The sequence below is a fragment of the Telluria sp. ZB4P34 genome (assembly GCF_059686055.1).
This window is the reverse complement of the sequence record NZ_JCASIF010000003.1, coordinates 286,176-466,359: the sequence shown is the minus strand read 5'-3', so window position 1 is coordinate 466,359 and position 180,184 is coordinate 286,176. Positions and strand designations below refer to the sequence as shown.

At 65.8% G+C, this 180,184-nt stretch carries 161 protein-coding genes and 2 tRNA genes; 51 read left to right on the top strand and 112 right to left on the bottom strand.

From position 1 onward, the window contains the following. Positions 1 to 152: 152 nt before the first annotated feature. The 4 genes from AC56KL_RS09010 to AC56KL_RS08995 form a co-directional block, all read right to left on the bottom strand. On the bottom strand, positions 153 to 1,271 hold the full coding sequence (locus AC56KL_RS09010) for a GGDEF domain-containing protein (RefSeq protein ID WP_497179798.1): 1,119 nt from the start codon (positions 1,269 to 1,271) through the stop codon (positions 153 to 155). A gap of 144 nt (positions 1,272 to 1,415) precedes the next feature. Next, entirely contained in the window at positions 1,416 to 2,261 is an 846-nt protein-coding gene (locus AC56KL_RS09005; protein WP_497179797.1) for an MOSC domain-containing protein, read from the bottom strand. A 57-nt stretch (positions 2,262 to 2,318) separates the two neighbouring features. After that, on the bottom strand, positions 2,319 to 3,218 hold the full coding sequence (bla, locus tag AC56KL_RS09000; RefSeq protein ID WP_497179796.1) for a subclass B3 metallo-beta-lactamase: 900 nt from the start codon (positions 3,216 to 3,218) through the stop codon (positions 2,319 to 2,321). Between the two features lie 168 nt (positions 3,219 to 3,386). Then, on the bottom strand, positions 3,387 to 4,337 hold the full coding sequence (locus tag AC56KL_RS08995; protein WP_497179795.1) for a LysR substrate-binding domain-containing protein: 951 nt from the start codon (positions 4,335 to 4,337) through the stop codon (positions 3,387 to 3,389). A gap of 213 nt (positions 4,338 to 4,550) precedes the next feature. Here AC56KL_RS08995 and AC56KL_RS08990 point away from each other — a divergent pair, with 213 nt between their 5' ends. Genes AC56KL_RS08990 through AC56KL_RS08975 form a run of 4 tightly spaced genes read left to right on the top strand, consistent with a single transcriptional unit; the run spans position 4,551 to position 7,200 of the window. Then, on the top strand, positions 4,551 to 5,141 hold the full coding sequence (locus AC56KL_RS08990) for a 2-hydroxychromene-2-carboxylate isomerase (protein ID WP_497179794.1): 591 nt from the start codon (positions 4,551 to 4,553) through the stop codon (positions 5,139 to 5,141). A 14-nt stretch (positions 5,142 to 5,155) separates the two neighbouring features. Further along, on the top strand, positions 5,156 to 6,022 hold the full coding sequence (locus tag AC56KL_RS08985) for an NAD(P)-dependent oxidoreductase (protein ID WP_497179793.1): 867 nt from the start codon (positions 5,156 to 5,158) through the stop codon (positions 6,020 to 6,022). A gap of 39 nt (positions 6,023 to 6,061) precedes the next feature. Further along, positions 6,062 to 6,805 (top strand): SDR family oxidoreductase, encoded by a 744-nt coding sequence (locus AC56KL_RS08980; RefSeq protein WP_497179792.1) that lies wholly within the window; start codon positions 6,062 to 6,064, stop codon positions 6,803 to 6,805. Positions 6,806 to 6,828: 23 nt separating this feature from the next. Next, positions 6,829 to 7,200: a cupin domain-containing protein gene (locus AC56KL_RS08975; RefSeq protein WP_497179791.1), complete on the top strand. Its 372-nt coding sequence runs from the start codon at positions 6,829 to 6,831 to the stop codon at positions 7,198 to 7,200. A gap of 176 nt (positions 7,201 to 7,376) precedes the next feature. Here the strand turns inward: AC56KL_RS08975 and AC56KL_RS08970 are convergent, their stop codons facing one another. The 8 genes from AC56KL_RS08970 to ychF all read right to left on the bottom strand — a co-directional run bounded on the left by AC56KL_RS08970 (position 7,377) and on the right by ychF (position 17,367). Then, complete coding sequence (locus tag AC56KL_RS08970) at positions 7,377 to 8,384, bottom strand: diguanylate cyclase (protein ID WP_497179790.1); 1,008 nt, start codon at positions 8,382 to 8,384, stop codon at positions 7,377 to 7,379. 58 nt (positions 8,385 to 8,442) lie between these two features. Next, positions 8,443 to 9,459: a chemotaxis-specific protein-glutamate methyltransferase CheB gene (gene cheB / locus AC56KL_RS08965; RefSeq protein ID WP_497179789.1), complete on the bottom strand. Its 1,017-nt coding sequence runs from the start codon at positions 9,457 to 9,459 to the stop codon at positions 8,443 to 8,445. Further along, a complete protein-coding gene (locus AC56KL_RS08960) occupies positions 9,456 to 11,771 on the bottom strand; it encodes a hybrid sensor histidine kinase/response regulator (protein ID WP_497179788.1) in 2,316 nt (771 codons plus the stop codon). The genes cheB and AC56KL_RS08960 overlap by 4 nt, the downstream gene beginning before the upstream one ends. Further along, the gene (locus tag AC56KL_RS08955; protein WP_497179787.1) at positions 11,768 to 12,442 is read right to left on the bottom strand and encodes a chemotaxis protein CheW; all 675 of its coding nucleotides are present in this window, start codon (positions 12,440 to 12,442) and stop codon (positions 11,768 to 11,770) included. Before AC56KL_RS08955 ends, AC56KL_RS08960 begins: the two co-directional genes overlap by 4 nt. Continuing rightward, the gene (locus tag AC56KL_RS08950; protein ID WP_497179786.1) at positions 12,439 to 13,653 is read right to left on the bottom strand and encodes a CheR family methyltransferase; all 1,215 of its coding nucleotides are present in this window, start codon (positions 13,651 to 13,653) and stop codon (positions 12,439 to 12,441) included. Before AC56KL_RS08950 ends, AC56KL_RS08955 begins: the two co-directional genes overlap by 4 nt. After that, positions 13,650 to 14,102, bottom strand: coding sequence for a chemotaxis protein CheW (locus AC56KL_RS08945; RefSeq protein ID WP_497179785.1), 453 nt, complete (start codon positions 14,100 to 14,102; stop codon positions 13,650 to 13,652). Before AC56KL_RS08945 ends, AC56KL_RS08950 begins: the two co-directional genes overlap by 4 nt. A gap of 7 nt (positions 14,103 to 14,109) precedes the next feature. Next, on the bottom strand, positions 14,110 to 15,924 hold the full coding sequence (locus AC56KL_RS08940; RefSeq protein ID WP_497179784.1) for a methyl-accepting chemotaxis protein: 1,815 nt from the start codon (positions 15,922 to 15,924) through the stop codon (positions 14,110 to 14,112). Between the two features lie 351 nt (positions 15,925 to 16,275). After that, entirely contained in the window at positions 16,276 to 17,367 is a 1,092-nt protein-coding gene (gene ychF / locus AC56KL_RS08935) for a redox-regulated ATPase YchF (RefSeq protein WP_497179783.1), read from the bottom strand. Positions 17,368 to 17,637: 270 nt separating this feature from the next. Here ychF and AC56KL_RS08930 point away from each other — a divergent pair, with 270 nt between their 5' ends. Next, positions 17,638 to 18,303 (top strand): PEP-CTERM sorting domain-containing protein, encoded by a 666-nt coding sequence (locus tag AC56KL_RS08930; protein ID WP_497179782.1) that lies wholly within the window; start codon positions 17,638 to 17,640, stop codon positions 18,301 to 18,303. Between the two features lie 47 nt (positions 18,304 to 18,350). Here AC56KL_RS08930 and AC56KL_RS08925 read toward each other — a convergent pair whose 3' ends face one another. Next, positions 18,351 to 19,445, bottom strand: a complete 1,095-nt coding sequence (locus tag AC56KL_RS08925) for a patatin-like phospholipase family protein (protein ID WP_497179781.1) — start codon at positions 19,443 to 19,445, stop codon at positions 18,351 to 18,353. A 97-nt stretch (positions 19,446 to 19,542) separates the two neighbouring features. On the opposite strand from AC56KL_RS08925, the gene AC56KL_RS08920 reads away from it, so the two are divergent. Then, complete coding sequence (locus tag AC56KL_RS08920) at positions 19,543 to 21,432, top strand: DUF3857 domain-containing transglutaminase family protein (RefSeq protein WP_497179780.1); 1,890 nt, start codon at positions 19,543 to 19,545, stop codon at positions 21,430 to 21,432. A 61-nt stretch (positions 21,433 to 21,493) separates the two neighbouring features. Here the strand turns inward: AC56KL_RS08920 and pth are convergent, their stop codons facing one another. The 7 genes from pth to AC56KL_RS08885 all read right to left on the bottom strand — a co-directional run bounded on the left by pth (position 21,494) and on the right by AC56KL_RS08885 (position 27,898). Beyond that, positions 21,494 to 22,078 (bottom strand): aminoacyl-tRNA hydrolase, encoded by a 585-nt coding sequence (gene pth, locus AC56KL_RS08915; RefSeq protein ID WP_497179779.1) that lies wholly within the window; start codon positions 22,076 to 22,078, stop codon positions 21,494 to 21,496. A gap of 274 nt (positions 22,079 to 22,352) precedes the next feature. Continuing rightward, positions 22,353 to 22,937, bottom strand: coding sequence for a 50S ribosomal protein L25/general stress protein Ctc (locus AC56KL_RS08910; protein ID WP_497179778.1), 585 nt, complete (start codon positions 22,935 to 22,937; stop codon positions 22,353 to 22,355). A gap of 238 nt (positions 22,938 to 23,175) precedes the next feature. Further along, entirely contained in the window at positions 23,176 to 24,126 is a 951-nt protein-coding gene (locus AC56KL_RS08905) for a ribose-phosphate pyrophosphokinase (RefSeq protein WP_497179777.1), read from the bottom strand. A gap of 150 nt (positions 24,127 to 24,276) precedes the next feature. Continuing rightward, a tRNA-Gln gene (locus AC56KL_RS08900) sits at positions 24,277 to 24,353 on the bottom strand. Between the two features lie 72 nt (positions 24,354 to 24,425). Further along, positions 24,426 to 25,331, bottom strand: a complete 906-nt coding sequence (ispE, locus tag AC56KL_RS08895) for a 4-(cytidine 5'-diphospho)-2-C-methyl-D-erythritol kinase (RefSeq protein WP_497179776.1) — start codon at positions 25,329 to 25,331, stop codon at positions 24,426 to 24,428. Between the two features lie 16 nt (positions 25,332 to 25,347). Further along, positions 25,348 to 25,947, bottom strand: coding sequence for an outer membrane lipoprotein LolB (locus tag AC56KL_RS08890; RefSeq protein ID WP_497179775.1), 600 nt, complete (start codon positions 25,945 to 25,947; stop codon positions 25,348 to 25,350). Positions 25,948 to 26,047: 100 nt separating this feature from the next. Next, a complete protein-coding gene (locus AC56KL_RS08885; RefSeq protein WP_497179774.1) occupies positions 26,048 to 27,898 on the bottom strand; it encodes a tetratricopeptide repeat protein in 1,851 nt (616 codons plus the stop codon). Between the two features lie 118 nt (positions 27,899 to 28,016). On the opposite strand from AC56KL_RS08885, the gene mutM reads away from it, so the two are divergent. From mutM to mutY, 3 genes are all read left to right on the top strand, one after another. Beyond that, complete coding sequence (gene mutM / locus AC56KL_RS08880; protein ID WP_497179773.1) at positions 28,017 to 28,862, top strand: bifunctional DNA-formamidopyrimidine glycosylase/DNA-(apurinic or apyrimidinic site) lyase; 846 nt, start codon at positions 28,017 to 28,019, stop codon at positions 28,860 to 28,862. 120 nt (positions 28,863 to 28,982) lie between these two features. Further along, positions 28,983 to 30,902 (top strand): dynamin family protein, encoded by a 1,920-nt coding sequence (locus AC56KL_RS08875; protein WP_497179772.1) that lies wholly within the window; start codon positions 28,983 to 28,985, stop codon positions 30,900 to 30,902. Further along, positions 30,899 to 32,017 (top strand): A/G-specific adenine glycosylase, encoded by a 1,119-nt coding sequence (gene mutY, locus AC56KL_RS08870; protein WP_497179771.1) that lies wholly within the window; start codon positions 30,899 to 30,901, stop codon positions 32,015 to 32,017. Before AC56KL_RS08875 ends, mutY begins: the two co-directional genes overlap by 4 nt. 199 nt (positions 32,018 to 32,216) lie before the next feature. Here mutY and AC56KL_RS08865 read toward each other — a convergent pair whose 3' ends face one another. From AC56KL_RS08865 to AC56KL_RS08830, 8 genes are all read right to left on the bottom strand, one after another. Beyond that, positions 32,217 to 33,350: a deoxyguanosinetriphosphate triphosphohydrolase gene (locus AC56KL_RS08865; protein ID WP_497179770.1), complete on the bottom strand. Its 1,134-nt coding sequence runs from the start codon at positions 33,348 to 33,350 to the stop codon at positions 32,217 to 32,219. A gap of 5 nt (positions 33,351 to 33,355) precedes the next feature. Then, positions 33,356 to 34,996, bottom strand: a complete 1,641-nt coding sequence (aroKB, locus tag AC56KL_RS08860; protein WP_497179809.1) for a bifunctional shikimate kinase/3-dehydroquinate synthase AroKB — start codon at positions 34,994 to 34,996, stop codon at positions 33,356 to 33,358. Between the two features lie 122 nt (positions 34,997 to 35,118). Then, positions 35,119 to 37,077, bottom strand: coding sequence for an Ig-like domain-containing protein (locus AC56KL_RS08855; RefSeq protein WP_497179769.1), 1,959 nt, complete (start codon positions 37,075 to 37,077; stop codon positions 35,119 to 35,121). 54 nt (positions 37,078 to 37,131) lie between these two features. After that, on the bottom strand, positions 37,132 to 39,297 hold the full coding sequence (locus AC56KL_RS08850) for a type IV pilus secretin PilQ (RefSeq protein WP_497179768.1): 2,166 nt from the start codon (positions 39,295 to 39,297) through the stop codon (positions 37,132 to 37,134). 47 nt (positions 39,298 to 39,344) lie between these two features. Beyond that, complete coding sequence (locus AC56KL_RS08845) at positions 39,345 to 39,905, bottom strand: pilus assembly protein PilP (RefSeq protein WP_497179767.1); 561 nt, start codon at positions 39,903 to 39,905, stop codon at positions 39,345 to 39,347. Next, the gene (locus AC56KL_RS08840) at positions 39,902 to 40,606 is read right to left on the bottom strand and encodes a type IV pilus inner membrane component PilO (RefSeq protein ID WP_497179766.1); all 705 of its coding nucleotides are present in this window, start codon (positions 40,604 to 40,606) and stop codon (positions 39,902 to 39,904) included. Before AC56KL_RS08840 ends, AC56KL_RS08845 begins: the two co-directional genes overlap by 4 nt. Next, positions 40,603 to 41,238, bottom strand: coding sequence for a PilN domain-containing protein (locus AC56KL_RS08835; RefSeq protein WP_497179765.1), 636 nt, complete (start codon positions 41,236 to 41,238; stop codon positions 40,603 to 40,605). The genes AC56KL_RS08840 and AC56KL_RS08835 overlap by 4 nt, the downstream gene beginning before the upstream one ends. Further along, entirely contained in the window at positions 41,235 to 42,302 is a 1,068-nt protein-coding gene (locus tag AC56KL_RS08830; RefSeq protein ID WP_497179764.1) for a pilus assembly protein PilM, read from the bottom strand. The genes AC56KL_RS08835 and AC56KL_RS08830 overlap by 4 nt, the downstream gene beginning before the upstream one ends. 388 nt (positions 42,303 to 42,690) lie before the next feature. On the opposite strand from AC56KL_RS08830, the gene AC56KL_RS08825 reads away from it, so the two are divergent. After that, complete coding sequence (locus AC56KL_RS08825) at positions 42,691 to 45,027, top strand: penicillin-binding protein 1A (RefSeq protein WP_497179763.1); 2,337 nt, start codon at positions 42,691 to 42,693, stop codon at positions 45,025 to 45,027. Positions 45,028 to 45,199: 172 nt separating this feature from the next. Here AC56KL_RS08825 and cyaY read toward each other — a convergent pair whose 3' ends face one another. Continuing rightward, positions 45,200 to 45,529, bottom strand: coding sequence for an iron donor protein CyaY (gene cyaY, locus AC56KL_RS08820; RefSeq protein WP_497179762.1), 330 nt, complete (start codon positions 45,527 to 45,529; stop codon positions 45,200 to 45,202). A gap of 41 nt (positions 45,530 to 45,570) precedes the next feature. Between cyaY and lptM the strand changes: the two genes are divergently transcribed. Both lptM and lysA read left to right on the top strand, forming a co-directional pair. Beyond that, positions 45,571 to 45,774 carry an LPS translocon maturation chaperone LptM gene (gene lptM, locus AC56KL_RS08815; RefSeq protein WP_497179761.1) on the top strand — a complete coding sequence of 68 codons (204 nt, stop codon included), beginning with the start codon at positions 45,571 to 45,573 and terminating at the stop codon, positions 45,772 to 45,774. Between the two features lie 19 nt (positions 45,775 to 45,793). Beyond that, positions 45,794 to 47,071: a diaminopimelate decarboxylase gene (gene lysA, locus AC56KL_RS08810; protein WP_497179760.1), complete on the top strand. Its 1,278-nt coding sequence runs from the start codon at positions 45,794 to 45,796 to the stop codon at positions 47,069 to 47,071. Between the two features lie 100 nt (positions 47,072 to 47,171). Here the strand turns inward: lysA and msrQ are convergent, their stop codons facing one another. From msrQ to AC56KL_RS08790, 4 genes are all read right to left on the bottom strand, one after another. After that, positions 47,172 to 47,798: a protein-methionine-sulfoxide reductase heme-binding subunit MsrQ gene (gene msrQ / locus AC56KL_RS08805; protein ID WP_497179759.1), complete on the bottom strand. Its 627-nt coding sequence runs from the start codon at positions 47,796 to 47,798 to the stop codon at positions 47,172 to 47,174. Beyond that, positions 47,798 to 48,775 carry a protein-methionine-sulfoxide reductase catalytic subunit MsrP gene (gene msrP / locus AC56KL_RS08800; protein ID WP_497179758.1) on the bottom strand — a complete coding sequence of 326 codons (978 nt, stop codon included), beginning with the start codon at positions 48,773 to 48,775 and terminating at the stop codon, positions 47,798 to 47,800. The genes msrQ and msrP overlap by 1 nt, the downstream gene beginning before the upstream one ends. 182 nt (positions 48,776 to 48,957) lie before the next feature. Then, the gene (locus AC56KL_RS08795) at positions 48,958 to 49,239 is read right to left on the bottom strand and encodes a hypothetical protein (RefSeq protein ID WP_497179757.1); all 282 of its coding nucleotides are present in this window, start codon (positions 49,237 to 49,239) and stop codon (positions 48,958 to 48,960) included. Between the two features lie 33 nt (positions 49,240 to 49,272). Then, complete coding sequence (locus tag AC56KL_RS08790) at positions 49,273 to 49,821, bottom strand: carboxymuconolactone decarboxylase family protein (protein ID WP_497179756.1); 549 nt, start codon at positions 49,819 to 49,821, stop codon at positions 49,273 to 49,275. 118 nt (positions 49,822 to 49,939) lie between these two features. Here AC56KL_RS08790 and AC56KL_RS08785 point away from each other — a divergent pair, with 118 nt between their 5' ends. Further along, complete coding sequence (locus AC56KL_RS08785) at positions 49,940 to 50,845, top strand: LysR family transcriptional regulator (protein WP_497179755.1); 906 nt, start codon at positions 49,940 to 49,942, stop codon at positions 50,843 to 50,845. Positions 50,846 to 50,860: 15 nt separating this feature from the next. On the opposite strand, the gene ccsB is transcribed toward AC56KL_RS08785, so the two are convergent. From ccsB to AC56KL_RS08770, 3 genes are all read right to left on the bottom strand, one after another. After that, positions 50,861 to 52,027, bottom strand: coding sequence for a c-type cytochrome biogenesis protein CcsB (gene ccsB / locus AC56KL_RS08780; protein ID WP_497179754.1), 1,167 nt, complete (start codon positions 52,025 to 52,027; stop codon positions 50,861 to 50,863). A 21-nt stretch (positions 52,028 to 52,048) separates the two neighbouring features. After that, positions 52,049 to 54,157, bottom strand: coding sequence for a cytochrome c biogenesis protein ResB (locus AC56KL_RS08775; RefSeq protein ID WP_497179753.1), 2,109 nt, complete (start codon positions 54,155 to 54,157; stop codon positions 52,049 to 52,051). Between the two features lie 178 nt (positions 54,158 to 54,335). Beyond that, positions 54,336 to 54,998 carry a c-type cytochrome gene (locus AC56KL_RS08770; protein WP_497179752.1) on the bottom strand — a complete coding sequence of 221 codons (663 nt, stop codon included), beginning with the start codon at positions 54,996 to 54,998 and terminating at the stop codon, positions 54,336 to 54,338. A gap of 171 nt (positions 54,999 to 55,169) precedes the next feature. Here AC56KL_RS08770 and yihA point away from each other — a divergent pair, with 171 nt between their 5' ends. From yihA to AC56KL_RS08755, 3 genes are all read left to right on the top strand, one after another. Further along, a complete protein-coding gene (yihA, locus tag AC56KL_RS08765) occupies positions 55,170 to 55,907 on the top strand; it encodes a ribosome biogenesis GTP-binding protein YihA/YsxC (RefSeq protein ID WP_497179751.1) in 738 nt (245 codons plus the stop codon). A gap of 27 nt (positions 55,908 to 55,934) precedes the next feature. Then, positions 55,935 to 56,948 (top strand): porphobilinogen synthase, encoded by a 1,014-nt coding sequence (gene hemB, locus AC56KL_RS08760; protein WP_497179750.1) that lies wholly within the window; start codon positions 55,935 to 55,937, stop codon positions 56,946 to 56,948. 218 nt (positions 56,949 to 57,166) lie between these two features. Continuing rightward, positions 57,167 to 57,763: a PEP-CTERM sorting domain-containing protein gene (locus AC56KL_RS08755; protein WP_497179749.1), complete on the top strand. Its 597-nt coding sequence runs from the start codon at positions 57,167 to 57,169 to the stop codon at positions 57,761 to 57,763. 416 nt (positions 57,764 to 58,179) lie between these two features. Here AC56KL_RS08755 and AC56KL_RS08750 read toward each other — a convergent pair whose 3' ends face one another. Next, positions 58,180 to 59,889, bottom strand: coding sequence for a tyrosinase family protein (locus AC56KL_RS08750; RefSeq protein ID WP_497179748.1), 1,710 nt, complete (start codon positions 59,887 to 59,889; stop codon positions 58,180 to 58,182). Positions 59,890 to 60,665: 776 nt separating this feature from the next. Here AC56KL_RS08750 and AC56KL_RS08745 point away from each other — a divergent pair. Beyond that, complete coding sequence (locus AC56KL_RS08745; protein WP_497179747.1) at positions 60,666 to 61,823, top strand: sensor histidine kinase; 1,158 nt, start codon at positions 60,666 to 60,668, stop codon at positions 61,821 to 61,823. Positions 61,824 to 61,980: 157 nt separating this feature from the next. Here the strand turns inward: AC56KL_RS08745 and AC56KL_RS08740 are convergent, their stop codons facing one another. The 5 genes from AC56KL_RS08740 to AC56KL_RS08720 all read right to left on the bottom strand — a co-directional run bounded on the left by AC56KL_RS08740 (position 61,981) and on the right by AC56KL_RS08720 (position 69,545). Beyond that, positions 61,981 to 62,925 (bottom strand): hypothetical protein, encoded by a 945-nt coding sequence (locus AC56KL_RS08740; RefSeq protein WP_497179746.1) that lies wholly within the window; start codon positions 62,923 to 62,925, stop codon positions 61,981 to 61,983. A 114-nt stretch (positions 62,926 to 63,039) separates the two neighbouring features. Continuing rightward, entirely contained in the window at positions 63,040 to 66,132 is a 3,093-nt protein-coding gene (locus AC56KL_RS08735; protein ID WP_497179745.1) for an efflux RND transporter permease subunit, read from the bottom strand. Next, the gene (locus AC56KL_RS08730; protein WP_497179744.1) at positions 66,129 to 67,337 is read right to left on the bottom strand and encodes an efflux RND transporter periplasmic adaptor subunit; all 1,209 of its coding nucleotides are present in this window, start codon (positions 67,335 to 67,337) and stop codon (positions 66,129 to 66,131) included. Before AC56KL_RS08730 ends, AC56KL_RS08735 begins: the two co-directional genes overlap by 4 nt. 124 nt (positions 67,338 to 67,461) lie before the next feature. Further along, on the bottom strand, positions 67,462 to 68,820 hold the full coding sequence (locus AC56KL_RS08725; protein WP_497179743.1) for an ATP-binding protein: 1,359 nt from the start codon (positions 68,818 to 68,820) through the stop codon (positions 67,462 to 67,464). Beyond that, positions 68,817 to 69,545 carry a response regulator gene (locus AC56KL_RS08720; protein WP_497179742.1) on the bottom strand — a complete coding sequence of 243 codons (729 nt, stop codon included), beginning with the start codon at positions 69,543 to 69,545 and terminating at the stop codon, positions 68,817 to 68,819. Before AC56KL_RS08720 ends, AC56KL_RS08725 begins: the two co-directional genes overlap by 4 nt. 203 nt (positions 69,546 to 69,748) lie before the next feature. Between AC56KL_RS08720 and AC56KL_RS08715 the strand changes: the two genes are divergently transcribed. Beyond that, entirely contained in the window at positions 69,749 to 70,312 is a 564-nt protein-coding gene (locus tag AC56KL_RS08715; RefSeq protein WP_497179741.1) for a Spy/CpxP family protein refolding chaperone, read from the top strand. A gap of 81 nt (positions 70,313 to 70,393) precedes the next feature. Here the strand turns inward: AC56KL_RS08715 and dsbD are convergent, their stop codons facing one another. The 31 genes from dsbD to AC56KL_RS08560 form a co-directional block, all read right to left on the bottom strand. Beyond that, on the bottom strand, positions 70,394 to 72,229 hold the full coding sequence (gene dsbD / locus AC56KL_RS08710) for a protein-disulfide reductase DsbD (protein WP_497179740.1): 1,836 nt from the start codon (positions 72,227 to 72,229) through the stop codon (positions 70,394 to 70,396). Positions 72,230 to 72,469: 240 nt separating this feature from the next. After that, positions 72,470 to 72,985: a GNAT family N-acetyltransferase gene (locus tag AC56KL_RS08705; RefSeq protein ID WP_497179739.1), complete on the bottom strand. Its 516-nt coding sequence runs from the start codon at positions 72,983 to 72,985 to the stop codon at positions 72,470 to 72,472. A gap of 99 nt (positions 72,986 to 73,084) precedes the next feature. Continuing rightward, positions 73,085 to 73,480: a 50S ribosomal protein L17 gene (rplQ, locus tag AC56KL_RS08700; protein ID WP_159698303.1), complete on the bottom strand. Its 396-nt coding sequence runs from the start codon at positions 73,478 to 73,480 to the stop codon at positions 73,085 to 73,087. A gap of 120 nt (positions 73,481 to 73,600) precedes the next feature. Next, positions 73,601 to 74,578, bottom strand: coding sequence for a DNA-directed RNA polymerase subunit alpha (locus AC56KL_RS08695; protein WP_005663401.1), 978 nt, complete (start codon positions 74,576 to 74,578; stop codon positions 73,601 to 73,603). A 232-nt stretch (positions 74,579 to 74,810) separates the two neighbouring features. Continuing rightward, positions 74,811 to 75,434: a 30S ribosomal protein S4 gene (gene rpsD, locus AC56KL_RS08690; protein WP_497174796.1), complete on the bottom strand. Its 624-nt coding sequence runs from the start codon at positions 75,432 to 75,434 to the stop codon at positions 74,811 to 74,813. Positions 75,435 to 75,701: 267 nt separating this feature from the next. After that, positions 75,702 to 76,106: a 30S ribosomal protein S11 gene (rpsK, locus tag AC56KL_RS08685; RefSeq protein WP_005663404.1), complete on the bottom strand. Its 405-nt coding sequence runs from the start codon at positions 76,104 to 76,106 to the stop codon at positions 75,702 to 75,704. Between the two features lie 14 nt (positions 76,107 to 76,120). Next, positions 76,121 to 76,486, bottom strand: coding sequence for a 30S ribosomal protein S13 (rpsM, locus tag AC56KL_RS08680; protein WP_056337616.1), 366 nt, complete (start codon positions 76,484 to 76,486; stop codon positions 76,121 to 76,123). 12 nt (positions 76,487 to 76,498) lie between these two features. Next, positions 76,499 to 76,612 carry a 50S ribosomal protein L36 gene (gene rpmJ / locus AC56KL_RS08675; protein ID WP_005663407.1) on the bottom strand — a complete coding sequence of 38 codons (114 nt, stop codon included), beginning with the start codon at positions 76,610 to 76,612 and terminating at the stop codon, positions 76,499 to 76,501. Between the two features lie 36 nt (positions 76,613 to 76,648). Then, positions 76,649 to 76,867: a translation initiation factor IF-1 gene (infA, locus tag AC56KL_RS08670; RefSeq protein ID WP_005663428.1), complete on the bottom strand. Its 219-nt coding sequence runs from the start codon at positions 76,865 to 76,867 to the stop codon at positions 76,649 to 76,651. An 18-nt stretch (positions 76,868 to 76,885) separates the two neighbouring features. Continuing rightward, positions 76,886 to 78,220, bottom strand: a complete 1,335-nt coding sequence (secY, locus tag AC56KL_RS08665) for a preprotein translocase subunit SecY (RefSeq protein ID WP_497179738.1) — start codon at positions 78,218 to 78,220, stop codon at positions 76,886 to 76,888. A 28-nt stretch (positions 78,221 to 78,248) separates the two neighbouring features. Then, a complete protein-coding gene (gene rplO, locus AC56KL_RS08660; protein WP_497179737.1) occupies positions 78,249 to 78,680 on the bottom strand; it encodes a 50S ribosomal protein L15 in 432 nt (143 codons plus the stop codon). A 28-nt stretch (positions 78,681 to 78,708) separates the two neighbouring features. Continuing rightward, complete coding sequence (gene rpmD / locus AC56KL_RS08655; RefSeq protein ID WP_020655693.1) at positions 78,709 to 78,888, bottom strand: 50S ribosomal protein L30; 180 nt, start codon at positions 78,886 to 78,888, stop codon at positions 78,709 to 78,711. A gap of 11 nt (positions 78,889 to 78,899) precedes the next feature. Next, on the bottom strand, positions 78,900 to 79,418 hold the full coding sequence (gene rpsE, locus AC56KL_RS08650; protein ID WP_183554232.1) for a 30S ribosomal protein S5: 519 nt from the start codon (positions 79,416 to 79,418) through the stop codon (positions 78,900 to 78,902). Between the two features lie 12 nt (positions 79,419 to 79,430). Next, on the bottom strand, positions 79,431 to 79,793 hold the full coding sequence (gene rplR / locus AC56KL_RS08645; RefSeq protein WP_005663438.1) for a 50S ribosomal protein L18: 363 nt from the start codon (positions 79,791 to 79,793) through the stop codon (positions 79,431 to 79,433). An 11-nt stretch (positions 79,794 to 79,804) separates the two neighbouring features. After that, the gene (rplF, locus tag AC56KL_RS08640; protein ID WP_497179736.1) at positions 79,805 to 80,338 is read right to left on the bottom strand and encodes a 50S ribosomal protein L6; all 534 of its coding nucleotides are present in this window, start codon (positions 80,336 to 80,338) and stop codon (positions 79,805 to 79,807) included. Between the two features lie 9 nt (positions 80,339 to 80,347). Continuing rightward, entirely contained in the window at positions 80,348 to 80,743 is a 396-nt protein-coding gene (rpsH, locus tag AC56KL_RS08635; RefSeq protein ID WP_497179735.1) for a 30S ribosomal protein S8, read from the bottom strand. A 14-nt stretch (positions 80,744 to 80,757) separates the two neighbouring features. Next, a complete protein-coding gene (gene rpsN, locus AC56KL_RS08630) occupies positions 80,758 to 81,063 on the bottom strand; it encodes a 30S ribosomal protein S14 (protein ID WP_436107908.1) in 306 nt (101 codons plus the stop codon). A 5-nt stretch (positions 81,064 to 81,068) separates the two neighbouring features. Next, positions 81,069 to 81,608 (bottom strand): 50S ribosomal protein L5, encoded by a 540-nt coding sequence (gene rplE / locus AC56KL_RS08625; RefSeq protein ID WP_224946781.1) that lies wholly within the window; start codon positions 81,606 to 81,608, stop codon positions 81,069 to 81,071. Positions 81,609 to 81,613: 5 nt separating this feature from the next. Beyond that, the gene (rplX, locus tag AC56KL_RS08620) at positions 81,614 to 81,928 is read right to left on the bottom strand and encodes a 50S ribosomal protein L24 (protein WP_027867252.1); all 315 of its coding nucleotides are present in this window, start codon (positions 81,926 to 81,928) and stop codon (positions 81,614 to 81,616) included. A 9-nt stretch (positions 81,929 to 81,937) separates the two neighbouring features. Then, a complete protein-coding gene (rplN, locus tag AC56KL_RS08615) occupies positions 81,938 to 82,306 on the bottom strand; it encodes a 50S ribosomal protein L14 (RefSeq protein ID WP_005663451.1) in 369 nt (122 codons plus the stop codon). Between the two features lie 225 nt (positions 82,307 to 82,531). Next, the gene (rpsQ, locus tag AC56KL_RS08610; RefSeq protein ID WP_036246286.1) at positions 82,532 to 82,804 is read right to left on the bottom strand and encodes a 30S ribosomal protein S17; all 273 of its coding nucleotides are present in this window, start codon (positions 82,802 to 82,804) and stop codon (positions 82,532 to 82,534) included. Then, complete coding sequence (rpmC, locus tag AC56KL_RS08605; protein WP_027867254.1) at positions 82,801 to 82,992, bottom strand: 50S ribosomal protein L29; 192 nt, start codon at positions 82,990 to 82,992, stop codon at positions 82,801 to 82,803. The genes rpsQ and rpmC overlap by 4 nt, the downstream gene beginning before the upstream one ends. Before the next feature lie 12 nt (positions 82,993 to 83,004). Next, complete coding sequence (gene rplP / locus AC56KL_RS08600) at positions 83,005 to 83,424, bottom strand: 50S ribosomal protein L16 (RefSeq protein WP_005663456.1); 420 nt, start codon at positions 83,422 to 83,424, stop codon at positions 83,005 to 83,007. A gap of 2 nt (positions 83,425 to 83,426) precedes the next feature. After that, positions 83,427 to 84,257 carry a 30S ribosomal protein S3 gene (rpsC, locus tag AC56KL_RS08595; protein WP_497179734.1) on the bottom strand — a complete coding sequence of 277 codons (831 nt, stop codon included), beginning with the start codon at positions 84,255 to 84,257 and terminating at the stop codon, positions 83,427 to 83,429. Between the two features lie 10 nt (positions 84,258 to 84,267). Next, positions 84,268 to 84,600 carry a 50S ribosomal protein L22 gene (gene rplV / locus AC56KL_RS08590; RefSeq protein ID WP_179966292.1) on the bottom strand — a complete coding sequence of 111 codons (333 nt, stop codon included), beginning with the start codon at positions 84,598 to 84,600 and terminating at the stop codon, positions 84,268 to 84,270. Beyond that, complete coding sequence (gene rpsS / locus AC56KL_RS08585; RefSeq protein WP_137172337.1) at positions 84,597 to 84,872, bottom strand: 30S ribosomal protein S19; 276 nt, start codon at positions 84,870 to 84,872, stop codon at positions 84,597 to 84,599. Before rpsS ends, rplV begins: the two co-directional genes overlap by 4 nt. A gap of 10 nt (positions 84,873 to 84,882) precedes the next feature. After that, positions 84,883 to 85,710 carry a 50S ribosomal protein L2 gene (gene rplB / locus AC56KL_RS08580; RefSeq protein WP_497179733.1) on the bottom strand — a complete coding sequence of 276 codons (828 nt, stop codon included), beginning with the start codon at positions 85,708 to 85,710 and terminating at the stop codon, positions 84,883 to 84,885. Next, positions 85,710 to 86,027, bottom strand: a complete 318-nt coding sequence (gene rplW, locus AC56KL_RS08575) for a 50S ribosomal protein L23 (RefSeq protein WP_296315993.1) — start codon at positions 86,025 to 86,027, stop codon at positions 85,710 to 85,712. The genes rplB and rplW overlap by 1 nt, the downstream gene beginning before the upstream one ends. Then, positions 86,024 to 86,644, bottom strand: coding sequence for a 50S ribosomal protein L4 (gene rplD, locus AC56KL_RS08570; protein WP_497179732.1), 621 nt, complete (start codon positions 86,642 to 86,644; stop codon positions 86,024 to 86,026). Before rplD ends, rplW begins: the two co-directional genes overlap by 4 nt. A gap of 2 nt (positions 86,645 to 86,646) precedes the next feature. Continuing rightward, positions 86,647 to 87,303: a 50S ribosomal protein L3 gene (rplC, locus tag AC56KL_RS08565; protein ID WP_497179731.1), complete on the bottom strand. Its 657-nt coding sequence runs from the start codon at positions 87,301 to 87,303 to the stop codon at positions 86,647 to 86,649. A 261-nt stretch (positions 87,304 to 87,564) separates the two neighbouring features. Next, a tRNA-Val gene (locus tag AC56KL_RS08560) sits at positions 87,565 to 87,641 on the bottom strand. Positions 87,642 to 87,863: 222 nt separating this feature from the next. On the opposite strand from AC56KL_RS08560, the gene AC56KL_RS08555 reads away from it, so the two are divergent. The 8 genes from AC56KL_RS08555 (at position 87,864) to AC56KL_RS08520 (ending at position 94,992) form a co-directional block, all read left to right on the top strand. Continuing rightward, positions 87,864 to 88,439, top strand: a complete 576-nt coding sequence (locus AC56KL_RS08555; RefSeq protein ID WP_497179730.1) for a TerD family protein — start codon at positions 87,864 to 87,866, stop codon at positions 88,437 to 88,439. Between the two features lie 64 nt (positions 88,440 to 88,503). Further along, positions 88,504 to 89,535: an ATP-grasp domain-containing protein gene (locus AC56KL_RS08550; RefSeq protein WP_497179729.1), complete on the top strand. Its 1,032-nt coding sequence runs from the start codon at positions 88,504 to 88,506 to the stop codon at positions 89,533 to 89,535. Beyond that, a complete protein-coding gene (locus tag AC56KL_RS08545; protein WP_497179728.1) occupies positions 89,532 to 90,716 on the top strand; it encodes a phosphoribosyltransferase domain-containing protein in 1,185 nt (394 codons plus the stop codon). The genes AC56KL_RS08550 and AC56KL_RS08545 overlap by 4 nt, the downstream gene beginning before the upstream one ends. Beyond that, entirely contained in the window at positions 90,694 to 91,455 is a 762-nt protein-coding gene (locus tag AC56KL_RS08540; protein ID WP_497179727.1) for a hypothetical protein, read from the top strand. The genes AC56KL_RS08545 and AC56KL_RS08540 overlap by 23 nt, the downstream gene beginning before the upstream one ends. Beyond that, on the top strand, positions 91,452 to 92,540 hold the full coding sequence (locus AC56KL_RS08535) for a cysteine protease StiP family protein (protein ID WP_497179726.1): 1,089 nt from the start codon (positions 91,452 to 91,454) through the stop codon (positions 92,538 to 92,540). Before AC56KL_RS08540 ends, AC56KL_RS08535 begins: the two co-directional genes overlap by 4 nt. Then, entirely contained in the window at positions 92,533 to 93,438 is a 906-nt protein-coding gene (locus tag AC56KL_RS08530; protein ID WP_497179725.1) for an HpcH/HpaI aldolase/citrate lyase family protein, read from the top strand. The genes AC56KL_RS08535 and AC56KL_RS08530 overlap by 8 nt, the downstream gene beginning before the upstream one ends. Next, the gene (locus AC56KL_RS08525; RefSeq protein WP_497179724.1) at positions 93,435 to 94,691 is read left to right on the top strand and encodes a TerD family protein; all 1,257 of its coding nucleotides are present in this window, start codon (positions 93,435 to 93,437) and stop codon (positions 94,689 to 94,691) included. The genes AC56KL_RS08530 and AC56KL_RS08525 overlap by 4 nt, the downstream gene beginning before the upstream one ends. 67 nt (positions 94,692 to 94,758) lie before the next feature. Next, the gene (locus tag AC56KL_RS08520) at positions 94,759 to 94,992 is read left to right on the top strand and encodes a hypothetical protein (RefSeq protein WP_497179723.1); all 234 of its coding nucleotides are present in this window, start codon (positions 94,759 to 94,761) and stop codon (positions 94,990 to 94,992) included. On the opposite strand, the gene AC56KL_RS08515 is transcribed toward AC56KL_RS08520, so the two are convergent. Then, positions 94,989 to 95,567, bottom strand: coding sequence for a hypothetical protein (locus AC56KL_RS08515; protein ID WP_497179722.1), 579 nt, complete (start codon positions 95,565 to 95,567; stop codon positions 94,989 to 94,991). The genes AC56KL_RS08520 and AC56KL_RS08515 overlap by 4 nt on opposite strands. Before the next feature lie 156 nt (positions 95,568 to 95,723). Between AC56KL_RS08515 and AC56KL_RS08510 the strand changes: the two genes are divergently transcribed. Continuing rightward, positions 95,724 to 95,921 (top strand): hypothetical protein, encoded by a 198-nt coding sequence (locus AC56KL_RS08510; protein WP_497179721.1) that lies wholly within the window; start codon positions 95,724 to 95,726, stop codon positions 95,919 to 95,921. Between the two features lie 122 nt (positions 95,922 to 96,043). Here the strand turns inward: AC56KL_RS08510 and rpsJ are convergent, their stop codons facing one another. From rpsJ to AC56KL_RS08475, 7 genes are all read right to left on the bottom strand, one after another. Further along, a complete protein-coding gene (rpsJ, locus tag AC56KL_RS08505; protein WP_497179720.1) occupies positions 96,044 to 96,361 on the bottom strand; it encodes a 30S ribosomal protein S10 in 318 nt (105 codons plus the stop codon). Between the two features lie 166 nt (positions 96,362 to 96,527). After that, a complete protein-coding gene (locus AC56KL_RS08500) occupies positions 96,528 to 97,949 on the bottom strand; it encodes a hypothetical protein (RefSeq protein ID WP_497179719.1) in 1,422 nt (473 codons plus the stop codon). Positions 97,950 to 98,120: 171 nt separating this feature from the next. Further along, complete coding sequence (gene tuf, locus AC56KL_RS08495) at positions 98,121 to 99,311, bottom strand: elongation factor Tu (protein WP_497179646.1); 1,191 nt, start codon at positions 99,309 to 99,311, stop codon at positions 98,121 to 98,123. Positions 99,312 to 99,392: 81 nt separating this feature from the next. Next, entirely contained in the window at positions 99,393 to 101,498 is a 2,106-nt protein-coding gene (gene fusA / locus AC56KL_RS08490) for an elongation factor G (RefSeq protein ID WP_497179718.1), read from the bottom strand. Between the two features lie 117 nt (positions 101,499 to 101,615). Next, positions 101,616 to 102,086: a 30S ribosomal protein S7 gene (gene rpsG, locus AC56KL_RS08485; protein WP_231058255.1), complete on the bottom strand. Its 471-nt coding sequence runs from the start codon at positions 102,084 to 102,086 to the stop codon at positions 101,616 to 101,618. 135 nt (positions 102,087 to 102,221) lie between these two features. Next, positions 102,222 to 102,608, bottom strand: a complete 387-nt coding sequence (rpsL, locus tag AC56KL_RS08480) for a 30S ribosomal protein S12 (protein WP_027867278.1) — start codon at positions 102,606 to 102,608, stop codon at positions 102,222 to 102,224. A gap of 352 nt (positions 102,609 to 102,960) precedes the next feature. After that, positions 102,961 to 104,583, bottom strand: a complete 1,623-nt coding sequence (locus AC56KL_RS08475; RefSeq protein WP_497179717.1) for a MutS-related protein — start codon at positions 104,581 to 104,583, stop codon at positions 102,961 to 102,963. A 155-nt stretch (positions 104,584 to 104,738) separates the two neighbouring features. Between AC56KL_RS08475 and AC56KL_RS08470 the strand changes: the two genes are divergently transcribed. From AC56KL_RS08470 to AC56KL_RS08430, 9 genes are all read left to right on the top strand, one after another. Next, entirely contained in the window at positions 104,739 to 106,514 is a 1,776-nt protein-coding gene (locus AC56KL_RS08470; RefSeq protein ID WP_497179716.1) for a YbhB/YbcL family Raf kinase inhibitor-like protein, read from the top strand. A gap of 261 nt (positions 106,515 to 106,775) precedes the next feature. Further along, positions 106,776 to 108,041, top strand: coding sequence for an efflux RND transporter periplasmic adaptor subunit (locus tag AC56KL_RS08465; protein ID WP_497179715.1), 1,266 nt, complete (start codon positions 106,776 to 106,778; stop codon positions 108,039 to 108,041). Between the two features lie 54 nt (positions 108,042 to 108,095). Then, positions 108,096 to 108,806 (top strand): ABC transporter ATP-binding protein, encoded by a 711-nt coding sequence (locus tag AC56KL_RS08460; RefSeq protein ID WP_497179714.1) that lies wholly within the window; start codon positions 108,096 to 108,098, stop codon positions 108,804 to 108,806. A 13-nt stretch (positions 108,807 to 108,819) separates the two neighbouring features. Next, complete coding sequence (locus AC56KL_RS08455; RefSeq protein ID WP_497179713.1) at positions 108,820 to 110,130, top strand: ABC transporter permease; 1,311 nt, start codon at positions 108,820 to 108,822, stop codon at positions 110,128 to 110,130. A 25-nt stretch (positions 110,131 to 110,155) separates the two neighbouring features. After that, positions 110,156 to 111,388, top strand: coding sequence for an ABC transporter permease (locus AC56KL_RS08450; RefSeq protein ID WP_497179712.1), 1,233 nt, complete (start codon positions 110,156 to 110,158; stop codon positions 111,386 to 111,388). A gap of 43 nt (positions 111,389 to 111,431) precedes the next feature. After that, positions 111,432 to 112,763, top strand: coding sequence for a sigma-54-dependent transcriptional regulator (locus tag AC56KL_RS08445; protein ID WP_497179711.1), 1,332 nt, complete (start codon positions 111,432 to 111,434; stop codon positions 112,761 to 112,763). Then, complete coding sequence (locus AC56KL_RS08440; protein ID WP_497179710.1) at positions 112,760 to 114,148, top strand: sensor histidine kinase; 1,389 nt, start codon at positions 112,760 to 112,762, stop codon at positions 114,146 to 114,148. The genes AC56KL_RS08445 and AC56KL_RS08440 overlap by 4 nt, the downstream gene beginning before the upstream one ends. 13 nt (positions 114,149 to 114,161) lie before the next feature. Beyond that, positions 114,162 to 114,770, top strand: a complete 609-nt coding sequence (locus AC56KL_RS08435; RefSeq protein ID WP_497179709.1) for a glutathione S-transferase family protein — start codon at positions 114,162 to 114,164, stop codon at positions 114,768 to 114,770. A gap of 133 nt (positions 114,771 to 114,903) precedes the next feature. Further along, the gene (locus tag AC56KL_RS08430; RefSeq protein ID WP_497179708.1) at positions 114,904 to 115,689 is read left to right on the top strand and encodes a spermine/spermidine synthase domain-containing protein; all 786 of its coding nucleotides are present in this window, start codon (positions 114,904 to 114,906) and stop codon (positions 115,687 to 115,689) included. Here the strand turns inward: AC56KL_RS08430 and AC56KL_RS08425 are convergent. After that, positions 115,686 to 116,630, bottom strand: coding sequence for an alpha/beta fold hydrolase (locus AC56KL_RS08425; protein ID WP_497179707.1), 945 nt, complete (start codon positions 116,628 to 116,630; stop codon positions 115,686 to 115,688). The two genes, AC56KL_RS08430 and AC56KL_RS08425, sit on opposite strands and share 4 nt — an antisense overlap. Before the next feature lie 75 nt (positions 116,631 to 116,705). Here AC56KL_RS08425 and AC56KL_RS08420 point away from each other — a divergent pair, with 75 nt between their 5' ends. The 5 genes from AC56KL_RS08420 to AC56KL_RS08400 all read left to right on the top strand — a co-directional run bounded on the left by AC56KL_RS08420 (position 116,706) and on the right by AC56KL_RS08400 (position 122,869). Continuing rightward, on the top strand, positions 116,706 to 117,473 hold the full coding sequence (locus AC56KL_RS08420; protein ID WP_497179706.1) for a helix-turn-helix transcriptional regulator: 768 nt from the start codon (positions 116,706 to 116,708) through the stop codon (positions 117,471 to 117,473). 102 nt (positions 117,474 to 117,575) lie between these two features. Then, positions 117,576 to 119,024, top strand: coding sequence for a Gfo/Idh/MocA family protein (locus AC56KL_RS08415; protein WP_497179705.1), 1,449 nt, complete (start codon positions 117,576 to 117,578; stop codon positions 119,022 to 119,024). Positions 119,025 to 119,261: 237 nt separating this feature from the next. Beyond that, positions 119,262 to 121,715, top strand: a complete 2,454-nt coding sequence (locus AC56KL_RS08410; RefSeq protein WP_497179704.1) for a TonB-dependent receptor plug domain-containing protein — start codon at positions 119,262 to 119,264, stop codon at positions 121,713 to 121,715. Positions 121,716 to 121,863: 148 nt separating this feature from the next. Continuing rightward, positions 121,864 to 122,451, top strand: coding sequence for a hypothetical protein (locus tag AC56KL_RS08405; protein WP_497179703.1), 588 nt, complete (start codon positions 121,864 to 121,866; stop codon positions 122,449 to 122,451). A gap of 25 nt (positions 122,452 to 122,476) precedes the next feature. After that, positions 122,477 to 122,869, top strand: a complete 393-nt coding sequence (locus AC56KL_RS08400) for a MerR family transcriptional regulator (protein ID WP_497179702.1) — start codon at positions 122,477 to 122,479, stop codon at positions 122,867 to 122,869. A 30-nt stretch (positions 122,870 to 122,899) separates the two neighbouring features. Here the strand turns inward: AC56KL_RS08400 and AC56KL_RS08395 are convergent, their stop codons facing one another. The 5 genes from AC56KL_RS08395 to AC56KL_RS08375 form a co-directional block, all read right to left on the bottom strand. Beyond that, a complete protein-coding gene (locus AC56KL_RS08395) occupies positions 122,900 to 123,232 on the bottom strand; it encodes an EF-hand domain-containing protein (protein WP_497179701.1) in 333 nt (110 codons plus the stop codon). Between the two features lie 5 nt (positions 123,233 to 123,237). Beyond that, positions 123,238 to 124,842 (bottom strand): S10 family peptidase, encoded by a 1,605-nt coding sequence (locus tag AC56KL_RS08390; RefSeq protein ID WP_497179700.1) that lies wholly within the window; start codon positions 124,840 to 124,842, stop codon positions 123,238 to 123,240. A 143-nt stretch (positions 124,843 to 124,985) separates the two neighbouring features. Next, positions 124,986 to 125,516, bottom strand: a complete 531-nt coding sequence (locus AC56KL_RS08385) for a hypothetical protein (RefSeq protein WP_497179699.1) — start codon at positions 125,514 to 125,516, stop codon at positions 124,986 to 124,988. Positions 125,517 to 125,658: 142 nt separating this feature from the next. Further along, complete coding sequence (locus AC56KL_RS08380) at positions 125,659 to 126,441, bottom strand: SDR family oxidoreductase (protein WP_497179698.1); 783 nt, start codon at positions 126,439 to 126,441, stop codon at positions 125,659 to 125,661. Next, entirely contained in the window at positions 126,438 to 126,767 is a 330-nt protein-coding gene (locus AC56KL_RS08375) for a nuclear transport factor 2-like protein (RefSeq protein ID WP_497179697.1), read from the bottom strand. Before AC56KL_RS08375 ends, AC56KL_RS08380 begins: the two co-directional genes overlap by 4 nt. A gap of 97 nt (positions 126,768 to 126,864) precedes the next feature. Between AC56KL_RS08375 and AC56KL_RS08370 the strand changes: the two genes are divergently transcribed. Next, positions 126,865 to 127,776, top strand: a complete 912-nt coding sequence (locus AC56KL_RS08370) for a LysR family transcriptional regulator (protein ID WP_497179696.1) — start codon at positions 126,865 to 126,867, stop codon at positions 127,774 to 127,776. Between the two features lie 15 nt (positions 127,777 to 127,791). Here AC56KL_RS08370 and AC56KL_RS08365 read toward each other — a convergent pair whose 3' ends face one another. The 12 genes from AC56KL_RS08365 to AC56KL_RS08310 all read right to left on the bottom strand — a co-directional run bounded on the left by AC56KL_RS08365 (position 127,792) and on the right by AC56KL_RS08310 (position 143,706). Continuing rightward, positions 127,792 to 129,111: a dipeptidase gene (locus tag AC56KL_RS08365; RefSeq protein WP_497179695.1), complete on the bottom strand. Its 1,320-nt coding sequence runs from the start codon at positions 129,109 to 129,111 to the stop codon at positions 127,792 to 127,794. Beyond that, on the bottom strand, positions 129,112 to 130,464 hold the full coding sequence (locus AC56KL_RS08360; protein WP_497179694.1) for an amidohydrolase: 1,353 nt from the start codon (positions 130,462 to 130,464) through the stop codon (positions 129,112 to 129,114). 115 nt (positions 130,465 to 130,579) lie between these two features. Beyond that, positions 130,580 to 132,109: a hypothetical protein gene (locus AC56KL_RS08355; RefSeq protein WP_497179693.1), complete on the bottom strand. Its 1,530-nt coding sequence runs from the start codon at positions 132,107 to 132,109 to the stop codon at positions 130,580 to 130,582. After that, positions 132,106 to 134,103, bottom strand: a complete 1,998-nt coding sequence (locus AC56KL_RS08350) for a hypothetical protein (RefSeq protein WP_497179692.1) — start codon at positions 134,101 to 134,103, stop codon at positions 132,106 to 132,108. The genes AC56KL_RS08355 and AC56KL_RS08350 overlap by 4 nt, the downstream gene beginning before the upstream one ends. Continuing rightward, on the bottom strand, positions 134,087 to 135,058 hold the full coding sequence (locus AC56KL_RS08345; RefSeq protein ID WP_497179691.1) for a BatA domain-containing protein: 972 nt from the start codon (positions 135,056 to 135,058) through the stop codon (positions 134,087 to 134,089). Before AC56KL_RS08345 ends, AC56KL_RS08350 begins: the two co-directional genes overlap by 17 nt. Further along, complete coding sequence (locus tag AC56KL_RS08340; RefSeq protein ID WP_497179690.1) at positions 135,055 to 135,945, bottom strand: DUF58 domain-containing protein; 891 nt, start codon at positions 135,943 to 135,945, stop codon at positions 135,055 to 135,057. The genes AC56KL_RS08345 and AC56KL_RS08340 overlap by 4 nt, the downstream gene beginning before the upstream one ends. A 2-nt stretch (positions 135,946 to 135,947) precedes the next feature. Next, a complete protein-coding gene (locus tag AC56KL_RS08335; RefSeq protein ID WP_497179689.1) occupies positions 135,948 to 136,952 on the bottom strand; it encodes an AAA family ATPase in 1,005 nt (334 codons plus the stop codon). Between the two features lie 3 nt (positions 136,953 to 136,955). Beyond that, a complete protein-coding gene (locus AC56KL_RS08330) occupies positions 136,956 to 137,576 on the bottom strand; it encodes a DUF4159 domain-containing protein (RefSeq protein WP_497179688.1) in 621 nt (206 codons plus the stop codon). 24 nt (positions 137,577 to 137,600) lie between these two features. Next, positions 137,601 to 138,938, bottom strand: coding sequence for a TldD/PmbA family protein (locus AC56KL_RS08325; RefSeq protein WP_497179687.1), 1,338 nt, complete (start codon positions 138,936 to 138,938; stop codon positions 137,601 to 137,603). Positions 138,939 to 138,951: 13 nt separating this feature from the next. Next, a complete protein-coding gene (locus AC56KL_RS08320) occupies positions 138,952 to 140,589 on the bottom strand; it encodes a TldD/PmbA family protein (RefSeq protein WP_497179686.1) in 1,638 nt (545 codons plus the stop codon). 132 nt (positions 140,590 to 140,721) lie between these two features. After that, complete coding sequence (locus AC56KL_RS08315) at positions 140,722 to 142,056, bottom strand: TldD/PmbA family protein (RefSeq protein ID WP_497179685.1); 1,335 nt, start codon at positions 142,054 to 142,056, stop codon at positions 140,722 to 140,724. A 15-nt stretch (positions 142,057 to 142,071) separates the two neighbouring features. Then, positions 142,072 to 143,706, bottom strand: a complete 1,635-nt coding sequence (locus AC56KL_RS08310; protein ID WP_497179684.1) for a TldD/PmbA family protein — start codon at positions 143,704 to 143,706, stop codon at positions 142,072 to 142,074. Between the two features lie 387 nt (positions 143,707 to 144,093). Between AC56KL_RS08310 and AC56KL_RS08305 the strand changes: the two genes are divergently transcribed. Next, a complete protein-coding gene (locus tag AC56KL_RS08305; protein ID WP_497179683.1) occupies positions 144,094 to 144,894 on the top strand; it encodes a class I SAM-dependent methyltransferase in 801 nt (266 codons plus the stop codon). A 139-nt stretch (positions 144,895 to 145,033) separates the two neighbouring features. Further along, positions 145,034 to 146,605 carry a S1C family serine protease gene (locus tag AC56KL_RS08300; protein ID WP_497179682.1) on the top strand — a complete coding sequence of 524 codons (1,572 nt, stop codon included), beginning with the start codon at positions 145,034 to 145,036 and terminating at the stop codon, positions 146,603 to 146,605. Positions 146,606 to 146,722: 117 nt separating this feature from the next. Here the strand turns inward: AC56KL_RS08300 and AC56KL_RS08295 are convergent, their stop codons facing one another. Both AC56KL_RS08295 and AC56KL_RS08290 read right to left on the bottom strand, forming a co-directional pair. Then, positions 146,723 to 148,336, bottom strand: a complete 1,614-nt coding sequence (locus AC56KL_RS08295; protein WP_497179681.1) for a serine hydrolase — start codon at positions 148,334 to 148,336, stop codon at positions 146,723 to 146,725. A gap of 29 nt (positions 148,337 to 148,365) precedes the next feature. Next, positions 148,366 to 150,219, bottom strand: coding sequence for a M1 family metallopeptidase (locus AC56KL_RS08290; RefSeq protein WP_497179680.1), 1,854 nt, complete (start codon positions 150,217 to 150,219; stop codon positions 148,366 to 148,368). Positions 150,220 to 150,392: 173 nt separating this feature from the next. Here AC56KL_RS08290 and AC56KL_RS08285 point away from each other — a divergent pair, with 173 nt between their 5' ends. Further along, positions 150,393 to 150,968: a TMEM165/GDT1 family protein gene (locus AC56KL_RS08285; protein WP_497179679.1), complete on the top strand. Its 576-nt coding sequence runs from the start codon at positions 150,393 to 150,395 to the stop codon at positions 150,966 to 150,968. A 122-nt stretch (positions 150,969 to 151,090) separates the two neighbouring features. Here AC56KL_RS08285 and AC56KL_RS08280 read toward each other — a convergent pair whose 3' ends face one another. Then, positions 151,091 to 152,731 carry a CehA/McbA family metallohydrolase gene (locus tag AC56KL_RS08280; RefSeq protein ID WP_497179678.1) on the bottom strand — a complete coding sequence of 547 codons (1,641 nt, stop codon included), beginning with the start codon at positions 152,729 to 152,731 and terminating at the stop codon, positions 151,091 to 151,093. Positions 152,732 to 153,040: 309 nt separating this feature from the next. Beyond that, a complete protein-coding gene (locus AC56KL_RS08275) occupies positions 153,041 to 153,691 on the bottom strand; it encodes a response regulator (RefSeq protein WP_497179677.1) in 651 nt (216 codons plus the stop codon). A 23-nt stretch (positions 153,692 to 153,714) separates the two neighbouring features. Between AC56KL_RS08275 and AC56KL_RS08270 the strand changes: the two genes are divergently transcribed. Further along, positions 153,715 to 153,999, top strand: a complete 285-nt coding sequence (locus tag AC56KL_RS08270) for a response regulator (protein WP_497179676.1) — start codon at positions 153,715 to 153,717, stop codon at positions 153,997 to 153,999. Here the strand turns inward: AC56KL_RS08270 and AC56KL_RS08265 are convergent, their stop codons facing one another. From AC56KL_RS08265 to AC56KL_RS08255, 3 genes are all read right to left on the bottom strand, one after another. Continuing rightward, entirely contained in the window at positions 154,000 to 154,857 is an 858-nt protein-coding gene (locus tag AC56KL_RS08265; RefSeq protein ID WP_497179675.1) for an outer envelope protein, read from the bottom strand. Between the two features lie 5 nt (positions 154,858 to 154,862). Continuing rightward, a complete protein-coding gene (locus AC56KL_RS08260) occupies positions 154,863 to 162,965 on the bottom strand; it encodes a GH36-type glycosyl hydrolase domain-containing protein (RefSeq protein WP_497179674.1) in 8,103 nt (2,700 codons plus the stop codon). A gap of 189 nt (positions 162,966 to 163,154) precedes the next feature. Then, positions 163,155 to 165,125 carry an aminotransferase class V-fold PLP-dependent enzyme gene (locus AC56KL_RS08255; RefSeq protein WP_497179673.1) on the bottom strand — a complete coding sequence of 657 codons (1,971 nt, stop codon included), beginning with the start codon at positions 165,123 to 165,125 and terminating at the stop codon, positions 163,155 to 163,157. 148 nt (positions 165,126 to 165,273) lie between these two features. Between AC56KL_RS08255 and AC56KL_RS08250 the strand changes: the two genes are divergently transcribed. The 3 genes from AC56KL_RS08250 to AC56KL_RS08240 all read left to right on the top strand — a co-directional run bounded on the left by AC56KL_RS08250 (position 165,274) and on the right by AC56KL_RS08240 (position 168,936). Next, the gene (locus AC56KL_RS08250) at positions 165,274 to 165,759 is read left to right on the top strand and encodes an Lrp/AsnC family transcriptional regulator (RefSeq protein ID WP_497179672.1); all 486 of its coding nucleotides are present in this window, start codon (positions 165,274 to 165,276) and stop codon (positions 165,757 to 165,759) included. Positions 165,760 to 165,963: 204 nt separating this feature from the next. Then, positions 165,964 to 167,100 (top strand): branched-chain amino acid ABC transporter substrate-binding protein, encoded by a 1,137-nt coding sequence (locus AC56KL_RS08245; protein WP_497179671.1) that lies wholly within the window; start codon positions 165,964 to 165,966, stop codon positions 167,098 to 167,100. 15 nt (positions 167,101 to 167,115) lie between these two features. Then, entirely contained in the window at positions 167,116 to 168,936 is a 1,821-nt protein-coding gene (locus AC56KL_RS08240) for a DUF885 domain-containing protein (protein ID WP_497179670.1), read from the top strand. A gap of 81 nt (positions 168,937 to 169,017) precedes the next feature. Here AC56KL_RS08240 and AC56KL_RS08235 read toward each other — a convergent pair whose 3' ends face one another. Beyond that, positions 169,018 to 170,064 (bottom strand): helix-turn-helix transcriptional regulator, encoded by a 1,047-nt coding sequence (locus tag AC56KL_RS08235; RefSeq protein WP_497179669.1) that lies wholly within the window; start codon positions 170,062 to 170,064, stop codon positions 169,018 to 169,020. Positions 170,065 to 170,174: 110 nt separating this feature from the next. Between AC56KL_RS08235 and AC56KL_RS08230 the strand changes: the two genes are divergently transcribed. Continuing rightward, entirely contained in the window at positions 170,175 to 170,822 is a 648-nt protein-coding gene (locus AC56KL_RS08230; protein WP_497179668.1) for a glutathione S-transferase family protein, read from the top strand. Positions 170,823 to 170,904: 82 nt separating this feature from the next. Here AC56KL_RS08230 and AC56KL_RS08225 read toward each other — a convergent pair whose 3' ends face one another. Then, positions 170,905 to 173,721: a PAS domain S-box protein gene (locus tag AC56KL_RS08225; RefSeq protein ID WP_497179667.1), complete on the bottom strand. Its 2,817-nt coding sequence runs from the start codon at positions 173,719 to 173,721 to the stop codon at positions 170,905 to 170,907. A 253-nt stretch (positions 173,722 to 173,974) separates the two neighbouring features. Here AC56KL_RS08225 and AC56KL_RS08220 point away from each other — a divergent pair, with 253 nt between their 5' ends. Then, positions 173,975 to 175,240 carry a GGDEF domain-containing protein gene (locus AC56KL_RS08220; RefSeq protein ID WP_497179666.1) on the top strand — a complete coding sequence of 422 codons (1,266 nt, stop codon included), beginning with the start codon at positions 173,975 to 173,977 and terminating at the stop codon, positions 175,238 to 175,240. Here AC56KL_RS08220 and AC56KL_RS08215 read toward each other — a convergent pair. From AC56KL_RS08215 to AC56KL_RS08200, 4 genes are read right to left on the bottom strand one after another with little or no spacing between them, the layout of a single operon-like run. Continuing rightward, positions 175,216 to 176,916, bottom strand: a complete 1,701-nt coding sequence (locus tag AC56KL_RS08215; protein WP_497179665.1) for a M14 family zinc carboxypeptidase — start codon at positions 176,914 to 176,916, stop codon at positions 175,216 to 175,218. The genes AC56KL_RS08220 and AC56KL_RS08215 overlap by 25 nt on opposite strands. 19 nt (positions 176,917 to 176,935) lie before the next feature. After that, positions 176,936 to 178,459 (bottom strand): sensor histidine kinase, encoded by a 1,524-nt coding sequence (locus tag AC56KL_RS08210; protein WP_497179664.1) that lies wholly within the window; start codon positions 178,457 to 178,459, stop codon positions 176,936 to 176,938. After that, positions 178,456 to 179,460: a hypothetical protein gene (locus AC56KL_RS08205; RefSeq protein ID WP_497179663.1), complete on the bottom strand. Its 1,005-nt coding sequence runs from the start codon at positions 179,458 to 179,460 to the stop codon at positions 178,456 to 178,458. The genes AC56KL_RS08210 and AC56KL_RS08205 overlap by 4 nt, the downstream gene beginning before the upstream one ends. Positions 179,461 to 179,467: 7 nt before the next feature. Continuing rightward, complete coding sequence (locus AC56KL_RS08200; RefSeq protein ID WP_224944173.1) at positions 179,468 to 180,118, bottom strand: response regulator; 651 nt, start codon at positions 180,116 to 180,118, stop codon at positions 179,468 to 179,470. Between the last annotated feature and the right edge of the window lie 66 nt (positions 180,119 to 180,184).

Here is a 180,184-nt window from a genome sequence, read left to right as displayed (position 1 = left end):
GTGCGGTAACCCATCGAGCCTTCAAGATACCGTTGCACGACAATCAGCTTGAAGGCAGGTGTGTACTTCCCCATAAAACCCCAGAAAGTTAGTGTCCAACTTTCTGGGGTCAGTTCACTGCCGACCACCCTACGACCCCCAACAGAAGGCATTTAGGCCATCGACACGACGCGATTACGGCCGTTCGCCTTGGCCCGATACAGCGCCGTATCCGCCTGCGCCACCAGATCCTGCGCCACCCCCTCGATCGCATGGTCGCGCTCGAAGTTGTCGAGCGTGGCCACGCCGATCGACACGGTCACCTCCACCTGCTCACCACCGGCCAGGTCGACCGGCGTCGCGGCGACGCTGGCGCGGATGCGCTGCGCCACCATGGTCGCGCTTTCCAGGTCCGCATCGATCAGGAGCACCACGAATTCCTCGCCGCCGAAGCGCCCCAGCGCATCCGAAATGCGCAGTTCGGCCTTGATGCGGTTGGCCACCTCGCGCAGCACGTCGTCGCCGCCGGCGTGTCCAACGCTGTCGTTGACCCGCTTGAAGTGATCGATGTCGATGTACATGCACGACATGCGGTAGCCCTGGCGGCGCGCCCGCGCGATCTCTTCCACCAGGCGGCGGTCGATGTAGCGGCGGTTGTAGACGCCGGTGAGCGAGTCGGTCAGCCCGATGTACTTGAGCATCTCGTTGCTGATGACGTTCTCGAGGCAGATCGCGACGATCGAGCCCATGTGCTCGATGAAGTCGGTGCCGAGGGCCGGCGTGAAGCGGTTCGGGTCCTTGCTGCCCAGGTTCAGGCTGCCGATCAGGCGGGTATTGCGCAGCAGCGGCACCATCGCCACGCTCTGCATGCCTGCGGGCGCATGGGGGAACATCCCGGCGTGGCGCACCGGTACATACGGACCCAGCACCGGCCGCGGCAGGCGCCCTTCCGGGGTCTTGAACCCGAGCTCCTCCACCTGCTCGCAGAACAGCAGATTGGGCAGCTGTTCGTAATCGACGCCCAACTTGTGCATCACCGTGTAGATGTCGGCGTCCGGGTCCACCAGCGACAGCGTCACGGTGTCAAGTTCCGAGATGAGCGGCAGCGTGCCGAAGATGGTCGACACCAGCTCCGTGAACGAGCCCGCGCCGACGATCTGCAGGTCGAAGGCCTGGTGGCGGGTCATGATGGAATGGTTGCGTTCCGCCTGCTCGAGCAGGTAGGCCATGCGGGAACGCAGGGCTTCATTCTCCAGCATCAGTTCTCGCGTCTGCGCATCCGGCTCGTGCATTGATAATTCCTTTCAGCAATATCCGTAACAGTACGCCATCTTTTCGGCATTGGAAACGAAAAATCGCCCGGCAAGGGCGATTTCGCGACACTGCGTGCGCATGCTGGATGCATATTCCCCCTCGCATGGGGGGCCGGTGCGGCCTCAGAATGCGATGGCGGCCTCCAGCGCCTGGCCGGCGCGCAGCGCCGTCCAGGCGCCTGCCGTGACGATGCAGTTCATGCCCATGCAGACGGCTCCTTCCATGCGCGGATTGGCGCGGTAGCCCTGCAGGATGTCGAGCGGGTCGGGGCCGGGGATGCCGGTAGCCTGGTCGATGGCCGGGATCGGGCAGCGGGCACAGGGCTTCACGGGACGCAGCGCAAGGCTACCCGCCGTGAATGCTTCCACGTAGTCCTCTTCGAAGGCTTCCAGGCCGTCGACGACCAGGTTCGGGCGAAAGCGGTTCATCGGCAGCGGCGCGCGGCCGGCGGCCTGCAACCTGGCGTTGAGGTCGTCGAGCGAGGCCCGGCCGATGACGAGGACCGGGTAGCCGTCGGCAAAACGGGTTTCGGCGGCAAGGCCATTGGTCCATTTGGTGCTGGTGGGCCGGTGCACCTCGGGACGGAAGCGCACCAGGCGGCAGGGCCCTCCAATCGCCTCGGCGAACCAGCTGGCTGCGGCATCGCCGCAATCGGCGGCCTCCACGCTGTGCTCCCAGATCTGGACGGTGACGCCGGTTGCAGCGGCATCGTGCGCGAGGGGCAGGCGCAGCGGCAGCATGCCCGGAGCCGTCACCTCGACGGCGCCGCCGTCGATGCGCGGCGTGACGAGCGCCATGCGCGGGTATTCGCGCTGTGTCAGGAATTGGCCGTCCTCCGCGACCAGCATCCACTCGCGGTCGTGCACGCCCTGCGCCACCAGGCCGGAGATGAGGAACTGCGCCTCCGGCACCGCAATGCCGGCGCAGGACTTGATCGGATAAATGTGGAGTTCGGTGACAGTGGCCATGATGTCGGCGCTTGCAAGGGAAGGCCGACAGTATGGCAGGGATCGGGGGCGCTGTCCTCAGCCGCCGGCGGCCTTGGCCTTCTCGAGGCGCTCGCGCTGCAGGCGCGCCTCGAAATTCCTGGACGCTCCCGCAGCCAGCTTGCGGCAGCCTTCCGGATCGATGAACGGGTTCGACTGGGCCGTCTTCGCAGCCGCCTTGGCGAATGCATCGGTCGCGGAAGGATGGGCGGCGATCACGATGTCGCACTTCAGGCCGGCGATGCGGTCGATCGTCTTGCGGAAGCTCGCCGAGCGGTCCGGATAACTGGCGCCGCCGGTGAAATGGAAGCCGTCGGTGGACACCGCGGTCAGGCTGTCGGCGTAGACCATGTCCAGGCATTTACCCTGCTCGCAGGACTGCCAGGTCCAGGTGGTGCCGCCGGGCGTGTGGCCGGGCGTGTAGTGCACGGTGAAACGCAGCGGGCCGACCGACAGGGACTGGCCGTCCGCGACCTCTTCCACCTGCGCGACCTTCGGGATATAAGCGCGTTCCTGCGGATGGTATTGCGGGTCGTCCGTACCGGGCGTGCCGTCGCGCAGCACCTGGGCGCCGTGCGGGCTGTGGGCGACCCTGGCGCCGCTCGCCTTTTGCAGCGCGGCGATGCCGCCCGCGTGGTCGAAGTGCGCGTGCGAGTTCAGGATCAGCTTCACATCCTTCATGTTAAAACCGAGGGACTCGATGTTCTTCTGGATCAGCGGCGCCGACTGCGGCAATGCGCCGTCGAGCAGCACGTGGCCCTGCGGGCTCGTCACCAGGATGGCGGACAGGCCGGCGGTGCCGACGTAGTAGGTGTTGCCGTGGATGTTGAAGGGCTTGGCGGGCTTGTTCCATTCGGCGCAGGAGCTGCAATTGATGGCGTCTTGCGCGAGGGCGCCATTCGCCGCCAGCAGGAGGACGGCGGAAAGGATTGTTTTCATGATTCGCTCGCTTGTCGGTAGAGGTGGAACTGGATCGATCTTCCTAGTTGAACATGGAAGCGGCGCCCAGGAAACCATTTTGGGATGAACACCCGCCAATGCGGGACAAAGCCGACGCGCCAATCGCGTCCCTGATCCGGAGGAATCTCGGCTGGCGGTCTACTGCGGCTATGTGCGCAAGCCTTCGCTGCTGAACTGGGCTGCCATGGCCTTCCTGCTCGCTGCCGCCTCGGACAGGATCCATTCCTGTACGGCGGCCAGCGCCGGACTGTGCGCGTCGCGGCGGGCCAGCATCCAGCAGCCATGGTCGCTGGCCACCGGCGCGATCGCGGTAGCGAGCCGCAACTGCCCTTCGGCGAGCAGCCTGCCGACCAGGGCCAACCGGCCGAGCGCCACGCCCTGCCCGGCCAGCGCCGCCTGCACGACCTGGTCGTACTGGTTGAACAGCAGGCGGCCGGCGGCCGGCGCTCCCTCCTTCTGACCGGCATGGCGCAGCCAGTGTTTCCACTGCATCCAGGGACGTGAACTGTCGTCGTAGTCGATCAGTACGTGGCGGCGCAACTGCTCCGTTTCTTCGATCGCCGTCACGCCCAGCGACGGATGCGCCACCGGCACGAATACCTCGTCGAACAGCCGCACCGCGCCTTCCGGCGCCAGCGCATCCGGACAAAAGCGCAGCGCCAGGTCCATGCCGTCGCGCTCGAGGTCGACGACGCGGTTGGTCGCGGCGACGCGCACGTCGATCTCGGGCGCGCTGCGCTGGAACGCGCCGAGCCGCGGCAGCAGCCACAAGGCGGTGATGCCGATGCTGGCCGTGATCGTGACGCAGGGACGTTCGGCGGGCGGCTTGAGCATCGCGGTGACGGATCCGAGCTGCTCGAGCATCGGATCGGCCGAGCGGAACAGATGCCGCCCCTCGGGCGTGAACTCGATGCTGCGGTAGGAGCGGACGAACAGCCGGCAGCCGAGCGCCGCTTCCAGCGCCTGTATCTGCCGGCTGACCGCGGACTGGACGATGCACAGGTCCTGCGCCGCCAGCGTGATGCTCATGCGGCGGCCGACTGCGACAAAGGTGCGCAACAGGTCGAGGGGCGGCAAGTCAATCAGTCGATTCGGCATTCGTCATCCCCAATATGCTGCCCAAGCCAGACGCTCGCATGCCCGTTCGGCATGCGATCGGGGCATTTTAAACGTTTGAATAACATCCCGATACGGTTTCTAATGACAGCATCACCGACGCAGGGCCAGGCACGGGCGACGCCCACCGGCACGCTGCCGCGCGAGCGCATCGAGGTCCGCTGCCTCCTAATGTGCGATTGATGAAAGGACGCCATGAGAAGCATTGAATTCTGGTTCGACTTCGGCAGCAACTACAGCTACCTGAGCATGATGCGGATCCGGGGCCTCGCTCGCGACGCAGGCGTGCAGGTCCAGCTGAAACCCTTCCTGCTCGGGCCGATCTTCCAAGCGCTGGGCTGGGACACCTCGCCGTTCGTCCTGCAGGAGATGAAAGGCCGGTACGTCTGGCGCGACATGGAGCGCCAATGCGACAAATACGGCCTGCGCTGGCAGCGCCCATCGGCCTTTCCGCGCAAGGGCTTGCTGGCCGCCCGCGTCGCGCTGGCCGGCGAGGCAGCGCCCTGGATGCCGGCATTCTGCGAACAGGTCATGCTCGCCAACTTCGCCGACGATTGCGAGATCGCCATTGACACGACCATTGCAGGCATCCTGGACGGACTGGACGCCGACAGCGGCGCCATCCTGCGGATTGCACGGACGGACGCCGTCAAGTCGGCGCTGCGCGAGCGCACCGCCATGGCCCAGGCGCGCGGCATCTTCGGAGCGCCTACCTTCTTCGTTGGCGATGAGATGTTCTGGGGGAACGACCGTCTCGAGGACGCACTGGCCCTGGCGGCCCGATGAGAGGACCGCCGGACATGACATTGGGATTCATCGGCCTGGGCAACATGGGCTTTGCCATGGCGCGCAATCTGGCGCGCTCGGGCGCGGAGCTCATCGTCTGGAATCGCACGCCGGGCAAGGTCGAGGCCCTGGGCCCGGATGTGCATGCCGCGGCGTGCGCCGCCGACGTGTTCGCGCGGGCGCCCATCGTCTTCCTGATGCTTGCCAACGCCGGAGCAATCGACGAAGTACTGGCGCGCTCGACGGCGGCGTTCGGCGACCGCGTGCGGGGTCGCACGATTGTCCACATGGGCACCACTTCACCGGGCTATTCGGCCCTGCTCGCGGCCGACATCGCCACGGCGGGAGGCCGCTATGTCGAAGCGCCCGTGTCGGGCTCGCGGGTGCCCGCGGAACAGGGCCAGCTGGTCGGCATGCTGGCCGGCGCCCCGGATGCGGTGGCGGAAGTCGCCCCGCTACTGGAGCCGATGTGTGGACAGATCTTCGTGTGCGGCGCGGTGCCGCAGGCGCTGCGCATGAAACTGGCGGTGAACCTGTATCTCATCACGATGGTGACGGGCCTGGCCGAGGCCGTCCAGTTCGCCGAGCGCAGCGGCGTCGACCTGTCGGTCTTTCGCGCCGTGATCGACGCCGGGCCGATGGCCAGCAAGGTTTCCTCGGTCAAGCTGAACAAGCTGGTCGAGCGTGACTATGCGGTGCAAGCCTCGGTGTCCGACGTCCTGGCGAACGCCAACCTGATCCACGATGCAGCCCATGCCGGCGGCGTGCCGTCGCCGCTGCTCGCGCACTGCCGCCGGCTGTTCGCCTGTGCCGAATCGAGCGGCCACGGCCAGGCCGACATGGCTGCCGTGATCCTGGCCTATGGCCACGAAACCGGATGAACAGGGACGGATTGTCCTACTAAGGGAGTAAATGAAAACATGAACCAGCGCGTTGTAGTGATCACCGGCGGGAGCAAGGGCATCGGCGCGGCGACGGCATTGCTGGCGGCGCAGCGTGGCTACGCCGTCGCCATCATTTATCGCGACGATGACGCGGCGGCCGCGGATGTCCTGCACACCATCGAGGCCGGCGGCGGCAAGGCCTGCCTGCTCAAGGGCGATGTCGCCGATGCGGACGACGCCGACCGCATGATGGCGCAGGCGCAGGCCGCACTCGGCCCCTTGTACTCCCTCGTCAATAGCGCAGGCATCACCGGACCGATCGGCCGCTTCATGCGGGCCGACCCGGCCATGATCGAAGGGGTGTTCCGCACCAATGTCTTCGGCACGATGAACTGCTGCCGCGCCGCGGTACGCTTGTTCCAGGCAGCGGGTGAAGGCGGCGTCATCGTGAACCTGTCGTCGACCGCAGCCAGCACCGGCAGCCCGAACGAATACGTCCACTACGCCGCGAGCAAGGCTGCAATCGATGCCTTCACGCTCGGCCTGGCCAGGGAGCTGGCGCTTGACGGCATCCGGGTGTGCGGCGTGGCGCCGGGCTCCACGCTGACCGGCATCCACGCATTGGCGGGCGAACCGCAACGGCCTGCGCGCGTGGCGCCGCTGATTCCCATGGGGCGGCTGGCGCAGCCCGAAGAAATTTCGGAGGCCGTGCTTTGGGCAATGTCGGACGCGGCTTCCTACTTTACCGGGGCGACACTGCGTTGCGGCGGCGGACTCTAGCCCTCTTCTTTCAAGGATAAAACATGCATGACAAAGTGAATATTCCGTCTGCGTTGGCGGGCCTGGCCGAGTTCTGGTCGCAGCAAACGGTTGCCGCGGCGAATGGGAATTTGTTTAAGGTGGCCAAGGGCATCGGCTCGGCGCGCTGGCACCAGCATGACGACCAGGATGAGCTTTTCATCGTCTACGGCGGCCAGCTGACCATCCAGCTGGAAGAGCGCAATGTCGAGCTTGGCGTAGGCGACCTCTTTGTCGTGCCCAGGGGCGTGCGGCATTGCCCGAAGGCGGATCGGGAAACCAGTTTCCTGATCGTGGGCATGAATATCACCTCGAATGCGGCGGGTGGGAAGCCGGATGTGCCTGTGCCGGTAGGACCCGGCTCCGGCGCCGGCTGACGAAACCGCGGTCTGCGAATGGCAGAAATGAACAAGCCCGCAGCGCGGGTTGTTCCTGGAATGGCCGAAACGGCGGCTGATCGGACCTTGAACTGGAAGATGACGGGAAACACAGCTTGGACACAGGTTCAACTTGCCGTGTGCGACTTCCAGGCTCACGGCATGCGGCGACCCCGTCAACCCTGACGTACGCAGTTGCGGCCGACTGCCTTGGCGTCGTACAGAGCCCTGTCGGCCCTCGCGATCAGGTCGAAGGCCGAATGCGCGGGCGCCGGCACGAGCGAGGCTACGCCGATCGACATCGTCACCACGCCCATATTCGTCTCGGGATGTTCCAGCGCCAGGTTTTCCAGGTGGACGCGGCAGGCTTCGGCCAGCTTCAATGCACCATCCAGGCTGGTTTCGGGCAAGACGACGGCAAATTCTTCGCCACCATAGCGTGCGGCAATATCGGCAGGGCGCTTGAGTTGCTCGGTCAGCACCGCAGCCACCTTTTTCAGGCACATGTCGCCAGCCTGATGGCCGAACTCGTCGTTGTACAGTTTGAAGTGATCGACGTCGCACAGCAGCATCGACAAGGGTTTTTTCGAGCGCTGTCCGCGCTGCCATTCGCGCAGCACAGCATCGTCGAACGCGCGACGGTTGCCGATGCCCGTCAAGCCGTCGAGCGCCGCCAGTTTCTGCAGTTGCAGGTTAGCGTCCGCCAATTTTTGCTGGCTCTCTCGCAAGAACCGGAATGCATCGTCACGTTCGAGGCGGCTGATGTACGCGGCGGAATGGTAACGGATGCGCGCCAGCAGTTCGACCGGATCGGGGAGCTTGACCAGGTAGTCGTTGGCGCCGACGGCGAAGCTATGGGCCTTGAGTTTCGGATCTTCCTTGGCCGACAACACAATTACCGGTACCGAACGCAGGCTGGCCTCGCTACGGTACTGGCGTATCAGGTCGAAGCCATCCGAACCGGGCATGATCAGATCTTGCAGGATCACTGTCGGATGCATCTCGGCCGCAGCAGCATATGCCTTGGCGCCGTCGGTTACAAAATGAAACTCGATGTCCGGCTGTCCGACGAGCATGCGACGAATCGCTTCAATGATGAGTGCTTGGTCATCAACCAGCAAAACCCTGACACGGTGAGGCGACGTATTTTGCATATTGATGCCGGTTGGCATCGCTTCCGACATGGGAACCTTTATAAGTTGTGAGCATGCGCGTATTTGTAGCTAGATAAATTGCGCGTAATTACGCACGAATTTTATCGCGAATTGCGGCGCCAATCTTGCTGAGTGGCAAAATATCCACAGCCGCGTCGATTTCGGCGGCGGCGCGCGGCATGCCATAGACGGCGCTGCTGCCCTGATCCTGCGCCAGCGTGGCATGTCCTGCCCGGCGCATGGCCAGCAGCCCGGCGGCGCCGTCGCGCCCCATACCGGTAAGCAGCACGCCAGTGGCAGTGCCGTTCCAATGGGCCGCGACGCACTCGAAGAACACATCGACCGATGGCCGATAAGGGTAATCGCGCGGCTCCGGCCGGTAATGAAACCGGTGACCGCCGCTGAGCGTCAGGTGATCGTTGGTCTGGGCGACCTGCACCATGCCGCCCTGCATGAGGTCGTTTTCTGCCACCACCCGCGCCGGCATGCTGAGCTGGTCGTTGAGCCAGCGCGCGAACTGGCTGGCAAAGCCGGCGTCGATGTGCTGCACCACGACAACCGCGGTGTCCGGCGGCGCCTGCCAGCCGGACAGGATCGCCGCAATGGCCACGGGGCCGCCAGTCGAGGCGCCAATCGCCACAAGGCGCCTGACATCGCTGGCATGGCCCGGCAGGCGCTCCGTCCCGGCGTGGACATGCGCCCGCGTGACGCGCTCGGGGCGGATCAGCTTGCCGATGGTCCTGATCTTCGCCAGCAGTTCCCGCGCGCCCAGCCCGCCGCCGGCGAGCACCGGTGTCGCGGTCACATCCAGCGCCCCAGCCCCCAGTGCGCGAAACACCTGGCCGACGCTGTCCTGGGGGTGGCTGGTGACCACCAGGATGGCGCAGGGCGCCTCGCGCATGATCCGGCGTGTCGCTTCGACGCCATCGAGCCCGGGCATGTTCAAGTCCATCAGCACCAGGTCGGGACGGTCCTCGCGGCACAGTCGCACTGCCTCGGGCCCGGTGCGCGCGATCCATGCTAGCTGGTAGCCGGTTCCTTCGGTCACGGCACGACGCAGCGCTTCCGCGGCCAGGACGACGTCGTTGGCGATGCCGATCCTCATGGCGCGGCCGGGCCGATGAGGTCGAACACCGCATCGAGCAGGGTCGTGTCGTGGAAGCTGCCTTTGGCCAGGTAGTAGTCGGCGCCGGCATTCATGCCGCGTGCGCGGTCCTCGGGGCGGTCTTTGTAAGAGATGATCATCACCGGCAGTTGTTGCAGGCGGGCGTCCTGGCGCACCAGGCTCACCAGCTCGATGCCATCCATGCGCGGCATATCGATGTCGGTCACCAGCAGGTCATAGTTGCCGCTGCGAACCATGTTCCAGCCATCCATGCCGTCGACCGCCGTATCGACACGGTAGCCGCGTGCGGCCAGCAGTTGGCGTTCCATCTCCCGCACCGTCAGTGAATCATCGACCACCAGGATGCGTTGCATGGCGCGCGCGTCGGCGTCTCCCTGGCGCGCCGGCTGCTGCAGCGCACCCGCTTGCAGCAGCTTGTCGATCGACAGCAGCAGATCAGCCACATCCAGCACGAGCACCGGCGAGCCGTCGTCCAGCAGTGCGCCGGAAGCAACATTGCGCAGCTTGCCGAAGAGCGGTTCGAGCGACTGCACGGTCAGGCTTTGCTCGCCCGAGATAGTATCGACCACGAGCGCGTAGCGCGCCGTGCCGGCGCCGATGACAAGTACCGCCAGCTCGGCGGCGGGCACAGGCTGCCCCAGTTCCAGCACCTGGGTAGCCGCCACCAGTCCATGGTGCACGCCATCGAGCTCGAAAAATTGCTTGTTTTCCAGCGTGTGCACTGCCGTCTGGGGCACCCGCAGCACCCGCTCCACCTTGGCGATCGGGATCGCATATGCCTCGCCTTGCACGCCGACCACCAGCGCACGCACGATCGATTGGGTGAGCGGCAGCGTGATAACAGTGCGAAAGCCCAGGCCGGGATCGGTCTCGACGCGCACGGTGCCGTTTTGCTCGCGTACCACCTGCTGCACGACATCGAGGCCGACACCGCGTCCCGAGATTTCGGTCACGGATTCCTTCATGCTAAAGCCGGGCAGGAACAGGAACTCCATCAGTTCCGCCGGCGACAGGGCCGCTGCCATGCCTGGACTGCCCATGGCGCGCTCAAGCACGGCGCCGCGCAGGCGTTCGAGGTCGATGCCGCGACCATCGTCGTGCACGTCGATCACCAGCATGCCGCCGCGATGGCGCGCCGACAGCCGGATCGTACCGAGCGCCGCCTTTCCGGCTGCAAGCCGCTCGTCCGGCGTTTCCATGCCGTGATCGAGCGCGTTGCGCAGCAGGTGATTGATCGGACTTTCGATGCGGGCCAGGATAGCACGGTCAACCGGTGTGTCGCTGCCCTCGATGACGAGCTGCACCCGCTTGCCGAGCTTGCGTGCCAGGTCGCGCACCATACGCGGGAACGCGTGCACTCCTTCACCGAAAGGACACATCCGCAGCCCCAGCACCTGGTCTACCAGACGGGTCGACAGCAGCATGGCGCGGCGCTCGTGGGTGTCGGCATCGGCCATGTGCTCCTGCAGCAGCAGCTTGAGCGGCTCGGCGCCCGCCAATACCAGTGCCGAGCGCTCGATCAGGCGTGCATCGCCGCTGCCGGCGATCGCCTCATGCAACTGCTGCAGCGCCTGCAACATTACGGCCTGCTGCCGCTTGAAGCGCTGGAGCGACGTGTTGAACGTTCCGAGCTTGTGGGCGTTGGTGCGCGTTTCGATGGCCAGGGCCAGCAGTTCGTCGGTGTCAACGCCAGCGCGCAGGGGGCCTGGCGGCGGCGACGGATCTGTCACGATGAGCGCGGAAGCCGTGGGCACCGGCCCGCCGCGCGCACCGGCGATTGCCCGACTCCCTGCCCTGTCGTCCGCTGCCTCAGCGCTGCCTGCGCCTGCGTCGCCGGTCCTGTCTTGCCCACGCGCCTCACGGTGCGGCTCAGCAGCCATGGCGCCCAGCGTACGTATGGCGAGCACCGCGACATCGATGTCTGCGCCGTGCGCGGCCATCCAGTCAGGCATGGCCGCCTCGGTCAGCATGGCGGCCTGCACGATCAGGTCGACCCCACCCAGCAACACATCGATGTGCGCCGGGGCCAGGTCCAGGTCCCCCGCCTGGGCGGCTGTAAAAGCATCCTCCATCGCATGCGCGAGCTGCACGATCACGCCCAGCCCGACGATGGCGCCTGCGCCCTTGATGGAGTGGGCGGCGCGCATCAGGCCGTCCAGCACGTCGGCGTCGCCAGTGCCGCTTTCGAGACGCAGCAAACCCTCGGTCAGGTGACGTACCTGAGCCTCGGCTTCCATCCGGAACAGGTCCAGCAAGGAGAACTGGCTGAGGTCCATCGAATCGGCGCTCATCGGAGCACTCCGGCGCAGTGACCCGCCAACAGTACCGGGTCGAGCACCCCGACCAGCAGGCCGTCGTGCGCCAGTACGCCATTGAGGTGGCGTTCCAGCCCCCGGTTGATGGTGGAGGCCGGCGCAGCCAGCTGCGCGCTGGCATAACGCACCAGGCCGTGCAGTTCAGCCACCGGAAACGCGCAATGCTGCCCGGCACAGTCGAGTACCAGCAAGCGCGCAAAGACGTGACGACCGGTTACGGTGTCGGTCCCGCTGTCGTCGATGCCGAGCAGGCGCGCCAGCGACAGCGCCGCCACAAGGCGCCCGTCCACGTTGACGACACCCAGCAAGACGCCGCCACTGCGGTGCGGCACTCGGTGCACCGGACCCACCGGGACGACGGAGACCACGACCGTTGCCGCCACCGCGAGCCATTCGGCGCCGATGCGAAACACCAGCGCAGCGCCGTCAAGCGCTTCATGGGTAACGCGCGTCCGCCGCAATTGTTCCGCCCAATGCGCTCGATAGGCATTGTCGACGGGGCGCTCGAGGATGCGCCCGGCCGCCCCTTTATAGACGGGACAATGCCGGCAATGCACATGCTCGGCCAGGCGCGCGCAACTGAGGTCGCCCCCGACCCCGATCTCGCCCCAGCAGTCGGCTGCCGCCGTCGAATCGGGCGCGCTCATCCGGTCCTGCCTTGCGCCTGGCGGCGCCCGTAAATGCGTGCGGCCCGCTCCTGATAGGCGTCGGCGGCATGCACGTCGCCGTGACGCCTGGCCAGCAGGGCCAGGTGGCAGAGCGCCTCATAATGGCCTGGATCGAGATAGACGCAGCGGCGCCAGTATTCGGCTGCCGCCGCAGCCTCCTGCCGGCATTCACTGACCAGGCCGAGGATAAAATAGGCGTCGGCCGAGGCCGGGTCTGCCGCCAGCCATGCATGACAGGCCTCCGCCGCCGCGCCATGATCTCCGCTGTCGGCCAGGCGCCGCGCCTGCGCCAGCAGGTCCACCGGTGCCGGACTGGCTGCACGGACTGGCGCCGCATCCTGCCCCGACAGCGCGGTGTGCAAGGCTAACTCAGGACGCACTGCCCGCGCACGCCGCAGCGGGGGCAGCGGGGGCCCTGCTTCCAGCGCCTGTTTCTCAAGGGCAAAGGCACCTGGGATGCGCAGCGCTGAAAAGCCATGGCGGCACCAGGCCGGCACTTCGGCATAGCCGGCGAACAGCAGCCCGTCATCGGCCAGCACCGTTCGCAAGACGTGCGCCGCGGCATGCGTGGCACGATCGTCGAAATAGATCAGCAGATTGCGGCAAAATACGACGTCGTAGGATCGCGCCAGGGCCGTGGTGTCGAGTTCGAACAGGTTTCCCTGTGTGAAATGCACCCTGGCGCGGATCGCGTCACTCAACTGATAGCCGCCGGCCTGCTCGTTGAAATAACGATCGCGGAATACCAGGTCGGCGCCGCGGAAGGCATTCTGCGTGTAATACCCGGCCATGGCGCGGCGAATCGACGCGTGCGACAAGTCGATGGCGTCGATCCGCACCGATTGCGGGGCCACCCCGGCCATATCGAGCGCCATGGCCGCCGAATACGGCTCTTCGCCGCCGGCGCACGGCAGCGACAGGAGGCGCACGATGCGGCCCGGCTGCTGCGCCAGGCGGCGCACCACGAAGCCGGCCGCTGCCCTAAAGGCTCCCGCGTCGCGGAACAGCCATGATTCGGGCACGACCACCAGTTCGATCAGCGCGGACAGTTCATCCGCGGTCAGCGCCCGCAGGTAGGCGCTGCGGTCGGCCATGCCGAGGCGCACCATCCGCTCGCGCACTGCGCGTTCGGCATCGGCCTCGCTGACATTCAGGCCGGTGGCCTCCTGCAGCAGGCGGCGCGCGCTCATGGGCCACCCACGGGAAACAGCAGCGCACGCACATCCGGCGCCAGCAGGTGTTCGATGTGGACCAGCTGCAGCATGGCGCCGTCCCCTGTCGCCACCTGCCCGAAGAAGGGGACGCCGCGGACGCCGGCATCGGAAAGCTTACCCTGCTCCACCTGTTGCACCCCCTGGACGCGTTCGGCGAGCAGGCCGAGCGCACGCACGTGGCCGTCGTCAGCCGCATAGTCGGCCACCACGATGCGGGTGTCGAAGCGCAGCGCCGACGGTCCCAGTCCCGCAAGCTGCGTCAGGTCGATCACGGGCACGGGGACGCCATGCAGGTCGAGCAGGCCGGCCACATAGGCAGGCGTCAGCGGCAGCGCCTTCAGCGCCGCGACCGGCACCACCTGGCTGACGCCCGCCAGGCGCAAGCCATAGCGCTCCGCGCCGATGTGAAAGGCCAGCACTTTCATGAAAGCGTCAGCTGTTGACGGAGAAAGTGGCGACCGACGACTGCAGGTCCCCCGCCGCATACTGCAGCTGGCGCACCGCATCGCTGGTGGCCTTCAGCGACTCGACCGTCTGCTGGGTGGCCTCACTCAGCTGCAGCATGGTTTCCGAGATCTGCGAGGCGCCGACCGCCTGCGACTGCATTCCTTCGAGCACCAGATCGAATTGCGGCGCCAGTTTCTGGACCTGGTCCATCACCGACGAGAGCTGCTCGGCCACCTGGCGCACCTCGCCGACGCTGCGCCGGATCTCTTCGGAGAACTTGTCCATACCCATCACGCTGGCCGACACCGCCGACTGCATCTCCTTGACCATTTGCTCGATATCCCAGGTCGAGACCGACGTCTGGTCCGCGAGGCGCCGGATCTCCGTCGCGACCACCGAGAAGCCGCGACCGGCATCGCCGGCCTTTTCGGCCTCGATCGCGGCATTGAGCGAAAGGATGTTGGTCTGGTCGGCAACCTTGGTGATCGTCACGAGCACATTGTTGATGTTGCTGGCCTTTTCCGAGAGTGCCGCGAGCTTGGCGTTGATCGAGTCGGTTGCCGTTACCATGTGCTGCATGGTGGCGTCCATGCGCTTGAGGTTGCCCTGGGCTTCGGCGGTGGCGCTGGTCGTGAAGTCGGCCACCGCGGTCGCCTGCTCCATGGTACGCAGCAGCTGGGTCGTGTTGGCCGAGATTTCCCTGGTGGTGGACAGGATCTCGACGCTGGTCTGCGCCTGTTCGATGCCGGTGGCTTCCTGCTGCCTGGACGAGGCCGCGATTTCGGTGGCCGAGGTGGTAACCTGGATTCCGGCCTTCTGCACGTTGTTGAGGTGACTGCGCAGGTTGTCGAACATCGTGGCCAAACCCTGGCCGAGCTGGCCGATGGCGTCCTGGCCGGTGATCGTCACGTGGCCGCTGAGATCGCCGGCGGCGGCCTTCGACACCACCGCCAGCAGCGAATCGACCTTGGCGCGCAGGTCGGTCGTTGCCGCCAGCTCCTTGGCCTGGCTGTCCTGGATGGCCTGCGCCATCCGGTTGAACTCGACCGCCACCTTGCCCAACTCGTCGTTCGCCACGATGCTGACGCGTGCCGACTGCTCGCCGGCGGCGATTTGGCCAAGCGTGCGGTTCAGGCTGTTGAGCGGTGCGAGCAAGGCGCGCATCAGCAGCCAGGCGATCAACATGGCCAACGCGACGGTGGCGCCGCCGCCCACCGTCAGCAGGAGCGACATATTTTCCTGGAGCGCGGCCGACTCTTGCGACCGGCGCGTCATCAGGCGGCTTTCCTCGGCCGCGATCTGATCGATCTGCTCGCGAATCGCCGCCACCGTGCGTGCGCCCAGCAGCACAGCGGCCTCAGTACCTTCGGTTTCGCCCAAGCTGTCGCCCGGGCTGCGGCTGCGCCGCAACTTGATCTGAGGCGTGATGGCCTGCGCCATCCAGCTATCGAGCATGGGAGCCAGCTGTCTCATGCGGTCGAGCTGGATCGGATTGTCGGCCACGAGCCGGGTGGCCGTTACCATGTGACGCTTCGCCTCGGCGAACTCTGCATTGATGGGCTCGATCAGCGCTTCGTTCCCGGTCAGGAGAAATCCGCGTGTCGCACTCTGGACCTGCAACACCGCAGTGGCGATATGGTTCGACTCGACCAGCACTTCCAGCGCATGACGGTCCCATTGGTTGGCGGTAGCCAGCTTTTGGGCGTTGTTATACGCCAGGGCCAGCAGGAACAGCATGATGGCGACGATCGTCCCCAAGCCCAGTGTCAGTTTGTTCTTGATACTCACATCGTTCAACATGAATGCTCCGGCCAATAGGTACATGACTGTAACATTTTCGCGATTGCGCGCTTGGAAGTTCTGAAAAGCAACAGCGAGGTGCGACTGAATTGCCCGTGGGCAGGTAAATGGAGCGGGTTTCTGGAGAAGCTCGACATTGAGGTTTGCCGGTGGCAACTTTAGCTTGGGGCAGTCCGATCCGCACCCTTGTCTCGACAACACGATGTGCTGCTTGCGTAATTTCTGCATGCAGCCGCTTGGAGCGTGCCCCCGGTGCTGGGGATCGACGCAAGAAACAATAAAACCGCGTATCCGCGGCTTTATTTTTCAAATTTCAAGGCCTTTCCTGATGTTTCAGGAGCACTTCGCCTATCAGACGTTGAACAGGAAGTTCAGCACATCCCCATCCTTGACGATGTACTCCTTGCCTTCCGCCCGCATCTTGCCCGCTTCCTTGGCGCCCGTCTCACCCTTGTAGCTGATGTAGTCGTCAAACGAAATGGTCTGCGCACGGATGAAGCCGCGCTCGAAGTCGGTGTGGATCACGCCCGCGGCCTGCGGTGCGGTGGCGCCGATCGGTACGGTCCAGGCGCGCACTTCCTTCACGCCGGCGGTGAAGTAGGTCTGCAGCCCCAGCAGCGTGAAGCCGGCGCGGATCAGGCGGTCCAGGCCCGGCTCGTCCATGCCCATGTCGGCCAGGAAGTCCTTCTTGTCGGCGTCGTCCATCTCGGCGATTTCCGACTCGATGGCGGCGCAGATCGCGACGATCGGCGCGTTCTGCTCGTTGGCGAAGGTGGTCAGCTGGTCCAGCAGCGGGTTGTTGGTGAAGCCGGTGTCCGACACGTTGGCCACGTACATGGCCGGCTTGGCGGTGATCAGGCTCAGTTGCCTGAGCAGGGCCATCTGCTCGGCGTCCAGGCCCATGGTACGAACCGGCAGGCCTTCGTTCAGGTGCGGCAGCACCTTTTCCAGCAGCGTGACCAGCTTGAGCGCATCCTTGTCGCCCGACCGCGCCTTCTTCTGCTCGCGGTGGATCGCCTTTTCGACGGTGGACAGGTCGGCCAGCGCCAGCTCGGTCTGGATCACGACGATGTCGTCCAGCGGGCTCACCTTGCCTGCCACGTGGATGACGTTGTCGTCCTCGAAGCAGCGCACCACGTTGACGATCGCATCGGTTTCACGGATGTGCGACAGGAACTGGTTGCCCAGGCCCTCGCCTTTCGAGGCGCCGGCCACCAGGCCCGCGATGTCGACGAATTCCACGATGGCCTTGACCACGCGCTCCGGCTTGACGATCTCGGCCAGCTGCTCGATGCGCGGATCCGGCACCTCGACCACGCCGACGTTCGGCTCGATGGTGCAGAACGGGTAGTTTTCAGCCGGGATGCCGGCCTTGGTCAGGGCGTTGAACAGGGTGGACTTGCCGACGTTCGGCAGGCCGACGATGCCGCATTTGAGGCTCATGGGAACTCTTTCTCTCGATAGACGCGGAGCGCAAGGAAAGCCCGGCTCCAAAACCCCACATTGTAACCGGGGACGCTTTCGGTTGCCGAAAAAAACGGCTATCACACCACAGCATCGTGCTCAACGGAAGCTTAAATTTCTGTCGAAAAACTTTACAACGTGGTGCGGAACGGCAATAGCTTCCGAAATATGTTCATCCGAATCAAGGGCTTGTATTTATGGAACAGTTGTTGCTTATAGGAAGTAACCTAGACCCTAGCATGCATCCTCATGAACAAGTTCATCCTCATCCTGACTGTCCTTGCCAGCCTCCTCGCGGGCAGCGCACACGGCGCCATCGTTCGTCCAAATACCGGCACTGCCGGCCTGGTCGGCGGCGACCTGACCGATCCGGAGAACAATGGGCACATCAACGCCGACATCAACTACAACGCGGTCTTCCGTTCATCGCACGAGCCGGGCTTCGGTGGTGGCGAGTATGCATTCAACGTGTTCGACAACCGGGTTGGTGGCAGCAGCGACAAATGGTGCTGCGATATCAACGTCTGGGTCGAAGCGGACTTCGGCCGCAACACCTACACGCTGGCCAGCTTCACGGCCTCGTCAGCCAATGACGGACCGTTCCGTGATTCGAACCGTTGGCAGATCCTTGGTTCGAACGACGGCAAGCACTACACGCCGATCTTCACCTACGCTGCGACGGACGCTGTGTGGACCGCACGCCTGCAGACCATCCAGTTCTTCGCTGGCATTGATTACGCACGTCCGGAGGCGTACAGCATCTTCCGCTACCAATCGACCTCGGTCGTCGCCTATTCGGCGCATCAACTGGCCGAACTCGAATTCTTCGGCAAGCAGGTGCCGGAACCCGCCAGCCTGATGCTGATGGGCCTCGGCGCACTGGGTTTCGCCGCGCGGCGCCGCAGGCGCGCCTGAACCTGGCGTACAAGAAGAACCGCTGCATGCAGCGGTTTTTTTTCGTCTCAGATCGGCTTGACCAGGGACAGGTCCGGCCTGGCGACAAATTCGGCCAGTTCATCACGCAGGCGCTGTCCCTCCCCCATCGCACGCTGCCAGTTGCGGATGCGCTCGTCATGGTCCAGGCCGTAGAAGCTGAAGTCGGCCCGGTCCGGCAGTTTGCCGCGCGGCAGGGTGCGCAGGAACTCGCTGGATGGGGCAATGATGAGGACGTTGTCGAGCCAGTGGCGCCGGGCGCGCGCCGCGCGGCGCCACGGGAAACCCTTGTCCAGCCAGCCCGGCACGATGTGCCGGGTGAAGTGGGGATACAGCACCAGCTCGCCCTTGGCCTCCCCCGCTGCCTTCGCATAGGGCAAGGCCAGGTGGTAGTCGATGATGCCGCCGTCCCAGTAGCTGCCCGGCGGCAGGCCTGCGATGCCGGTCACCGGCTTCATGATGAGCGGCAGCGTGCCCGATGCCAGCAGGCTGGCGGCGAGGTTCGCGCGCGTGAGCGCGGAAAAATGGGTGGTGAAGCCGTCGAAGCGCTCGCGCAGCCAGGGCGCATGGGCGCGCACGTCGCCGATCACCACGCGCTCCATCATCCGCCCCAGCCAGTCGCGCGAGCAGGCATTGTGCAGCGCCGCCGCGGCGAAGCCGCGCAGTTCGGCGCGCGTATGCCCCGGCGCGGCAAGGGCGCCCTTGCCGCGCACCGCCAGCAGGTGCAGGCGATGCTGCGGGTGGCTGACGATGTCGTCCTCGTGGCCGCGCACGAACTCGCCCAGCAGGCCCTGCACCACCTCGTCGACCTGCTGCTGGGTCGGCTTCTTGCTGGTATAGCGCTGGCCCGCGTACAGCTCGCCCAACCGGGCGAAGGCCTTGACGGGATCGCGCTGGCAGGCCGCCGCCATGCGCCAGGCGCCGATCGAGGAACCGATGAGCATGCGCTCGCGCGGCGCACGCGGCAGCCACTCGCCGAACATCCACTGGTCGAGCGCCTGGAAGACCAGCCCCTTGGGGCCGCCGGCCGCGGCCGGCACGATGGCGACGTCCCGCGCGCGCAGGCCCTGCGCGCCGATCTGGGCCAGGGCCAGCGGCCCGGCGTGGAATGTGAGTGCCTTCATGGGGCAAAATTATCGCAGGAAGGGCGTGCTTGCGCAGGCTCAAGAGTGGCATGCGCGTGCTGCGTAACATGGATCGGTCGCCCTCGCGGAGCCTGCCATGCCGATTCGACTTGCCCGGTTTGTGTTCGTGTCGCTGTTTCTGCTCCTGTGCTGCGCGCCGCTTGCGGCGCGCGACGACGGCACCGACCGCTCGGTGGTCATCGAGCGCCTGGTGCAGCATTTCACGGTCGACGAAGACGGTTCGCACACGATGCATGTCGAGATGGTGAAGACCATCGCCAGCAGCGCCGCGGTCGAACGCCATGCCGAACAAGCCATCAGCTTCAACGGCTCGCTCGACCGGGTGCTGTCCGTCGAAGCCTGGACCACCAAGCCCGATGGACGGCGCGTGCCGGTCGAGCCGCAAGGCATCCGCGACCAGCACGAAGCCGCCTCGCTGGACGCGCCGATGTTCCAGGATACGCGCCTGAAAGTCGTCATCTTCCCGGACGTCGCGCCCGGCGACACGCTCACCCTGCGCTACTCGGTGCGGCGCCACACGCCCCTGTTTCCCGGCCAGTTCGAAGATTTCACGGTGGCCCGTCCCTGGCGCCACAAGGATTTCCGCCTCACCTACGACCTGCCGCTCTCGATGGCGCTGCAGGCGGACGCCGTCGGCTTCGTCCCGCTGGCGGCGGACAGCCCACCAGGCCGGCGCCGCCATACCTGGCGCTACGTAGATGGCGGCAACGCGCGCATCGAGCACGGTTCGGTGAGCTACCTCGATTACGGCCGGCGCCTGGCGGTGTCGACCTTCCCTGACTACGCGGCCTTCGCGCGCGCCTATCACGCACGCGCCGCCGGGGCCGCGCTGCCCGATGCGGCGGTGGCAAAGCTGGCGGCCGAGATCACGCAGGGTCTCGCGGAGCCGCGCGCACGCGCCATCGCGCTGTCGGACTGGGTCCGGCGCAACATCCGCTATGTGGCGGTCTACCTCGGCCCCGGCGGCGTGGTGCCGCATTCCGCGACGTCGGTGCTGGCGAACCGCTACGGCGACTGCAAGGACCATGCGGTGTTGCTGCAAGCCCTGCTGGCCGCCAGCGGCATCCCGGCCAGCGCCGCGCTGGTCAACGGCGACGACGCCTATCGCCTGCCCGCGGTGCCGACGCTGGGTGTGCTGAACCACGTCATCGTCTACGTGCCGCAACTGCAGCTCTTCCTCGACCCGACCGCCGGCACGGTGGCGGGCGGCTACCTGCCGCCTGCCCTGCTCGGCAAGCCGGTCTTGCTGGCCGATAGCGGCGGGCTCGCGGTGACGCCTGCTTACCAGGCGGCGCGCAGCCGCACCGTCACGCGCTTCGACATCGCCCGCGACGGCAGCAGCCGCTTCCAGGTGCGGCGCACGAACGGCGGCGCCATCGCGGAACCCTACCGCCATGCCGTGCGCGCTACGCCGCAGGCCGAGCGCGACAGTTTTGTCAGGCGCATGCTGGCGGGGCTCGGGCGCTCGGGCGACGGACTGTTCGAGCCGGGCGAGACGGAGACGGCGGGCAAGGCAGCATCTGGTGAAAACGCGCCCGGCGACGACTACACCGTGGCCTTTTCCGGCGCCACCGATGGCTTCGTGCGCCTGCCTGGCCCGGCTGCGCTCACCACGACCTACAACTTCTGGGGCGGGCTGGGCGACGCGGTGTTCGAACTCGGGCGCGAGCCGGAACGGCGCCAGGAATTCGTCTGCCCCGCCATCGATGCCGAGGACGAGCTGCGCTACGGCCTGCCGCCACGCACGCGGGTGCTGGCGCTGCCGAAGCCGGTCACGGTCGACGACGGCAGCTTCTACTACCGCTCGCAGTATGCGCGGCAGGGCAATGCGGTGGTGGTGAAGCGGCGGCTGCAGTTCCGCCACACGGCGGCCACCTGCACGCCCGAGGACTACCGCCGGATGCGGCCGGCGCTCGAGCGCATGATGCACGACCTGCGCGGGCAGGTGGTGGTGCAGGGAGCGTAGGAGTAGGGGTCGCGGCGGACAGCCTCGATGACGCGCGCCGGCGGCGCGCACCACATCAGGTTCAGGCCGTGTGCAGCTGCATCATCGCCACGTCCATCTTGCCTTCGCAGGCGAGTGGAATGACGCGCAGGGCCTTGTCGATCGATTCCTCGATCAGGACCTGCTCTTCGCGGCGCGGACGGTGCAGCACGAAGTCGGCCACCGCCTGCTGCAGGTTGAGGCTGCGCGGGTGGCCGATGCCGAGGCGCAGGCGCCAGTATTCCTGGGTGCCGAGGCTTGATGTGATGTCCTTCAGGCCGTTATGGCCGCCCGAAGAGCCGCCCTTCTTCATCTTGGCCACGCCCGGCAGCATGTCGAGCTCGTCGTGCACGACGAGCACCTCGCTTGGCTCGATCTTGTAGAAGCGCGCCAGCGCACCCACCGACTGGCCCGAGCGGTTCATGTAGGTCAGCGGCTCCAGCAGCCACACTTCGTTGCCCCCGATGCGCGTCTTCGCCACCATGGCATTGAAGCGCGATTCGCGCTGCAGGCGGCAGCCCGGCAGCGAGTTGGCCAGGTTGTCGACCAGCCAAAAGCCGGCATTGTGGCGGGTTTGTTCGTACTCCGGGCCCGGGTTGCCGAGGCCGACGATCAGACGGATGGACATGCTTTGTCTACTTTGATTCTAGGAGAACAGGATTATCGCTGAAATAGGGAGAGCCATGCCGTCCGTAGGGGTGAACTGGTCCACAGTACAGCGCGATCTGCCTGTACGCTTACGCCGCCCGGGCGTTCAGCTCCGGCGAGCGCCGTGCCTGCGCATCCGATCGTTGAACGCGCGGTCGGCGAAGCCGACCACCTACGAAAAACAAAAAACCCGCCGGGCAAGCCACGGCGGGTTTCGTTTCCTGCAGCCGCTTGCGCGGCCGGCAAAGAAAATATTACTCAGCAGCTTCGGCCGAAACAGCGCCGCGCGGGATCGAGGTGGTCACCAGGGTCAGGTTCTGGCCGTGGGTCAGCGCGGTCACGCCTTCCGGCAGGGTCAGGTCGTTCACGTGGATCGACTGGCCGGCTTCCAGCTTGCTCAGGTCGACTTCGATGAACTCCGGCAGTTTGCCCGGCAGGCAAGCGACGTCCAGTTCGTTGGCCACGTGCGAGATGACAGCGGCGCTCAGCTTGACGGCCGGCGAGATCTCGGCGTTGACGAAGTGCAGGGTGACCTTGGTGTGGATCGGCTTCGATGCATCGACGCGCTGGAAGTCAGCGTGCAGGACCAGTTGCTTGTATGCGTGCATCTGGAAGTCGCGCAGCAGGACTTGCTGGGTCTTGCCTTCGATTTCGAGGTCCAGGATCGAACCGTGGAAAGCTTCTTTCTTGAGCGCGTGGTACAGGGCGTTGCCGTCCAGGGCGATCAGTTCCGGGGTAGCGGCGCCACCGTAGATGATGCCTGGGGTCTGGCCAGCCTTGCGCAGGCGGCGGCTCGCTCCGGTCCCCTGCTGAGTGCGGTTGAATGCGACTACTTTCATGTGAAACTCCAAAAATAAACGGGTCCGAATGTCGGCTATGTGCCGGCCCGGCAACCCAGTGGTGACTGCCCCGCGACCAGGGCAGTCGTGAATAAGCGCCATGTTGCGCGCTCAAGAATGCAAGAATTCTTTGGTGTTCGAAGGCCCTGCGGCGCTCGAAAACAGGGAAACCCAAGATGTTACAACGGCGCGCCTGCCGTGTCAGCCAGGCGCGCCGTAAAAAACGACAGCGTGTTGCTTAGTCGACGAACAGCGACATCACCGAGTCGCCCTTGACGATCCGCTTGAAGGTCTCGGCCAGCAGCGGTGCGCAGGTCAGCTGGCGGATCTTGGTGCAGGCGGCGCCGGCGGCGCTCAGCGGGATGGTGTCGGTGACGACCAGCTCGTCGAGCGGCGAATTCTGGATGCGGTCGATGGCCGGACCCGACAGGACCGGGTGCGTGCAGTAGGCGATGACTTTCTTGGCGCCGCGCTCCTTGAGCACTTCGGCGGCCTTGCACAGCGTGCCGGCGGTGTCGACCATGTCGTCCATGATCACGCAGTTGCGGCCTTCGACTTCACCGATGATGTTCATGACTTCCGACACGTTCGCCTTCGGGCGGCGCTTGTCGATGATCGCCAGGTCGCAGCCGAGGCGCTTGGCCAGCGCACGGGCGCGCACCACGCCGCCGACGTCCGGCGACACCACCAGCAGGTCGTCGTAGTTACGCTTCTGCAGGTCGCCCAGCAGGATCGGTGAGGCGTAGATGTTGTCGACCGGGATATCGAAGAAGCCCTGGATCTGGTCGGCGTGCAGGTCCATGATCAGGACGCGCTCGACGCCGGCTTCTTCCAGCATGTTGGCGACGACCTTGGCCGAGATCGCGACGCGCGCCGAGCGCGGGCGGCGGTCCTGGCGGGCGTAGCCGAAGTAAGGAATGGCGGCGGTGATGCGGCCGGCCGATGCGCGCTTGAGCGCGTCGACCATCAGCATCAGTTCCATCAGGTTGTCGTTGGTCGGTGCGCAGGTAGATTGCAGGACGAAGACATCCTTGCCGCGCACGTTCTCGTTGATCTCGACCATGACTTCGCCGTCCGAGAACTTCGAGACGACTGCTTTACCGAGTGGAATGCCGAGGTTCTTGGCGACCCCTTCTGCTAGTGCCGGATTAGCGTTGCCGGTAAAAACCATCAGGTTTTCGTAAGCCATGGAGGGAATCCCAAGAGAAAAACGTTGAATCTGGAAAAACAATCAGCCGGCTGAACCGGCTGATTACATGTCAAAGCGTTGTGGATGCATGAAACATCGCACCGCTGTTTGTCCCGCTGGAGGAATACGCCTCGACAGCCGGGAAAACTTTGGCAGGGGAACAAGGATTCGAACCTTGGTATGCCGGAATCAAAATCCGGTGCCTTAACCAGCTTGGCGATTCCCCTACACGACTGAACTGCTTGCCGTTACATTCCACGTATTTTAACGTCTAACGTCGCGACAGGCAAAATTTTATTCTACAACTCATTGATTTGCAAGAGCGATTTCATCGGGTGGCTCGCCAGCGAACGGCCTTTCCACGCATTCCATACGCTTGAGCCACTGAGCGGCACTTGCGCTAAAACCTGGTCCGCTTCAGCCTCGCCAGAGAAAGCACAGAACACACATGCCCCCGAGCCAGTCATCCTGGCATCGCCGTAGCTGCTCAACCATCTCACCGCCTCTGCTACCGGCGGGAACAGGCGTTCAGCCACGTCCTGCAAATCATTCTTTCCGAAGCCAATCTGTTTGCCTGAAACAGCAAGGCTGCTGGAAAAGTCCGCTATTGTAACGGGCTTCGTGTCCCTCGTCAAATCGGGCGCGGAAAAAATTGCCGGGGTTGGCACGGCGACGCCCGGCTCGATCACCACGTACCAGCAGTCGGGCCCTGGCACCGGCTGCAGCGCCTCCCCGACCCCCTCGGCAAACGCGGTTTCGCCGAACAGGAAGAACGGAATGTCGGCGCCCAGCGGCAGGCCGATGTCCATCAGTTCCTGTTGCGTCAGGCCGGCCTGCCACAGGTGGTTGGCGGCCATCAGCGCGGTGGCGGCGTCCGACGAGCCGCCGCCCAGCCCGCCGCCCATCGGCAGGATCTTCTCGATGGCCACGTCGATGCCCGGCGGCAGCCTGCCGTGGCGGCGCGCATATTCTGCCTGCAGCAGGCGCAGCGCACGCACGATCAGGTCCTGCTCCTCGGGCACGCCCGGCACGCTGGTCGACCGCACGATGCGCTCGTCGTCGCGCAGGTCGAAGTGCAGCGTGTCGGCGCGGTCGATCAGCTGGAACACGCTTTGCAGCAGGTGGAAGCCGTCGGCGCGGCGGCCGACGACGTGCAGGAACAGGTTGAGCTTGGCCGGAGCCGGGCAATGGTGGAGCGAACGCATGGATCCCGTCCCCTCCTCAGCCCTGCGCTGCCGGATCGATGGCGATGCGGATTTCCAGGTCCTGGATGTCGCCGACCGCGGCGCGCGTGGCGTGGATGACGCGCGGGGCCGGCTGCGCGGCATCCGGATCTTGCCAGCTGACGAAGCGCAGGCGCCAGCCGTCGCGCGTGACGACTTCGTTGCGCGCCGGCGATGCCGCGAAGCGCTGCCCTTGTGCATCCACCGCATAGCCCTGCATCCAGTCGCGCAGACCCGACACCGGCAGCGGCCAGCCCAGCGTACGCTGGCTCAGGCTGTCGATGTCGGCTTCCGTCACCGGCGGCCGGTTGGCCTGGGTCAGGGTGGCCGATTGCGGCGTCACCGCGATGGTCGCGAGCGTCTGGCCGATCGGGCTGGTGATCGTCACGTCCACCTGCCCGGGACGCTGGGCCCAGTCGAAGTTCACGGTCAGTGATTCGAGCTTGCTGTCTTTCTGGTAGTTGACCGACAGGCGGCCGCTCAGGTCGATGGTGTCGCGGTAGGCGCCCACGGTGGCGACATTGGTGCTGGTGGTGGCGCAGCCGGCCAGGGTGGCAAGGGTGGCAGCGAGGACGAGCAGGGTCAGGCGTCGGCGCATTGGTATCGTTGGCGGCATCGGCAATGGGTAGTGGCGGTCGGGTTGCGTCGATGCGCCGGCAGCATCGCTGGCGGCGCATCGGGATGAATCGTGGATTATTTCACAAGCTCTGGCGCAGGCGCGCGAGCGTGCTGCGCAGCGTGTCGTTCTGCGGGTCCTTGGCGCGTGCTTCGCGCCACAGTTCCTGCGCCGCGGCCTGCTGGCCCTTCTGGAACAGCACTTCGCCCAGGTGCACGGCGATTTCCGGGTCGCGCCGCAGCGCGTAGGCATTGCGCAGGTACTTCTCGGCTTCGTCCAGTTTGCCCATGCGGTACTGGACCCAGCCCATGCTGTCCATGATGAATGGGTCGCCCGGCGCCATGTCGAGCGCCTTGGCGATCAGGGCGTGGGCTTCCTCGAGGCGCAGGCTGCGCTCGGCCAGCGAGTAGCCGAGGGCGTTGTAGGCGTGGTGGTTGTCCGGCGCCAGCGTCATCACGTCGCGCAGCACTTTTTCCATCACGTCGAAGCGGCCGATCTTTTCGGCCAGCAGCGCGAAGTCGTACAGCAGGTCGGGATTCTTCGGGAAGCGCTTGGCGGCAGCGTCCATCAGCGAATAGGCTTCCAGGGTGCGGCCGGCGTCACGCAGCAGCTGCGAGTCGGCCGCCACCACCTGGGCCTGCTGGGCCGGCTCAAGCGGCTTGAGGCTGGCCAGCAGCTTGCGCCCGCCGGCCAGGTCGCCCTGGCGCGCCAGCAACTGGGCGCGGCGCAGCTGGGCGCTGAACAGCAGTTGCGCGTCGGTGCCTGCGGGGATCTTCTCGAGCCAGGCCAGCGCCGCCGGATAGTCGCGGCGCTCTTCCGCGATCTGCGCCAGGATCAGGAGCGCGCGGGTGGGGTCGCGCTCGTCTTCCGGATTGCGGGCGAGTACCTCGACGAAGCGCGTGAAATAGCCTTCGGCGGCCACGGCGTCGTTCATCTGCGTGGCCAGCACGCCCAGGGCATACAGGTTGCCGGCATCGTCCGGCCGGCCCTTGAGCAGCGCCTCGAACTGGGCGCGCGCCTGTGGATACTGCTTCTGGTTGACCAGTACCCGGGCGTGCGCCGCGCGCACTTCGCGCGCTTCCGGATGCTTCTTGAGGAAGGCTTCCAGCATCGGGCCGACCTTGGCGTCGTCCTCGAGCACTTGCGCCATCATCAGCACGGCGATCTCGGAATCGGGCTTGGCCGCCAGTGCCCCCTGGGCGCCACGCTGGGCCGCCGCCTTGTCGCCGCGCGCGAGCGCCGCCTGGGCGCGCACGATATGGGCTTCGAAGCTGCCCTCGTAGGGCGCGATGACGCGCTCGAGCATGGCCGCTGCCGCGTCCTTGTCCTTGGAACGGCCCAGCAACTGCTGGATCTGGAACAGCAGCATGCCGCGCTTGTCGGGCGGCGCCGCCTTGAGGCGCTTCACGAAGATCGGTTCGACGTCCGCGATGCTGTCCGAGGTGATCACCATGCCGACGAAGTACTGGGTCGCTTCGTCCGACTCCGGGTCGAGCTCGCGCCACAGGCGCACGGCCGCCAGCGTGTCGTCGGCCTGGCGGGCCGCCACCGCCATCTCGGCCGCGCGGCGCGCCAGGCGCGGGTCGCGGGTCTGCTGGGCCAGCGACAGCATGGTCAGATACGGGCCCTGCCAGTCGCCCTTGCGAAATGCGAACTCGGCCTTAAGTAGCTGGTTCAGCATGCTGCTGGTCAGCTCGACCTTGGGCAGGCGCGCTTCCGCTTCGGCCCGGGCCTTGGCGTCGGGGTCTTCCTCGCTGGATTCGGCGACCGCCGCGTCTTGCTCGCCTTCCTGCCCGGCCGCCCGCTCGGCGTCGGCCAGCGGCGTGTCCGAAGAAGCCTGCGCCGCGGCCGGCTGTGCCGTCCGCTGTACCGGCGCGACAGCGCACGCCGCCAGGATGCTGGAGAGGGATACAATGACGAAAGCGTTTTTCAAGGCAAGTCCACGGTTCTGAGATGTTGTCCGATTCTACGCTCAAGCATGCGCCCGCGTGCACTGCAGCGCGCTTCACGGCTTGCCTGCTGCCTGAGAATTTACACGATTCCCCTTCCCCATGCCTGAACTGCCAGAAGTAGAAGTCACCCGGCGCGGTGTCGCGCCCCATATCGAAGGCCGCGTCGTCGAGGCGGTGGTGCTGCGCCGCGAAGGCCTGCGCTGGCCGTTCCCGCCCGGCTTGTCCGAACTGCTCGTCGGCCGCCGCATCCTCGGCACGGGCCGCCGCGGCAAATACCTGCTGATCGAATTCGAGCACGGCGTCCTGATCGTCCACCTCGGCATGTCCGGCCATCTGCGCGTGCTGCCGCCGGGGATCGAGCCGCGCAAGCACGACCACGTCGATCTGGTGGTGGCCGGCACGGATGCGGGACCGGAAGGCCGGCAGGTGCTGCGCCTGCACGATCCGCGCCGCTTCGGGGCCGTGCTCTGGCATGGCAAGGAAGAAGGCGAGCTGGAGCAGCATATGCTGCTGCGTGGCCTGGGTGTCGAGCCGCTGGGTGACGGCTTTTCGGGCGAACTGCTGTGGCGGGAGACGCGCAAGCGCAATGCCCCGATCAAGCAGGTGCTGCTGGCGGGCGACATCGTGGTCGGCGTCGGCAATATTTACGCTTGCGAGAGCCTGTTCCGCGCCGGGATCAACCCGAAAACGCCGGCCGCGCGCATCAGCCGGGCCCGCTACAACAGGCTGGCCGAGGCGATCAAGGACATCCTTGCCGCTGCGATCGTGCAGGGTGGTAGTACCCTGCGTGACTTTATTGCTGTAAATGGTCAATCAGGGTATTTCCAGCAGACATATTTCGTCTATGATCGTGCTGGAGTGCCTTGCCGCAACTGTGGGGCGCCGGTTCGCCAGATCAAGCAGGGCCAGCGTTCGACTTTCTATTGCGTGCAGTGCCAGCGTTGAGACGTAGGGTGGTCGGCTACGGCGACCGCGCGTTCAACTCCGGCATGCTTTGCCTCGGCGCGTTCACTGTTTGAACGCGCGGTCGGCGAGCCGACCACCCTACAAACCGGGTTTAGAAACATGCAGGATTTTCAACAGTATGGCGCCTGGCGCGCCGCCGTCACGGCATCGCTCGAGGCCTACGGCGCCGCATTGCGTGACGCCGGCCTGATCGACGGCGCCGGCGAACAGCAGCTCGCACGGGCCCTGGCGCGGCTGCGCGACGACCGCCTGTCGGTGGCCTTCGTGGCCGAGTTCTCCCGCGGGAAGACTGAGTTGATCAACGCGCTCTTCTTCGCCGACTACGGCCAGCGCATCCTGCCGTCCAGCGCCGGCCGCACCACCATGTGCCCGACCGAGCTGCTGTACGACCCTGCCCTGCCGCCCTGCATCCGCCTGCTGCCGATCGAGACCCGCGCCGGCAAGCTGTCCACCAGCGACTATCGCGAGCACACCGGAGAAAACAGCGCGAGCTGGACCGTGCTGCCGCTCGACCTGGACGCCCCCGAACGCATGACCGAGGCCTTCCGCCAGGTGAGCCAGACCTGCCGCGTGCCCGCCGCCGAAGCCGAAGCCTACGGCCTGTGGGACCCGGAAGACCCGGACCTGGCGTCCAGCCTGGGGGCGGACGGCACGGTGGAGATTCCGCGCTGGCGCCACGCCGTCATCAACCTGCCGCACCCGCTGCTCAAGCAGGGCCTGGTCATCCTCGACACGCCGGGCCTGAACGCCATCGGCACCGAGCCGGAGCTGACCCTCAACCTGATCCCGAACGCGCACGCGGTGCTGTTCATCCTGGCCGCCGAGACCGGCGTCACCAGGAGCGACATCGAGGTCTGGCGCACCCACATCGGGACCGGACCAGGACGCCTGGCGGTGCTCAACAAGATCGACGCGATGTGGGACGAACTGCGGTCGCCGCAGGAGAACGACGCCGAGATCGCACGCCAGCAGGCGCACGCGGCCCAGCTGCTGGGCCTGGACAGCGCACGCGTGTACCCGGTGTCGGCGCAGAAGGCGCTGGTCGGCAAGATCACCGGCGACATGGCCCTGTTCGAGAAGAGCCGCCTGGGCGCGCTCGAAGCGGCGCTGTTCCACAGCCTGATTCCCGCGCGCCGCGACATCGTCCGGCGCCAGCTGCATGCCGACCTGGCGCTGCTGGCCGAAGGCGAGGGGGCGCTGGGCGCGGCGCGCATGCGCGAGCTGGCCGAGCAGCTGCAGGAGCTCAAGAGCCTGCGCGGCAAGAACCGGGGCGTGATCGCGCACATGGTGAAGCGCATCGAGCTGGAGAAGAAGGAATTCGACGCCAGCCTGTTCAAGCTGCAGGGCACGCGCGCCGTGTTCGCGCGCCTGTCCACCGAGCTGTACTCGACGCTGGGCATGGACGGCGTGCAGGAAAAAACCGAGGCGGTGCGCGCGGCGATGCAGGCCGCCCGTTTCGCGACCGGCATGCGCGCGCCGGTGCGCAGCTATTTCGAGGCGCTGCGCGCGAACCTGGACGCGTCGTCGAGCAAGGTCGCCGAGATCAGCGCCATGATGGACAGCATGGTGCGCAAGTTCTCGGCCGAGCACGGCCTGTCCCTGGCCAGCCCGATGTCGCTTTCCTTGGCGCGCTACCGCCGCGAGATCGACGAGATCGAGGCGCTGTTCCTGAAGCAGTTCGGCACCGCCACCCTGCTCATGACCAGCCGCGCCACGCTGCTCGAGCGCTTCTTCGATGCGATCGCCTCGCGCGCCCGGCGCAGCTTCCGCGAGGCCAACCTGGACGCCGAAAACTGGCTGAAGGTGATCATGGCGCCGCTGGAGATGGCGATTCGCCAGCACCGCGACGGCCTGCGCCAGCGCCAGGCCTCGGTCCAGCGCATCTTCGAGGCCACCGACAGCCTGGAGCAGAAGATCGCCGCGTTCGAGAGCACCCGGGTGGCGCTGGACGATACGCGCCGCCGGCTGGCGGCGATGGCGGACGCTCTGGCGGCCCGCCTGGAAGAGGAAGCGGCATGAAACGTTTGACTGAATTCGGCCCGGCCGAATTCGACCAGCTGGCCGACCCGGGCTTTTCCCAGGCGGTGATCGACTGGCAGCGCAGCCACGGCCGCCACACGCTGCCCTGGCAGAACACGACGGACGCCTACCGCATCTGGCTGTCCGAGATCATGCTGCAGCAGACGCAGGTGGCGGCGGTGCTCGGCTATTACGCGCGCTTCCTGGAACGCTTCCCCACCGTGCAGGCGCTGGCCGAGGCGCCGCTCGACGACGTGATGGCGCACTGGAGCGGCCTGGGCTACTACACCCGGGCGCGCAACCTGCACGCCTGCGCCAGGCGCGTGGTACAGGAATACGGCGGCGTGTTCCCGGGCGACCCGGGGCTGCTGGCCGAACTGCCGGGCATCGGCCGCTCGACCGCGGCGGCGATCGCGGCCTTCTCCAGCGGCGCCCGCGCCGCCATCCTGGACGGCAACGTCAAGCGCGTGTTCGCGCGGGTGTTCGGGATCGACGCCTACCCGGGCGAAAAGCGCGTCGAGGACGCCCTGTGGCGCCGCGCCGAAGCGCTGCTGCCCGAGCAGGGCATCGAATCGTACACGCAGGGCCTGATGGACCTGGGCGCCACGCTGTGCACGCGCAGCCGCCCGGATTGCGGACGCTGTCCGCTGCAGGCACGCTGCGTCGCCTACGCCACCGGACGGACGGCGGAGCTCCCGGTGCGTAAGCCGAAGAAAGCGACGCCGGAAAAGCGTGCGGCGCTGCTGGTGCTGATCGACCGCGGCCAGGTGCTGCTGGAGCAGCGGCCGGGCACGGGGATCTGGGGCGGGCTGCTGTCGCTGCCGGAGGTGGATGGGCACCTGGGGGTGGACGTGGCTGCCCTGTCCTCGCCCGAGGTCGCGGCTGCGGCGGCGCAGTTCGGCCAGGTGGGCGAGGTGCAGGCGCTCAGGCCGCTGGTGCATGTGTTCACGCACTACAAATTACATATCACGCCGTGGCAGGTCAGGCTGGCCTCGCGCGGCGGCGCGACCGGGCGGCACCTGTGGTGGGATCTGCACGCGATCGCGGAGGCGCCCTTGCCGGCGCCGGTGAAGAAGCTGCTGGTGGAGCTGGGAACGCCGGGCTTGTTCGGGTAGCTGCCGTTCGTAGGGTGGGCGGCTATACCCGGCGATGCGATCAGTCGGCAGCGTGTACGCCACCCGCGCGCTCAAACCACGGCAATGCTGCCCGTGCGGCGTTTCACTCGCTTGTTGAACGCGCGGACGGCGCCGCCGTTCGTGCTGATCGCGCTGCCCGGCGGAGCCGCCCACCCTACGAAACCGGCCGGTTCCTGACTCAGAAGTGGTCCAGCGAGAAGATGCGCCGATGCTCCCGGATCGCATACCGGTCCGTCATCCCCGCAATGTAATCCGCAATCTTGCGCGCCTGCCGCATCGGGTCGTTCTCGACCTGGTAATCGTTCGGCAACAGCACCGGATCCGCCAGGAAGGCCTCGAACAGCTCGCGCACGATGCGGCTGGCCTTCACGCGCATGCGGTTCACCTGGAAGTGGCGGTACAGGTTCGCATACAGGAAGCGTTTCAAGGCCGTGGTTTCCGCGCGCATCTGCGGCGAGAAGCGGATCAGCGGCGGTGACGCCCGCACGTCGTCGATGTCCTGTGGCGCCGCCTCCTTCAAGAGCGCGGCCGAGGTGTCCACCAGGTCGGCCGTCATCGCCGTGATCATCAGGCGGATCGTCTCGTACAGCGCGCGCCGTCCCGGCAAGCCTGGGTACTGGGTCTCCACCGTGTGCCGGTGGCGCGCGAACAGTTCCACTTCTTCCATCTGCCCCATCGTGAGCAGGCCGGAACGCAGCCCGTCGTCGATGTCGTGGTTGTTGTACGCGATCTCGTCGGCCAGGTTGGTCAGCTGCGCTTCCAGGCTGGGCTGGCTGCGGTCCATGAAGCGGTGCCCGAGCTCGCCCAGCTGGCGTGCGTTCGCCAGCGAGCAATGCTTGAGGATGCCCTCGCGCGTTTCAAAGGTGAGGTTCAGGCCGTCGAAGGCGCCGTAGTGCTCTTCCAGCTCGTCCACCACGCGCAGGCTCTGCAGGTTGTGCTCGAAGCCGCCGTAGTCCTTCATGCATTCGTTGAGCACGTCCTGGCCCACGTGGCCGAAGGGCGTGTGTCCGAGGTCATGCGCCAGCGCGACCGCTTCGACCAGGTCTTCGTTGATCTGCAGGCTGCGCGCCAGCGTGCGGCCGATCTGGGCCACCTCGATGGAATGCGTGAGCCGGGTGCGGAACAGGTCGCCCTCGTGGTTCAGGAAGACCTGGGTCTTGTACTCGAGCCGGCGGAAGGCGGTCGAGTGGATGATGCGGTCGCGGTCGCGCTGGAACTCGCTGCGCGATCCTGCCGGCGGCTCGATGTGCGTGCGGCCGCGCGACTTCGACGAATGGGCTGCGTAGGGGGCAAGGCGTGCGTCGAAGTCCATCGCCTTCACTCCTTCGTCGTGTCCACGCAGGCGGCCAGCGTGGCCTGCAGGACTTCCACCGGCACCGTCGTGATCGACGGACTGCCCAGGGGCTTGAGCAGGATGAACTTGATCGCCCCGCCCTCGTTCTTTTTATCGACCGCCATCAGTTCGATCCAGCGCTCCACGCCCAGGTCGGGCGCCACGGTCGGCAAGCCGGCCGCCTTCACGAGATTGCGCACGCGCTCCACCGTCAGCGCGTCGACCAGGCCGAGGCGCGCCGACAGGTCGGCCGCCATCACCATGCCGCAGCCGACGGCCTCGCCGTGCAGCCAGGTGCCGAAGCCCAGGCCGGCCTCGATCGCGTGGCCGAAGGTATGGCCGAAGTTCAGCACGGCGCGCAGGCCGCCTTCGCGTTCGTCCTTGCGCACCACCTCGGCCTTGATCTCGCAGGAGCGCGCGATGGCGTAGGCCATCGCTTCCGGCTCGCGTCCGACGAGCCTGGCGATGTTGGCCTCGATCCAGTCGAAATAGGCGGCATCCAGGATGGCGCCGTGCTTGATCACCTCGGCCAGGCCGGCCGCCAGTTCGCGCGGCGGCAGGGTATCGAGGGTGGCGGTATCGGCGATCACGGCGCGCGGCTGGTAGAAGGCGCCGATCATGTTCTTGCCGAGGGGGTGGTTGATGCCGGTCTTGCCGCCCACCGAGGAATCGACCTGCGACAGCAGCGTGGTGGGTACCTGGACGAAAGGCACGCCGCGCATGTAGCTGGAGGCGGCGAAGCCGGCCAGGTCGCCGATCACGCCGCCGCCGAGCGCCACCACGACCGTCTTGCGGTCGCATTTGTGTGCGAGCAGCGCGTCGAACACCAGATTCAGCGACTGCCAGGTCTTGTGCTCCTCGCCGTCCGGCAGCACGATCTCGACCACGTCGCGGCCCGCGGCGCGCAGCGCAGCGGCGACCTTGGCCAGGTACAGCGGCGCAACGGTCGTGTTGGTGACGATGGCGGCCTTGCCGCCGTCGACGTGGCGCGCGAGCAGCGTGGCATCGTCTAGCAGGCCGGGGCCGATCGTGATCGGGTAGCTGCGCTCGCCCAGGTCGACGTTCAGGATGGTGGGTGCGGGTTGGGTCATCGCGTTCATCGGGTCGCTTGCCAGTGCGCGCTTACGGTCCGCCAGGGCGGCCCCGAACGCGGCGAGCTGGTCCAAAATGGTCTGTATCATCGATTGTACGTTAGGACGGCCGGTATCGATGACGAGGTCGGCAATCTCGCGGTACAGCGGGTCGCGCTGGGCCAGCAGCTCCTCGAGCTTGGCGCGCGGGTCGGCGGTCTGCAGCAGCGGCCGGTTCTTGTCGTGCGCTGTGCGCTGCAGGATGCTGCCGATCGAGGCGCGCAGGTAGACCACGGTGCCGCGCTCGGCCAGCAGCGCGCGGTTGCCCGGGTCGAGCACGGCGCCGCCGCCGGTGGCCAGCACCAGGCCGTCCTGCGCGCTCAGCTCGCGGATCATGTCCGCTTCGCGGCGCCGGAAACTCCCCTCCCCCTCGATCTCGAAGATCCAGGGAATCGAGGCGCCGGTGCGGGCTTCGATCTCGTGGTCGGAGTCGACGAAGCGCATGCCGAGCTTGCGCGCCAGCTGGCGTCCGATGGTGGTCTTTCCCGCCCCCATCAGGCCGACCAGGAAGATATTGTTGTTCTTGCGATGAGGCACTGCCAGGTCCGCAGAAATAAAAAAAGACGGCCAGTATAGACTGGCCGCCTCATTTTGCGTCAAACCGAGGCTTCAGACGATCAAGGGCAACTGAACGTGACCCTGAACGGAATCGACGTGGTATCTCCTTTCGGCGTAATGACGGTTACGTCAAAGGTACCGACGCTGCCGGCAGTGCAGGGTTGAGGAGCAGTGCTGTTGATGGTGAAACGGTGGGTCGAGCCTTGGGCTCCCACGACCGTGTTGCCGGTGTGGTCATCCAGGCCGCTCGCATTGTGCGGCAAAATATTCGGCACGATTGCCGGGACCACGCCGACGACAGTAGCGTTGGCGAGGCCGGTCACTTGGACGGTTGACCCAGCCGGCAAGGGGTTCAGGTTCAGGTCGTTCAGCTGCAGCGTAAAGACGAGCGGATTGGCCGACGGGACCGGGCCGATTTCCACCGTCTGGCTTGGCAGCCTGGTGCTTGAGCCGTTCATGAAGACGTTGTCAGCATAACCGCCGCTGAAGAAGATGGTGGTCTTGGTGAACTGTGTATGCGTGCCGTCGGTCGTACTGGCGCAAATCGTTGCCAGGCCTGGGCGGGTGCTATCGGGTGTCGCTCCGGGACCGGTGTTGCACGGCGTCGCCGGCTGTCCAGGCACGGCCTGACGGGGATTCTGCGTGCGGAAGTCGACTGAACAGCCGCCATTGACGGTATTGCATCCGCCTTTGTCGGACGAACCGATCGCGCCCAGGTTGGTCTGGAAGACGATCGGCGTGCCGTCAGGGACCGGATTGCCCGACTGGTCGGCCAGCAGGATCCGGACTACGCTCGCCGGCGTAGTCGTACCGCTGTCCACACGCCATCCTTCGACGTTTGAAACAGAAGTACTCAGCGACAGCGAGCGCTGCACCGGGAGGCCGGTGGTCACCAAGATCGAGTCTGACAGAGTGGAGATGTTCTCCGGACGGGTCGATGTGGTGGTTCCGGGAAGCGTGGCCTTGACGCGGAAGCTGGTTGCCGTATAGCGGGAGTTGACCGTGGTGATGACTTCGCCGTTCTGGTCGGTCGTGTCGCTCGCCTTGTTGAGGTCGACAGCGCCGGCGGGGACCACCGAGAACTCGACTGGCTGGCCTACCAGCGGGCGGTCGAATATGTCGATGACTCGGAAGCGCAGGGTGGCGGTTTCAGTACGGTTGATTCCGCCCTGACCGCGGATCACAATCGATTTATCCACTGGTGAGGCGGCCACGAACTGCACTGATGCCGCTGCCGGAGCAGCAATATCGAGCGTATTGCTTACTGAAGCGGTGACCCCATCGGCCGACGCTGTGATGGTATCTTTGTTGCCGCAGCCTAGGTCACGGTAGACCACCATGGCCTTGCCCTGGTTGGTTGGCGCGGTTGCCGCCAGCGTGGCTTTGCCGGCGGTGGCGCAGGCAGACGTAAAGCGTACGTTCACCGACTGGTCGGTGTACAGGGTGCCATTCGCCAGCACGTCGACCGATATCTCGGTCGAGCCATAGGCAGCGATCGCGGATTGCGACAGGCGCAAGGCGCCGAGCGTAAGTGCAGTTGCGCCAACCGAATAATTGCCTTCGCTAGTCACGGTTGCCCCGGCAAGCACGGTCGTGGCCGTCACTTTGCCGGCGCCGCTCGCCGACAGGCTGGCTGCACGCAAGGTCACGGTGGCGACGCCGCTGGCGTCGGTCAGAGCGGTCCCGGCGGTCGGCGAGAACACTGCCAGCGTCGGATCGGTGGCGAAGGAGACGAGTGCGTTGGTTACCGGTTTTCCAGCCTGGTCGCGCACTAGAGCGCGCACGGTCAAGGGAGTAGCGCCTGTGAGCGAGTTGCTGGCTTGGCCACCCGCATTGACGAAGCTCATTGTAACGGTCGGCGTTGCCGGAACTGTTGGTCCGGGCGTGCCGCCGGTGCCGGTACCGCTACCCGTACCGGTGGTCGTGCCGGGATTACCGCCACCGCCGCCGCAAGCCGTCAGTACTGCCGCCATCAGCAGCACCAGGCTGCCGCGCATGGTCTTGCTCGTTTCGTTCATGTCAAACCCGTTGTTGTTTTGATTAGTGCTTATTGATTATTTTTTGAATCCGGTTCAGCGCGCCGAAGCGGCGTCCGCCACGATCTTTGGCGTGATGAACACCAGCAGTTCGGTCTTGGTGCTTTCGCGTCCGGTCGTCTTGAACAGGTAGCCGACGATCGGCACGTCGCCCAGCAGCGGGACCTTGGTCTCGTTGTTGCGGTCGGTCTGCTGGTAGATACCGCCCAGCACCACCGTGCCGCCATTCTCGACCATCACCTTGGTCTTGACGTGCTGGGTGTTGATGGCCGGGCCGGCGCGGGTTTCTTCGCCCTTCGAATCCTTGCTGACGTCGACGTCGAGCACGACGTTGCCGTCCGGCGTGATCTGGGGCGTCACTTCCAGGCGCAGGTTCGCCTTCTTGAAGGTGATCGAGGTCGCGCCGCTGCTGGTGGCGACCTGGAAGGGCAGCTCGACGCCCTGCTCGATCACGGCGACCTGCTTGTCCTCGGTGACCACGCGCGGGCTCGAGATGATCTTGCCCTTGCCATCGGCTTCCAGGGCCGACAGTTCCAGGTTCAGGAAGCGGTTGGCGGCCGAGGAAAACAGGCTGAAGGCCAGCGAGGAAGCGGCCGCGCCGCCGATCGGCCCGGCCGGCAGGTTGACCATGGTGGTGTTGGTATAGCCGTCGCCCTCGTCCGGGGTCTGGCCGGTGACCTGGCCGACGCCCTTGATGTTGCCGCCGATGGCCACGCGCTCGTTGCCCTTGACCTGCCAGCCCGAGTCGCCGCCGCGCAGCGTGCGCAGGTCGGCGAAGCCGAGCTTGGCGCCGAGGTTGCGCGAGAAGCCGTCGTTCGCTTCCACCAGGCGCGCCTCGATCAGCACCTGCTTCGAAGCGACGTCGGTCTTCTGGATCAGCTTGCGGATGTCCTCGATCTTCGCGGCGATGTCGGTCACGAACAGCTGGTTGGTGCGCGGGTCGATGATGGCGCTGCCGCGCTTGGACAGCACGCGGTTCTTGTTGTCGCCGCCGGACGACGCGCCGCTCGCGTCCAGGCCGAACACGCTGCGGAAGGCTTCCACCTTCTGGTAGTTCAGCTGGAAGATCTCGGAGCGCAGCGGTTCCAGGTCGGCGATCTGGGCGCGCTGCTCGAGTTCGAGCTTTTCCTTGGTCAGCAGTTCTTCCTTGGGCGCGATCCACAGCACGGTGCCGTTCTTGCGCATGTCGAGGCCCTTGGCCTGCAGGATCACGTCGAGCGCCTGGTCCCAGGGCACGTCGCGCAGGTGCAGGGTGAGGTTGCCGGTGACGGAGTCGCTGGCGATGATGTTCAGGTTCGAGATGTCGGCGATGGCCTGCAGCGCGGCGCGCACTTCCACGTTCTGGAAGTTGAACGACAGCTTTTCGCCGCGGTAGCCGGTGCTGTTGCCGCCGGGGCGGTTCGGGTCTTCCTTGACCGGACGCACATCGACGATCAGCTGGGTGTCGCTCTGGTACACGGACTGTTCCCAGGCGCCCTTCGCGTCGATGGTCATGCGCACGTTCTCGCCCTGGGAGGTGGTGGTCACGCGCGTCACCGGCGTGCCGAAGTCGGTCACGTCGAGGCGGCGGCGCAGCGTCTCCGGCAGGCCGGTGCGCAGGAAGTCGACGATCACCTGGTTGCCGGCCTGGCGCACGTCCACGCCGACCTGGCCGTTCGGCAGGTCGACCACCACACGGCCTTCGCCGTTGCTGCCGCGGCGGAAATCGAGGTCGCGCAGCATGTGACGTGCCGCCGGCGCCGGGGCGCTGGACACCGGCATGCCGGACGCGTTCACGGCCTGGGCCACCCCGCCCGAGCCTTCGATGGTGACGATCACCGACTTGCCGTCGACGGCGGTGGCATAGTTCAGCGCGCGCGACAGGTTCAGCACCAGGCGGGTGCGCTCGCCGGCCTGCACCACGTTCAGGCTGCGCACGTCGCCCAGGTTGATGTCCAGGGCGCTCTTGCCGGTGACGTTGGCGGTGGCGCCGAAGTCCAGTGCGATGCGGGCCGGGTTGGTGATCGAAAAGCCGATCGGCGCCTTGGCCGGGGCCTCGCGCATGGCGATGTTCAGGATCACGTTGCCGCCCTGCTGGTTGGCCGTGATCGATTCGATGGCATTGCCCTGGGCCTGGGCCTGTCCTGCACCGGCGGCCAGCGCCAGCAGCAGCGCCAGCAAACGGGCAGCCGCGCAAGACGCCAGCCAAGCCGGCACTGCCATGCAAGAGCTGCGGAAGCTGCGAATGTGATGCATGTTCATGCCTGGGGTCATTTCCCGGTCTCCTTGCTCGCCGCCAGCTCGATCGTCGCCTTGCGCTCGACCCAGTCGCCGGTGGTGTCCTGCACTACTTCCCTGATGTCGATCGCGCCTTCGCTTACTCGCGTGACCAACCCGTGATTCTGTCCGATGCGCTGGCCGGCCTTGACCCGGTAGATCGACGCGTCGATCTGCACCAGCGCGTAGTTCGCGCCGCCCTTCTGCAGCGTGCCCACCATGCGCATGGTGTCGAGCGGGTAGTTCTCGAGCATTTCACGGGCGCGGCGGGTGTCCGGCTGCAGCGGGTTGGCGCTGGCGGCTTCCACCTGCGCGATCTCGCCAAGCAGCCTGGCATCGCTGAACGGCTCGGCCGCGCCGGCCGGATGGTAAGCGTAGGGGACGAACTCCTTCGGTTCCGGCAGCGGCTTCACCTTCGGCACGGTCTCGCGCTGGACCTGCTTCATCCAGTCGCGCACTTCCTGCACGTCGCCGTCGCCGCAGCCCGCCAGCAGGGCCGCCGCGCCGAAGGCGCACAGGATCTGCCTCAGCACGTGCCTCGATCGCCGCATCATTTCGCCGCTCCTTCGTCGTTCTTGCCCTTGCTCTTCTTGCCCTTACCCTTGCCTTTGCCCTTCTTGTCATCGCGCGCCTTCTTCTGCGCGCTGATCTCATCCGGGTCGAGGTAGCGGAAGGTCTTGGCCACCGCCTCCAACTGCAGGGTGCCCTCCCGGGTGCTCAGCACCATGTTATTGAGCGTGACGATACGCGGCAGGTTGGCCATGTCGCCGGCAAAGGCGCCGACGTCGTCGTACTTGCCCGTCACCTTGATGTTGATCGGCAGTTCGGCGTAGTAGTCGCGCACGACTTCCTTGCCCGGCTTGAACAGCTCGAACTGCAGGCCGCGGCCGACGCCGGCCTGGTTGATGTCGGACAGCAGGTCCGCCATTTCCGACTTGCTCGGCAGCTGCTTCTCGAGACGTTCGACGTACTGGTCCACCTGCACCTTCTGCTTCTGCAGGGCCTCGAGGTTGATGGCCTGGGCCATCTTGCTCTGGTATTCGGTGCGCAGGCCGGCTTCTTCCTTGGCGCCCTTCTTCTGCTTCTCGAACTGGCCGTCCCAGTAGAAGAAGTAGCCGAGGCCGATGACGGCCGCCATCACGCCGGCCGCGCACAGCAGGCGCGGGGCGAGCGGCCACTGGCCGGGCTGGCGGCCCTGCAGGCCCTGGAACTGCGCCGCGAACCGGGCGCCGATGTCTTTCAGGTCGATATTCATGGTGCGGCTTCCGCGAGCTTGCGGCCGGCCGCGCCGCCTGCCTTGGCGCCGTCGGCGTCGTCGTCGCCCTGTTCGCGCGGACGCTTGATCGCCACGTCCATCTGGAACTCGACGACCTTGCGCCCGGTCTTGTTCTGGCCCAGGATGACGCCCTTCACCTCGGTCAGGTTGGGACGCTCCAGCCAGGGCGAGACGCCGGAGACGTTGCGCAGCAGCTCGGCGACCCGTTCCTGCGACTGGGCGACACCGTTCAGCGTGACCTTCTGGCCTTCCTGCCTGATCGACTTCAGGTGCACGCCTTCCGGGGTCTGGCGCACCAGTTCGTCCAGCACGTAGACGGGCTGGTTGCGGTCGCCCTGCAGATCCTCGACCGCCTGCTGGCGCGCCTTGAGCGACTCGATTTCTTCCTTCAGCGTCTTGATGTCGGCGATCTTCTTGTCCAGTTCCGCGCTGGCGGTCTTGAGCACCAGGTTGCGTTCGTTCTGGACCGCGATGCGGCTGGCGTTGTAGGCGCCTACGAACAGCACTACGGCGGCGCCGACCACGCCGCCCGCGGCCAGCAGCGCCACGAACGCGGCCTGCTTCTGCTTGCGCTTCGCTTCGCGGTGAGGCAACAGGTTAATGCGGATCATAGGTCGAACCTCCGCAGCGCCAGGCCGCAGGCGACCAGGTAGGCTGCGCCTTCCTGGCGCAGTTGCTGTTCGCGCACCCCTGCGGCATGGCTCATGCCGGCAAACGGCGCCGCCACGCTGCTCGGGATGCGGGTGCGGCTGCCGATCAGCTCGAGCAGTCCCGGCAGCGCTGCGCAGCCGCCGGCCAGGTACAGCTGGTCGATCCGGGTGTACGGCGTGGACGTGAAGAAGAACTGGATCGCGCGCGTGATTTCCAGCGCGGCGCTTTCCAGGAAAGGAGCCAGGAGGTCGGCGCGGTAGTTCTCCGGCAGGTCGCCGGAGCGCTTGCGGGTTTCCGCTTCCTCGAACGACAGGCCGTAGGCGCGCACGATGTCCTGGGTCAGCTGGTTGCCGCCAAAAGGCTGCTCGCGCTCGTAGATGGTGTCGCCGTTCTGCAGCACCGACACGTGGGTGGCCTGGGCGCCGATCTGGAACAGCGCGACGATCTGGTCCGGCTGGGCAGCACCCGACCGGTCGAGGGCGGCGCGCGCCGCATACGATTCGATGTCCATCACGGTGGCGGTGAGCCCGGCCGCTTCGGCGATCGCCACGCGGTCCTCGACCTTCTCGCGGCGCGCGGCGGCCAGCATGACTTCCATGTCTTCGGTCGAGGTCGCGGCCTGGCCGATCACGTCGAAGTCCAGGCTGACCTCGTCGAGCGCGAACGGGATGTACTGGCTGGCTTCCGACTCCACCTGCACTTCCAGCTGGTCTTCCGACAGGCCGGCAGGCAGGATGATTTTCTTGGTGATGACGGCGGCCGGCGGCATGCCCAGCGCCACATGCCTGGCCTTGGTGCCGCTCTTCTTCCAGACGCGGCGCACCGCTTCGGCCACCTGGTCGATGTTTTCGATGTTGCCGTCCACGACCGCGCCACGCGGCAGCGGTTCGGCGGCATAGCGCTCCAGGCGCAGTTCACCCTTGCCGGCATCGGCCAACTCCACGAGGCGAACGCCCGAGGTGCTGATGTCGAGCCCCGCCAACGGCGGACTGGACTTTCCGAACAAGGAACCTAGATTGATCACGAGCGTACTCCTCGACTGCCCTTCCTGCCAGATGCAGGACCTGTATTCAACGCCCGCTGGGGGATATGTCCTGCTGAATCACGCATGCAAATCACGCATGTAAACCAATGAGTTGGTGCACATATATGAGGCACTGCGTTAGATCGTACTGAAAAGGATGCCCCCAGACAAGATATTTCTATGAGGGAACACAGCATTCCGGCGCGTGCACGCCACACTCTGGCACGGAGTGTTATCACCCCTGCCATGACCCTTATTTGCTTGATATCCGAACTTGCTAATCTCGTGCTTGTTCCAGCTTAAGCTTCGGCTCAGCAGGGTGTGTGTCGGCTGGAAAACGGCTGCTTTATAATGAAGCATTCAGCACAGCTATTTTGCGAAAGACAGCATGAAAGAGAAACAAGCAGCGACGCCAACCGCGGGGTCGAAGTACAGCCCGAAGCGCCTGGTCCTGATGGCCGTCGGTGCGCTCGCCGGCCTGGCCGCCATCGGCGTGCTGGTACTCGTGTTCGCGCTCGCGATGGCCTACCCCAACCTGCCCGCGCTCGATACCATCACCGACTACCGGCCGAAAATGCCGCTGCGGATCTTCACCGCCGATAACGTCCTGATCGGCGAATTCGGCGAGGAGCGCCGCACCCTGGTGCGCTTCAAGGACATCCCCGACGTGATGAAGAAGGCGGTGCTGTCGATCGAAGACGACCGCTTCTACGAGCACAGCGGCATCGACTACTGGGGCATCCTGCGCGCGGCCTTCCGCAACGCCACCACCACCACGCGCCAGGGCGCCTCGACCATTACCCAGCAGGTGGCGCGCAACTTCTTCCTGTCCTCGGAACAGACCTTCAAGCGCAAGGCCTACGAGGCGATGCTGGCCTGGAAGATCGAGAAGAACCTGTCCAAGGACCAGATCCTCGAGCTGTACATGAACCAGATCTACCTGGGGCAGCGCGCCTTCGGCTTCCAGTCGGCGGCCCAGATCTACTTCGGCAAGGACCTGCGCGACATCACCGTGGCCGAAGCCGCGATGCTGGCCGGGCTGCCGAAGGCGCCGTCGGCCTACAACCCCGTGGTCAACCCGACCCGCGCCAGGACCCGCCAGCAGTACATCCTGCAGCGCATGCATTCGCTCGGCTACATCACCGACGCCCAGTACGCCCAGGCGAAAGAAGAACGGCTCACGATCAAGACCGACAGCACCGCCTTCGGCGTACACGCCGAGTACGTGGCCGAGATGGCGCGCCAGCTGGTGTACGAGCAGTTCAAGGAAGACACCTATACGCGCGGCCTGAACGTGTTCACCACCATTACCAAGGCCGACCAGGACGCGGCCTACCTGGCCGTGCGCCGCGGCGTGATGGAGTATGAGCGCCGCCAGCCGTACCGCGGCCCGGAATCCTACATCGAGATCCCGCGCGACAAGCTTGATGCCGACGAGGCCATCGAGGCCGAGCTGGCCGAACATCCGGACAGCGACAACATCGTGGCGGCCATCGTGCTGCAGGCTTCTCCGGCCCAGCTGACCGCCACCATCGCCTCGGGCGAGACCATTACGGTCACCGGCCCCGGCCTGTCCTTCGCCAAGGCCTGGCTATCGGAGAAAGCGGCGCCGAACCGCCGCCTGCGCCGTGGCGCCGTGATCCGCGTGATGCAGAACGACGAGTCGAAGTGGATCATCACCCAGATGCCGGAAGTGGAATCGGCCTTCGTTGCGACCAGCACCGAGGATGGGGCGATCCGCGCGCTGGTGGGCGGCTTCGACTTCAATCGCAACAAGTTCAACCATGTGACGCAGGCCTGGCGCCAGCCGGGTTCCTCGTTCAAGCCCTTCATCTATTCGGCGTCGCTCGAGCGCGGCCTCTCGCCGGCGACCATCGTCAACGACGCCCCGATCAGTTTCGATGCCGGCCAGACCGGCGGCCAGGCCTGGGAGCCGAAGAACTACGACAACAAGTACGAAGGCCCGATGACCATGCGGCGCGGCCTGACGCAGTCGAAGAACATGGTCTCGATCCGCATCCTGAACAAGATCGGCGCGCGCTACGGCCAGGAATTCGCCACCCGCTTCGGCTTCGACGCCGAGCGCAACCCGGCCTACCTGACCCTGGCGCTCGGCGCCGGCTCGACTACCCCGCTGCAGCTGGCCGGCGCCTACGCCGTGTTCGCCAACGGCGGCTACCGCGTCAGCCCCTACCTCATCTCGAAGGTGACGGACAGCGATGGCAAGGTGCTGTCGGAAGCGCGCCCCGAGCGCGCCGGCGTGGAAGCCAACCGCGTGATCGACGCGCGCAACGCCTTCCTGGTCGACAGCATGCTCAAGGACGTGGTGCGCTACGGCACCGCGACCAAGGCGCTGTCGCTCAAGCGCACCGACCTGGCCGGCAAGACCGGCACCACCAACGACTCGGTCGACGCCTGGTTCGCCGGCTACAACCCGAAGCTGGTGGGCGTGGCCTGGATCGGCTACGACCAGCCGAAGAACCTCGGCAACCGCGAGACCGGCGGAGGCCTGGCCCTGCCGATCTGGATCGGCTACATGGGCAAGGCGCTCAAGGGCGAGGAGATCGTCGAACGCGAGGTGCCGCCGGGACTGATCCTGGCCAACGGCGAGTACTACTACGCCGAGACCCCGCCGGGCACCGGCGTGGCCACGCTGGACGTCGGCCCGCCGCCGGCGCCGGCCGAGCAGAAGCAGCGCGACGCGGTCAGGAACGAGCTGTTCTGATTTTGACCGCCTGGTAAAAAAAATGGCGACCACCTGGTCGCCATTTTTTCGTAGGGTGGTCGGCTTCGCCGACCGCGCGTTCAGCCAACACATGAATAGCGGCTGCGTCGGCTCACATGGGGTGTGAACGCGCGGTCGGCAGAGCCGACCACCCTACCGTCTGCTGCAAGAATCAGCCCAGCGCCACCGGCGCCCCGCCCTGCTCCGTGACGTACTGCGACAGCGAGGCAAACAGCTCGGTATCGTCGCGCGTATTGCGCCACTGGTCGCCCACGCGCTTGTAGTGGTAGCCGCCCGAGCGCGCCGCCACCCACATTTCCTGCAGCGGCGCCTGGCTGTTGATGATGATCTTCGAGGCGTTCGACAGGAACTCGACTTCCAGCACGTTGCCGCTGCGCTTGCACTCGACGTCGATCACGTCGTCGTCGTTCAGCTTGTCGAGGCAGGCCTCGATGCGGTCCAGGGTGCTTTGGGCCAGCGTCAAAAATTCGGATTCGGTCATGCTACACTCCAAGGTCTGCTAATCAAACCCCCATTCTAATCGTGAAGTCCACCATTGCACTTCTTTCCAGCGCGGCGGTGCTTGCGGCCCTGGGCGCGGGTCTGGCCGGATGTGGCCAGACCGGCCCGCTCTACATGCCGAATCCGCCCGCAAAACCGGCCCCCGCCGCGACCGCCGCGGCCAATCCGCAGCCGGCCCAGCCTGTTCCATCGAATAACGCCTCGACCCCGGCTCCTACCAAGTAATCGACTCCTTTCCCTTCCTATGTCGCATTTCCAGTACCAGAACGGCGTCCTGCACGCCGAAAGCGCTGCCCTGTCCGCCATCGCCGAAGAATTCGGCACGCCGACCTACGTCTATTCCAAAACCGCGCTGCTGGAGAACTTCGGCGCCTACGCCGATGCCTGCGCGGGGCGCGACGCGCTGGTGTGCTACGCGATGAAGGCCAACTCGAACCTGGCCATCCTCGACCTGCTGGCGCGCCAGGGCGCCGGTTTCGACATCGTCTCCGGGGGCGAACTGCTGCGCGTGATCGCGGCCGGCGGCGACCCCGGCAAGACCATCTTCTCGGGCGTCGGCAAGACCGTCGAGGAAATGCGCATGGCGCTCGAGCAGGGCATCCTGTGCTTCAACGTGGAGTCGATCCCCGAACTGCACCGCCTCGACGAGGTGGCCGGCAGCATGGGCAAGCGCGCACCGGTCTCGCTGCGGGTGAACCCGAACGTGGACGCCAAGACCCACCCGTATATCGCCACCGGCCTGAAGGCCAACAAGTTCGGCGTCGCCTTCGACGACGCGCTGGACACCTACCGCACCGCTGCAAGCCTGCCGAACCTGGACGTGGTCGGCATCGACTGCCACATCGGCTCGCAGCTGCTGGACGATGCGCCGCTTCTGGAAGCCCTGGACAAGCTGATCGAACTGATCGACACCCTGGCCGGTGAAGGCATTGTGCTGCACCACCTCGACATCGGCGGCGGCCTCGGCGTGAACTACGGCGCGGAAGGCGACAAGCCGCCGGTGCCGGTGGGCGAGTACCTCGGGCGCCTGTTCGCGCGCATCGACGCCTGGCGCGCGGAAAAATACGATGGCAAGCCGATCAAGGTGATCTTCGAGCCGGGCCGCTCGATCGTGGCCGATACCGGCGTGCTGCTGACGAAAATCGAGTTCCTCAAGCCAGGCGTGGAAAAGAACTTTGCCATCGTGGACGCGGCCATGAACGACCTGATGCGCCCGACCCTGTACCAGGCCTGGATGGGCGTGCAGGCCGTCAGCCCGCGTGCGGGCGAAGCGCTGACCTACGACATCGTGGGTCCGGTGTGCGAGTCGGGCGACTGGCTGGCGCGCGAGCGCGACCTGAACGTGGAACCGGGCGACCTGCTGGCGATCATGACGGCCGGCGCCTATGGCATGACCATGGCGTCGAACTACAACACCCGCGGGCGCGCGGCTGAAGTCATGGTCGATGGCGACCGGGTGCATGTGATTCGGCAGCGCGAGAATCCGGCGGATCTGTTCGCCCTCGAATCGATAGTGAAATAGTTCGTAGGGTGGGCGGCTATGCCGCCCACGCGTTCAAATTACCGATGCACTGCATCAACGCATGCTTTAGTTGAATGCGTGGGCAGGAGACCTGCCCACCCTACGATACAGCAGCTTTCTGTGTCTTCCTGGCCGCGCTCCAATACACCCGCAATCCCAGCAGCACCGCCACGATCAGCCCGAAGATGATCGGCTCCTGGAAATCGTTCTTCCCCGCCTTCATCCACCAGAAATGCAGGATGCCCAGCGGCGCGATCACGTAGATCAGCCGGTGCAGCCACTGCCAGCGCTTGCCGCCCAGCCGCTTGATCATCGCATTGGTGCTGGTTGCCGCCAGCGCAATCAGCAACACGAAGGCGATGAAGCCGACCGTGATGAAGGGTCGCTTCACGACATCCGTCAGCATGGCCGCGATGTCGAAGAAATGGTCGAACCAGAAGAAGCAGGTGAAGTGCAGCAGGGCGTAGAAAAAGGTGAACAGCCCCAGCATGCGCCGCAGCCGCACCAGCCAGTTCCAGCCCGTCAAGCGGCGCAGCGGCGTCACCGCCAGCGTGATGCACAGGAAGTACAGGGTCCAGTCGCCGGTGCCGCGCGTTAGGTATTCAAGCGGCTCGACCGGCACACCCTGGAATACCAGCCAGGCCATGCGCAGGAAAGGCAGCAGCGCCAGCACGAACACGGCGGCCTTGAGCATGCCCAGCTGGCGGGTGGACGGATTGAACGCCATCAGAAAAACTTTTTCAGGTCCATGCCGCTGTACAGCGACGCCACCTGGTCGTAGCCGTTGAACATCAGGGTCTTGCGCTTGCGCTGGAAGAAGCCATCCTCGCCGATGCGGCGTTCGGTGGCCTGCGACCAGCGCGGGTGGTCGACGTTCGGGTTCACGTTCGAGTAAAAACCGTATTCGTTCGGCGCCGAGTCGTTCCAGGCCGTGCGCGGCTGGCGGCTCACGAGGCGGATCCGCACGATCGACTTGGCCGACTTGAAGCCGTACTTCCAGGGCACCACCAGGCGCACCGGGGCGCCGTTCTGGTTCGGCAGCACCTGGCCGTACATGCCGACCGTGAGCAGCGCGAGCGGATGCATGGCCTCGTCCATGCGCAGGCCTTCCACGTAGGGCCAGTCGAGCACCGGGCTGCGCAGACCGGGCATCTGGCGGCGGTCGGCCAGGGTGGTGAATTCGACGAACTTCGCGGAAGCTAGCGGTTCGACCTGCCTCAAGAGGTTCGACAGCGAATAGCCGACCCAGGGAATCACCATCGACCAGCCTTCGACGCAGCGCAGGCGGTAGATGCGTTCTTCCAGCGGCGCCAGCTTGATGATGCGGTCGATATCGAGCGTGACGGGCTTTTTCACTTCGCCGTCGATCGTCACCGTCCAGGGGCGGGTGCGCAGCGTGTGCGCGTTCTCGGCCGGGTCGCCCTTGTCCAGGCCGAACTCGTAGAAATTGTTGTAGGAGCTGGCGTCCTTGAACGAGGTTTGCTTTTCCTGGGTAGAAAGGGCGGCGTTGCGTGCGGCGGCCAGTCGCTGGCCGGTCGTTTGTGCAAAAGCCTGGCGATTGGCCATCTCCCAGATGCCTGAGCCGACCGTGGCGCTCACCGCCATGCGGGCGATGAAGCGTCTCCGTTCTTCGTAGACTTCGCGCGGCGTGATTTCAGATGGAAACGGGAGGTCGATTCCGTTCGGATTACGTTTGATGAGCATGGTCTACCCCGGCTGAGAGAGCTTCCAATGTATCCCAAATGACTTAAACGAAAGTTAGCATCGTTTCCGCCAACCGGGAGCGCGGCTATTCCCATCGCCCCGGCGGATCCACTCGACAGCAGTAACTTTGACAATCCGTGGAACGGCATGTCCAGGCAAGCCCGGCCATGCCGGCGCCCGGACTATTTTTTCATATCGCTTTTGTTCATGGCATTCTTTTCCGAGTCATGTTTTGTCATGCCATCTTTTACCATGGCTTTCTTTTTCATACCCTTTTCCATGGGATCTTTGGGTTTGGACATGCCATCTTTACCGGGGCCTTGTCGGGACATGGCCTCGTGTTTCATGTTGTCTTGCGACATGTCTGCCGGTTTCATGGCCTCGTGTTGCATCGCCTGTGAGGCAAAGGCAGCGCAGGGCAGCACGAGCAAGGCGGACAGCAAGCTGGCGGAGAATGTTTTCATGGTGGGTTTTCTCAAGCTGGGTTATTGGAAGAATCAGAGCTGGACCGACTTCACGACCGGGAAATCGATGTCCGTATCGGCGACGATATTGATGTAGTTCGTCCAGATGTTTAATGCCACGTGCTGCACAATTTCGATAATCTGGCCGTCGTCGTAGCCCGCAGCGCGCAGCGCATGGACATCGCTTTCCGATACCTTGCCCCGCTCTTGCACCAGCTTGGCGGCGAAACGCAGGGCCGCATCGGCCTTCGGATCGTCCGAGCGCGCATGGCGATTGGCATTCATTTCGCCATCGTCCAGGCCAGCCAGATTCTTGCCCAGGTAGATATGCGCCGACAGGCAGTAGTCGCAGCCGTTGAGCTGTGCGACGACGAGGGCGATACGTTCCCGGGTTGCGCCCGGCAGCGTGCCTTTCGCCAGGGCGCCGGACAAGCCGAGATAGCCCTCCAAGGCCGCCGGGCTGTTAGCGACCAGCCGGAACAGATTGGGGACGACGCCGAACTGCCGGTTGACGTCTTCGAGCAGGGGCTGCGAAGCGAGCGGGGCTGCAGCGATGGTTGCGGGGATAAGAATACGGGTCATGCACATTCCTTCAGTAAGAGTGAGAGGCAGTCGTGATCGACAGTTGTTACTCTACGCCCTTCCATTTCTAAACATAATCCTGCAATATAGAAAATCATCCTTCCAAATATTGAAATATATGGACCGTCTCGACGCAATGGCCGTATTGATTGCTGTAGTGGAGTCAGGAAGTTTTTCGGGGGCGGGGCGTCGCCTGGGTATGCCCTTGGCGACAGTCAGCCGCAAGGTCAGCGAACTGGAGGCTTATCTCAAGACGCGGCTGCTCACTCGCACCACCCGTCAGCTCTCCTTGACCGAAGCAGGACGAAACTATGTGGCGGTATGCAAGCGCATCCTCGAAGAGCTTGGCGAAGCGGAGCGTACTGCAACCGGGGAATATGCGTCACCCAAGGGCGACCTGGCAGTCAGCGCACCCATCGTCTTCGGACGCCTGCATGTGGTGCCGCTCGTATCGGAATTTCTCAGGAATTTTCCGGAGATCAATATTCGCCTTACACTCGCAGACCGTCTCGTCCATCTGGTGGAAGAGCAAGTCGATGTCGCCGTGCGTATCGGCAAGCTTCCCGATAGCGCACTGGTGGCCACAAAGGTCGGGGAAGTACTTCGCGTCGTCTGCGCTAGTCCTGCCTACCTGGCGCAGCATGGCATTCCCCGGCATCCGGACGAGCTGATACGACACCAGTCGATCACCTTCGAAGGTTTGGCGTCGCCATCGTCGTGGAAGTTCTTGGCGGGAACAGACGAACTCGTCGTACCCGTGAACACCCGGCTGGCCGTCAATACCGCCGAGGCCGCCATTGCGGCAGCGATGGAGGGCCTGGGGCTCGCAAATATCCTGTCTTACCAGGTTGCGGAGGCAGTAGGCAACGGGTCACTCGTGACCGTTCTCGACGAATTCGCGCCCGCGCCTTCGCCGGTCAGCCTGGTCAATGCGGGACAGGTCCCCCAAGCGCTGAAACTACGCGCCTTCCTGGACTTCCTGACCCCACGCTTGCGGCAACGCATGAGCCGCAAAGCCCCGTGAGGTCCCACGCGCGCATCAGAGCTCGCCGTAGGAGTGCAGCCCCGACAGGAACATATTCACGCCCAGGAAGGCGAAGGTCGTCACCAGCAGGCCCACCACCGACCACCAGGCCGCCACGCGACCGCGCAGGCCCGACATGAGGCGCATGTGCAGCCATGCCGCGTAGTTGAGCCAGACGATCAGGGCCCAGGTTTCCTTCGGGTCCCAGGACCAGTAGCCGCCCCAGGCTTCGGCCGCCCACAGCGCGCCGAGGATGGTGGCGACGGTGAAGAAGGCAAAGCCGACCGAGATCGACTTGTACATCACGTCGTCCAGCACTTCCAGCGCGGGCAGGCGGTCGGCCAGGATGCCGTGCGATTTGAGCAGGTAGGCGCAGCCGACCATCGCGGCCAGCGCGAAGGTGCCGTAGCCGATGAAGTTGGCCGGCACGTGGATCTTCATCCACCAGCTCTGCAGCGCCGGCACCAGCGGCTGGATCTGCGCGGCGTCGCGCGACACCGTGTACCACAGCAGGAAGCCGACGGCCGCGGCGATGATCAGGAGCACGAAGGGCCCCAGCTGGCGCGTGGCGTAGCGCTGCTCGTAATACAGGTAGAACATCGCGGTAATGATCGCGAACAGGATGAACACTTCATACAGGTTCGACACCGGGATGTGGCCCACGTCCGGGCCCATCAGGTAGGACTCGTACCAGCGCACCATCATGCCGACCGAACCCAGCACCACGCCCGCCCAGCACAGCTTGCTGCCGACCGAGCCGCCGAATTCGGAGCGGCTGACCAGGCCCAGCCAGTAGAACACGGTCGAGAACACGAACAGCGCGCTCATCCACAGGATGGCGGACTGGCTCGACAGCATGTATTTCAGGAAGAACTTCTGGTTGGCGGCATCGATCGCGCCGCCATACAGGGAGATGGCCCACAGCGACAGCAGCGCCACCAGCGGCAGCAGCCAGCGCATCGGCTTCCAGTACCAGCCCAGCAGCGCGAAGGTCGGCGCGCTGCACACCAGGATCACCTTCTCGTAGATGTCCATGTGGTGCGCATAGCGGTTCAGCGCGAACAGCGCGGCCGCCAGCAGGGCGGCGCCATACAGCCAGTCGATCGCGTTCAGGCTGCGGAAAAAGCCCGGCTGCTGGACATAGGCCGCCGGTTTGCCGGTTTGGGTGTGCGACAGTTCCATCTTGGTCTCCTTGCCGCGGCATCAGGCCGGCTGCGGCAGTTTTGCTTTCAAATCATCGAATTCACGCTCGAAGTCGAGCGTCTTGCGCTGGGTGCTCATGGCCATCAGCGCATGGGCGCCATTGCCGCTTGAACGCACCCACACCCACATGCGCCGTTCACGAATATAAAACATTGCGAACACGCCCGCCACCAGCAGCAGGCAGCCGAAGTAGACGATGCCCTTGCCCGGCGAGCGCGTCAGCTGCAGGACGGATGCCTTGACCTCGACAAATTCCTCCAGCTGCAGGTACACCGGCGCCCCGTAGAACACGCTGTCCGACAAGGCGTTGGTGGCCAGCTGCAGGTAGCGGCCGTTGGCCTCGGTCGCTTCGACCGGCGGCAGGCCGGCGCCCGCGTTGGCGGCCTGCCACAACTCCCACAGGGCGCCGTTGAGCATCTTCATGAAGATATTCGCGGCCTTTTCCTGTTCCGCCGGCGGAATCTTCTCGAGGAATTGCGACACGCCGACGAAGCCGCCGCGCCCGCCGCCCCCAGTTGTTCCTTCTCCGGCAAAGATGGCCAGCGTACGCGCCGCCGATTCTTCCAGCTGGCTCGTCAGGCCGCCCTGGGCGCGCTGTTCCGGCGCCACCGCGCGCGCGGCGTAGCGCCGTGCCGCCTCGAGGCGCAGCGCCGGGTCGGCCAGCGCCGCGCGCAGGCGCATCCAGGTGCGCACGCTGTACTCGGCGTCGGCCGGGATGCGCAGGTAGCTGAAGTTCTCCGAGGGGCTGGCGCGCACGCCGGCCAGGTAGACCTGGGCGCCGTCGAGCGTCACCGGCTGCATGTAGTTCATGAATTCGCGCGCCTGGCCGGTCTTGTCGCGCAGCTTGTACTGCACGCTCGGGCCGACGTTCTTGAGGTCCTTGGCGGCGTCGCTCTTCGCCGCCGAACCGGAGGCCTTGCCGAGCGTGGCGCTGAGCTGCTCGTTGAACGAGGTGTTCCTGGCCACGGCGCGCGCATCCTGGCTTGCGGCGATGTTCTCGACGTTGAACGGACGGAAACCCGACCATTCCACCGACCAGGTCTCGCCGCCCTGCTTCAGTTCGGTAGCCGCGCCGACCGTGCCTTCGATCTGGAAGGCCTCGTTCTTCGCCCCGCTCATCGGGAAGCCGGTCAGTTTCAGCTTGCTGCCGCCATCCTCGAAGCTCGACTGGTAGACGGCCACGCCCTTGTAGATCAGCGGATGGTTGACCTTGATCGTGGCCGGGAAGGTCTTGCCGGTCTCGTGGTCGCGCACGACGACGTCGCTGGCGAACAGCTTGGGCATGCCGGTCGAGTAGAAATCGATGTGGAATTTATCCAGCTTGATCGAGAACGGCAGTTCCTGCACCAGTACGCCGTCGGCCTGCGGCAGCAGCGCCGTGTTGCTGGTCTGGCCTTCCGCAATCAGGGTATTGCCGCGGAAGGTGGGGTTCGAGATGCCGAGGCGGTGCTGGGCCGGGATGTCGGCGATCACGCCGCTGCCGCCGAACGGCGTCTTGCCGAGGAACCACTGCTGGAACTTGACCGGCAGTTCCGAGTCGAGCATGCCGCCCAGCAAGATCACGATGATCGACGTGTGCGCGAAGATATAGCCGAACTTGTTGCCGGCGCCCTTCTTGGCTGCCACCAGGGTGCCGTTTTCCTTCTCGACCAGCTTGACGGCATAGCCGGCATGGCGCAGGCGCTGCGCGGTCTGCTGCGCCAGGCCCGCGCGGTCCAGCGGCGCTTCCCATTCGAGCTTGTGGTGGAAATTGCGCAAGGACTCTTCGCGCACGTTCTCGCGCCAGCTGCGCATGTCGCTCATCATTTTCGGCGCATTGCGCACCACACACAGGGCGGTGGACAGGATCAGGAAGACCAGGATCAGCAGGAACCACCAGCTCGAGTACACGCTGTACAGGCCGAGCCTGGCGAACACCTCGAACCAGAACGGGCCGAACTGGTTCACGTAGTTCGGCATCGGCTCGTTCTGCTTGAGGACGGTGCCGATCACCGACGCGATGGAGACGATGGTCAGCAGGCTGATGGCGAAGCGCATCGACGACACCAGCTCGACCGCTTCGGCGAACCCGCGGCGGCGGGTGTTCAGTTCAATTCCGGTGGTACTCATGTTCCGCTACTTCCGTAAAGCGCCAGCAAATCTGTCGAGCATACCGCAATTGCAGGGTGGGCGGGTCCCCCGCCCACGCGTTCACATCCGGTATGAGCAGACGCCTCGTCCATTCATCCGCCGGCTGAACGCGTGGGCGGAAGACCCGCCCACCCTACGAATTCGTCAATGGCGCTGCTTACTTCAGGCCCGCGATATAGTCGGACACCGCCTTCATTTCTTCCGCCGACATGCGCTGCGCGAGCGTGGTCATCTGGATGCTGTTCTTGCGGGTGCCGTTCTTGAACGCGTCCAGCTGGGCGTAGGTGTAGTCCTGGTGCTGGCCCGACAGGCGCGGGTACTGGGTCGGGATGCCGTTGCCGGTGGCGCCGTGGCAGCTGGCGCAGGCGGCGACGCCCTTCTCGGCGATGCCGCCGCGGTAGATCTTGCGACCCAGTTCCACGGTGTCCTTGTTCTTGGCAGCGCCCGGCTTGGCTTTCTGGGTGGCGAGATAGGCTGCGATGTGGCGCTTCTCGTCCTCGGTCAGCATCTTCGAGTACGGCGTCATGATCGGGTTCTGGCGCTGCGGCGTGGTGAAATCGACCAGCTGCTTGTGGGTGTAAGCGGCGATCTGGCCCGACAGTTTCGGGTTGACGACGATGGTCGAGTTGCCGGCGGCGCCGTGGCAGGACATGCAGGCCGGCAGGCCGCGCGCGGCGTCGCCAGAATCGTAAAGGGTTCCGCCCCTGGCCGGATCGGCCTTGGCGGCAGCGCCTGGTGCTTCGGCCGCGGACACACTGCCGCATACAGCCAGGGTTGCAACCAGCAAGGACTTCAAAAGCGGAAACGTCAAACGATTCATACAAGCACCCTGAAAAAGTCAAAACAGATGTTGGATTTGCAGTGAAACAGTGCGGCGGCCTTACGATGAACCTATTCCGGCTCCCCCAAGGGCGGAGCAGGGATCAACCCCTTATTGTACAATAGCTTTGTTTCCTCATCGCCATTTCGTTGTCATCTATACCCTCTGAACATGTCCAAATTATGGCAAGCCCGGTTCTTCACGACCGTTAACCAGTTGCGCGATCTCCCGGGCACCGAGGTTCCCGAAATCGCCTTCGCCGGGCGCTCGAACGCGGGCAAGTCCACGGCGATCAATATTCTCACCAACCAGAAGGGCCTGGCCTTCGCGTCGAAGACGCCGGGCCGTACCCAGCACATCAACTATTTCTCGATCGGCGGCGCCCACGTGGGCCAGCACCGCAAGGACCCGACCATCGTCGAGGAGATCCGTGCCCTGCTGGTCGACCTGCCGGGCTATGGCTATGCCGAAGTATCGGGCACGGCCAAGCTGCACTGGCAGAAGCTGCTGGGCGACTACGTCCAGCGCCGCGAGCAGCTGGCCGCACTGGTCCTCATCATGGATTCGCGCCGTCCGTTCACCGACCTCGACACGCAGATGCTTGAGTGGTTTGCCCCGACCGGCAAGCCGATCCACTGCATCCTCACCAAAGCGGACAAGCTCAACCAGAACGAAAAGGCCAATGTCCTGCGCCAGTCGCGCCAGATCCTCGACAGCTACGTGGACGAGGACGGCGAAGGTTTCCCGTTCACGGTGCAGCTGTTCTCGGCCCTCAAGCGCATCGGCATCGAGGAAGCGGATGCCAAGATCCTGGAACTGCTCGGGCTCGATGGCGACGACGACGCCCAAGCGGCGCCGGGCGACGCCAACGAGGATTCGGATTTGGATTCGGATTCGGATTCGGAATAAGCCTTCAGACGCATCGGACTCATCGACATGACCATCATCACGCCTGCCACCTACCCTGCCGCCCGCATGCGCCGCATGCGCCGCGACCCGTTCTCGCGCGCCCTGATGCGCGAAAACGTCGTCACCAGCGCCGACCTGATCTACCCCGTCTTTATCCTCGACGGCGAGAACAAGCGCCAGCAGGTGGCCTCGATGCCGGGCGTGGAACGCTTGTCGGTGGACCTGCTGCTGGCGGTGGCGGAAGAGTGCGTGGCGCTGGGCATCCCGATGCTGGCGCTGTTCCCGGTGGTCGATGCCTCGCTCAAGACCTACGACGGCGTCGAAGCCACCAATCCGGAAGGCCTGGTGCCGCGCGCCGTGCGCGAGCTGAAGCGCCGCTTCCCGGAACTCGGCATCATGACCGACGTGGCGCTCGACCCTTACACCACCCACGGCCAGGACGGCCTGCCGGACGAGAATGGCTACATCGTCAACGACAAGACCATCGAGATGCTGATTCGCCAGTCGCTGGCGCAGGCGGAAGCCGGCGTGGACGTGGTGGCGCCCTCGGACATGATGGATGGCAGGATCGGCGCAATTCGCGGCGCCCTTGAACAGAACGGCCACATCCATACACGCATCATGGCCTACTCGGCCAAGTATGCGTCGAGCTTCTACGGCCCCTTCCGCGATGCGGTCGGCTCGGCAGCCAACCTGGGCAAGGCGGACAAGAACACCTACCAGATGGACCCGGCCAACAGCGACGAAGCCCTGCGCGAAGTGGCGCTCGACATCGCCGAAGGCGCCGACATGGTGATGGTCAAGCCGGGCATGCCCTACCTCGACGTGGTGCGCCGTGTGAAGGACGAGTTCAAGGTGCCGACCTTCGCCTACCAGGTCAGCGGCGAGTACGCGATGCTGAAGGCGGCGGCGCAGAACGGCTGGCTGGACCATGACAAGGTCATGATGGAGTCGATGATGGCCTTCAAGCGCGCCGGGGCGGATGGGGTGCTGACCTATTTCGCGCTGGAAGTGGCGCGCAAGCTCAAGGCGCAGGCCTGATTGCTCGCTTTTTCGAGGACGAACGGCGCTCAATGCGCCGTTTTTTGTTGGTACCACTGTGTCGAGATTCTTTACAGCATTGCTACCGAAACTAGCACCCTCTGCGACAACTACGTGTTTACGCTTGGATTTTCCTCCTGGCATGATAAATGCTTTAGATCAAGAGATTCGTCTTAAGGACGAACAGCCGTGTTGATCAACTCACTATCAGAGGCTATATGAAGATTCAGTCGGCTTGCCGGACACTGCTTGCGACTTTGACATTTGCCGCCGCAGCTTGTGTCAATGCTGCTCCGATCCTCGAAGTCAACGGTGACGGGGTGCTCACGGGCGCGAGAAACGTTAATGTTGCTGGTGCACTTTATAATGTGACATTTGCTGGAGGTTCTTGCGATACAGTGTTCAATGCTTGTAGCGCCACGGAATTTACGTTTTCAACTTTTGCAGCAGCAAAGCTCGCCGGGCAGGCCTTGTTGGATCAGGTGTTCCTCAATGGCCCGTTGGGCGAGTTCGACAGTATTCCGGGCAAGAACCTTGGTTGCGAAAGTAATACCGAAGTCTGCGATACCTTTATCCCCTACGCAGTCGATCAATCGGACTTTGCTTCGGTATCAGCTGCTAATTTCCTCTTGGAAATAGATAGTGTTGGGGGCATGCCACTTATTCCCCAGTGGTATTCACTATCAAACTTATCGGCGCGCTTTGCCAAGTTTGAGCTCGCGGCCCCTGCCTCTGATGTGCCCGAACCAAGCTCGATTGCTTTGACTGTGTTGGTACTAGCCGGTCTGGCGTTCTCGCGTCGCAGTAGGCTTTGATTCGCGTCAGGCGTCAGGCGGCTGGCGCGTCAAAAGGTGCATGCGCCAGGACGCAATCCCTCTGCATCATGTGCGAGCTTATTGGCCTTTGCCGGCAGTCGTGAGCATCAGTGGCGCTTACTTCGGTGTAGATAGGTCTACAAGCGATGTCCAGTCCGCCCGAAACCGTGATCTGGCAAAGGCGGAGATCCGGTTCATACTGTCCAGCTTTCACCAAGTCAGCGGCGACTACGTGGCTGCTGACGGCGCCGGCGCAGGATGGCTGGCTGAATCATGACAAGGTCATGCTAGACGCGACAGTTGTCTACCTTGATAGCCGTCAACTCGGTTTTTCTGTGCAATACGAGCTACTCCTTCCGTACGCTGCCAGAGCAGCATTATGGGAAGGGGCCGTCATACGCCCCCCGACGGCTCGCTCAATACGCCTCCACACTCACCGCCACCAGCTCGACCGCATCCCCGTGCACCTTGTCGTGGTGGTGATGATCATGCCCATGCTCGTGGCAATCCGGCCCGCACATCGGCACCACGCGCAGCCTGATCGTGCCATCCGCCGGCAGTGCGTGCGCCGCGCTGGCCTGGCGCAGCTTCTCGCCCAGCGGCAAGGTGTAGGTCAGCGCACCGTGGGCGCCGCGGTGGCCGAACATCATGATGGTGGCCAGGTAATGGGGGCTGGAAGCGTCCACGTGCGACAGGTCGTCCGGCCCGCCCAGGATCACCATGAAGGCGTCGTGGGACATCTGCGGGAAGTTCAGGGTGACGTTTGCCACCAGCACCTGTCCCGCCGTGCGCGCCGCCTCGATCGTCGTGGCGGGCAGCTGCAGCACTGCGCTGGCCGGCGCGGCGCCGGAGACCTGGCGCCGCTGCACGCTGCCGGCGATGCGCCTGCGGCTGGCTCTCTGCCGGCCCATGGAATACTGCGGAATGAGCTCCTCGCCGGAGCCGGGCTCGTAGTCATAGCCGAACGGCGTCATCCAGGCGTAGTCGCCGGCCCGGGTCTGGGCCACGGGCTCGCCCTTGGCATTGACGAAGAACATGAACGGATCGCGCGCCCAGCGGTAGTAGTCAGAGGCCCGCTCCGCCGCCGATTTCTCCGCGTCCGGCAGGTCGGTGCGCAGCTCGTAGCCGGCCGGCAGGAAAGGCAGGCCCTGCTGCATCTGCTTGCGCGTCCACACGTCCCAGAGGCGGTCCATGTTGCTGTGGTGTAGAAAGAAAATCGGATCGACCGGCGACAGCATATCTCCCATGAAACCGCGCGATTCGACGAAATTGCAGTCGCGCGAACCGACGCAGCGGTGGATCGAATTGTGCGGCCGAGCTTCCAGGATGCCGAACCCGGAACTGGTGTGATGGTTCGAGGTCTTCGCACTGCCGAAGGCGATGAAGTCGGGAGCCGCCAGCGCCGCCTGGATGGTGGCGGGCGAGACGGCGTCGCTGGTGGCCAGCGAGAAGCCGGGCTGTTCGCGCCGGATGCCGCGTGCGCCCGGCTGGTCGAAGAACATGCCGCCGCGCGGGTCGGTCACCATGTCGAACATCAGGTCCTGTTCGAAACGGATGCGGCGCGACAGCAGCTGGCCGAGCTGGGTACGCCCGTTAAAGCCGCTGCCGGGCAGCGACCAGTAGCCGGCGCCCGCGATCACGCCGGTGACCATGCGCTCGAAATCCTGGCGGCTGGCCAGGTAGGCCGGATGATTGGGGTCGAGCACGTCGTCGAACATGCCGTCCGGCACCTGCTGGTCCACGGTCCAGTCCCAGTACGGCAGGGCGAAATGCAGGTCGCCGCTCAGCTCGCGGCAGATCTGTTCGAACCACCCGAGATAGCCGCGGTGCCAGGGCAGGAACCACCAGTTGCCGTGCGGGCAGTCCATCGTGTGGATGATGGCCTGGCGGTACCAGTTGCGCGGATCTTCGGGGGGCAGCGCCAGCATGGCGCGCACCGCCTTGGCATAGCTCTTGAGCATGCGCTTGCCATGCCGGCCGGTCGCGCTGTGGCGCCGGTAACGCCGCTGCTTGTCGGCAGCAAGGGCCATGCCGCCGAAGGGCAGCGCGCCGGCGCCAAGGGTGAGCGCGGCGGATTTCAGGAGGGTGCGGCGGGCTGGGCTGGACAACTCGGTTGGCTCGATCATGAAGACTCTCCGTCGATGTGAAGAACAATGCCCCAGACAGTTTCCTGAGACACGGCAGACGGCCCGTTCATTGTCGAACAGGCATGATCTCAGCGTAAGCTAGCTATGGGAACAAGATCTGCCCGAACGCAAGGGAGCTCATTCGTACGGCGGGCGCAGGGTCGGCATGCTGCTTGCGAAGACGTGAAAAACAAACGGCTGGGGTGAATACCGCAGCCGTGGCTGGAAGTCAGGAGTGCTGCCAGCCGGGGCAGCTTAGAACCTAGTAGGGAGGAGGAAGTTGATGGTGACATGCGCGTCTGCGATGCATGGCAAGCGGGTGCAAGGCGCGAGGACGCCGCATGGCAAGCCATGCAAGGACGAGGTAGCATGGCATGGGGTGCCATGCTACACGGCACCCGCTTGTCAGGCGCGCCAGCAACCACTCATTCCCTACTGGGATAGGTTCTTAGAGTTGGGACAAAGCAGCAACATGGTCGTCATCATCTCCGCTTGATCCGTGGTTGAGCAAGACGAGATCGCACTTTCCCTACAAACCGATCCGGCCGTCGGGCTGTCGAACCGGCAGCGAGCGTCGCGGCAAAGATACAAATATTGCAGAGCTGCCAACGCAAAACTCTTTCTTCTAAGCTTGAGCAAAACGCCCTGGCCTATAATCACTGCTCATCCTCAAATCCTGCCATCGTTGGCGTCTTGCGCGTGATTGCGCGCGCCGTCCCGAGCATGGCTTTGCATCACGCCCCCGATCTCGCGCGGGGCTACTCTGAGAGCACTGAATGACACTGGCGACAGATCAAAATATTGACGGGCGCGGCCTATCGCCGATCGCCTCGCAATTTGCATCGATGCGCGATGCGGTCATGGACCATTGGGAGCGAGAGGTGCGCCAGCGCGTCGAAGGCGCCCATGATTTGCTGCGGCCCGTGCTGACGAACACTTTGCCGGCATTCTTCGACAATATCGCCGAGGCGCTCAGCCCTGCCCATCCACGCGAACAGGGCGCGAGCGGGACGAACTCCCCTACAGCGCATGGCTGCGAGCGCGCGCGCATGACGCCGTTCGGCCCGGATCAAGTGATCCACGAATTTCAAATCTTCCGCGAATCGATCGCGGCCATGACTAAAGGACGGGTTGAACTGGGCGAGAAGGAATGGGCCATCATCGACGATTCGATCAACGCGGCGACGCGTGAATCAGTCCGCGCCTTCACGCGCATCCATGAAGAGCTTCGGCTCAAGGTGGCCGCAGCCCTTTCGCACGACATGCGCACGCCCCTGGCGATCATCGCCAACGGCGCGCAACTCATCGCCCTGGCTCCGGACATGGCGATGGCCCGCAATGTTGCGTTCAAGATCGAATCGAACGCCGACCGGCTCGACAAAATGATGGCGGATTTGCTCGACGCTTTCACTTTCGAAGGCGGCGCGAAAGTACCATTGCACCTGACCCGCTTCGACATCCTCGACCTGGTCCGGGAAACGCGGGATCAATATGCCGACAGCCGCGACAGGGATGTCGTGTTCAAGACATTGGGCGACCCGGTCATGGGACATTGGTGCCGCGGCTCGATGCGCCGCGCTCTGGAAAATCTGATTAACAACGCGATCAAGTACGGCGACCGCGGCGTGGTCAGGATCATGGCGGGCCAAACACGCGGCCGACTGATGCTGAGCGTGCACAACGAAGGCATTGCAATTCCCGAGGACCAGCACGATCGCATCTTTGAATATTTGCGCCGCGAAGCGGGACCGCTGGCGGCCGCTGGGTGGGGGATTGGCCTGCCGTTCGTCAAAGCGGTGGCGGAGAGCCACGGGGGCAGCGTCTCGGTGGACAGCTCGCCGGAGCTTGGCACAACCTTCCTCATCGATATTCCAGTCGACTGTCGACCGTTTGTCAAAGATGGCAAAGCGGGACAGGGGCCGGACGGCTCATGAGCCTTATCGCTGAGATCAAGCACATCATCGTGGCGGCGGGATATTTCGCCGCCGCGGGCGACACTTTGGTAGCAGCAGCACAACGACACTCCTGCTAACCTGGAGACCTTTATCCCGGCGAAGGCCGGGCTCCAATGTTGGCTGATCAGCCTTGACCCTAGCGCCACTGCTGTGGCGGCTTGTACTCGGGGAACATTTCCTTGAACAAGAAGGTCATCAGCTGGTCCGTGTCCTGCGGCCGCGCGCTCAGCTTGACGATGCGGCCGAGGCGGTGCGAGTCCCACTCGAAGTCCCCGGTTTTCTCCTTGCGGATCAGCTCGATCATCTTCTTGACCACGGCGATCTCGATATCCGGCTCGCTGCCCTGCTCCACCGTCACTTGCGTGAGCCAGCGGCGCTGGAAGTTCGGGTTCCAGCCGCGGAACTTCAGGTTCATGCTGTGGAAGGTCTTGTTCGACACCGAGAACACGCCGCCGCTCTCGTTCCGGTCTTCGCGGCCGCGGCCGTTGATGGCGGCGATGTTGGCCAGCGCGTTGCGCATGCCCTTGGCCGATTCGCTTTCCTCGGACGGCTGCTCGCTGCCGGTGGCGGCGCCGCGCTGGCGGCGGCGGGCGTTGATGAAGTCCTGCATGTCGACCGGCTTTTGCTCGTCGAACTTCTGCGGCGGCCTGGTTTCCTTGACCGGCTGTTCCGGCGGGGTGGTGATGGTGTCGGGCAGGCGCGCGATCTCGATGCGCTCCAGGCGCGGCACTTCGACAGGCGGCATCGGCAAGGGTTTCGGCGCCTGCTCGCGCGGCGCTTCCGCCGCTTTCTGTTGCATCGGCGCGACGTAGACCACCTTGCCGTCGTCGCCGGAGGCCGGTTTGGCCTGCTTCTCGTCCTTGTCGGGCTGGAACAGCCAGATCACGACCAGCAGCAGGTGCAGCAGGATCGCGCCGGCCAGCGCCGGACGGTTCGGCCCCTGGCGCCCGTACGCGAGCACGGCGCGCCCCTGCATCGGCAGGGGCTGGCCGCAGTGCGTGCACACGTCGCTGTGCTCGTCGTAGATGTGGGAATGGTCGCGCAAGGTCGAACGGGTTTCCTGGTCGGTGTCTGTCTTCACTACTTGAGAGCCGAAGTCTAACCGTTTTGCGGCAGCGGCGCACCTTAGGGGAACCTTAGGCGGCCTTGGGGGTAATAGCGGCACGCGGGGCCTTGCCCGCCTGCCGCCTGCCGGTCAATGCGCCGCTTCCAGCCTGGCCAGCTGCTTGTCCGTCATCGGGCCGGTGCCGCTGTACTTGTCGAGGTACAAATAGATCACCGGAGTGATGTACAGCGTGATCACCTGCGAGAAGATCAGGCCGCCCACCACCGCCAGGCCGAGCGGCTGGCGCAGCTCGGCGCCCGCGCCGATGCCGAGCGCGATCGGCAAGGCGCCCATCATCGCCGCCAGCGTCGTCATCAGGATCGGGCGGAAGCGCAGGATGCAGGCCTCGCGGATCGCATCCTTGGGCAGCATGCCCTGGTTGCGTTGGGCATCGAGGGCGAAGTCGATCATCATGATCGCATTCTTCTTCACGATACCGATCAGCATCAGAATGCCGATCATGGCGATCAGGGTCAGGTCCATGTCGAACATCCACAGCGTCAGCAGCGCCCCCACCGCCGCGGAAGGCAAACCGGCCAGGATGGTAAGCGGGTGGATATAGCTCTCGTACAGCACGCCCAGCAGCACGTAAATCACACCGATGGCGGCGATGATCAGGATCAGCTGGCTCGACTGGGTATCCTTGAACACCTGGGCGTCGCCGCCGTAGTTGGTGATGATCGAGGCCGGCAGCTTCATGTCGCGGCCCATCTGCTCGATTGCCGTGGTGGCGTCGCCCAGCGGCACGTCCGGCGCCAGGTTGAAGGACAGCGTGATCGCCTGCAGCTGGCCCTGGTGGTTGACCGCCAGCGGGCCGACCGTGCGCTTGACCGTGGCGAAGCTCGACAGCTTGACCAGGTCGCCGTTCCTGGAACGCACCGACACGCGCGACAGCGCCTCGTCGTAGTAGCGATCGGCTTCGGCCGCTTCCAGGATCACATAGTAGCTGGCCGCGGTGGAGTAGATGGTCGAAACCTGGCGCTCGCCGAACGAGGCGTACAGCACAGTGCGGATGTCGGCCATTTCCACGCCCAGCAGCGCCGCCTTGTCGCGGTCGATGTCGATGGTGGCCTGCAGCGCCTTGTTCTGCGAGTCGCTGGTGACGTCGCGGAAGCGCTGGTCCGCACGCATGCGCTCGAGGAACTGCTCGGCCCAGCCGCCGATCTCGCCGCCCGACACGCTCTGCAGCGTGTACTGGTAACGGCTCTTGGACTGGCGCCCGCCCAGCTGCAGGTTCTGCACCGGGGACAGGAATACCTGCACGCCGGCCACCTGGCGCGTCGCCTTGCGCAGCGCATCCACCACTTCCGGCATCGGCGGGCGCTCGCTGCGCGGTTTCAGCACCAGGAACATGCGGCCGGTATTGCCGCCGCCCGTGAACGAAGTCACGTGCTTCACGTGCGGGTTGGCGCGCACGATGTCCACCACCTGGGCCTGCAGCTTCTGCAGCGCCAGCGACGATGTGTCCTCGGCTGCCTCGACCGTCACGCGGAGCTGGCCGATGTCTTCTTCAGGGAAGAAGCCCTTCGGCATGGTCACGTACAGTACGGCGGTCAGCACGAAGGTACCGAGCGCCAGCATCAGGACCAGGAAGCGGTGGCGCAAGGCCATGTCCAGGGTACGGGCATAGCCGTCGCGCACGTTGGTGAACATCGCTTCGAAGCGGCGGCCGACCCAAGACATTTCCTTCGGATCGACGTGGCCGCCATGCTTGATCATGCGCGAGCTCAGCATCGGCACCAGGGTCAGCGACACCAGGGCCGAGACCAGCACCGCCAGGCCGACGATGACGGCGAATTCACGGAACAGCAGGCCGATCACGCCCGGCATGAAGAAGATCGGGATGAACACCGCCACCAGCGAGATCGAAATCGAGATGATGGTAAAGGCCACCTCGCGCGAGCCGACCAGTGCCGCCTGCATCGGCTTCTTGCCCATTTCCATGTGACGCACAATGTTTTCCAGCACCACGATGGCGTCGTCGACCACCAGGCCGACTGCCAGCGTGATGCCGAGCAGCGAAATATTGTCCAGGCTATAGCCGAAGGCATACAGCAACGAGAGCGCGCCCAGCAGCGAGATCGGCACGGTGACGGCCGGGATGAAGGTCGCCGTCACGCGGTGCAGGAACAGGAAGATCACCAGGATAACCAGCAGCACGGTGCCGGCCAGGGTCAGGTTGACGTCGTGGATCGCTTCGCGGATCGATTCCGAGCGGTCATTTACCAAGTGGATCGTGATCGAGCGCGGCAGTTGGTCCTCGAAACGCGGCAAGAGCGCACGCACCGCGTCGACCACCTGCACGGTATTGGCGTTGGGCTGGCGCTGGACCATCAGGACGATCGAGCGCTCGCCGTTCAGGCTGCCCATGGCCTTGACCGATTGGTAGCTGTCCTCGACCTCGGCGATATCGCGCAGGCGTACGGGTTGGCCGTCGCGGGTCGCGACGATCAGGCCGGCGAAGTCGGCGGCGCGCATCAGCTGGCCCCCGCCCTGGATGGTCAGGCTCTGGGTCGGGCCGTCCAGGATGCCCAGCGGGGTGATGGAGTTGGCCGAGCGCAGCGCCGTGGCCAGTTCGGACATCGAGATATTACGCGCGCTCATCAGGTCGTGCCTGGCGCGTACCCGCACGGCGAAACGCTTGCCCCCGTTGACCGTCACCTGGGCGATGCCCGGCAGGGTCGAGATTGCCGGGGAGACGAGGTTTTCCGCGTAGTCGTTCAACTCCGACAAGTCCATCGACGGCGAAGTCATGTGCATGAACAGGATCGGGGCGTCGGCCGGATTGATCTTGCGGTAGGACGGCAGGTCGGTCATTTCCTGCGGCAACTGGCGCTGGGCCTGCAGCAGCGCGGCCTGCACGTCGACCGCGGCCTGGTTGACGTCGATCGACTCGTCGAACTCGAGCGTCAGGGAAGTGTTGCCCTGGGTGCTGGTCGAGCTGATCATCTTGATGCCGGCGATGGTCGCGAACTGCTTTTCCAGCGGCAGCGCGACCGACGAGGCCATGTTTTCCGGGCTGGCGCCCGCCAGGTTCGCGTTGACGTTGATCACCGGCGTGTTATAGCTCGGCAGCGCCGCGACCGGAATGTGCATGTAGGCCAGGATGCCGACCAGGATCAGGCACAGCGACATCAATACCACCATCACGGGGCGGCGGATACACAGCTCGGACAGGTTCATGCCTTTTCACCTTTCTTCGCAGGCGTACCGGCGACGGGTGTACTGTCCACGGGCGTGCCGGCAGCTGCGCCGGCCGGCCGGACCTTACCGCCCGGACGCAAATTCTGCTTGCCTTCGGTGATGACTTTCTCGTTGCCGGCCAAGCCTGTCACGGCAGCATACTCGCCGAATCCGTGCAGGCGCGCCACCTTGACCTGCTTCGCCTCGTTGCCCTCGCCCACCACGTACACGAAGGTGCCCTGGGTACTGGTGATGATGGCGTTCTGCGGAATCACGACAGCGTCACGAATGGTCTGCACGATCACCCGGGTGCTCACGTACTGGCCCGGCCACAGGCTGGCATCGGGATTGCCGAACTGGGCTTTCACGCGGATGGTGCCGGCGGCCGGGTCGACCGCGTTGTCGACGAACTTCAGTTCGCCGGTGACCGGCCTGGCCCCGCCGCCGGTGCTGGCCTGCACCGCCACCTTGCCGGCGCGCTGGGCCGAGAGCAGCGCGCCGAGCGCCGATTCCGGCATGCTGAAGGAGACGTCGATCGGGTCGAGCTGGGTAATGGTGGTCAGCGAGGTGGCCGGCTGCACCAGGGCGCCCGGGTGGATGTCGATGGCGCCGACGCGGCCCGACATCGGGGCGCGGATAGTGGTGTAGCTGGCGCTGACCTGGCTGGCGCGCACCGCCGCCGAATTGCTCTGCATGAGGGCGCGGGCCGCCTCGACCTGGCTGCGCAGGGAATCGACGGCGCTCTGGGACAGGAAGCCCTGGGAAGCGAGTTCCTGGCTGCGCTTGTACTGGCGCTCGAGGTCGGCCAGGGTGGCGCGGTTCTGCGCCACGGTCGCTTCGGCGCGGGCGACGCCGGCGCGGTCGGCACGGTCGTCCAGCGAGAACATGACCTGGCCTTCCTTGACGAACTGGCCTTCGCGGATGTGCACCTGGCGGATGGTGGCGGTGGTCTGCGGACGCAGGTCGACCGTGCGCACCGGGGTCACGGTGCCGTTGGCGGACAGCTCGATGCCGACGTCCTGGCGCTGCGGCGCCACCACGTTGACGGTCACCGGCGGCATGCCGCCCTTGCCGCCCGGCCCGCCGGGGCCGCCCTTGCCGCCCGAACCGTCGGCCTGGGCGCCGTCGCCCTTGTTCAGGTACCAGGCGCCAGCCACGGCCAGCGCCACGGCGCCCACGATCAATCCCGCATTCTTCTTTTTCATGTTCGTCCCTTGCCGCCTTGCCCGCGGCTCTTTCTCTAGTGTGATCCGGTATGCAAGCGCAGTGTTGCCAGCGCGCGGCGCTGCATTCTCGCATACTCATGTTTCCGGATTATTCATCCGGTCTTTATTTATTCGGGTAATACTCCGGCAGCACCAGGGTGGCTTCCAGGCCGCCTTCCGGGTGGTTGGCAAGTGCGATGCTGCCGCCATGCTGTTCGGCGATGTTGCGGGCGATCGTCAGGCCCAGGCCGGTGCCGCCCGACTCGCGCGAACGCGAGGTTTCGACGCGGTAGAAGGGGTCGAACACCCGGCCCAGCTCGCCCACCGGGATGCCGGGACCGCCGTCGCGGATGCGCACGCGCGCGGCGCCATTGATGCGCTCGACGGTGACGCGCGCCTCGTGGCCATACTTCACCGCGTTGTCGATCAGGTTGCCGAGGCAGCGGCGCAGGTCGAGCGGCCGGCCCAGCAGGGCGATGCCGGCGCGGCCCGCCAGGCTGACCTCCTGCCCTGCATCGCTGGCGTCGGCGCATACGGCCTCGAGCAGCGAATCGAGATCCAGCGCCTGCATGTTCTCGGTGGTGTCCATGCTGCGCGCCAGCACCAGGCCTTCGCGCACCATGGCCTGCATCGCCGACAGGTCGCCGATCAGGCGTTCCTGCAGCTCCTGGTCCGAAACCTTCTCCAGGCGCAGGCGCATGCGCGTGAGCGGCGTCTGCAGGTCGTGCGTGATTGCCGCCAGCATCTGGGTGCGCTGGAAGATGTACTGGCGGATCCGCGCCTGCATCGCGTTGAAGGCGGCGCTGGCCTGGCGGATCTCGCTGGCGCCGTCCAGCTCGAGCGGCGCGCGGTTGATGTCCTGGCCCAGGTCCTGGGCGGCGCGCGCCAGCACCTTCAGCGGCCGGGTGGTCATGCGCGCAACCAGGTAGGCCAGCACGCCGATGCTGAACAGGAACAGTGCAATCGTGGTGCGGTAATCGGTTTCGGGGGTGAGGAAGGTGCGCGGCGGCAGCACCGACAGGCGCAGATCTTCGCCGTCGCGCAGGCGCACGTTGAGCATTTCGCAGGCGCCGCGCCATTGCACGCTGGCCAGGCCGTACAGCACCGGAAACTGGTGCGGGATGTCGCAGGAGGCCGGGCGGCTGGCAGCCGAGGTGATGCTGTAGCCCTCGCCCAGACGCCCCGCCAGCGAACGGGCGAAGCCGGTCGGCGTCCTGGCCAGCGGCTGCGACGGACCGACCTCGAGGCGCAGGCCGGGACGGTTGGCCACGGACAGGTAGACCGAACGCGCCGAGGTCGGGACGATCTCGGTGGCCATGACCAGCTGTTCCGCGCGCTCGAGAAGATGCTGGTCGCGCTGCTGCTGGACCACGCGCTGGCGCTCGAGGTCGGCAGCCAGCTGGGTGAGTGTCGCCGAGATCAGGATACCGAGCAGCAGCGTGATGAATACCCGCCCAGTCATCGATCCAAAGAATGCTTTCACGCAGGCGGCTCCACGGTCACCTGGCCGGCCAGCACGTAGCCGCCGTTGCGCACGGTCTTGATAATCTGCGGCATGCGCGCGTCCTCGCCCAGCTTCTGGCGCAGGCGGCTGATCTGGATGTCGATCGAACGGTCGAAGGGATCGGCGTCGCGGCCCTGGGTGAGGTTGAGCAGCTGGTCGCGGTTGAGCACGCGGTTCGGGTGCTCCAGGAACACGCGCAGCAAACGAAACTCGGCGCCCGACAGCATGATCACCACGCCCTGCGGATTCACCAGGTGGCGTGCGGTCAGGTCCAGGGTCCAGCCGGAAAAGCGCATCTGCTGCACGTTCTCGGACGGGGTGTTGGACGGCATCGCGTGCGAGCGGCGCAGCACGCTGCGGATGCGGGCCAGCAGCTCGCGCGGCTCGAAGGGCTTCGGCAGGTAGTCGTCCGCACCCATCTCGAGGCCGAGGATGCGGTCGAGCGGTTCGTTGCGGGCGGTCAGCATGATGACCGGCAGGGTCGAGGTGGCGCGCAGCTTGCGGCACAGCGTCAGGCCGTCGTCGCCCGGCATGTTCAGGTCGAGCACGATCAGGTCGGGGCGCGCGTCGTCGAGCGCCTTCCACATGCCGGTGCCATCGGCGGCCGCGATGGTGCGGTAGCCGTTCGATTCCAGGTAGTCGGCGAGCAGGGTGCGAATGTCGCGGTCGTCGTCGACGATCAAAATCGTAGAAGGATTGTCCATAACCTCAATTATCCGCATCTAGGCCAGGGATGGACACCGTTTTTGTATCGGCTTGTATATGCCGATGGACGCGAAACATATTGATACAAAGTATCGGACAGGGGAAATCCCACGGTTACAGTTGTTGGCGATGATGGGAACCGTGCAGCGAGCAGTCCGGATGCAAAGTGCACACCCACCAGACTCTCACTAAAGGAAGACACATGAACACCTTCTACAAGAACATCGTGATCGCATTGACCGCAGCCGGCATCGCAGGCGCCTCGCTCGGCGTGCAGGCACAGACCCAGGCGCCGCAGGAAGGTCGCCACGCCCATGCGATGAGCAAGGAAGAGCGCGAGGCCAGGCGCGCCGAATTCCGCAGCCTGAGCCCGGAACAGCGCCAGGCGAAGATGGCCGAGTTCCGTGCGAAGCGTGTTGAAGCGCGCGCCGCGCGCCAGGCCCGTCTCGCCGAAGCGCTGAAGCTGACTCCGGCCCAGCAGCCGGTGTGGCAGGCATTCGTCGCCAGCATGGCCCCGCAGCAGAAAGGCGAGCGTGCCGGCCAGCGCCTGAACAAGGAAGAACGCGCCGCCCTGAGCGCACCGCAGCGTCTGGAACGCCGCATCGCCCGCCAGAAGGAGCGTACCGCGCGCATGGAAGCCCGCCTGTCGGCCCTGAACAGCCTGTACGCGGCACTCACGCCGGAACAGCGCAAGGTCTTCGACGAGCAGCAGCAACGCCGCGGAGGCCGTCATCATGGCGGCCATGGCAAGATGATGCGCGGCTGAGCCAAGGCTCCTTGAACGCGCGATCGGCGAAGCCGATCACCCTACGGTAGGGTAATCGGCTCTGCCGATCGCGCGTTCGACTCACGGCAGTTTAGCCAGCGAATTCAGGAATTTCTCGGGATTCTGGTACCCGATCACCCGGCTATCCGGAATCTCAGCCCCGTCCGGCCCGAACAGGATGATCCCCGGCGGCCCGAACAGGTTGAAGCGCTTGAGCATTGCCTTGTCTTGCGCATCGTTGGCCGTCACGTCCACCTGCAGCAGGACCGTGCTGGCCAGCTTCGCCTGCACAGCCGGATCGACGAAGGTCAGCTTTTCCATCTCCTTGCAGGACACGCACCAGTCGGCATAGAAGTCCAGCATCACGGTCTTGCCGCCGGTATTGGCCAGCTCCCGGTCGAGGTCCCCTACCGTCTTGATGCGCTTGAACACCAGGCCCTGGTGCCCCCCGCCCGTCAGGTGTGCCAGCGGCGCCAGCGCGTCGCGTCCGCCGGTTGCTGCGCCGACCAGTTGCACCGCGCCCAGTACGGCGAAGGCCGCGCCGGCCGCCATCGGGGCCCAGTGCCGGTGCCTGCGCAGGAGATAAAAGGCGTAGCCGGACAGCAGCGCGGCCCAGCCCAGCATCTGCACCACCGGCGGCAGCACCGGCGACACCAGCCACAAGGCCATCGCCAGCATCAGCACGCCGAACAGGCGCTTGACCGATTCCATCCAGGCGCCCGCACGCGGCAGCAGCGAACCGGCCGAGACCCCGACCAGCAGCAGCGGGATGCTCATCCCGACCGCCATCGCGAACAGGGCGGCGCCGCCGATGAGCACGTCGCGAGTCTGGCTGATGTAGACCAGGGCGCCGGCCAGCGGCGCCGCCACGCAGGGCCCGACGATCAGGGCCGAGATCGCCCCCATCGCGAATACCCCGAGCAGCTTGCCGCCCGGCTGGCGGCCGGACGCATTGGCGAGGCGCGTCTGCAGCACGGCGGGCATTTGCAGTTCGTAGAAGCCGAACATCGACATCGCCATCGCCACGATCAGGAGGGCGAAGGCGCCCAGCACCCACGGATTCTGCAGCGCGGCGGCCAGCCCCTCCCCGGCCAGCCCGGCGGCCACGCCGAGCGCCGTGTAGACGATGGCCATGCCGAGCGAGTAGGTCGCCGACAGGAGGAAGCCGCGCGCGCGGCCGGCCTGGCGGCCTTCGCCGACGATGATCGAGGACAGGATCGGCACCATCGGCAGCACGCAGGGCGTGAAGGCCAGGCCCAGGCCGAGCAGGACGAAGGCCGGGACGATGGCGAGCAGGCGGCCGCCCTCGAGGATGCCGGCGATGCCGGCCATCTCGGACGGCGGCGCCGACGGAGCAGTTGCCGCTGCAGGCGCCGAGACCGGGTTCGTTGGCGCCATGCCGATCGCCGGCGCGGTCGACATCTGCGCCGCATTGGCGCCGATCGGCAAGGTGGGGGCGGCAGCGCCGCCGCCGGCGGACAGCTGCGCACTGTGTTCCTGCGGCGGGTAGCACAGGCCGGCGTCCGCGCAGCCCTGGCTGCTTGCCGTCAGGGTGAACGGGCCGCTCCCCTCGACCGGGATGCGGATCACCAGCGCGCCCTTGTAGGTTTCGACATCCTTCTGGAAGGTCTCGTCGAACTTCACCTTGCCCGGCGGGATGTCGGGCGCGCCCAGCTTGACGCCGCTGGCGCGGAAGGCGAAGCGCTCGCGGTACATGTAGTAGCCCTCGGCGATCTGGTAGCGCACTTCCAGCGTTTGCGGGCCAGCCATGCGCGCCTCGAAGCGGAAGGCGATGGACGGGTCGAGGAAGTCGTCGGCGGCCCTGGCGCCGCCTGCCCCGAGCAGCAGGTAGAGGGCAAACAGGAGCATGCAGGCCTGCAGCAGCGGGCGCGAAAGACGGTAGAGCATCGAGAGCATGGTGTCAGATGAGTGTTGGTGCCGGCGGAATGGTACACCGGGGCGCCCTTCCCTGCTTGCGGCAATGCTTAAGAACCTATCCCAGTAGGGAATGAGTCGCTTTCGGCGCGCCTGGCAGACCGGCGCTGCGTTGCTCGTCGCGCAGTTGGCAAACCCGTGGCTAGCCATGCGGCCTCCTCGCGCCTTGCTCCGGCCTGCCATGCATCGCCGCCAGCTTCCTCCTCCCTACTGGGATAGGTTCTAAACACCGCCTGCGACATCGGCGCGCCGCAGTTCGAGGTAGACGCTGTCTGCGATCCCGGTGTGGGTATGCCAGGTGCCGGTGGCATACCCGGTGCGCACGAAGCCATGGCGTTCGAGCATGGCGAGCGAACGCAGGTTGCGTGGATCGACGTCGGCAGTGAGCCGGTCGACATCGGCGCGCGAGAATACATGCGGCAGGAAGACGCGCAGGGCTTCGGAGGCCAGCCCCCGTCCCCAGTAGGCGGGCGCGATGATGTAGCCGATCTCGGGCAGTCGCCAGGCGCCCAGCTTGCCGATCACGATGCCTTCATGCTCGATGACGAAGTCATCGCTCAGGTCGGCGGGCGAGGCGATCATGCCATCGATCCAGGCGGCGGTTTCGTCGCGGCAGCCGTGCGGGCCGGACGACCAATAGTCGAGGGCGGCCGGATCGCTCAGCACGCGATGCATGTCGTCGACATCGGTGCGGCGGGCGCGGCGCAGGATCAGGCGGGGCGTCGTCAAGGTGGTCATCGCGCGATCGTACACGAGCGCGGGCGCCGGGAAAACCGGCAAAAGGACGAAAAAAAACCAGGCGCGGGGCCTGGTTTTTTCAGTCGTCGCGGAAAGCGATTACTCGGCGGTCGGAGCTTCGTCAGCCGAGGTGACTTCCGGACGGTCCAGCAGTTCGACGTAGGCCATCGGCGCATTGTCGCCCACGCGGAAACCCATTTTCAGGATGCGCAGGTAGCCGCCGTTACGGTTGGCGTAACGCGGGCCGAGTTCAGCGAACAGCTTCTGCACCATTTCGCGGTCGCGCAGGCGAGCGAACGCCAGGCGCTTGTTGGCCAGGGTGTCGGTCTTGCCCAGGGTCAGGATCGGTTCGATGACGCGACGCAGTTCCTTGGCTTTTGGGACGGTGGTCTTGATGGCTTCATGACGCAGCAGCGAGACGGTCATGTTGCGCAGCATTGCCAGGCGGTGGGACGAGGTACGGTTCAGTTTACGGAGGCCGTGACGGTGACGCATGGTACTTCCTTTCGAGTGTTTAATGTCCAGTTCTTCGATCGTTCATGCCGGAGCATGACCGCGGACCGGTTCTAGGGGTTAAAACTGCCCGGACAACATTGTCTGGGCAGGTGGTGCGAATTACTTCTCCAGACCTGCAGGCGGCCAGTTCTCGAGTTTCATGCCCAGGGTCAGGCCGCGCGAAGCAAGGACTTCCTTGATTTCGTTGAGCGACTTGCGGCCCAGGTTCGGCGTCTTGAGCAGTTCGTTTTCCGAACGCTGGATCAGGTCGCCGATGTAGTAGATGTTCTCGGCCTTCAGGCAGTTTGCCGAACGGACGGTCAGTTCCAGGTCGTCCACCGGACGCAGCAGGATCGGATCGACCAGCGGCGCACGCGACGGCGCCTCGGCGGCGGCTTCGGTGCCTTCCAGGGCGGCGAACACGTTGAGCTGGTCGACCAGCACGCGTGCCGACTGGCGGATCGCTTCTTCCGGGGTGATGACGCCGTTGGTCTCGATGTTGATGATCAGCTTGTCCAGGTCGGTACGCTGTTCGACACGGGCCGATTCCACGGCGTAGGACACGCGGCGGACCGGCGAGAACGAGGCGTCCAGGATGATGCGGCCGATGGTCTTGTTGGTGTCTTCCGACAGGCGGCGCACGTTGCCGGGAACATAGCCGCGGCCCTTCTCGACCTTGATCTGCATGTCCAGCTTGCCGCCGGCGGTCAGGTGAGCGATCACGTGATCCGGGTTGATCAGTTCCACGTCATGCGGCAGGTCGATGTCCGAAGCCAGCACGGCGCCTTCGCCTTCTTTCTTCAGGGTCAGGGTGACGGAGTCACGGTTGTGGACCTTGAAGACCACGCCCTTCAGGTTCAGCAGCAGGTCGACCACGTCTTCCTGCACGCCGTCCAGCGACGAGTACTCGTGCACGACACCGGCGATCGTCACTTCGGTCGGCGCGTAGCCGACCATCGACGACAGCAGCACGCGACGCAGCGCGTTGCCCAGGGTGTGGCCATAACCACGCTCGAACGGCTCCATCACGACTTTTGCGTGGCCTGCGCCGAGTGCTTCGACGTCGATGATACGTGGTTTCAACAGACTGTTTTGCATGAAATGTCCTTTTCAATACCCTCGGCTCGTTACACCGATAAGGCTGATGGCATTAATAGAAAGCGCCTGCTCGGGGAGCAGGCGGTGAGACGAATGTGGATGCGATGGGAGTACAGGAATCGAGGATTCGTTGCGGTGCCGAGCCGTGCTCACTGCGCCCGCACTGTACCGCCTTCGCCCCCGCCTGGGCGGGGTTGGCGACAAAGGGACGGCAAGCCGTCCCCAGTCGTCATTAACGCGAGTACAGTTCGACGATCAGCGCTTCGTTGACGTCAGCAGCGATCTCGTTACGTTCCGGGAACGAACGGAAGGTGCCTTCCATCTTCTTGCTGTCAACCGAGACCCATGCCGGCATGCCGACTTGTTCGGCCAGCGACAGGGCTTCCTGGATACGCACTTGCTTCTTGGCCTTTTCGCGCACAGCGATCACGTCGCCGGTCTTGACCTGGTACGAAGCGATGTTCACGACATTGCCGTTCACGGTGAAGGCCTTGTGGCTCACCAGCTGGCGTGCTTCGGCGCGGGTCGAGCCGAAGCCCATGCGGTAAGCGACGTTGTCGAGGCGGGCTTCCAGCAGCTTCAGCAGGGTTTCGCCGGTGTTGCCCTTCTTGCGCGATGCTTCCGCGAAGTAGCGGCGGAACTGACGCTCGAGCACGCCGTACATGCGCTTGACCTTCTGCTTTTCGCGCAGTTGGTTGCCGTAGTCCGAGGTGCGGGCGCCCGACTTGACGCCGTGCTGGCCTGGCTTGATGTCCAGTTTGCACTTAGAATCGAGCGAGCGGCGTGCGCTCTTCAGGAACAGGTCGGTGCCTTCACGGCGCGACAGTTTTGCTTTTGGTCCGATATAACGTGCCACGTTGAATCCTTAAAATTAATAATCACGCCCCAGAGGCATCGCAGGCGATGCGGCAGGCGCTAGTCCAACCCTCGTGAGAGTGGACGTGGCTTGAAAAACCGCCCGCCGTGAATACGGCAGACGACAAGAGCCGGGCAGTATAACCCATTTTCAGGTTACTGCGCCGGTCAATCTCGTAAAACACAACGGGGCGCAAGGCCCCGTTGTTGGCTTTTCGCGACGCAGGACAGGGCATGCGCCCTCTCCTACTGCCGAGTCAGCGCCGTATCAGATACGACGACGCTTCGGCGGACGGCAGCCGTTGTGCGGAACCGGAGTGACGTCCTGGATCTCGGTGATCTTGATGCCCAGGTTGTTCAGTGCACGCACAGCCGACTCACGGCCCGGGCCTGGGCCCTTGATGCGCACTTCCAGGTTCTTCACGCCCGATTCCTGAGCGACCTTGCCTGCGGCTTCGGCAGCAACCTGCGCTGCGAACGGGGTCGATTTGCGCGAACCCTTGAAGCCGGCGCCGCCGGAGGTTGCCCACGACAGGGCATTGCCCTGGCGATCGGTGATCGTGATGATGGTGTTGTTGAAGGACGCGTGCACGTGGGCGATGCCCTCGGCGACGTTCTTCTTGACTTTCTTGCGCACGCGGGCTGCTGCTGCGCTGCTCTGTTGCTTGGCCATGGTCGGTTCCTAGATTATTTCTTCAGCGATTGTGCGGCCTTGCGCGGGCCCTTGCGGGTACGTGCATTGGTACGGGTACGCTGACCGCGCACTGGCAGGCCCTTACGGTGACGCATGCCGCGGTAGCAGCCCAGGTCCATCAGACGCTTGATGTTCATGGACAGTTCGCGGCGCAGGTCGCCTTCCACGACAAACTTCGCGACTTCGTCACGCAGCTTCTCGAGTTCGTTGTCGTCCAGGTCCTTGACCTTCTTGTTGGTCGCGATACCGGTGGCGTCGCAGATCTTCTGCGAACGTGGACGGCCAACACCGTAGATCGCCGTCAGGCCGATAACAGTGTGCTGATGATTTGGGATGTTAACCCCTGCAATACGTGCCATTCGTTATTCCTCTTAACCTTGACGCTGCTTGTGACGCGGCTCGACGCAGATCACACGGACCACGCCCTTGCGCTTGATGATCTTGCAGTTGCGGCAGATCCGCTTGACTGAAGCGTTAACTTTCATTTTGCACTCTCTTCGGTTCGTTTACTTTAATGATTTTTACTTGGTGCGGAACACAATGCGGGCCCGGGACAGGTCGTACGGGGTCAACTCCACCGTTACCTTGTCCCCCGGGAGAATGCGGATGTAATTCATGCGCATTTTACCCGAGATATGCCCCAGAACCACGTGCCCGTTTTCCAGCTTCACGCGAAATGTTGCGTTCGGGAGATTCTCCAGAATCTCCCCCTGCATTTGGATGACGTCGTCTTTTGCCATTCGGTCTATGCCTTCCGCTTAACGCGACGGAATCCCGCCCTTGAAATTAGCCTTGCGCAGCAGCGATTCATATTGCTGCGACATGACGTAGTTCTGCACTTGTGCCATGAAGTCCATCGTCACCACAACAACGATGAGGAGCGACGTGCCGCCAAAGTAGAAGGGAACCTTCCACTGGCCCGTCATGAACTCCGGCACCAGGCACACCAGGGTGATATAGACCGCACCGGCCAGGGTCAGGCGCATCAGGATCTTGTCGATGTAGCGTGCAGTCTGCTCGCCCGGACGGATGCCCGGAACGAAAGCGCCGCTCTTCTTCAAGTTGTCCGCCGTTTCCTTGCTGTTGAATACCAGCGCCGTATAGAAGAAGCAGAAGAATACAATCGCCACCGCATACAGCAACGCGTGGATCGGCTCGCCTGGCGCCATCGACGCTGCAAGGTCTTTCAGGAACCCGATAACCGGGCCGCTGGCGTCCTTGCCGCGGGTGAACCAGTCGACGATCGTCGCCGGGAACAGGATGATCGACGAGGCGAAGATCGGCGGGATCACGCCTGCCATGTTCAGCTTCAAGGGCAGGTGGCTGCTCTGGCCACCGTAGATCTTGTTGCCGACCTGACGTTTAGCGTAATTGACCAGGATCTTGCGCTGTCCGCGTTCCACGAACACGACGGCATACGTCACGAGCACCACCAGGATGACGATGATGATCGCGGCGATGCTGCTGATCGAACCGTTCGAGACCAGGGTGAACAGGCCACCCAGGGCCGACGGCAGACCTGCTGCGATACCGGCAAAAATGATGATCGAAATACCGTTGCCAAGACCACGCTCGGTAATCTGCTCGCCCAGCCACATGAGGAACATGGTGCCGGTCAGGAGCGTCACTACCGTGACGAAGCGGAAGCCCATGCCCGGATCGAGCACGAGGCCAGGCTGCGACTCGAGCGTTACCGCAATGGTGAACGCCTGGAACAAGGCCAGCACCACCGTGAAGTAACGGGTGTACTGGGTGATCTTGCGCCGGCCGGCCTCGCCCTCTTTCTTCAGCGCCTCGAGTTGCGGCGAGACGATCGATGCAAGCTGCATGATGATCGAAGCCGAAATGTAAGGCATGATGCCGAGGGCGAACACGGTAAAGCGGGACAGGGCGCCACCGGAGAACATGTTGAACATGCCCAGGATGCCGCCTTCGTTCTGCTTGAACAGTGATGCCAGCTGCACCGGGTCAATCCCGGGGACCGGAATGTGAGCACCGATGCGGTACACGACCAATGCGCCAAGCAAAAACCACAGCCGACCCCAGGGGAAGCCGGATGCAGCGCTTTTACCAAGTTGTGAATTAGTCGCCAATTTTTGCTCCGATCAGGCAGGGCCGCAATTAAGCGACCGAACCGCCAGCTGCTTCGATCGCCGCTTTCGCGCCGGCAGTTGCCTTCAGGCCCTTGAGGTTCACCGCTTTGGTGATCTCGCCCGACAGGATGACGCGCACGTCGCGCGCCACCACCGGCAGGACGCCTGCTGCCTTGAGCACCAGGATGTCGATGTCGCCGACAGCCAGGTTGTTCAGGTCCGACAGGCGCACTTCAGCCTTGAACGTTGCGTTCAGGGACTTGAAGCCGCGCTTCGGCAGACGGCGCTGCAGTGGCATCTGACCGCCTTCGAAGCCGACTTTGTGGAAGCCGCCCGAACGCGATTTCTGACCCTTGTGACCGCGGCCGGCAGTCTTGCCCAGGCCCGAGCCGATACCGCGACCAACGCGACGCTTCGCGTGCTTGGCGCCTTCAGCTGGTTGAATGGTATTGAGTTCCATTGATTTCTCCGTACGTAAGCCCGAGGGCTTACGAAACTACTTTAACGAGGTACGCGACTTTGTTGATCATGCCACGCACGGATGGGGTGTCCTGCAGCTCGGAGACCGAGTTGACACGACGCAGACCCAGGCCGCGCACGGTGGCACGGTGATCCTGACGGGTACCGATCAGGCCCTTGACGAGCTGAACTTTGACAGTGTTTGCCATGTGTGTTCCCCTTAACCCAGGATGTCTTCGACCGACTTGCCGCGCTTGGCAGCGATGTCGGAAGCAGTGCTCATTTTCGACAGGCCGTCGAGGGTCGCGCGAACCAGGTTGTACGGGTTCGACGAACCGGTCGACTTGGCGACCACGTCGGTCACGCCCATCACCTCGAAGATAGCGCGCATTGCGCCACCAGCGATCACGCCGGTACCCGGCTTGGCCGGCATCATCATGACGCGCGAGGCGCCGTGACGGCCCGACACGGTGTGATGCAGCGTACCGTTCTTGAGGGGCACCTTGATCAGGTTGCGGCGGGCTTCTTCCATCGCTTTTTGCACGCCGACAGGAACTTCCTTCGACTTGCCTTTGCCCATGCCGATGCGGCCATCGCCGTCACCGACAACGGTCAGCGCTGCAAAACCCATGATACGACCACCCTTGACCACTTTGGTCACGCGGTTGATCGCGATCATTTTCTCGCGCATGCCATCATCCGGCTTGTCGCTTGCCATTTTCGCTTGCATTTTTGCCATGACGATTCTTCCTTAGAACTTCAGACCGGCTTCACGCGCGGCTTCCGCCAGCGCCTTCACACGGCCGTGGTAACGGAAACCCGAGCGATCGAACGCGACTTCGGTGATTCCTGCTTTCAGTGCTTTTTCAGCGACGCGCTTGCCGACCAGGGCAGCGGCGGCGGCGTTACCGCCGGCGCCGGTCTTGCCAGCCAGTTCAGCACGCACTTCGGCTTCCAGCGTCGAGGCCGACACCAGCACCTTAGCGTCCGGGCTGATCAGGTTCGCATAGATGTGCAGGTTGGTGCGGTGAACCGACAGACGGTTCACGCCCAGCTGGGCGATCTTGATGCGGGTTTGACGTCCGCGACGCAGACGCGATTGTTTCTTGTCCATGTCAGCTCCGATTATTTCTTCTTGGTTTCTTTAAGCTTCACCACTTCGTCCGAATAACGGACACCCTTGCCCTTGTAAGGCTCAGGCGAGCGGTAAGCACGCACTTCTGCAGCCGTCTGGCCGACTTTCTGGCGATCGATACCCTTGATCACGATTTCGGTCGGGGTCGGGGTGGTTGCAGTGACGCCTTCCGGCATCGCGTGCAGCACCGGGTGCGAGAAGCCCAGCGACAGGTTCAGGGCGTTGCCCTGCACAGCTGCCTTGTAGCCCACGCCCACCAGGTTCAGCTTCTTCTCGAAGCCCTTGGTGACGCCGGTAACCATGTTGTTGACCAGGGCGCGCAGGGTGCCCGACATGGCGTTCGATTCACGCGAATCGTCCACTACGTCGAAAGTCAGCGTGCCGTTGTTGTTTTCCACTTTGACCAGGCCGTTCAGGGACTGGGTCAGGGTGCCGAGCGGGCCCTTGACGGTGATCGACGACGCGTTGATCGCGACATCGGTACCGGCCGGGACGGCGATTGGCATCTTAGCTACTCGAGACATGTCTACTCCTTAAGCCACGTAGCACAGCACTTCGCCACCGACGCCGGTAGCACGTGCTTTACGGTCGGTCATCACGCCTTGCGGGGTCGAGACGATCGCGACGCCCAGGCCGTTCATGACGGTCGGGATTTCGCTCTTGCCCTTGTAGACGCGCAGGCCAGGACGGGACACGCGCTCGATGCGCTCGATGACCGGACGGCCGGTGTAATACTTCAAACCGATTTTCAGTTCAGCCTTGCCACCTTCGGTGGTCACGGCGAAATCTTCAATGTAACCCTCGTCCTTCAGGACGTTGGCGATCGCAACCTTGACTTTCGACGACGGCATTGCGACCGAGGTTTTCTGGACAGTTTGTGCGTTGCGAATGCGGGTCAGCATATCGGCGATAGGATCGCTCATACTCATTGCATATTCTCCTATTACCAGCTGGCTTTGGTCATACCCGGGATTTCGCCTTTCATGGCGAATTCACGGACTTTGGTGCGGGCCAGACCGAATTTACGGAAGGTGCCACGTGGACGGCCGGTGATGGCGCAGCGGTTACGCTGGCGGGTCGGGGCCGAGTTGCGCGGCAGCGCCTGCAGTTTCAGGCGTGCTTCGTAACGTTCTTCTTCCGACTTCGACTGGTCGTTGATGATCGCTTTCAGAGCTGCACGCTTTGCGGCGAATTTCTCCACCAGGTCTGCACGCTTCTGTTCGCGGTTAATCAGTGCAAGTTTTGCCATTGCTCTTAGTTCCTGAACGGGAATTTGAAGGCGGCGAGCAGCGCTTTGGCTTCTTCGTCGGTCTTAGCGGTGGTGGTGATCGAGATGTTCATGCCACGCAGCGCATCGATCTTGTCGTAATCGATTTCCGGGAAGATGATCTGCTCTTTGACACCGATGTTGTAGTTGCCACGGCCGTCAAACGACTTGCCGTTCACGCCACGGAAGTCACGCACGCGCGGCAGGGCCACGGTGATGAAGCGGTCCAGGAATTCGTACATGCGGTTGCCGCGCAGGGTCACCATGGTGCCGATCGGGTAGCCTTCGCGGATCTTGAAACCTGCGATTGCCTTGCGAGCCTTGGTGACGACCGGCTTCTGGCCGGCGATCTTGGTCAGGTCGCCAGTGGCGTGCTCGATGATCTTCTTGTCGGCGACTGCTTCCGACAGACCCATGTTCAGGGTGATCTTGGTCAGGCGCGGGACTTCCATGATCGACTTGTAACCGAATTTCTCGGTCAGCTCGGCGACGACTTTGTCTTTGTAAATTTGTTGGAGACGGGCCATTTATCTTACCCCTTCACTACTTCGCCGTTCGACTTGAAGACGCGGACTTTTTTGCCGTCCTGGTCTTTGAAGCCAACGCGATCTGCCTTGCCGGTCGCAGCATTGAACAGCGCGACGTTCGACACGTGAATCGGCATAGTCTTGTCGACGATACCACCAGTAACACCGGTCATCGGGTTCGGCTTGGTCGCTTTCTTCGCGACGTTGACGCCTTCAACGATGACGTGTTCAGCGTCTACACGCTTCTGAACGACGCCACGCTTGCCCTTGTCCTTACCGGCCAGAACGATGACTTCGTCGTTTTTACGAATCTTATCCATGTCGACTCCTTACAGAACTTCAGGTGCCAGCGACACGATCTTCATGAACTTCTCGGTACGCAGCTCGCGCGTGACCGGTCCGAAGATACGGGTGCCGATCGGCTCCAGCTTGGCGTTCAGAAGGACAGCGGCATTGCCGTCGAACTTGACCAGGGAACCGTCCTGGCGGCGCACACCTTTAGCGGTACGCACAACCACGGCGTTGTAAATTTCGCCCTTCTTGACGCGACCACGCGGCGCAGCCACCTTGACGGTGACCTTGATGATGTCGCCAATGCTCGCATAACGGCGCTTCGAGCCGCCCAACACCTTGATGCACAGAACTTCCTTGGCACCGGTGTTGTCGGCTACTTCGAGCCGGCTTTCGGTTTGAATCATAGTATTTTCTTTCCCAACTTAAGCCGTAGAAAACCCCACGGAAACCGTGGGCCTGCGGTCAGTCTTGGTCCCGCCATGACGCCCCTGCTGGAGCCCCATGTTTGGGTGATGGACTTTCCATTCGTTACAGGCCGCAGAACCGCGGAGGCAAACTGCGGCAACACATGAACGAAGCCCGCTAGTATCACAGATACCAGCGGGCCACGCAAGACAATTTTTTAGGCTTTAGATGACCTGTGCTTGCTGCACAACACGGGTCACGGTCCAGGCCTTCGTCTTCGAGATCGGGCGACCTTCCGTGATCTCGACCGTGTCACCGGCCTTGACTTGGTTGGTCTCGTCGTGCGCGTGATACTTGTTCGAACGCACGATGATCTTGCCGTACAGCGGGTGCTTCACGTGACGCTCGATCAGGACGGTCACCGTCTTGTCCATCTTGTCGGACACGACCTTGCCGACCAGCGTACGCTTCAGCGCCGTTTTAGTGGTGTCGTTCATTTGGCTTCCTTCGAGTTCATCACAGTCTTCACACGCGCGATGTCGCGACGTACTTTCTTGAGCTGCGCGGTGTTGCCCAGCTGCTGGGTAGCGATTTGCATGCGCAGGCCGAACTGGGCCTTCAGCAGCTCATTCAGCTCCTTTTGCAGCGCTTCCTGGTCCTTGCCGCGGAGTTCCGATGCTTTCATATTCAACTCCTGTTATTGGCCGACTTGACGGACCACGAAGGTGGTCGCCAGCGGCAGTTTGGCAGCGGCCAGGCGGAACGCTTCGCGCGCCAGTTCTTCAGCGACGCCGTCCATCTCGTACAGGACTTTGCCTGGCTGGATTTCAGCGACGTAGTACTCCGGATTGCCCTTACCGTTACCCATACGGACTTCAGCCGGCTTGTTCGAGATCGGCTTGTCCGGGAAGATACGGATCCAGATGCGGCCGCCACGCTTGATGTGACGGGTCATGGCGCGACGCGCCGCTTCGATCTGGCGTGCGGTGATACGGCCACGGGCAACTGCCTTCAGGCCGAACTCGCCGAACGAGACCGCGGTGCCGCGGGTGTGCGAAATGCCGGTGTTACGGCCTTTCTGCTCTTTACGATACTTCCTGCGCGATGGTTGCAGCATGCTTATTCTCCTGCTTTCTCAGCTGGCGCAGCGGCGGCCGGAGCGGCAGGCTTCACAGCCGGACGTGCACGGACGGTTGGTGCTGCAGTGCCAGGACGGCCGGCGCCAGCCGGACGTGGGCCGCGCGACGGCTTGCCGTCGTCGCGACGCGGGCCGCGTGGCTTCTTCTCATCAGGCGGGGTGTCGATGACTGGAGCTTCGCCGGTGACCGAACGGTCGCCCTTGTAGACCCAGACCTTGACGCCGATGATGCCGTAGGTGGTCGATGCTTCGCTGGTGCCGTAGTCGATATCGGCGCGCAGGGTGTGCAGAGGCACACGGCCTTCGCGGTACCACTCGGTACGTGCGATTTCGATGCCGTTCAGGCGGCCCGACGACATGATCTTGATGCCGACAGCGCCCAGGCGCATGGCGTTCTGCATCGCACGCTTCATGGCGCGACGGAACATGATGCGCTTTTCGAGCTGCTGCGAGATCGAGTCGGCGATCAGCTGCGAATCGATTTCCGGCTTGCGGATCTCTTCGATATTGACGTGCACAGGCACGCCCATGATCTTCGCCAGCGAAGTCTTCAGCACTTCGATGTCTTCGCCTTTCTTGCCGATCACGACGCCCGGACGCGACGAGTAGATCGTGAAGCGTGCGTTCTTGGCAGGACGCTCGATGACGATACGGCCGACCGAAGCGTTCTTCAGCTTCTTTTTCAGGAAAGCGCGTGCTTCCAGGTCTTCCTTCAGCATGTCGGCGAAGTTGCCGTTGCCAGCGTACCAGCGCGACGCCCAGTTACGGGTAACCGCCAGGCGGAAGCCGGTTGGGTGGATTTTCTGACCCATCTGTGACCCCTTAGTTACCGACAGTCACGAAGATGTGACAGGATTGTTTCGAAATGCGATCACCGCGGCCTTTGGCGCGAGCCGTAAAGCGCTTCAGGATCGGGCCCTTTTCGACGTAGATCTGCACGACCTTCAGTTCGTCGATGTCGGCGCCATCGTTGTGTTCCGCGTTGGCGATTGCCGACTCGAGAACCTTCTTGATGATGGTTGCGCCTTTCTTCGGGCTGAACTGCAGAATGTTGAGTGCTGCGTCAACTTTCTTGCCGCGGATCAGGTCCGCAACCAGGCGGCCCTTTTGTTCCGACAGGCGCACGCCTTTGAGGATTGCTTTAGTTTCCATTATCGTTTCGCCTTCTTGTCAGCAGCGTGGCCCTTGAACGTACGGGTCAGCGCGAATTCGCCGAGCTTGTGGCCGACCATGTTCTCCGACACGTACACCGGCACGTGGACCTTGCCGTTGTGCACGGCGATGGTCAGACCGATGAAGTCAGGAGAGATCGTCGAGCGGCGCGACCAGGTTTTGACTGGCTTTTTGTCTTTGGTCGCTTGCGCGGCTTCGACTTTTTTCACCAGGTGGGCGTCAATGAACGGCCCTTTTTTCAATGAACGAGTCATGTGTTATCCCTTATTTCTTGCCGCGGCGCGAGACGATCATCGACGAAGTGCGCTTGTTCGAGCGCGTCTTCTTGCCCTTGGTCTGCTGGCCCCATGGCGACACCGGATGGCGACCTGCCGCCGTCTTGCCTTCACCACCACCGTGCGGGTGGTCGACCGGGTTCATGACGACACCGCGGACGGTCGGGCGGACACCGCGCCAACGCATCGCACCAGCTTTACCGATCTTGCGCAGGCTGTGTTCGGCATTGCCGACTTCACCCACGGTTGCACGGCACTCGATGTGCACGCGGCGGACTTCACCCGAGCGCAGGCGAACCTGGGCGTAGGTGCCTTCGCGGGCCATCAGGACGACAGCGGCGCCGGCGGTGCGGGCCATCTGTGCGCCTTTGCCAGGCAGCATTTCGATGCAGTGCATCACGGTACCAACCGGGATGTTGCGGATCGGCAGGCAGTTACCGGCCTTGATCGGTGCTTCCGAACCGTTCATCAGGGTATCGCCGACAGCGACGCCCTTCGGAGCGATGATGTACGCACGGGCGCCGTCCGCGTAGCACAGCAGAGCGATGTGCGCGGTACGGTTCGGGTCGTATTCGATACGCTCGACCTTGGCAGGGATACCATCCTTCTGGCGCTTGAAGTCGACCAGACGATAGTGCTGCTTGTGGCCACCGCCGATGTGGCGGGTGGTGATGTGACCGTTGTTGTTACGGCCAGCAGTCTTCGATTTCTTCTCAACCAGGGCTGCGAGCGGACGGCCTTTGTACAGGCCTTCGGTCACAACCTTCACCATGCCGCGACGGCCTGGGGAGGTTGGCTTCATCTTAACGAGTGCCATTATTTAGCCTCCTCGACAAAATTGATTTCCTGGCCCGGCTTGAGGGCCACGAAAGCGCGCTTGGTGTGGTTGCGGCGACCGGTGAAACGGCCCGAACGCTTGACCTTGCCTTCGCGGTTAACGGTTTGCACCGATTCCACTTCGACCTTGAACAGCAGTTCGACGGCGGCCTTGATTTCCGGCTTGGTCGCGTCCGGCAGAACCTTGAACACGATCTGTTCGTTCTTTTCAGCGACGAAGGTCGCCTTTTCGGAAATGACCGGAGCCAGCAGCACCTTCATCAGGCGCTCTTCGCTGAATTTGATTGCGGCGCTCATGCGTACATCTCCTCGATCTTGGCCAGGGCTGCTTTGGTGACCAGGACTTTTTTGTAGAACACCAGCGACATCGGGTCGGCTGCCTTCGGCTCGACGACGAGCACGTGCGGCAGGTTGCGCGACGCCAGTTCCAGGTTCTCTTCGATGGTGTCGGTGATCACCAGGACCGATTCCAGGCCCATGCCTTGCAGCTTCTGCTGCAGCAGCTTGGTCTTCGGCGCTTCGATCGACAGGTTCTCGATGACGACCAGACGGCCTTCGCGGGCCAGCTGCGAGAAGATCGAGCAGATACCTGCACGGAACATCTTCTTGTTCACTTTGTGGGTGAAGTTCTCGTCAGGCGAGTTCGGGAAGATGCGACCACCGCCGCGCCACAGAGGCGACGACGACATACCGGCACGAGCGCGGCCGGTGCCCTTCTGGCGCCATGGCTTCTTCGTGGTGTGGCTGACTTCTTCACGATCCTTCTGCTTGCGGTTGCCGCTGCGCGCGTTGGCGGCGTAGGCGACCACGATCTGGTGGATCAGGGCTTCATTGTATTCGCGGCCGAACACGGTGTCGGCAGCTGCAACGCCGGCGCCAGCTTGACCTTGCTCATTCAGGAGCTGGAGTTCCATACTTAGGCTCCTTTCTTGGCTTTGGTTTTGACAGCCGGCTTGACGATCACTTGGCCGTTCTTGGCGCCGGGAACGGCACCCTTCACGAGCAGCAGTTGACGGTCAGCGTCGATGCGGGCGATTTCCAGGTTCTGGGTGGTGACGGTAACGTCGCCCATGTGACCGGTCATGCGCTTGCCTGGGAACACGCGGCCCGGATCCTGCGCCATACCGATGGAGCCAGGAACGTTGTGCGAACGCGAGTTACCGTGGGTCTGACGACCCGAGGCGAAGTTGTGACGCTTGATGGTACCGGCGTAGCCCTTACCGATCGAGGTGCCTTGCACGTCGATTTTCTGGCCCACTTCGAACATCGAAGCATTGATGGTGTCGCCGGCTTTGAGTTCAGCGGCTTTAGCGGAATCGATGAGGAATTCACGCAGCATCGTACCGGCTTCGACGCCAGCTTTGGCGAAGTGACCGGCAGCGGCCTTGTTCACGCGCGAGGCGCGACGTTGACCGAAGACGACTTGCACAGCAGTGTAGCCGTCAGTTTCAGGGGTTTTGACTTGCGCAACACGGTTGTTGGACACGTCCAGCACGGTGACAGGGATCGAATCGCCGTCATCCGTAAAGATACGCATCATGCCAACCTTGCGACCGAGGAGGCCCAGGCTCATTTTTTCTCCATTCCCACCTACGATTGGGCGGGGCTAATTAAACTACCAGGAAAAGGTACAGGCGAAAAAGAGATACCCGTACCGAAGCCGGCTAGTATAGCGCGCAAAAAGGCTTGACGCAACAAGAGAATCAGGGGTATGTCGACCCTGTTGCGTATTCGCAGTAGCTGGAGAAGATGAGGAATCTGACCTGCTGGTCAGCACAGAAAACACGGCGAACCGTCTTTTCTCTGCAGGCTCTGGGCCTGCGATCTGGAAGTCTGGTGGGCGGTGCAGGATTCGAACCTGCGACCCCTTGGATGTCGACCAAGTATTCTAACCAGCTGAACTAACCGCCCGGGGAGCCGCATTATACGTGCGGGTCCGCGGTTTTTGCAATAGCTGTGTTGATCAATCGTGCAAGTCCTGTTTTCTACAGGCGGCGCGTGCCCGGAACGTCACGCGTCGGCCCCTGGCGCATGGACGTGTCGAGAGGGGGGCAATGTGAAATGTGAGCGTGTACAATCGAATAATTCACGCCTCATCGGCGCCCGCTCAACCCGACCACGCAAGGAGTTCATATGGCAATCAGTCTGCAGAAAGGCGGCAACGTCAACCTGAGCAAGGAAGCACCCGGCCTGACCAAGGTCATCATCGGCCTGGGCTGGGACCCGCGCTCCACCGACGGCGCCGCCTTCGACCTCGACGGCAGCGCCTTCCTGCTCAAGGCCGACGCCAAGGTGCGGGGCGACAGCGACTTCATCTTCTATAACAACCTGAAGTCGAGCGACGGCTCGGTGGAGCATGCCGGCGACAACACCACCGGCCAGGGCGCCGGCGACGACGAGAAGATCGCCGTCGACCTGTCGCGTGTGCCGAGCGACATCGACAAGGTCTCGTTCTGCGTCACCATCCACGACGCCGACGCGCGCCGCCAGAATTTCGGCATGGTCGCCAAGGCCTACATCCGCTGCCTGAACGCGAATGGCGAAGCCGAGATCGCGCGCTACGACCTGTCCGAAGACAGCTCGACGGAAACCGCGATGATTTTCGGCGAACTGTACCGCCATGGCGGCGAATGGAAGTTCCGCGCCGTCGGCCAGGGCTTCAAGGGCGGCCTCGGCCCGCTCGCCCGTTCGTTCGGCGTCAACGTCTGAACGATCAGCGCTTCACGCGCCCGCTTCGCTGCGGGCGCCTGTCCACCCCGTCCTGAAAGATTTCATGCGCGTCTGGTACAACAGGACGTTCTCGTCCGTCTACGCAGCCATCAAGCTGATCCGCGAAGCCGACACCGCCGGCCGTTTCACCATCATCCACAGCAATGCCAACCGCCATACGCCGGCGGCGCGCCTGGCCCACGAATTCCACGCCGAACCCACCGGCCTGGAACCGAGCGCCTACGTCGACTGGTGCCTGGCGTTCTGCCGCGAGCAGCGCATCGACATCTTCGTGCCGGGCCGCGAAGCCACCACCCTGGCCGCCCACCATGGGCGCTTCCTGGAGATCGGCACCCGCGTCCTGAGCGCGGCCTCCCCTTCGAAGCTGCAGCTCATGCACGACAAGGCAGGCTTCTATGCGGAGACGATGCTGGAGCAGGCGCCGGTGGCCGAGTTCCGCCGCTTCGAGAACCTCGCGCAGTTCGATGCCGCCTGGGCCGAGCTGCGCCCGCGCCATGCGAAGCTGTGCATCAAGCCTTCGCGCGGCATCTACGGCATCGGCTTCGCCATCGTCGACGAGGCGCGCAGCAGCGCAGCCCTGCTGATGGCAGGCGTCGAGTACCACATCGGCTACCAGGACCTGCGCCGCGGCCTGGCCGAGCTGGGTGAGTTCCGCACCATGCTGCTGATGGAATTCCTCGATGGAAGCGAGTACAGCGTCGACTGCGTCGGCGACCATGGCCGCCTGGTGGTCGCGGTGGCGCGCCGCAAGCTGTCGCAGAGCGGCAGCGGCCAGCTGATCGACATGCGGCCCGAGATCATCGAGGCGACCAGGAAGCTGGCCGCCGACTATGGCCTGAACGGCGTCTTCAACGTGCAGTTCCGCGAAGCCGCAAGGGAGGGGACAATGCGGCCCCGCCTGCTGGAGATCAATCCGCGCATGTCCGGCGGCATCGGCATGGCCTGCGCGGCCGGGCCGAACCTGCCCTGGATCGCGCTGAAGGGCTTTGCCGACGGCTTCGACACGGTCGAGGTGGCCGAGGTACGCAATGGCATGCGCGTGATCGAGGTGGCCGCAGCGATGGAGCTGGCATGAACGCGAAGTCGGACCTGGCTTTGCTGGCCCGGCGCAGCGTGGCCTTGCCAACCGGGACGCTCGACGTCACGCTGGCGGACGGCGCGGACGAGTTCGAAGACCTGCTCGGTTTTGCCGCCCGCGCCAACGCCAAGCGCGGCTTTCTCTTTCTGAGCAAGGTGCTGGGCAAGCACTGGCCGGTGAAACCCTCCGGCATGATCGCCGTTCACGACCGTCTCGCGGCCACCGTGCCGGCGGTCGAGGGTCCCGTGGTGTTCATCGCCATGGCCGAAACCGCCATCGGCCTGGGCCAGGGCGTGTTCGAAGCCTGGCTGCGCACGCATCCCGGACTGGACGCGCTGTTCATCCACACCACGCGCTACCGCAGCGGCACGGGAGAGCTGATCGAGTTCGAGGAAGCGCACAGCCACGCGCCGCGCCAGTTCCTGCACATGCCGGAAGACCCGGCGCTGCGCCAGCTGCTGCTGACCGCCTCCACCTTGGTGCTGGTGGATGACGAAGCCAGCACCGGCAATACCTTCCTCAACCTGCTCGATGCCTGCCGCCGCCTCAATCCCGGGATCGCGCGCGTGCACCTGGCGACGATCACCAACTTCATGGGGCGCGATGCGACGGCCGGCCTGTCGGCACGCTTCGGCCTGCCGGTGACGATGGGGGCGCTGCTCAGCGGCGAATACCGCTTCACGCCGGGCGACTACGTCGCGCCCGACACTGCCGCCCAGCGCTTCGATCCGGAGGCGGACCGCGGCGCCAGCACGCGCTTCGGCCGCCTCGGCCTGCGCGCGGCCCTGCGCGCGCCGGAGCACCTGGCGCTGCGCCTGGCGAGCGAATTCGCCCCTGGCGCCAGGGTGGCGGTGCTGGGCACCGGAGAGTTCATGCACGCCGCCACCCTGCTCGGCGCGGCCTTGGAGCGGCGCGGCGTGAACGTCGTGGTCCAGTCCACCACGCGCTCGCCGATCCTGGCCTGGGGCGCCGTCGCGCATGCATTGACCTTCCCCGACAACTACGGCGAAGGCATCGCCAATTTCATCTATAACATCGCGCCGGGCCAGTACGACCACGTGCTTGTCTGCCACGAGACCGCACCGAACCCCGCCCTGCGCGAGCTTGCCGGGCAGCTCGATGCGCGCCTTTTCCACTTCCTGTCCGAGGCTGACGTTGAAGAAGTTCCTGTTCGCTGACCTGGACGACACGCTGTTCCAGACCTTCGAGAAATGCGGCCCGCTCAATGGCGCGGACGCGCTCGAGCCGGCCGCCTACTACAAGGACGGCAGCATCTGCTCGTACACCACCCGCGCCCAGCGCGCTTTCCTGAGTTTCGTGCAGGATGGGATGACGGTGATCCCGACCACCGCGCGCGACCACGATGGCCTGCGCCGCGTGCACCTGCCTTTCGAGAGCTATGCGGTCATCAACTACGGCGGGGTGGTGCTGCTCCCCGGCCGCGGCGCCGACCTGCCCTGGCTGGAAAGCATGCGCGGCGCCATGCACGCGGCCCTGCCCGGCCTGCAGGAGCTGGCGCGCCACATCGACGACTACGCGCAGCGTACCGGCTTCGGCGGACGCGCGCGCATGATCGAGGATTTCGCCACGCCCTTCTTCCTGGTCGTGAAGGATCCGGACAAGCGCCACGAGCGCCTCGCGCCGATAGAACATGAGGTAGTGCGGCCCTGGATCGCGGCCGGCCACCCGGACTACCTCGTGCACCGCAACGGCAATAACCTGGCGATCCTGCCGAAGGCGCTCGACAAGGCGAACGCCGTGGCCCACGTGAGCGCCCTGCTCCGCGCCGAGTACGGCGACATCGTCACCTTCGGCATGGGCGACAGCCGCTCGGACGCGCGCTTCATGGCCGCCTGCGACTACGCCATCGTGCCGCGCGCCACCCAGCTGGCGCGCATGACCGTGGAGGCGCTGTGAGCTTCCCGGGCAGCTACCGCGCCGGCGAAGTGGACTTCCTGCTGACGCGCTTGCCCGCGCAGGCATTCACCAGCGTGCTCGAGAAGGAACGCCTGATCCAGTCGGGCCAGCGCCACTACAGCCAGATGCTGTCGCCCGAAGCGCCGCCCTCGCCCCGCTACATGGCCGTGTTCGAGGACGCCTGCCGCGCCAACAACGCGCGCATGGCGGCCGACTGCCTGCGCCTGGCAGGCCTGATCGACGCGCGGCGCGGCGGCGCCGTCACCGTGGTCTCGCTGGCGCGCGCCGGCACGCCGGTCGGCGTGGTGGTGGCGCGCCTGCTGCGCGAGGTGTTCGGGCGCGAGGCGACTCACTATTCGGTGTCGATCGTGCGCGACCGCGGCATCGACCGCGCGGCCCTGCGCCACATCCTGGCGCAGGGCCATGCGCCGGAATCGATCGTGTTCGTGGACGGCTGGACCGGCAAGGGCGTGATCGCGCGCGAGCTGGCGCTGTCGGTGTCCGCCTTCAATGCGGCGCACGCGGCCGGCATCGACAGCGGCCTGTACGTGCTGTCGGACCTGGCCGGAGCAAGCGCCTGTGCGGCCTCCGGCAGCGACTACCTGATCCCGTCGAGCATCCTGAACGCGACCGTGTCGGGGCTGGTGAGCCGCACGGTGCTGGACGAGCGCATCGGGCCGGACGACTTCCATGGCTGCGTGTACTACAGCGAATTCGCTCCCCACGACCAGTCGCAGCGCTTCGTCGACGCGCTGGTGGCGCTGGCCCTGGCCCAGGCCCGCGGGCGCCTGCCGGATGCCGCGCCGCTCGACGCGCGGGCGGCCGCCGGGCGTTCGCGCGACTACCTGGACGGCGCCATGGCGCGCTACGGCATCGACGATGTGAACCTCATCAAGCCGGGCATCGGCGAGGCCACCCGTGTGCTGCTGCGCCGCGTGCCGCGCCTGCTGGTGCTGCGCCAGCCGGGCGCCGCCGATGTGAAGCACCTCGAAGTGCTGGCGGAAGAAAAACAGGTGCCGGTCGCGATCGACCCGGCCCTGCCTTATCATGCAGTATCCCTGATCAGGAGTGCAACGGATGGCTAGTGTGGCAAACAAGACCTTGGGCGCGTCGCTGTACGTGCCGGCCAATCACAAGGACCTGGCGGCAATCGCAAACGGCGACAAGCTGCCGCAGGCGCGCTCGCTCATCTTCTGCCTCGAAGACGCCATCGCCGACCGCGAGCTGAGCTGGTCGCTGTTCAACCTGTCGGTGGTGCTGGCCAACATGCGGGCCGACGTCACGGCCGAGCGTTTCGTCCGCGTGCGCAATCCGGACGTGATGGCGCGGGTGCTGGCCATGCCGGGCGCCGAGAAGCTGAGCGGCTTCGTGCTGCCGAAGATCACGCGGCACAACTTCGAGACCTATTTCCGGCTGGTGCGCGACACCTGCCACGTCCTGATGCCCACCCTGGAAACGGCGGACGTGTTCAGCGACAGCGAGATGCAGCAGCTGCGCGCCGTGTTCGACGCCCCGGGCGTGCGCCAGCGCATCCTGTGCCTGCGCATCGGCGGCAACGACCTGCTCGCCCTGCTTGGCCTGCGCCGGCCGCGCGGCATGACGATCTACCGGACCCCGCTGGGGCCCGTCATCGCGCGCCTGGTGACCACCTTCCGTCCCTGGGGCTTCGCGCTCACGGCGCCGGTGTTCGAATACCTCGACCTGCCGGAACTGCTCGACCAGGAAGTGCTGGAAGACCTGGCCTACGGCATGGTCGGCAAGACGGCGATCCATCCGAGCCAGATCGGCCCGATCGAACGGCACTACCGGGTGCGCCCGCAAGACCTGGCGGTGGCGCACGCCATTCTCGACGAGGCGAGTCCTGCGGTATTCCGCATGGACGACGCGATGTGCGAAGTGGCGACCCACCGCGCCTGGGCCGAGCGGCTGGTGGAACAGTCGCAGCGTTTCGGCCCCCATTCGATGGAAGGAGAACCCTCATGAACCTGTTTTCGCGTGGCCAGAAGGGCAAGCTGGCCGACCTCGGCGCCGGCAATGCCTTCACCGTCGAAGTCGACATCGGCGCGCCCGGCCTGTCGGTCGACGTGTCCTGCTTCGGCCTGGATGCGGCGGACCGCCTGTCGGACGAGCGCTACATGGTGTTCTACAACCAGCTGGCCAGCCCCGAGGGCGCGGTGCGGCTGGAGCTGGCGGGCTCGCTGTCCCGCTTCGCCGTCGACCTCGAGCGCCTGCCTGCGGGCATTGCGAAGCTGGTGTTCGTGGCCGCGATCGACGGCGTGCAGTCCATGCGCGCGCTCGGCGCCTGTTCCCTGAGCATCGGCAGTGCCTTGCGCTTCCCGTGGTCAGGCGCCGACTTCGGCGACGAGAAGGCGGTCATCGTGGCGGAGCTGTACCGGCGCGACGGATCGTGGCGCTTCGGTGCGGTCGGCCAGGGCTTCAACGGCGGACTGTCGGCGCTGCTGGCGCATTTCGGCGGCACCGAGGCGAAACCGGCCGCGCCCGGCCCTGCTTCTCCCCCTGCCCCGGCTGCCCCGCCCGCGCAGCCCAGGGTTTCGCTGTCGAAGGTCACGCTGGAAAAGCGCGGCGACAAGGTCTCGCTCGACAAGCGCGCCGGCCGCGGCTTCGGGCGCATCCATGTCAACCTGAACTGGAACCAGTCGGCCATCACGGCGCCGCCGCAGCCCGCGAAGACGGGCTTCTTCGACAAGCTGATCGGCGGCGCAGGCGGTGGCATCGGCGCCGGCCGCAAGGGCCGCGGCGGCATCGACCTCGACCTCGGCTGCATGTACGAGCTGGCCGACGGCCGGCGCGGGCTGGTGCAGGCGCTCGGCAACGCCTGGGGCGACTTCGAGCGCGAACCCTTCATCCGGCTCGACGCCGACGACCGTACCGGGGCCGTGGCCGGCGGCGAGAACCTGTATATCAACGGCGAGCGCTTCGACGCGATCCGGCGCGCACTGATCTTTTCCTTCATCTACGAAGGCGTGCCCAACTGGGCGGCGACGGACGGCGCGGTGACCATCGCCGCGCCCGACCAGACGCCAATCGAAGTCAGGCTGGACGGCGGCGGCAACCAGATGATGTGCGCCATTGCCCTGATCGAGAACCGCGGCGGCAGCCTGCAGGTCACCAAGCTGGCTGAATACTTCCAGCAGATGGGCGGCACCAGCGCGCACGAGCTGATGGACCGCCACTTCGGTTTCGGCCTGCGCTGGAAGACCGGGTCGAAGGGCTGAGCCTTGTCTCTATCGGTACCCCCACACCAACACCATTGGTCACTGGCTGAAAGAAAGGATGGGGAGCATGAACCATGACGGTATGGGCCGCTTCATTTATGGGGCGGCGCGCTTCGGCGGAAAGAAGCAGGATATTCGCGACTGGATGGCGGACGATTTGCAAGTGGCGCGTCCAGCCCTGGAGGACGATGATGCCATGCGCAGGCTGTACGAGGCGTTCTTCGCGAAGTATCCCGACAATGCTTCCCTGAGCGATAACTACGAACGCTTCATGGACGTATTGAAGCGCCGGCCTGGCTAACCGCAGGTCTCGACGTAGGCTACCGATGGCTGGAGACCTGCGCGGATCCTGGTCACCTTGCCGCCCGCTTCCTCCAGCAGGATCGCTGCGCGGCCATCGGCGCTGGGGAAGCTCACGTAATGGGCGTCGGCATCGTATTTGTGGGGGCTCACGATCGCCTGCGGATGCGTGGTCCGGATGTGCGCCAGCGTGTCTCCGACTGCGACACCCACCGCGTTCCCGATTCCGGGCTCGGCGTCGGCGCGCGTGACAACACCGTTCTCGACCATGAAGCGCAGCTTCGGCAAGGCCGGGAATCGCACCATGCTGCAGGCCGGATCGAAGGGCGTGGGCAAGGCCGCTTTGCCGCCACTCGCCTGCTCCGCCTGCGCCAGGCGCATCCCGAAACGAATCGGCCCGACACCTTCAGCGCGCAGGGTATCGAGGTCCGCCGGAGGCGTCGCCGCCGGTGCGTGTGCCGGCGCATCGTGTTGCGTGCGGGCGGGAGGCGTGCCGGCGCTGGCAGTTGCCTGTGGCGCCTTGTCCGAGCATGCGGCCAGCAGCGCGACGAGTCCGATCGAATATAGCTTTTGCACTGTCGGCCTTTCTCCACGTTGATCGCGTGTCCACTATACGCAGAAGGTTCGTTTCCCGAAGCACGATCCAGATGAGACTACTGTCATCCGCCGTTGCGGAAATTCAAGGTGCGCATGAGAAGCACGCTCGACAATGGTTTTTTGCACGGAGGCCCCATGTCGCACCCCGATCATCTGCCGGACGATGCCACCCGCCTGAGCACCGCCAGCCTGCGCTCGCATTTCACCGGCATGTCCCCGCCCCCGACGCTGGTCGGCTGGATCGGCCGCTACGCCCTGCTGGTCGTGCTGCTCGGCGCCGGCGCCGCGATCGGCAGCCTGCTCGGGCCCGCCCTCTACGCCCTTCTGAACTGAGCTTCCACGACGGCCGCTCCACGGCGGCCGCTCCACGGCGGCCGCAAATGACAAGGGCCGGACACCCTTGCGGATGTCCGGCCCTTGCTGACCGCAGCGCCGGGCGCTTGCGGTGGATGCGATTACTGCAGCTTGATTTCGACGTCGACGCCAGCCGGCAGGTCGAGCTTCATCAGTGCGTCAACGGTCTTGTCGGTCGGATCCACGATGTCCATCAGACGCTGGTGCGTACGGATTTCGAACTGGTCGCGCGAGGTCTTGTTGACGTGCGGGGAACGCAGGATGTCGAAGCGCTGGATGCGGGTCGGCAGCGGGACCGGGCCCTTGACGACTGCGCCGGTGCGCTTGGCGGTATCGACGATTTCCAGGGCCGACTGGTCGATCAGCTTGTAGTCGAACGCTTTCAGGCGGATACGGATCTTTTGATTCGAAGCGGACATTGCTATTCCTTAAAGAGCGAACCACACGGGGGGTGTGGCAATAAAAAACGCATACGGAAATCCATATGCGCAACAGGGTCAGCATCGTATCACAATGCCGGCAACCCGTATACTGCCACTGCGCGGCTGCCGGCAAGTGTTGCGTTTCGTTCGAACCTGCCCTGCTTCAGCGGATGCGCAGGGACATGGTCGAGCGCCCGCCGGTCGCCAGGTACCATGGCTTGCAGCTGAGTCCTCCCGCCAGGCCCTCGGCGCAGGGGAGTTCGGTGCGCGCCTCGCCGCGCCGGACGAAGTACTCGTAGAGGCCAAGCGCATGGGCGTCGAGCGGGCGTTCCGACAGGATGATGGTGGCGCTGCGGAAGGCTTTCTGCGAGTTTGCGACGCCCGGCGTGCGTATTCCGGCGGCTGCAATCACGTCGGCCACCCGCACGGTCTGGATGTCGGCGGCGGACAGCTGCTGGCCGGGGACCACATTCATGCTCTGGTCTTTCAGCACGAAGTAGTCCGGCACCTCGTCCGCGGCGGCCAATCCCATCATGTACAACTCGATCATGTTGAAGCTGGTGCGTGCTGCGTCGTCCTGCAGGCTGGCGACATAGCCGCCCTTGCCGTCCGCAGTAAAGGTAAAGGGGAATTCCCCGCCCTGCCCGCTCGGCGGCATGCTGAAGCCCATGATGCCGCTTGCGATGCTGCCTTTCGGCCAATGGGGCCTGCCGGAAGCGAAGGGCGCCGTCGTCAGCTGGCTGATCCACTGGTGGGCGGTCTCGTGCAGGAAACCTTTGGCGCCGTGGTCCATCAGGCTGGACAGCGGGAACACGTTGTAGCCCAGCAGGCGGGCTGCGCTGCCGTAGCTGGCGCCGGCGGCGAGCGGCGCCATGCCGATGCCGGTCACGGCACTGCGCACGTTGCTGTGGTAGCGGTTGCCGCGGGTTCCGCCGACCAGCACGAAGTTCAGGAAATCGTAGTCGTCCGGATAGCTGGCGTAGAAGGTGCGCGCCCAGGCTTCGGCGTCGAAACTGCTCAGCTGCGCGGTGCTCGCCGTGTAGTTGACGAGGTAATCGGTCTCCTGGCCTCCGGCGATCGGCCGGGCTGTGGGCAGGCCCATCGATGCGGTCCAGACTTCGGCGCCAACGTTATACACGTCCGCGCCGCCGGCCAGGCGCAGCTGGCCCAGCATGGGGCGGTGCACGCGGGCGGGTGTGTTGCGGGCGAGGATCGTGGCAACCGGCAGCTGCACGCTCCAGGTGCCGTCGCCCGCAAGCTTGTCGCCGCCGAGGCCGTTGTCGGCGAGGGCGATATCGCTGTTGCCGATCGTGAGCGTGACCGCTGCGGGGCGGCCGGTGGTGACGACCTCGTACAGCACGGGCTCGGTGCGGGTGTCCGGTACGACGGTGGGCGTCCACAGCTCGCGGACGGCGGCGATGGGGCCGGTGGATGGGTTGCCGTTGCCGCCGGGGCCGTTCGCTTGCGGCGTCGCGGCAGGCGGCGCCGAAGACCCGCCGCTACAGGCGCCGAGACTGCCGGCGATCAGGGCGAAAGCGCCCAGGACGAGGAAGGACTTGGCTTGGCTGGCAATGCAGAGTGACACGCTGATCCTCCCGGTGACTGATGAGCCGTACAGGATAGGACGTGGTCGTGCGGACTGCTCGCCCCATCGAAGGGGGAAATGCGTTAAAAAGCCTGGCACAAAAACAAATGTCAGCCGAAGCTGACATTTGTTTTGCCTTTGGGCGGCTGACGCCGCCCTGGAGCTCACCTATTAGGCGATGATTTTCGCCACGACGCCGGCGCCGACGGTACGGCCGCCTTCGCGGATTGCGAAGCGCAGGCCTTCTTCCATCGCGATCGGAGCGATCAGCTTGACGGTGATCGACACGTTGTCGCCTGGCATGACCATTTCTTTGTCGGCCGGCAGCTCGATCGAACCGGTCACGTCAGTCGTACGGAAGTAGAACTGCGGACGGTAGTTGTTGAAGAACGGGGTGTGACGGCCGCCTTCGTCTTTCGACAGGACGTAGATCTCACCGGTGAAGTGGTTGTGCGGCTTGATCGAGCCCGGCTTGGCCAGAACCTGGCCACGCTGGACGTCTTCACGCTTGGTGCCGCGCAGCAGCAGGCCGACGTTGTCGCCAGCTTGACCCTGGTCCAGCAGCTTGCGGAACATTTCCACGCCGGTGCAGGTGGTCTTGACGGTGTCGATGATGCCGACGATTTCGATTTCTTCGCCGACCTTGATCACGCCGCGCTCGACACGACCGGTCACCACGGTACCGCGGCCCGAGATCGAGAACACGTCTTCCACCGGCATCAGGAAGGCGCCGTCGACGGCACGTTCCGGGGTCGGGATGTAGGTGTCCAGCGCGTCGGCCAGGGCCATGATCGCGTCTTCGCCCATTTCGCCAGCCTGGCCTTCCAGCGCCATACGTGCCGAACCCTTGATGATTGGCAGGTCGTCGCCTGGGAACTCGTACTTCGACAGGAGCTCACGGACTTCCATTTCGACCAGTTCCAGCAGCTCTGCGTCGTCGACCAGGTCGCACTTGTTCAGGAACACGATGATGTACGGAACGCCAACCTGACGCGCCAGCAGGATGTGCTCGCGGGTCTGCGGCATCGGGCCGTCAGCGGCCGAGCACACCAGGATCGCGCCGTCCATCTGCGCGGCACCGGTAATCATGTTCTTGATGTAGTCGGCGTGGCCTGGGCAGTCGACGTGCGCGTAGTGACGGTTCGCGGTTTCGTATTCGACGTGCGCGGTGTTGATGGTGATGCCGCGTGCTTTTTCTTCCGGAGCCGCGTCGATCTGGTCGTAGGCCTTGGCTTCGCCGCCGAACTTCTTCGACAGGACGGTTGCGATGGCTGCCGTCAGGGTGGTTTTACCGTGGTCAACGTGACCGATGGTGCCGACGTTGACGTGCGGCTTGGTCCGTTCGAATTTACCTTTTGCCATTTCGATCTTCCTTTAAATAAACTGTTTAGCTATATTTTTTTGAAGGGGCAGGCTTTGCTGCCTGCCCCCTGAACTACGCGATTACTTGGATTTCGCGGTAACGATGGCGTCGATCACGTGCTTCGGAGCTTCCGAATAGTGCTTGAACTCCATCGTGTAGGTCGCGCGGCCCTGGGTCGCCGAACGCAGCGAGGTCGAGTAACCGAACATTTCCGACAGCGGGACTTCAGCCTTGATGATCTTGCCGCCGCCGCCCGGGATTTCGTCCATGCCCTGCACCATACCGCGGCGCGACGACAGGTCGCCCATCACCGAACCAGCGTAGTCTTCCGGCGTTTCCACTTCCACGGCCATCATCGGCTCGAGGATGACCGGCGATGCCTTGCGGCAGCCATCCTTGAATGCCATCGAACCCGCCATACGGAACGCGTTTTCGTTCGAGTCGACGTCGTGGTACGAACCGAAGGTCACGGTGACTTTCACGTCAACCACCGGATAGCCAGCCAGCACGCCGCTGGTCAGGGTCTCGCGCACACCCTTCTCGACTGCCGGGATGTATTCGCGAGGAATCACACCGCCCTTGATGGCGTCGACGAATTCGAAGCCCTTGCCCGGCTCTTGCGGCTCGATCGACAGGACGGCGTGGCCGTACTGGCCGCGGCCGCCCGACTGCTTGACGAACTTGCCTTCGACATCAGTGACTGCCTTGCGGATGGTCTCGCGGTAGGCGACCTGCGGCTTGCCGACGGTCGCTTCCACGTTGAACTCACGCTTCATGCGGTCAACGATAATTTCCAGGTGCAGCTCGCCCATACCACCGATGATGGTCTGGCCCGATTCTTCGTCGGTACGCACGCGGAACGACGGATCTTCCTGTGCCAGGCGGTTCAGCGCCAGGCCCATCTTTTCCTGGTCGGCCTTGGTCTTCGGCTCGACGGCCTGCTGGATGACCGGCTCCGGGAACACCATCTTTTCCAGGGTGATCACCGACGATGGATCGCACAGGGTTTCGCCGGTGGTCGCATCTTTCAGGCCGACCGCAGCAGCGATGTCGCCGGCACGGACTTCCTTGATCTCTTCACGCTGGTTGGCGTGCATCTGCAGGATGCGGCCCAGGCGTTCCTTCTTCTGCTTGACCGGGTTGTACACGGTGTCGCCCGAATTGATCGTGCCCGAGTAGACGCGGAAGAAGATCAGCTGGCCGACGAACGGGTCGGTCATGATCTTGAATGCCAGCGCCGAGAACTTCTCGTCGTCGGCAGCGCGGCGGGTAACCGGCTGGTCATCTTCGTCAGTGCCGGCGACCGGTGGAATGTCCACTGGCGACGGCAGGTATTCGATGACGGCGTCGAGCATGGCCTGCACGCCCTTGTTCTTGAACGCGGTGCCGCACATCATCGGGACGATTTCCGATGCGATGGTGCGCTGGCGCAGGGCGGCCTTGATCTCGGCTTCCGACAGTTCGCCTTCTTCCAGGTACTTGTTCATCAGCTCTTCCGACGCTTCAGCGGCGGTTTCGACCAGCTTCTCGCGCCATTCGTTGGCTTGATCCACCAGTTCGGCCGGGATGTCGCGGTAGTCGAACTTCATGCCCTGCGATGCTTCGTCCCAGAAGATTGCTTTCATCTTGACCAGGTCGACCACGCCCAGGAAGTTTTCTTCCGCGCCGATCGGGATTTGCAGCGGGATCGGGTTGGCCTTCAGGCGAGCGCGCATCTGCTCATAGACCTTGAAGAAGTTGGCGCCGGTACGGTCCATCTTGTTGACGAAGGCCAGACGCGGGACTTTGTACTTGTTGGCCTGACGCCACACGGTTTCCGACTGTGGCTGCACGCCGCCGACTGCGCAGTACACCATGCAGGCGCCGTCCAGCACGCGCATCGAGCGCTCGACTTCAATGGTGAAGTCGACGTGGCCCGGGGTGTCGATGATGTTGATGTGGTGCGGCTCGAAGTTACCGGCCATACCTTTCCAGAAGCAGGTCGTCGCTGCCGAGGTAATGGTAATGCCGCGTTCCTGCTCCTGCTCCATCCAGTCCATCGTCGCTGCGCCATCGTGCACTTCGCCGATCTTGTGGTTCACGCCCGTGTAGAACAGGACGCGTTCGGTGGTGGTGGTTTTGCCAGCATCGATGTGAGCGGAAATACCGATATTGCGGTAGCGCTCAATGGGGGTCTTGCGTGCCATAATTTTTCCTAAATCTTTGAATGGACAAAACCGGGCGGCATCTTGGTGATCAAAATGTGCCCGGCCTGAACAACAGATACTGCGTGGCCGCGCCCCCAAAGGGGTTTGGCCAGGTGCTTAGAAGCGGAAGTGCGAGAACGCCTTGTTCGCTTCTGCCATACGGTGGACTTCGTCACGACGCTTCATCGCGCCGCCGCGCATTTCCGCGGCTTCCATCAGTTCACCACCCAGGCGTTGCGGCATGGATTTTTCGCTGCGCTTGTTTGCGGCTTCGCGCAACCAACGCATGGACAGCGCCATACGACGAACCGGACGAACTTCCACTGGCACCTGGTAGTTGGCGCCACCGACACGGCGGGACTTGACTTCCACCAGCGGCTTGGCGTTGTTGATCGCGGTCGTGAACACTTCCAGCGGGTCTTTGCCCGATTTCGACTGGATGTATTCGAACGCACCGTAGATGATGTTTTCAGCGACCGATTTCTTACCGGACAGCATCAGGACATTGACGAACTTGGCGACATCGGTGTTGCCGAATTTTGGATCCGGCAGGATTTCGCGCTTGGGTACTTCACGACGACGTGGCATTTCAATTCCTTCCTATCTTCAGTTGAGTGCGGGATCCGCACTCGCGAAAGACCCTCATGATCTTTCACTTACTCGGCCTTCCGGCCGGCTCAACTTAACTTATAAATGTGACCTCGATGTGACGAGATCGCAGGATTACTTCTTGGCGCCGGCCTTGGCGCGCTTCGCACCGTACTTCGAGCGAGCCTGCTTACGGTCTTTCACGCCCTGGGTATCCAGCGCGCCGCGGACCATGTGGTAACGCACACCCGGCAAGTCTTTCACACGGCCGCCGCGGATCAGGACGACGCTGTGCTCTTGCAGGTTGTGGCCTTCACCGCCGATGTACGAAATGACTTCGAAACCGTTGGTCAGGCGCACCTTGGCGACCTTACGCAGTGCCGAGTTCGGCTTCTTCGGGGTCGTGGTGTAGACACGGGTGCACACGCCGCGCTTCTGCGGGCAGTTTTCCAGTGCCGGGGACTTGCTCTTCACAACCGCGGCTTCACGCGGCTTGCGAATCAGTTGATTGATGGTTGGCATCGTTCAAAAATCCAACAAAATTACTACGTTGATGACCCGGACCCTTGTTGCGCTTGTCCGGGGACTGAAACCTAGTCCCGGCATCCTGCCCACAGCAGAGGCGACGAAAGCCACTCACCGAAGGAGCGGCTGCAAATGCGCGAATGCTGAAATCATGTGCAGAATAAATCGAGAACTCGCGAGTATAGACCCGATGCGCAACCCGGTCAACCGCTTTGCCCGCGCGTCAAGCCGGGAAAAGGGCGCGGACGCGGTTTACGGCGCCGGATGTGGCAAGACTGCTACAACACGGCGTTGCCATTGCAAGACAGGCAACTTATCGAGGTGACAAGCATGCCCGCCCGACAGCCGGTCAGGCGCAGCGGGGAACGGCGGCCTCGACCGGGCGATCCGGGACCGGCCGCGCCGGATGCCCACCGGGATGCTCGCCCAGGTGCGCGCTGAGCCAGCGCGCCACTTCGGCCGCCCGGTCCTCGATGCGGGCGCCGAAGCCCTGCGTCGCCAGCAGCGCGATGCCGTTCGGGTTGCGCAGCACGCCCGGCGCCAGGGCCGGCCGGCCGCTCGCGGTATCGATGCGAAGTGGTTCGAGTGTTCCCGCCAGGATGCGCGCCAGCACCAGGTTATGCGAAGACACCAGCACCAGGTCGCGTTCGCACAGGCTTTCCAGCACCGCGCTGGCGGCCGAGACCGACTCCAGGTGGTTGGTGCCGCGGAAGACCTCGTCGACCAGGCAGACGCCGGGCGGCGCGCCGCCGGCGGCCAGCAGTTCGCGCGCGCGGCGCAGCTCCGACATATAGAGACTCTCGCCGCCCAGCAGCGAATCCTCGTTCTGCATGCTGGCGCGCACCGGCACTGCCGGCAGGCGCGCCGACCGCGCGTAGCAGAAGCCGAAGGCGCGCGCCGCCACCAGGTTCAGGCCCACCATGCGCAACAAGGTGCTCTTGCCCGAGGCATTTTGCCCGGAGATGAAGGCGCCCTGCCCGTCCAGGCCGATGGACAGCGGGACCGGCGCATCCATCAGCGGATGCACGCCTTCCTGCAGGTCGAGCGTGCGTGCTGCGCTGCGCTCGGCCCAGCACCAGGTGGGCTGGCCGCGCAGGTGGCGCGCCAGCGCCACGTCGGCCTCCAGCGCGGCGCTGCGCAGGTAGCAGGCGCGCAGGAAGTCGCGTGCACCGGCCACGATACGGACGGTTTTCCAGTAATGGCGGACGTTGTAGGCAGCGAACCAGTTGGCATAAGCCATTCCCCCAGGAATCATGCGGATCAGGAGCGAGCGGCCGATGCGCCCGTGCAGGCGCGCCGCCGCGGCGCGCTGCTCGACAAAGTGTTCCAGCAGCGGGCCGCCCAGTTCCGCCAGTGCGTGGCTGCCTGCCAGCAGCGCATTCAGGCTGCCCAGCATGTTATTCCACAGCTCCATACGGCGGTGATAGCTGATCTGCAGCGCCATCAGCGGCGCTGCCGCAACGAGCGTCGCTACCCAGCCCAGCGGCTGCGTGGCCAGCAGGCCCAGCGACAGCAGCAGGAAGACCGGCAGCGTCCAGAGAAAACGGCTCCACCAGGGCGGCTCGGGCATGTCCTCACCGGCCCCGCCGAACAGCAGGCCGGCCACCTCCGTTTCGGCAAAGCGCAAGGGCCGCAGGGCGCGCGTCAGCGCATCGATCCGCGCCGGGTCGTCCAGCAGCCCGCGCAGGCGCCCGGCCAGGACCGCGCAGTCGGCATCCGCCAGGCCCGCGCGCAGGCGCTGGTGCAACAGCTGGCGGCCATAGATGCTGCTGTCCTGGGCCAGCCGCTCTTCCCATGATTCCAGCAGCAGGTCGCGCCAGGTCTGCTCATCGAGGGCGGTGCGGGGGTCCGCGCCGGCACGGTGGAGACGTCCGATTTCGTCGGGGGTGAAGAAAGGCGACGGCGGTTCATGGTCGGCGGGGCGGAACACACCGGCAAGGCGGTCCAGGACCAAGGCAAGCAAGGGAGGCATGGCAGGATGGTAGCAGCGTGCCGCAGGCGAATGTTCAAGCTTTGTCACGCGGGGGCGCCGAACTGCGTGCGCGCTCCCACATACCGAAGCGTTCGTCCGTGTCAGGATCAATGACCAGAAGTATCCGGACAACGACGACAGGGGAGAAAACTTTCATGAAACACGCGTTATCCGCAAGCCTGCTATGCCTGGCGGTCGGCGCCGCCTGGGCCCAACAGGGCGACGGCACGCGCGCCACCGCCACTGCCAACGTGTTCAAGCCTGCCAAGGTCGACGCCACGCCCGAGCGCATGAAGGGCATCCGCGCGCCGCAAGGTTTCACCGTTACACCGTTCGCCACGGGCCTGAAGAACGCCCGCATCATCGCGGTGGCGCCGAACGGCGACATCTACGTGAGCCGGCGCGACCAGGGCGACGTGCTGCTGCTGAAGGACGCCAACGGCGACGGCCGGGCCGACGGCGCCCCGGTCGAGGTGGCCAACCGCGCCGGCGCGCATGGCATGGCGATCAAGGACAACAGGTTCTACCTGGTGACGGTCAAGGAGCTGTTCGTGGCCGACATCAGGCCGGACGGCCGCCTGGGCGAGCTGAAACTGCTGCTGGGCGACCTGCCCGATTCGGGCCAGCATCCGAACCGCAGCATCGCGTTCGGACCGGACGGCATGCTGTACCTGACCGTGGGCAGCACCTGCAATGCCTGCAACGAGAGCAACCCGGAAAACGCCACCATCCTGCGCGTCTCGCCCGACGGCCAGCAGCGCAGCATTGTCGCGTCCGGCCTGCGCAACACCATCGGCTTCGACTGGCATCCGCAGACCGGCGAACTGTGGTCGTTTGACCACGGCATCGACTTCCTCGGCGACGACCAGCAGCAGGAAGAGGTCAACAAGATCGAGATGGGCAAGATGTACGGCTGGCCGCACGTCTACGGAGCCGGCGACATCTACCCGCAGAGCACCCCGGTGGGCGAGATCAAGAAGGAAGAATGGAAGGCGCGCAGCACCCCGATGGTGCTGGGCTATACCGCCCACGCGGCGCCGATGCAGATGGTGTTCGGCCATCGCGGCGGCTTCCCCGCCGAATACAGCGGCGACGCTTTCGTCACCATGCGCGGCTCCTGGAACCGGGCCCAGGCTTCAGGCTACGAGATCGTGCGCGTGCGCTTCGCCAATGGCCAGCCGACCGCCGTCGAACCCTTCGTCACCGGTTTCCTCACCGACGGCGGCAAGACCCACATCGCGCGCCCGGTCGGGCTGGCCTGGGCCAGGGACGGCGCCCTGCTGATGGCGGACGACGCCAATGGCGTCATCTACCGCATTGCCCACAGCGCCGGCAAGCCCGGCAACCTGGCCGCGATGGCCCCGGCCGGCCCGATGCAGCAGCAGGCCAACAAGGGCAATGGCGTGCCGCTGGCGAACAAGCGCCCCGAAACCCGGTCGGCGGCCACGCTGTCGGTCAGTTCCGCGAGCTTCAAGGCCGGCGCCGCCATGGACCAGAAATACAGCGAATATGCCGACGGCGTATCGCCGGCCCTGAGCTGGAAAGCGGTGCCGAACGCCAAATCCTACGCCATCATCATGGAAGACCCGGACGCGAAGCCGGTCACGCCCTTCGTCCACTGGCTGGCCTGGAACATTCCGGCGAACGTCACCAGCCTGCCGGAAGGCCTGCAGGAACAGCCGCGCCTGACCGATCCCGAAGGCGTGCTGCAGGGCCGGAACACGCGCGGCTCGATGGGTTATTTCGGGCCGAAGCCGCCGGTGGGTGACAAGCCGCACCATTACCACTTCCAGGTCTATGCGCTCGACACGATGCTGGATGTGCCGTTCGGCGCCGACCGCGACCAGCTGCTGCAGGCGATGCAGGGGCACGTAATCGGCAAAGGAGAAGTGATGGGAACCTATGCCCAGAAGCAGAAGCCGCCGAAATAAAAGCTTTTCGTAGGGTGGACGGCTTCGCCGTCCGCGCGTTCAGCTCACGCTTGAATAGTAGTGCGGCGGATTTCAGGCCAGTTGAACGCGCGTTCGGCAAAGCCGAACACCCTACTGTCCGGACAACTGTCCGGGCATCGTATTGACGGACACTGCGGACACCGGACGCGGCGGTCATCTCTCCCATCAAAACAAACACTTAGCATCCTGGCACGGATCATGCATTGACAACGCCATCCAACGTTGTCACCAGAAAATACCATGATCCGCGATACCTCTCACCAAGACGCCGTCCTTACCGCTGCCCCGGTCCACAAGCTCAAGCGCCGCGCAGCCTGGGTTGCCGGCGCCGTCGCCATCCTCGCCGTCAGCGCCGCCGTGCTCGGCGCCTGGACCAGCAGCGAACATTCGGTCAGCGAAGCGCGCCTGCGCATCGCCGAAGTCACCCGCGGCACCCTGGTGCGCGACGCCTCGGTGAACGGCCGCATCGTGGCCGCCGTCAGCCCGACCCTGTATTCCACCGCGCCGTCCACCGTCAACCTGAAGGTCGCCGCCGGCGACACCGTCAAGAAAGGCGATGTGCTGGCCGTGCTGGAGTCGCCCGACCTCACCGACGAACTCAAGCGCGAGACCTCGAGCTACGAGCAGCTCAAGGCGGAGGTGGCGCGCCAGCGGATCCTGGCGCGCAAGCAGCAACTGCTGGCCAAGCGCGAAGCCGACACGGCCGAGATCGAGCGCCTGTCGGCCCAGCGCACCCTGGAGCGCTACGAAGGCGTGGCCCAGGTCGGCATCATCGCCAAGATCGACTACCAGAAGGCCAAGGATGCGCTGAACTCGGCCGAGATCCGCGCCCGCCACGCCTCCCAGGCGGCCGGCCTGGAAGGCGACGACGTGCAGCTGGCCCTGAAGACCAAGATCAACGAGCTGGAGCGCCAGCGCCTGTCGCTCGCCAATGCCCAGCGCCGTGTCGACGAGCTGACCGTGCGTGCGCCGGTGGACGGCTTCATCGGCACGCTCAACGTCCAGAACCGCATGGTGGTGGCCGCCAATGCGCCCCTGATGACCCTGGTGGACCTGTCCAAGCTCGAAGTCGAGGTCGAGGTACCGGAAAGCTACGTCGCCGACATCGGCCTGGGCATGAACGCCGAGATCACCCTTCCTTCGGGCAAGGCCACCGGCAAGCTGTCCGCCCTGTCGCCGGAAGTGGTGCGCAACCAGGTGCTGGCGCGCGTGCGCTTCGACGGCGAACAGCCCAAGGGCCTGCGCCAGAGCCAGCGCGTGACCGCTCGCTTGCTGATCGAGGAAAAACCGGATGTGGTGATGCTGCCGCGCGGCCCCTTCGTGGAAAGCGAAGGCGGACGCCATGCCTACGTGGTGCAGGACGGGATCGCCGTACGCACCCCCGTGCAACTGGGCGCCACCAGCATTTCCGCCGTCGAGATCCTGTCGGGCCTGAAGCCCGGCGACAAGGTGGTCATCGCCGGTACCGACAGTTTCAACAACGCCGCCCGAATCACGATCAACTGAGCGCTTGCTTGCTCGATCAATCGCTGAACAAAACCAACAAACTAGGAGAATTCCATGCTGCGCATGACCAACCTGAGCAAGGTGTACCGCACCCACATGATCGAAACGCACGCGCTGCGTGGTTTCGAAATCGAAGTCAAGCAGGGCGAGTTCGTCACCGTGACCGGTCCGTCCGGCTCGGGCAAGACCAGCTTCCTGAACATTGCCGGCCTGCTGGAAGAATTTACTTCGGGCGAGTACGTCCTCGACGGCGTCAACGTGAAGGGCCTGGACGACAGCGCCCGCTCGCGCCTGCGCAACGAAAAGCTGGGCTTTATCTTCCAGGGCTTCAACCTGATCCCCGACCTGAACCTGTTCGACAACGTCGACGTGCCGCTGCGCTACCGCGGATTCAATGCCAAGGAGCGCAAGGAGCGCATCGAGGACGCACTCAGCAAGGTCGGCCTGGCCTCGCGCATGAAGCACTACCCGGCCGAGCTGTCGGGCGGCCAGCAGCAGCGCGTGGCGATCGCACGCGCGCTGGCCGGTTCGCCCAAGCTGCTGCTGGCCGACGAACCGACCGGCAACCTGGATACCCAGATGGCGCGCGGCGTGATGGAGCTGCTGGAAGAGATCAACGCGGCCGGCACCACCATCCTGATGGTGACCCACGACCCGGAACTGGCGGTGCGCACCCACCGCAACGTGCACATCATCGACGGCCAGGTCTCGGACCTGGTGCGCAAGGGCCCGACCCTGGTCGACAAGGCCTCCGCCACCGCATAAGGACGACCAGACCATGTTCTCCTACTATTTCAAGCTCGGCGTGCGCAGCCTGCGCCGCAACCCGGCCCTGACCGCCCTGATGGTGCTGACCCTGGCCATCGGCGTGGCCGCCAGCGTCTCGACCGTGACCATCCTGCACATGATGTCGGGCGATCCGATCCCCGAGAAGAGCGACCGCCTGCTGGTGCCAATGGTCGACAACGGCCCGGTGGAAGGCTGGGTGCCGAGCGACGGCCGCAACGACGACCAGCTGGGCTACATCGACGCCGCCAACTTCCTCAAGAGCGGCCAGGGCGAACGCCGTACCGCCATGTACGGCATGCAGCGGCCGATCGAGCCACCGCGCACCGACATCCCGGCCTTCAACGCGGGCGGTATCGCGCCGACGCGCGACTTCTTTGCCATGTTCAAGGTGCCCTTCCTGCACGGCCAGGCCTGGACCGAAGGCGACGACGCCAGAGGCGCCGACGTCATCGTGCTGGGCCGGGCGACCGCCGAAAAGCTGTTCGGCGAGATCAACCCGGTCGGCAAGCAGCTGCGCATGGGGGGCTTCCCCTACACGGTGGTCGGCGTGGTCGACACCTGGGCGCCACTGCCGCGCTACTACAAGCTGATCGGCGGCAGCCGCTTCGGCCAGGGCGAGGAGTTCTTCATCCCGTTCTCCAACGCCATCCGCCACGAGATGAACCACAGCGGCAGCATGAGCTGCAGTTCCAACCGCGACCCGGGCTTCGCCAACCTCCTGACCTCGGAATGCACCTGGATCCAGTTCTGGTTCGAGCTGCGCTCCGCGGGCGAGCGCGCCGAGCTGCAGTCGTGGCTGGACAACTACGCAGCCGACCAGCGCAAGCTGGGCCGCCTCAAGCGCAACGCACCGAACAATCTGTACAACGTGATGGAGTGGATGGAAGAGCTGAAGGTCGTCGGCAACGACAGCAAGCTGCAGGCCTGGCTGGCATTCGGCTTCCTGATCCTGTGCCTGGTGAACACCATCGGCCTGCTGCTGGCCAAGTTCTCGGTGCGCGCTTCCGAGATCGGCGTGCGCCGCGCGCTGGGCGCCTCGCGCAACGACGTGTTCAAGCAGTTCCTGATCGAGACCGGCGTGGTCGGCCTGGTCGGCGGCGTGCTGGGACTGATCCTGGCCTTCGGCGCGCTGGCCCTGATCGGCATGCAGAGCAAGGGCATGGCCGCCATCGCCCGCATGGACTGGCAGATGCTGCTCCTGACCTTCGTGATGTCGGTACTGGCCGCCCTCATCGCCGGCCTGCTGCCGACCTGGCGCGCCTGCCAGGTGACGCCGGCCATCCAGCTCAAGTCGCAATAAGACCTCACAAGAACGAGAGACCATCATGGAAATCCGTCCCATCCTGTCCGCCCTGATGCGGAACAAAACCGGCCCGATCCTGGTTGCGCTGCAGGTGGCGCTCAGCCTCGGTATCCTGGCCAACGCCCTGCACATCGTAAACGAACGGCGCGAAGTGGCCGCCCGTCCGTCCGGCCTGGGCAATGAGGCCGCCACCTTTTACTTCAACGTCCGCAGCCTGAACACCGACGGTCCCGAGCAGCTGCTGGCCACCATGAAGCGCGAGGCCGAGGTGCTGCGCGCGGTGCCGGGCGTGCTCGGTGTCGCCAACGTGAGCCAGATGCCGATCTCGCGCAGCGGCAGCAACAGCAGCGTGGCGCTGGACCGCGGCCAAAACCGCGAAAGCGCCGTCACCTCGCAGTACGTGTCGGGCGACTCGCTGGTCAAGGCCTTCGACCTGAAGCTCGTGGACGGCCGCGACTTCCTGCCGAACGAATACGTCGACATCAACGAGAACGAGAACCGCCAGCTGCCCCGCCCGCTGCTCATCACCAAGCCGCTGGCCGACAAGCTGTGGCCCGGCCAGTCGGCCGTCGGCAGGCGCCTGTTCTTCGGCACCGGCGACGGCGCCCAGGAGACCCAGGTCGTGGGCGTGGTAGAACGCCTGCAGAGCGCCCACGGCGAAGTCGGCGAACGCGGCGAGTTCTCAGTGCAGATTCCAGCACGGCTGTACGGGAGCCCGGGCTCGCTGTACGCCGTGCGGACCGAACCGGGCCAGCGCGACCGGGTGATGAAGGAGGCCGAGGAAGCGCTGCGCAAGTCGTCCGCCACCCCGATGATCCTGCAGGCCAAGACGGTCGAGGAAGACCGGAAGAACCGCTACCGCGCCGATCTCACCCTGTCGTGGATGCTGATCACGGTGAGCGTGCTGCTCCTCCTCATCACCTGTTCGGGCATCGTCGGCATGGCCAGCCTGTGGGTCACCCAGCGCCGCAAGCAGATCGGGGTGCGCCGCGCCCTGGGCGCGCGCAAGATCGACATCCTGCGCTACTTCATCATGGAGAACTTCATGATCACCAGCGCCGGCGTGTTCGGCGGGGTGATGTTCGGCCTGAGCCTGAACCACCTCCTGGTGACGAAACTCGAGATGGCGCGCCTGCCCTCGGCCTACCTGATCGGTGGCGGCGTGGTGTTCTGGGCGCTCGGCATCATGGCGGCCTATGGTCCGGCATGGCGCGCGGCCAGCATCTCGCCGGCGACCGCTACCCGCAGTGCTTGAGCGCAGTGCTTAACGCTAAGCAACTAGTGATATCCTTGCCGTCATGCCCACCGTACTGATCATCGACGACAACGCCGCGGTCACCATCGCGCTCGACGTGCTGTTCTCCCTCCACGACATCGCCTCGCTGCGCGCGGCGTCGCCGGAAGAGGGACTGGCCATCCTCGAGCGCGAGCCGGTGGACCTGGTGATCCAGGACATGAACTTCACGGCCGATACCACCTCGGGCGAGGAAGGCGTGGCCCTGTTCCGCGAGATCCGCCGGCGCCATCCGGACCTGCCGGTGATCCTGCTGACGGCCTGGACCCACCTCGACGCCGCGGTGGAACTGATCAAGGCCGGCGCCGCCGACTACCTGTCCAAGCCCTGGAACGACGAGCGCCTGCTGACCACGGTAACCAACCTGATCGAGCTGGGCCAGGCCAACCGGGCGCTGAACCAGCGCCTGCAGCGCGAGCGCAAGGCCAAGCGCGAGCTGGAGCAGAACTTCGACCTGCGCGGCCTGGTGTGGCAGGACCCGGCCACCGAGCGCGTGCTCACCCTGGCCTGCCAGGTGGCGCGCGCCGACGTGCCGGTGCTCATCACCGGCCCGAACGGCACCGGCAAGGAACGCATTGCCGAGATCATCCAGGCCAACTCGCAGGTGGCAGACGGTCCTTTCGTGGTGCTCAACTGCGGCGCCCTGCCCTCCGAACTGATCGAGGCCGAGCTGTTCGGGGCCGACGCCGGCGCCTACACCGGCGCCTCCAAAGCGCGCGAAGGCAAGTTCGAGGCGGCCGACGGCGGCACCCTGTTCCTCGACGAGATCGGCAACCTGCCGCTGGCCGGGCAAATGAAACTGCTGCGCGTGCTGGAAACCGGCCGCTTCGAGCGCCTCGGCTCCAACCGCGAGCGCCAGGTCAAGGTGCGGGTGATCAGCGCCACCAACGCCGACCTGGGCGCCATGATCCGCGCCGGCAGCTTTCGCGAAGACCTGTTCTACCGCCTCAACGTGATCGAACTGCGCCTGCCTCCTCTCGCCGCACGGCCGGGCGACATCCTGCCACTGGCCCTGTCCTTCCTGCGCGGGAAAACGCTGCACCCGTCGGCCGAAGCAGCGCTGCAGGCCCACACCTGGCCCGGCAACGTGCGCGAACTGAAGAATGTGATGGCGCGCGCCAGCCTGCTGGCGCAGGGTGAAGTCATCAAGGCCGCCGACCTGGGGCTGCAGGTGGCGGTGGCGCCCGCGCAGGACGCGGAACCCGACCGCGACGCCATCGTGCAGGCGCTGGCGCGTGCCGGCGGCGTAGTGGCGCAGGCCTCCGCCGAGCTCGGACTGTCGCGCCAGGCCCTGTACCGGCGCATGGAGCGGCTCGGCATCGCCAGGCCGGCATGAATAAAGGGGAGACCCGAAAAGGGTTCCGACTCTCGCTGGTCACGCGCTGGTCGGCGCTGGTCGGCACCCTGCTGGCCCTCGGCATGCTGATCGCGCTCGGGCTGGACCACGTGTTTCCCGAGCATCCCGTCCTCGTCTTCTTCGCCTGCCTGGTGGCGATCGTGCCGATCGCCGTCATCACCATCCGTTCCCAGATCCAGCCGATCCTGTCGTTGTTCCGCGCCCTCGAGGGCACGGTGACGAGCTACCGCGACGGCGATTTTTCATTCAGCCTGCACTGGCCGCAGAACGACGAGCTGGCCGACCTGATCGCCGCCCACAACGCCCTTGGCGAAGTGCTGCGCGAACAGCGCCTGGGCCTGGTGCAGCGTGAACTGCTGCTCGATACCATGGTGCAGAACACGCCGGTCGCCATGCTGCTGGTGACGGACTTCGTGGCCCGTGCGGATACCCCCGCAGCCACCCCGGCCGGCATCATCGTCTACGCCAACCTGGCGGCGCGCCAGCTGCTGTCGGAAGGACGCAAGCTGGAAGGCCATCAATTGAACGCCGTCCTGGACGGCGCCTCCCCCGCCCTGAAGGAAGCGCTGGCGCGCGGCGGCGACGGCCTGTTCACGGCCGGCGCCGCCGAGGAAGAAGAGGTCTACCACCTGGCCAGGAGCGCCTTCACGCTCAACGGCCGGCGCCACGAACTGCTGCTGCTGCGCCACCTGACCACCGAACTGCGGCGCCAGGAAGTGCAGACCTGGAAAAAAGTGATCCGCGTGATCAGCCATGAACTGAACAATTCGCTGGCGCCGCTGGCCTCGCTCGCGCACTCGGGCGCGGAGCTGGTGCGGCGCGGCCAGACCGAGCGCCTGCCGCAGATCCTGCAGACCATCGGCGAGCGCACCCGCCATCTCGAGACCTTCATCCTCGGCTACGCGCGCTTCGCCAAGCTGCCGACGCCGCGCCTGGAGGCACGGCCGTGGGACGTGTTCATCCACCGCCTGGCCGACCAGGTCGCGTTTCGCCTGTCGGGCGAGCTGCCGCCGGACCCGGCCTGGATCGACCCCGCCCAGATGGAGCAGGCCCTGCTCAACCTGCTCAAGAACGCCCACGAATCCGGTTCGCCCCCGGAGGACGTCGAGCTGCAGGTGCGCCGCGCGCAGGACGCCGTGCGCATCGACGTGCTGGACCGCGGCGCCGGCATGAGCGATACGGTGCTGGCCAATGCGCTGGTACCCTTCTATTCCACCAAGCGCAGCGGCACCGGCCTCGGGCTGGCGCTGGCGCGCGAGATCGCCGAAGCCCACGGCGGGCGCATCTCGCTCTCGAACCGCGACGGCGGCGGCCTGGCCGTCACCCTCATCCTTCCCGCGCTGCCGGGAACGCAAACCCCATGAAAGGAGACCGTACATGTTGAAACTCGTCGGCAAGGACACCTCGATCAACGTCCGCAAGGTGCTGTGGACCTGCCTCGAACTCGACCTGCCCTTCGAACGCGAAGACTGGCATGCCGGCCATGCTGCGCTCAATCCGAACGCCATGGTGCCGGTGCTGGTGGACGAGGGCTTCGTGCTGTGGGAATCGAACACGATCTGCCGCTACCTCTGCACCAGGCAGGCGGAGCAGGGCGGCAGCGCCCTGCTCCCGCCTGGTGCACGGGACCGGGCCCGGGTCGAGCAGTGGATGGACTGGCAGGCCACCGACCTGAACACGGCCTGGCGCTACGCCTTCATGGCGCTGGTGCGCAACAGCCCGGCGCACCAGGACCCGGCGCAGCTGGAAGCCGGCGTCGCCGCCTGGAACCGCCACATCGGCATCCTCGACGCCCAGCTGCGCGCCACCGGCGCCTATGCGGCGGGCAGCGCCTTCACCCTGGCCGACGTGGTGCTGGGCCTGTCGGTGAACCGCTGGATGATGACGCCGATGGACAAGCCGGCCTATCGCCACGTGGCGGCGTATTACGACCGGCTGGCCGAGCGGCCGGGGTTTCGCGAGTTCGGGCGCAACGGGATCGCGTAGGGTGGCCGGCTCTGCCGACCGCGCGTTCAAATCCGGCATGATCTGATGTACGGCTGACCAAAGTCTTGTTGAACGCGCGGTCGGCGAAGCCGGCTACGCGCCCCGGACCACCCTACGGTATCATCGGCCTGCCATGCCGCCCTCCTACACCCGCATCGATCCCCGCTTCGCCCAGCCCGGCCATCCGCCCGCCACCATCGACGAATTCGACGGGGTGCGCTTCCTGCACCTCGGCACCTCCTGGGTGCAGGGCGCGATGCGGCTGTCCAGGCCGGATGCGATCGAGCTCGAGTACGTCCAGCTGATGATGATGTGGACGCTGTTCAATGCAGCGCCGCGCCGCATCGTCCAGCTGGGCCTGGGCAGCGCGGCGCTCACCAAGTTCTGCTACCGCCGCTTTCCGCAGGCGCGCGTGCAGGCCGCCGAGCTGAATCCGAACGTGATCGCCATCTGCCGCGCGCTGTTCGGCCTGCCCGAGAACGACGGGCGGCTCGACGTACGCGAGATGAATGCGCTCGACTTCGTGCGCGATGCCCGCAACCTTGGCCAGGTCGACGTGCTGCAGGTCGACCTGTACGACCACGAGGCGCGCGGCCCGGCGCTCGATTCGCTGGAGTTCTACCAGGGCTGTCACGACTGCCTGGCGGACGACGGTATCATGACCGCCAACGTGTTCGGCGAAATCAGCAGCTACGACAGGAACCTGCTCACCATGCAGCAGGTATTCGACGCGGTGGTCTGGCTACCGGAAGTGCATGACGCGAACATCGTGGTCCTGGCCTTCAAACACGCCCCGCAGCTCGACTTTTCGCTGTTGTACGAGCGCGCCAACGAGATCCGGCGGCACCTGAACCTGCCGGCCAGGAAATGGGTCGACGGCCTGAAGGAGTGGATGCGCGACCACGCGCACGGCAACTAGCGCCCCTGGACGCCCGGCCGCGTGCTGCGAAGGAAACCGGCATACGAGCGCGCGCTTTCCTCGGGCGCTTCCATCATCGGCAGGTGGCCGATATCCGGGAGGATGCGCATGTCGAGGTGCGGAAGCAGGGTTTTCAGGGTTCGAGCGCCCGAGACGTCGAACACCTTGTCATGTCTGCCCCACAATGCCAGCGAGGGCACGCTCACCTTGCCGATGTGCTCCTGCAGCAGGTAGCGGTCCTTCAGCTGTTTTTCCCATAGCAGCCAGTTCGATCCGGCGTTCGCGATGGCCTGCTTTTCCGCTGCCTGGAAGATGGGGTAAGGGATGAAAGGCCGCTTGGCAAACACCAGGTTCAGCATCGCGTCGAATTCCCTGGCATTGCTCGCCACCAGCGGCGCCTGGCCGGATTCGATCAGCTTGTCCATCTCGCTGGCCTTATCGGAACGAATGCCATGCGGCGCCCCGACAAACGCCAGGCTGGCCACGCGCTCCGGATAGCGGACCGCGAACAGGGCAGCGATGGTGCCGCCCATGGAATTGCCGGCGATGTGGGCGCGGGCGATGCCGAGGGAATCCATGAACTGCCTGAGTCGTTCCGTTTGCGCCGCGTAGTCGTACTGCTGGCCGGTGTGCCGGCTGCTTTCGCCATAGCCCGGGAGGTCGGGCGCGACCACATGGTATTGCCCGGTGAGATGGCGTGCGAAATCCACCCAATGGTCTTTCTCCGCAAAGATGCCGTGCAGGAGCAGCACGGTCTCGCCGCGGCCGCCCTCCAGATAATGGACCGTATGCCGGTCGACCGTACCGGTCTTTTCCTCGAGGCCGGACAGACTCCGGTTCAGGGCCAGCAAGGGCTCCCTGAAGGTGTCGGGGACGCTGTAATATGCGGTAGCGGTGACGGCCGCCAGGAATGCTGCCGACCAGAGAGCGATACGCTTCATTCGATCTTTTTCGTTTGCATGTGTTCGCCGCGCAGGCTACAGCAATGGACCGACAAAAACTTGTACATTTGGGCTATGCAGAAACCAGTACGCGGCAATACCCTCGCCATCCATGGCGACCGTGCGCTCTACATCGGCGAGTTGGGCGCCACCGGCTGGCACCGGCATGCCTGCCCGGTGCTGCTGATCGGCCTGTCCGGCCGCTTCGCCGTCCAGGTGCCGGGACAGCATGCGCAAACCTGTCATAGCGCCCTGGTCGACGCCGGTGTCGACCATGTTTTCGATCCGCGCGGAGAACAGGTGGCGCTGATCTACCTGGAACCGGACGCGATCGAATCGCGCCAGTTGCGGCGCCGTTTCCTCAGCGAGGGGCCGGTGATCTGGGACCCGGCCGTGCGCCCCGGAGACAAGTTCGCCTATGCCAGCCGTCTCGCCAGCTTCGACCTGGCCTCGCTGCTGCAGCAGGAATGTCCCCAGCCCTTGATGCTCGATCCGCGCGTGGCCGCCAGCGTGCAGGCCCTGCGCGGGCAGCAGCCATGCAAGGGACGCGCTGTGCTGGCTGCGGCGGCCGCCCTGTCCGAATCCCGCTTCAATCATCTGTTCCGGGAAGAAACCGGTGTCAGTTTCCGCAGCTACCGACAGTGGTCCCAACTGCGGGCGGCCATGGCGCGGATCGACATGTCGCGCACACTCACCGACGCCGCACTCGAAGGCGGATTCACCGACTCCGCGCATTTCAGTCGCACTTTTCGCAAGACCTTCGGCATGACGCCGTCCAGCGTCCTCAAGCCCTTGCGCGACATTCAGTCCAGCCAATTTTTACTCAGTCAGACCAATATGTAAATTGGTCTTGCCAATTCTTGTGCTTCGGGCCACCATGGCACGGCCGGCGCCTGCATGTGCGCAAGGCGTCGTGCCGGTAAAAAACAAGATTGGAGACGAAGAATGCGTTCAAAGAATTCCGGCGGCGTCGATCGCCGCACAGTACTGAAGACGGCCGGCGCGGCGGGCCTGTTGCTCGCCACCGGCGCCTACGCGGCCACTGCACGCAAGCGCTATGCCGTCGTCGGCGTGGGTTCGCGTGCGCGCATGTTCACCAATGCCATGACCGGCAAGTTCCGCGACACCAGCGAAGTCGTCGCCATCTGCGACCGGAACGCCGGCCGCCTGGCGCGCGCCGTGAAGCTCGTCACCGAAACCGGCGCCAGCCAGCCCAGGGGCTACGCCGCCGCCGACTTCGACCGCATGATCCGCGAGACCAGGCCGCAGTTCGTGATCGTCACCACCCCCGACGCCAGCCACGACGACTACATCGTGCGCGCCCTCGACGCGGGCTGCGACGTGATCACGGAAAAGCCGATGACCACCACTGCAGAGAAGGCGCAGCGCATCATCGACGCCGTCAAGCGCAGCGGACGCCAGGTGCGCGTCACCTTCAACTACCGCTATTCGCCACCGCGCACCCAGATCAAGGAGCTCCTGATGTCGGGCGAGATCGGCGACGTCATCTCCGTGGACTTCACCTGGCTGCTCAACACCGTGCACGGCGCCGACTACTTCCGCCGCTGGCACGCCAGCAAGGCCAATTCGGGCGGCCTGATGGTGCACAAGTCGACCCACCACTTCGACCTGGTCAACTGGTGGCTCGGCGCCCAGCCCGAGACCGTGCACGCCTTCGGTTCGCGCCAGTTCTACACGCCGGAGACGGCGCGCCGTATGGGCCTGTCGGGCCCGCACGAGCGCTGCCTCACCTGTCCGGAAAAGCAGAAGTGCAGCTTCTACTTCGACCTCGCATCCGATCCTGGGCTGAAAGCCCTCTACCTCGACAACGAAAAGTACGACGGCTACTACCGCGACCAGTGCGTGTGGCGCCCCAGCATCGACATCGAGGACACCATGAACGTGATGGTCCGCTACGACAACGGCGCGCACCTGAACTATGCGCTGTCGGCCTATGACGCCTGGGAGGGCTACCACATCGCCTTCAACGGCACCAAGGGACGAATCGAGCACCGCATCGTCGAATCCGGCGGCGCGGCAGGCGCGGCCAAGGTGCAGAGCGGCAGCGAGAGCGTGTCGATCCGCGTGATCCCGATGCGCGGCCAGCCGCGCGACATCGAACCGATCATCGGCAAGGGCAGCCATGGCGGCGGCGACGACGTCATGCTCACCGAGATCTTCGGCGAGGGCCCGCCCGACAAGTACAAGCGCGCCTCCGACGAGCGCGCCGGCGCCTGGTCGGCCCTGGTCGGGATCGCGGCGAACAAGTGCTTCCAGACGGGGCAGACGGTGCGTGTCGCCGACCTGGTCACCGGCCTCACCCCGCCGGAGCGCGCGCCGATGCCGGACCGCCGTGCGCCGGTGCCGATGCCGGCCCGGATCAAGATTCCCTGACCGCCCCCTAGCGGCACACCCCGCCATCCCCCCCGTTCTGCTGCGAAGCAGGACGGGGTTCTGTTTTTTCGGCGCTTGGCAAGCCTGTTTGCGTGAATAGAGCGAATCACCTAAAAGTGTTGTGTATTGCACAGCTCACCCTTGTCTTTACGAAAATGTTTGTCCAGAATCAATTCGTCTTGGTTATAGAAGACCTAGCTTTTGTGATGGCATAAACAAACTCAACAAGGGGACAAGATGGTGAATCAACCGAAGAAACGGGTGTTGCTGGCGACGGCACTGGTATCGGCGATGGCGTCGGCGTTCGCGCAGGAAGCTGCGAACAGCCAGGCGCAAGGCCAGAACGACACGGCGACCGCGCCGTCGACCGTTGTCGTGCTGGGGTCGCGCACCCAGGCCAAGACCGCGCTCGACACCGCCGTGCCGGTGGGCCTGATCAGTGCCAAGGACCTGCAGTCGGCCGGCTCGCTCGAACTCGGCAAGGTGCTGCAGGACCTCGACCCGTCGTTCAACTTCACGACGACCTTCATCAGCGATGGCACCGACATCATCCGCCCCGCAACCCTGCGCGGCCTCGGTCCCGACCAGCTGCTGGTGCTGGTGAACGGCAAGCGCCGCCACCAGCAGGCGCTGGTCAATGTCCAGCAGACCATTGGCCGCGGCTCGGCCGGCACCGACATCAATGCGATTCCCCTGTCCGCGATCCAGTCGATCGAAGTGCTGCGCGACGGCGCCGCCGCCCAATACGGCTCGGATGCGATCGCCGGCGTGATCAATATCGTGCTCAAGAAAGGCGTCACCGACACCCAGCTCAGCGCGAGCGCCGGCACCACCAGCGAAGGCGACGGCGACACCTATACCGGCAGCGCCCACAAGGGCATCCTTCTTGGCGCGGACGGCGGCTACCTGAACCTGTCGGTGGAAGGCCGGCGCCGCAACGAGACCAACCGCGCCGGCGTGGACACGCTGCGCGTGAACCCGCCCCGCGTGACCCAGCGCATCGGCGACAGCCTGGCCAAGGATGCCTACCTGTGGATGAATGCCGCGCTGCCGGTCGGCGCCGGCGAACTGTATGCCTTCGGCGGCGCCTCCAGGCGCACCGGCGACGCGGCCGGCTTCTTCCGTTCGGCCGGCGACGCGCGCAACGTGCCGGCCGTGTATCCGAATGGCTTCCTGCCGAACATCAACACCACCGTCAAGGATTCCTCGCTGGCCGTCGGCTACAAGCAGGACCTGGCGAACGACTGGAGCGTGGACCTGAGCCTCAACCACGGCCGCAGCGAACTCGGTTTCCACGAGAGCAATTCGATCAACGTCAGCTACTACTACGAGAACGGCAGTTCTCCTCTGGAAGCCGACACCGGCAAGCTGAAGTTCAACCAGACCACGCTGAACCTCGATTTCAAGGGCTCGGTCGACTTTGCCGGCGCCCCGCTCTACATCGGCACCGGCTTCGAATGGCGCCGGGATAACTACCAGATCGTGGCAGGCGACCCGGTCTCCTACCAGTACGGCCGTACCAACGATCCGCGCAAGGTCATCCGCGACCAGACCGGCGGCATTGCAGCCTCGGGCATCCAGGGCTTCCCTGGCTACACGCCGGGCACCGAAGTGGACGACGGCCGCCACAACACCGCCTATTACGTCGACTTCGAACGCAAGGCAGGCGACGCGCTGTCGCTGGGCGCGGCCCTGCGCCACGAGCGTTATTCGGACTTCGGCAATACCACCATCGGCAAGCTGAGCATGCGCTACGACCCGTCGCGCACCATCGGCCTGCGCGCCAGCGCCTCGACCGGTTTTCGCGCGCCGGGCGTGCAGCAGAAGTTCTACAGCTCGGTGTCGACCAACCTGAACGCCGCCGGCGTGCTGACCGAAACCCTGACCGCGCGCGAGAACAGCGCCGTCACCCGCGCGTTCGGCATCGCCCCGCTGCAGGAAGAGACCTCGAAGAGCGCCAGCATCGGCATGATCCTGCGTCCGACAAACAACTTCTCGGTGACGGCCGACCTGTACCGTACCAACATCGACGACCGCATCGTGTTCTCGTCGAACATCGCGCCGGAATCGGGCCCTTGCGCCACCGCGGCCGCCTGCCCGATCAAGGCCATCCTCGATCCGCTGCGCGTGGGCCAGGCCCAGTTCTTCACCAACGCCATCGACACCACCACCACCGGCTTCGACCTGGTGGCCCAGCACACCACGCGCGGCCAGGGCTCGACCCTGGTGCTGTCCGGCCAGCTCGGCTTCAACCGCACGGAGGTCAAGGACCGCCACTCGCAGTCCTCGGTGCTCACCGGCGCCCAGCTGTTCGACGACACCCAGGTGACGCTGATCGAGAAGGGCCAGCCGCGCCAGCACCACGTGGTGGCGGCCGACTACACCATCGGCCAGTGGAACGCGACGGCGCGCGCCAACTACTTCGGCGAGGTCGAGGGCCAGGGCTTCACCCCCGGCTTCATCCAGACCTGGTCGGCCAAGTGGATCCTCGACCTGACCGGCCGCTACAACTTCACCAGGAAACTGAGCCTGTCGGCGGGCATCAACAACGTGTTCGACACCTACCCGACCAAGTGGGATCCAGTCAAGGCGGCGCCCTTCCCGCAGCTGGGCTTCACCTACTGCTGGGAGACCTGCCCGTTCGGCATCAACGGCCGCTCGATGTACGCGAAGGTGGATTACGCGTTCTGAGGCAGCCTGCCCTGTCCCTGCAACCCGCGCCTGGCGCGGGTTTTTTCATGGGGAAGTGGATTTTGCTTGACCATGACACTGGTGTCAGGCCCCAAGCTGGTTCACGGCTCGGGCGATGGCGCCCGGCAGCACGCAAAGGTCGACCATCATGCACATCACACGCTTTCCCGTTCGCCATTCGGCCCTCCTTGCCACCCTGGCGCTCGCAGCCCTGCTGGCGCCCCCGGCGCATGCCGACGACCAGGCCCGTGCATCGCAACCCGCCTGCGGCGTCTGCCCGCCCGACGCGGCGGCTGCCACGCCGGCCACCCTGGTGCGTGCGCTGTACGACATCGTGTCCGGGCCTCCCCATGGCGCGAAAGACTGGGCGCGCCTGGCGCGGCTGCACGCCCCGGGCGCGCTGATCACGCCTACCCAGCACGGCGCCGGCGCCGTGTTCGCGGCCGCGCCCCAGCCCCTGTCGCAATTCATCGAACTGAACAAACGCCTGTTCTCGACGCGCGGCTTCTTCGAGCGCGAAGTGTTCCAGCGCGTGCAGCGCTTCGGTCACATCGCGCACGTCTGGAGCGGCTACGAAACGCGCGAACAGGCGGAAGGGCCGGTGCAGGCGCGCGGTGTCAACAGCTTCCAGTTACTCTACGATGGACAGCGCTGGTGCGTGCTGTCGGCCACCTGGGACACCGATACCGCAGCACATCCGATGCCGCAGCCGGACAGCCTGGACGTGGCAAAATAGGCGCCCGGCGAAGGAGGAGAAGCGCATGTTGATCGGCGAGTTGGCGAAAAGGGCAGGATGCAGCGTGCGCGTCATCCGCCATTACGAGAAGGCTGGGCTCTTGAACTCCGTGCGCCGCGAAAACGGCTACCGTCATTTCGACGAAACGGCCGTGGAGAACGTGCAGCGCGTGCGGGTGCTGATCCAGAACGGCTTCAATCTCGATGAGATCCGTCCGGTGGCATCCTTGCACGATACCCGCTCGCGCCGGCTGGTGTGCGCCGACGTCATCCGTCTTTACGAGGAAAAGGTGGGCGACATCGATCGGCGTATCGCCGAGCTGACCGAGCTGCGCGACCGGGCCAGGCAACGCCTGCAGGTGCTGGTCGAACAGCGCCTGCAGGGCGGGCCGGCGGAATACGACTCATCCGGCGGTTGATCAGGCTTTTCCGGTGAGTACAGCGGTGTTCTAGCGCCGGTCCGCTTTCGCCCGCGCCAGGTAGGCCCGCAGGTCGTCGAAGGTGACTGCGCCGCGGCGCCCGGTGTCGATGGCGTCGAAATGCCGGGCGACGAAGCCGAAGCCCTTGGCTTCTTCCGGCGACAGCCTGCCGTCGCCATTGACGTCGGCGGCCCGGAACTGCCCCTCCAGCTTGGCCAGCGCCTGCGCACGCAGCGCCTCCCCGGTCGCCGCCGACGCAGCCGGACGGTTGCGCAGCGCTTCCGGCACCTGCGCGTCGACGCCGAGCTGCCCCTGCGCGGACGCCGCACCCGCTACACCCAGGAGTAGAAACAAGAGATGCATGGTCTTCATTGTGCCACCGATACGCTGTTGTAGAAAGCGCGCAGGTCGGCCTCCTGGAGGCGGCGCACTTTATCGTCGAGATAGCTCATGTGCCCGCTCTCGTAGTTGCGGATCTGGATGTTCGGATTGGGGCCCAGGCGCGCAAGGTCCAACTCGTTCTGGTAGAAGGGGGTGGCCAGGTCGAAGTAGCCGCCGATGGCCATAATCTTCAGCGCCGGGTTGAGCGTGATGGCGGCGGCCAGGTCCGGGATCGTGTCAGGCACTGACTTGCCGTCGTGGCTGAAGTTCCAGTTGTTGATGACGTTGGCCGAGCTCAGGTAGGGCGTGCTCGCCGTATAGCGCAGTTCATTCTTGATGTACGTGGGAATGGTGCTGGTGAAGACACCGCCCACCAGCGTCATGGACGGGTCGCCGCCGGTCGCCAGCGCACTGCCGACGGGCGCCTTGACCCGGGCGTCGTAGCGTCCGATCACCTGCCCGGTCTGGAAGCGCGCGCGGTAGGCGCCCGGCACCATCGAAAGATCCTGGCGCCAGGTCAGCGCCGGCACGCCGGTGTAGGTAGCGAGCTGCGTCACGGTGGCGTCGCTCGGCGGCGTGCCGTTGGCAAGGAAGGCGCCGACCTCGCTGCGGTAGGGGCCGGCCGCGAAATCGCGCACGCGCTGCAGCACCGACGAGAAGTCGGCCGGCAAGCTGCCGGTCTGGTGGTAGGCCGCCACGGCCGCATAGCTCGGCAGGTAGCCTTCGCAGCTGACCTGGCCCGGATTGAACACGCCGCAGTTGGAGTTGTAGTTCAGGGCGGGCGACTGCAGCATCACGCCGGCGACGCGCACCCCGGCGCTCTCGAGCAGGTTGGCCATGATGGCCGCGCGCGGCCCGCCGTAGGATTCGCCGAACAGGTACAGCGGCGAGGCCTGGCGGTTGTTGACCGCGATATAGCGCCGCACAAAGTCGCGGAAGGCCGCCGCATCCGAGTCGACGCCCCAGAACTGCGCATTGGTGCGCGGCGCGATCGCCTGCGAATACCCGGTGCCGATGGCGTCGACGAAGACCAGGTCGGAATGGTCCAGCAAGGTTTCCTGGTTGTCGACCAGTTGCGGCGGGGTCGCGGGCGGCTCGGTAGACGGGAAGGTGGTGGCGATGCGGCGCGGTCCGAAGGAACCGAGGTGCAGCCAGATCGACGCCGAGCCAGGGCCGCCGTTGTAGAAGAAGGTGATCGGCCGCTGCGCCGCCGGCAGCGTGCCGGCGGTATAGGCCACGTAGAAGAACGAGGCGGCGGGCTGGCCGGTCTGCAAATCCGTGGCCGTCAGGTGGCCGGTGGTGGCCGTGTAGTTGAACTGCTTGCCATCCAGGTTGATGCTCGCCTGTACCTTGGCGGCGCCCTCTACCCCGTTCGCCAGCGCGGCCGTGGGCGCGCCCGAATAGCTGACTGGATCGGAGTAGCTGCCGGGCAGTTCCGCGACCGGCGGGGGCGGCTGCGGCGCCGGCGCCGGGGCCGGTGCGCTGCCGCCACCGCCGCCGCAGGCGGCCAGGGTGGCTGCAAGAAGAATGCCGGCCAACCTGTGGGCCGGGCCGGCGCGGGGCGACGCTTGGGTGGACGCTTGAGTGGCCATCATCTTCCTGGTGGAAATAGGCAGGGATGAGGCCGATTATGCACCGACTATGGAAAAACTCAACAATAATCACATGGCAAACGCAGGGAGCGTGATGTGTGCGACGGGGGAGAGGATCGCGATCGCCGGTCCCGGCGATGGAATCAAGCTTGGGTATCCCGCGGGCCAAGCACGTCCCCAAGTTCCTGCTGGAGTTGTTCCGCCTTCTCCGGCGTCGGTGCGTGGGCGATCGCCAATGCGGCAGCGGCCCTGGCTTCAGGCTTCCTGCCCAATGCGTACAGGATGTGCGCCTCTTCGAACCGCGTCAGCCAGATAGGCGGCGCGTGGCTGATCGCAGGCGCCAGGATGTCGAGGGCGCGCGCATGCTCGCCAAGCCGGCGCAGATGATTGGCGAGGAAGTAGCGCGCCATGTACAGCCCCGGCATCGCTTCCTCACTCCCCTGTGCGATCTCGGCTGCCAGGGCCTTTTCCAGCTGGCTCGTTGCTTCATCATGCCGCCCAAGCTGGTTCAATACGCAGGCAAACTCCCCGTGGTACGTCGGCAGCGCGTAGTGTTGTGGGTCAGCCAAAGCAATCGCTTCCTGATAGAGCAGGCAAGACTGCGCATGCTGACCGGCTTGCCACTGGTCGAACGCTGCTTTCGCGAGTGTCGATGCCCTTGCCTGATCGATCATGGGGTGTCAAAGTTTCGTATGGCCATCGGGATATCGCACGGCCTGGCGCGATGTCACGATGAACGGTCGTGGCCGAACCCGGCCGTTCATTGTAAGGCAGCCGCCGCCCATATGGGCGGCGGGGGGAACGCAGGCCCGCCGCTTACAAGGTTTTGACGGTCCCGCCGTCGATGCGGTGTTCGGACCCTGAAATCGACGCGGCGCGCGGGGACGCCAGAAAGACGATCAGGTCGGCCACTTCCTGGGGCGTGGCCGGCCTGCCGAGCGGGATGCCGCCCAGTGCGTCCATGACAAGCTGCTTGCCTCCCTCGTAGTCCGTCCCGGCCTGGGCGGCAAGCCGTTCCGCCAGCCCCACGGAGGCCTCGGTCTCGATCCATCCCGGCGCGACGGACAGCACACGCACGCCCTTGGGCATGACTTCCTTTGCAAGGGACTTGCTGTACGTGGTGAGCGCCGTCTTGGCGGCAGCATAGGCGGTGGTGGACTCCGGCAGGGGCAACACGCGCTGGATCGAGCCGACATGGATGACGACGCCCGAGCCCTGGGCGAGCATCGCGGGCACCAGCGCGCGATCCAGGCGCACGGCAGACAGCAGGTTCAGGTTCAGCTCCGCCAGCCAATGCGCGTCGCTGATGGCGGCGAAGCCACCGCCAGGCGTGCCCGAGCCGCCCAGCACATTGATCACGATGTCGACACCGCCCCAGTCCTTCAGGACGGTCTGGGCGACGTGGGCCACGCCTTCGGCCGTCGTCAGGTCGGAAGAGATGTAGCTGACGCCATCCAGGGGCCTTGCCGGAAGCTTGCGCGCGGACGTCGCCACCTGGACGCCGGCGTCCAGCAGGGTTTGCACGACCGCGGCGCCCAGGCCCATCGTGCCGCCGGTGACCACTGCGCGCATGCCATGCAGTCGAAGGTCGAAGCTCATACGGTGATCTCCAGGCTGGCGATCAGGCCGCGCTCGAGGCGGAAACATAGCCTGAGATCGATCGGGCTGTTCGGAAAACTGCCGGCCACGTGGCAGGAGACCACATGCACGCCGTCGATCAGCGCTACCGAGAACGGCTCGGTGGTGTAGGTGTACAGCGTGGACGACTCGGCCTTCCATGCCTTGATCGCCTCGCGGCCGGTGTGGGTCTGCCCCTCGTCTTTCACGACGGCCTGCGGCGTGAAACAGCGCGCGACCTCATCGGGGCCTTGGGTGTCGGCCGCCAGGTAGGCGGCAATGGGTTCGGGAAGGGTAAAAGCTGACATGGCGGACTCCTTGGTTGACGAGCTTCCAGCATGCCGCCTGGCGACCATTTAATGAATACATTAGAATCAGCATTCACTATGTAGGTGAGAGCATATAATGCGTGGATCCGACTTTGCCGAGCTGAAGGCCTTTGTCGCCGTCGTCGAGCGCCGCAGCTTCGCGCGTGCGGCGGAGCATCTGGGCCTGTCGCCTTCCGCACTCAGCCAGACCATCCGGCAGCTGGAAAGCCGCATCGGCGCACGCCTGCTGAACCGCACGACCCGCAGCGTCGCCCCGACGGCGAGCGGCGAGCAGCTCTACAGCCGCCTGGCGCCGCTGTTTCGGGAGATGGCTGTCGCGGTTGCCGAAGCCAGCGAGGCGACGGGCACCATGCGTGGCACGCTGCGCATCAACACGCTCGGAATCGCTGCCAGGACCATCATCGCGCCGCGGCTGTCACGCTTCCACCAGGCACACCCGGAAGTCGTGCTCGACATCGTGGTCGACGACGCGCTGGCCGATATCGTCACCGGCCGCTTCGACGCGGGCATCCGCGTGGGGGGACAGCTCGAGAAGGACATGGTTGCCATCCGCCTGACGCCGGACATGAACATGGTGGCGGTGGCGTCCCCGGACTACCTGGCGCGTCGGGGCATGCCCACGTCGCCTGCCGAGCTGCACCAGCATGCCTGCATCAACTGGCGGCTCCGGATGGACGGCCGCCACTATCGCTGGGAGTTCGAGAAACGCGGGGAGCGGCTCGACGTCGCGGTGGACGGCCCCGTCGTCACCAACCACGCCGACATCGGCATTGCCGCTGCGCTGGAAGGGCTCGGCATTGCCTATCACTTCGAGCAGGATGGCGTGGACGCGCTGCTGGCGCAGGGACGGCTGGTGCGGGTCCTGGCGGACTGGTCGATCTCGCGCCCGGGACTGTTCCTCTACTACCCGAACAGGCAGCATCGGCCAGCCCTGCTCGGCGCATTCATCGACTGCCTGCTGGATCGGACGCCGTTCGACCGCGCTTAGGCAGTCCGTCCCTGTTCAGGGCTGGAAGACCGTTTCGGAAGGCAGCTGCGCGGCCTGCAGCCGCTTCGCCACCGCCTCGTTCTCGCGCAGCACGCGCAGGATATTCCCGCGCGCCGCTTTGGCCATGTCCTCGTCGCTCCAGCCGCGGCGCGCCAGTTCCTCGAACAGGCGCGGATACTTGTCGACCCCGTCCAGTCCATCCGGCGTACTCATGATCCCGTCGAGGTCGGCGCCGATGCCGACGCTGTCCGCACCGGCGATCTTGCGTATGTGGTCCATGTGGTCGGCCACCATCGCGAGGGTGGCGCGAGGCGCCGGATTGTTCCGTTTCCATGCGTCGAGCGCGGCGGCGGCCCGCTCCGGCCGGCCGATGTAGAGACCCGCGTACGGCGGCGCGTTGTAGCGGCTCTGTTCCGCGGCAAGCGCCGCTTCGTAGGTGGCGACCGCCTGGGAAACGTAGCCCGGATTGAAGTTCACCATGACGATGCCCCGGTTCTTCGCCACCAGCGCCAGCACCTCGTCGTCCACGCCGCGCGGGTGGTCGACCAGGGCGCGCGCATTCGAGTGCGAAAACATGACGGGCGCCCGGCTCGCCTGCAAGGCCGCTTTCATCGCATCGCTCGATACATGGCTCAGGTCCACCACCATGCCCAGGCGGTTCATCTCGCCCACGACGGCCAGGCCGAAGGCCGTCAAGCCCTTGTGCGCCGGATTGTCCGTCGCCGCATCGGCCCAGTCGGTCTTCGACGTGTGCGTGAGCGTCAGGTAACGCGCGCCCAGCGCATGGAACTGGCGCAGCACCGCCAGGGAATTGTCGATCTGGTGACCGCCCTCGATGCCGATCAGCGAGGCGACGCGTCCCGCTTTCCTCGCGCGCTCGATGTCGTCGGCGCTGTAGGCCATGACCAGGTGGTCGGGATAGAGCTGCACCATACGCTTGGCCAGGTCGATCTGTTCGAGCGTCATGCGGATGGCCGCAGGGCCGCTCACACTGGTGGGGATCCATACCGACCAGAACTGCCCTCCCACGTGGCCAGCCCGCAGGCGCGGCAGGTCCGTCATCAGCGGCGGCAAGTCGGATGGCGCGCCGGGCGGGGGCGGCAAGGTCGCAGTGTCGGATCCGAGGTCGATCTTGCCGAGAACGCTGCCGTAGCGATCGCGCAGCTCCCACAGGAGGTCGTTGTGAGCGTCGATGACGGGCGAGGCCTTGAGCAGCTTCTCGACGCGCGAGCTGGTGTCGAGAGCCTGCGCGGCCACGGGCAGCGCAGCGCACACGCACAGGGCAAGGGCGAGAACGCTGGCGCCTGGTGAAGGTTTGATGTGTTCCCGTCGCATTCAGCGCCCGCCGGCAGGCTGCAGCAATTCGATCACCGAGGCCGCCAGCGCCGCGGCGCCGGTGCGGATCGTCGGCTCGCGGTCCGGCGCGAAGCTGGCGTTGTGGGTTCCCGTCGCCGTTTTGCCGGCCGCTGTCAGCGCCGCGTATTGCTTCGGCTCCACCGCGCCGATACGCAGCTGGACGGACGGCACATTAGCGGCCCGTCCGAAGTCGCCGAAGTCTTCCGACGAGGATGCCGGCATGATCGGGAGCGCATTGCCTTCGCCCAGCGCGCGTTTCAGCGCGCCACTCAGCCGCGCTGCCAGCGCGGGGTCATTGATCACCACGTCGCTCGCCTCTTTCGGGTCGATGAAGACCAGCGGTTCGCGCGCCACCCCGGCGGCGGCCGACTCGGCCTTGGCGATGCGGGTGATCGCCTCCAGCATGTGCTGCTGCACTTCGGACTTATAGGAACGCACCGTCAGCTCGAGCTTGGCCTCGTCGGGGATCACATTGCGTTTGCTGCCCCCATGGAAAGTCCCCACCGTGACGATCGCCGGCTCGAAGGGGCTGACCTCGCGCGAGACGATCGATTGCAGGGTCACCACTGCGCGCGCGGCGATCAGGATCGGATCCTTGGCCAGGTGCGGCACGGCGCCATGTCCACCCTTGCCGTAAAAGGTGATATCGACCGCGTTCGAAGCCGCGGACGCGGGCCCTGACGCGATGCCGACCTTGCCGGCCGGGAGAAGGTTCGACACGTGGAGACCGAGGACGAAGTCCGGCTTCGGAAAGCGTGTGAGCAAGCCATCCTTCAGCATCGACTTGGCGCCCTGCAGGATTTCTTCGGCCGGCTGCCCGACGAACAGCACCGTGCCGCGCCAGCTTGCCTTGTTGGCGGACAGCATCATCGCGGCGCCTACCCAGGAAGTCATGTGGACATCATGGCCGCAGGCGTGCATGGCCGGGACCATGTCCCCGTTCGCCGATTTGACCACGACAGTGCTGGCATAGGGCAGACCGGTCTGCTCCTTGATCGGCAGCGCGTCCATGTCGGTACGCACCATGACGGTCGGCCCGTCGCCGTTGCGCAGCACGCCGACCACGCCATGGCCGCCCACCTTTTCCGTTACCTGCAGGCCGAGCTTGCGCAGCTGCGCCGCCATCTTGGCCGCCGTCTTTTCTTCGTGCAGCGACAGTTCGGGATGGCGGTGCAGGTCCAGGTACAGGGCTTCGAGCGCGGGATAGATGGCGTCGGGTACCGCCTTGACCGGCGCATCCGCCGCGGAGCAGATCGGCGCGGCGCCCAGGGCTGCGGCGGACAGGAACGCGGCAGCGCGCCCCCGGGTGAGGAAACTCGTCAAGGCGGACATGCGCGCTCCGGATGTGGTGTTGAACATGGCAAAACCACAGCTTAGCTCAGCCAGTGCCATAAATACACATGGGCGGCGATCTATTTCGACGCCACGCCCAACAGGACTGCGTCGCCTAGCGCCGTTCGCGCCACCAGAGCAGCAGCATCGCCAGGGCAAAAGCGAGCGCGAAGGGCCAGGCCGGGAAGGCGCGCGCCGCGCCGTCCAGCGCTTTCGCGGGCGTGCGGGCGGCATAGCGCGCGGTCGCGTCGCGGCGCTGCGCCGCCTGCCACTGCGGCCAGTCGCCGGGCGCGTACACATACATCGCATGGGCGCCCGCCTTCGCATCCTCTACCCGCAGCCAGCCCGGCTTTTCGGGATACACCGCCACGCAGGCGGCGTCGGTGCGCGGCGCCCAGGTGCGCGTGAGCTTCAGTTCCGGGAAGGTCACGTCTCCCTTTACGCCGCGCGCGCACAGTTCCATGCGCTGGCCCGGCAGCGGCAGCTCTTCCGGCTCCAGCCATTCGACTTCCCTGGGCAGCTCCACGCCCACGCGGTCGAGCACGCCCTGCCACCACAGGGCCAGCGCCTGCGGTTCGGCAATGGCATGGCGATGCCACTCGGCAGCGCCGAGCCAGGCGATCCGGCCCTTCTGCCAGCTGCGTGTCCAGACCAGGTTGTCCGAACCGCTCCACTCGCCTGCTTCACGCGCGGCCGGATTCAGCGGCGCGACCGGCATTTCCAGCGGCGTGTCGATCTTCTTGTCCGCCGGCTGCGGCTGCAGTGGCAGGCCCAGCGTGCGCGACCAGACGCCCGGATCGCTGGCGTTTGCGCCCAGCACCAGCAGCGGCAGGCCGCCGGCCACACGACCCAGCAGCGCGGAACGTTCGGCGCCGCTGGCCCGCTCGAACCAGGCGGCGTCGATCACCAGCAGGTTCGGCGCCTTCATCTCGGCCGAAGGCAATTCCGTGCGCGTGACGGCGCGGCCCAGCACCACCTGCCAGTCGAGCAGGGCGCCGCTGCCGGCCAGCAGCTCGTTCAGCGTGCGCAGATCGAACGACGGGGCGCCGAAGCGGCCCTGCACCTGCAGGATGCTTGGTGCGACCACGCTCAAGGGCACCGGGCCCTCGGCGATCGTCTTGCCGGCAGCATCGAGCAGGCGCGCTTTCAGGACGACGCGCTCGGCCAGCGGCGGCATCCAGTTGACCACCAGCTCGCCCGTGCCGCGCGCATCCGCGATGACCTGGCCGTTCTCGGCCAGCAGCTGCAGGCGCGCATCCGCTTTATCGTCGCGCTGCACGCGCAGGGTGAACGTCCGCCCGAGCGCCAGCTGGCGCGGATAGTGCAGGCGCAGGCTGCCGCCTTCCGGACGCTGCCATTGCAGCGGCAGCGCCGGCAGGTCGTGCCATTGCGCCGCGCGCAGGCCGTCGCCCTTGACGGCAAACGTGCGCACGCCCTCAAGCGCCGGCGTGGGTGCGGCCGGGTCGAGCGTGAGCGTCCGGCCGGCGTCGCCGGGCAAAGGAATGCCGGCCGCGAACAAGCCGAGCGCGGTGGCGGCAATCAGCACCAGCAGCGCGTCGATGAATTGGCGACGCCGGGCATACAGGCCGGCGCTGGCGACGCCGGCCAGGCCGATCAAGCCCAGCATGAGGTTGGTGCTCATCATGGCTTTGCTCCTTCGCGCCATGCGCGCACGAAGGGCGTCTCGACCGTCGGCCTGGCCTGCAGCAGCACCTGGCCCTGCCCCGCTCCCTGGCGCAGCCAGGCGCGCAGCACCGGGCGGCAGGGCAGGCAGCCGTCCGCCACGTCCTGGATCGCGGTCTGGGCCGACAGGCGCTGGTCGTCGTCCTGCAGGCGGCTGCGCACCCAGTCGTGCGCGCTGCGGGTCCACAGCGCCGGCAGCGGGCCGTCGCTGGAGAGGGCCTGCACCAGCAGGTGCACGTCTTCCGGCACGCGCGGCTCAAGCCCGCCCTGCTCGCGGCGGTAGCTGGCTGCACCAATCATGTCGCCGGTCATGCGCTTTTCTTCCTTGATCGGCGGCGGCACGAAGGCGGTCTTGTGCAGGTAGACACGCTCGGCCTGCTGCAGTTCCTTGATTGCCTCGAGCGCCTTGTGCTCGGGCGGCAGGGCGACCTTCGGCGTGATCGCGCGCAGGGCCTTTTCGGCGTCCCACATGGCCGCCAGCGCGCGGCGCAGCACCTTCTTGGTGGCTTCGTCGTACAGCGTGGCGTTCTCGGCTTCGTCGTGGGCGTGGCCATATGCTTGCAGGATGCTCTGGCTGCTGCCCTCTTCTGCGCCATGGCCATGGCCGTCATCCTCGTGATGCTCGTCCTCGCCGTCCGAGAACAGGGAGGACTCTTCGCCCAGGAACTGGCCGTAGCGGCGGCGCAGCGCGCCCTGGTCGTTGGCGATCTTCTGGCTGCGCTCGCGCACCGCATCCATGCTCATTTTCGTGCTGCGCATGTCCGCCACCAGCTGTTCGGTATCGATGATGATCTGGCGCTGGCTGCGCAGGCTCTGGGGCTTGACCAGCATCGGCATGGCAGCGCTCTCTTCTTCCGCTTCCTCGGGCGGCGCCGGCAGGCGCAGCGTGTAGGTCGGCGACTGCACCGTGTGCGGGCGGGCGGCGTTGTCGGTAGCGCGCACGAAGAAATACAGCTCGTCGCCTGGTTCCATGCCCAGCTCGGAGAGCAGCCAGTTCTTCGACCAGTTGCGCTGCCTTGGATTGCGCGACGCGGGGATCGGCATCTCGCGGTCGGTAAAGCGGACGTTCTCGCCGCTGCCCCGCGCCAGCGTCATGTGCAGGGTGGCGCGCTTGACGAGGTAGTCGTCGCTCACCTTCACGCCCATCGCGGCGCTGGTTGCGGTGTCAGGCAGTTCCTGCACCATCTGCGTCGGCGCGGTCATCGTGATTTCCGGCGGCTGGTCGGGGATCACCTTGACGGTGTAGCGGTTGCCGCGCCAGCGCCAGAACACCGATTCCGAAGCAAGCCAGCGCGCGCATTCCTTGCCTGGTTTGAGGACCTGGCCATTGCTGAGCTCGATGCTTTCTTCCGCAGCCGACGGCTCCTTCAGGCACCAGGTCAAGACGGTCTGCTCCGGCACCTGCAAGTCCTTGGGCGCGGACGTTATCGGGGCAACGCCGGTGTATGCAGGCGGCGCGGTGCGTACCACCAGCTGGGCAGCGACCGGGGCCGCGATCGCCGCAGGAATTTTTCCGGGTGTTGCGGCGCCGCCTTGCTGTGGCGCCGAGCTCGCGAACCAGACGGCCGCTGCGGCCGCCATGCTGCCCATCAGCCAGGGCAGCCCGGCGCTCACGCGGCCGCGCGCGATCTCGCGCAGCCGCTGACCCGTGACGCCGGCATCCAGGCGCTGGAGGAGACGGCGGCGCTGCAGCTGGGCCACCGGCGTCGGTGCATGCTCGATGAGCGCGCTGCTGTCCTCCATCTCGGGCACCGCGCCGTCGAGCCAGGAGGTCCATTGGAAGGCGACGCGGCGGCGCAGGACGGCCCAGTCCCAGGCGCACCACATGGTCCATGCGAGCAGGCCCGGCGCAGAGCGGATGAGCAGCCAGGGCAAGGCGCCCACGATCCACAGGGGCAGCCGGCGCAGCTGGGCGGCGCGCCAGACGCGGCGGGTGATCTCAGCGCCGTCGTGCATGCGTCAGGATCCTTTCGAGTGCGAACAAGGCCACCAGGGCGGCCATCAGCATGTCGCGCAATGCGCCGCTCGGCTCGGGCGCACGGGCGGTGCCGGACGCCTCGAACATGCGCGAGGGTGCGGTATGGCCCGGTGGGCCAATGTGCAGGCGCTGCCAGTCGTCCAGCAGTGCGCGCGCTGCGTCCGCCGTCTTCGGCGGCCAGGCCTCGGCATGCCAGAGGCGGCCACGCGCGCTGTCCGTATAGCGCAAGCCGCCCACCTGCGGGGCCCTGGCCAGTTCCGGGAAAGCGGCAATATCGGCGACGAGCCACAGCGGCGCGCGCAGCGATGCGGGCGGAGCGTCCTTGCGGTCCCACACGATCAGCGCGGTCCTGGCGCCGGTCGCGTCGTCGATGACGATGCCCTCGGCAGCGAACACGCGACGCCACTGTTCCGGGCGCTCGCTGGCAATGTGGACGCGGCGTTCGGCTTTCTCGGGCGGACGCGCCAGGGTGCGCAGTTCGATGCGGCGAACGAATTCCGGCTCCAGCGCCGGCATCGGCACGTCGCCCAGCACCAGCAGGCGCGCTTCAGGCCGCCATTCGCGCTGGTGGGCGCGCAGCCAGCCGATCGTTTGCGCGGCCGGCATGGCGAGGCGGTCCGCCTGTGCCAGCCCGGCCTGTGCGGCCTGCTGCTCGGCCCATTTGGGGTCGGTGCCGGTGGCGACGATGACGGTGTCGCCGCGCCAGGGCATGACCGGGTCGGCCAGCCAGGCAATCGCCGTGACCAGCATCAGGCAGCGCACCAGCAGCAGCATGAGGTCGTGCCAAGACCACGCACGGGTCTGGCGCGGCTCGGCGCGCGGCAGGAAGCGGCTGGTGGCCAGCGGCTCGGCCTTGTGCTGCTCGCGCTTGCGGCGGTGCCACCAGATCGGCAGCAGCAGGATGGGAAGCGCAACCCACCACAGTGCGTTCATGGGCGCCTCCCCGGGCGGCGCAACCACAGGCGCAGGACCTCGCCGGGCGGCTGTTCGATGCGCGCAGCAACGACCGGGATGTCACTCTTGCGGCAAGCCGCGGTGACGGCCGCAAAATGCTGCTCGCGGTTCTGGCGGTAGCCTTCCTTCAGGTCGGCGCCGAAACGGTAGACACCGGCGCCCTGCTCCGGGTCGCGGTAGGCCGGCGCCGACGAGAAACTCGCGTCGACTTCCGCCTGCGTCTGCAGGCACAGCACGCGCACGTCGTGGCGCATGCCGCGCAGGCGAACCAGGGCCTGGGACAGCGGCGACGGCCAGTCGAGCAGGTCGCTGGCGGCAAAAATGACGCTGGGAGACTGGGCGAAGTGCAGGCTGGCGCGCAAGGTGTTGGCATCGGGCAATGCGCCCTCCGGCTGCACGCGGCTCAGTTGCAGCAGCACCCGCTGCAGCTGGCGCGGGCCGCGCAGGGCGGGGGTGAACTGGACTTTGCCGCCATTCAGGACGACGAGGCCGAAGGCATCGCCCTGGCGCTGCGCGATGGCCGCCACGCAGCCGAGCAGCGTGCGGGCGTAGGCCAGCTTGTCCACGCCCGCTACCAGCCGGCTGGGCTCGAGCATCGAGGCGCTGGCGTCGAGCACCAGCCAGACCGCCACGTGGCTGTCGCGTTCCGCTTCGCGCACGAAATAGCGGTCGGCGCGCGCCAGCAGCTTCCAGTCGACGCGGCGCCACTCGTCCCCGGGCGCATAGGCCCGGTATTCCGAGAATTCGACGCCCGCCCCGCGCTCGCGCCCGGCGTGGATGCCGTGGCCGAGCCCCGCCAGCACATGGCGGATGACGAGGTCGAGCTTCTGCGTGTGCGCGATCAGCGCGGTCTTCGCCAGCGACAAGATTAATCGACCCGGATCTCGTTGCGCAGGGATTGCAGGATGTCGGCGATGGCGATGCCGTCGGCCTCCGCCTCGAAGTTGCGCAGCACGCGGTGCGCCAGCACCGGCAGCAGCATGGCCTGGATATCGTCGCGCGTGACCGCCAGGCGCCCCTGCATCAGGGCGCGGGCTTTCGAGGCCAGCACCAGCGCCTGGCCGGCGCGCGGGCCGGCGCCCCAGCCGATGTGCTGCTTGACCGCCGCCACCGTGGTGAGCGCCGGACGGGTATTGCGCACCAGGCGCGTCGCATAGCGCAGCAGGTGTTCGCCGATCTCGATGTCGCGCACCAGCTGCTGCAGGCGCAGCAGGGTCTCCACCGTCATCGCCGGCTCGGCATCGTCCAGGCCCGCGTGGGTGGTGCGCGAGACCATCAGCACCTCTTCGTCTTCGGTCGGATAAACAACGTCGATGCGCAAGAGGAAGCGGTCGAGCTGCGCTTCCGGCAGCGGGTAGGTGCCGGCCTGCTCGATCGGGTTTTGCGTCGCCAGCACGAAGAAAGGCCGCGGCAGCTTGTGGGTGGTGCCCGCGAAGGTGACCGCGCGTTCCTGCATCGCTTCCAGCAGCGCCGACTGGGTCTTGGGCGGTGCGCGGTTGATCTCGTCGGCCAGCAGCACCTGGGTGAACACGGGGCCCTGCTGGAAGCGGAACACGCGCTGGCGCGTGCTGGCGTCTTCTTCCAGGATCTCGGTGCCGACGATATCGGAGGGCATCAGGTCCGGCGTGAACTGCACGCGGCGGAATTGCATGTCGGTGGCCTGCGCCAGCGATTTCACCAGGAGGGTCTTGCCCAGGCCCGGTACGCCCTCGACCAGCGCGTGGCCGCCGGCCAGCAGGCAGGTGACGAGCAGGTCGACGACCTCTTCCTGCCCGATGATCACGCGCGCCATGCTGTCCTTCAGCGCAGCTATCTTCGCCGTCAGGTCGGCGATTTCCTGTTCACTCCACGCTACCACATCACGTTCAGCCACCGCTCACGCTCCCAACGCATATTGAATGATATTGACCGCGAAGCGGGTGTTGTCGACCGCGAGGAACCGCTTGTTGCGGAAGTCGTAGTCCCACTCGCATCCGTAGTCCTTGTTCGAGTACAGCAGGCGGATGCGCCCGCCGAACTCGATCGCCTTCAGGTACTCGTGCACCAGGTCGTCGCCCCAGCCGTTGAGTTCCCCGCCGGTGGTCGGCGGCCCGTCGAACTTGAAGAAGCAGGAATACAGCGGATGCGTATTCGGGATCTTCTTCAGGGCGGAGGCGCCGAAGATCTTGCTCATCTCGGCCTCGAACGACTTCGCAAATAAACCGTCGATGTCGTGGTTGCAGTCGTCCACGAACACGAAGCCGCCGCCGCGCACGTATTTCTCGAGGTTGCGCCGTTCGGCCGGGGTGAACTGCACCAGCTTGTGCCCGGCGAAATAACAGAACGGCGCCTGCAGCATCTTCGGATCCGACAGCGCGACGATACGCTCCGCCGGATCCACCCGCAGCGTGGTGTACTCGACGAGCGAGTTCAGCACGTTGCTGGGCATACGGATATCCACGTCCCAGTCGCCCGACTCGTAACTCAGGCGCGTGAAGTAGAAATCGAAGGATGCCATAAGCGGGCCATTAAAAAAGAAGACTCAGACCGCGTCGGACAGCGAAGTGAAGTTGAAGTCGCGGACCTTCATCGGCGGCAGCACCATCTGGAACGGCACCTCGTCGCCACCGATGATCTGGGGCTTGCCCAGCTCGTCGATATTGTTGAGGATGGTGACCGGGCTTTCGTTGAAGCGGAAGTTCTTCACCGGGTGCTTGATCTTGCCGTTCTCGACGTAGAAGGTGCCGTCGCGGGTCAGGCCGGTGATCAGCAGCGACTGCGGGTCGACCATGCGGATGTACCAGGTGCGGGTGACCACGATGCCCTTCTTGGTGTCGGCCACCAGCTCGTCCAGCGACTTGGTGCCGCCGGCCATGATCATGTTGCCGTGGCCGGCCGTGGCCTGGTTGCCGGTTTTCTGCGCCCAGAACGGCGAGTAGCCGAGCGAGGCGACGCGGCCGTTCTTGATCAGGTCGGTGCGCTTGCGGGCCAGCATGGTCTGGTTGTCCCACGGCGCCACCGGCACGTCCGGGTTCCACGGGTCGGCCCAGATGTTCACCTGCTCGTCGAACAGTTTCTCGCCCAGGCGGTTGCCGCCGCCCTTCTTGGCCAGGAAGCTGCGGCCCTCGTCCGCGGCGCGGGCGCCGAACGAGGCGAACATGTTGCCGAGGATTTCCGAGGTCGCCGCCGGTTCCAGGATCACGGTGTAGCGGCCCGGCTCGAGCGCCTTGGCGTCCACCGAGCGCAGCGCCTTGTCGATCGCGATCTCGGCTGCTTCCGCCGCGTTGAAGCGGCGTGCATCCACGGCCGACCGGGTCACCCAGCCCGAGCCGCGCCCGTCTTCGGTGCGTGCGGTGCAGGTGAAGGACAGGTCGGTGAATTCCTGGAAGCCGAATACGCCCTTTGAGTTGGCGATGCAGGCAAAGCTGGTGCTGTCGGTGAAGAAGCCGGCGGTCACCAGCTTCTTGGCGCGCGCCTGGCCGATCGAGGCGGCGGCGACTTCGGCGCGGTAGGCCGGATCGATCGCGGCGGTAGCGGGTACGAAGGTCTGGGTGCCGCGGTATTCCTGCTTGCCGACGGCCGGGACGAACTCCGGATTTTCCGGCGCCAGGCGCGCCAGTTCCTCGGCACGGCGCACCGCTTTTTCCAGCGACTTGTCGTCGAACTCGTTGACGACGGCGGTGCCCACGCGCTTGCCGAAGGCGACGCGCACGGCCAGCTGGGTGTCTTCGGTCAGGCCTGCCGTCGACACGCTGTTGCGTGCGAAGCGGATGTTACCGGTGCGGTTGCCCTGGATCGACACGTTGCATTCGTCGGCTTTCGAGAAACCGATCACGCGGTCGGCGATGCGTTTTGCTTCTTCCTGGTTCAGCTGTTTCATGATGTTCTTCCCCTCAACCGATCTTGCGTGCGGTGTTGATGACGTTGATGCCATTGAAGCGCGCGGTACTCGAACCGTGCGAGACTGCGCTCACCTGGCTCGGCTGGCCCTTGCCGTCGAAGAAGGAGCCGCCCATGCGCCAGTCGCGCTCGTCGCAGATGGCCGAGCAGGCGTTCCAGAATTCCTGGGTGTTGGTCTGGTAGGCCACGTCTTCCAGCTGGCCGGTGATCTTGCCGTTCTTGATCTCGTAGAACAGCGTGCCGCCGAACTGGGAGTTGTAGCGCTGCTGGTCGATCGAGTACGAACCGCGGCCGAGGATGTAGATGCCTTTCTTGACGTCCTTGACCAGCTCATCTGGCGTAAGCCGGGCTTTGCCCGGCTCCAGCGAGATGTTCGGCATGCGCTGGAACTGGATGGTGCTCCAGCTGTCGGCGTAGGAGCAGCCGTGCGATTCCTTCTCGCCGATGATGTGGGCCTGGTCGCGCGTGGCCTGGTAATTCACCAGGATGCCGTTGCGGATGATGTCCCACTTCTTGGCGCGCACGCCTTCGTCGTCGTAGCCGATCAGGCCGAGCGAACCCGGCGTGGTGCGGTCGGCAACGAAGTTCACGCGCTCGGAACCGTACTTGAATTTCTTCGATTCCCATTTGTCCAGGCCCACGAAGCTGGTGCCGGCGTAGTTGGCTTCGTAGCCGAGCACGCGGTCCAGTTCCGTCGGGTGTCCGACGTTCTCGTGGATGGTGAGGAACAGGTGTTCCGGCGACAGCACCAGGTCGTACTTGCCCGGCTCGACCGACTTGGCGCTGAGCTTCTCGCGTGCCTGTTTTCCTGAGAGACGCGCATCTTCCACGATATCGTAGGAGTTGGTATACAGCGTGGTCACGCCGCCCGCGGCCCGCACCTTGTCGCTGGCCTTGGCGTCGAAGTATTCGTAGCCCATGCTGACCGGCGAGGACAGGCCCGCGCGCGAGCGGAACTTGCCGCTGGCCTTGTCGACGGCGGTCGCATTGATCGGCGCCCACAGGCGGTGGATGTCCTGGTCGATGTAGGAGCCGTCGGTGGAAGCGAAGTACTTCTGCTGGTTGATCTGGAACAGCGACGCGGTCATGAAGCTCGCGCCGGCGTCCAGGCCCGCCTTGTTGGCGGCGATCAGCATGTCGGCCTTGTCCTTGACCGGGATGCCGCGCCAGTCCTTCTTGACCGGGGTGGCCCAGGCCACTTCGCCCACGCCCTTGACCGGCGCCAGGCGTACCGGCTCGCTCTGCAGCTTGGCGTTGGCCTTGGCGATCGCCACGGCCTGGCGCGCCGCATTGGCGATACCGTCCGGGGTCAGGTTGTTGGTCGAGGCGAAGCCATAGGCGCCGTTGGCGATCACGCGCACGCCGACGCCGGTCGACTCGGTATTGCTGATGTTCTCGACGTTCAGGTCGCGCGTGATGATGAACTGGTTCAGGTAGCGTCCGATGCGCACGTCGCAGTAGGACGCGCCGGCCTTGGTGGCGGCGTTCAGCGCGGTGTCGGCAAGAAGCTTCTTGGCGCTGGTGGGCATGGCATTCATGAGCTCATCGGCGGCGATGGCGTTGCCGAAGACGGGGATGAGCATGGCGCCCGCGGTGCCGGCGCCGATTTGCAGGAATTTACGACGTTCCATTTGAGTATCCGTGTAGTTCGTAGGGTGGGCGGGTCTCCCGCCCACGCGTTCAACCCGAGCTAGACCAAACGCTCCGTCTATTCAGGCGTGAATTGGACGCGTGGGCGGAGAACCCGCCCACCCTACAATTGCTTAAACAGCGTCCGACAGCGACGTGAAGTTGAAATCGCGGATCTTCATCGCCGGAATCAGCATCGAGTAGTTCGCCTCGTCTCCGCCAATCACCAGCGGCTTGCCGATCTCGTCGATGTTGTTCAGCATGGTCACCGGGCTCTCGTTGAAGCGGAAGTTCTTGATCGGGTGCTTGACCTTGCCGTTCTCGATGTAGAAGGTGCCGTCGCGGGTCAGGCCCGTCACCAGCACCGACTGCGGGTCCACCATGCGGATGTACCAGGTGCGGGTCACCAGCACGCCCTTCTTGGTGTTGGCGATCAGTTCCGCCGTGCTCTTGTCGGTACCGGCCATGATAATGTTGCCTGCGGTGCCCGTGGCGCGCTGGTTCTTCTGCTTGGCCCAGTAGCGCGAGTAGTTCAGCGCATTGATGCGGCCGTCCTTGACCAGGTGGGTGCGTTCGCGCGGCAGCATGTTGCCGTCCCACGGCAGCACCGGCACGTCCTTGTCCCAAGGGTCGGTCCAGATGTTGACCTGCTGATCGAACAGTTTGTCGCCCAGGCGGTTCTGGCCGCCTTTCTTCGACAGGAAGCTGCGGCCTTCGTCCGCCATGCGGGCGTTGAAGCCGCCGATCATGAAGGTGAGCAGGTCGCTGGTGGCGGAAGGCTCCATCACCACGGTGTAGCGGCCCGGCTCGAGGGCTTTCGCGTCCACCGAGCGCAGCGCCTTTTCGATCGCCACGTCGGCAGCTTCGCGCGGGTCGAACTTGGCCACGTCGCGCGCCGAACGCTTGACCCAGCCGGAACCGCGGCCGTCTTCGGTGCGCACGGTGCAGGTGAAGTCGAGTGAGGTGGCCACCTGGTGGCCGAACACGCCGTTCGAGTTGGCGATGGTCTCGAAGCTCTCGCGGTCGGTGAAGAAGCCGGCCGACACCAGGCCTTTCTTGCGGCAGGCTTCCATCGCGTAGGCGGCGGCCTGGGCGCGGAATTCCGGGTCGATGGCGGCGGTGCGCTGGACATGGGTGTCCGACGACTGGTAGGCGGTCTTGGCGATCGCCGGCATGAACTCGGGGTTCTCCGGCGCCAGGCGCGCCAGGTCCTCGGCGCGGCGCACGGCCTTTTCCAGCGACTTGTCGTCGAACTCGTTGATGGTGGCGGTGCCCTGGCGCTTGCCGAAGGCGACCTGCACCTGGAGCTGGGTGTCGTCGGCCAGGCCAGCAGTGGACACGGCATTGCGCGCGAAGCGGATATTGCCGATGCGGCTGCCTTCGATGCTGACGATGCACTCGTCGGCCTTCGAGAGCGACAGCACGCGGTCGGTGATTCGCTTGGTCTGGTCTTGGGTCAGGATGCTCATGAGGGGTCCTTTGCCTTAGCCGATCTTGCGAGCGGTGTTGATCACGTTGATGCCGTTGAAGCGCGCGGTCGACGAGCCGTGCGACACGATACTGATCTGCGGCGGCTGTCCCTTGCCGTCGAAGAAGGAACCGCCCATGCGCCAGTCGCGCTCGTCGCAGATGGCGGTGCAGGCGGTCCAGAACTCCTGGGTGTTGGCCTGGTAGGCCACGTCTTCCAGCATCTGGCCGATCTTGCCGTCCTTGATCTCGTAGAACAGCTGGCCGCCGAACTGGGCGTTGTAGCGCTGCTGGTCGATCGAGAACGAGCCGTCGCCAACGATGTAGATGCCCTTCTTGATGTCCTTGACCATCTCGTCCGGCGTCAGCTTTTTCTTGCCCGCGGCGAGCGAGACGTTCGGCATGCGCTGGAACTGCACCGAGTTCCACGAGTCCGCGTACGAGCAGCCGTGCGATTCCTTCTCGCCGATGATGTGGGCCTGGTCGCGGGTGGCCTGGTAGTTGACCAGGATGCCGTCCTTGATGATGTCCCACTTCCTGGTCTTGACGCCTTCGTCGTCGTAACCGACGGCGCCGAGCGAACCCGGGGTGGTCTTGTCGGCGAACAGGTTGACGATCGGGTTACCGTACTTGAACTTCTTCGATTCCCATTTATCCAGCGTGGCGAAGCTGGTGCCGGCGTAGTTGGCTTCGTAGCCGAGCACGCGGTCCAGTTCCGTCGGGTGGCCGACGTTTTCGTGGATGGTCAGCCACAGGTGTTCCGGCGACAGCATCAGGTCGTACTTGCCCGGGAGGACGGATTTCGCGGTCAGCTTGGTCTTGGCATCGCGGCCCGCGGCCTTCGCGTCCTCGATGATGTCGTAGGAACCGGTGTACAGGGTGGCGACGCCGCCGGCCGCCTTGAGCTTGTGCTCGGGGCGCGCGTCCAGATACTCGTAGCCCATGCCGACTGGCGCCCCCAGACCGGAGCGCGAGCGGAACTTGCCGGTGGCCTTGTCCACGGCGGTGGCCTGGAACGGGGCCCACAGGCGGTGCACGTCCTGCTCGATGTAGGAGCCGTCGGTGGAAGCGAAGTACTTCTGCTGGTTCACCTGGAACAGCATCGAATTCATGAAGGTCGCGCCGCCTTCCATGCCGGCCTTGTTGGCGGCGATCAGCAGGTCCGCTTTCTCCTTGATCGGCACAGTGCGCCAATCCTTCTTGATCGGCGTGTTCCACGATACTTCACCGACGCCCTTGACCGGTGCGAGGCGCACCGGTTCGGACTGCAGCTTGCCGTTGGCCTTGGCGATGGCGACCGCCTGGCGCGCCGCATTGGCGATGCCGTCGGCGCTCATGTCCGAGGTGGCGGCGAATCCGTAGGCGCCGTTCGCGATCACGCGCACGCCCACGCCGGCCGACTCGGTATTGGCCACGTTCTCGACATTCAGGTCGCGGGTGGTGATGAACTGGTTCAGGTAGCGGCCGATGCGCACGTCGGCGTAGCTGGCGCCTGCCTTGGTGGCGGCGTTCAGCGCGACGTCGGCCAGCGCCTTCTTGGCGGCCGTGGGCATGGAGCTGAGCAGTTCGTCAGCGGCGATCGCGCGGCTGAACGGGACGAGCGTGGAGGCAAGCGCCAGGCTGCTGAAATTGAGAAAGGTACGGCGTTCCATTGTGTCTCCTGAAATCAACCTACTTCTGGGCAGCGGTCCCGACTCGTGGTGCGGCCCGCTCTTGTATTTACTGCGGAGGGAGTGGCGTCGACCCGGGCCATGGGCCCCGGCAAACTTGTCAACCTTAGCAGCAACTCGCGCTTTTGAATAGGCAATTGTTGTGCCAGATCATGACGGTATTTAAAAGCGTGATATTGCGGACCTTCGGTGTCCGAAAAAGTGTCCGCACGGGCGTCCGCGTGTCCGCCCCGGACACTTGACTGGACAACTTACAGAGTGGAAACGTATGCATGCGCGAGAACGCTTGACTGTCCGCCGAGTGTGACCGATCATCGGCGCGGCGGCGGCGTTCCCGGCCGCGCACAATCACTTGGAGACTTCGAACCGATGAAACGACTGATCCTGGCAGCGATGCTGGCCTCCGGCCTGGCTGGCGCCGTGAATACCGCAGCAGCGGACGATGCCCTGAAAGCCGCGATCGCCGGCGAACACCGCAGCGCCGCCAACAAGGCGCGCGACACCTGGCGCCACCCGTACGAGACGCTGAGCTTCTTCGGCATCAAGCCGAACATGACGGTGGTGGAACTGGCGCCCGGCGGCGGCTGGTACACCGAGATCCTCGGGCCCTACCTGAGCAAGAACGGCAAGCTGATCGCCGCAGGCCAGGCCTTCGTTGAAGGAAAGCGCGGCGGCATGGCGCTCAAGGCGAAGTTCGACGCCAACCAGGCCGTCTTCGGCAAGGTGGTCCCAAGCGTGTTCGAACCGCCGGCGACTTTCCAGATCGCGGCGCCGAACAGCGTCGACATGGTGCTCACCTTCCGCAACCTGCACAACTGGGTCGGCCACGGTGACGCGGCGCTGAAGAACACCCTGCAGGAAATCCACAAGGTGCTCAAGCCGGGCGGCGTACTGGGCGTGGTCGACCACCGCCTGCCAGCCTCGATGACGCAGGATGCCAAGGCCTCGACCGGCTACGTGCACGAAGCCTGGGTGATCAAGACGATCGAAGGCGCCGGCTTCAAGCTGGCCGCCAAGTCCGAAGTGAACGCCAATCCGAAGGACACCGCCAACCATGAAAAGGGCGTGTGGACCCTGCCGCCGGTGCTGGCCAACAAGGACACGGACCGCGAGAAGTACATGGCGATCGGCGAGAGCGACCGCATGACGCTCAAGTTCGTCAAGCAGTAATCTCCTTTCACCAAGGCAGCCCGATGGGCTGCCCTGGTGAAAATTGGCGTGTTTCCTTCGGCGGCGAGCGTGTATATTCTTGCAGTGCTTCGCTGACAGCATTTGCAGATTCGACCCGTTTGAGCTACCGAAGGAAACCATGAAAACCGCACGCCTTGCCGCCGCCGTGGCATTCGCCCTGGCCGGCCTCGTCCACGCACAAGAGACGCCCCCACCAAGCGCCCCGACGCCCGACACCCCGCCGTCGACGGCCGTCGCCACCCCTTCCGCCACCAAGGCGCCGGCCCTGCCCGCCATCGAGAATTCGGTCGTCAAGATCTTCGCCACCGTGCGCCGTCCCGACCCGTACAAGCCCTGGACCAAGCAGTCCCCGGCCGACGTCACCGGTTCCGGCGTCATCATCGAGGGCAAGCGCATCCTGACCAACGCCCACGTGGTCGGCTACGCCAGCCAGGTCGAGGTGCAGGCCAGCCAGTCGGGCGACAAGGTGTCGGCCAAGGTGATCGCGCTGGCGCGCGGCCTCGACCTGGCCGTGCTGGAACTGGACGACCCGTCCTTCTTCGACAAGCGCCCGCCGGTGCAGCGCGCCGCCGTGCTGCCGGACGTGCGCGAAGCGGTGTTCGCCTACGGCTATCCGGTGGGCGGCAATTCGCTGTCGACCACCCGAGGCATCGTCTCGCGTGTGGAGTTCGTCGGCTATGGCTCGTTCAGCTCGGGCCTGCGCATCCAGATCGACGCGCCGATCAACCCGGGCAACAGCGGCGGCCCGGTGATCGCCGGCGACAAGATGATCGGCCTGGCCTTCTCGATGGCGGCCAACGCCCAGAACATCGGCTACGTGATCCCGAACGAAGAGATCGAGCTGTTCCTGAAGGACGTGGCGGACGGCCGCTACGACGGCAAGCCGCTGCTGCACGACAGCGTCCAGACGCTGGAGAACCCGGCGCTGCGCCAGTACCTGAAGATCGACAAGTCGGTGGAAGGCGCGCTGGTGCACCGTCCGTACAAGACGGACCCCAGCTGGCCGTTGAAGGAAGGCGACATCATCACCCACATTGGCGAGCACGCGATCGACAACCAGGGCATGGTGAAGCTGGGCGCGAACCTGCGCGTGCGCTTCCAGTACCGCATCCAGCAGGTGGCGCGCAACGGTAAGGTGCCGATGAAGATCGTCCGTGCGGGCAAGCCGATGCAGGTCGAGGTGCCGACCAGCGGCCCGCGTCCGCTGCTCATTCCCGACCTGAACGGCGGCTATCCGTCCTACTTCGTGTACGGCCCGGTGGTGTTCACGCGCGCGACCAGCGAATTCCTGTCCTTCCTGGTGATGAATGCGGCGGCGGCGAATGCCTACGCCTTCAACGACAGCCCCCTGATCACGCACCGCGGCGATTCGCCGGATGCGGCGCGCGAGGAACTGGTGGTGGTCAGCGGACCGTTCTTCCCGCACCAGCTGGTACGCGGCTACAACAACCGCTTCGGTTCGGTGGTCGATTCGGTGAACGGCGTCAGGATCCGCAGCCTGGCGCACCTGGTGTCGGTACTGCGCGACCAGAAGGACGAGTTTGTCGTGTTCAAGTTCGACCAGCGCTTCGGCGAGAACCTGATCCTGCCGCGCAAGGGCGTGCTGGATGCGACCGAGGGGATCCTGTCGGATAACGGGATTCGGACGCAGGGGTCGGAGGATATGATGAAGGTGTGGGGCGGGAAGTAAATGCTTCGCCGATAAGCAATTTGTAGTTGAACGCGCGGTCGGCGAAGCCGACCACCCTACAGGAATTACATCGTAGGGTGGTCGGCTCTGCCGACCGCGCGTTCAAGCAGCTTCAGATCAGACCTTCTTGTCCTTCTTCACCGGCACAAACAGCAAATCCTGGAAGTCATAGCTGAAGTCCGTCTCCGTCGACACCGGCTTCATGCGCACCCGTTCGATGCTGCCGTCGTGGTCCAGCGAGAAGGTCACGTAGGCGTCCGCATTAAAGTTGCGCTCCTTCCAGCGCACGATGAAGGTGTCGTGCTGGAAGTGCTCCATCTCCCCGGTCAGGTCCGGCGTCTTCGCGAACGACATCACCAGCTTGTTGTTCACGCGGCGGATGGTGGCCTTGCCGTACCACGCATCCTCATACTCCCCTTCGTAGGACGCCAGCGGCAGCGACGGCTTCGAGCTTGCAGCCCGGGTGGCAGCTTCGCCCTTGATGCGCGCCTGCTCCTTGGCCTGGTTCTCCTTGTCGATGTCCGCGATGCGGCCGATCCAGTCGGTCGGCGTCACGCCCAGGTGCTGGTCCAGCAGGCGGTATTGCAAGGCGTTGAGCGACGGGCCGCTTTCCGCATTGGTGAAGATCGCGATGCCCAGCTTCGCTTCCGGCACCAGCAGCACGCGGGTATAGAAGCCCTGCAGTGCGCCGCCGTGCATCGCCACCAGCTTGCCCTGGTAGTCGCGCAGCTGGAAGCCCAGGCCGTAGGCGTAGAAGTTCGGCTTGGTGGCGGCCAGTGGTGGGCGCGGCGTGCTGATCGTCATCGGGGTCTGCGCGGTCCACATCTCGCGCGCCTGCTTGTCCGACCACAGGCGCAGGTCCTTGCCGCCCGCATCCTTGCCGACGCGGCCCTGGTCGAGCAGCACGTTCATCCAGCGCGCGATGTCTTCGGCGTTGGTGTTGATGCCGACCGCGCCCACGGCGTTCGCCACCGGCATCGGTTTCACCGGCACGGCCTTGCCGTTGATCTTGCTGTGCGGCGCCGACACGTTGGCGAACTTCGTGTTTTCTTCCAGGCTGGTCGTGGTGTTGGCCATGCCGACGGGCTTCAGGATCCACTCGTGCATGGTCTCGCCCCAGGTCTTGCCCGACTTGGCGGCGATGATCTTGCCGGCCACGATGTACAGCAGGTTGTCGTAGGCGTAGGCGCTGCGGAAGCTGGTGGCCGGCTTGATGTAGCGGAGGTTGTGGATGATCTCGTCGGTGGTGAAATTGGTGGTCGGCCACCACATCAGGTCACCGGCGCCCAGGCCCAGGCCGCTGCGGTGTACCAGCAGGTCGCGGATGGTCATCTCGGCCGTGACGTAGGCGTCGTACATGCGGAAGTCCGGCAAGTGCTTGATCACCGGGTCGTCCCAGCCCAGCTTGCCCTGGTCGACCAGCATGGCCAGCGCCGCGGCGGTAAATGCCTTGGAGTTCGAAGCGATCTCGAAGATGGTCTTGCCGTCCACCTTGGCCGGCTCGCCGCGCTTGCGCACGCCGAAGCCCTCGGCGGCCACGACCTTGCCGTCCTTGACGACGGCGATGGCAATGCCCGGCACGTCGAATTCCTTCATCACGCGCTCGACATCGGCGCGCAGGTCGTAGGCGGGCGCCACAGCGGCGGTGCCTGGGGCGGCGCCCTGTGCAAATACGGCGCCGGTGGCGGTAGCGGTCAGCGCGAGCAGGGCTGCGGCTGCAATGCGATTCATGGAAAACACTCTATTCGTCCCCTATCTATTTATTTGTTCATCTGCTTGTCGACGCTGCCCTGCGTCTCCGGGTGATAGCGTTCGCGCGCCGCCTTGTAGACGCGCTCGGCCCAGGCACGGTCTTCGGCATTCGCACGCAGCGCGCCGTACAGCGGCACCACGAACTTCTGGCGGCCTACGCTCATCAGGAAGGCTTCCAGGTTCGGGCGGATGCCGCGGTAGCCGGCGTGCACCGCGGCGCGGTAGAAGCGGAAGGCCACTTCGTTGTTGCCGGTCCTGGCCAAGCCGTAGGCCTTGTCCAGCTCTTCCAGCCTGGCGGCATTCGCCTTGTTGTCGATGTCGTTGAGGAACTTCATCCACTCGGCGGCATTCCACTGCCTGGCAGGCAGCTGCGCGGTCTTGATGTCGCCCTTGAGCCAGCGCGCCGTGGTGTCGTTCAGCTTCGCCAGGCGGGTCGAGACGGCCTTCCTGGCGCTGGCCGGGATGCCTGGACCGTACAGCCACTCATCGAGTTCGGCGTCGCTCATGATCTTCGGGTTCCTGGCCAGCAGGTTGGCGCGCAGGAAGGCCACGAACTGCTCGGTGGTCACGCTCTGGAAGGCGTGCTGGTCGAACCAGCTGCGCAGGAAAGGATCGAAGGCGGCGCGGCCGGCGCGCTGCTCGAGGGTGCGCAGGAACCAGGCGCCCTTCGGATAGGCCAGGCCTTCGTCGGTGTAGTGCTGGGAACTCGTGTCCGGGTGGCGCGTGACGAGAGCCTGCTTCTCTTTCGGGATATCCTTGAGCGAGTCGAGCGCCTCTTCCTGCTCGAGCTGCAGGTTCATGGTCGCCACTTCCTCGCCATACATCTTCTCCAGGATGCGGGTGGTGACGTAGGTGGTAAAGCCTTCGTTGAGCCACCAGTGCTTCCACGAGGCGTTGGTCACCAGGTTGCCCGACCAGCTATGCGCCAGCTCGTGCGAGACCAGGTCCACCAGGCTGCGGTCGCCCGCGATCATGGTCGGGGTCAGGAAGGTGAGGCGCGGGTTCTCCATGCCGCCGATCGGGAAGGACGGCGGCAGCACCAGCATGTCGTAGCGTCCCCAGCGATAAGGGCCATACAGCGACTCGGCCGCGGCCACCATCTTCTCGGTATCGGCCAGTTCGTACTCGGCGGCCTTGATGCGCTGCGGCTCGGCATAGACGCCGGTACGGCCGCCCAGCGTGCGCGCTTCCAGCTCGCCGATGCCGATCGCCACCAGGTAGGACGGCACCGGCTGCGGCATGGTGAAGTTCCAGCCGCCCTTGCCCGTGGCTTTCGGGTCGTTGTCGGCGCTCATCACGACGCGCATGCCTTCCGGCGCCTGGATGCGCGCGGTATAGGTGAAGCGCACCGCCGGGGTGTCCTGCACCGGGATGAAGGAGCGCGCGTTGATCGGCTGCGACTGGCTGAACATGAACGGGTACTTGCCCGACATGGTCTGCTTCGGCGTGAGCCACTGCAGCGCCGGCGCCGTGGGCGCGGTCTGGTAGTGGATGCGCACCTTGGCCGGCTGGCCGGGCAGCGCGATGCGCAGCGCCTGGCCCTTCTCCGCGTCTGCCTTGTCGAGGGTGTACTTGACGGGGCGCCAGGCGCCCTTGGCGTCCTGCGCCTCGATCTTCGAGATCGACAGTTCGCGGGTATCGAGATCCAGCGTCGCGGCTTTCTTGTCGATCCAGTTCAGGGTGAGGTCGGCGTAGCCGGCCAGTGTCTTGCGGGTGAAGTCGGCCTTCAGGTCCAGGTGCAGGGCCGTGGTCTTGACCTGGTCGTATTTGGCGTAGCTGAGGGGATCGAGTGCGAACGCATAGGCGCTCCACTGGCAGATAAAGGCGCAGGCCGAGGCGCGCAGCAGGGTGCTTGTCTTCATGGTCTCTCGTGGAAGGGTGACGCCGATTCGAACAGCCCAGACAGGGCTGGGGCGCAGGCAGCATAGCATCTTCACCGGTGGCGGAAAAGACCGGACGCGGCGCTGGGCTGCGCCGTATGGACACCCGACTCTGCTATGATCGCTCCCCTTGCCTTTGCCGTACCCGCCGCTTCATGGACGCCTTCCTCGTATCGACCGGCATCGTGGGACTTGCCGAGATCGGCGACAAGACCCAGTTGCTGGCCTTCCTCCTCGCCGCCCGCTTTCGCCGCCCCCTGCCGATCGTGTTCGGTATTTTCGTGGCCACGGCCTTCAACCATGCCTTTGCCGCCGCCGTCGGCGCCCTGGTGAGCGAACTGCTGGGCGCCAATACGATGCGCTGGGTGCTGGGCCTGTCCTTCCTCGCCATGGCCGCATGGACCATGATTCCCGACGAGGTGAGTGAGGACGAGGTGCCGCTGGCGCGCTACGGCGTTTTTGTGACCACCCTGCTCGCCTTTTTCATTGCCGAGATGGGCGACAAGACCCAGGTGGCCACCGTGGCCCTGGCGGCGCGCTACGAGTCGATGGCCGCGATCGTTGCCGGCACTACCTTCGGCATGATGCTGGCGAACGTGCCGGCCGTGTACTTCGGCGAACGGGTCGCCAACCGCGTGCCGCTCAGGCTCGTGCACGGACTGGCGGCGCTGATCTTTGCGGTGCTGGGCATCGCGACCTTGCTCGGGGCCGGTGAATCACTCGGGTTTTAGTAGGGTGGTCGGCTTCGCCGACCGCGCGTTCAACCAAACCTTGAATTGCCTTCGCGTCTGCTCATGCCGACGTTGAACGCGCGGTCGGCGAAGCGTGATCTGGTCCACTGGACCAGCCCCCCCTACTCCTGCGTGACCCACACCGGCGCCGACCACAGCACGTTCCCGTCCTCCTGCGTCACCCGGGCATAATAAAAATGCCTGCCCGGCGCCGGCGTGAAGGTGCTGGTGGCCAGGTTCGACACCTCCGTAACGGTGCCGTTGCGCCCCGGCACACCCGCCATGATCGCCACCGCCGCCACCTGCTTGCCCGCACTGGAGGCGAAGTGTGCGTTCAAGGTAAGCGGCCCGCGGTTGGTGAAGCGCTCGCCCATCAGCCTGCCGTTCGCGGTGAGGACCAGCTGCGAGCCCTTGTCCATGGTGGCGAACACGCGCCGCGCCTTGAGCGCCTCGATGAAGCTGTCGCGCGTGAGCGCCGTCCCTGTGGGCAGCAGGATGCCGGTGCGGTTGCTGAAGGAAGCGCCCCAGTTGGCGCAGTGGTTGTCCTGGTTGGTGCTGAAGGCCAGGTGGTAGCCCGCCTCCAGCAGCCGGTTGCAGGCCTGCTCGAAGTTGCTGCGCCGGGTTTCGGTCTCGGTGTCGTTGGTCGAGAAGGCGGTGCTGTTCATCACCTCGCACAGGGCCATCGCCTCGTCGCCATCGGGCGTGTAGGCGAGCGGCACGCCGTTCACCTTGAACTGGCCGCTGTGCGACGGATGGTTGAACTGTCCCACCCAGCCGCGCTGGCGCATCAGGGTGTAGAGGGCGCCATAGTCGCTGCGCGGGCTGAAGGTGTCGGCCAGCAGTTCACCCAGGGCGTTGGTTTCCCAGCCCAGCAACTCGTCGCTGTTGAAGATGTTGACGTGGCCGCCGTTGTTGATGACGCCCCACTCCATGCCGTACAGCGCCAGGAAGCCAGGCTTGGTGGCGTTGAAGGCGGCCGCGCTGGCCAGGCCGGCCTTGTACAGCTCCCTGGCCTTGGCCGGGTCGGCGTCCGCGTTGGTGCCGTCCGAGCCGTCGTACATGTGGTTGTGCTCCGACACTGCCAGGATGTCGAGGCCGTGGCCCCGGGCATAGGCGAAGGCCGCTTCGGGACCGTATCTGGCCTTGAGCGGGTCCTGCGCGCCCTTGCATTGGTCGAGGGCGGCGCCGCCGTCGCTATGGTTGCTCTGGCTGTGCAGGTTGGCGAGATAGACCGTGTAGGGGAGCGAGGCCGTTGCCGGCGCCATCGCGGCGCTTGCCGCGCCAGCCGCGCGCGCCCCTGGCAAGGGGGCGAAACGCGGCAGGCGCTGCCCTGCCGTGGGGCCGACCGCGATCTGCCATTCCTGCACGACGGCGCCATGCTCGTCGTGCGGCACGCCGCGCAGGACGGCGCGCATGCGCACCCGGTACAGGCCGGCCGGCGCCGGCCGTCCGCCGAGGTGTCCGTCCCAGGCGACCTGCACGGGGACGTCCTGGTCATGGATGGCGCTGCTGCCGCGCCAGCGCCGGACGACACGTCCGCGCGAATCGACCAGTTCCAGCTTCCAGTAGACGGCCGCGGGTTGGTCGAGTCCGGGGTAGCTGAAGTTCAAGTTGAAGGTGCGATGCGCATCCTGCATGGCCTTGAACGGCGCGTGCAGGGTGGCTTCGAATTCCTTGTGCTCGGCAGGTGCCGCGACAGCGCTGCTGCAGCACAGGGCCAGCAGCAGCGCACGGATAGTGGGGGCAAGGAGTGTGGTTTTCATAATGCAATTTTGACAATTGCACCACGTTCTACCTTGAGCCTGGCCGGCCATTACGTTGTAATTTTGCTCACGGCATTGAGCATATTCAACGCCCACCATCGGTGCTATTCATGCGCACAGTTGCGTATGCCGTTGATGCGCGTGCGCACCGCCATGTCATGCCTGGAAAATCATCATGCAGTACAGGGAGTGTTCGTGCCGGCGATCGAGCGATGGACGAATGGAACCGTCACGATGCATGAGCGCTGGCGTCCACGTTCGACCTAAAATCGGCCTATTAAAAATGAGGGTCCCAGACCAGGACTAAGGCTAATTTTCCTTGACCAGTCCCTTTCGGTTAGTCGACAGGCAAGAAAGAATGCGCAGCAATTCCTGATGGTCAGCCGGCTTGACGAAGTGATAGTCAAAACCGGCAGAATCGGATAATGCGCGATTCTGTTGCTGGCCGTAGCCGGTCAGGGCGATGATGGTGGTGTTTGCGGTACATGCATTGGCGCGCAGGCGACGCGCCAGTTCATAGCCATTCATGTCAGGGAGCCCAATGTCCAGTATGAATACATCGACATCGAACTCTTGCACAGCCCGAAGCGCGCCGGCCGCATCTTCCTCTACGCGTACCAGGTACCCGACCGCTTCAAACATGTAGGCCAACATAGCGCCGGCATCCAGGTTATCGTCCACAATGAGCACGCGAAGTCCGGCGCCTTCGTGCGCGGGTTCAAGTGCCGGCGTGCCGTCCTGTGTTTGATCCTCCGTAGACAGCAACGGTAGGGTAATGACGAAACTGCTCCCCCTGCCAGGGCCTTCGCTCGCGACCTGGACCCCGCCGCCGTGGAGTTCAACGATGCTCCTGACCAGTGTCAGGCCGAGGCCCAACCCGCCTTGTGCCCGGTCTGCCGTGCGTTCTGCTTGCGTGAACAAGTCAAACACCCGCGGAAGCAGGTCCGGCTCGATGCCCACTCCGTTGTCGGCAATGCTGATACGTGTGGGCCCTCGATCTGCTGGCGGACCGGCAGTTCGATGTCCTGCTGACCGACCATTCACTGCCCGGCATGTCCGGACTCGCCCTTGTACGGACAGTGCGGGAGCGTGCCTACGACATGAAGATCATCTTCTCGTCCGGCTTCGGCGCTCCGGCGGCGGAAGACCTCGACATCAGGCCCGCATTCCTGCCCAAGCCCTTTAACTTGGCCGCACTGCAGGAAGTACTGGACGATGTGATCCAGCAGGACCAGGTTCGGGACATGCCGCCTGCCGGCCAGCATTGATCAGAAATGGAAGTCCGCCCGCACCATCGGCGTGCTGGCGCGCTGTCCCGCCCCGCCCGTGGTCCGGCGCGCATTGCCGAACTTGTTGTTCCAGAACTGGTAGCCGACGCCCACCCGGATCTTCTTCTTCGCATAGCCAAGGCGCGGGCCGATGTCGACCATGAGCGCCATGTCGAGGTTGGTCTCGGCACTGGTCGGGTTGCCGGTCTCGTCCAGCCCCTTTTCGGCGATGAAGTTCAGGAAGCCTTCGAAGGACCAGTGTTCATTCACCGGGATGCCCCAGCTGGCGCCGAACATCGGGTGCGTGTCGTAGGTATGGCGCCCGCGCACGTTGGCGATCGGCGGGAAGGGCCCGCTCGGCGCATTCGATTCGCGCAGCCACAGGATACTGGTGTTGAGGAAGCCCGGCACGTCCCACATCATGGTCGGGCCGGCCACCAGCATGCGCTTGCGCGAGTTGTAGCCGACATCGTCCTTGTGGTTGACGTCGAAGCCGAAGGTCAGCCCCAGGCCTTTTACCCGGCCGAAGCGGATCTCGGAGCCGTGCAGCGCGCCGATGTCGAGCGTGTGGCGGTACAGCAGGTAGGCTTCCCGCGCGCCGCTGTCGCTGCCTGGATTGCGCGGGTCGGCGCGGTCGGACTTCAGCACATCCAGGTTGAGGTAATTACTGCCGTACTTGTAGCCGCTGGCGTGGGTAAAGGCCACGATGTGCTTCTTGATGTGCCCAGGGTTGAAGGGCTCGGCGAAGCGGGTGCCGTAGCGGTAGCTGATGGCGTTGTCGCTCCAGTCCACCGCCCCGGCCGGCGCGGCGCAGCACAGCAGGGCGGCGCAGGCCGCCGCGGTGAGTTTCCTGGTCATCTCGATCATCCTGGCTGGTTGTTCCCATGGCCGGCGCGCGCGTCTTCCGGCCGGCGTTCCACATACAGTTCCACCGTGTGCTCGCGCCCGTCGTCGACGAGCTCGATCGCATTGCCCGCCTGCGGCGCGCCGTCGAGCACGAGCAGCTCGCCCACCGTGGCCGGCAGCACCGTCACCGCGTAGCGCGTGCGCCCGACGCGGTAACGGAAGCGCAGGCTGTCCCAGCCGGCCGGCAGGAGCGGCGCCAGCGCCAGGCGGTCGACCGTGTGGCGCAGGCCGAGCAGGGCGTCGGTGAGCAGCACCTGGGTCCAGCCGGCCACTGGGGCGGCGTCGACGCCATCCATCATGAAGCAAGGCGCGCCGGTACAGCGCACGCGTGCCGCGCCGCCCTGCGCGCGCAGCGGATTGAGCGCGGCGGCCAGCTCCCAGGCGCGGGTGGCGGCGCCCACGCCGGCCAGGGCCAACCCGGCCCAGGCCGCTGCGCGCCCGTCGGCCATGCCCTGCTCGTGAAACGCACCCAACACCGCCCCGACCCGGTCCGCGCGGGCGCCGGCCATGGCGGCCCAGGCCTGGGTGGCCGGGTCCGGGTTCCCCTTCCCATAGGCGTCGCCATTCCAGCCGTATTCCTCGGCCTGCGCCTTGAGCGCCAGCGCGGCGCCGCGGCAGGTGGTGGCGAAGCCGAAATCGGCGCGGCGGTCGGCGACCTCGGCAAAGCGCTGCAGCACCACGGCCAGCAGGAAGGCCAGGCCCACGCTTTCGCCCCTGGCGTCGAGTTCCTCTTCATCCTCGTGCATGTGGGCATCGTGCAGCGGCATGCCGTGCAGCCCGAAGCGCAGGCAGCCGCGCAGGCCGTGCACGCAGTACTGGTACAGGTCGTCGCGCGCCAGCCGGGTGCCGCTCGACGGGTCGCCCCCGGCCGGTTCGCGCAGCACGCCATAGTCACCCGTGGCGCTCACATAGCGGTGCAGTGCATACGGCAGCCACAGGAAGTCTTCCACCGGGCTGCCTGCGGCGCCGATGTCCGCGCGCGCCGCCCGCAGCAGCGCGGCGCGCAGCGTGGCCGGGCTGCCGTGCAGCGCCGCCAGCGCGCCCTGCAACTGCCCGGCCGGCGTGTCGCCCATGGCCCAGGCCACCGCACCGTAGGGCAGCCAGCCATTGGCGAACAGGTCGAAGCCAGGGTCGGGCGTGGCCACGCGCAGGCTGCCGAGCAACTCGTCCCAGTAGGCGTGCACCTGGCGCAGGGCCAGCGCCGCGCCCCTGGCGCCCCCGTGCTGCTGCACGGTGCGGCTGGCCGCCAGGCTGTCCGGTCCGGCCACGCCGAGCAGGAACACCAGCTCGGTCGCGGCGCCCGGCTGCAGCTCGACCCTGCACTGCAGGGCGGCGCACGGGTCGAGCGCCGCGCCCAGGCTGCCCGCCAGGCTGCTTTGCTCCAGCGCGGCCGGAAGGGCCAGGCTGCGGTGGCGGCCGACGAACTCGCGCCGGTCGGCGGTATAGGAAGGCTGCGGCGCATCCACGTGGAAGAAGCCGACCCGCTCGCCGAAGCCGGCGCCGAAGGCATTGCGCGCCAGCAGCGCGCCGCTGGCCACGTCCACCGTGCTGACGACCTGCAAGCCGGACGCGACCTCCGCTTCGTCCATCCACCAGCGCACGTAGCCGGTTACCGACAGGCGGCGCACGGCGCTGGACGCATTGTGCAGGCGCAGCACCGCATACTTGAGCGGCGCCTCGGGCGCCACGAAGCAGCGCAGCTCGGAGCGGATGCCGTGCGCCGCGTGCTCGAACAGCGTGTAGCCGAAGCCGTGGCGCGTCAGGTAGGGCTCGCCGGAGGGCATCGGCCACGGCGTGGGCGACCAGGCGGCGCCGCTATCCTCGTCGCGCAGGTAGAAGGCTTCGCCCTCCTCAGCCGTCAGGCGCAGCCGGCGCCGGCCGCACCAGGTGCTTCCAGGACCGGTCTGCGGCACGACGGACCCGAAGCCGCCATTGGCCAGCGGATTGCACCAGGGAGACTGCGCATTGCCGCCGCTGCGGATGACGGCTTCCCGGCCGTCCTGCGAGAAACCGCGCCCGCCGTCGTCATGCTGGAGCATCTCTTCCAGAACCGGCGCCGGGTCGGCCGTCCATGGCGGGGCTTCGGTCCGCACGAACGGTGGCGGCAGCGCAGGCAGGGCCGGCGCCGCGCGGCGCAGCTGGTCGGCGAGGCTGCCGCGTTCCTCCTGCAGCAGTACGTGCGCCGCCGCGCGCAGCAGGATGCGGTCTTCCTGCGGCAGCTCGGCCAGCAGATGCAGGTGGATGTCCTCGGCCGCTTCCGGTACGAGTCCCGCCAGCTCGTCGCGGACCTCCCGGCTCTCGCACAGCACCAGCAGCTCGGCCTCGAAGCCGCGCGCCTGCCAATAGGCGTGGGCCTGCAGCACCTCGCGCGCCAGGCCGCCATCCGAGCCTGTCTGCGGGGAGCCGGGCTGCAGCACCAGCAGCGGCCGGATGCCGTCCACGCCGTAGGCGCGCAGCGCGGCGCGGCCGCGCACGTTGCGTTCGATGACGCCGGCGTCGGCACGCAGGCCGGCCACCGGGTCGAGCAGGCAGCCTGCCAGGCGATTGTAGAGCTGGGCCTGCGCTTCGCTGAGGCCAGACGCACGCAGGAAGGCCTGGCCGTGCGTCCACGCCGCCTCGATTGCCTGCGCCACGGCCTGCGCTTCGGCGTAGCGGGCCGCCAGCCGGCGCGCGTCGGCGATCATCGCGGCGGCGCCCAGCGCCAGGTCGACGGTGCTTTCCTGGCCGGGCGCCAGCGTGATGCTGCGGCGAATCGCCAGCGCGGACATGTGCGGCGCCTCGTTCACTGGCGGCAGCGGACCGGCGGGATCCTGGCAGGCGCTGCTGAACAGCGGCGCGCCGGCGTCGGCGCGCACCGCCATCTGGAAGAACACGGCCGGGGCGCCCGTCCCCAGGGAGCACAGCAGCGCACAGGACGGCGCGTCGATGCGCACCGCCAGGTCCGGGCCGCCGGCCTCCAGCACCACATGCCCCGTGACCTCCAGCGTGCGCGGCGCCGCGCCGGTGTTGCGGATGCGGATGCGGCGCAGCTCGACGTCGTCCTCGGGCGCCACCACCACGTCGCTCACGAACGCCAGGCCGCGCTCCTCGCGCAGGAAGCTCGCGCGGCCCTCGGCGAACACGGCCTCGTAGCGCTCCGGCGCGCCGGCCAGCGGCGCCAGGGCGGCCGGCCACAGCTCGCCGGACGCCGTATCGCGCAGCACGCAGGCCAGGCCGCCCCGCGCCCCGAGCGGGTCGACCTGCCAGCGCGTGAGCGGCAAGCCCGCCCACAGGCTGCGGCTGGCGCCGTCGCTGTTCACCATGAGGTGGTAGCTGCCGTTGGACAGCAACTGTATTTCCGGCATGGCGCCGGCCTCGCCGGCTCCGTCGATGACGCGCCCGTGGGCCGCGCCGGCCGCCGCCGCTCCCGAGGGGGGCTCGTAAGGCGCAGGAGCGGAGGCGCCGCACGCAGGCATGGCTTCCTGCAGCAGCGGCTGCGCCGCGCGCAGTTCGGGGTCGGCGCAGAAGCGGCGCTGCATCGGCGCGTCGTGCAGCAGTTGCAGCAGCGCGAGCAGGCCCATGCCCTGGTGGCGCGCAATCACGGCGCGCACCACGTGGCGCCGTTCGCCATGCGGCAGCCGGCCCGCAGTATGGTCGACCGCGTCGAAGAAGCCGTCGTCGCAGGCCAGTCCTTCGCGCGCCATGCGCTGCAGGTTGGCCAGCGCCGGCGCCGGGGCCAGCGGCAGCGCCAGCATCGCCGCATAGGGCGCGGCGACCAGCTCGCCGTCCCCATCGCGGCCGAGGGCGGCGGCGGGGATGCCGAAGCGCCCGGTCTGGAAGCGCAGCTGGGCATCGACCGCGTTGCAGCTCGATTCCGAAAAGCCCCAGGGCATGTCGTGGCGGGCCCCGTGCGCCGCCTGCGCGCGGATGGCGGCGCGGCCGGCGTGGTCGAGCAGGGTGTCGCGCCAGGACGGCATCAGGAGCTGGGGCGCCAGGTAGTCCGACAGTGCGCCGCTGCGCGACAGCAGCAGCTGCTCGGGCCCGGCGATGCGCACCGGCCGGCCGAGCACCCACCAGTGGCGCTGTGGGAGCTGGCCCTGCGCCACCGCCAGGTAGCTGGCCATGCGCGCTTCCGACGCCAGCAGGTCGCAGCTGTCCGTGTCGAGACGCTCTTCACGCACGTGGCAGCCTGCGGCCAGCAGATCCGTTTCCGCGTCCAGCAGCGCGGCGAAATCCATGGCGGCCAGGCCGCGCGCCTGCGCCGCCAGCCGGCCGGCATCGGCCAGCAAGCCTTGCGCATGCTGGCGCCCGTCGCGCACCATGCGCGCCAGGCCATGGTGGGCGCCAGCCGGCGCCGCGAGGCCGGCCAGCTCGCGCAGTGTCGGGATGCGCGTGAGGCTTGCTTCGAGCACGAATTCCTGTTCCGCGCGCATCCACGGCGCCAGCGCCAGCAGGGCGTCCTGCATGACGCGGCACTGCGCGGCCAGGCGCGCGCTCCAGTCGCGCAGGGCGGAATCGGCCTGTCGAGGCAGGCCTTGCTCCAATGCGTCGGCGTCGGTGCTGACGCGGCGCAGGCACTCCCACAGGCCGGGCAAGGTGTCGGCCGCGCGGCAGCGCTGCGGGTCGACGGCGGCCCACACGGCCGCTACCAGTTCGCGCACCCCGTGCGGCTGGCCCTGCGCCAGCTCGTCCACCACCTGCAGGGCGGCGCGGATGCCGTCCAGGTCGCGCGGCCCGGCGATCGGCGCATCCGGCAGTTCGTCCAGGCCGGCGGCCAGCAGGCGCAGGCCGAGGGCCAGCCAGCCGCTGTCGCGGGTCGACACGAAGGCCGGCTCCACCGGCGCCAGGGTGGCGTTGTCGTAGGCGGCCATGAAATGGCCGTTCCAGCGTTCCAGCAGCGCCATCGAGGCCAGCGCACCGTCCAGGCGGCGCAGCAGCTCGCCCGGCGGCACGAAGCCGAAGTCGCGTGCCGCCAGGGTGGACAGCAGGCAGATGGCGATGCCGCCGGGCGTGCTGCGCGCATCGGCCAGCGGATGCGGATGCTCCTGTACGCCTTCCAGCGGCAGCCAGTTGCTGGCCGGGCCGGCATGCTCTTCGAAGTAGCGCCAGCTGCGGCGCGCCAGGCGCTCGAGGAATGCCTGGCGCGCCGCCGTCAGGCGCGGCGGCTGCGCGCGCACCGGCAGGCTGGTCCACCAGGCCAGCAGCGGCGACAGGAACCACACCAGCAGCAGCGGCGCCGCCGTGAACAGGGAATAGGGGTTGGCAAAGGTCAGCAGCACGGCGGTGGCCACCGCCAGCGTCGGCGCGAACCACATCGTGAGCAAATTATTCGCGACGACGCGCGCGGAACGCGCCAGTTTCGGCGAGCGCCATTCCAGTTGACGGCGGCGCGACACGTGGCGGCGCCACACGGCCCGCACCACGGCGTCGAGCTGGCACCAGGCGGCGTGCGGCAGGAAGCTGGTCGCGAGGGCGGCCCGCACCAGGGGCACGCGCGCGCCGCGCGCCCAGCTGTCGAGGTGCTGGCGCCAGGGCGCATCGTGCGGGCGGTCGACCAGCGCCACCAGGCTGCCAAGCAGGGCCGGCAGGAAGAATACCGACAGCACGGTCGCGATCCAGAACGCGGGCGCCGCCAGCGTGGCCCAGCACAGCACCAGCAGCGTCAACAGGGCCGGCGCCACCAGGCTGTCGCGCAGGGCGTCGAACAGCTGCCAGCGCGCGCCCGGGAGCATCGGGTTGGCGTCAAGCGCGCCGGCTTTTCCCTTGACACGGCCACGCACCCAGCCCGCCACCTGCCAAGCCGCGCGCACCGCGCGGTGGCGGCGCACCGCGTGCTCGCCATAGCTGCCCGGAATGGCTTCCTCGAGCCGCACGTCGCAGTCGCCGATCGCATGCAGGCAGCCCTCGTCGACCAGCCCCGGGCTGGCTTGCGCGTCCTCCGGCAGGCGGCCGCACAACACCCTTCCGACGGCGTCGACATCGTAGATGGCGGACCAGCCAAACATGCCGTGCGCTTCGCAGTCGCGCCCGGCGCCGCGGGCGGCCCAGGTGCCGCGGCCCTCGCTCCACAGCCGCTGGTAGCGGCAGGCGTGCGGGTCCGGCAGCGCGCCGCCGACGCCGGGACGCAGCATGGCGTGGCCTTCGGCCACCCGGGCGCCGCTCGCGTCCAGCGCCGGCTGGTTGAGCGGGTGCGCCATCGCGCCGGCCAGGCGGCGCGCCGCATCGCGCGGCAGGTCGGTGGCGGCATCGAGCGCGATCACGTAGCGCATTTCCGCCAGTCCCGCGGTATTGCCGGCCACGGCGGCGAAATGGGCGCGTCCGGTCCCGGCCAGCATGGCATTCAGGTCGGCCAGCTGGCCGCGGCGCCGCCCGCGGCCGATCCATTCGTGCTCGCCTTCGTTCCACGTGCGCGGGCGTTGCAGCAGCAGGAAGGGTTCGACCCGGCGCCAATCGGGGGCGGGCCGCCCTTCGTCGTCGACGCCGGCGAAGGCGTGCCGGTACGCATGGCGGCGGTTGAGCGCGTCGATAGCGGCCACCGCATGCGCGACCAGCGCCTCGTCGCCCGGCATCGACTCAAGCTGCGCATCGTGCAGGTCGGCCAGCAGGCAAAAGCGCAGGTGCGGGTCGCGGTTGGCGAGGTAGCGCACCTCCAGGTCGCGGCACAGGGCGTCGACCTGGGCGGCGTCGGCCAGGCGCGCGGACACCGCCACCAGGGTCTGGGCGCCGGCCGGGATGCCGTCGCCGAAATCCATGCGCGCAAGCGGTGCCGGCGGCGCCAGCCAGCCCGCCATCATGTCGACCAGCGTACGCGCCAGCGCGCTGCCGCCTACCACCGCGAGCAGGCCGGTGACGACCTGAAGAAACGGGCCGGCGCCCTCGCGGCGCGCGCACAGCACGACGGCGGCGGCGAACAGCAGCGTCAGCAGCACGGTCCCGGCGATCTGCGCCGCCAGCGGAGCATGGCGCAGGCGCCGCCGCAAGCGCGCCGCCATTCCGGGCTTCGGCTGCAGGCGCGCCTCGAGCGCCGCGACGCCGGGGCCGGCCAGGTAGTAGCCGATGTGGCGGCGGCGCGCGTCGAGCCCTCCTTCGCCAGGCGCGCGGTGCACGCCGGCCAGGGCCAGGGCTTCCTGCGCCACATCGGCCTCCGGACGCCTGCTGCGGCGCGCCAGCCGTTCGATGGCCAGCCGGTAGCCGTCGCGCGTGGCGCCGTCCATGCGCAGGTAGCTGCCCTCCGGGTCGGCGCGCAGCAGCGGCTCCACGCTGCTGGCGCTTTCCTGCAGCGCGCGCCAGTCGATGCCGCCGAGCAGGCGCAGGCTGGCCGCGATGTGCGCCGCGCGCGCGCCGTCGGCCGCCAGGATGTCGCGCTCCAGCTGCACCTTCTGCCCGATGCTGGAGCCGTCGTCGAGCAGGCGCGCATCGATCCAGGCCAGGGCCTGCGCCACCTGGCCGCCCTGCCCTTGCAGGCGGCGCGCGAGCTCCGCCACGAAACTGCTGCCCAGGGGCTGCACGGCGCGCGCCATGTCGGCCACCAGCAGCACCAGGTCGCCGGAACGATGCGCGGCGGTGTCGAGCATCCTGCCGGCCCAGTCGGCGGCAAGCAGGCGCTCTTCGCAGGCACGGGTGCTGCGCACGGCGATCTCGCGCAAGCCGTCGAGCAGCGCCAGGCGCAGCGCCGCGGGGAACAGGCGCAACTCGGCCAGTTGCAAGGGTGCGTCCTGCTGGCAGTCGGCCAGGAAGCGCGCCAGGCCCGCGTGCTCGATGCGCCCGCCGTCGCGGCTGCCGGCGTCGCGCGCCAGCACGAGGATGCGCGCCTCGCCGCCTGGCGCGTGCACCGGCAGCACGCCGCGGTCGTGCATGAGCTGGCCGCGCGCCTGGCGCAGGTTGGCGTCGATCTGGGGCAAGTTGTCGAGGACGATGGCGGCGCCCGGCGGAAGCGCGCTGCCGCCCCGCCGCGCGCGGTCGAGCGCCTCGCATGCGGCGTCCAGCCCGGCGCCCAGGGGGGCAAGCCGCGCGCGCAGGCCGGGGGCGCCGTCACTGGCGAGGGCGGGGGAGTCGGCCTTCGGATTCTTTTCTTGCTTCAACAGGGACCTCGACACAGAGGCGCGCGCTGTCGACTGCTGGCGCGCGGGGCGCCCGGGGCAGGTCGGCGGGGAGGGAAACGCAGGGCGCGCACGGCCTTCGTCATGCTAGAAGAACCCGGCGGCAGCTACTGTGCGGTGGCGTACACAGGCGCGAGATGGCGCCTGTGCCGAAGCAGATCGGCCGCCTGCTCAGCCGGCCAAGGCGAGCCCGCCGGCCACGTGCCAGGCACGGGCATGGCCGAGGCGGCGCAGCAGGCGCGCGGCGCGCGCGCTGCGGTTGCCGCTGCGGCAGACGAACACCAGCGGACGCGGTTCGCCGCGCAGCCACTGCGCAGCCTGGCCGGCGAGCTGCGACAGCGGCACGTTGTGCGCCGTGCGCCCGTGCAGCTGTGCGCCGGCGACAGCGTGTTCCGGCAACTCGCGCACGTCGACCAGCAGCGCGTCCGGATGGGCTTCCAGGTAGGCGGCAGCCGTGGTCGCATCGAGGTCGATGCCGTCCTCGGGCAAGGGCTCGGCGCCCGGGCGCGACACGGCCGGTTCGCCGAGCCGGTGGCAACACAGGGCGGCGCCGAAGCCGGCACCGTCCGGGATGGCGCCGAACACGAAGCGCACCGCGTCTTCCGCCAGCACGCCGTCCTCGCACCGTCCCAGCAGGTAGGCGTCGCCGCACCTGGCCAATACGTCATCGCCCATGGCGATGGCGCCGGCCGTACCGCCGCCGGCCAGCCGCAGCTGCTGCGCGCCGCCCGGCCAGCCAGGCGAAGTGCCGAACAGATCGCACAGGGCGTCGGCCCCGCCGGCCCCATGGCTCGTGTCGAAGCAGGCCAGCAGGCGGCAATCGCGCGCGCGCAGGTCGGCCGCGATACGCGGCGCCAGCGTGGCCGGAGGGTCGATCGCGATGCAATGACGGCCGGCGTCGTCGAACAGCAGCCAGCCGCTGGCGCCGCAGGACTCGACCTGTTGCAGGCGCGCCGCCGGCGCGGGCTTGGCGAGCGCGCGGCCGCAGGCCAGGATGCGCGCGCAGGCGGCGTCGATGAAGGCGTCATCCGCCAGCGGGCCGAAGGACAGGCGCACGGCCGACGCGCTGCGCACCAAGGGGACGCCCATCGCATCCAGCACATAGCTGGGCGCCGCCTTGGCGGCCGAGCAGGCCGACCCCGCGCTGACACGCACGCCGGCGGCGTCGAACAGGTCCAGCAACTCCTTGCTGCTCATGCCCGGCACCGAGAAATTCAGCGTGGTCGGCAGCGAATGCTCGAGCGGCGCGTTGAACACCAGGGCGGGAAAGGCTTCGCGCAGGCTGGCCGCGAGGCGGTCGCGGCCAGCCTGCAGCTGGGCGCGGGTGCGGAAGGTCGCGCCCTCCTCCAGCGCCTGGAGCACAGCGCCGAAAGCGGCGATGCCGGCCATGTTCTCGGTGCCGGAGCGCTGCCCAGCCTCCTGGCCGCCGCCGCACATCAGGGGCGTGTACGGGGCGCCTTCGCGCACATAGAGCAGGCCGACGCCCTTCGGCGCATACAGCTTGTGGCCGGAAAACGGCGCATAGTCGATGCGGGTGGCGTCCAGGCCGAGCGGCAGCTTGCCGAGGGCCTGCACGCAGTCGACCATCCACAGGGCCGGGCTGCCGGTCTCGGCTAGTACTCGTGCGATGCCGTCCAGGTCGGACACGACCCCGGTTTCGTTGTTCGCGGCCATGGTGCACACGAAAGCGGCGCGCGGCGCCAGCTCCTGCAGCACGTCGAGCCGGTGGCGGCCATCGCCGTCGACCGGCAGCGCGCGCAGTTCCAGGTTGGTTCCGAGCAGGCGGTTCCAGTGCGCCAGGCTTTCCGGCACGGCCTTGTGCTCGGTGGCGCCGTAGACCAGCAAGTTGCCGCAGGCTTCACTGCGGCGGCGCCGCTCGCGCAGCGCGCACAGGGCCGAGAGCACAGCGGTCTGGATGCCTTCGGTCGCTCCGCTCGTGAACATGACCCTGCCGCTGGCGGCGCCCAGCACCCGGCGCGCCCGGGCGCGCGTGGCGTCCAGCAGCGCCTTGGCGCGCAGGCCGCAGGCATGGCTGCTGCTCGGGTTGCCGAAGCATTCCTGCATCGCCACCAATGCCGCCTCGATGGCCGCCGGCAGGACCGGTGAAGTGGCGTTTGCGTCAAGGTAAAGTTCAGTGCTCATAAGAATAATTACAAAAAGGTGTTGCTGCTGCGGATCGTGTTATTGTTGATGAGTATGTTAATGAGTCACGTCAGTGAAGGCATCCTAATTTGTCCGCTTTATGGCGCGGCAATGGCATATTCATTCTCGATATACCGATATAGGGAAAATGAACTCTCTCGACAAGTTTGATTGCGCTATTCTTGCCGCATTGCAGGCAGATGCGACACTCTCCATTTCCGGCCTCAGCGAAAAGGTCGGCCTCTCCAGCACGCCCTGCTGGAAGCGCGTCAAGCGCCTCGAGGAAGAGGGCTACATCGAAAGCCGGGTCAGCATCGTCAACCGCGAGAAGGTGGGCCTGCCGGTGACCGTGTTTGTCAGCGTGCGCACCAGCGAGCACGATGAAAAATGGCTGGAGCGCTTCGCATCGGCCGTGCAGGCGCTGCCCGAGGTGATGGAATTCCACCGCATGAGCGGCGACGTGGACTACCTGCTCAAGGTCGTCACCACCGACATCGCAGGCTATGACCGCTTCTACAAGAAGCTGATCAAGGCCGCGCGCCTCACCGGCGTGTCGTCGGCATTCTCGATGGAGCAGATCAAGTACTCCACCGCGCTGCCGCTGGAATTGATCGCGCACGGGATGCCTGCCTGACCACTTTATATGGGGCGCTTGAAACGCCCCCAGGGCAAGGCGCATCGTCGCAGACAGTACGCTAGTCCGGCAAGACGGTGCAACGCAGACAGGGGTGTTGCAAGCGCCCCCAGGGCAAGACGGTGCGACGCAGCCATGGGGGTGTTTCATGCGCGCCTTTCGTGTCATGATGGCGTCCGTTCGAATACAACGGAGACTCAGGGAATGCCATCCACACTGCTCATGGCGCCGCTGGCGCTGGCCACGCTGCTCGCGCTCCACGCCACCGGCGCCAACGCCGCCGAACAGGTTGTCAAAATCGGCGTCAGCGGCCCGCTGTCGGGCGCGAATGCCTTCGCCGGCAAGGACAACGAGAACGGCGTACGCCTCGCCGTCGAAGAACTCAACGCACAGAAGATCCAGGTCGGCGGCAATACGCTGCGCTTCGAGCTGCAGTCCGAAGACGACGGGGGCGACCCGAAACAGGGCGTCACCGTGGCGCAGAAGTTCGCCGACGCCAAGGTGAAATTCGTGCTCGGCCCGTACAACTCGGGCGTGGCGATCCCCGCTTCGCGCGTCTACAACGACAACGGCATCCTGATGTCGACCGTCGGCACCAACCCCAAGATCACGGCAAGCGGCTACCCGACCGTGTTCCGCATCGTCGCCAGCGATACCCAGGTGGGCGGCTCGGTGGCGGCCTACGCGGCCAAGGAACTCAAGCTCAAGAACGTCGGCGTCATCGACGACCGCGGCGCCTTCGGCCAGGGCATCGCGATGGAGTTCAAGCGCCAGGCGCAAGCCAACGGCATCAAGATCGCCGGCCACGAATACACCAACGACAAGGCGAGCGACTTCGCCGCCATCCTTACCGCCCTGAAGGCCAAGCGCGTGGACGCGGTGTTCTTCGGCGGCTATGCGCCGCAGGCCGCGCCGATGGCGCGCCAGATGAAGGCGCTCGGCCTGAACGTGCCGCTGTTGGGCGGCGACACCCTGTGCAGCCCGGAAATGGCCAAGCTCGGGGGCGCCGCTGTCGGCGAGAACGTGCGCTGCGCCCAGGCCGGCGCCATCGTCGCCAGGCAGCCGGGCGGCCCGGCCTTCATCAACGCCTACAAGGCGCGCTTCAAGCGCGACCCGGACGTGTATGCGCCCTCGTTCTACGACCAGACCAAGTTCATCGCCCAGGCCATGAAGACGGCCAATTCGGTCGATGCCGCCAAGGTCGGCGCGGCCATGCACAGCATCAGCTACCAGGGCGTGGTCGGCACCTATGGCTATGACCCGAAGGGCAACCTGAAGAAGACCACGGTCACCGTGTACACCTTCAGGAATGGCGCCCTGACGCCGCTGGCGAGCTATTGATCCACAAGGAACACCATGAAAGCATGCTGTAAACTGGCCTGGTCCGCCACCGCCGCGTTGGCTGCCGCGGCGCTGCTCGCCTGCGGTCCGGCGGCCGCCGCCCAGGTCGGCGCGCCCAAGCCGGCGTCCGCCGCCGCCATCGCGGAAAGCCGCCAGCTGGGCGCGCTGGCCGACGAATACTACGAATCGCTGGCCCGCTTCGAGCCGGTGTGGGCCACCGAGAACGGCGACAGCCGCTTCAACGACAAGCTGGGCCTGTCGATCTCGCCCAAGCTGCGCGAGCAGCAGTTCGCGCGGTACCGCAGCTACCTCAAGCGCTTGTCCAGCATCCCGCGCGAGCGGCTGGGCAGCCGTGACCAGACCAGCTACGACATCCTCAAGTTCGAGCTGGACAGCGCGCTGCGCCTGGCGCCTTTCCCGGAACACCTGATCCCGATCGACCAGATGATCAGCATGCCGGTGATCCTGGCGAACTACGCCGGCGGCCAGGGCGCCCAGCCGCTCAACACGGTGCGCGACTACCGCGCCTACCTGAGCCGCCTGGCCCAGCTGGTGCCGCACATCGACCAGTCGATCACCAACATGCGCGAAGGCGTGCGGCGCGGCGTGGTGCAGCCGCGCGAGCCGATGCAGTCCGCCCTGCCCCAGTTCAAGCAGCTGGTCGCAAGCAAGACCGAGGACAGCATCTTCTACACGCCGATCAGGAACATGCCGGCCAGGTTCACGGCAAGCGACAAGCGCAGCCTGGCGCGGGCCTACCGCAAGACGATCGCCAACAAGCTCAATCCCGCGCTCAAGCGCCTGGCGACCTACCTCGAGAAGGACTACCTGCCGAAGACGCGCACCAGCGCCGGCTGGAATGCGCTGCCGGGCGGCGCCGCCTGGTATGCCGCGCGCGCCGCGGCCATGACCACGACGAACCTCACGCCGGCGCAGATCCACGAGATCGGCCTGAAGGAAGTGGCGCGCATCCAGGGCGAATACGCCGTCACCGGCCCGAAGATGGGCTACACCGGCCCGCCGGCCGGCCTGCCGCGCTGGGTGTCGGAACAGCCGAAGTTCAAGCCTTTTACCTCGGACCAGCAGGTGATCGACGTGTACCGCGAGCTCGACGCCAAGGTGCGCACCAAGCTGCCGGCGCTGTTCACCCTGATGCCGAAGGCGCCGCTCGACCTGCGCCTGGAACCGGAACTGTCGCGCGCGACGGCCTCGGACCACTACACCCCGCCGGCCGCGGACGGCTCGCGCCCGGGCGTGTTCTGGTCGGTGGTGAACGACCCGAAGCAGTACGGCAGCACCGGCATGGTCACGCTCTACCTGCACGAAGGCCAGCCGGGCCACCACTTCCACATCGCGCTGGTGCAGGAACTGGGCCTGCCGAACTTCCGCAAGTTCGGCGGCAACAATGCCTTCACCGAGGGCTGGGCGCTGTATGCCGAGACGCTCGGCAAGGAGATGGGCCTGTTCGAGAAGCCGGAAGATTACTTCGGCCACCTGAACGACGAAATGCTGCGTGCGGCGCGCCTGGTGGTGGATACCGGACTGCATGCGAAAGGCTGGAGCCGTTCGCAAGCCATCAAGTACTTCCAGGAGACGCTGGGCTATTCGGAGCTTGAAGCGCGCGCGCAGATCGAGCGCTACATGGTGTGGCCGGGACAGGCGCTGGGCTACAAGATCGGTTCGCTGAAGATCATGGAGCTGCGCAAGCGCGCGCAGGACGCGCTGGGCGACAGGTTCAGCCTGCCGAAATTCCACGAGATCGTGCTGGGCGAAGGCACGCTGCCATTGGCGGTGCTGGAGGCGAAAGTCGATCGCTGGATTGCCGGGGCGAAGTGAATGCTGCCTGGCTAGCGATGGAACCGGGGTACGCCCCGGTTTTTTATGCCCGGACCCTGGTCACGACATCAATGTACGGCCTCAGTACCCACACGCTTCCTGCGCGATATCTTCCACCGAGGTGCTGTCGCTGCCGCCATCGCCGGCGCCTGCGCCTGCGCCGTGCATCATCCCGTACCGCTGCGCCAGCGCAGCGCTAATGCGGCCGACGTGGACACGCAGCGCTTCCGGCGCAAGCACTTCCGCATCGGCGCCGAAGCGCAGCAGCTCATGGGCGGCATAGCGGAGCGGTCCGACGGGAACGGTGACGGTGCGCCACCCGTCCGGCCCGGCTTCGCCGATCACCGCGTGGGCGAGCGCGAATGGCGGCAGGAAGGCTTCCGTCATCTGGAAGGCCCAGGGCGATAGCCGAAGCGTAGCCCGCTCCGGATGCTGCTCCTGCTCGAAGCGGCGTGCGCTCTCGGCCCAGTAGGCCGGCAGGTCGAAATCCTCGCTGCGGTCGATGCGGCCGTCGAGCAGCTGCAGTTCGAGGATGCGCGAGACGCGATAGGTGCGCACGCTGGCGCCGCTCCTGGCGACCAGGTACCAGGCCCCGCCCTTGAGCACGATGCCGAGCGGGTCCAGCAGGCGCTCCTTCTCGGCCGTCCAGCTGCGGTAGCGGATCCGCACCGGCCGCTCGCCCCAGACGGCTTGCGCCAGCTGCGGCAGGCAGACGGGCCGTTCGCTCGCTTCGAACCAGCCGGGTACGTCGAGGTGGAAGCGCAGGCGCATCCGGCCCGCGCCTTCGCGCACCTCGGCCGGCAGTGCGGCCAGCAGCTTGTCCTTGGCACTGGCGCAGGCCGCATCCAGGCCGAGTTCGGCCGCCTGCCCGGACAAGCCGCTCAGGAACAGGGCTTCGGCTTCCAGCGCCGACATACCGTTCAGGCGCGTGCGGTAGCCGTCCAGCAAGCGGTACCCGCCCTGGTTGCCGCGCTCGCTGTAGATCGGAATGCCGGCGGCGCTCAGGGCGTCGACGTCGCGGTAAATGGTGCGCAGCGACACCCCGTACTCGTCGGCCAGCGCACGCGCGCTCGCGCGGCCGCGCGCCTGCAGCGTCGTGAGGATGAACAGGAGTCGGCTGGCGCGCATCGTTCCAGTGTAGCGCATACCTGACAGGAGATGTCAGCTTGACCGGCCTACCATGCTCTCAGTCGACCGCGGATCGGCCTCCCGACATCAACCATCCATCAAGGCATACCATGAGCACCCAACGCAACATCACCTTCTTCCATTCACCGCACACGCGCGCCTCGAGCACCTTCAGCCTGCTCGAGGAACTCGGCGCCCCATACGAGCTGCGGGTCCTGAACATGAAGGCCGGCGAACAGCGCCAGCCCGCCTACCTGGCCGTGAACCCCTTGGGCAAGGTGCCCGCCATCATCGATGGTGACACGGTGGTACCCGAGCAGGTGGCGATCTTCATCCACCTGGCCGACCGCTTTCCCGAAGCGGGCCTGGCGCCGTCGCTCGACGATCCGCGCCGCGGCGCCTACCTGCGCTGGCTCGTCTACTATGCGGCCTGCTTCGAGCCGGCGCTGGCGGACCGGTTCATGCAACGCGAGCCGGCTCCTGCCATGAGTTCGCCCTACGGAGATTTCGACGCCATGCTCGGCGTGATCGACGCCCAGCTGCAGCGCTCACCCTACCTGCTCGGCGAGACCATGTCGGCTGCCGACGTGCTATGGGGATCGGCGCTGGGCTGGAGCATGGCCTTCGCCGGGGTCCCGCGCCTGCCGGCACTGGTCGACTATGCGGAGCGCCTTGCTGCGCGTCCGGCGTCCAGGCGCGTGGCGGAACGCGACAACGCCTTGATTGCCGAGCACGAGGCGGCGCTGGCGCCGGGCTAGGAAAGACGATGCACGGCGGCCAAGCGCGGCCGTGCATCGCTTCGGCGCCCACGATACTGCGGGCGCTTTCGCCTGACCGCCTTCAGCCCGCCGCTGCAACAGAATGGAGGCTTGCCCGCAGCTGATCCAGGGAATACGGCTTGGGCAGCGTTTCGATGCCTGCCAGGTCCCTTGCACCGCCAAAGCCGCTCGCAAGCAGCACACGGAGTTGCGGGAAGCGGGCCTTTGCCAGCTGCACCAGGTCGTCGCCCTGAATGCCGGGCAGCTGCCGGTCGGCGATCAGGACCTGGATATCGGGCGCCAGCTGTTCCAGCGCCTCTTCGCCGCTGCCGACGGCGATGACGCCGTATCCCAGGAATTCAAGCATGTCGCGCGTGTTGTTGCGGATGTCGGCATCGTCTTCCACCAGCAGCACCTTGCGTTCCGTCGCCGCCGGCGACGGCGGCTCCGGCGCAAGCCCGGCCGGCATGGCGGCCTGCCGCTGCTTTTCGTTGGCCAGCACGTGCCGGATCTTCCTGGCCAGGCTCTCCTTGGTGTACGGCTTGCCGATCAGTTCAACCCCCGGATCGAGGCGTCCGCCATGCACGATCGCATTCTCCGTATAGCCCGACGTGAACAGCACGGCCAGCGTCGGCAAACGCTCTTTCGCCTTGCGCGCAAGTTCCGGGCTGCGCAGGGGACCCGGCATGACGACGTCGGTGAACAGCAGGTCGATGTGCACGCCGCTGTCGATGACCGTCAGGGCGGCGCTGGCATCGTTGGCCTTGAGCACGCGGTAGCCCAGCGTCGTCAGCATGTCGACGGCGGTCGCGCGCACGGCGTCGTCGTCCTCGGCCACCAGCACCGTCTCGCTGCCGCCCACGACCGGTTGCGCCTCCAAAGCGACGTAGCTGTCTTCGGCATCGCGCGAACGCGGCAGGTAGAGCTTGACCGTCGTGCCTTCGCCGACCTCGCTGTAGATCTTGATGTGGCCGCCGGATTGCTTGACCAGTCCATACACCATGGACAGCCCGAGGCCGGTCCCCTTGCCCTCCGCCTTGGTCGAGAAGAAGGGCTCGAAGGCCTGGCGCATCACGTCGGGCGTCATGCCGCTGCCCGTGTCGCTGACGGCGATCGCCACGTACTGGCCCGGCGCCACGTCGGGATGGGTCGCGCAATACGCGGCATCGAGCAAGGCGTTGTTGACTTCGATGGTCAGCCTGCCGCGGCCATCCATGGCGTCACGCGCATTGATGGCCAGGTTCAGGATCGCATTTTCGAGCTGGGCAATGTCGACCGACGTACTCCACAGGCCGCCCGAGACGACGGTTTCCATCTCGACTTCCTCGCCCAGGCTACGCCGCAACATGTCTTCCATGCCCGTCATCAGGCGGCCGACCTTGATCACCTTCGGCTCGAGCGGCTGCTTGCGCGCAAACGACAGCAGGGAACTCGCCAGCTTGGCGCCCCGTTCGACGCCGGCAAGCGCATTTTCCACGCGGCGGCGCACAGCCGGCAGCGCGCTCACCTCCGTCGCCATCAGCTGCAGGTTGCCGGAAATGACTTGCAGGAGGTTGTTGAAGTCGTGCGCCACACCGCCAGTCAGCTTGCCGATCGTCTCCATCTTTTGTGCCTGCTGCAGCGCCGCCTCGGTCTGGCGCATGGCGTCGGCCTGTTGCAGCTCCGCCGTGATGTCGCGGCCGATGGCGTGGATGAGATCGGTATCCGGGACAGCGGTCCAGGAAAGCGTGCAATACCTTCCGTCCATGCGGCGGTAGCGGTTCTCGAAGCGGAACACGTGGGCGCCGCTGCTCAGGGAACCGACCTGGTCGACGGTCGGCTGCACGTCGTCGGGATGCACCAGGTCGAGGAAGGAGGTCCCGACCACGTCGGCCTCGCGCCAGCCCAGGGTGGCCGTGAACGCCGGACTGACGGCAACCAGCTTCGCGTCGAAGTCGGCGATGAGCATGATGTCTTTCGACAGGCGCCAAATACGGTCGCGCTCGGCGGTGCGTACCGAGATCTGCTCTTCGAGCGTCGCGTTCAGGTCCGCCAGGGCCTGGGCCGTCGTTTTCTGCTCTTCGATGTCGGTGTTACTGCCGATCCAGCGGACCACCTGGCCCTGCTCGTTGCGCATGGGTACACCGCGCACCAGGTGCCAGCGGTAAGCGCCGTCGTGCCGGCGGATACGGAACTCCACTTCGTACTCGGCTCCGCTGGCGAGCGATGCCGACCAGCGCGCGACGACAGCGGGAAGATCGTCCGGGTGGATGATGCCGGCCCAGGCTTCGCCATCGAGCTCGCCTTCGCGCATGCCCGAGTACTCATACACACGCTGGTTGAACCAGTCGAGCTGGCCATCGGCCGGCGCCGTCCACACATGATGGGGCATGGCCTGCGCAAAGGTGCGGAATTTCGCCTCGCTCTCGCGCAGCGCCGCTTCGGTTTTCACCTTCAACGTGGTTTCGACGACGACGGCCAGCACCCCGACGATCCCGCCGTTCTCCTCGATGATCGGAGAATAGTCCAGGTTCATCCAGACCTGCTCGGGCACGCCGCTACGATGCAGCGTGAGTTCCTGGTCGACATAGCTGAGCGTCTCGCCTTCCAGCACGACCCGCATGACATGGTCGTTGAAATCAGCGACCTCCGGCCATCCCTCGCGCACCTTCGAGCCAAGCAAGCGTGGATGGCGCCCGCCGGCGAAGCCTGAATACGCATCGTTATAGATCATCCAGCCATCCGCCCCCCACAAGCTGACGATGGGGACCGGTGAGCGGAGGATGGCGCCGACGGTCGTCTTGAGGACGCCCGGCCATGCCGCGATCGGCCCCAATGCCGTCCGCTCCCATGGATAAACACGAATCAGTTCCGCGGTCTTGCCGCCGCCGTTCAGGAAATTCAGGTTATCGGTAGACATCTTCAATGGTCGGGGCCGGGTCGAAACAGCGATTCTACTTTGTCATGGTCGTTGACACACAAACAATTCAAACCCGTCGTGCAAGCGACATCGTGCCAGCGTGTGCCCTCCTTGCCACAGCAATGTGACATATCCAAAAAAAATACTTGCAACACGATGTAGGATTCGTCTTACACTGACTGAAGTCGGCCTCAGCGTCGTCACCTGGCCCATCCCGCCCACCCCGTCGTGCCCGCAGCCGACCCGGCACCCGATGCTCCCTACTCAACAGATTTTTCTCATCGCAGCACTGCTCTGTTTCCTGAGCTTCCTGACACTGCTGTCAGTGACGTCGAACGGCATGCGCGGGACGCGCGCACTGCTGCTTTCTTCCGTGCTCGGCATCGGCGGAAACGTCCTGTACGCATTCGGGCGTGAACTGCCGCCCTTGCTGGCCTATGAGGCAGCGAATGTGGTGTACGCCGCCGCCAGCGCGGCGCTGGTCGCCGGCTACCGCGGCCTGTGGGGGAAAGCGCCCCGGCTGGCGCAATTGTCTTGGCTGGTGCTGTTGCTGGGCTTGCTCATTGCGCTGTTCCACTACCGGTTCGACTCGTTCACGGCGCGCAGCGCCGTCGTCTCCAGCTTCCAGATCGCTGTGTGCGCGGAGATTGCCCGGCTGATGCTGGCTGCGCGCCCAGGCTGGCATCGTCCGTTCTACGTCTACTTGTTCGTGCTGGCCATGTGCAGCCTGGTCGCCCTGGGGCATGCCGGCAGGATGGCATGGCTGGCGCTCGCCGGCGTCCCCCCGGGTTCGCTGCTGCAGCCCAGCGTATGGAGCATTTCGTTCCTGACCGCGGTTTCGCTGGCCTTGCCTGCGTTGACGATCGGCGGCCTGCTGATCGCGCACCGGCAGATCCTTGTCCGGGCTGAACATGCGGCCAATCATGATTACCTGACGGGTGCGGCATCGCGCCGCGCCTTCTACGAGCTCGCTGCGCGCGAAAAAGCGCGTGCCGACCGCAACAACAAGCCGCTCGCCCTGCTGTTGGTCGACCTCGACAACTTCAAGACGATCAACGACAGCTGGGGGCACGAGGCCGGCGACGCCGCCTTGCAGCGCGTTGCCCATGCCGCGCGCGGCATGCTGCGCGCCGTGGACTGCGTGGCGCGCCTGGGCGGCGACGAATTCGTACTGCTGCTGCCCGACACGGGCCTGCACGGCGCCGCGGCGGTCGGCGCCAGGCTGCAGGATGCCGTTCGCGGCGCCCTGGACGGGGCCGATGCGCCGGTCCTCACCTTGTCGATCGGCGTGACGCTGTTTTCGCCCGAAGACGACGTCAAGAGCGCGATGGCTCGCGCCGATGTGGCCTTGTACGCGGCCAAGAAGGCGGGGCGCGACCGGGTGATTGTCAAGGCGCAGGAGCCGCCGCTGTCGCTGGCGCCCCGGCAACCGGGCCGAGCCGCGCTCGACGAAGAAAAGGGGCTGCCTGGCGCGCGTGACACCAGGCTGCAGGCTCAGGCGAGCATGAATACCGGATAGCGGCGCCACTCCGGCTCGCGATACCGTTCGCAGTTGGCGAAGATGAAGTCCAGCACCGCCTCCTGCTGCCCCAGCAGCGCGGGATTGGCCACCTTCCAGGCCTCGAATTTGGCCGCCAGCGCCGGCTCGTCGTTCAGAAGCTCGGCCGCGTGGTCCTCGAACACGTAGTCGGAATACGCCTCTTTCTTCTCCAGCACGCTGTTGAAGAAACCCCAGCGGAAGAAGCTGTCGTGGCCCAGCGGCTCGAGCGTCTCGACCGCATAGCGCGCATTGTCCTGGTCGAGCGGCACGATATGGTCGCCGGCGCGCAGCTGGACCTGGGCGCGGCGCCTTTCCAGCACCACGTCGTCGTGGAACATGTGGCCCTCGTACGCGTTCGGACGCGACGTCACCGACACGATGTGGTAGTAGTCCACCTCTTCCACCCTGTCCGCTTCGACACGCTCCATGCGCACGCCGTTCCACTGCAGGCGCTCGATCGCTTCACGCCACTGCTGCGGCACCACGTAGGCGCGCGGCGCCGGCACGTGGATATCGGCCGGGAAGCGGTCGTACCAGGCGATGTCGCGTTCCCACGGGCTCGTACGGTCGTACCACAGGCGCGAGTAGGTCCCCAGTATGCTCGGCTTGTACTTCGCTGCATAGCCCTTGAAGCGGAAGGTCGACGGGTTGGCGGCATCCATCGCCCAGTGGATCGGCCATTCGGCGCGGGACCGGCCTGCCTGTTTGGCGGCGCGGCGCAATGCCTGGATCTGCTGCGCATTCCGGATCGTGAAGTCGAGCGCGGTCTCCACCAGCGCCCGCATCGACGCGTAGCGGTCCCGGAACGGCTTGAGCATGTGGGTCTCGGGCATGAAGCCGATGGTGTGGTGCAGGGCCGCGTAGCCGGTCGAGAAGCGCGCCGTCTCGAGGAAGTCGGCAATGCCGTCGTCCGGACTGTCCTTGACCGGGTTCACGTAGGGGCAGGTCGGCCAGCCGCGCGCCTCCATGCCGGCGTACATGGCGGGCAGCATGGTGTCGCGCAGGAACTCGCCCAGCTCGCCGCCCAGCTTGTCGGGCTGGGTGTGGATCAGGGTCATGGTGTAGCTGTAGTCGGCCCCGTTGGAGGTGTGGGTGTCGACCATCACGTCCGGGTCCCAGGCCGTGAACAGCCTGTTGAACACCTGCGCCGCCAGGCTGTCGCACTTGACGAAGTCGCGGTTCAGGTCGAGGTGGCGGCTCATGCCGCGGAAGCCGAACTGCTCAGGGCCGTCCTGGTTCACGCGCGAGGTGTCGGCGCGGTTCAGGCTGCCGTCCACGTTGTACAGGGGGACGAACAGGAAGATGGTGGAGCCCAGCGCCGCCAGGCGCTCGGGCTGGACGCAGAAGTCGCGCACCAGGGCCATGCAGCTGTCCACGCCTTCCGGCTCGCCCGGGTGGATGCCGTTGTTGTTGAAGAAGACCGGGCGGCCGGCGCGCCTGATTTCCTCGCGCTCGAACACGCCGTCGCTGCTCACCACGCCCGCGTGGATCGGCACGCCGGCGTCCGACACGCCGACCTGGTCGAAGCGCAGCACGTGCGGATAGCGGCGCGCCAGGTCCTGGTACCAGGCGATGCATTCCGCGTGCGTGGTGGTCTGGTTCGGGTTGCCCCGAAGTTCACTTGATTCGTAGGGTGTCAGGAGTTCAGTGGCCATGATGTGATGTCTGGATTGGTTAAACCGTGGGTGCCGGCGCGACGGTCGCCGGCGCGTGCAAGGGCAGCGTGATCGCCACCACCGTGCCGCCGCCGACACTGGAGCGCACGTCCATTACGCCGTGCACGGCGTACACGCGCTCGCGCATGCCGATGATGCCGATGCCTTCGGAGGCGCTGGCGGGGTCGAAGCCGTTGCCGTCGTCGGCGACCACGATGCGCAGGGTCTGCGCGCCTTCGTCGAGCACCAGGCGCACCTGGGCCGAGGTCGCCTGGGCGTGTTTCATGATGTTCGACAGCGCTTCCTGCACGATGCGGTAGGCCGAAATCGCCAGCTCGTTCGACAGGCGCGAGAAATCGCCCTCGCCGTGGAACTCGAAGCTGCAGCCGGAGCTGCCGTCGTAGTGGCGCACCATCTCTTCCACCGCGCCGTGCAGGCCCAGCATGTCGAGCACTTCGGGGCGCAGGCGCCGCACCAGGCGGCGGCCGTTGGCGTACAGGTCGAGCGCGAGCTTGGTGATGGCCTGCGACTTGCGCCCGATCTCCTCGATCTCCGGGCTCGCCGCCACCTTTGCTGCCTTGGCGGCGAGCGCGCCGATCGACTGCGCCTCGAGGCGCGCGGCGATCAGCGACGCGTTCAGTTCGTCGTGGATCTCGACCGCGATGCTCTTGCGCTCGTCCTCGATGATGGAATTGACCTTCTGGATCAGCTTGCGCTTGTCGGCGTCGGCGCGCAGCGCCTCGTTGCGCGAGGCCAGCAGGTCGCGGGTGCGCTCGGCAACCTTGTTCTCGAGGTCGCGCTTGGATTCGTCCAGCGCCAGCGACATCTGGCCGATCGAGGCCTGCAGCTCGCCCACCTCGCCGCCGGTCTTGACCGGCAGCTGCACGCGGTAGTCGCCGTTGCGGATCCGGCTCAGGGCGCCGATCGCCTCGCGCAGCGGCACGGTGAGCGAGCGCGCCAGCACCCAGGCCAGCACGCCGCTGGCCACCAGCGCCAGTGCCGCCATGCCCAGCTCGAAGCGGAAGCGGCGGGTCTGCTTGGCCATCATGTTCGAGGGCGACATCGTCACCCTTACCCAGCCGACGATCTCGGTGGTGAGGGTGGGCGGGCGCAGGTCGCTCGATGCCGAGACGTGCGGCGTGCCGTTGTCGGTGAACAGGTTGATCCACACCACCTGCTTCTTGATCGGCGCCTCGTAGTGGTGGGGCTGGGCGTCGGCGGCCGATTCGGAATCGACGCGCACGGCCTGGGTGCCGTCCGTTCCCACCACCTCGATGCGATAGATGCTGCTGTCGGACTGCACCAGGCCGTTGATGGTCAGGCGCAGGTCGGACAGGTTGCCCGAGATGACGTTGTATTCGCTGGTCTCGGCCAGCGCGCGCGCCAGGATGCGCCCGCGCTCGGCCAGTTCGTCGGCCACCTGGGCGCGGTGCGAATAATACGAGTACCACACGAAGGCGGTGAACAGGAAGGTCACCGGCAGCATGGTGATGAAGGTCATGCGCCGGCCGATGCTCCAGCCGCGCCAGAAGCGCAGTCTCATGGCGTGGGCGGCAGCGGCGGCGCCGTGCGCGAAGGCGAAAGGGCGGGCGGCTGCGCCGGCAGGGGTGCGGGCTGGGGTGCGGGCTGGCGCCCCGGCAGGCGCGCAAAGCGGCGCGCCTCGCTGGACACCCGCAGGTCGAGCGAACGGGCGACGCCTTCATTGACCACGGTGCGGAAGTAGTGCGGGTATTGCGGCGGCGCCAGTTCGCCGGTGGCCACGTAGTTGGCCGCGATCTCGGCCACCTGGGTGTTGATATCCTCGATCTCGGAATAGGTGGTGGCCAGCGCGCCGACCTTCACCATGTCGGCCGAGAAGCCGATCACGCCCTGCTTGCGGCGGTAGGTCGAGAGCAGGATGTTGCGCACGTTTTCCGGGTTGTAGACGTCGCCGTCGGGCAGCGCCAGCAGGGCCTCGGCGCGCGTCATGCGGTTGAGCGCATGGTTGATGTCGTCGCCGGGGACAAACGGCTGGACGTCGACTTCGTCCTGCAGCGCCGGCCGCAGGAAGGCCGTGTCGCGCCCGAGGATCGCGCCGACGCGCGCCGGACGGCCGTACAGCAACGCGGCCAGGCGCAGCTGGTCGGCCGGGGCCGGCTCGGCGTACACCGCGGTGTAGCGCGCCGCGCGTCCCGCCGGCAAGCGGGAGGTAAGCGAGCGCCACACGTGGCTGGAGGTGAAGGCGGAAATCACGACGCAGTCGCAGCGGCGCGCAATGGCGTCGCGCAGGGCGGTCGGGCCGATCGCGACGTACAGCAAGCGGTGGCGCTGGGCCAGCTCGGTGCGGAAGGCCGCGAAGGTCGGCAGCAGGCGCTTGTACAGGTCTTCCGCGATGCGCCGCGTGACTTCGCTGTCGTCGCCGGTGATGATCTGGGAGCGGAAGCCCATGGCTTCGTCGTCCCGCACCGCCTCGTCCCTGCCCGCCTGGGCATGCACGGCGCCGGCCGCACAGGCGAATAGCGCGAGCGCGGCCATGGCCGCGCGCAGGGTCCGCTGACAATTCATGGAAGGCTCAGGGTTCGATCAGGCCGTGCTTCACGGCCAGCAGGGTGATGTTGGCCTGGCGGTGCACGCCCAGCTTTTCCTTGATCGACTGGCTGATGTTGCTGATGGTCTTGGTCGACAGGTCGAGCTTCTCGGCGATTTCCGCGTTGGTCAGGCCTTCGGCCATCAGCTTGAAGATCTCCAGCCCGCGCTCGTCGAGCTGCGACTGCGGCGTCACGTCGCCGCGTACGGCCATGCTGGCCAGGCGCGAAGCGATCTGCGGCAGGAAGTACAGCTTGCCGTCATGGGCGTGGCGCACCGCCGTCACCAGGTCGGACGGATCGCAATCCTTGGTGACGAAGGCGTGCGCGCCCATGCGGTAGGTTTCCTTGATCAGGCTGTCCTGGTCAAACTGGCTCAGGAAGATGATCCTGGCGCGCGGGTCGTCCTTCAGGATGCTCTGGGCGGCATCGAGGCCGGTCAGCTCGGTGCCGAAGCGCATGTCGAGGATGACGACGTCGGGCTGCTGCGCCGCATACAGCGCCACCGCCTCGCTCGGGGTCTTGGCCTGCCCCACCACCTGCATGCCGGCCGCCTCGAGCGACATGGCAAACCCGGTCATCACGATCGGGTGGTCGTCCGCAAGCATCACACGGATCGGTTTTTTCTGTTCGGACACCACTTTCACTCCTGTTCATTCGCCTGCTGTTCACCCACTGTTTTCGGTCCTTCGATTCGTTTGCCA

Excerpts from the sequence above, each read along its gene's own strand:
- AC56KL_RS09010 (WP_497179798.1), bottom strand. The coding sequence starts at position 1,271 with ATGCACGAGCCGGATGCGCAGACGCGAGAACTGATGCTGGAGAATGAA.
- AC56KL_RS09005 (WP_497179797.1), bottom strand. The coding sequence starts at position 2,261 with ATGGCCACTGTCACCGAACTCCACATTTATCCGATCAAGTCCTGCGCC.
- bla (WP_497179796.1), bottom strand. The coding sequence starts at position 3,218 with ATGAAAACAATCCTTTCCGCCGTCCTCCTGCTGGCGGCGAATGGCGCC.
- AC56KL_RS08995 (WP_497179795.1), bottom strand. The coding sequence starts at position 4,337 with ATGCCGAATCGACTGATTGACTTGCCGCCCCTCGACCTGTTGCGCACC.
- AC56KL_RS08990 (WP_497179794.1), top strand. The coding sequence starts at position 4,551 with ATGAGAAGCATTGAATTCTGGTTCGACTTCGGCAGCAACTACAGCTAC.
- AC56KL_RS08985 (WP_497179793.1), top strand. The coding sequence starts at position 5,156 with ATGACATTGGGATTCATCGGCCTGGGCAACATGGGCTTTGCCATGGCG.
- AC56KL_RS08980 (WP_497179792.1), top strand. The coding sequence starts at position 6,062 with ATGAACCAGCGCGTTGTAGTGATCACCGGCGGGAGCAAGGGCATCGGC.
- AC56KL_RS08975 (WP_497179791.1), top strand. The coding sequence starts at position 6,829 with ATGCATGACAAAGTGAATATTCCGTCTGCGTTGGCGGGCCTGGCCGAG.
- AC56KL_RS08970 (WP_497179790.1), bottom strand. The coding sequence starts at position 8,384 with ATGTCGGAAGCGATGCCAACCGGCATCAATATGCAAAATACGTCGCCT.
- cheB (WP_497179789.1), bottom strand. The coding sequence starts at position 9,459 with ATGAGGATCGGCATCGCCAACGACGTCGTCCTGGCCGCGGAAGCGCTG.
- AC56KL_RS08960 (WP_497179788.1), bottom strand. The coding sequence starts at position 11,771 with ATGAGCGCCGATTCGATGGACCTCAGCCAGTTCTCCTTGCTGGACCTG.
- AC56KL_RS08955 (WP_497179787.1), bottom strand. The coding sequence starts at position 12,442 with ATGAGCGCGCCCGATTCGACGGCGGCAGCCGACTGCTGGGGCGAGATC.
- AC56KL_RS08950 (WP_497179786.1), bottom strand. The coding sequence starts at position 13,653 with ATGAGCGCGCGCCGCCTGCTGCAGGAGGCCACCGGCCTGAATGTCAGC.
- AC56KL_RS08945 (WP_497179785.1), bottom strand. The coding sequence starts at position 14,102 with ATGAAAGTGCTGGCCTTTCACATCGGCGCGGAGCGCTATGGCTTGCGC.
- AC56KL_RS08940 (WP_497179784.1), bottom strand. The coding sequence starts at position 15,924 with ATGTTGAACGATGTGAGTATCAAGAACAAACTGACACTGGGCTTGGGG.
- ychF (WP_497179783.1), bottom strand. The coding sequence starts at position 17,367 with ATGAGCCTCAAATGCGGCATCGTCGGCCTGCCGAACGTCGGCAAGTCC.
- AC56KL_RS08930 (WP_497179782.1), top strand. The coding sequence starts at position 17,638 with ATGAACAAGTTCATCCTCATCCTGACTGTCCTTGCCAGCCTCCTCGCG.
- AC56KL_RS08925 (WP_497179781.1), bottom strand. The coding sequence starts at position 19,445 with ATGAAGGCACTCACATTCCACGCCGGGCCGCTGGCCCTGGCCCAGATC.
- AC56KL_RS08920 (WP_497179780.1), top strand. The coding sequence starts at position 19,543 with ATGCCGATTCGACTTGCCCGGTTTGTGTTCGTGTCGCTGTTTCTGCTC.
- pth (WP_497179779.1), bottom strand. The coding sequence starts at position 22,078 with ATGTCCATCCGTCTGATCGTCGGCCTCGGCAACCCGGGCCCGGAGTAC.
- AC56KL_RS08910 (WP_497179778.1), bottom strand. The coding sequence starts at position 22,937 with ATGAAAGTAGTCGCATTCAACCGCACTCAGCAGGGGACCGGAGCGAGC.
- AC56KL_RS08905 (WP_497179777.1), bottom strand. The coding sequence starts at position 24,126 with ATGGCTTACGAAAACCTGATGGTTTTTACCGGCAACGCTAATCCGGCA.
- ispE (WP_497179776.1), bottom strand. The coding sequence starts at position 25,331 with ATGCGTTCGCTCCACCATTGCCCGGCTCCGGCCAAGCTCAACCTGTTC.
- AC56KL_RS08890 (WP_497179775.1), bottom strand. The coding sequence starts at position 25,947 with ATGCGCCGACGCCTGACCCTGCTCGTCCTCGCTGCCACCCTTGCCACC.
- mutM (WP_497179773.1), top strand. The coding sequence starts at position 28,017 with ATGCCTGAACTGCCAGAAGTAGAAGTCACCCGGCGCGGTGTCGCGCCC.
- AC56KL_RS08875 (WP_497179772.1), top strand. The coding sequence starts at position 28,983 with ATGCAGGATTTTCAACAGTATGGCGCCTGGCGCGCCGCCGTCACGGCA.
- mutY (WP_497179771.1), top strand. The coding sequence starts at position 30,899 with ATGAAACGTTTGACTGAATTCGGCCCGGCCGAATTCGACCAGCTGGCC.
- AC56KL_RS08865 (WP_497179770.1), bottom strand. The coding sequence starts at position 33,350 with ATGGACTTCGACGCACGCCTTGCCCCCTACGCAGCCCATTCGTCGAAG.
- aroKB (WP_497179809.1), bottom strand. The coding sequence starts at position 34,996 with ATGGGGGCGGGAAAGACCACCATCGGACGCCAGCTGGCGCGCAAGCTC.
- AC56KL_RS08855 (WP_497179769.1), bottom strand. The coding sequence starts at position 37,077 with ATGAACGAAACGAGCAAGACCATGCGCGGCAGCCTGGTGCTGCTGATG.
- AC56KL_RS08850 (WP_497179768.1), bottom strand. The coding sequence starts at position 39,297 with ATGGCAGTGCCGGCTTGGCTGGCGTCTTGCGCGGCTGCCCGTTTGCTG.
- AC56KL_RS08845 (WP_497179767.1), bottom strand. The coding sequence starts at position 39,905 with ATGATGCGGCGATCGAGGCACGTGCTGAGGCAGATCCTGTGCGCCTTC.
- AC56KL_RS08840 (WP_497179766.1), bottom strand. The coding sequence starts at position 40,606 with ATGAATATCGACCTGAAAGACATCGGCGCCCGGTTCGCGGCGCAGTTC.
- AC56KL_RS08835 (WP_497179765.1), bottom strand. The coding sequence starts at position 41,238 with ATGATCCGCATTAACCTGTTGCCTCACCGCGAAGCGAAGCGCAAGCAG.
- AC56KL_RS08825 (WP_497179763.1), top strand. The coding sequence starts at position 42,691 with ATGAAAGAGAAACAAGCAGCGACGCCAACCGCGGGGTCGAAGTACAGC.
- cyaY (WP_497179762.1), bottom strand. The coding sequence starts at position 45,529 with ATGACCGAATCCGAATTTTTGACGCTGGCCCAAAGCACCCTGGACCGC.
- lysA (WP_497179760.1), top strand. The coding sequence starts at position 45,794 with ATGTCGCATTTCCAGTACCAGAACGGCGTCCTGCACGCCGAAAGCGCT.
- msrQ (WP_497179759.1), bottom strand. The coding sequence starts at position 47,798 with ATGGCGTTCAATCCGTCCACCCGCCAGCTGGGCATGCTCAAGGCCGCC.
- msrP (WP_497179758.1), bottom strand. The coding sequence starts at position 48,775 with ATGCTCATCAAACGTAATCCGAACGGAATCGACCTCCCGTTTCCATCT.
- AC56KL_RS08795 (WP_497179757.1), bottom strand. The coding sequence starts at position 49,239 with ATGAAAACATTCTCCGCCAGCTTGCTGTCCGCCTTGCTCGTGCTGCCC.
- AC56KL_RS08790 (WP_497179756.1), bottom strand. The coding sequence starts at position 49,821 with ATGACCCGTATTCTTATCCCCGCAACCATCGCTGCAGCCCCGCTCGCT.
- AC56KL_RS08785 (WP_497179755.1), top strand. The coding sequence starts at position 49,940 with ATGGACCGTCTCGACGCAATGGCCGTATTGATTGCTGTAGTGGAGTCA.
- ccsB (WP_497179754.1), bottom strand. The coding sequence starts at position 52,027 with ATGGAACTGTCGCACACCCAAACCGGCAAACCGGCGGCCTATGTCCAG.
- AC56KL_RS08775 (WP_497179753.1), bottom strand. The coding sequence starts at position 54,157 with ATGAGTACCACCGGAATTGAACTGAACACCCGCCGCCGCGGGTTCGCC.
- AC56KL_RS08770 (WP_497179752.1), bottom strand. The coding sequence starts at position 54,998 with ATGAATCGTTTGACGTTTCCGCTTTTGAAGTCCTTGCTGGTTGCAACC.
- yihA (WP_497179751.1), top strand. The coding sequence starts at position 55,170 with ATGTCCAAATTATGGCAAGCCCGGTTCTTCACGACCGTTAACCAGTTG.
- hemB (WP_497179750.1), top strand. The coding sequence starts at position 55,935 with ATGACCATCATCACGCCTGCCACCTACCCTGCCGCCCGCATGCGCCGC.
- AC56KL_RS08755 (WP_497179749.1), top strand. The coding sequence starts at position 57,167 with ATGAAGATTCAGTCGGCTTGCCGGACACTGCTTGCGACTTTGACATTT.
- AC56KL_RS08750 (WP_497179748.1), bottom strand. The coding sequence starts at position 59,889 with ATGATCGAGCCAACCGAGTTGTCCAGCCCAGCCCGCCGCACCCTCCTG.
- AC56KL_RS08745 (WP_497179747.1), top strand. The coding sequence starts at position 60,666 with ATGACACTGGCGACAGATCAAAATATTGACGGGCGCGGCCTATCGCCG.
- AC56KL_RS08735 (WP_497179745.1), bottom strand. The coding sequence starts at position 66,132 with ATGAACCTGTCCGAGCTGTGTATCCGCCGCCCCGTGATGGTGGTATTG.
- AC56KL_RS08730 (WP_497179744.1), bottom strand. The coding sequence starts at position 67,337 with ATGAAAAAGAAGAATGCGGGATTGATCGTGGGCGCCGTGGCGCTGGCC.
- AC56KL_RS08720 (WP_497179742.1), bottom strand. The coding sequence starts at position 69,545 with ATGGACAATCCTTCTACGATTTTGATCGTCGACGACGACCGCGACATT.
- AC56KL_RS08715 (WP_497179741.1), top strand. The coding sequence starts at position 69,749 with ATGAACACCTTCTACAAGAACATCGTGATCGCATTGACCGCAGCCGGC.
- dsbD (WP_497179740.1), bottom strand. The coding sequence starts at position 72,229 with ATGCTCTCGATGCTCTACCGTCTTTCGCGCCCGCTGCTGCAGGCCTGC.
- AC56KL_RS08705 (WP_497179739.1), bottom strand. The coding sequence starts at position 72,985 with ATGACCACCTTGACGACGCCCCGCCTGATCCTGCGCCGCGCCCGCCGC.
- rplQ (WP_159698303.1), bottom strand. The coding sequence starts at position 73,480 with ATGCGTCACCGTCACGGCCTCCGTAAACTGAACCGTACCTCGTCCCAC.
- AC56KL_RS08695 (WP_005663401.1), bottom strand. The coding sequence starts at position 74,578 with ATGCAAAACAGTCTGTTGAAACCACGTATCATCGACGTCGAAGCACTC.
- rpsK (WP_005663404.1), bottom strand. The coding sequence starts at position 76,106 with ATGGCCAAGCAACAGAGCAGCGCAGCAGCAGCCCGCGTGCGCAAGAAA.
- rpsM (WP_056337616.1), bottom strand. The coding sequence starts at position 76,486 with ATGGCACGTATTGCAGGGGTTAACATCCCAAATCATCAGCACACTGTT.
- rpmJ (WP_005663407.1), bottom strand. The coding sequence starts at position 76,612 with ATGAAAGTTAACGCTTCAGTCAAGCGGATCTGCCGCAACTGCAAGATC.
- infA (WP_005663428.1), bottom strand. The coding sequence starts at position 76,867 with ATGGCAAAAGACGACGTCATCCAAATGCAGGGGGAGATTCTGGAGAAT.
- rplO (WP_497179737.1), bottom strand. The coding sequence starts at position 78,680 with ATGGAACTCAATACCATTCAACCAGCTGAAGGCGCCAAGCACGCGAAG.
- rpmD (WP_020655693.1), bottom strand. The coding sequence starts at position 78,888 with ATGGCAAACACTGTCAAAGTTCAGCTCGTCAAGGGCCTGATCGGTACC.
- rpsE (WP_183554232.1), bottom strand. The coding sequence starts at position 79,418 with ATGGCAAAAATGCAAGCGAAAATGGCAAGCGACAAGCCGGATGATGGC.
- rplR (WP_005663438.1), bottom strand. The coding sequence starts at position 79,793 with ATGGACAAGAAACAATCGCGTCTGCGTCGCGGACGTCAAACCCGCATC.
- rplF (WP_497179736.1), bottom strand. The coding sequence starts at position 80,338 with ATGTCTCGAGTAGCTAAGATGCCAATCGCCGTCCCGGCCGGTACCGAT.
- rpsH (WP_497179735.1), bottom strand. The coding sequence starts at position 80,743 with ATGAGTATGAGCGATCCTATCGCCGATATGCTGACCCGCATTCGCAAC.
- rpsN (WP_436107908.1), bottom strand. The coding sequence starts at position 81,063 with ATGGCAAAACTTGCACTGATTAACCGCGAACAGAAGCGTGCAGACCTG.
- rplE (WP_224946781.1), bottom strand. The coding sequence starts at position 81,608 with ATGGCCCGTCTCCAACAAATTTACAAAGACAAAGTCGTCGCCGAGCTG.
- rplX (WP_027867252.1), bottom strand. The coding sequence starts at position 81,928 with ATGGATAAGATTCGTAAAAACGACGAAGTCATCGTTCTGGCCGGTAAG.
- rplN (WP_005663451.1), bottom strand. The coding sequence starts at position 82,306 with ATGATTCAAACCGAAAGCCGGCTCGAAGTAGCCGACAACACCGGTGCC.
- rpsQ (WP_036246286.1), bottom strand. The coding sequence starts at position 82,804 with ATGAACGACACCACTAAAACGGCGCTGAAGCGTACGCTGGTCGGCAAG.
- rpmC (WP_027867254.1), bottom strand. The coding sequence starts at position 82,992 with ATGAAAGCATCGGAACTCCGCGGCAAGGACCAGGAAGCGCTGCAAAAG.
- rplP (WP_005663456.1), bottom strand. The coding sequence starts at position 83,424 with ATGCTGCAACCATCGCGCAGGAAGTATCGTAAAGAGCAGAAAGGCCGT.
- rpsC (WP_497179734.1), bottom strand. The coding sequence starts at position 84,257 with ATGGGTCAGAAAATCCACCCAACCGGCTTCCGCCTGGCGGTTACCCGT.
- rpsS (WP_137172337.1), bottom strand. The coding sequence starts at position 84,872 with ATGACTCGTTCATTGAAAAAAGGGCCGTTCATTGACGCCCACCTGGTG.
- rplB (WP_497179733.1), bottom strand. The coding sequence starts at position 85,710 with ATGGCACTCGTTAAGATGAAGCCAACCTCCCCAGGCCGTCGCGGCATG.
- rplW (WP_296315993.1), bottom strand. The coding sequence starts at position 86,027 with ATGAGCGCCGCAATCAAATTCAGCGAAGAGCGCCTGATGAAGGTGCTG.
- rplD (WP_497179732.1), bottom strand. The coding sequence starts at position 86,644 with ATGGAACTCCAGCTCCTGAATGAGCAAGGTCAAGCTGGCGCCGGCGTT.
- rplC (WP_497179731.1), bottom strand. The coding sequence starts at position 87,303 with ATGAGCCTGGGCCTCCTCGGTCGCAAGGTTGGCATGATGCGTATCTTT.
- AC56KL_RS08555 (WP_497179730.1), top strand. The coding sequence starts at position 87,864 with ATGGCAATCAGTCTGCAGAAAGGCGGCAACGTCAACCTGAGCAAGGAA.
- AC56KL_RS08550 (WP_497179729.1), top strand. The coding sequence starts at position 88,504 with ATGCGCGTCTGGTACAACAGGACGTTCTCGTCCGTCTACGCAGCCATC.
- AC56KL_RS08545 (WP_497179728.1), top strand. The coding sequence starts at position 89,532 with ATGAACGCGAAGTCGGACCTGGCTTTGCTGGCCCGGCGCAGCGTGGCC.
- AC56KL_RS08530 (WP_497179725.1), top strand. The coding sequence starts at position 92,533 with ATGGCTAGTGTGGCAAACAAGACCTTGGGCGCGTCGCTGTACGTGCCG.
- AC56KL_RS08525 (WP_497179724.1), top strand. The coding sequence starts at position 93,435 with ATGAACCTGTTTTCGCGTGGCCAGAAGGGCAAGCTGGCCGACCTCGGC.
- AC56KL_RS08520 (WP_497179723.1), top strand. The coding sequence starts at position 94,759 with ATGAACCATGACGGTATGGGCCGCTTCATTTATGGGGCGGCGCGCTTC.
- AC56KL_RS08510 (WP_497179721.1), top strand. The coding sequence starts at position 95,724 with ATGTCGCACCCCGATCATCTGCCGGACGATGCCACCCGCCTGAGCACC.
- rpsJ (WP_497179720.1), bottom strand. The coding sequence starts at position 96,361 with ATGTCCGCTTCGAATCAAAAGATCCGTATCCGCCTGAAAGCGTTCGAC.
- tuf (WP_497179646.1), bottom strand. The coding sequence starts at position 99,311 with ATGGCAAAAGGTAAATTCGAACGGACCAAGCCGCACGTCAACGTCGGC.
- fusA (WP_497179718.1), bottom strand. The coding sequence starts at position 101,498 with ATGGCACGCAAGACCCCCATTGAGCGCTACCGCAATATCGGTATTTCC.
- rpsG (WP_231058255.1), bottom strand. The coding sequence starts at position 102,086 with ATGCCACGTCGTCGTGAAGTACCCAAGCGCGAAATCCTGCCGGATCCA.
- rpsL (WP_027867278.1), bottom strand. The coding sequence starts at position 102,608 with ATGCCAACCATCAATCAACTGATTCGCAAGCCGCGTGAAGCCGCGGTT.
- AC56KL_RS08475 (WP_497179717.1), bottom strand. The coding sequence starts at position 104,583 with ATGCCTCCCTTGCTTGCCTTGGTCCTGGACCGCCTTGCCGGTGTGTTC.
- AC56KL_RS08470 (WP_497179716.1), top strand. The coding sequence starts at position 104,739 with ATGAAACACGCGTTATCCGCAAGCCTGCTATGCCTGGCGGTCGGCGCC.
- AC56KL_RS08465 (WP_497179715.1), top strand. The coding sequence starts at position 106,776 with ATGATCCGCGATACCTCTCACCAAGACGCCGTCCTTACCGCTGCCCCG.
- AC56KL_RS08460 (WP_497179714.1), top strand. The coding sequence starts at position 108,096 with ATGCTGCGCATGACCAACCTGAGCAAGGTGTACCGCACCCACATGATC.
- AC56KL_RS08455 (WP_497179713.1), top strand. The coding sequence starts at position 108,820 with ATGTTCTCCTACTATTTCAAGCTCGGCGTGCGCAGCCTGCGCCGCAAC.
- AC56KL_RS08450 (WP_497179712.1), top strand. The coding sequence starts at position 110,156 with ATGGAAATCCGTCCCATCCTGTCCGCCCTGATGCGGAACAAAACCGGC.
- AC56KL_RS08445 (WP_497179711.1), top strand. The coding sequence starts at position 111,432 with ATGCCCACCGTACTGATCATCGACGACAACGCCGCGGTCACCATCGCG.
- AC56KL_RS08440 (WP_497179710.1), top strand. The coding sequence starts at position 112,760 with ATGAATAAAGGGGAGACCCGAAAAGGGTTCCGACTCTCGCTGGTCACG.
- AC56KL_RS08435 (WP_497179709.1), top strand. The coding sequence starts at position 114,162 with ATGTTGAAACTCGTCGGCAAGGACACCTCGATCAACGTCCGCAAGGTG.
- AC56KL_RS08430 (WP_497179708.1), top strand. The coding sequence starts at position 114,904 with ATGCCGCCCTCCTACACCCGCATCGATCCCCGCTTCGCCCAGCCCGGC.
- AC56KL_RS08425 (WP_497179707.1), bottom strand. The coding sequence starts at position 116,630 with ATGAAGCGTATCGCTCTCTGGTCGGCAGCATTCCTGGCGGCCGTCACC.
- AC56KL_RS08420 (WP_497179706.1), top strand. The coding sequence starts at position 116,706 with ATGCAGAAACCAGTACGCGGCAATACCCTCGCCATCCATGGCGACCGT.
- AC56KL_RS08415 (WP_497179705.1), top strand. The coding sequence starts at position 117,576 with ATGCGTTCAAAGAATTCCGGCGGCGTCGATCGCCGCACAGTACTGAAG.
- AC56KL_RS08410 (WP_497179704.1), top strand. The coding sequence starts at position 119,262 with ATGGTGAATCAACCGAAGAAACGGGTGTTGCTGGCGACGGCACTGGTA.
- AC56KL_RS08405 (WP_497179703.1), top strand. The coding sequence starts at position 121,864 with ATGCACATCACACGCTTTCCCGTTCGCCATTCGGCCCTCCTTGCCACC.
- AC56KL_RS08400 (WP_497179702.1), top strand. The coding sequence starts at position 122,477 with ATGTTGATCGGCGAGTTGGCGAAAAGGGCAGGATGCAGCGTGCGCGTC.
- AC56KL_RS08395 (WP_497179701.1), bottom strand. The coding sequence starts at position 123,232 with ATGCATCTCTTGTTTCTACTCCTGGGTGTAGCGGGTGCGGCGTCCGCG.
- AC56KL_RS08390 (WP_497179700.1), bottom strand. The coding sequence starts at position 124,842 with ATGGCCACTCAAGCGTCCACCCAAGCGTCGCCCCGCGCCGGCCCGGCC.
- AC56KL_RS08385 (WP_497179699.1), bottom strand. The coding sequence starts at position 125,516 with ATGATCGATCAGGCAAGGGCATCGACACTCGCGAAAGCAGCGTTCGAC.
- AC56KL_RS08380 (WP_497179698.1), bottom strand. The coding sequence starts at position 126,441 with ATGAGCTTCGACCTTCGACTGCATGGCATGCGCGCAGTGGTCACCGGC.
- AC56KL_RS08375 (WP_497179697.1), bottom strand. The coding sequence starts at position 126,767 with ATGTCAGCTTTTACCCTTCCCGAACCCATTGCCGCCTACCTGGCGGCC.
- AC56KL_RS08370 (WP_497179696.1), top strand. The coding sequence starts at position 126,865 with ATGCGTGGATCCGACTTTGCCGAGCTGAAGGCCTTTGTCGCCGTCGTC.
- AC56KL_RS08365 (WP_497179695.1), bottom strand. The coding sequence starts at position 129,111 with ATGCGACGGGAACACATCAAACCTTCACCAGGCGCCAGCGTTCTCGCC.
- AC56KL_RS08360 (WP_497179694.1), bottom strand. The coding sequence starts at position 130,464 with ATGTCCGCCTTGACGAGTTTCCTCACCCGGGGGCGCGCTGCCGCGTTC.
- AC56KL_RS08355 (WP_497179693.1), bottom strand. The coding sequence starts at position 132,109 with ATGATGAGCACCAACCTCATGCTGGGCTTGATCGGCCTGGCCGGCGTC.
- AC56KL_RS08350 (WP_497179692.1), bottom strand. The coding sequence starts at position 134,103 with ATGCACGACGGCGCTGAGATCACCCGCCGCGTCTGGCGCGCCGCCCAG.
- AC56KL_RS08345 (WP_497179691.1), bottom strand. The coding sequence starts at position 135,058 with ATGAACGCACTGTGGTGGGTTGCGCTTCCCATCCTGCTGCTGCCGATC.
- AC56KL_RS08330 (WP_497179688.1), bottom strand. The coding sequence starts at position 137,576 with ATGGCATCCTTCGATTTCTACTTCACGCGCCTGAGTTACGAGTCGGGC.
- AC56KL_RS08325 (WP_497179687.1), bottom strand. The coding sequence starts at position 138,938 with ATGAAACAGCTGAACCAGGAAGAAGCAAAACGCATCGCCGACCGCGTG.
- AC56KL_RS08320 (WP_497179686.1), bottom strand. The coding sequence starts at position 140,589 with ATGGAACGTCGTAAATTCCTGCAAATCGGCGCCGGCACCGCGGGCGCC.
- AC56KL_RS08315 (WP_497179685.1), bottom strand. The coding sequence starts at position 142,056 with ATGAGCATCCTGACCCAAGACCAGACCAAGCGAATCACCGACCGCGTG.
- AC56KL_RS08310 (WP_497179684.1), bottom strand. The coding sequence starts at position 143,706 with ATGGAACGCCGTACCTTTCTCAATTTCAGCAGCCTGGCGCTTGCCTCC.
- AC56KL_RS08305 (WP_497179683.1), top strand. The coding sequence starts at position 144,094 with ATGAAACGACTGATCCTGGCAGCGATGCTGGCCTCCGGCCTGGCTGGC.
- AC56KL_RS08300 (WP_497179682.1), top strand. The coding sequence starts at position 145,034 with ATGAAAACCGCACGCCTTGCCGCCGCCGTGGCATTCGCCCTGGCCGGC.
- AC56KL_RS08295 (WP_497179681.1), bottom strand. The coding sequence starts at position 148,336 with ATGAATCGCATTGCAGCCGCAGCCCTGCTCGCGCTGACCGCTACCGCC.
- AC56KL_RS08290 (WP_497179680.1), bottom strand. The coding sequence starts at position 150,219 with ATGAAGACAAGCACCCTGCTGCGCGCCTCGGCCTGCGCCTTTATCTGC.
- AC56KL_RS08285 (WP_497179679.1), top strand. The coding sequence starts at position 150,393 with ATGGACGCCTTCCTCGTATCGACCGGCATCGTGGGACTTGCCGAGATC.
- AC56KL_RS08280 (WP_497179678.1), bottom strand. The coding sequence starts at position 152,731 with ATGAAAACCACACTCCTTGCCCCCACTATCCGTGCGCTGCTGCTGGCC.
- AC56KL_RS08265 (WP_497179675.1), bottom strand. The coding sequence starts at position 154,857 with ATGACCAGGAAACTCACCGCGGCGGCCTGCGCCGCCCTGCTGTGCTGC.
- AC56KL_RS08255 (WP_497179673.1), bottom strand. The coding sequence starts at position 165,125 with ATGAGCACTGAACTTTACCTTGACGCAAACGCCACTTCACCGGTCCTG.
- AC56KL_RS08250 (WP_497179672.1), top strand. The coding sequence starts at position 165,274 with ATGAACTCTCTCGACAAGTTTGATTGCGCTATTCTTGCCGCATTGCAG.
- AC56KL_RS08245 (WP_497179671.1), top strand. The coding sequence starts at position 165,964 with ATGCCATCCACACTGCTCATGGCGCCGCTGGCGCTGGCCACGCTGCTC.
- AC56KL_RS08240 (WP_497179670.1), top strand. The coding sequence starts at position 167,116 with ATGAAAGCATGCTGTAAACTGGCCTGGTCCGCCACCGCCGCGTTGGCT.
- AC56KL_RS08235 (WP_497179669.1), bottom strand. The coding sequence starts at position 170,064 with ATGCGCGCCAGCCGACTCCTGTTCATCCTCACGACGCTGCAGGCGCGC.
- AC56KL_RS08230 (WP_497179668.1), top strand. The coding sequence starts at position 170,175 with ATGAGCACCCAACGCAACATCACCTTCTTCCATTCACCGCACACGCGC.
- AC56KL_RS08225 (WP_497179667.1), bottom strand. The coding sequence starts at position 173,721 with ATGTCTACCGATAACCTGAATTTCCTGAACGGCGGCGGCAAGACCGCG.
- AC56KL_RS08220 (WP_497179666.1), top strand. The coding sequence starts at position 173,975 with ATGCTCCCTACTCAACAGATTTTTCTCATCGCAGCACTGCTCTGTTTC.
- AC56KL_RS08215 (WP_497179665.1), bottom strand. The coding sequence starts at position 176,916 with ATGGCCACTGAACTCCTGACACCCTACGAATCAAGTGAACTTCGGGGC.
- AC56KL_RS08210 (WP_497179664.1), bottom strand. The coding sequence starts at position 178,459 with ATGAGACTGCGCTTCTGGCGCGGCTGGAGCATCGGCCGGCGCATGACC.
- AC56KL_RS08205 (WP_497179663.1), bottom strand. The coding sequence starts at position 179,460 with ATGAATTGTCAGCGGACCCTGCGCGCGGCCATGGCCGCGCTCGCGCTA.